The organism is Mycobacterium farcinogenes (assembly GCF_019739075.1).
GTDB classification, from domain to species: Bacteria; Actinomycetota; Actinomycetes; order Mycobacteriales; family Mycobacteriaceae; genus Mycobacterium; species Mycobacterium senegalense.
Genome location: NZ_CP081673.1, coordinates 5,658,001 through 5,883,233, shown reverse-complemented (window position 1 = coordinate 5,883,233; position 225,233 = coordinate 5,658,001). Strand labels below are relative to the sequence as shown.

General features: G+C 66.5%; 224 protein-coding genes, 2 pseudogenes and 2 riboswitches (1 of these 228 running past the window's edge). Of the genes and pseudogenes, 121 read left to right on the top strand and 105 right to left on the bottom strand.

The window, feature by feature from the left end; translation table 11 throughout:
• Positions 1-85: the final stretch of a class II fructose-bisphosphate aldolase gene (fbaA, locus tag K6L26_RS28145; protein ID WP_064895976.1), read on the top strand. Its footprint begins 953 nt before the window's first position; the window shows 85 of its 1,038 coding nt (coding positions 954-1,038); the start codon falls outside the window, past its left edge; its stop codon occupies positions 83-85.
• 3 nt (positions 86-88) lie between these two features.
• Here fbaA and K6L26_RS28140 read toward each other — a convergent pair whose 3' ends face one another.
• Entirely contained in the window at positions 89-676 is a 588-nt protein-coding gene (locus tag K6L26_RS28140; protein ID WP_109749022.1) for a CHAP domain-containing protein, read from the bottom strand.
• A 9-nt stretch (positions 677-685) separates the two neighbouring features.
• Complete coding sequence (locus tag K6L26_RS28135) at positions 686-1,441, bottom strand: Rv0361 family membrane protein (protein ID WP_064895974.1); 756 nt, start codon at positions 1,439-1,441, stop codon at positions 686-688.
• Positions 1,442-1,505: 64 nt separating this feature from the next.
• On the opposite strand from K6L26_RS28135, the gene K6L26_RS28130 reads away from it, so the two are divergent.
• Positions 1,506-1,922: a DUF3151 domain-containing protein gene (locus tag K6L26_RS28130; protein ID WP_043368170.1), complete on the top strand. Its 417-nt coding sequence runs from the start codon at positions 1,506-1,508 to the stop codon at positions 1,920-1,922.
• A 3-nt stretch (positions 1,923-1,925) separates the two neighbouring features.
• Here K6L26_RS28130 and K6L26_RS28125 read toward each other — a convergent pair whose 3' ends face one another.
• The 3 genes from K6L26_RS28125 to K6L26_RS28115 form a co-directional block, all read right to left on the bottom strand.
• Positions 1,926-2,822, bottom strand: a complete 897-nt coding sequence (locus tag K6L26_RS28125; protein WP_064895972.1) for a cation diffusion facilitator family transporter — start codon at positions 2,820-2,822, stop codon at positions 1,926-1,928.
• Positions 2,823-2,957: 135 nt separating this feature from the next.
• Positions 2,958-3,737 (bottom strand): site-2 protease family protein, encoded by a 780-nt coding sequence (locus K6L26_RS28120; protein WP_064895970.1) that lies wholly within the window; start codon positions 3,735-3,737, stop codon positions 2,958-2,960.
• A gap of 29 nt (positions 3,738-3,766) precedes the next feature.
• A complete protein-coding gene (locus K6L26_RS28115) occupies positions 3,767-4,348 on the bottom strand; it encodes a hypothetical protein (protein WP_064895968.1) in 582 nt (193 codons plus the stop codon).
• A 105-nt stretch (positions 4,349-4,453) separates the two neighbouring features.
• Here K6L26_RS28115 and K6L26_RS28110 point away from each other — a divergent pair, with 105 nt between their 5' ends.
• Together K6L26_RS28110 and K6L26_RS28105 are read left to right on the top strand one after the other, a co-directional pair.
• Positions 4,454-5,749: an adenylosuccinate synthase gene (locus K6L26_RS28110; protein ID WP_019348406.1), complete on the top strand. Its 1,296-nt coding sequence runs from the start codon at positions 4,454-4,456 to the stop codon at positions 5,747-5,749.
• A complete protein-coding gene (locus tag K6L26_RS28105) occupies positions 5,746-6,372 on the top strand; it encodes a PaaI family thioesterase (protein WP_221852194.1) in 627 nt (208 codons plus the stop codon). The genes K6L26_RS28110 and K6L26_RS28105 overlap by 4 nt, the downstream gene beginning before the upstream one ends.
• Here K6L26_RS28105 and K6L26_RS28100 read toward each other — a convergent pair.
• A complete protein-coding gene (locus K6L26_RS28100; RefSeq protein ID WP_064896036.1) occupies positions 6,369-7,115 on the bottom strand; it encodes an SDR family NAD(P)-dependent oxidoreductase in 747 nt (248 codons plus the stop codon). The genes K6L26_RS28105 and K6L26_RS28100 overlap by 4 nt on opposite strands.
• Before the next feature lie 60 nt (positions 7,116-7,175).
• Between K6L26_RS28100 and K6L26_RS28095 the strand changes: the two genes are divergently transcribed.
• Positions 7,176-7,847, top strand: a complete 672-nt coding sequence (locus K6L26_RS28095; protein ID WP_372514962.1) for a hypothetical protein — start codon at positions 7,176-7,178, stop codon at positions 7,845-7,847.
• A 28-nt stretch (positions 7,848-7,875) separates the two neighbouring features.
• On the opposite strand, the pseudogene K6L26_RS31780 reads toward K6L26_RS28095, so the two are convergent.
• A pseudogene (locus tag K6L26_RS31780) lies at positions 7,876-8,202 on the bottom strand (helix-turn-helix domain-containing protein); the annotation flags it as partial.
• A gap of 128 nt (positions 8,203-8,330) precedes the next feature.
• Here K6L26_RS31780 and K6L26_RS28090 point away from each other — a divergent pair.
• Entirely contained in the window at positions 8,331-9,815 is a 1,485-nt protein-coding gene (locus K6L26_RS28090) for an HNH endonuclease signature motif containing protein (RefSeq protein WP_064895964.1), read from the top strand.
• A gap of 10 nt (positions 9,816-9,825) precedes the next feature.
• Here K6L26_RS28090 and K6L26_RS28085 read toward each other — a convergent pair whose 3' ends face one another.
• Genes K6L26_RS28085 through K6L26_RS28070 form a run of 4 tightly spaced genes read right to left on the bottom strand, consistent with a single transcriptional unit; the run spans position 9,826 to position 14,847 of the window.
• Positions 9,826-10,020 carry a ferredoxin gene (locus K6L26_RS28085; protein ID WP_221852192.1) on the bottom strand — a complete coding sequence of 65 codons (195 nt, stop codon included), beginning with the start codon at positions 10,018-10,020 and terminating at the stop codon, positions 9,826-9,828.
• Positions 10,021-10,025: 5 nt separating this feature from the next.
• A complete protein-coding gene (locus K6L26_RS28080) occupies positions 10,026-11,231 on the bottom strand; it encodes a cytochrome P450 (RefSeq protein ID WP_064895962.1) in 1,206 nt (401 codons plus the stop codon).
• 24 nt (positions 11,232-11,255) lie between these two features.
• Positions 11,256-13,262, bottom strand: coding sequence for an MMPL family transporter (locus K6L26_RS28075; RefSeq protein ID WP_064895960.1), 2,007 nt, complete (start codon positions 13,260-13,262; stop codon positions 11,256-11,258).
• Positions 13,255-14,847, bottom strand: a complete 1,593-nt coding sequence (locus K6L26_RS28070; protein ID WP_047037400.1) for a Na+/H+ antiporter — start codon at positions 14,845-14,847, stop codon at positions 13,255-13,257. Before K6L26_RS28070 ends, K6L26_RS28075 begins: the two co-directional genes overlap by 8 nt.
• Positions 14,848-14,889: 42 nt before the next feature.
• On the opposite strand from K6L26_RS28070, the gene K6L26_RS28065 reads away from it, so the two are divergent.
• From K6L26_RS28065 to K6L26_RS28040, 6 genes are read left to right on the top strand one after another with little or no spacing between them, the layout of a single operon-like run.
• Positions 14,890-15,192, top strand: coding sequence for a UBP-type zinc finger domain-containing protein (locus K6L26_RS28065; protein ID WP_076111968.1), 303 nt, complete (start codon positions 14,890-14,892; stop codon positions 15,190-15,192).
• Between the two features lie 24 nt (positions 15,193-15,216).
• The gene (gene purT / locus K6L26_RS28060) at positions 15,217-16,521 is read left to right on the top strand and encodes a formate-dependent phosphoribosylglycinamide formyltransferase (RefSeq protein WP_047037530.1); all 1,305 of its coding nucleotides are present in this window, start codon (positions 15,217-15,219) and stop codon (positions 16,519-16,521) included.
• Between the two features lie 6 nt (positions 16,522-16,527).
• Positions 16,528-16,983: an Rv0361 family membrane protein gene (locus tag K6L26_RS28055; protein WP_019346832.1), complete on the top strand. Its 456-nt coding sequence runs from the start codon at positions 16,528-16,530 to the stop codon at positions 16,981-16,983.
• Complete coding sequence (locus K6L26_RS28050) at positions 16,980-17,393, top strand: rhodanese-like domain-containing protein (protein WP_019346833.1); 414 nt, start codon at positions 16,980-16,982, stop codon at positions 17,391-17,393. The genes K6L26_RS28055 and K6L26_RS28050 overlap by 4 nt, the downstream gene beginning before the upstream one ends.
• A gap of 7 nt (positions 17,394-17,400) precedes the next feature.
• Positions 17,401-18,609, top strand: coding sequence for an O-succinylhomoserine sulfhydrylase (locus tag K6L26_RS28045; protein WP_036389454.1), 1,209 nt, complete (start codon positions 17,401-17,403; stop codon positions 18,607-18,609).
• A gap of 3 nt (positions 18,610-18,612) precedes the next feature.
• The gene (locus tag K6L26_RS28040; protein ID WP_019343499.1) at positions 18,613-19,026 is read left to right on the top strand and encodes a hypothetical protein; all 414 of its coding nucleotides are present in this window, start codon (positions 18,613-18,615) and stop codon (positions 19,024-19,026) included.
• On the opposite strand, the gene K6L26_RS28035 is transcribed toward K6L26_RS28040, so the two are convergent.
• On the bottom strand, positions 19,023-19,886 hold the full coding sequence (locus K6L26_RS28035; RefSeq protein WP_019343500.1) for an SDR family oxidoreductase: 864 nt from the start codon (positions 19,884-19,886) through the stop codon (positions 19,023-19,025). The genes K6L26_RS28040 and K6L26_RS28035 overlap by 4 nt on opposite strands.
• A gap of 73 nt (positions 19,887-19,959) precedes the next feature.
• Here K6L26_RS28035 and K6L26_RS28030 point away from each other — a divergent pair, with 73 nt between their 5' ends.
• The 4 genes from K6L26_RS28030 to K6L26_RS28015 all read left to right on the top strand — a co-directional run bounded on the left by K6L26_RS28030 (position 19,960) and on the right by K6L26_RS28015 (position 23,080).
• Positions 19,960-21,039 carry a class I SAM-dependent methyltransferase gene (locus K6L26_RS28030; protein ID WP_064895958.1) on the top strand — a complete coding sequence of 360 codons (1,080 nt, stop codon included), beginning with the start codon at positions 19,960-19,962 and terminating at the stop codon, positions 21,037-21,039.
• A 90-nt stretch (positions 21,040-21,129) separates the two neighbouring features.
• Positions 21,130-21,633: a GNAT family N-acetyltransferase gene (locus tag K6L26_RS28025; protein WP_036390235.1), complete on the top strand. Its 504-nt coding sequence runs from the start codon at positions 21,130-21,132 to the stop codon at positions 21,631-21,633.
• Positions 21,630-22,733, top strand: a complete 1,104-nt coding sequence (locus K6L26_RS28020) for an LLM class flavin-dependent oxidoreductase (RefSeq protein ID WP_064895956.1) — start codon at positions 21,630-21,632, stop codon at positions 22,731-22,733. Before K6L26_RS28025 ends, K6L26_RS28020 begins: the two co-directional genes overlap by 4 nt.
• 65 nt (positions 22,734-22,798) lie before the next feature.
• The gene (locus tag K6L26_RS28015; protein ID WP_234709338.1) at positions 22,799-23,080 is read left to right on the top strand and encodes a hypothetical protein; all 282 of its coding nucleotides are present in this window, start codon (positions 22,799-22,801) and stop codon (positions 23,078-23,080) included.
• Here the strand turns inward: K6L26_RS28015 and K6L26_RS28010 are convergent.
• Complete coding sequence (locus K6L26_RS28010; protein ID WP_064895955.1) at positions 23,077-23,811, bottom strand: MBL fold metallo-hydrolase; 735 nt, start codon at positions 23,809-23,811, stop codon at positions 23,077-23,079. The two genes, K6L26_RS28015 and K6L26_RS28010, sit on opposite strands and share 4 nt — an antisense overlap.
• A 35-nt stretch (positions 23,812-23,846) precedes the next feature.
• Between K6L26_RS28010 and fgd the strand changes: the two genes are divergently transcribed.
• Complete coding sequence (gene fgd, locus K6L26_RS28005) at positions 23,847-24,857, top strand: glucose-6-phosphate dehydrogenase (coenzyme-F420) (RefSeq protein WP_064895953.1); 1,011 nt, start codon at positions 23,847-23,849, stop codon at positions 24,855-24,857.
• Between the two features lies 1 nt (position 24,858).
• Entirely contained in the window at positions 24,859-25,821 is a 963-nt protein-coding gene (locus K6L26_RS28000) for an endonuclease/exonuclease/phosphatase family protein (RefSeq protein WP_064895950.1), read from the top strand.
• Positions 25,822-25,823: 2 nt separating this feature from the next.
• Here K6L26_RS28000 and K6L26_RS27995 read toward each other — a convergent pair whose 3' ends face one another.
• Positions 25,824-26,585, bottom strand: coding sequence for a GntR family transcriptional regulator (locus K6L26_RS27995; RefSeq protein WP_043367770.1), 762 nt, complete (start codon positions 26,583-26,585; stop codon positions 25,824-25,826).
• Positions 26,586-26,829: 244 nt separating this feature from the next.
• On the opposite strand from K6L26_RS27995, the gene K6L26_RS27990 reads away from it, so the two are divergent.
• The 4 genes from K6L26_RS27990 to K6L26_RS27975 are packed head-to-tail and all read left to right on the top strand — an operon-like array spanning position 26,830 to position 32,981.
• Complete coding sequence (locus tag K6L26_RS27990) at positions 26,830-28,386, top strand: APC family permease (protein WP_019343509.1); 1,557 nt, start codon at positions 26,830-26,832, stop codon at positions 28,384-28,386.
• 14 nt (positions 28,387-28,400) lie between these two features.
• Positions 28,401-29,723, top strand: coding sequence for an aspartate aminotransferase family protein (locus K6L26_RS27985; RefSeq protein ID WP_064895948.1), 1,323 nt, complete (start codon positions 28,401-28,403; stop codon positions 29,721-29,723).
• Positions 29,724-29,775: 52 nt separating this feature from the next.
• Positions 29,776-31,851 (top strand): phosphate acetyltransferase, encoded by a 2,076-nt coding sequence (gene pta / locus K6L26_RS27980; protein WP_064895946.1) that lies wholly within the window; start codon positions 29,776-29,778, stop codon positions 31,849-31,851.
• A complete protein-coding gene (locus K6L26_RS27975; protein WP_174551607.1) occupies positions 31,845-32,981 on the top strand; it encodes an acetate kinase in 1,137 nt (378 codons plus the stop codon). The genes pta and K6L26_RS27975 overlap by 7 nt, the downstream gene beginning before the upstream one ends.
• A 6-nt stretch (positions 32,982-32,987) precedes the next feature.
• Here K6L26_RS27975 and K6L26_RS27970 read toward each other — a convergent pair whose 3' ends face one another.
• The 3 genes from K6L26_RS27970 to glnX are packed head-to-tail and all read right to left on the bottom strand — an operon-like array spanning position 32,988 to position 37,566.
• The gene (locus K6L26_RS27970) at positions 32,988-35,276 is read right to left on the bottom strand and encodes a serine/threonine-protein kinase PknG (RefSeq protein ID WP_019344613.1); all 2,289 of its coding nucleotides are present in this window, start codon (positions 35,274-35,276) and stop codon (positions 32,988-32,990) included.
• Positions 35,276-36,235, bottom strand: a complete 960-nt coding sequence (locus K6L26_RS27965) for a glutamate ABC transporter substrate-binding protein (RefSeq protein ID WP_019344614.1) — start codon at positions 36,233-36,235, stop codon at positions 35,276-35,278. Before K6L26_RS27965 ends, K6L26_RS27970 begins: the two co-directional genes overlap by 1 nt.
• A gap of 11 nt (positions 36,236-36,246) precedes the next feature.
• Positions 36,247-37,566 (bottom strand): protein kinase G-activating protein GlnX, encoded by a 1,320-nt coding sequence (glnX, locus tag K6L26_RS27960; RefSeq protein WP_036389441.1) that lies wholly within the window; start codon positions 37,564-37,566, stop codon positions 36,247-36,249.
• Positions 37,567-37,701: 135 nt separating this feature from the next.
• On the opposite strand from glnX, the gene K6L26_RS27955 reads away from it, so the two are divergent.
• Positions 37,702-38,205: an NUDIX hydrolase gene (locus K6L26_RS27955; protein WP_019344616.1), complete on the top strand. Its 504-nt coding sequence runs from the start codon at positions 37,702-37,704 to the stop codon at positions 38,203-38,205.
• On the opposite strand, the gene thiE is transcribed toward K6L26_RS27955, so the two are convergent.
• Positions 38,189-38,860: a thiamine phosphate synthase gene (gene thiE / locus K6L26_RS27950; protein WP_019344617.1), complete on the bottom strand. Its 672-nt coding sequence runs from the start codon at positions 38,858-38,860 to the stop codon at positions 38,189-38,191. The genes K6L26_RS27955 and thiE overlap by 17 nt on opposite strands.
• 35 nt (positions 38,861-38,895) lie before the next feature.
• A riboswitch (TPP riboswitch) is annotated at positions 38,896-39,010 on the top strand.
• On the opposite strand from thiE, the gene thiO reads away from it, so the two are divergent.
• From thiO to K6L26_RS27920, 6 genes are all read left to right on the top strand, one after another.
• Positions 39,001-40,020, top strand: a complete 1,020-nt coding sequence (thiO, locus tag K6L26_RS27945) for a glycine oxidase ThiO (protein WP_019344618.1) — start codon at positions 39,001-39,003, stop codon at positions 40,018-40,020. It overlaps the preceding riboswitch by 10 nt.
• Positions 40,017-40,217 carry a sulfur carrier protein ThiS gene (thiS, locus tag K6L26_RS27940; RefSeq protein ID WP_019344619.1) on the top strand — a complete coding sequence of 67 codons (201 nt, stop codon included), beginning with the start codon at positions 40,017-40,019 and terminating at the stop codon, positions 40,215-40,217. The genes thiO and thiS overlap by 4 nt, the downstream gene beginning before the upstream one ends.
• Entirely contained in the window at positions 40,210-40,968 is a 759-nt protein-coding gene (locus tag K6L26_RS27935) for a thiazole synthase (protein ID WP_019344620.1), read from the top strand. Before thiS ends, K6L26_RS27935 begins: the two co-directional genes overlap by 8 nt.
• Positions 40,965-41,735: an SGNH/GDSL hydrolase family protein gene (locus tag K6L26_RS27930; RefSeq protein WP_174551608.1), complete on the top strand. Its 771-nt coding sequence runs from the start codon at positions 40,965-40,967 to the stop codon at positions 41,733-41,735. The genes K6L26_RS27935 and K6L26_RS27930 overlap by 4 nt, the downstream gene beginning before the upstream one ends.
• Positions 41,736-41,780: 45 nt before the next feature.
• The gene (locus tag K6L26_RS27925) at positions 41,781-42,692 is read left to right on the top strand and encodes an ABC transporter ATP-binding protein (RefSeq protein ID WP_036390226.1); all 912 of its coding nucleotides are present in this window, start codon (positions 41,781-41,783) and stop codon (positions 42,690-42,692) included.
• A complete protein-coding gene (locus K6L26_RS27920) occupies positions 42,689-43,447 on the top strand; it encodes an ABC transporter permease (RefSeq protein ID WP_019347211.1) in 759 nt (252 codons plus the stop codon). The genes K6L26_RS27925 and K6L26_RS27920 overlap by 4 nt, the downstream gene beginning before the upstream one ends.
• 6 nt (positions 43,448-43,453) lie before the next feature.
• On the opposite strand, the gene K6L26_RS27915 is transcribed toward K6L26_RS27920, so the two are convergent.
• On the bottom strand, positions 43,454-44,143 hold the full coding sequence (locus tag K6L26_RS27915) for a slipin family protein (protein WP_064895944.1): 690 nt from the start codon (positions 44,141-44,143) through the stop codon (positions 43,454-43,456).
• A 398-nt stretch (positions 44,144-44,541) separates the two neighbouring features.
• Between K6L26_RS27915 and K6L26_RS27910 the strand changes: the two genes are divergently transcribed.
• From K6L26_RS27910 to K6L26_RS27885, 6 genes are read left to right on the top strand one after another with little or no spacing between them, the layout of a single operon-like run.
• Positions 44,542-48,804, top strand: coding sequence for an nSTAND1 domain-containing NTPase (locus tag K6L26_RS27910; RefSeq protein ID WP_064895942.1), 4,263 nt, complete (start codon positions 44,542-44,544; stop codon positions 48,802-48,804).
• Positions 48,805-48,821: 17 nt separating this feature from the next.
• On the top strand, positions 48,822-50,327 hold the full coding sequence (locus tag K6L26_RS27905; RefSeq protein WP_047037411.1) for a M28 family metallopeptidase: 1,506 nt from the start codon (positions 48,822-48,824) through the stop codon (positions 50,325-50,327).
• Entirely contained in the window at positions 50,324-51,760 is a 1,437-nt protein-coding gene (locus K6L26_RS27900; RefSeq protein WP_047037413.1) for a M28 family peptidase, read from the top strand. Before K6L26_RS27905 ends, K6L26_RS27900 begins: the two co-directional genes overlap by 4 nt.
• 52 nt (positions 51,761-51,812) lie before the next feature.
• Positions 51,813-52,880 (top strand): type III polyketide synthase, encoded by a 1,068-nt coding sequence (locus K6L26_RS27895; RefSeq protein WP_234788473.1) that lies wholly within the window; start codon positions 51,813-51,815, stop codon positions 52,878-52,880.
• Positions 52,880-53,389 (top strand): isoprenylcysteine carboxyl methyltransferase family protein, encoded by a 510-nt coding sequence (locus K6L26_RS27890; RefSeq protein WP_064895939.1) that lies wholly within the window; start codon positions 52,880-52,882, stop codon positions 53,387-53,389. Before K6L26_RS27895 ends, K6L26_RS27890 begins: the two co-directional genes overlap by 1 nt.
• A complete protein-coding gene (locus K6L26_RS27885; RefSeq protein WP_064895938.1) occupies positions 53,386-54,402 on the top strand; it encodes an NAD(P)/FAD-dependent oxidoreductase in 1,017 nt (338 codons plus the stop codon). The genes K6L26_RS27890 and K6L26_RS27885 overlap by 4 nt, the downstream gene beginning before the upstream one ends.
• Here K6L26_RS27885 and K6L26_RS27880 read toward each other — a convergent pair.
• Entirely contained in the window at positions 54,383-55,657 is a 1,275-nt protein-coding gene (locus tag K6L26_RS27880) for a uracil-xanthine permease family protein (protein ID WP_064895937.1), read from the bottom strand. The genes K6L26_RS27885 and K6L26_RS27880 overlap by 20 nt on opposite strands.
• Positions 55,658-55,675: 18 nt before the next feature.
• On the opposite strand from K6L26_RS27880, the gene K6L26_RS27875 reads away from it, so the two are divergent.
• Positions 55,676-57,358, top strand: coding sequence for a SulP family inorganic anion transporter (locus K6L26_RS27875; protein ID WP_019344901.1), 1,683 nt, complete (start codon positions 55,676-55,678; stop codon positions 57,356-57,358).
• Here the strand turns inward: K6L26_RS27875 and K6L26_RS27870 are convergent.
• The 4 genes from K6L26_RS27870 to K6L26_RS27855 are packed head-to-tail and all read right to left on the bottom strand — an operon-like array spanning position 57,355 to position 61,168.
• Entirely contained in the window at positions 57,355-57,816 is a 462-nt protein-coding gene (locus K6L26_RS27870; protein ID WP_019344900.1) for a ribose-5-phosphate isomerase, read from the bottom strand. The two genes, K6L26_RS27875 and K6L26_RS27870, sit on opposite strands and share 4 nt — an antisense overlap.
• The gene (locus K6L26_RS27865) at positions 57,813-59,534 is read right to left on the bottom strand and encodes a dihydroxyacetone kinase family protein (RefSeq protein ID WP_064895936.1); all 1,722 of its coding nucleotides are present in this window, start codon (positions 59,532-59,534) and stop codon (positions 57,813-57,815) included. Before K6L26_RS27865 ends, K6L26_RS27870 begins: the two co-directional genes overlap by 4 nt.
• A gap of 12 nt (positions 59,535-59,546) precedes the next feature.
• On the bottom strand, positions 59,547-60,317 hold the full coding sequence (locus K6L26_RS27860) for an SDR family NAD(P)-dependent oxidoreductase (protein WP_019344706.1): 771 nt from the start codon (positions 60,315-60,317) through the stop codon (positions 59,547-59,549).
• Between the two features lie 11 nt (positions 60,318-60,328).
• A complete protein-coding gene (locus K6L26_RS27855; RefSeq protein ID WP_064895935.1) occupies positions 60,329-61,168 on the bottom strand; it encodes a sugar phosphate isomerase/epimerase family protein in 840 nt (279 codons plus the stop codon).
• Positions 61,169-61,377: 209 nt separating this feature from the next.
• Between K6L26_RS27855 and K6L26_RS27850 the strand changes: the two genes are divergently transcribed.
• Both K6L26_RS27850 and K6L26_RS27845 read left to right on the top strand, forming a co-directional pair.
• A complete protein-coding gene (locus K6L26_RS27850; protein WP_064895933.1) occupies positions 61,378-62,709 on the top strand; it encodes an MFS transporter in 1,332 nt (443 codons plus the stop codon).
• Between the two features lie 93 nt (positions 62,710-62,802).
• Positions 62,803-63,471, top strand: coding sequence for a GntR family transcriptional regulator (locus K6L26_RS27845; RefSeq protein ID WP_036390224.1), 669 nt, complete (start codon positions 62,803-62,805; stop codon positions 63,469-63,471).
• Positions 63,472-63,481: 10 nt separating this feature from the next.
• On the opposite strand, the gene K6L26_RS27840 is transcribed toward K6L26_RS27845, so the two are convergent.
• Both K6L26_RS27840 and K6L26_RS27835 read right to left on the bottom strand, forming a co-directional pair.
• On the bottom strand, positions 63,482-64,696 hold the full coding sequence (locus K6L26_RS27840; RefSeq protein WP_047037424.1) for an APC family permease: 1,215 nt from the start codon (positions 64,694-64,696) through the stop codon (positions 63,482-63,484).
• A 9-nt stretch (positions 64,697-64,705) separates the two neighbouring features.
• The gene (locus K6L26_RS27835) at positions 64,706-65,323 is read right to left on the bottom strand and encodes a PaaI family thioesterase (RefSeq protein ID WP_064895931.1); all 618 of its coding nucleotides are present in this window, start codon (positions 65,321-65,323) and stop codon (positions 64,706-64,708) included.
• A gap of 126 nt (positions 65,324-65,449) precedes the next feature.
• Between K6L26_RS27835 and K6L26_RS27830 the strand changes: the two genes are divergently transcribed.
• Positions 65,450-66,124: a PadR family transcriptional regulator gene (locus K6L26_RS27830; RefSeq protein ID WP_019343036.1), complete on the top strand. Its 675-nt coding sequence runs from the start codon at positions 65,450-65,452 to the stop codon at positions 66,122-66,124.
• A gap of 17 nt (positions 66,125-66,141) precedes the next feature.
• On the opposite strand, the gene K6L26_RS27825 is transcribed toward K6L26_RS27830, so the two are convergent.
• Positions 66,142-67,845, bottom strand: coding sequence for a 3-ketosteroid-delta-1-dehydrogenase (locus K6L26_RS27825; RefSeq protein WP_064895929.1), 1,704 nt, complete (start codon positions 67,843-67,845; stop codon positions 66,142-66,144).
• A gap of 102 nt (positions 67,846-67,947) precedes the next feature.
• On the opposite strand from K6L26_RS27825, the gene K6L26_RS27820 reads away from it, so the two are divergent.
• Both K6L26_RS27820 and K6L26_RS27815 read left to right on the top strand, forming a co-directional pair.
• On the top strand, positions 67,948-69,093 hold the full coding sequence (locus tag K6L26_RS27820; protein ID WP_064896030.1) for a 3-ketosteroid-9-alpha-monooxygenase, oxygenase component: 1,146 nt from the start codon (positions 67,948-67,950) through the stop codon (positions 69,091-69,093).
• 2 nt (positions 69,094-69,095) lie between these two features.
• Positions 69,096-69,374 (top strand): hypothetical protein, encoded by a 279-nt coding sequence (locus tag K6L26_RS27815; RefSeq protein ID WP_043367595.1) that lies wholly within the window; start codon positions 69,096-69,098, stop codon positions 69,372-69,374.
• A gap of 16 nt (positions 69,375-69,390) precedes the next feature.
• On the opposite strand, the gene K6L26_RS27810 is transcribed toward K6L26_RS27815, so the two are convergent.
• On the bottom strand, positions 69,391-69,954 hold the full coding sequence (locus K6L26_RS27810; protein WP_131806283.1) for a TetR family transcriptional regulator: 564 nt from the start codon (positions 69,952-69,954) through the stop codon (positions 69,391-69,393).
• Positions 69,955-70,137: 183 nt separating this feature from the next.
• Positions 70,138-71,058 carry a hypothetical protein gene (locus K6L26_RS27805; protein WP_064895927.1) on the bottom strand — a complete coding sequence of 307 codons (921 nt, stop codon included), beginning with the start codon at positions 71,056-71,058 and terminating at the stop codon, positions 70,138-70,140.
• A gap of 209 nt (positions 71,059-71,267) precedes the next feature.
• On the opposite strand from K6L26_RS27805, the gene K6L26_RS27800 reads away from it, so the two are divergent.
• A complete protein-coding gene (locus K6L26_RS27800; protein WP_019343030.1) occupies positions 71,268-71,882 on the top strand; it encodes a TetR/AcrR family transcriptional regulator in 615 nt (204 codons plus the stop codon).
• A 27-nt stretch (positions 71,883-71,909) separates the two neighbouring features.
• On the opposite strand, the gene K6L26_RS27795 is transcribed toward K6L26_RS27800, so the two are convergent.
• From K6L26_RS27795 to K6L26_RS27780, 4 genes are all read right to left on the bottom strand, one after another.
• Entirely contained in the window at positions 71,910-72,353 is a 444-nt protein-coding gene (locus tag K6L26_RS27795) for a nuclear transport factor 2 family protein (RefSeq protein ID WP_043367596.1), read from the bottom strand.
• Positions 72,354-72,373: 20 nt separating this feature from the next.
• Positions 72,374-73,156, bottom strand: coding sequence for an SDR family NAD(P)-dependent oxidoreductase (locus tag K6L26_RS27790; protein WP_064895925.1), 783 nt, complete (start codon positions 73,154-73,156; stop codon positions 72,374-72,376).
• Positions 73,157-73,172: 16 nt separating this feature from the next.
• Positions 73,173-74,249: a hypothetical protein gene (locus K6L26_RS27785; protein ID WP_064895923.1), complete on the bottom strand. Its 1,077-nt coding sequence runs from the start codon at positions 74,247-74,249 to the stop codon at positions 73,173-73,175.
• 131 nt (positions 74,250-74,380) lie between these two features.
• Positions 74,381-74,980 (bottom strand): TetR/AcrR family transcriptional regulator, encoded by a 600-nt coding sequence (locus K6L26_RS27780; RefSeq protein WP_064895921.1) that lies wholly within the window; start codon positions 74,978-74,980, stop codon positions 74,381-74,383.
• Positions 74,981-75,122: 142 nt separating this feature from the next.
• Here K6L26_RS27780 and K6L26_RS27775 point away from each other — a divergent pair, with 142 nt between their 5' ends.
• Positions 75,123-76,025, top strand: coding sequence for an LLM class flavin-dependent oxidoreductase (locus tag K6L26_RS27775; RefSeq protein ID WP_064895919.1), 903 nt, complete (start codon positions 75,123-75,125; stop codon positions 76,023-76,025).
• A 6-nt stretch (positions 76,026-76,031) separates the two neighbouring features.
• Here the strand turns inward: K6L26_RS27775 and K6L26_RS27770 are convergent, their stop codons facing one another.
• From K6L26_RS27770 to K6L26_RS27730, 9 genes are all read right to left on the bottom strand, one after another.
• The gene (locus K6L26_RS27770; protein WP_047037442.1) at positions 76,032-76,970 is read right to left on the bottom strand and encodes an alpha/beta hydrolase; all 939 of its coding nucleotides are present in this window, start codon (positions 76,968-76,970) and stop codon (positions 76,032-76,034) included.
• Between the two features lies 1 nt (position 76,971).
• On the bottom strand, positions 76,972-77,835 hold the full coding sequence (locus K6L26_RS27765) for an SDR family NAD(P)-dependent oxidoreductase (protein WP_047037444.1): 864 nt from the start codon (positions 77,833-77,835) through the stop codon (positions 76,972-76,974).
• The gene (locus K6L26_RS27760; RefSeq protein WP_019343024.1) at positions 77,832-78,323 is read right to left on the bottom strand and encodes a nuclear transport factor 2 family protein; all 492 of its coding nucleotides are present in this window, start codon (positions 78,321-78,323) and stop codon (positions 77,832-77,834) included. The genes K6L26_RS27765 and K6L26_RS27760 overlap by 4 nt, the downstream gene beginning before the upstream one ends.
• Before the next feature lie 81 nt (positions 78,324-78,404).
• Complete coding sequence (locus K6L26_RS27755) at positions 78,405-79,466, bottom strand: acyl-CoA dehydrogenase family protein (protein WP_064895917.1); 1,062 nt, start codon at positions 79,464-79,466, stop codon at positions 78,405-78,407.
• The gene (locus K6L26_RS27750; RefSeq protein ID WP_234788474.1) at positions 79,463-80,578 is read right to left on the bottom strand and encodes an acyl-CoA dehydrogenase family protein; all 1,116 of its coding nucleotides are present in this window, start codon (positions 80,576-80,578) and stop codon (positions 79,463-79,465) included. The genes K6L26_RS27755 and K6L26_RS27750 overlap by 4 nt, the downstream gene beginning before the upstream one ends.
• Positions 80,575-81,351 carry a crotonase/enoyl-CoA hydratase family protein gene (locus tag K6L26_RS27745; protein ID WP_064895913.1) on the bottom strand — a complete coding sequence of 259 codons (777 nt, stop codon included), beginning with the start codon at positions 81,349-81,351 and terminating at the stop codon, positions 80,575-80,577. Before K6L26_RS27745 ends, K6L26_RS27750 begins: the two co-directional genes overlap by 4 nt.
• Positions 81,348-82,772 carry an aldehyde dehydrogenase family protein gene (locus K6L26_RS27740; RefSeq protein WP_019343020.1) on the bottom strand — a complete coding sequence of 475 codons (1,425 nt, stop codon included), beginning with the start codon at positions 82,770-82,772 and terminating at the stop codon, positions 81,348-81,350. Before K6L26_RS27740 ends, K6L26_RS27745 begins: the two co-directional genes overlap by 4 nt.
• A 23-nt stretch (positions 82,773-82,795) precedes the next feature.
• Positions 82,796-83,926: a zinc-binding dehydrogenase gene (locus K6L26_RS27735; RefSeq protein ID WP_019343019.1), complete on the bottom strand. Its 1,131-nt coding sequence runs from the start codon at positions 83,924-83,926 to the stop codon at positions 82,796-82,798.
• Positions 83,927-83,937: 11 nt separating this feature from the next.
• Positions 83,938-85,524, bottom strand: coding sequence for an acyl-CoA synthetase (locus tag K6L26_RS27730; RefSeq protein ID WP_064895911.1), 1,587 nt, complete (start codon positions 85,522-85,524; stop codon positions 83,938-83,940).
• 103 nt (positions 85,525-85,627) lie between these two features.
• Between K6L26_RS27730 and K6L26_RS27725 the strand changes: the two genes are divergently transcribed.
• The gene (locus tag K6L26_RS27725; protein ID WP_064895909.1) at positions 85,628-87,553 is read left to right on the top strand and encodes a flavin-containing monooxygenase; all 1,926 of its coding nucleotides are present in this window, start codon (positions 85,628-85,630) and stop codon (positions 87,551-87,553) included.
• On the top strand, positions 87,550-88,437 hold the full coding sequence (locus tag K6L26_RS27720) for an SDR family NAD(P)-dependent oxidoreductase (protein ID WP_043368921.1): 888 nt from the start codon (positions 87,550-87,552) through the stop codon (positions 88,435-88,437). The genes K6L26_RS27725 and K6L26_RS27720 overlap by 4 nt, the downstream gene beginning before the upstream one ends.
• Positions 88,438-88,619: 182 nt before the next feature.
• On the opposite strand, the gene K6L26_RS27715 is transcribed toward K6L26_RS27720, so the two are convergent.
• Positions 88,620-89,270 (bottom strand): Dabb family protein, encoded by a 651-nt coding sequence (locus K6L26_RS27715; RefSeq protein ID WP_048896143.1) that lies wholly within the window; start codon positions 89,268-89,270, stop codon positions 88,620-88,622.
• A 439-nt stretch (positions 89,271-89,709) separates the two neighbouring features.
• On the opposite strand from K6L26_RS27715, the gene K6L26_RS27705 reads away from it, so the two are divergent.
• Positions 89,710-90,915, top strand: coding sequence for an NADH:flavin oxidoreductase (locus K6L26_RS27705; RefSeq protein ID WP_064895907.1), 1,206 nt, complete (start codon positions 89,710-89,712; stop codon positions 90,913-90,915).
• Here K6L26_RS27705 and K6L26_RS27700 read toward each other — a convergent pair.
• The 6 genes from K6L26_RS27700 to K6L26_RS27675 all read right to left on the bottom strand — a co-directional run bounded on the left by K6L26_RS27700 (position 90,892) and on the right by K6L26_RS27675 (position 97,553).
• A complete protein-coding gene (locus tag K6L26_RS27700; RefSeq protein ID WP_019345982.1) occupies positions 90,892-91,815 on the bottom strand; it encodes a LipP1 family hormone-sensitive lipase in 924 nt (307 codons plus the stop codon). The genes K6L26_RS27705 and K6L26_RS27700 overlap by 24 nt on opposite strands.
• Entirely contained in the window at positions 91,812-92,651 is an 840-nt protein-coding gene (locus K6L26_RS27695; protein ID WP_043368918.1) for an IclR family transcriptional regulator, read from the bottom strand. The genes K6L26_RS27700 and K6L26_RS27695 overlap by 4 nt, the downstream gene beginning before the upstream one ends.
• A gap of 174 nt (positions 92,652-92,825) precedes the next feature.
• Positions 92,826-94,292: an FAD-dependent oxidoreductase gene (locus K6L26_RS27690; protein WP_019345980.1), complete on the bottom strand. Its 1,467-nt coding sequence runs from the start codon at positions 94,290-94,292 to the stop codon at positions 92,826-92,828.
• On the bottom strand, positions 94,289-95,197 hold the full coding sequence (gene bphC, locus K6L26_RS27685) for a biphenyl-2,3-diol 1,2-dioxygenase (protein WP_019345979.1): 909 nt from the start codon (positions 95,195-95,197) through the stop codon (positions 94,289-94,291). Before bphC ends, K6L26_RS27690 begins: the two co-directional genes overlap by 4 nt.
• Positions 95,198-95,210: 13 nt before the next feature.
• Entirely contained in the window at positions 95,211-96,392 is a 1,182-nt protein-coding gene (locus K6L26_RS27680) for an acyl-CoA dehydrogenase family protein (RefSeq protein WP_064895906.1), read from the bottom strand.
• Positions 96,393-96,491: 99 nt separating this feature from the next.
• The gene (locus K6L26_RS27675; RefSeq protein WP_019346584.1) at positions 96,492-97,553 is read right to left on the bottom strand and encodes a ferredoxin--NADP reductase; all 1,062 of its coding nucleotides are present in this window, start codon (positions 97,551-97,553) and stop codon (positions 96,492-96,494) included.
• Positions 97,554-97,700: 147 nt separating this feature from the next.
• Between K6L26_RS27675 and K6L26_RS27670 the strand changes: the two genes are divergently transcribed.
• The 7 genes from K6L26_RS27670 to K6L26_RS27640 all read left to right on the top strand — a co-directional run bounded on the left by K6L26_RS27670 (position 97,701) and on the right by K6L26_RS27640 (position 103,930).
• Complete coding sequence (locus tag K6L26_RS27670; RefSeq protein WP_048896136.1) at positions 97,701-99,299, top strand: flavin-containing monooxygenase; 1,599 nt, start codon at positions 97,701-97,703, stop codon at positions 99,297-99,299.
• Positions 99,299-100,102, top strand: a complete 804-nt coding sequence (locus tag K6L26_RS27665) for a mycofactocin-coupled SDR family oxidoreductase (protein ID WP_064895905.1) — start codon at positions 99,299-99,301, stop codon at positions 100,100-100,102. Before K6L26_RS27670 ends, K6L26_RS27665 begins: the two co-directional genes overlap by 1 nt.
• Entirely contained in the window at positions 100,099-100,932 is an 834-nt protein-coding gene (locus K6L26_RS27660; protein WP_064895904.1) for a mycofactocin-coupled SDR family oxidoreductase, read from the top strand. The genes K6L26_RS27665 and K6L26_RS27660 overlap by 4 nt, the downstream gene beginning before the upstream one ends.
• Positions 100,933-100,940: 8 nt before the next feature.
• Positions 100,941-101,735: an SDR family NAD(P)-dependent oxidoreductase gene (locus K6L26_RS27655; protein WP_064895902.1), complete on the top strand. Its 795-nt coding sequence runs from the start codon at positions 100,941-100,943 to the stop codon at positions 101,733-101,735.
• 69 nt (positions 101,736-101,804) lie between these two features.
• Entirely contained in the window at positions 101,805-102,299 is a 495-nt protein-coding gene (locus K6L26_RS27650; protein WP_064895900.1) for a nuclear transport factor 2 family protein, read from the top strand.
• A 9-nt stretch (positions 102,300-102,308) separates the two neighbouring features.
• Positions 102,309-103,085, top strand: a complete 777-nt coding sequence (locus tag K6L26_RS27645) for a hypothetical protein (RefSeq protein ID WP_064895898.1) — start codon at positions 102,309-102,311, stop codon at positions 103,083-103,085.
• 2 nt (positions 103,086-103,087) lie between these two features.
• The gene (locus tag K6L26_RS27640) at positions 103,088-103,930 is read left to right on the top strand and encodes an SDR family oxidoreductase (RefSeq protein ID WP_064895896.1); all 843 of its coding nucleotides are present in this window, start codon (positions 103,088-103,090) and stop codon (positions 103,928-103,930) included.
• 6 nt (positions 103,931-103,936) lie between these two features.
• On the opposite strand, the gene K6L26_RS27635 is transcribed toward K6L26_RS27640, so the two are convergent.
• Positions 103,937-104,791: an IclR family transcriptional regulator gene (locus K6L26_RS27635; protein WP_064895894.1), complete on the bottom strand. Its 855-nt coding sequence runs from the start codon at positions 104,789-104,791 to the stop codon at positions 103,937-103,939.
• Between the two features lie 85 nt (positions 104,792-104,876).
• Between K6L26_RS27635 and K6L26_RS27630 the strand changes: the two genes are divergently transcribed.
• Positions 104,877-105,521, top strand: a complete 645-nt coding sequence (locus K6L26_RS27630; RefSeq protein WP_043371061.1) for a TetR/AcrR family transcriptional regulator — start codon at positions 104,877-104,879, stop codon at positions 105,519-105,521.
• Here K6L26_RS27630 and K6L26_RS27625 read toward each other — a convergent pair.
• On the bottom strand, positions 105,518-106,396 hold the full coding sequence (locus K6L26_RS27625) for an alpha/beta fold hydrolase (RefSeq protein WP_064895892.1): 879 nt from the start codon (positions 106,394-106,396) through the stop codon (positions 105,518-105,520). The two genes, K6L26_RS27630 and K6L26_RS27625, sit on opposite strands and share 4 nt — an antisense overlap.
• A gap of 243 nt (positions 106,397-106,639) precedes the next feature.
• Here K6L26_RS27625 and K6L26_RS27620 point away from each other — a divergent pair, with 243 nt between their 5' ends.
• Genes K6L26_RS27620 through K6L26_RS27585 form a run of 8 tightly spaced genes read left to right on the top strand, consistent with a single transcriptional unit; the run spans position 106,640 to position 115,819 of the window.
• Positions 106,640-107,410, top strand: coding sequence for an MlaE family ABC transporter permease (locus tag K6L26_RS27620; protein ID WP_048896139.1), 771 nt, complete (start codon positions 106,640-106,642; stop codon positions 107,408-107,410).
• The gene (locus K6L26_RS27615; RefSeq protein ID WP_048896140.1) at positions 107,407-108,267 is read left to right on the top strand and encodes an MlaE family ABC transporter permease; all 861 of its coding nucleotides are present in this window, start codon (positions 107,407-107,409) and stop codon (positions 108,265-108,267) included. Before K6L26_RS27620 ends, K6L26_RS27615 begins: the two co-directional genes overlap by 4 nt.
• Positions 108,268-108,279: 12 nt before the next feature.
• The gene (locus K6L26_RS27610; protein ID WP_221852190.1) at positions 108,280-109,467 is read left to right on the top strand and encodes an MCE family protein; all 1,188 of its coding nucleotides are present in this window, start codon (positions 108,280-108,282) and stop codon (positions 109,465-109,467) included.
• Positions 109,464-110,495: an MCE family protein gene (locus K6L26_RS27605; protein ID WP_064895888.1), complete on the top strand. Its 1,032-nt coding sequence runs from the start codon at positions 109,464-109,466 to the stop codon at positions 110,493-110,495. Before K6L26_RS27610 ends, K6L26_RS27605 begins: the two co-directional genes overlap by 4 nt.
• Positions 110,495-111,577: an MCE family protein gene (locus K6L26_RS27600; RefSeq protein ID WP_221852188.1), complete on the top strand. Its 1,083-nt coding sequence runs from the start codon at positions 110,495-110,497 to the stop codon at positions 111,575-111,577. The genes K6L26_RS27605 and K6L26_RS27600 overlap by 1 nt, the downstream gene beginning before the upstream one ends.
• The gene (locus K6L26_RS27595; RefSeq protein WP_064895886.1) at positions 111,574-113,043 is read left to right on the top strand and encodes an MCE family protein; all 1,470 of its coding nucleotides are present in this window, start codon (positions 111,574-111,576) and stop codon (positions 113,041-113,043) included. Before K6L26_RS27600 ends, K6L26_RS27595 begins: the two co-directional genes overlap by 4 nt.
• Positions 113,040-114,251: an MCE family protein gene (locus K6L26_RS27590; RefSeq protein WP_064895884.1), complete on the top strand. Its 1,212-nt coding sequence runs from the start codon at positions 113,040-113,042 to the stop codon at positions 114,249-114,251. The genes K6L26_RS27595 and K6L26_RS27590 overlap by 4 nt, the downstream gene beginning before the upstream one ends.
• Complete coding sequence (locus tag K6L26_RS27585; protein ID WP_064895882.1) at positions 114,251-115,819, top strand: MCE family protein; 1,569 nt, start codon at positions 114,251-114,253, stop codon at positions 115,817-115,819. The genes K6L26_RS27590 and K6L26_RS27585 overlap by 1 nt, the downstream gene beginning before the upstream one ends.
• A gap of 42 nt (positions 115,820-115,861) precedes the next feature.
• Here the strand turns inward: K6L26_RS27585 and K6L26_RS27580 are convergent, their stop codons facing one another.
• Positions 115,862-116,374, bottom strand: a complete 513-nt coding sequence (locus K6L26_RS27580; protein ID WP_064895880.1) for an Rv2253/PknI dimerization domain-containing protein — start codon at positions 116,372-116,374, stop codon at positions 115,862-115,864.
• A gap of 142 nt (positions 116,375-116,516) precedes the next feature.
• Here K6L26_RS27580 and K6L26_RS27575 point away from each other — a divergent pair, with 142 nt between their 5' ends.
• The 4 genes from K6L26_RS27575 to K6L26_RS27560 all read left to right on the top strand — a co-directional run bounded on the left by K6L26_RS27575 (position 116,517) and on the right by K6L26_RS27560 (position 118,548).
• Complete coding sequence (locus K6L26_RS27575; protein ID WP_076111975.1) at positions 116,517-116,897, top strand: hypothetical protein; 381 nt, start codon at positions 116,517-116,519, stop codon at positions 116,895-116,897.
• On the top strand, positions 116,863-117,318 hold the full coding sequence (locus tag K6L26_RS27570) for an Rv2576c family protein (RefSeq protein WP_109749027.1): 456 nt from the start codon (positions 116,863-116,865) through the stop codon (positions 117,316-117,318). Before K6L26_RS27575 ends, K6L26_RS27570 begins: the two co-directional genes overlap by 35 nt.
• A 100-nt stretch (positions 117,319-117,418) precedes the next feature.
• Entirely contained in the window at positions 117,419-118,000 is a 582-nt protein-coding gene (locus K6L26_RS27565; RefSeq protein ID WP_081281660.1) for an Rv1363c family protein, read from the top strand.
• Positions 118,001-118,065: 65 nt separating this feature from the next.
• Entirely contained in the window at positions 118,066-118,548 is a 483-nt protein-coding gene (locus K6L26_RS27560) for a twin-arginine translocation pathway signal (RefSeq protein WP_174551609.1), read from the top strand.
• A gap of 13 nt (positions 118,549-118,561) precedes the next feature.
• On the opposite strand, the gene K6L26_RS27555 is transcribed toward K6L26_RS27560, so the two are convergent.
• Together K6L26_RS27555 and K6L26_RS27550 are read right to left on the bottom strand one after the other, a co-directional pair.
• Positions 118,562-118,888, bottom strand: coding sequence for a hypothetical protein (locus K6L26_RS27555; RefSeq protein WP_019345280.1), 327 nt, complete (start codon positions 118,886-118,888; stop codon positions 118,562-118,564).
• Between the two features lie 10 nt (positions 118,889-118,898).
• On the bottom strand, positions 118,899-119,123 hold the full coding sequence (locus K6L26_RS27550) for a hypothetical protein (RefSeq protein ID WP_043368386.1): 225 nt from the start codon (positions 119,121-119,123) through the stop codon (positions 118,899-118,901).
• A 96-nt stretch (positions 119,124-119,219) separates the two neighbouring features.
• Here K6L26_RS27550 and K6L26_RS27545 point away from each other — a divergent pair, with 96 nt between their 5' ends.
• A complete protein-coding gene (locus K6L26_RS27545; protein ID WP_064895878.1) occupies positions 119,220-120,467 on the top strand; it encodes a TetR/AcrR family transcriptional regulator in 1,248 nt (415 codons plus the stop codon).
• Here the strand turns inward: K6L26_RS27545 and K6L26_RS27540 are convergent.
• Together K6L26_RS27540 and K6L26_RS27535 are read right to left on the bottom strand one after the other, a co-directional pair.
• Positions 120,434-120,703 (bottom strand): DoxX-related protein, encoded by a 270-nt coding sequence (locus K6L26_RS27540; RefSeq protein WP_064895877.1) that lies wholly within the window; start codon positions 120,701-120,703, stop codon positions 120,434-120,436. The two genes, K6L26_RS27545 and K6L26_RS27540, sit on opposite strands and share 34 nt — an antisense overlap.
• Positions 120,704-120,719: 16 nt before the next feature.
• Positions 120,720-122,204 (bottom strand): flavin-containing monooxygenase, encoded by a 1,485-nt coding sequence (locus K6L26_RS27535; protein ID WP_019345276.1) that lies wholly within the window; start codon positions 122,202-122,204, stop codon positions 120,720-120,722.
• Between the two features lie 77 nt (positions 122,205-122,281).
• Between K6L26_RS27535 and K6L26_RS27530 the strand changes: the two genes are divergently transcribed.
• From K6L26_RS27530 to K6L26_RS27515, 4 genes are all read left to right on the top strand, one after another.
• The gene (locus tag K6L26_RS27530; RefSeq protein ID WP_221852186.1) at positions 122,282-123,205 is read left to right on the top strand and encodes a LysR family transcriptional regulator; all 924 of its coding nucleotides are present in this window, start codon (positions 122,282-122,284) and stop codon (positions 123,203-123,205) included.
• A 182-nt stretch (positions 123,206-123,387) separates the two neighbouring features.
• On the top strand, positions 123,388-124,650 hold the full coding sequence (locus tag K6L26_RS27525; RefSeq protein WP_221853483.1) for an MFS transporter: 1,263 nt from the start codon (positions 123,388-123,390) through the stop codon (positions 124,648-124,650).
• A 44-nt stretch (positions 124,651-124,694) separates the two neighbouring features.
• Positions 124,695-125,942, top strand: a complete 1,248-nt coding sequence (locus K6L26_RS27520) for a M20 family metallo-hydrolase (protein WP_221852184.1) — start codon at positions 124,695-124,697, stop codon at positions 125,940-125,942.
• The gene (locus tag K6L26_RS27515; RefSeq protein ID WP_221852182.1) at positions 125,942-127,399 is read left to right on the top strand and encodes an amidase; all 1,458 of its coding nucleotides are present in this window, start codon (positions 125,942-125,944) and stop codon (positions 127,397-127,399) included. The genes K6L26_RS27520 and K6L26_RS27515 overlap by 1 nt, the downstream gene beginning before the upstream one ends.
• A gap of 9 nt (positions 127,400-127,408) precedes the next feature.
• On the opposite strand, the gene K6L26_RS27510 is transcribed toward K6L26_RS27515, so the two are convergent.
• From K6L26_RS27510 to thiC, 6 genes are all read right to left on the bottom strand, one after another.
• Positions 127,409-128,344 carry a DUF5996 family protein gene (locus tag K6L26_RS27510; RefSeq protein WP_221852181.1) on the bottom strand — a complete coding sequence of 312 codons (936 nt, stop codon included), beginning with the start codon at positions 128,342-128,344 and terminating at the stop codon, positions 127,409-127,411.
• A gap of 164 nt (positions 128,345-128,508) precedes the next feature.
• Entirely contained in the window at positions 128,509-129,888 is a 1,380-nt protein-coding gene (locus K6L26_RS27505; protein WP_064895866.1) for a cytochrome P450, read from the bottom strand.
• Positions 129,889-129,934: 46 nt separating this feature from the next.
• Positions 129,935-130,480, bottom strand: coding sequence for a septum formation family protein (locus K6L26_RS27500; RefSeq protein ID WP_064895865.1), 546 nt, complete (start codon positions 130,478-130,480; stop codon positions 129,935-129,937).
• The gene (locus tag K6L26_RS27495) at positions 130,477-131,103 is read right to left on the bottom strand and encodes an alpha/beta hydrolase family protein (RefSeq protein WP_221852179.1); all 627 of its coding nucleotides are present in this window, start codon (positions 131,101-131,103) and stop codon (positions 130,477-130,479) included. The genes K6L26_RS27500 and K6L26_RS27495 overlap by 4 nt, the downstream gene beginning before the upstream one ends.
• On the bottom strand, positions 131,100-131,933 hold the full coding sequence (thiD, locus tag K6L26_RS27490) for a bifunctional hydroxymethylpyrimidine kinase/phosphomethylpyrimidine kinase (RefSeq protein WP_085141991.1): 834 nt from the start codon (positions 131,931-131,933) through the stop codon (positions 131,100-131,102). The genes K6L26_RS27495 and thiD overlap by 4 nt, the downstream gene beginning before the upstream one ends.
• Before the next feature lie 7 nt (positions 131,934-131,940).
• Positions 131,941-133,572, bottom strand: a complete 1,632-nt coding sequence (gene thiC, locus K6L26_RS27485) for a phosphomethylpyrimidine synthase ThiC (protein WP_036389408.1) — start codon at positions 133,570-133,572, stop codon at positions 131,941-131,943.
• Positions 133,563-133,672: riboswitch (TPP riboswitch) on the bottom strand. (Overlaps the previous gene by 10 nt.)
• A gap of 206 nt (positions 133,673-133,878) precedes the next feature.
• Between thiC and K6L26_RS27480 the strand changes: the two genes are divergently transcribed.
• The 4 genes from K6L26_RS27480 to K6L26_RS27465 are packed head-to-tail and all read left to right on the top strand — an operon-like array spanning position 133,879 to position 137,980.
• A complete protein-coding gene (locus tag K6L26_RS27480) occupies positions 133,879-135,636 on the top strand; it encodes an MFS transporter (protein WP_174551610.1) in 1,758 nt (585 codons plus the stop codon).
• Between the two features lie 55 nt (positions 135,637-135,691).
• A complete protein-coding gene (locus K6L26_RS27475) occupies positions 135,692-136,585 on the top strand; it encodes an LppU/SCO3897 family protein (protein ID WP_221852178.1) in 894 nt (297 codons plus the stop codon).
• A 19-nt stretch (positions 136,586-136,604) separates the two neighbouring features.
• The gene (locus K6L26_RS27470; RefSeq protein ID WP_036389406.1) at positions 136,605-137,246 is read left to right on the top strand and encodes a class I SAM-dependent methyltransferase; all 642 of its coding nucleotides are present in this window, start codon (positions 136,605-136,607) and stop codon (positions 137,244-137,246) included.
• Positions 137,243-137,980, top strand: a complete 738-nt coding sequence (locus K6L26_RS27465) for an LOG family protein (RefSeq protein ID WP_221852176.1) — start codon at positions 137,243-137,245, stop codon at positions 137,978-137,980. The genes K6L26_RS27470 and K6L26_RS27465 overlap by 4 nt, the downstream gene beginning before the upstream one ends.
• Here K6L26_RS27465 and K6L26_RS27460 read toward each other — a convergent pair.
• From K6L26_RS27460 to K6L26_RS27430, 7 genes are read right to left on the bottom strand one after another with little or no spacing between them, the layout of a single operon-like run.
• Positions 137,958-139,274 (bottom strand): phenylacetate--CoA ligase family protein, encoded by a 1,317-nt coding sequence (locus K6L26_RS27460; RefSeq protein ID WP_221852174.1) that lies wholly within the window; start codon positions 139,272-139,274, stop codon positions 137,958-137,960. The genes K6L26_RS27465 and K6L26_RS27460 overlap by 23 nt on opposite strands.
• On the bottom strand, positions 139,267-139,881 hold the full coding sequence (locus tag K6L26_RS27455; protein WP_221852173.1) for a hypothetical protein: 615 nt from the start codon (positions 139,879-139,881) through the stop codon (positions 139,267-139,269). Before K6L26_RS27455 ends, K6L26_RS27460 begins: the two co-directional genes overlap by 8 nt.
• The gene (locus K6L26_RS27450) at positions 139,874-141,736 is read right to left on the bottom strand and encodes a hypothetical protein (RefSeq protein ID WP_221852171.1); all 1,863 of its coding nucleotides are present in this window, start codon (positions 141,734-141,736) and stop codon (positions 139,874-139,876) included. Before K6L26_RS27450 ends, K6L26_RS27455 begins: the two co-directional genes overlap by 8 nt.
• The gene (locus tag K6L26_RS27445) at positions 141,733-142,350 is read right to left on the bottom strand and encodes a hypothetical protein (RefSeq protein WP_221852169.1); all 618 of its coding nucleotides are present in this window, start codon (positions 142,348-142,350) and stop codon (positions 141,733-141,735) included. The genes K6L26_RS27450 and K6L26_RS27445 overlap by 4 nt, the downstream gene beginning before the upstream one ends.
• Positions 142,347-143,915 (bottom strand): AAA family ATPase, encoded by a 1,569-nt coding sequence (locus K6L26_RS27440; protein WP_221852167.1) that lies wholly within the window; start codon positions 143,913-143,915, stop codon positions 142,347-142,349. The genes K6L26_RS27445 and K6L26_RS27440 overlap by 4 nt, the downstream gene beginning before the upstream one ends.
• A 51-nt stretch (positions 143,916-143,966) precedes the next feature.
• Positions 143,967-144,779, bottom strand: coding sequence for an exodeoxyribonuclease III (locus K6L26_RS27435; RefSeq protein ID WP_019345256.1), 813 nt, complete (start codon positions 144,777-144,779; stop codon positions 143,967-143,969).
• 4 nt (positions 144,780-144,783) lie between these two features.
• The gene (locus K6L26_RS27430) at positions 144,784-145,638 is read right to left on the bottom strand and encodes a LysR family transcriptional regulator (RefSeq protein ID WP_221852165.1); all 855 of its coding nucleotides are present in this window, start codon (positions 145,636-145,638) and stop codon (positions 144,784-144,786) included.
• Between the two features lie 108 nt (positions 145,639-145,746).
• On the opposite strand from K6L26_RS27430, the gene K6L26_RS27425 reads away from it, so the two are divergent.
• Positions 145,747-146,460 (top strand): SDR family oxidoreductase, encoded by a 714-nt coding sequence (locus K6L26_RS27425; protein ID WP_221852163.1) that lies wholly within the window; start codon positions 145,747-145,749, stop codon positions 146,458-146,460.
• On the opposite strand, the gene K6L26_RS27420 is transcribed toward K6L26_RS27425, so the two are convergent.
• Together K6L26_RS27420 and K6L26_RS27415 are read right to left on the bottom strand one after the other, a co-directional pair.
• Positions 146,447-147,394, bottom strand: coding sequence for an N-acetylglutamate synthase, CG3035 family (locus tag K6L26_RS27420; protein WP_221852162.1), 948 nt, complete (start codon positions 147,392-147,394; stop codon positions 146,447-146,449). The genes K6L26_RS27425 and K6L26_RS27420 overlap by 14 nt on opposite strands.
• Complete coding sequence (locus K6L26_RS27415) at positions 147,394-147,987, bottom strand: peptide deformylase (protein WP_019345781.1); 594 nt, start codon at positions 147,985-147,987, stop codon at positions 147,394-147,396. Before K6L26_RS27415 ends, K6L26_RS27420 begins: the two co-directional genes overlap by 1 nt.
• 138 nt (positions 147,988-148,125) lie before the next feature.
• On the opposite strand from K6L26_RS27415, the gene K6L26_RS27410 reads away from it, so the two are divergent.
• From K6L26_RS27410 to K6L26_RS27395, 4 genes are read left to right on the top strand one after another with little or no spacing between them, the layout of a single operon-like run.
• Complete coding sequence (locus K6L26_RS27410) at positions 148,126-148,437, top strand: nucleoid-associated protein NapA (protein WP_019345782.1); 312 nt, start codon at positions 148,126-148,128, stop codon at positions 148,435-148,437.
• Between the two features lie 48 nt (positions 148,438-148,485).
• On the top strand, positions 148,486-148,956 hold the full coding sequence (locus K6L26_RS27405; RefSeq protein WP_019345783.1) for a LytR C-terminal domain-containing protein: 471 nt from the start codon (positions 148,486-148,488) through the stop codon (positions 148,954-148,956).
• A 10-nt stretch (positions 148,957-148,966) separates the two neighbouring features.
• Positions 148,967-149,677, top strand: coding sequence for a superoxide dismutase[Cu-Zn] (sodC, locus tag K6L26_RS27400; RefSeq protein WP_019345784.1), 711 nt, complete (start codon positions 148,967-148,969; stop codon positions 149,675-149,677).
• Positions 149,658-150,788, top strand: a complete 1,131-nt coding sequence (locus K6L26_RS27395; RefSeq protein ID WP_019345785.1) for a glutamate--cysteine ligase — start codon at positions 149,658-149,660, stop codon at positions 150,786-150,788. The genes sodC and K6L26_RS27395 overlap by 20 nt, the downstream gene beginning before the upstream one ends.
• Before the next feature lie 3 nt (positions 150,789-150,791).
• On the opposite strand, the gene K6L26_RS27390 is transcribed toward K6L26_RS27395, so the two are convergent.
• Entirely contained in the window at positions 150,792-151,814 is a 1,023-nt protein-coding gene (locus K6L26_RS27390) for an Lrp/AsnC family transcriptional regulator (protein WP_221852160.1), read from the bottom strand.
• A gap of 61 nt (positions 151,815-151,875) precedes the next feature.
• On the opposite strand from K6L26_RS27390, the gene K6L26_RS27385 reads away from it, so the two are divergent.
• Positions 151,876-152,502, top strand: coding sequence for an LON peptidase substrate-binding domain-containing protein (locus K6L26_RS27385; protein ID WP_064895852.1), 627 nt, complete (start codon positions 151,876-151,878; stop codon positions 152,500-152,502).
• A gap of 17 nt (positions 152,503-152,519) precedes the next feature.
• Positions 152,520-153,323 carry an alpha/beta fold hydrolase gene (locus tag K6L26_RS27380; RefSeq protein WP_221852158.1) on the top strand — a complete coding sequence of 268 codons (804 nt, stop codon included), beginning with the start codon at positions 152,520-152,522 and terminating at the stop codon, positions 153,321-153,323.
• Between the two features lie 37 nt (positions 153,324-153,360).
• Here the strand turns inward: K6L26_RS27380 and K6L26_RS27375 are convergent, their stop codons facing one another.
• The 9 genes from K6L26_RS27375 to K6L26_RS27335 all read right to left on the bottom strand — a co-directional run bounded on the left by K6L26_RS27375 (position 153,361) and on the right by K6L26_RS27335 (position 162,266).
• Entirely contained in the window at positions 153,361-154,263 is a 903-nt protein-coding gene (locus tag K6L26_RS27375) for an SAM-dependent methyltransferase (RefSeq protein WP_064895848.1), read from the bottom strand.
• On the bottom strand, positions 154,250-154,603 hold the full coding sequence (locus K6L26_RS27370; protein WP_064895846.1) for a cation:proton antiporter: 354 nt from the start codon (positions 154,601-154,603) through the stop codon (positions 154,250-154,252). Before K6L26_RS27370 ends, K6L26_RS27375 begins: the two co-directional genes overlap by 14 nt.
• Positions 154,600-154,884 carry a monovalent cation/H+ antiporter complex subunit F gene (locus tag K6L26_RS27365; protein WP_064895844.1) on the bottom strand — a complete coding sequence of 95 codons (285 nt, stop codon included), beginning with the start codon at positions 154,882-154,884 and terminating at the stop codon, positions 154,600-154,602. The genes K6L26_RS27370 and K6L26_RS27365 overlap by 4 nt, the downstream gene beginning before the upstream one ends.
• Position 154,885: 1 nt before the next feature.
• Positions 154,886-155,419 carry a Na+/H+ antiporter subunit E gene (locus K6L26_RS27360; RefSeq protein ID WP_065064703.1) on the bottom strand — a complete coding sequence of 178 codons (534 nt, stop codon included), beginning with the start codon at positions 155,417-155,419 and terminating at the stop codon, positions 154,886-154,888.
• Positions 155,416-157,014, bottom strand: a complete 1,599-nt coding sequence (locus K6L26_RS27355; RefSeq protein WP_221852157.1) for a Na+/H+ antiporter subunit D — start codon at positions 157,012-157,014, stop codon at positions 155,416-155,418. The genes K6L26_RS27360 and K6L26_RS27355 overlap by 4 nt, the downstream gene beginning before the upstream one ends.
• Positions 157,011-157,472, bottom strand: a complete 462-nt coding sequence (locus tag K6L26_RS27350) for a Na(+)/H(+) antiporter subunit C (RefSeq protein ID WP_036389390.1) — start codon at positions 157,470-157,472, stop codon at positions 157,011-157,013. The genes K6L26_RS27355 and K6L26_RS27350 overlap by 4 nt, the downstream gene beginning before the upstream one ends.
• A complete protein-coding gene (locus tag K6L26_RS27345) occupies positions 157,469-160,321 on the bottom strand; it encodes a Na+/H+ antiporter subunit A (RefSeq protein WP_019345795.1) in 2,853 nt (950 codons plus the stop codon). The genes K6L26_RS27350 and K6L26_RS27345 overlap by 4 nt, the downstream gene beginning before the upstream one ends.
• 157 nt (positions 160,322-160,478) lie before the next feature.
• Positions 160,479-161,765, bottom strand: coding sequence for an ArsB/NhaD family transporter (locus tag K6L26_RS27340; RefSeq protein ID WP_221852155.1), 1,287 nt, complete (start codon positions 161,763-161,765; stop codon positions 160,479-160,481).
• 12 nt (positions 161,766-161,777) lie between these two features.
• Positions 161,778-162,266 carry a CBS domain-containing protein gene (locus K6L26_RS27335; RefSeq protein WP_019345797.1) on the bottom strand — a complete coding sequence of 163 codons (489 nt, stop codon included), beginning with the start codon at positions 162,264-162,266 and terminating at the stop codon, positions 161,778-161,780.
• A gap of 143 nt (positions 162,267-162,409) precedes the next feature.
• Between K6L26_RS27335 and K6L26_RS27330 the strand changes: the two genes are divergently transcribed.
• Together K6L26_RS27330 and K6L26_RS27325 are read left to right on the top strand one after the other, a co-directional pair.
• Positions 162,410-163,378, top strand: a complete 969-nt coding sequence (locus tag K6L26_RS27330; protein WP_064895839.1) for a sensor histidine kinase — start codon at positions 162,410-162,412, stop codon at positions 163,376-163,378.
• Positions 163,378-164,025, top strand: a complete 648-nt coding sequence (locus K6L26_RS27325) for a response regulator (RefSeq protein ID WP_221852154.1) — start codon at positions 163,378-163,380, stop codon at positions 164,023-164,025. Before K6L26_RS27330 ends, K6L26_RS27325 begins: the two co-directional genes overlap by 1 nt.
• Here K6L26_RS27325 and K6L26_RS27320 read toward each other — a convergent pair.
• From K6L26_RS27320 to K6L26_RS27310, 3 genes are all read right to left on the bottom strand, one after another.
• The gene (locus K6L26_RS27320; protein ID WP_221852152.1) at positions 163,992-164,441 is read right to left on the bottom strand and encodes a DUF1707 domain-containing protein; all 450 of its coding nucleotides are present in this window, start codon (positions 164,439-164,441) and stop codon (positions 163,992-163,994) included. The genes K6L26_RS27325 and K6L26_RS27320 overlap by 34 nt on opposite strands.
• Before the next feature lie 61 nt (positions 164,442-164,502).
• Positions 164,503-164,997, bottom strand: a complete 495-nt coding sequence (locus K6L26_RS27315; RefSeq protein WP_019345801.1) for a hypothetical protein — start codon at positions 164,995-164,997, stop codon at positions 164,503-164,505.
• Complete coding sequence (locus K6L26_RS27310; protein ID WP_221852150.1) at positions 164,994-165,383, bottom strand: hypothetical protein; 390 nt, start codon at positions 165,381-165,383, stop codon at positions 164,994-164,996. Before K6L26_RS27310 ends, K6L26_RS27315 begins: the two co-directional genes overlap by 4 nt.
• Positions 165,384-165,404: 21 nt before the next feature.
• Between K6L26_RS27310 and K6L26_RS27305 the strand changes: the two genes are divergently transcribed.
• Complete coding sequence (locus K6L26_RS27305; protein WP_221852148.1) at positions 165,405-165,986, top strand: TetR/AcrR family transcriptional regulator; 582 nt, start codon at positions 165,405-165,407, stop codon at positions 165,984-165,986.
• A gap of 9 nt (positions 165,987-165,995) precedes the next feature.
• Here the strand turns inward: K6L26_RS27305 and K6L26_RS31775 are convergent, their stop codons facing one another.
• From K6L26_RS31775 to K6L26_RS27295, 3 genes are all read right to left on the bottom strand, one after another.
• Complete coding sequence (locus tag K6L26_RS31775; protein ID WP_245008651.1) at positions 165,996-166,313, bottom strand: ESX-1 secretion-associated protein; 318 nt, start codon at positions 166,311-166,313, stop codon at positions 165,996-165,998.
• 33 nt (positions 166,314-166,346) lie between these two features.
• Positions 166,347-167,135 (bottom strand): EspA/EspE family type VII secretion system effector, encoded by a 789-nt coding sequence (locus tag K6L26_RS27300; protein ID WP_051752408.1) that lies wholly within the window; start codon positions 167,133-167,135, stop codon positions 166,347-166,349.
• Positions 167,136-167,211: 76 nt separating this feature from the next.
• Positions 167,212-167,952, bottom strand: a complete 741-nt coding sequence (locus tag K6L26_RS27295) for a hypothetical protein (protein WP_131805843.1) — start codon at positions 167,950-167,952, stop codon at positions 167,212-167,214.
• Between the two features lie 20 nt (positions 167,953-167,972).
• Between K6L26_RS27295 and K6L26_RS27290 the strand changes: the two genes are divergently transcribed.
• Entirely contained in the window at positions 167,973-168,425 is a 453-nt protein-coding gene (locus K6L26_RS27290) for an SRPBCC family protein (RefSeq protein WP_036389380.1), read from the top strand.
• A gap of 326 nt (positions 168,426-168,751) precedes the next feature.
• On the opposite strand, the gene K6L26_RS27285 is transcribed toward K6L26_RS27290, so the two are convergent.
• Genes K6L26_RS27285 through K6L26_RS27265 form a run of 5 tightly spaced genes read right to left on the bottom strand, consistent with a single transcriptional unit; the run spans position 168,752 to position 174,681 of the window.
• Positions 168,752-170,965, bottom strand: coding sequence for an AAA family ATPase (locus tag K6L26_RS27285; RefSeq protein ID WP_076216006.1), 2,214 nt, complete (start codon positions 170,963-170,965; stop codon positions 168,752-168,754).
• Position 170,966: 1 nt separating this feature from the next.
• Positions 170,967-171,848, bottom strand: coding sequence for a CDP-diacylglycerol--serine O-phosphatidyltransferase (gene pssA / locus K6L26_RS27280; protein WP_036389378.1), 882 nt, complete (start codon positions 171,846-171,848; stop codon positions 170,967-170,969).
• Positions 171,845-172,543: a phosphatidylserine decarboxylase gene (locus K6L26_RS27275; protein WP_043369172.1), complete on the bottom strand. Its 699-nt coding sequence runs from the start codon at positions 172,541-172,543 to the stop codon at positions 171,845-171,847. The genes pssA and K6L26_RS27275 overlap by 4 nt, the downstream gene beginning before the upstream one ends.
• 24 nt (positions 172,544-172,567) lie before the next feature.
• Positions 172,568-173,755 carry a molybdopterin molybdotransferase MoeA gene (gene moeA, locus K6L26_RS27270; RefSeq protein WP_047037568.1) on the bottom strand — a complete coding sequence of 396 codons (1,188 nt, stop codon included), beginning with the start codon at positions 173,753-173,755 and terminating at the stop codon, positions 172,568-172,570.
• A 2-nt stretch (positions 173,756-173,757) separates the two neighbouring features.
• Positions 173,758-174,681: an SDR family NAD(P)-dependent oxidoreductase gene (locus K6L26_RS27265; RefSeq protein WP_019345150.1), complete on the bottom strand. Its 924-nt coding sequence runs from the start codon at positions 174,679-174,681 to the stop codon at positions 173,758-173,760.
• A 64-nt stretch (positions 174,682-174,745) separates the two neighbouring features.
• Here K6L26_RS27265 and K6L26_RS27260 point away from each other — a divergent pair, with 64 nt between their 5' ends.
• The 4 genes from K6L26_RS27260 to K6L26_RS27245 are packed head-to-tail and all read left to right on the top strand — an operon-like array spanning position 174,746 to position 178,533.
• Entirely contained in the window at positions 174,746-175,741 is a 996-nt protein-coding gene (locus tag K6L26_RS27260) for an HAD family hydrolase (RefSeq protein ID WP_221852146.1), read from the top strand.
• Complete coding sequence (locus K6L26_RS27255) at positions 175,738-176,232, top strand: PH domain-containing protein (protein WP_019345148.1); 495 nt, start codon at positions 175,738-175,740, stop codon at positions 176,230-176,232. The genes K6L26_RS27260 and K6L26_RS27255 overlap by 4 nt, the downstream gene beginning before the upstream one ends.
• A 44-nt stretch (positions 176,233-176,276) precedes the next feature.
• Entirely contained in the window at positions 176,277-177,692 is a 1,416-nt protein-coding gene (locus K6L26_RS27250) for a PH domain-containing protein (protein ID WP_047037574.1), read from the top strand.
• 25 nt (positions 177,693-177,717) lie between these two features.
• Positions 177,718-178,533: an HAD-IIA family hydrolase gene (locus K6L26_RS27245; protein ID WP_036389374.1), complete on the top strand. Its 816-nt coding sequence runs from the start codon at positions 177,718-177,720 to the stop codon at positions 178,531-178,533.
• A 124-nt stretch (positions 178,534-178,657) separates the two neighbouring features.
• Here the strand turns inward: K6L26_RS27245 and K6L26_RS27240 are convergent, their stop codons facing one another.
• The 3 genes from K6L26_RS27240 to K6L26_RS27230 all read right to left on the bottom strand — a co-directional run bounded on the left by K6L26_RS27240 (position 178,658) and on the right by K6L26_RS27230 (position 183,855).
• Entirely contained in the window at positions 178,658-180,889 is a 2,232-nt protein-coding gene (locus tag K6L26_RS27240) for a DUF1214 domain-containing protein (RefSeq protein ID WP_221852145.1), read from the bottom strand.
• Between the two features lie 117 nt (positions 180,890-181,006).
• Positions 181,007-182,713: a DEAD/DEAH box helicase gene (locus K6L26_RS27235; RefSeq protein ID WP_036389372.1), complete on the bottom strand. Its 1,707-nt coding sequence runs from the start codon at positions 182,711-182,713 to the stop codon at positions 181,007-181,009.
• 218 nt (positions 182,714-182,931) lie between these two features.
• Positions 182,932-183,855, bottom strand: a complete 924-nt coding sequence (locus K6L26_RS27230; RefSeq protein ID WP_221852144.1) for an SDR family NAD(P)-dependent oxidoreductase — start codon at positions 183,853-183,855, stop codon at positions 182,932-182,934.
• A 116-nt stretch (positions 183,856-183,971) separates the two neighbouring features.
• Between K6L26_RS27230 and K6L26_RS27225 the strand changes: the two genes are divergently transcribed.
• The 3 genes from K6L26_RS27225 to K6L26_RS27215 all read left to right on the top strand — a co-directional run bounded on the left by K6L26_RS27225 (position 183,972) and on the right by K6L26_RS27215 (position 186,461).
• Positions 183,972-184,520, top strand: a complete 549-nt coding sequence (locus tag K6L26_RS27225; protein WP_036389371.1) for a TetR/AcrR family transcriptional regulator — start codon at positions 183,972-183,974, stop codon at positions 184,518-184,520.
• 135 nt (positions 184,521-184,655) lie between these two features.
• Entirely contained in the window at positions 184,656-185,492 is an 837-nt protein-coding gene (locus K6L26_RS27220; protein WP_221852142.1) for an LLM class F420-dependent oxidoreductase, read from the top strand.
• A 168-nt stretch (positions 185,493-185,660) separates the two neighbouring features.
• Complete coding sequence (locus tag K6L26_RS27215; RefSeq protein WP_221852141.1) at positions 185,661-186,461, top strand: polysaccharide deacetylase family protein; 801 nt, start codon at positions 185,661-185,663, stop codon at positions 186,459-186,461.
• Positions 186,462-186,477: 16 nt separating this feature from the next.
• Here the strand turns inward: K6L26_RS27215 and K6L26_RS27210 are convergent, their stop codons facing one another.
• Positions 186,478-188,247, bottom strand: a complete 1,770-nt coding sequence (locus tag K6L26_RS27210) for a PQQ-binding-like beta-propeller repeat protein (protein ID WP_221852139.1) — start codon at positions 188,245-188,247, stop codon at positions 186,478-186,480.
• Between the two features lie 413 nt (positions 188,248-188,660).
• Here K6L26_RS27210 and groL point away from each other — a divergent pair, with 413 nt between their 5' ends.
• The 8 genes from groL (at position 188,661) to K6L26_RS27170 (ending at position 197,325) form a co-directional block, all read left to right on the top strand.
• Positions 188,661-190,283 carry a chaperonin GroEL gene (gene groL, locus K6L26_RS27205; protein WP_036389365.1) on the top strand — a complete coding sequence of 541 codons (1,623 nt, stop codon included), beginning with the start codon at positions 188,661-188,663 and terminating at the stop codon, positions 190,281-190,283.
• A 236-nt stretch (positions 190,284-190,519) separates the two neighbouring features.
• Entirely contained in the window at positions 190,520-191,803 is a 1,284-nt protein-coding gene (locus K6L26_RS27200) for an Rv0361 family membrane protein (protein ID WP_221852137.1), read from the top strand.
• An 8-nt stretch (positions 191,804-191,811) separates the two neighbouring features.
• Complete coding sequence (locus K6L26_RS27195) at positions 191,812-192,813, top strand: AAA family ATPase (protein ID WP_221853482.1); 1,002 nt, start codon at positions 191,812-191,814, stop codon at positions 192,811-192,813.
• 5 nt (positions 192,814-192,818) lie between these two features.
• Entirely contained in the window at positions 192,819-193,718 is a 900-nt protein-coding gene (locus K6L26_RS27190; RefSeq protein ID WP_221852135.1) for a DUF58 domain-containing protein, read from the top strand.
• Positions 193,708-194,181: a hypothetical protein gene (locus K6L26_RS27185; protein WP_085141945.1), complete on the top strand. Its 474-nt coding sequence runs from the start codon at positions 193,708-193,710 to the stop codon at positions 194,179-194,181. Before K6L26_RS27190 ends, K6L26_RS27185 begins: the two co-directional genes overlap by 11 nt.
• Positions 194,172-195,239, top strand: coding sequence for a hypothetical protein (locus K6L26_RS27180; protein ID WP_064895800.1), 1,068 nt, complete (start codon positions 194,172-194,174; stop codon positions 195,237-195,239). Before K6L26_RS27185 ends, K6L26_RS27180 begins: the two co-directional genes overlap by 10 nt.
• Entirely contained in the window at positions 195,236-196,288 is a 1,053-nt protein-coding gene (locus K6L26_RS27175) for a vWA domain-containing protein (RefSeq protein ID WP_085141943.1), read from the top strand. Before K6L26_RS27180 ends, K6L26_RS27175 begins: the two co-directional genes overlap by 4 nt.
• On the top strand, positions 196,288-197,325 hold the full coding sequence (locus K6L26_RS27170; RefSeq protein WP_221852133.1) for a hypothetical protein: 1,038 nt from the start codon (positions 196,288-196,290) through the stop codon (positions 197,323-197,325). The genes K6L26_RS27175 and K6L26_RS27170 overlap by 1 nt, the downstream gene beginning before the upstream one ends.
• Positions 197,326-197,343: 18 nt before the next feature.
• Here the strand turns inward: K6L26_RS27170 and K6L26_RS27165 are convergent, their stop codons facing one another.
• A complete protein-coding gene (locus K6L26_RS27165) occupies positions 197,344-197,724 on the bottom strand; it encodes a hypothetical protein (protein ID WP_019343740.1) in 381 nt (126 codons plus the stop codon).
• 102 nt (positions 197,725-197,826) lie between these two features.
• Here K6L26_RS27165 and K6L26_RS27160 point away from each other — a divergent pair, with 102 nt between their 5' ends.
• A complete protein-coding gene (locus tag K6L26_RS27160) occupies positions 197,827-198,648 on the top strand; it encodes an SDR family NAD(P)-dependent oxidoreductase (protein WP_064895795.1) in 822 nt (273 codons plus the stop codon).
• Between the two features lie 15 nt (positions 198,649-198,663).
• Here K6L26_RS27160 and K6L26_RS27155 read toward each other — a convergent pair whose 3' ends face one another.
• Entirely contained in the window at positions 198,664-199,221 is a 558-nt protein-coding gene (locus K6L26_RS27155; protein WP_221852131.1) for a carboxymuconolactone decarboxylase family protein, read from the bottom strand.
• Entirely contained in the window at positions 199,218-200,954 is a 1,737-nt protein-coding gene (locus tag K6L26_RS27150; RefSeq protein ID WP_019343737.1) for an N-acyl-D-amino-acid deacylase family protein, read from the bottom strand. The genes K6L26_RS27155 and K6L26_RS27150 overlap by 4 nt, the downstream gene beginning before the upstream one ends.
• 87 nt (positions 200,955-201,041) lie before the next feature.
• On the opposite strand from K6L26_RS27150, the gene K6L26_RS27145 reads away from it, so the two are divergent.
• Positions 201,042-201,434, top strand: a complete 393-nt coding sequence (locus K6L26_RS27145) for a VOC family protein (protein ID WP_019343736.1) — start codon at positions 201,042-201,044, stop codon at positions 201,432-201,434.
• 3 nt (positions 201,435-201,437) lie between these two features.
• Here K6L26_RS27145 and K6L26_RS27140 read toward each other — a convergent pair whose 3' ends face one another.
• Positions 201,438-201,932 (bottom strand): hypothetical protein, encoded by a 495-nt coding sequence (locus tag K6L26_RS27140; RefSeq protein ID WP_085141935.1) that lies wholly within the window; start codon positions 201,930-201,932, stop codon positions 201,438-201,440.
• Positions 201,932-203,443 (bottom strand): serine/threonine-protein kinase, encoded by a 1,512-nt coding sequence (locus K6L26_RS27135; protein WP_221852129.1) that lies wholly within the window; start codon positions 203,441-203,443, stop codon positions 201,932-201,934. The genes K6L26_RS27140 and K6L26_RS27135 overlap by 1 nt, the downstream gene beginning before the upstream one ends.
• A 55-nt stretch (positions 203,444-203,498) precedes the next feature.
• Between K6L26_RS27135 and K6L26_RS27130 the strand changes: the two genes are divergently transcribed.
• From K6L26_RS27130 to K6L26_RS27115, 4 genes are all read left to right on the top strand, one after another.
• The gene (locus tag K6L26_RS27130; RefSeq protein WP_221852128.1) at positions 203,499-204,017 is read left to right on the top strand and encodes a mycothiol transferase; all 519 of its coding nucleotides are present in this window, start codon (positions 203,499-203,501) and stop codon (positions 204,015-204,017) included.
• A complete protein-coding gene (locus K6L26_RS27125; RefSeq protein WP_081281663.1) occupies positions 204,014-204,583 on the top strand; it encodes a phosphatase PAP2 family protein in 570 nt (189 codons plus the stop codon). The genes K6L26_RS27130 and K6L26_RS27125 overlap by 4 nt, the downstream gene beginning before the upstream one ends.
• A 376-nt stretch (positions 204,584-204,959) precedes the next feature.
• Positions 204,960-206,069: a hypothetical protein gene (locus K6L26_RS27120; protein WP_019343732.1), complete on the top strand. Its 1,110-nt coding sequence runs from the start codon at positions 204,960-204,962 to the stop codon at positions 206,067-206,069.
• A 206-nt stretch (positions 206,070-206,275) separates the two neighbouring features.
• The gene (locus tag K6L26_RS27115) at positions 206,276-207,805 is read left to right on the top strand and encodes an aldehyde dehydrogenase family protein (protein ID WP_036389348.1); all 1,530 of its coding nucleotides are present in this window, start codon (positions 206,276-206,278) and stop codon (positions 207,803-207,805) included.
• Between the two features lie 6 nt (positions 207,806-207,811).
• Here K6L26_RS27115 and K6L26_RS27110 read toward each other — a convergent pair whose 3' ends face one another.
• Positions 207,812-208,384: a hypothetical protein gene (locus K6L26_RS27110; protein WP_131721868.1), complete on the bottom strand. Its 573-nt coding sequence runs from the start codon at positions 208,382-208,384 to the stop codon at positions 207,812-207,814.
• A gap of 166 nt (positions 208,385-208,550) precedes the next feature.
• Here K6L26_RS27110 and ppk2 point away from each other — a divergent pair, with 166 nt between their 5' ends.
• Together ppk2 and K6L26_RS27100 are read left to right on the top strand one after the other, a co-directional pair.
• On the top strand, positions 208,551-209,408 hold the full coding sequence (gene ppk2, locus K6L26_RS27105) for a polyphosphate kinase 2 (RefSeq protein ID WP_019349153.1): 858 nt from the start codon (positions 208,551-208,553) through the stop codon (positions 209,406-209,408).
• A 35-nt stretch (positions 209,409-209,443) separates the two neighbouring features.
• Positions 209,444-210,289 carry a hypothetical protein gene (locus K6L26_RS27100; RefSeq protein ID WP_221852126.1) on the top strand — a complete coding sequence of 282 codons (846 nt, stop codon included), beginning with the start codon at positions 209,444-209,446 and terminating at the stop codon, positions 210,287-210,289.
• A 47-nt stretch (positions 210,290-210,336) separates the two neighbouring features.
• Here the strand turns inward: K6L26_RS27100 and K6L26_RS27095 are convergent, their stop codons facing one another.
• On the bottom strand, positions 210,337-212,340 hold the full coding sequence (locus tag K6L26_RS27095; protein ID WP_435405351.1) for a prolyl oligopeptidase family serine peptidase: 2,004 nt from the start codon (positions 212,338-212,340) through the stop codon (positions 210,337-210,339).
• A gap of 69 nt (positions 212,341-212,409) precedes the next feature.
• Between K6L26_RS27095 and K6L26_RS27090 the strand changes: the two genes are divergently transcribed.
• The 5 genes from K6L26_RS27090 to K6L26_RS27070 are packed head-to-tail and all read left to right on the top strand — an operon-like array spanning position 212,410 to position 215,423.
• Positions 212,410-212,931, top strand: coding sequence for a DUF779 domain-containing protein (locus K6L26_RS27090; protein WP_221852122.1), 522 nt, complete (start codon positions 212,410-212,412; stop codon positions 212,929-212,931).
• Positions 212,932-212,966: 35 nt separating this feature from the next.
• Positions 212,967-213,245 (top strand): putative holin, encoded by a 279-nt coding sequence (locus tag K6L26_RS27085; protein WP_221852120.1) that lies wholly within the window; start codon positions 212,967-212,969, stop codon positions 213,243-213,245.
• On the top strand, positions 213,238-213,732 hold the full coding sequence (locus K6L26_RS27080; RefSeq protein ID WP_230983452.1) for a hypothetical protein: 495 nt from the start codon (positions 213,238-213,240) through the stop codon (positions 213,730-213,732). The genes K6L26_RS27085 and K6L26_RS27080 overlap by 8 nt, the downstream gene beginning before the upstream one ends.
• Positions 213,733-213,762: 30 nt before the next feature.
• A complete protein-coding gene (lpdA, locus tag K6L26_RS27075; RefSeq protein WP_019348529.1) occupies positions 213,763-215,157 on the top strand; it encodes a dihydrolipoyl dehydrogenase in 1,395 nt (464 codons plus the stop codon).
• On the top strand, positions 215,154-215,423 hold the full coding sequence (locus tag K6L26_RS27070) for a flagellar basal body-associated FliL family protein (RefSeq protein ID WP_036389340.1): 270 nt from the start codon (positions 215,154-215,156) through the stop codon (positions 215,421-215,423). Before lpdA ends, K6L26_RS27070 begins: the two co-directional genes overlap by 4 nt.
• A 57-nt stretch (positions 215,424-215,480) precedes the next feature.
• On the opposite strand, the gene K6L26_RS27065 is transcribed toward K6L26_RS27070, so the two are convergent.
• Positions 215,481-216,032 (bottom strand): carboxymuconolactone decarboxylase family protein, encoded by a 552-nt coding sequence (locus K6L26_RS27065; RefSeq protein ID WP_036389339.1) that lies wholly within the window; start codon positions 216,030-216,032, stop codon positions 215,481-215,483.
• A gap of 57 nt (positions 216,033-216,089) precedes the next feature.
• Positions 216,090-217,505 (bottom strand): acetate metabolism transcriptional regulator RamB, encoded by a 1,416-nt coding sequence (gene ramB / locus K6L26_RS27060; RefSeq protein ID WP_036389338.1) that lies wholly within the window; start codon positions 217,503-217,505, stop codon positions 216,090-216,092.
• A 118-nt stretch (positions 217,506-217,623) separates the two neighbouring features.
• On the opposite strand from ramB, the gene K6L26_RS27055 reads away from it, so the two are divergent.
• The 7 genes and pseudogenes from K6L26_RS27055 to K6L26_RS27025 form a co-directional block, all read left to right on the top strand.
• Positions 217,624-218,445: an acyl-[acyl-carrier-protein] thioesterase gene (locus K6L26_RS27055; RefSeq protein WP_064895778.1), complete on the top strand. Its 822-nt coding sequence runs from the start codon at positions 217,624-217,626 to the stop codon at positions 218,443-218,445.
• Positions 218,446-218,702: 257 nt separating this feature from the next.
• Positions 218,703-219,989, top strand: coding sequence for an isocitrate lyase (aceA, locus tag K6L26_RS27050; protein ID WP_003883055.1), 1,287 nt, complete (start codon positions 218,703-218,705; stop codon positions 219,987-219,989).
• A 107-nt stretch (positions 219,990-220,096) separates the two neighbouring features.
• Positions 220,097-220,957, top strand: coding sequence for a 3-hydroxybutyryl-CoA dehydrogenase (locus K6L26_RS27045; protein WP_036389337.1), 861 nt, complete (start codon positions 220,097-220,099; stop codon positions 220,955-220,957).
• A 152-nt stretch (positions 220,958-221,109) separates the two neighbouring features.
• Entirely contained in the window at positions 221,110-221,982 is an 873-nt protein-coding gene (locus K6L26_RS27040; protein WP_019345142.1) for a cyclopropane mycolic acid synthase family methyltransferase, read from the top strand.
• A gap of 123 nt (positions 221,983-222,105) precedes the next feature.
• On the top strand, positions 222,106-222,603 hold the full coding sequence (locus K6L26_RS27035; protein WP_064895776.1) for an LppP/LprE family lipoprotein: 498 nt from the start codon (positions 222,106-222,108) through the stop codon (positions 222,601-222,603).
• Positions 222,604-222,766: 163 nt separating this feature from the next.
• On the top strand, positions 222,767-223,879 hold the full coding sequence (locus K6L26_RS27030; RefSeq protein WP_162562724.1) for a peptidoglycan-binding domain-containing protein: 1,113 nt from the start codon (positions 222,767-222,769) through the stop codon (positions 223,877-223,879).
• A 533-nt stretch (positions 223,880-224,412) separates the two neighbouring features.
• A pseudogene (locus K6L26_RS27025) lies at positions 224,413-225,213 on the top strand (peptidoglycan recognition protein family protein); the annotation flags it as partial.
• Between the last annotated feature and the right edge of the window lie 20 nt (positions 225,214-225,233).

Below are 225,233 nucleotides of genomic sequence, written 5' to 3'. Positions count from 1 at the left end.
GAAGGCCGAGGCGTCGATGTCCGAGCGGGTTGTCGAGGCCTGTAACGACCTGCACAGCGCCGGGCGCAGCGTCACCGGCGGATAGCGCTCAGGCGGTCAGCTGCCCGAACCCGAGGATGCCCGCCATCTCGGCGTCGTCGAGGGTATGCACCCGGATGCCGCCCGCCTCGTTGCCGCCGAGCGTCGTGATCCCGTTGTCATCCACGGCGACAACGAAATTGGTGTGCAAGCCGAGCGGGCTGCCGTCGGCGTACATCACGACGTCACCGGTGCGCGGCCGGTATCCGTCGGGCTCGGCGAACCGGCCTGCGGCCTGGTAATACTCCTGGAGGGTGTACACACCCGGAATCCGCCAGCTACCCGAGTTCGGGTTGGTCAGCGGTTGCCCGGCCTCGTTGAGGACCCAGCTGACGAAATCCGCGCACCACGGCTCCTCGACTCCTTCGGAGAAGTGGCTGCCGCCGGGTTGGGCGTCGTATTGGGCCTGCAGCACGTCGACGATGCGGGCCTGGGCCGGATCAAGCGCGGCGCGGTCGATCTGGGGAAAGGCGACGGCTTTGCCTGGCAGGATGTCGATCGCGCCCGGATGCCGGACCAGCAACGCCGCCAGACCGACCACCACGACCGCGCCCAGCGCGCACAGTGCCAACCAGAGCTTGGACCCCCGCAGCTTCACGCGATCAGGTTAACCGGTGGGTGCCTGGCAGATCTTCCACTGATCGTCGCGGAACTGGAGGTCGAAGCTTCGGCTTGAGCGGGTTTGCGGGGCAAACGCCATGAAGCTCGTGACGTTGGCTTCGGCGTGGTCGCCGTGGACGATCACCTGGTCGATGCTGGCGACCACCGGGTACTGCTTGGCCGCGGCCACCCGAGCGTGGGTTTCATCCCACGCCTTCTGGTCGTACTTGACGTAGTTGTCGCTGGTGGTGCCGCAGGTGATCGACCTCAGGGTGGCCAGGTCTCCGCGTTGGATCGCCGAGTCGAAGTTCTGGATCGTCTCGCGGACTGCGTCCTCCTGGGAGGCGGCCGCTGACGATTTGCGGGTCAGCAGCACAGTGCCGAGCACCGCGATCGCCACCAGTGCCGCGATCACCAGCACCACCGCGACCACCCATCCCCAGCTGCGGCGGGCGGCGGGCTGGGGTGCTTGATCCGACTCCTCGCGTGGGGGGATGACCTGTGGCGCAGCCCCTTTCGGAACCTCCGCGGCGACGGTATCGCCCTCGGCGGGCGGCGCGAAAACCTCGGTCTCCGGGTCGGGCGGGGTGTCGATCTTCTGTGTGGACTCGTCGAATCCGGAGGGGGCGGTGAAACGTCGCTCTTCGCTGCGCGCCACCGCCTCGGTGACCTCGTCGGCTGAGCCGATGATCTCAGTGGCCGGATCGGTCACATCCGGCATTCGTTCGGTGCGGCCCTCGTCGGGTCCCGTTGGGTTCGACATCCCTGTTGCGGTCCTCCCGTACGTCGGTACCGGTGGAGCTTATCGGTCGGTGCACAATAGGCCCATGACACGGATGGGTGATTTGTTGGGGCCGGATCCGGTGCTCCTTCCCGGAGACCCTGAGGCCGAGGACGAATTGGCTGCGGGCGAGAAGGCTGCCGTGGTGGCCGCCGCCCACCCGTCGGCGTCGATCGCCTGGGCGGTGCTGGCCGAGAAGGCGCTCGCCGATGACAAGGCCGTCACCGCATATGCCTACGCCCGCACCGGTTATCACCGCGGCCTGGACCAGTTGCGCCGCAATGGCTGGAAGGGTTTCGGCCCAGTGCCGTTCGCGCATGAGCCGAACCAGGGTTTCCTGCGGTGTGTGGCCGCGCTGGCGCGGGCTGCCGACGACATCGGCGAGACCGACGAGTTCCAGCGGTGCCTGGATCTGCTCGATGATTGCGATCCCTCGGCGCGCGGCGAGCTCGGCCTGGCCTGAGTCTCAGTCCTTCGCCTCGCAGGAGCAGTCCTCGGCGGAGTCGGGCGGCTCCACCTGAACCGTGGCGTGGGCCAGGCCGCGGGCATTCAGTACCGCGCGGGCGTCGTCGAGCACTCGGGCGGTGTCGGAACTGCTGGTCAGGTGGGCGGTGACCATGTCCTTGCCGGGAACCAGCGTCCACACGTGCAGATCGTGCACGCCGGTGACGCCGTCCACTGATTCGAGCGCTGTCCGCAGTTCGTCTACGTCGATGTGCTGTGGGGACGATTCGCTGAGAATCCGCAACGCGGCGCGGGCCAATGCGATGGCTCGCGGCAACACCCACAGGGCTACCAGGACCGCGACCACGACGTCGGCGTACGGCCAGCCGGTGGTGACGGTGACGATGCCGGCGATCAGGACGCCGATGCTGCCGACCGTGTCGGCCATGACCTCCATGTAGGCGCCCTTGACCGCCAGGCTGTCCTTGGACTGCGACCGCAGCAGCATGACGACGACGGCGTTGGCGGCCAAACCGGCCAGCGCCACCACGATCATGGGCACGCCGGGAACCTCGGGCGCATTGCCGAGGCGTTCGACGGCCTCGTACAGGATGAAGACCGCCACGCCGAGCAGCAGGGCGGCGTTGGCTACGGCGGTGAAGACCTCTGCCCGGTGCCAGCCATACGTGCGGGCCGGGGACGTACTGCCGCGCTTGGCCAGCAACACCGCGGTCAACCCCATGAACATGGCGACCAGATCGGTGAGCATGTGGCCGGCATCGGCGAGCAGGGCGATCGAGTTGATCAGCAGCGCGGTGACCAGTTCGAGGACGAAGAACGCGCTGAGGATCGCCGCGGCGATGACCATCCTGCTGACGCGGGTATCGCTGCTGTGGCTGTGATCGTGGCCGGCACCCATGTCCGAAATATATGCGGAAGTATGCATATGTTGCAAGATCTCCTGCTGGTGCGGCGGCGAATGTCACGCCAGAGTGATCGTCGCGGCCGAGTGTCACGCCAGAGTGGCGCTGGGCGGGCAGGGAGCCGGCGAAGGCTAAAGCCAGGCGGACCAGAAGCGGGTCAGCTGACTGCCAATCGACACCAGCCGGCCGGGCACGCCGGAGAGGTCGACGAACCAGAAGACCACAGAGAAAAACCAGCGGTTGAGTGTGGGCGTGAAGAGCAGGATCAGCAGGATGAACAGGCCCCACTGTTTGGCCGGTTCCAGTGCCCGCTGGGTGTCGGGGCTCAGGTGCGGTTCGAGTGCGCCGTAGCCGTCCAGCCCGGGGACGGGTAACAGGTTCAGCACCACCGCGGTGACTTGTAGGAATCCGAGGAACGCCAGCCCGGACCAGAACACGCTGTGGGCCGGATCGAAGAAGATCCGGGTGATGCCGAGCAGCAGGACCGCCAGCACCAGGTTGGCTGCCGGGCCGGCCAGGCTGACCAGGGTCTTCTGCCGGGCCGTCATCCAGGAGGTGCGCACATACACCGCCCCGCCGGGCAGTCCGATCCCGCCCAGGGCGATGACGAGGACCGGTAGGCCCAGTGACAGCAGCGGATGGGAGTACTTGAACGGGTTCAGCGTCAGGTACCCGCGCACCGCGACATCGTGGTCGCCGAACCGCCAGGCGGTGAACGCGTGGCCGAACTCATGCAGGCACAGTGAGACCAGCCAGCCCGCGATGACCAGGATGAAGACGCCGACATAGGACAGCGGTTTGACTTCGTCGGCGGCGAGCCATGCCACCACCCCGCCCGCGGCGGTGAGCGCGACGACGGCCAGGAAAACCGGGCTCGGGCGTACCGACTGATGCAGCGGACGGATGTTCACGGTTCGACGCTACCGGCTGTGGGCCCGGCTCAGCCGACGCGCAGCCAACCTTCTGTGTGCCGGTAGAACGTCGAGCGTCGTGCCGTTCGCGGCGCGGGCACGCCGTCCCGGATCACCTGTGCGCCCGGGGTGCCCAGTTGAGCGGCGCGTCCGGCAACCCATCGGCTCGGCCGGCCGCGTTCCGACAACACGCTGGCGCGCAGTCCGGGCATGACCAGCGTGGGTTCGACGCGAACGCCGGGCGCTTGTCCGTCGAACAGCACGACGTCGTCGACGATGGCCTCGCCCTGAAGCGGTGCACCCTCGGGTCCACGCCATTGCGCCCAGCTGACCAGCACCGTTCCGGTCTCGTCTCGGATCAGCGGGACACGCCGGGCCGAGGCGCGTAGCGCGCGGCGGGCCGACCAGCTGCCGGTGACCGCGGCGACCTCGACGTCGAGCCGATCGGCGCGCAGCAACGCGCTCAGCACCACGGCGAGCTCGGCTTCGCCGCCGGTCACGGCCAGTCTGCGATAGGTGCCGAGGTCATCGACGTCGGCCTTCGGCAGGTTGCGCAGCGGGCGCGGGACGGGACCCGTGCCGACCACCGCAACCCCATCTGAGGTGGTCAAAACTGCTCCTTGCGGTCAGAGAAATGTGTTCCTGGCGTGAGCTGGGATAAGGTGGCCTACCGGCTGCATCACATTAGTGCGGAAGATTAGGCGGGAGATTACGCCATGCCGGCAATCGTCCTGATCGGCGCCCAGTGGGGCGACGAGGGCAAAGGTAAAGCCACCGATCTGCTCGGTGGACGCGTGCAGTGGGTAGTTCGCTACCAGGGGGGTAACAACGCCGGGCATACCGTCGTGCTGCCCACCGGGGAGAACTTCGCACTGCACCTGATCCCGTCGGGCATCCTGACGCCAGGGGTCACCAACGTCATCGGCAACGGCGTGGTGGTGGACCCAGGTGTGCTGCTCACCGAACTGCAGGGCCTCGAAGAGCGCGGCGTCGACACCTCGGGCCTGCTGATCTCCGCCGACGCGCACCTGCTCATGCCGTACCACGTCGCCATCGACAAGGTGGTCGAGCGCTACGCGGGCAGCAAGAAGATCGGCACCACGGGCCGCGGTATCGGTCCCTGTTACCAGGACAAGATCGCCCGTATCGGCATCCGCGTGGCCGATGTGCTCGATGAGCAGCTGCTGGCCGAAAAGATCGAGGCCGCACTGGAATTCAAGAACCAGGTGCTGGTCAAGATCTACAACCGCAAGGCGCTCGAGCCCGCCGAGGTGCTGGAGAACCTGCTCACTCAGGCCGAGGGCTTCAAGCACCGCATCGCCGACGCCCGGCTACTGCTCAACCAAGCTCTGGAAAAGGGCGAGACCGTGCTGCTGGAAGGGTCGCAGGGCACGCTGCTGGACGTCGACCACGGCACGTACCCGTTCGTCACGTCGTCGAACCCGACGGCCGGTGGCGCTGCGGTCGGTTCCGGCATCGGACCGACGCGGATCACCACCGTGCTGGGAATCCTCAAGGCCTACACCACGCGTGTCGGCTCGGGCCCGTTCCCGACTGAGCTGTTCGACGAGCACGGCGCCTACCTGGCCAAGACCGGCGGTGAGGTCGGCGTGACCACCGGCCGGGCCCGCCGCTGCGGCTGGTTCGACGCCGTGATCGCGCGGTACGCAACCCGGGTCAACGGCATCACCGACTACTTCCTGACCAAGCTCGACGTGCTGTCCAGCCTGGAGACGGTGCCGGTGTGTGTTGGCTACAAAGTCGACGGCAAGCGCACCAACGAGATGCCGATGACACAGTCCGACATCCACCGGGCCGAGCCGATCTACGAAGAGCTCCCCGGCTGGTGGGAGGACATCTCCGGTGCGCGCGAGTTCTCCGATCTGCCGGCCAAGGCTCAGGACTACGTGCTGCGGCTGGAAGAGCTTGCCGGAGCACATGTTTCGTGCATCGGCGTGGGGCCGGGCCGCGATCAGACAATCGTGCGTCGCGACATTCTGGCCGCCAAGTGACAGAAGAGCGGCCGTCGGTCTTCGAACAGCACGGCGGGTTCCCGGTATTCGAACCGGCCGATCCCGGACCGGGTTTCGCTCGTTTTCTGACTGCCATGCGCCGGGCACAGGATCTGGCCGTGTCGGCCGACCCGGACAGCGACACCTGGGATGACGCGGCTGATCGGGCCGAGCAACTGGTAAAGCTGCTCGGCCCGTATGAGGCCGCGGAGGGTGTCGGGCCGGCCAACCGGGTGCCGTCGCTACCGGGCGCGGGAAGTCTCCTGATGCCACCCTGGACCATGTCGAAGTTCGAGCCCGAGCGCGTCGAATTGAAGGTGGAGTTCAGCCGATTCCACGTCGGCGGCAACTATGCGGTCCACGGAGGGGTGCTGCCGCTGCTGTTCGACTCGGTGTTCGGCATGGTGATCCATGCCGCGGGCCGGCCCATCAGTCGCACAGCTTTCCTGCACGTGGACTACCGCAAGGTGACACCGATCAACACCGTGCTGACCGCCCGCGGCTGGGTGCGGGAAGCCGAGGGCCGCAAGGCATTTGTGAATGCCGAACTGCGTGACCCCGACGAGAACCTGCTCGCCGAGGCCAACGGCCTGATGATCCGGTTGCTGCCCGGCCAGCCCTAGATCGCGGTACGGCCACCGTCGGCCGCCAGCACCGCACCATGGATGAAACTGGCGTCGTCACTGACCAAAAAGCCGATGGTCGTGGCGATTTCGGCGGGATCGGCAACGCGTCGCGCCGGTGCCTGGGCGGCGAGCGCGGCAAGGCGTTCGGTGCCGTACTGAGCCGTGGTGCCTTCGGTGAGTGTCGGACCCGGAGCGACGGCGTTGACGCGAACGCCCTTGGGCCCGTATTCGGCGGCCCAGGATTTGGTCAGGAGGTTCAGCGCCGCTTTCGACGAGGCGTACACCGCCGAGCCGGGCGCGCCGAACTGGGAAACCATGGTGCTGACGTTGACGATTGCGCCGTTTCCGCGTGCCGCCATTGCCGGCGCCACCGCGCCGACGAGGAAGAACGGGATCTTCACGTTGAGGGCGTAGCAGTCGTCGAAGTCCTGCTCGGCGATCGCGGCGGTAGGCCCGAAGACAGCGATGGCGGCATTGTTGATCAGGATGTCGATCTGGCCGGCGACCGCCATGGCGTCCTGTACCAGGGCATGGGCGCTGGCGGCGTCGGTCAGTGCCGCGCGGAGGAAGTCGGCGGTGCCGCCGGCGTCACGGATCTCGGTCACTACCTTGGCGCCGCGCTCTGCGTCCCTACCGCTGACGATGACATGCGCGCCCCGCTCGGCGAGCAGCGCTGCGGTGGCGTGTCCGATGCCGCTGGTCGCGCCTGTGACCAAGGCGGTTTTCCCGTTGAGTGACATCGGGTCATCGTAGGACCCAATGTCGTCGCGGGCCGACGGCTGGGATGTCAGTATTGCGCCGTGGTCCAACAACATTTGCACCGTTTGTCGACTCCGCGTGCCGCCGCACTGGCAGGGGTCCTGTTCGCCGTTCTGTTCGGCGTGGCCTTGGTGCTGATCCGTACGGCACTGCCCGAAGGGGCCGAGCCCGGTTCGCAATGGATCGACGGTGCGACCACTCGTTTGCGGGTGGCATCGGTGTTGATGCCGTTCGCCGGTATCGCGTTCCTGTGGTTTATCGGCGTGGTGCGTGATGGCTTCGGCCGCTACGAGGACCGGTTCTTCTCGTCGGTCTTCCTCGGCAGCGGAATCCTGTTCTTGGCGATGATGTTCGTTTCATCAGCTGTCGGCGCCGGGCTGATCGCCAGCCGCGCGGGTATTTCCGACGTGACTGCGTACAGCCATGTCGCCACCTTCGGGCAGATGGTGCTGATGGCGCTGAGCAAGACATACGGCGTCCGGATGGCAGCCGTCTTCATGATGTCGTTGGCCACCATCTGGTTGAAGACCGGATTGATGCCGCGCCCGCTCGTGTACACGACTTACCTTGTCGCAGTGGGCCTTCTGGTCGCGGGCAATGTCAGCATGTGGATCGTTCTGGCGTTCCCGCTCTGGGTGCTGGTGGTCAGTGTGCTCATTCTCGTCCGGGCCGGAGTGATCGACCTGCACGGTGATCGGGAGCATTCCGTCTGATCCGGTCTTCCGTGTGTCCCTGGGATGTACGCGCCACGCCGGTCTCGCGGAAGATGCGTGCCAGCGACGCCGTCGATGGGACCTGCGACAAGCCCATCGCACGCACCGCCACCGCCTGCGCCTTGAGTTCATCGCTTTGTTTCGACGGTCACGATTCGGTCGTCGTGTCCTGGGTTCGAGCACCGCGGCCGGTCCGTCGGTCTTGGCGCGTTTGCGCAACGTGTTGAACGACTTGCGGGAGATGCCGTGTTTCGGCACAGAAGGTCGAGACCGCTCCGCGAGGTGCGTCATCAGGCCACTGCGAAATGGCGAGGCGAACACGAGGATCGATGGGCTCATTAACGGCCACCGCCAGAGCTTGAGGCCAGAAGTGTCACCACCAAGACCAATCGAACCGTCACCGATGTCCTGATGCAGAACTGTCACCGATGTCTTGAGACATAACACACTCCCGTGTCCCCGGGTCGTGGCATAATCGAACACATGTTCGAAGGTGGGTCTGATGTTGCGTTGATCGACAAGATCAGCGCGGCCGCGCGGGCGGAGTCGGTGGCGATCGCTGCCCGGCTGGCCGCGATCGCAGCCTTGGACACGCTGCGCGAACAGGAACTGATCGACAGCATTCTGTGGCGCACCGATCCGTATGAAGAGGTGTGTGCCGAGGTGTCGGCGGCGATGCGGATCGCCCGGGGCCGGGCCGGCACCCAGGTTCAGCATGCCCGGGTGTTGCGGGACAAACTTCCGCAGGTGGCGGCCCGGTTCGCCGTCGGTGATATCGATTATCGGGTGGTGCGGATGATCATCGCCCGCACCGGCATCGTCGATGAGGCGGTGTGGGCTGCGCTGGATGCTGAGTTGGCCGGCCGGGCGCATCGGTGGATGCGGTTTTCTGAGCGGCAGCTACGCGATCGGATCGATCACTGGATCGCCCAACACGACCCCCACGGGGTGCGGGTGCCCCCGGATTTGGCCCAAGACCGGTTCGTGCAGGTCGACCCGGGCCGCCCCGGTGCGGCCACGATCTGGGCGAATGTGGCCGCCGAAGACGCTGTGGCATTGGATCAACGATTGGATGCGATCGCCGACACCGTGTGTGAGCATGATCCGCGCAGCCGGGAACGGCGCCGCGCCGATGCGATCGGCCCGCTGGCCCGGCTCGAAGCCCAACTGGTCTGCCGGTGTGGCCGCGACGACTGCCCGGCCGCCCAGAAACGGGCGGCGGCCAATGCGGCTGTGGTGCATGTGTTGGCCCAACGCGCCACCGTCGACGGCACCTCGCAGGCGCCGGGGTATCTGCCCGGGTACGGGATCCTGCCCGCCGAATCCGTGCGCAACCTGGCCGGTCGCGCCACGTTCAAACCGGTGCGGGTACCTGCCCCGCCCAGCGACACCGGCGACCAGCCTGCGGCGACTGAACCGCCCGAGCCCGCCGAGGGATCTGAGCCCGGGTATCGCCCGTCGGTGGCGTTGTCGGAGTTCATCCGTTGGCGGGATCTGACCTGCCGGTTCCCCGGCTGTGACGCCCCGGTGGCGCGCTGCGACATCGACCACACCGCGCCCTGGCCGACGGGTCCGACGCATCCGTCCAACACCAAGCTCTACTGCCGAGCACACCACTTGATCAAAACGTTCTGCCCCGGCTGGACCGACCGCCAATTCCCCGACGGCACCGTCGAAATCACCACACCCACCGGCCACACCTACCTCACCGAACCCCACGGCGCGGCAATGTTTCCCGACCTGGCCCACCCAACCGGGGACCTGGACCTCCCGGCGCCGCCGGCACCGAACACCGATCCCACCCGGGCCGCCAAGATGCCCAAACGCACACAAACCCGCGAACAAGACCGCCAAGACCGCATCAACGAAGAACGACGCCTACGCGCCGAACTCAACAACGACCTCGAAACAGAACGCCAATACCAAGCCTGGCTCGCCGAACAATACGAACCACCCCCACCCTTCTGAGCGGAGGGATTTACTCGCCGGTGAGCTTCAATGCCGACGCGGGGCACAGTTTGACGGCCTGGCGTGCTTGATCGGTCTGATCGTCAGGCACCTCGTCGACAAGGACTTCGACCACACCGTCGTCGTCCTGGTCGAAGATGACGTCGGAGATCATCACACAGTTGCCCGATGCGATGCAGGCGGCCTGATCTGCTTCTACTTTCATGGCATTCACCACGTTACCGCCAATGATTTGAGCCCGTAGATGAAGTGAAAAGCCCGGTACTGCACGGCCTCGAATGGTTCCGCCAAGGCCAGCGAAGGGAAGCGCTGCAGCAGGGCTGGGAAGGCGATCCGCATTTCCATGCGGGCCAGCGGGGCGCCGAGGCAGTGGTGCACGCCATGGCCGAAGGCCAGGTGGCCGGGAGCGCCACGACCGATGTCGAGTGTGTCGGGGCTGTCGATGAAGTTCGGGTCGCGGTTGCCGGCGGGTAGTGACGCAAAGACCAACTCGCCGGCGGGAATCCGCACACCGGCCACCTCGACCTCGGTGGTGGTGAACCGCGGGATCGCGTTCTGCACGATGGACAGCCAGCGCAGAAGTTCCTCGACGGCTGGGGCGACGGCATCTGGGTTGTCGCGTACCGCAGCCAGCTGGTCGGGATGGCGGAGCAGCGCCAGCACGCCGAGGCCCAGCATGTTCGAGGTTGTTTCGTGGCCGGCCAACAGCAGTAGCCCGGCGATGCCGACGAGTTCGTCGTCGCTCAATTCGGTGCCGTGGTCGCGGATCAGCATTCCGAGGATGTCCTCACCCGGATCCTGCCGCGCCCGAGCGACGAGGCCACGCATGTACTCGCGGCTCTGTCGTTGCAGCGCAAGGCGTTCGGCGATGGGCAAGGACAGGTCGAGTTGCAGCGTCGAGCGGTGCTGAAAGTCGTCACGATCCTCGTAGGGCACCCCGAGCAATTCGCAGATCACCAGTGACGGGATGGGGAGTGCAAAATCGGCCACCAGGTCCGACGGCGGGCCGGCCGCGGCCATCGCATCGAGTTGGGCATCGACGATCTCGACAATGCGTGGTTCGAGCCGTTTCATCCGGCGGATGGTGAATTCCGCGGTGAGCATGCGGCGTAACCTCTGGTGCTCGGGCGGGTCGAGGCCCAGGAGGTTTCCGGCTCGGGCGCTGGCCAGCTCTTCCTCGGACATCGCGGGTGCACCGGGCAGGGTGAAACCGGGCGGCCTGCTGTTGGAGAACCGCTCGTGGTCGCCCAGCACGGCCTTGACGTCCTCGTGGCGGGTGATCAGGTACACCGGATTGCCGAGCGCGCTGAGAACCTGGCGAACGCCGTCGGCCTCGCGGATCTCGCGCAGATCGGATGTCGGGTCGAAGGCGTTGCGTCGCATGTGCAGCGGCGGCAGGACGGGTGCCTCGGTCATTCCTCGACGGTACGCGCGTGATCGTCAGGGGTCGGCCCGCAACCCGGGCCACCAGATCCGCGGGCCGATCAACGTGAAGAGCGCCGGGATGATCACCGTGCGCACCAGGAAGGTGTCCAGCAGGATGCCCAGCCCGACGATGATGCCGAGTTGGGTCAGCACGATCAGCGGCAGCACACCGAGTACGCAGAACACGGCTGCCAGCACCACACCGGCACTGGTGATCACCGCGCCGGTGGCCGAGACCGCGCGCACGATGCCTTGTCGCGTGCCGTGTTCGGGCGTCTCCTCGCGGGCGCGGGTCACGAGGAAGATCGTGTAGTCCACTCCGAGGGCGACCAGGAACAGGAAGGCGAACAGTGGAGTGCTGTTGTCCAGGGCGGGGAAGCCGAAGATGTGCACGCTGGCCCAGCCGCCCAGTCCGAGTGCGGCCAGGGCGCTGAGCACGGTGACGCCGACGAGTACCAGCGGTGCAAGGGCCGAGCGCAGCAGCAGGTAGAGCACCGCCAGCACCACCGCAAGGATCGCCGGGATCACCACGAGCCGGTCACGCTGGGCCGCCGTAGCGGTATCGCGGGCTTGGGCGTCGGCCCCGCCGACAACCGCCGTGGCGTCCGCAGAGTGGACAGAATCGCGAAGGGCATCAATGGTTTCGAATGCTTCATCGGAGGCCGGCTCGGCCGCCAGGACCACCGACCACTGGGTCAGCCCGGTCGGTGACTGGCCCGCCGGGACAGCGGAGACGACGCCGGGGGTGTCGGTGATCGCCCGTTGTACCGCACCGGCTTTGGTGGTGGAGGCGATGACGCGGGTGGGGTCGGTCAAGCCGCTCGGGAAGTGTGCGGCCAATGTTTGATAACCGCTGACAGATTCGGCTTGCACTCGAAACTGCTCGGTCTGGGTCAGCCCGACCGGAGTGGCCAGCAGCGCGGTGCCCAGCACGGCCAGGCCGGCCAGCGAGGCCACCGCGACGCGGACGGGCTTGCCCGCCACGGAATCCGCGATGCGGTGCCAGACACCGCTTTCGGTCAGCGGGGTGGCGCCGACCTTGGGGATGAAGGGCCAGAACAGCCGCTTGCCGCACAGGGCGAGCAATGGCGGCAGCACCACCAGGACGAAGATCGCGGCGATCACCAGGCCGGACGCGGCCTGCACGCCGAGGCTGCGGTTGCTGGGTGCGGACGCGAACAACAGCGTCAGCAGGGCCAGGACCACCGTGGCGTTACTCGCCACGATCGCGGGGGCGGCGGCCCGCACGGCTACTACGAGGGCTTCGCGGTGTTGCTCGGTCCGCCCGAGTTCCTCGCGGTAGCGCGAGATCAACAGCAACGCATAGTTGGTGCCCGCGCCGAACACCAGCACGCTTGTGATACCCGATGTCGAACCGTCCGGGTTGAGGCCGAGTCCCGAGGCGACCGCGGTTCCGACGACGGAGCCGACCCGGTCGGCGAAGGCGATCACCAACAGCGGCACCAGCCACAGCACCGGCGAACGGTAGGTGACGATGAGCAGCAGGGCCACCACTGTCGCGGTCACCACGAGCAGTGTGATGTTCGCTCCGGCAAATGAATTGGCGATGTCGGCGCCGAATGCGGGCCCGCCGGTGAGTTCGCCCCGCAATTCGCCGGGCAGGCCGTTGGTGGCTGTGGCGCGCAGATCCTTGACGGCGTCGTTGAGTCCGAAGCCCGACAGGTCGGCTTTCAGCGGCACCGTGACCACGGCGGCTTTGCCGTCGTCGGAGACCATCAACGGCGGTCCGGGCACGTCGGTCATGCGGTTGCGGGCATCGGCGGTGGCGTCGACGTCGGCGATGGTGAGCTCACCGCCGTCGGCGCGGGTCACCACCAGGATCGTCGGCACCTGGTCCCCGCCGGGGAACTCGCTGCGCAAGGCGTCGGCTCGCGCCGATTCGGCATCGGCCGGCACGGCGACCGGTGATTGCGAGGCGGCATCGCTACCGCTGAGCAGGCCCAGTAGCCCGCCGGAGACCACGACGACCAGCACCGCCAGCCACGTCAAGCGCCTAATCACGATTCAGTGTCGCCTCTTCCAGATCGAGCCCATGCAGCACAGTACGCAGCACTTCGTCGTCGATGTGCCCGGCATCGCGTTCGGCGATGAACGTGTCTCGTTCGGCGGCAAGCATTTCCAGCCGCAGCCGACGGAACGCCGATGTGGGGCTCTCGCCGATGTCGTCGTCGCCGCGGCCAAGCCGCTCCCAGGCGGCGTTGCGCCGCCGGGTGTTCCATGCCCGCAACACGTCCGCGGCACGCTGCGGCACGTCGGTGGTGGCCGATTGCTCGGCCAGCAATTCATCGAGTCGCTCGGCGGCGGCGCGGGCCGCCTTGTCCTGTGCGGCCGCGGTGGCGATCGCATCGCTGTGCGCCTCGTCGCCCTGGGCGCCGAGGACCCGGATGAACCACGGCAGGGTCAGGCCGTGCAGCAACAGCGTGCCGACCACGACGACAAAGGTCAGGAACACCAGTTGCGGGCGTCCGGGAAACGGGTCGCCGGCCAGCGTGGTAGCCGGGACACCGAACGCTGCGGCCAGGGACACGACGCCACGCATACCCGCCCAGGCCACGACGAACACCTGGGCTCGTGGCGGTTCGGGTTCGTGGGTGCGGATCCGTTTGGACAGCAGGCGGGGCAGATAGGTGGTCGCATACACCCACACCATCCGCACCCCGATCACCGTGATGAGCACGGCGGCCGACGAGATCGCCAGCGTGGCCGCCGAGATTCCGGCCAGCTCGCTGATCACCTTCGGCAGCTGCAGGCCGATCAAGAGGAACGCGAACGATTCCAGGATGAGCTGCAGCGCCTTCCACACCGCCTTGTCCTGCAGCCGGGTGGCGTAGCTGGCCTGCGTCTCACGCTGACCCAGCAGCAGCGCGGCCACCACCACGGCGATCACACCCGAGCCGTGGATCTCCTCGGCCAGCAGGTAGATGAAGAAGGGCGCGACGAGGCCGACCGCGCTTTCGACCAACGGGTCGTCGAGCCGGGTGCGGATGACATGCACCACCATTCCGATCACCCAGCCGACCACCACGCCGCCGACGGCGGCCAACCCGAAGGTGGCCAGGCCGTTGCCCCAGGTGGCGGCCGTCCCGATCGCGGCTCCCAGCGCGACCTTGTAGGCCGTCAGCGCGGTGGCGTCGTTGAGCAGGCTCTCGCCGCCCAGCAGCGTCATGGTGCGTCGGGGCAGGCCGAGCCGGCGGCCGACGGCCGTGGCGGACACCGCGTCCGGCGGGGCCACGATCGCGCCCAGGGTCAGGGCGGCGGCGATGGTGAGTTCGGGCACGGTGTGGAAGGCGACGATGCCGACGACGAACGTCGTGGCCAGCGGAAGCCCGACGGCCAGGAACCCGATGGGGCGGATGTTGCGTCGCAACGCGACGTAGCTGCTCTCCAGGCCTGCCGACCACAGCAGCGGCGGCAGGATCACGAACAGCACCAGGTCGGGGTCCAGGTGTACGTCGTGAAAGCCGGGCAGTGCGCTGCCGGCCAGGCCGGCAACCACCAGCGCCAGCGGGGCTGAGACGTCGTATCGGCGGGCGACGGCGGCCAGCAGGATGGCGGCCACCAAGGCCGCCAGGAGTGAGGCACCCACGTTGTCAGCCCTCCTTCGTGTGCTTGCTTATCCTTGGTCAACATGTTGAGGAGATCACGTCGGCGCGAGCACAATCCGGCGCCTCGCACCTGTGAGCATCTGAACGCCGAGGTTGCCGAGCCGCATCCCTTGACCCCTGGGCGGTGCCAGGAATGTGAGGAAGACGGCGAGGACAACTGGGCGCATCTGCGGATGTGCATGACGTGCGGTCACGTCGGTTGCTGTGACTCAAGCCCGCATCAGCATGCCACCAAGCACTTTCAGCAGTCGGGCCATCCCGTCATGCGTTCGGCGGAACCCGGCGAGAGTTGGCGTTGGTGCTATATCGACCATCGGGTCGGGTGACGATCTGGCAGGCTGGTGCGTGCGATGAGTGAATCGATTGAGGACGCGCAGACAACTGACCTGACCGACGATCAGGTCGACGGCGCCGAAGATGCTCCGGCCGAGGCGACCGACAGCGGACCACAAGAGCCGACGGAGGCGGTCAAACCCACACCACCTGCGGCGACGGTGCTGCTGCTGGGCTCCGGCGAGCTCAGCCGTGAGCTGGCACTAGCGTTCCAGCGGCTGGGCGGCGTCGTGGTGGCCGCTGATCGGTATTACGCACCCGCGCACGGCGTCGCGGACCGTTCGGCGGTGATCAAGATGAACGACGCCGAGGAACTGACAGCGCTCATCGAGCGGGAGAAGCCGCGCTATGTGGTGGCAGAGTCCGGTGTCATCGCCGCCGACGCCTTGATCGCGGTCGCTGAGCGTGGCGACATCGAAGTTTTGCCGGCCCCGCGCAGCATCCGGCTGTCCCAGGACCGCGAGGGGCTGCGCCGGTTGGCGTCGGACGAGCTGGGCCTGCCCACGGTGCCGTTCTGGTTCGCCGGGTCGGTCGAGGAGCTGTCGGCGGTAGCCGAGCACGCCGGATTCCCGTTGGTGGTCAAGCCGGTGGTGGGCGCCCAGCGCGATGGGGAGTCGGTGTTGCTGCGTCCCGACGACGTCGAACCGGCGTGGCAGCGTGCGACGACCGCGGGCCACATCGCTCACAATCGGGTGCTGGCCGAGTCCGTCGTCGAGGTCGAATACGAGATCACGATGCTGACCGTGCGCACCGCCGGACCCACCGGTCCCGGCGTGCAGTTCTGTGAGCCGATCGGGCACCGCCAGGTCGGTACCGACGTGCTGGAGGCCTGGCAGCCGCAGCCGTTGTCGCCGGCCGCGTTGGACGCCGCGAAGTCGATCTCCGCGCGGATCGTGAACTCGTTGGGCGGTCGGGGCGTCTTCGGGGTCGAGCTGCTGGTTCAGGGCGATGACGTGTATTTCTCCGACGTGCGGATCCGTCCCCACGACAGCGGCCTGGTGACCCTGCGGTCCCAGCGGCTCTCGGAGTTCGAACTGCATGCCAGGGCGATCATGGGCCTGGCGGTGGACACGATCATGATCTCGCCGGCGGCAGCCGAGGTCACCTACGGCGCGGCCGATGCCGGCGAGCTGCCGGCCGAGATCGGGGCTGTGCTGGCCGACGCCCTGGCGACGTCGGAGAGCGACGTGCGGCTGTTCGGCCGCCCGGGCGAATCTGAAGCTCCGCGGCGGCTCGGACTCGCGTTGGCGACCGCTCCCGACGTGATCATCGCCCGTGACCGCGCCCGCCGCGTCGGCACCGCGCTGCGCAAGCTGTGGTAGGCGGCGATGACTGAGGAGACCGGCGAGGCGGCGGACCGGCCCACCATGGCGCCGTTCCTTGGCGCGTTGGCCGTCATTGTGCTCGTGGTGATCGTGGTGGTCCTGCTGAACGTCTTCGGCACCGACGGTCGTAGCGAGGAACAGAAGGTCACCCGCGCCGCCGTCGGCCAGAACGACGCGCTGCAGCGGGAAAACTTCGGTGAGTTCTCCGGTTACACCTGCGCCGCGCAACGCGGTGTCGAGCCGGATTTCCTTGCCCGCCAGCGTGATTCGGTGGCCAAGCAGGGTGCCAGATATGTCGATGACGTGACCGAGGTGAAGGTCGACGGGGACCGGGCGACGGCGACGGTGGTTTACCACTTCGCCAACACCCCCGACGCCAAGGTGAACAGCGAGACGACGTTCGTGCGTGAGGACGGCCAATGGCGCGTCTGTTCGAGTATGGGAGACTCACGCCCGTGAGCTATGCGGGAGACATCACGCCTGAGGAGGCTTGGAAACTTCTGAGTGAGAACTCCGAGGCCGTGCTGGTGGACTGTCGGACCGACGCCGAGTGGCGCTTTGTCGGTGTACCGGACCTGTCCACCCTTCAGCGTGACGTGGTGTACGTGGAGTGGAACCGGAACGACGGAACCCACAACGATGGATTCGTCGACGATCTGAAGGCGGCGGGGGTGACGCCCGGCGAGCGGCCGGTGGTGTTCCTGTGTCGCTCCGGCAACCGCTCGATCGGCGCGGCCGAGGCCGCCACTGCCGCCGGCATCGCCCCGTCCTACAACGTGCTCGACGGATTCGAGGGCAACCTGGACGAGAACCGTCATCGCGGCGGTACCGGCTGGAAGGCCGTCGGGCTGCCTTGGACACAGAGTTGAGAGCTGCATGACTGACATCCCATCTGTCCGGATCCCGGCTGCCCTGCCCGACGGCGTCAGCCAGGCCACCATCGGTGTGCGCGGCGGTCTACTGCGCTCGGAGTTCGAGGAAACCGCCGAGGCGATGTACCTCACCTCGGGCTACGTCTACGAGTCCGCGGCCGCCGCGGAGAAGGCGTTCACCGGTGAGATCGACCGCTTCGTCTACTCGCGCTACGGCAACCCGACCATCTCGATGTTCGAGGAGCGGCTGCGCCTGATCGAGGGCGCGCCCGCATGCTTCGCCACGGCCACCGGGATGGCGGCGGTGTTCACCGCGCTGGGTGCGCTGCTGGGTGCCGGCGACCGCCTGGTGGCCGCCCGCAGCTTGTTCGGGTCGTGCTTCGTGGTGTGCAACGAGATTCTGCCGCGCTGGGGCGTGGAGACGGTGTTCGTCGACGGCGACGACCTCTCGCAGTGGGAGGAGGCACTGTCGGTCCCAACGACGGCGGTGTTCTTCGAGACGCCGTCCAACCCGATGCAGTCTCTGGTCGACATCGCCGCGGTGTCCGAGCTGGCGCATGCTGCCGGGGCAAAAGTAGTGCTGGACAACGTTTTTGCCACCCCGCTGCTGCAGCAGGGTATGCCGCTCGGCGCCGACGTGGTGGTGTACTCCGGCACCAAGCACATCGACGGGCAGGGCCGGGTGCTGGGCGGGGCGATCCTCGGCGACAAGGAGTACATCGACGGCCCGGTGCAGAAGCTCATGCGGCATACCGGCCCGGCGATCAGCGCGTTCAATGCCTGGACGCTGCTGAAGGGTCTTGAAACGCTTGCGGTTCGGGTCGACTACTCGAATCGGTCGGCGCAGTCGGTGGCCGAGTTCCTGGAGGCCAAGGCCGGGGTGAACTGGGTGAAATACCCGTTCCTGCAGTCACATCCGCAGTATGATCTGGCCAAGCGTCAGATGAGCGGCGGCGGCACCGTGGTGACCTTCGAATTGGATGGCGGCAAGGACCGCGCCTTCGAGGTGCTCGACAAGTTGCGCGTCATCGACATCTCCAACAACCTCGGCGATGCCAAGACGTTGATCACCCACCCGGCCACGACGACGCACCGGGCCATGGGCCCGGAGGGGCGTGCGGCCATCGGCCTCGGCGACGGTGTGGTGCGCATTTCCGTCGGCCTGGAAGGCACCGAGGATCTGATCGCCGACCTGGACCAGGCGCTGGGCTAGCCCGTGTCCCGCGGATCCGACGCCAAGAAGGCCCGCCGCCGTAAGCGGCAGGCGGTCCGGAATGTGAACCGGGTGTCGGCGGAGTCCGTCGAGCAGCTGGCGGAGATCCCCGACGCCGTCGTCGCCGACCTGGCGGAGTTCGACGAGCGAATCACCGAGCGCGGCTGGGAGTTCGACGAGGAGCAGTCGAACGACGACTACGCGGTGTGGTTCTACGAGCCGTCCGGCGCCCCTGTGGAGGACGGCCTGCCCGTGACCTCACTGTGGCTGGATGCGGCCGAGGACGGCGAGATCGTGCGGGTGGTGTTCGTCGGCAGCGTCGAGCGCTACGAGTTCAGCCACGAGGAATTGCGCGACGGAGCCCTCGACGTGATCGAGGGCTACCGCGCCGGTCAGCCGTTGCCGGAATTCGGCTAGCTCTTCCCGTCGGATTCGATGACGCCCTGCGCGGACCGGGCCCGGTCCTCGTAGCTCTTGCGCTTGGCCTTGTCGAACTCCAAGAACACCCGGTCCAGGCCGAGGAGCTTGTTCAGCTTGCGGCGGCCCTTGGGCGGCAGCATCTGGGCGGCCTGGGCGGTGAAGCGCAACGGCGGCGGCACCGAGACGTGCGTCTTGGGTTTGTTGAGCGTCTTGACGATGGCTGCGGCGATGTCCTCGGGCTCGACCGGCTTCATCGCGCCGGTGGCCTTGGTGCCCGAGATGAGGTCGGTGTTGGTGAACGGCGGCATGATCACCGAGACGTTGACGCCGTGCGGGGCCATCTCGTCGGCCAGGGCGGTGGACAGTCCGACGACGGCGTACTTGGCGCCGACGTAGACCACCTGGCCCGGCAGGGGGATCAGGCCCGACAGCGAGGCGATGTTGATGACGTGGCCGCTGCGGCGCTTGACCATCTCCGGCAGCGCCAGCTGGCAACCGGTGAGAACGCCGTACACGTTGACCTCCAGGGAGGACCGCACCGACTGGTCGGTTTCCTCCAGGAACGGGCCGACCGGCATCACGCCGGCGTTGTTGATCAGAACGTCGATGTGCCCGCCGCCGTCGGTGCGGGCCTTGTCCAGGAACGTGGCGAACGATTCGCGGTCGGTGACGTCGAGCGGGTAGCCCGAGACCTGGCCGAGCTTGCTCAACTCGACGACGGCCGACTCCTGAAGTGCCACGTCACGGTCGCCGATGACGACGCGGGCGCCGTGGGCCAGCAGGGCCTTGGCGGTGGCGTAACCGATGCCGCGGGCGGCGCCGGTGATCGCGATGGTCTTGCCCCTGATGTTGTCCATGGCGGCGAACTTTACACGTGTCAAGTTTTGGACGGAAGAGGGTGGCGGCGGTGGCGTAGTCTGGGCGGGCGTGATGACGAACCCCGCCGATCAACAGGCATTTACCGAATCAGCAGAGGATTTCTCGGAGCGGATCACCTCGGCCATCGACAGCGCTGGGTTGACGCTTCTGTTGAGTCTCGGCCACCAGGGCGGGCTGTTCGACGCGATGGCGAAGCTCTCGTCGGCGACCAGTGGCGAGATCGCCGAGGCGGCCGGTCTCGACGAACGCTATGTCCGTGAATGGCTCGGCGGGATGGCCGCGGGGCGGGTGGTGGACTACGACCCCGAGTCCTCGACTTATCGGTTGCCCGCTCACCGTGCCGCCGCGCTGACCCGCGACTCCGGCCTGAACAATCTGGCGCGCCTGGCCCAGTACGTCCCGCTGATGTGCGAAGTCGAGCAGAAGATCCTCGGCTGCTTCCGCAACGGCGGCGGTCTGAGTTACAGCGACTATCCCCGCTTCCACACCGTGATGGCCGAGCGGAGCGCCGAGGTGTTCGATGCCGCACTGATCGATGCGGTGCTGCCGTTGGTCGACGGCCTGCCGGAGCGGCTCAAGAGCGGCCTCGACGTCGCCGACTTCGGTTGTGGCAGTGGATATGCCATCTGTCTGATGGCGCAGGCCTACCCGGACAGCCGGTTCACCGGCATCGACTTCTCCGAGGAGGCGACCGCCACCGGCGTCGCGTCCGCGGCGCAACGCGGGCTGACCAACGTCTCGTTCGTCCCTGCCGACCTGGCGGCGCTGGACCAAACGGAGGCGTACGACCTCATCACCGCATTCGACGCGATCCACGACCAGGCGCAGCCGGCCCAGGTGCTGGCGAACATCTACCGGGCACTGCGTCCGGGCGGAGTCCTGGTCATGGCCGATATCAAGGCTTCCAGCCGGCTGGAGGACAACATCGGTGTCGCGATGAGCACCTATCGCTATGCCGTGTCGCTGACGCATTGCATGTCGGTCTCGCTCGGCCTGGGTGGTGCCGGGTTGGGCACGATGTGGGGCAGTCAGCTGGCCGTGTCGATGCTGAACGACGCCGGATTCGCCGACGTGGACGTCGCCGAGATCGACCAGGACCCGGCGAACTACTACTACCTCGCCAGGAAATGACGCCCGGCCCGGCAGGGTTTCGATCAGGCTGAGCCTGTGGGCATATCCGGGCCGTGGCGGTGCGTTGAAGTCGCTGTGGGTGCCGAAACGATGGTTAAGTCAGCCCCCGTGAGTGGTGTGCGATTTGTGGCGGTCGGCCTGGACGATCCGTTGGCCGCCCCGCTGCTGGACGAGCTGTCGGTCGAGTATTCGGGGCGCTACGGAGGCACACCCGAGCTGATGATGGGCTGGCTGCGGGGAAAATCCGCCGACGAGTTCGCCCCGCCGTCCGGCGGGATGTACATCGGCGTACTCGACGGCGTGCCGGTCACCGGCGGCGCATTCACCAGATTCGACGCCGATACCGCCGAACTCAAACGCATCTGGACCGACAGCCGGTACCGGAAGCGGGGATATGCCAGGGTGCTGCTCGCCCACCTCGAGAGCGAGATCGCGGCACGCGGCTACCGCCGGGTCTATCTGACGACGGGGCACCTGCAGCCGGAGGCCGAGGCACTCTATGACGCCGCCGGCTATAGACGGCTGAATGCCCCGCTGCCGCCGGAGGGGCAGGGGACGGTGTTCCCCATCGCATTCGAGAAAGAGCTGACGTGACCCACGCGGCCGCGCTCTCGATTCTCGACCTCGCGCCGATCAGCGCGGGCAGCGACGCGGTGGCCGCACTGCACAACACCGTCGACTTGGCCCGTCACGCCGAACAGTGGGGCTTCCAACGGTATTGGGTCGCCGAACATCACTTCGTCTCGGTGGCCAGCTCTTCGCCCGCGGTACTGGTTGGGCAGATCGCGGCGGCCACCGAACAGATCAGGGTCGGTACCGCGGCCGTGCAACTCGGCCACACGACTGCCGTCGCCGTGGTGGAGGCCTTCGGCACGCTGGCCGCGTTCCACCCGGGCCGCATCGATCTCGGGGTGGGTCGATCGGGGCAGAAACGCGCCGAAGCGGTGCGGGACAAGCCCCGTGAGCCCAGGCCGCCGCGCCAGTGGCACGAGATCGACGGCGTGGTGATCCCGACGCCCTACGACGTCAGCGCGCTGATGCGTGATCCTCGGCTGCGCTCGCGTATGGCGGTGTTGCAGCAACCCCAAGCGCTCACACCGGATTTCGCCGAACAAGTGGATGACATCTTGGCCATGCTGGCCGGCCGATATGAGGTGGGCACCGCCGTTCCCGGTGCGGGGGCTGCCCTGACGCCATGGGTGTTCGGCAGCAGCAAGGGTCAGAGCGCCCGCGTCGCTGCTGCGCGCGGACTGCCGTTCGTCGCCAGCTATCACATCACCCCGGCCACCGCGCTGGAGGCAATCGAGGTGTACCGCAACGGATTCACCCCGTCGGAGCACCTGTCCGAGCCCTATGTGGCGGTTTCGGCCGACGTCGTGGTGGCCGACGACGAGGCCACCGCGCGGCATCTGGCGTCCAGCTACGGGCACTGGGTGTATTCGATCCGGGCCGGCGGGGGCGCAGCGCCCTACCCGGATCCGGCCGACTGTGCGCCGTTGACACCCGAGCAGCTCGAGGTGGTCCGGGACCGTACCGCAACACAATTCGTCGGGGACCCCGACCAGGTGGCTGCGCGGCTGGAAGCGCTGGCGCGGGTCAGCGGGGCGGACGAACTGGTCATCACCTCGGTGACACACCGGCACTCCGACCGGTTGCGCTCCCACCAGCTCATTGCCGAGCGGTGGGGCCAGTAGCGGCTAGGCTGGCCCCGTAGCTGTTGTCGCCGCTGGGGGTGTATTTGCCGAGTCTGCAGGTAATCGTGGGATCGCTGCTGCTGGCAGCGGCTGCGGTGGTGTTTGCGACCGGGGTGGCTTTGCGGCTGTTCATCGGGCGGCGGGCGGAATCGGCGAAATCGCAGCGGCGGATGCACGCCTTCCGCCGAACCAAGTTTGCCCGCGTGCTGTTCGGGTCGGTGTACGACGACGAGGTCTTCGACCCCGACGAACTCGATCAGATGGTCCTGATGCCGACGATCGTGCTGGCCTGCGGCCTGTGCCTGACCGGCTTCTTCCTACTGGGGTACCGGGTCCTGCAGCACTAGGCGTGCCGGGCGGCCGCGGCGAAGGCGGCGTCGGAGATCGAGCCGCGCCACATGGGCCCGTGCCCGGGCAGCATCACCTCGGCCTCGACGGCGGCCAGCGCCTTGAGACTGGACAGACAGCCCGCCTCGTCGTGGTTGAACAGTGCCGGCAGCAGCTGCGGTCCGCCTTTGGTAACCAGCGGATGCCCGGTGACCAGCGCGTCGCCGCTGACCAGGACGCCGTCGACGATGAAGGAGCAGTGCCCGCCGGTGTGCCCCGGGGTGGGAACCGGCACCGGCCGGCCCGGGAGATCGTCGTCGTCGGTCAGGGCCCGGGCGGTCGGGATGCCGTCGTGGTTCATCCCGCCCTTGGCGGTGATGGTGGCCGCCCACTTCAGCCAGCGGGGCTGCCAGATGTTGCGCACCACGTCGGCCGGTGCGGCTTGCTCGAGATATTCGCGCTTGGCGTGCCCGAGTTCGGCGTCATGGCAAAACACGGGTGTGCCATGGGTTTTCGCCAACCAGATCGCGGTTCCGAAATGATCGATGTGGGCGTGGGTCAACAGCACAGCGGCGATGTCCTCGATGCCGAACCCGAGTTGTCGGACCGAGCCGAGGACATCCTCGCGCTGTCCCGGGAACCCCGCGTCGATCAGCATGACCCGCGTTCCGTCGGTTACCAGCGTCCAGTTGACCAAGTCAGTTTGGGCGAAGTGAACGTGCTCGGTGATCGCGCTCAGGGCTGCTGCCATGTCGCGAGTTTAAGCAGAGGAGTAGAAACGAACCCGTGGCTGAACTGAAACTGGGATACAAGGCATCGGCGGAGCAGTTCGCGCCCCGGGAACTCGTCGAGCTGGCGGTGCTGGCCGAGGCGGCAGGAATGGACAGCGCGACGGTCAGCGACCATTTCCAGCCGTGGCGGCACGAGGGCGGGCATGCGCCGTTCTCGCTGGCCTGGATGACCGCGGTGGGCGAGCGCACTCAGCGGCTGGTGTTGGGCACGTCGGTGCTCACGCCGACGTTCCGGTACAACCCGGCGGTGATCGCGCAGGCTTTCGCAACGATGGCGTGTTTGTACCCGAACCGCATCTTTCTGGGTGTGGGTACCGGTGAGGCGCTCAACGAGATCGCCACCGGCTACGCCGGGGAGTGGCCGGAGTTCAAGGAGCGCTTCGCCCGGCTGCGGGAGTCGGTCAAGTTGATGCGTGAGCTGTGGCTCGGTGACCGCGTCGATTTCGACGGCGAGTACTACCGGCTCAAAGGGGCCTCGATCTATGACGTGCCCGAGGGCGGCGTGCCGGTCTACATCGCCGCCGGCGGGCCGGTGGTGGCCAAGTACGCCGGCCGGGCCGGTGACGGGTTCATCTGCACCTCGGGCAAGGGGGAGGAGCTGTACAAGGACAAGCTCATCCCCGCGGTCAAGGAGGGGGCCGAGGCGGCCGGTCGCAACGCCGAGGACATCGACCGGATGATCGAGATCAAGATCTCCTACGATCCGGATCCGAAGCTGGCCTTGGAGAACACCCGGTTCTGGGCGCCGCTGTCACTGACGGCCGAGCAGAAGCACTCGATCGACGACCCGATCGAGATGGAGAAGGCCGCCGACGCGCTGCCCATCGAGCAGGTCGCCAAGCGCTGGATCGTCGCCTCCGATCCCGACGAGGCGGTCGAGAAGGTCGGCCAGTACGTGAAGTGGGGCCTGAACCACCTGGTGTTCCACGCCCCCGGTCACGATCAGCGTCGTTTCCTCGACCTGTTCAAGAAGGACCTCGAGCCCCGGCTGCGCAAGCTCGGCTGAGTTGATCCGAATTCTCGCGACCCTCTTCGGGGTGGTCGCGGCGGGGGCGGCCGTGGTGGGCCTGGCGGTGCGCTACGTACCGCTGGGTCGCCACGGCACGGTGCTGCTGGCGACGGCATCGCCCTATCTGATGCTGGCGGCACCGATCGCGGTGCTGCTGCTGATGCTCGGTCGCCGATGGGTGCTGACGGCGCTGGCCGTGGTGCTGACCCTGACGGTCGCGCTGATCCAGGTGCCGCAGTACCTCGGCCCGGAGCAGGTGACGGCACGGTCCGCGCCGGTGCGGGTGTTCACGTCGAATCTCGGCATGGGACTCGGGGATCCGGCTGCCGTGGTGGCCGCTGCCGAACGGGCCGCCGACATCGTCGTCTTGCAGGAGCTCACGCCGGAAGCCGCCGACGGAGTGATCGCGGCCGGCCTGGAGAACACCTTCGGCCACCGCATTTTCGACCCGGAGCCGATGGCCGGTGGTCTGGGGATCTGGAGCAGATTCCCGTTGACCGACAGCGCCCACGTCCCCGGCTACTCGATGGTGATGCTGCGGACCAGGGTGCACGTGCCCGATGTCGCGGTGGCGCCGATTCTGGTCGGCGTCCATTTCGCCGCGCCGTGGCCGCAACCGATCGAGTCCTGGCGCAAGGACATGGAGAAGTTCCCCACGATGCTGCGCGAGTTGGCCGGCGAGGCCGGGCCGGGTGCGGTGATCGTCGCGGGGGACTTCAATGCCACCCACGACATGCTGCCGTTCCGGGAACTACTGGACACCGGTTACCGCGACGCCGCGGAGCAGGCGGGTGCGGGCATGATCCGCACCTTCCCGGTCGGCACCCGCCGCGTGCCCGCCGTCGGTATCGACCACGTCTTGTTGCGCAATGCCGATGCCACCGCGGTCCGGACCGAGCTGGTGCCGGGTGCCGATCACATGGCGCTCATCGCGGATGTCGTTGTCCCGCAAGAGTCCTGACCTCAGGCGCTGCTCACCGAACGTTGCACCGCGCCAACCGCGCCGTGGCTGGTGGCGGTGAGCCGGACCCGGTCGGCGCGGAACAGGTCGTAGGCGTACTCGAACGGGCGGCCGGTGCGCTCACGCGTGATGCGCGTGATGGCCAGCAGCGGTCTGCGGTGGGCGATGTCGAGCCACTGCGCCTCGCGGGGGCTGGCGCTGACCACCTCGATGGTCTCGGTGGTGGCTGCCGGCGTCAAGCCGTACCGCACCCGAACCAGCTCGTACAGCGAGCCGCCGAGCGGCTGCTCCAGTAAGTCCTCCATGTGCTCGGCGGGGAAGCAGGCCAGATCCACCGACAGTGGCACACCGTCGGCGAAACGCAGCCGCCGAATGGTGAATATATCTGCCCCGTCGGTGATTTCGAGCGCGTGAGCTTCCGCGGCGGTGGCCGGTCTGCGGTCGGTGGCCAGCACCCGGGTGGAACTGGTGTGGCCGCCGGTACGCAGCCGCGCCGGGAGCCCGGCCAGCTCGGCGGCATTGCGTTCGATGACGTCGGCGCGTACGAACGTGCCGCCGTTCCGCCCGGCGCGGCGTTCCAGCACGCCGGCCTGACTCAGCGGCAGCAGCGCGCTGCGCAGCGTGGAGCGAGACACCGCGAAATCCGCCGCCATCTCCCGCTCGGTACCCAGTCGCGAACCGGCCCGCAGGGTGCCCGCGGCCAACATGGACAGGATGCGTCGACGCACGTCCTCGGCGACGGGGCCGCCAGGAGTCTGGGACATGCCCCGAGTGTGAACCAAATCGAGCCTGCAGAGCAGACCAAAACCGACTGTTTAACCTGGCCGTTGCATCATTCCCAGGTTCGAAACATCGCCGCAACAAAACGCCTGGCCTGCAATAATTTTCGAGTTGACCGACGTCCTGGGTCGGATAACAATGTGCTGCGTCGCACCACAAAGTCGTCGTCGACGTCAACCAATCAGACCAAATAGTGGTCCGAAAACCGTCCTTCAGTGAGGACCCGCAATGAGCGAGATCATCGATCCGCCGGCCCAGACCGGCGCCTCTATCCAACGCCTCAAACCCAACGCCGTGGGACTGGTCGGCGTGCTGTTCATGGCGGTCGCCACCGCGGCCCCCATCACGGCCATGGTCGGCAACGTGCCGATCGCGGTCGGCTTCGGCAACGGCGCCTACGCGCCCGCCGGATACTTCGTCGCCACCATCGTGCTGACCCTGTTCGCGATCGGCTATGCCGCGATGAGCAAGCACATCACCGCCACCGGAGCGTTCTACGGGTACATCTCCCACGGACTGGGGCGCATCGTGGGCCTGGGCGCGGGATTCCTCACCGCCATGGCGTACATGGTGTTCGAGGCCTCGCTGATCGGTATCTTCTCGTTCTTCGGCAACGATCTGTTCAAGTCGTTCTTCAACATCGACGTGCCATGGGTGATCTTCGCCGTGGTGATGCTGGCCGTCAACGCCGTGCTGACCTATTTCGACATCAATCTGGCGGCCAAGGTGCTCGGCGTGTTCCTGATCACCGAGATCGTCATGCTGGCGCTGATGGCGTTGTCGGTGGTGTTCACCGGTGGTGGCCCGCAGGGCTGGTCATTGGGATCGCTCAACCCGCTCAACGGTTTTCAGAGTCTGTCGGGTGAGGTGGCCGGTGTCGACGGCAGCATGATCACCGTCGCCGGGTCGGCCGGCGTCGGCCTGTTCTTCGCGTTCTGGTCGTGGGTGGGCTTCGAATCCAGCGCCATGTACGGCGAGGAATCACGAAACCCCAAGAAAATCATCCCGATTGCGGTGATCTGCTCGGTGGTCGGCATCGGCGCGTTCTACGTCATCGTCTCGTGGCTGGCGATCGTCGGCACGGGCCCGCAGAATGCCATTGCCCTGGCGCAGGATTCGGCCACCGCGGGCGATATCTTCTTCACCCCGGTCCATCAGCATCTGGGACAGTGGGCCGTCGACCTGTTCAAGATCCTGCTGATGACCGGCTCGTTCGCCTGCGGCATGGCATTCCACAACTGCGCGGCACGCTACCTGTACGCGATCGGCCGGGAGAACGTCATCCCCGGCATGCGCAGGACCATCGGCGCCACCCATCCGGTGCACGGCTCGCCGCACATCGCCGGATTCGTACAGACCGCTTTCGCCACCGTGGTGGTGCTGTTCTTCGACATCACCGGGCGGGACCCCTACACCGGGCTCTACGGTCTGATGGCGTTGCTGGGCACCACGGCCATCATGATCGTGCAGGCCTTGGCCGCGTTTTCGGTGATCTCCTTCTTCCACGTGCAGAAGCGCCATCCGGAGACCGCGAACTGGTTCACCACGTTCGCCGCGCCGCTGCTCGGTGGCACCGGCATGCTCTACGTCATCTATCTGCTCGCCAAGAACGCGTCGTTTGCTGCGGGTTCAGCCGCTTCGGACTGGATCTTCACATCGATCCCGTATGTTGTTGGCATCGCCGGAATCGGTGGTGTGCTGTGGGCGCTGTTCCTGAAATTCCGGGATCCGCAACGCTATTCCGATCTCGGTCGCACGGTGTTGGAGGAAGCGCACGAACGTTGATTGGGGGTGCGGGCATGGGGTTCTCGAACATCATGGACTCCAACAGCTACTCGGGGGGTTTGACGACCGATCCCGACACCGAGAAGTTGATCGAGGCCCGCACCCACCTACTCGGCCCGGCGTACCGGCTGTTCTACGAGCGGCCGGTACACCTGGTCCGAGGTAGCGGCAGCCACCTGTTCGACGCCGACGGCGCACGCTACCTCGACGCGTACAACAACGTCGTCAGCGTCGGGCACTGCCACCCTCGGGTGGTGGCCGCCATCACCCGCCAAGCCGAGGCACTCAACACCCACACCCGCTATCTGCACGAGGGCATCGTGGAGTACTCACAGCGGCTGCTCGCCACGCTTCCCGCGGAAGTCGACCAGGTGATGTATGCGTGCACCGGATCGGAGGCCAATGACCTGGCGCTGCGGGTGGCGCAGATGTACACCGCCGCCCGCGGCGTCATCGTCACCGGTGACGCCTACCACGGCAATACCGAAGCGGTGACGGCGATTTCGCCGTCCATCGGCGGCGCCACCGCTATCGGCCCGCACGTGCGCACAGTGCCCGCACCGGACAGCTACCGCTCGGGTCCTGCTGTGGCAGAGCGTTTCCTGGCCGATGTGCAAGCCGCGATCGCCGATCTCGACGCCGCCGGGTTCGGGCTGAGCTGCCTGATCGTGGACACGTTCTTCTCCTCCGACGGCATCTACCCGGACCCGTCGGTACTGGCGCCGGCTGTGGCGGCGGCCCGTGTGGCCGGCGGGGTGTTCATCGCCGACGAGGTGCAACCCGGCTTCGGCCGCACCGGGGAGACGATGTGGGGCTTCACCCGCCACGGCGTCGTGCCCGATCTGGTCACGATGGGCAAACCGATGGCCAACGGCTTGCCGGTGGCGGCCATGGCAGCCCGCAGTGAGGTGCTCGAGGCGTTCGCCCGGGAGGTGCCTTACTTCAACACCTTCGGGGGCAATCCGGTATCGATGGCCGCCGCGGGCGCGGTGCTCGATGTCATCGAGGACGAGGAGTTGATGGCGAATGCGGCGAGGGTCGGCACCGCCCTGCGCGACGAGCTCACCCGGATCGCCGCAGATGATCCGCGCATCGGCGATGTCCGCGGGGCCGGGTTGTACGTCGGGGTCGAGATGGTGATGGACCGCGACAGCGCAGGTCCGGATCGGGTCGCGGCGCACGATCTGGTGAACGCGATGCGGGACCGCAAAGTGCTCATCTCGGTTTGCGGAGCGCAGGGCAGTGTGCTGAAGGTGAGACCGCCCCTGGTATTCTCTCTGTCGGATGTGGACTGGTTCTGCACCGAATTCGCCGATGCGCTGCGGGAGCTGCGCTGAGCAAAAGCAGAGCATCTGGCCGTCCAAACCCTGATTGAGGGAAGCTGTATCAGTGCCAGAGGCAGACGTCGCTACCGCGATATACATTGCATCGCCTGAAGGTGACACCGGAAAGTCGACGATTGCTCTCGGCATTCTTCATCGACTTGCCGCAACCGTGCCGAGGGTGGGGGTGTTCCGCCCGATCACCCGCCTGGGCGAGGACCGCGACTACATTCTCGAACTGCTGCTGGCCGGGACCACCGCGGGACTGAGCTACGACGACTGTGTCGGGGTCAGCTACCAGCAGGTGCACGAGGATCCCGACGTCGCCATCGCCGACATCGTCGACCGGTTCCACCGCGTGGCCGAGCAGTGCGACGCCGTGCTGATCGTCGGCAGCGACTACACCGACGTCGCCACCCCCAGCGAGCTGAGCATGAACGCCCGCATCGCGGTCAACCTCGGCGCACCCGTCGTGCTCGCGGTCAAGGCCGCCGATCGCACCCCCGCCGAGGTCGCCCATGTGGTCGAGGTCTGCCTGGCTGAACTGAACCACCAGCATGCGCATGCCGCGGCCGTCGTCGCCAACCGGTGCGACCCGGCCCAGCTGGACGCGGTGGCCGAGGCCCTCAAACCGCTCGGCCCGCCCGCCTATGTGCTTCCCGAGGAGCCGTTGCTGGTGGCCCCGTCGGTGGCCGAACTACAGGTGGCTGTCGACGGCACGATGATCGCGGGGGATCCCGAGCTGCTCTCGCGTGAGGCCATGGGCGTGATGGTGGCCGGGATGACGGCCGAGCACTGCCTGGAGCGGCTGACCGAGGGCGTCGCGGTGGTGACCCCGGGTGACCGTTCCGACGTGGTGCTGGCGGTGGTCAGCGCCCATGCCGCAGAAGGCTTTCCGTCACTGTCCTGCATCATTCTCAACGGCGGGCTCGAGTTGCATCCGGCCATCGCGGCGCTGGTCGAAGGACTCGGGCTGCGGCTGCCGATCGTGGCTACCAAATACGGCACCTTCGAGACCGCGAGCCGGGTGGCCGGGACTCGCGGCCGGGTCACGGCGACATCGCAGCGCAAGATCGACACCGCGCTGGCCCTGATGGACAAACACGTCGACGTCAACGACCTGCTCGCGCAGCTGAGCATCCCGATCCCGGCGGTCACCACCCCGCAGATGTTCACCTACCAGCTGCTCGACCAGGCCCGCTCGGACCGCAAGCGCATCGTGTTGCCCGAAGGCACCGACGATCGCATCCTCAAGGCCGCCGGCCGGCTGCTGCAACACGAGGTGGCAGAGCTGACCATCCTCGGCGAGGAGAGCCAGATCCGCTCCCGGGCAGCCGAACTCGGTGTGAACATCGACGCGGCCTCGGTGCTCGATCCGCGTACCAGCGAACTGTGTGACCAGTTCGCCGAGCAGTACGCCGAACTCCGCCGCAAGAAGGGGGTGACGGTCGAGCAGGCCCGCGAGATCATCCACGACGTCTCGTACTTCGGCACGATGCTGGTGCACAACCAAATGGTCGACGGCATGGTGTCGGGTGCCGCGCACACCACCGCACACACGGTGCGGCCGGCCTTCGAGATCATCCGCACCGCACCGGGGATCTCGACGGTGTCGAGCATCTTCCTGATGTGCCTGGCCGACCGCGTGCTGGCCTATGGTGACTGCGCGATCGTGCCCGATCCGACCTCGGAGCAACTCGCTGACATCGCCATCTCGTCGGCGCGCACCGCCGCCCAGTTCGGCATCGACCCGCGGGTGGCCATGCTGTCCTACTCGACTGGCACCTCGGGCACCGGCGCCGACGTCGACAAGGTTCGCGCGGCAACGGAATTGGTGCGTCAGCGGGAACCGGATCTGTTGGTCGAGGGGCCGATCCAGTACGACGCCGCGGTAGAGCCGTCGGTGGCGGCGACGAAGATGCCGGATTCGCCCGTGGCGGGGCGCGCCACCGTGCTGATCTTCCCCGATCTCAACACCGGCAACAACACGTACAAGGCCGTTCAGCGCAGCGCCGGCGCGATCGCCATCGGCCCGGTGCTGCAGGGGCTCAACAAACCGGTCAACGATCTGTCCCGCGGCGCGCTCGTGGAGGACATCGTCAACACCGTGGCGATCACGGCGATTCAGGCACAGGGGTGCTGATGACAGTCCTGGTGGTGAACTCGGGATCCTCGTCACTCAAATACGCGGTGGTGAAACCGGATACGGGTGAGTTCCTGGCCGACGGCATCATCGAGCAGATCGGCTCGGCCCAGGTACCGGATCATGACGCCGCGCTGCGGGCGGCGTTCGACGAGCTGGCCGGGCAGGGTCTGCACCTGGACACGCTCGGCTTGGTGGCCGTGGGGCACCGGGTGGTACACGGCGGCACGTCCTTTTACCGGCCGACCCTGATCGACGACGAGCTGATCGCCAAGGTGCGGGAGCTGGCCCCGCTGGCCCCGTTGCACAATCCGCCGGCGCTGCTGGGTATCGAGGTGGCGTGCAAGCTGCTGCCCGATCTGCCGCACGTCGCGGTGTTCGACACCGCGTTCTTCCACAACCTCCCCGAAGCGGCGGCGACCTACGCCATCGACCGTGAGGTGGCCGAGCGCTGGGGCATCCGGCGCTACGGTTTCCACGGCACCTCACACCAGTACGTCAGCCAGCAGGCGGCTGCCTTCCTCGATCAACCGTACGAGTCGCTGAATCAGATTGTGCTGCACCTGGGTAACGGGGCGTCGGCGTCGGCGATCTCCGGCGGCCGGCCGGTGGACACCTCGATGGGCTTGACGCCGATGGAGGGCCTGGTGATGGGCACGCGCAGCGGCGACGTCGATCCGGGCATCATCATGTATCTGTGCCGCGCGGCCGGTATGGGGGTCGAGGACATCGACACGATGCTCAACCGACAGTCGGGTGTGCGCGGCCTCGGCGGTGAGAACGACTTCCGCAAACTGCGGGCCCGCATCGAATCCGGAGACCAGAACGCCCAATTGGCGTACGACGTCTACATCCACCGGCTCCGCAAGTACGTCGGTGCCTATCTCGCGGTGCTGGGCCGCACCGATGTCATCAGCTTCACCGCGGGAGTGGGGGAGAACGATGCCGTGGTGCGTCGCGATGCGCTGGCCGGGTTGACCGGCCTGGGGATCGCGATCGACGACGCGCTCAACACCTCGTCGTCACGTGAGGCTCGGCGCATCTCCACACCGGACTCACCGGTGACGGTGCTGGTGGTGCCGACCAACGAGGAGCTGGCGATCGCGCAGGCCGCCGCGGCCTTGGTGTGACAGCAGTCAGAAGGTGCTCATCGGCCGCACACTGTTGGCCAGGTCGATCAGGGCATAGCGGTGTGACTGCGTGGGGGCGACGCGGGCCAACGCCCGCAGCGACGCCTCGACACCCAGCTTGAGACCGTGCTCGGTGAACGGGAATCCGAGAATGTGATTGCTGCTCGCCGTGTTGTCGGCCAACCAGTCCATCGCGGTGCCCAGCACCAGCGCCCGGATCTGCAGCACGCGCGGCTCGGAATCGGGCAGGGCCTCCACCCTTCGGGCCGCGTCGCGGATGTTCTGTTCGGTGATCTCTCCGGTGGATCGGCCCGAGAGCAGGGTCACCGCGCTGGTCAGCCGGGCAGTGGTGAAATGCCGTGAGGTGGGCGGGACCTCGTCGAGCGTCTCGACGGCCTTGTCGCGGGTCCCGGCGACCGACTCGGCGCGGGCCAGACCGAAACCGGCTGAGATCACGCCGTTGTCGGTGCTCCACACGGTGTTGTAGAACTTGAGCTCGTCGGCGGTGCCGGCCAATTCGGCCGTCGCGGCCAGCGCCAGCTTGGGGGCCAGCTCGCCGGGCAGGGTATCGAGCACCTCGGTGAAATGCTTTGTCGCCGAGTCGTAATCGGCTGAGAGCATCTCGGCTACCGCGCGGAACCAGACAATCTGCCAGCGCCACCCGGCCCAGGTGGCCAGGTCGTCGAGTTTGCGCGTGGCCTTGGCGACGTCACCCAGGTCGAGCAGGGCGCGGGCCTCCATCAGAGGTAGCTCCACCGACTCGGACAGGTCCACGCCTTCGGAGTCGATCGCCCCGTGGCGGGCGGCACGCAACTGGTCGAGGGTGTGCACCGGCTGGCTGAGCACACTCGCGACCAGCATCGGCGCCCCCACATCGGTGCGATCCACCAGCGGCACGGGCAGTGCCCGCACGATCTCCTGGGCGGTCAGCTTCTCCGAATGGACCTGCCCGTCGACGTAGACGTCGGTATGGGCGACCAGCAGATCGACCCCGAACGTCGACCGGGACGGGCTGAACACGGTCGACAGGCCGGGGCGGGGAATCCCGGTATCGGCCGCCACCACCTCGCGGAGCACCCCGAGCAGCTGCGAGGACATCTCCTCGGCGCTGGTGAACCGGCGCCGCGGATCGGGGTCGATGGCGCGGCGCAGGAACCGGCCGAACGAGTCGTAGGTGTCGAGCACCGGGTCCTCCGACGGCAGACCGTCGACGTAGCGGCCACGCCGGGTCCGCAGATTCAGGGTCAGCGCGGCCAGCGTGCGCCCGACGGTGTAGATGTCGGTGGCCACCGTCGGCCCGGTGCGCACGATCTCGGGCGCCTGGAATCCCGGTGTGCCGTAGAGGTATCCGTACGAGTTGAGCCGCGACACCGCACCGAGGTCGATCAGCTTGAGCTGTTCCTCGGTGATCATGATGTTCTCGGGCTTGAGGTCGTTGTAGGCCAGCCCGATCGAATGCAGATAGCCCAGGGCGGGCAGGATCTCGAGCATGTAGCCGATCGCCTCGGCCACCGGGAGCCGGGTTCCCCTGGCCTGCTTCAGCGACGTTCCGCCGACGTACTCCATCACGATGTAGCCGACCGGATTGCCGTGCTTGTCATCGTGCTCGACGAAGTTGTAGATCTTCACGATCCCCGGATGGGTCACCTCGGCCAGGAACTGACGCTCGGCCATGGCGATCGCCTGGGCCTCCGCGTCACCGGAATGCACCAGACCTTTGAGCACGACTGGGCGTTCGTTCACGTTGTGGTCGAAGGCCAGGTACACCCAGCCCAAGCCGCCGTGAGCGATACAGCCCTTGATCTCATACTGATCGGCGACGATCTCGCCCGGCGACAGCTGCGGCAAGAATGAGTACGCGCTGCCGCAGTGCGGGCACCAGCCCTCGGACAACGCGCGCCCGTCGGGTGACGACCGGCCGACCGGTTTGCCGCAGTTCCAGCAGAACCGTTTCTGTTCGGCCACCACCGGATTGGTCATCAACGCCGCCAACGGGTCCCGCTCGGGCACCCGCGGGATCTCCACCAGCCCGCCGCCCAACCTGCGGATCGGAGACAGCGTCCGGGTGGCGATCGTGGCAAGGTTCTGCGGCTCGGTGTCGGCACCGCCGAACGGCCCGTCGTCGGAATCGTCGAACTCCGGGCGGAACACCGCCTGGGTCGCCATGGGCCGCATGGTCGAATGCGAGTCCATGTCGAGGTCTTCCAGGCTCGCCGGCTGCGTTCCGGGACCGCCCGCGGTGTCGGGATCGGTGTCCGCGGACGGTGGGAGTCCGGATTCGTCGGGCTTTTTCATCAGTCGACATACCTCGCGACCGGGGGCGCCGGCGCCGGGCCCAGAACTGTCAACCACTTGCGGTACAACGTGTTCCAGGTGCCGTCGCGGCGAATGCGTTCCAGCGTCGCGTTGACGACGCGGACCAGCGGTGTGTTGTCCAGGTTCAAACCGATGCCGTAGGGCTCCTCGTTGAGGCTCGGGCCGACGATGTGCAGATACGGATCTTGCGCCACCAGACCGGCCAGGATCGAATCGTCGGTGCTGACCGCGTCGGCCTGCCGCTGCTGCAGTGCCACCAGGCAGTCGGCCCAGGTCACCACCGACACGATGATCGGGGACGGGCTGATCTGCTGGATCCGCTTGAGCGAGGTGGTGCCGTCCACCACGCACACCCGCTTGCCCGAGAGATCGGAGGCCTGCGAGATGTTGGAGTCCCGCGCGGCCAGGATGCGTTGATGGGCCATCAGATACACCGTGGAGAAGTTCACCTGCTTGCGGCGCTCACAGGTGATGGTCATGGTCTTGACCACGATGTCGACCTGATTGTTCTGCAGGGCGGTGATGCGGTCGGCCGAGGACAGGATGCGGTACTCGACCTGCGACGGCGTGCCGAAGATGTCGCGGGCCACCTCTCCGGCGATGTCGACGTCGAATCCGTTGATCTGGCCCGTGATCGGATCCCGGAACGAGAACAGATTGCTGCCGATGTCCAGCCCGACGATCAGACGCCCGCGCTCGCGGATCTTGGCCACCGCGGCGTCGGCGTCGGCCTTGTTGCTGAACGGCCGCAGACTGGCGGTGCGGTTGCACTCGTCGGTCTCCGGCTCCGGCACCCGCACCGGTTGGGGCGCGAGTTCCTGCATGCCGGCCGGGCTGGGCGGCGCCAGCGTCATCGTCGGCACCGTCAACGCCGGTGCGCTCTGACTGCACCCAGCCACCGCCAGGGCCGCGGCCAGGACGGCCAACATCTTTCGCATCGTTTCCCTCATCAGCGGTACTCACTGAGTCGAGGCCACAAGCCCAGCGCCACCGCCAGCGCCGCGGCCACACTGAGCAGCGCCGCACCCACTGTCGCGCCGGACAGCACCCGGCGGGCATTGGCGATGTCGTTGCGCAGCTGGCTGCGGCTCTCCTGGATGCCCTTGGACAACGCGTCGTCGAGCTTGTCGAAGGCCGGCGTGGAATCGTCCTCGCCGGTGCCCAGGGCCACCTGCGTCGCGGCCTGATAGTTGCCCACCGCGATGTAGGCGTTGATCCGGTCATCGGCCGTGCGCCACTTGACGAGGAGATCTTCGGCGCCGGTCAGATCGCTCTTGTCGATGCCGGTGTCGCGGGCCAGATACTGCGCCAGTTGTTGCTGCATAGCCTCGATGCGCTGGTAATAGGACTGCTTGCGCAGGTTCTCGTCGCCGCGCCGGATCAGGGCCAGCGTCTCGTCGGCCCGGGCCTGCTGGGCGGTGATGGCCAGGTTGGTCACCGTCTTGAGCGATTCGGCGGCGGTGTCCTTGGCACTGCGGCTGTCCGACGTCGAGATCACCAGCGCGGTGGTCACCCAGATCAGCATGATCAGCACGGCCAGGCCGCCCGCCACGAATCCGATGTTCACCCGCCGCCGGGTCCGCCGCGCCAGCCAGCGATTGGCGAACACCCCGAACATCAGCGTCGCCAACACCACCAACATGACCGGCGCCGGGATCCGGGTGGAGGCCGTCGTCTCGGCGTCCACCCGGGCGGAGGTCTCCTCGTAGAGCCGCTGGGCGTCGGGCAGGATCTGCGACTGCATCAGGGCCGAGGCCTCGGAGAGGTACGACGAACCGACGGGGTTGCCCGCTCGGTTGTTGGTGCGTGCGGTCTCGACCAGGCCGGTGTAGACGGCCAGCCGCGCGTTGATCCGGCCGAGCAGCTGCACCAGCGTCTCGTCGGTCAGCCCGCTCGATGCCCGCGTCACCGCCACCGAGGCGTCGGTGATGGCCTGTTCGTAGCGCTGCCGCACATCGCGGGGTTCAGCGCCGGCGATGAAGGCGGTGGCCGCGGCGGCGTCGGCCACCGACAGCGTGGTGTAGAGCTGGCCGGCCGCGAACGCCAGAGGCTCGGTGTGGTCGAGCACCGTGGTCAACGCCTGCTGGCGGTCGTTGATGGTGGTGGACGTCGCGAATGCGCTCGCGAGCACGAGTGCGGACAACACGAGCCCGATCGTCAGGATGCGTCCGGGAGTGGTCCACAGAAACCACCACCGCGGATGGGCAGGAGTGGTCGGCGACCGGGACGCGAGCGGTTCGGTCGAGGGATGTGCCAACTCCACAGTCACCTGCGCACGGACCTCATTTAGTTTCGGTGCAATCGGGGCGTGCCACCACTATAAAAAAATTCTAAGAGGGCCGCGCTTAGGCTCGCGGAGAAATTGGGCCGCACCGAAACCGGCGGCGTTCCTTATCCTGTACGGGTGCGCGGCGACGGTGACGGTTGGGTGTTCTCCGACAACGGCGCCCGCTACTGGGGGCGCCACGGTGCGGCGGGTCTGTTGCTGCGGGCACCGTGGCCGGGCGGAGCGGCGGTGCTGCTGCAGCACCGGGCCCCGTGGAGTCATCAGGGCGGCACCTGGGCGCTGCCGGGCGGTGCCCGAGACAGTCACGAGACGGCCGAGCAGGCCGCGGTCCGGGAAGCCCACGAGGAGGCCGGGGTGACGGCCGAGCAGCTCACCGTGCGGACCACGGTGGTGACGGCCGAGGTGGCCGGCCTCGGCGGCACGCACTGGTCCTACACCACGGTGATCGCCGACGTGCCCGAACCGCTGGAGACGATTCCCAACCGGGAGAGCTCCGAGTTGCGCTGGGTGGCCGAGGACGAGGTCGCCGAGTTGCCGCTGCATCCCGGGTTCGCCGCGAGCTGGGGTCAGCTGCGGGTGGTGACGGCGTCGCTGCCGCTGGAACTCAACCCGCCGCGTTGAGCGCGTCCTTGAGATCTTCGGCCGCTGCTCGGGGATCGTCGGCCGCGGTGATCGCCCGGACCACCACGACGCGCCGGGCCCCGGCAGCCAGAACCTCTGCCAGCCGCTGCTGATCGATCCCACCGATGGCGAACCACGGCTTGGCCGGATTCAGTGCAGCCGTCGAACGCACCAGGTCCAGTCCCGGTGCGGACCGGCCCGGCTTGGTCGGAGTCGGCCAGCACGGCCCGACGCAGAAGTAGTCCACTGATTCGTCGATCGCGGCTGCGGCCTGCGCGGCGTCGTGGGTGGAGCGGCCGATCAGCGGGCGCTCGCCGATGATGCCGCGGGCGATGCCCAGCGGCAGATCGTCCTGCCCGAGGTGCAGCACGTCGGCTCCGGCGGCCAGCGCGATGTCGGCGCGGTCGTTGACGGCCAGCAAGGCGCCGTGGCGCCGGGCGGCATCGGCCAGTACCTCGAGCGCTTCGAGCTCCTGGCGCGCCTCCAACGGGCCGAACTGCTTCTCCCCGGCCGAGCCCTTGTCGCGCAGCTGGATCAGATCGACCCCGCCGGCCAGCGCGGCATCGGCGAATTCGGCCAGGTCACCACTCTCGCGGCGGGCGTCGGTGCACAGGTAGAGGGTGGCGCGCTGCAAACGGTCGAAGGGTGATTCCACACCGCGAACCTAGCCTGTGCCGCCCGAGTACCCTGGAACGGCAATACGGGAGTCCCGGGGACGAGGGGCTGAGAGTGGGCATACGGACCGGCCCTGACCGTCACACCTGATCCGGGTCATGCCGGCGTAGGGAGCGGAGTATGGCAACAGGAGCAGCCAGGACACTCGCCGTCATCGGCGGCGGTGTCATCGGGCTGTCCGTGGCACGGCGGGCGGCGCTGGACGGCTGGACCGTGCGGCTGCACTGCGCGCCCGAGCGGGGGGCGTCGTGGGTGGCCGGCGGCATGCTGGCCCCGCACAGCGAAGGATGGCCGGGCGAGGAGCAGATCCTGCAGATCGGCCTCGAATCGCTGAAGTTGTGGCACTCGGGGTTCCTCGACGGGCTGGCCCCCGAAGTGGTGACGGCGCGCGAGTCGCTCGTCGTCGCCGTCGACCGGGCCGACGTGGCTGACCTGCACACCGTCGCCGAATGGCTGTCGGCTCAGGGTCAGCCGGTCGAGCTGACCACGACCGCCCGCGACGTGGAACCGCTACTGGCCCAGGGCATTCGGCATGGCTTCCGGGCTACCACCGAACTCGCTGTGGACAACCGCGCCGTGGTCGACGGGCTGGCCGCGCATTGCGAAAAGCTGGCGGTGCGGTGGGCCGGACCGGTCGAGGACCTCAGCGAGGTCCGAGATGTCGACGCGGTGGTGATCGCCAACGGGATCGACGCGCCGAAGCTCCTGCCGGGCCTTCCGGTACGCCCGGTCAAGGGCGAGGTGCTGCGGCTGCGCTGGCGCAAGGGCTGTATGCCGGTGCCGCAGCGCGTGGTTCGGGCCCGGGTGCACGGGCGGCCGGTGTACCTGGTGCCGCGCGCCGACGGCGTGGTGGTCGGGGCCACCCAGTACGAGCACGGCCGCGACACCGCGCCGGTGGTCAGCGGGGTGCGCGACCTCCTCGAAGACGCATGCGCGGTGATGCCCGCGCTCGGCGAGTACGAACTGGCCGAGACCGCGGCCGGGCTGCGTCCCATGACGCCCGACGGGTTGCCGCGCGTCGAGCGGGTCGACGAACGCACGCTGGTGGCCGTCGGACACGGCCGGAACGGATTTCTGTTGGCGCCGTGGACCGCTGAGCGGATCGCGGCTGAGCTCGAGATGAGTGTGGGAGCGAAATGATCACCATCACGGTCAACAACGAGACCCTTGAGGTGGACGAGCAGACCACCATCGAGGGGCTGCTGGAAACCCGGGGTTTCCCGGACAAGGGCATCGCCGTCGCGCTGGACTGGTCGGTGCTGCCGCGCTCGGAATGGGACCGGACCCTGTCCGACGGCGCCCGGGTGGAGGTCGTGACGGCGGTGCAGGGTGGCTGATTCCGCACTCGTCATCGGCGGCCGGGAGTTCGGCTCCCGGCTGATCATGGGTACCGGCGGCGCCCCGAATCTGGCTGTGCTCGAAGAGGCGCTGGTGGCCTCTGGCACAGAGTTGACGACCGTGGCGATGCGACGGGTGGACGCCGAGACGGGCACCGGGGTGCTCGACCTGCTCAACCGATTGGGGATCGCGGCGCTGCCCAACACCGCGGGCTGTCGGGGCGCGGCCGAGGCCGTGCTGACCGCGCAGCTGGCCCGGGAGGCGCTGGGCACCGACATGGTCAAGCTCGAAGTCATCGCCGACGAGCGCACGCTGTTGCCGGACGCCATCGAATTGGTGAAGGCCGCAGAGCAATTGGTCGATGACGGGTTCGTCGTGCTGCCCTACACCAACGACGACCCGGTGCTGGCCCGCCGGCTGGAGGACGCGGGTTGTGCCGCCGTCATGCCGTTGGGCTCGCCGATCGGCACCGGTCTGGGCATCTCCAACCCGCACAACATCGAGATGATCGTCGACCGAGCCGGCGTGCCGGTGGTATTGGACGCCGGTATCGGCACCGCCTCCGATGCGGCGATGGCGATGGAATTGGGTTGTGACGCCGTGCTGCTGGCTACCGCCGTCACGCGCGCTTCCGACCCGCCGACCATGGCCGCCGCGATGTCCGCAGCCGTCACCGCCGGATATCTGGCCCGGCAGGCGGGCCGGATCCCGAAGCGGTTCTGGGCTCAGGCGTCCAGCCCCGCGTTGTGAAACGTTATGTGGCCCTGGGCAGTTCGATGGCTGCCGGGCCGGGTATCAAGCCGTCGGCCCAGGGGGCGCCGTGGCAGGCGGGTCGCTCGGCGCGTAACTACCCGCATCTGGTGGCCGGCCGGCTCGGGCTCGATCTGACAGATGTCACGTACTCCGGGGCCACCACCGCGCACGTGCTGACCGATCGCCAAAACGGTGCGCCGCCGCAGATCGACGCACTTGACGGCACCGAGGGGCTGGTCACGGTCACGATCGGTGGCAACGATGTCGGCTATGTGCCCCAGTTGATGGCGGCTGCACTGCCGCGCTTCACCCGGTCCCTGCCGGTGGTGGGGCAGCGGCTTCGCGGCCTGCTGGATCCAGCCGCCCGGGCCGAGGCCTTGGCCGAAGTGGCCGATTCTCTGGTCACCGTAGGGCGCGAGATCCGGCGACGGGCGCCACGGGCCAGGGTGCTGTTCGTCGATTACCTGACGCTGTTGCCGCCCGAAGGCGTGGCGGCCTCGCCGCTGTCAGAGGCGGACGCGGCGCTCGGCCGACGCGTCGCGAGCGAGCTGGAGCGACTCACCGGAGCGGCCGCCGCTCAGACGGACTGCGGCTGGGTGCGTGCGGCGCAGGCCAGCCTGGCCCACCATGCGTGGTCGGCTCAACCATGGACGACGCGGCCGGGTTTGCCCTGGCCGGGCCGGGCCGCGCCGCTGCACCCGAATGCCGCGGGCATGCGGGCCGTCGCCGATCTGGTGGTGGCAGAGGCTCCGATGTTCAGTTGAACTGACCTGAGCAGTCAGAACACAACGCCTGCAATGATGGCGGTGATGATCGAACTCACCGGGCTGACAAAACTCTATGGGTCCCACCGAGCTGTCGACGATCTGACGTTCACCGTCGAACCGGGCGTGGTGACCGGATTTCTCGGGCCCAACGGCGCGGGCAAGACCACCACGATGCGGTTGATCCTCGGGCTCGACCATCCCAGCGCCGGGACCGCGACCATCGACGGCAAGCGGTACCGCGAGCTGCATGATCCGCTGCGCACGGTCGGCGCCCTGCTCGACGCGCGTCAGGCCCACCCGAACCGATCGGCCCGCAACCACCTGCGCTGGATCGCGGCGGCCAACCGGATCCCGTCGCCGCGGGTGGACGAGGTGCTCGAGATGGTCGGGCTGACCTCGGCGGCCGACCGCAATGCCGGGATGCTGTCGCTGGGCATGAGCCAGCGGTTGGGCATCGCGGCGGCGCTGCTGGGCGACCCGCCGGTGCTGCTGTTCGACGAACCGGTCAACGGCCTTGACCCCGAGGGCATCCACTGGGTGCGCACGCTCATGCGCAGCCTGGCCGCCGAGGGTCGGACGGTGTTCGTGTCCAGCCATCTGCTGGGCGAGATGGCCAACACCGCCGATCGGCTGGTGGTGATCGGTCAGGGCAAGCTGATCGCCTCGACCACCGTGGACGAGTTCGTCAGCGGTACTTCGGCCGACACCGTACGGGTGCGCAGCCCGCAACTGGAGACGCTGCGCGAGGTTCTCACCGACGCCGGTTTCGAGGTGGAGGCCGCGGCCGACGGCGACGCGCTGGCGGTTCACGGGGCAGCCATCGAGGTGATCGGCGACCTGGCCGCCCGCAACGCCATCACCCTGCACGAGTTGAGCCAGCGGCAGGCTTCTCTGGAGGAGGCATATCTGAAACTCACCGACGACGCGGTCGACTACCGGGCGGCTCGCGCGTGAGCGCGCTGTCCGCGCTCGACGCCGAGCGCATCAAACTGTCCACCACCCGCTCCCCGCTGTGGTCCACGATCGGCGTGGCCGTGCTGAGCCTCGGCGTGGCCGCCATGCAGGGAATGGGCGCGCATCACTATGCCGGGCTGCCTCCGGCCAAGGCCGCGCTCGGTGTCGCGGTGTTCGGGGTTCCGGTGCTGATGGTGTTGTCCTCGATGACGATGACGGGCGAGTACCGCAGCGGCCTGATCCGCACCACCTTGCTGGCCACGCCGAACCGTACCCAGGTGCTGACCGCGAAAGCGGTGGTGTGCGCGGCCTTCTCCTCGGTGTGCGCGGTGGTCATGGTGCTTGCCTCGGTACTGGTGGCCCGGCTGGTCGCCGACCCGGTGGCCGGAACCCAGCTGTCGATGGCCAACCCGGCGACCTGGCGGGTGGCAGGCGGTTTCGCGTTGTACGCCGCACTGGCCGCGGTGCTCGGGGTGGCCGTCGGGGCCCTGGTGCGGTTCGCGGCCGGCGCGGTGGCTGTTCTGCTGCTGTGGCCGCTGGTGGCCGAACCGCTGCTGGGCAACATGCCGAACTCCGGCCCGCAGACCGGCCCCTGGTTGCCGTTCGCCAACATGTTCACGTTCCTGCACGTGGACTGGCTGTTTCCGGCGTATGTCATGCCGTGGGGTGAATTGGGCTCACTGTGCTATTTCGTGGTGTGGGTGGCTGTGGCGTTCGTCGCTGCCGCGGTGGTGCTGAACAGGCGTGACGCCTGACCCGGATCACTCCGGGTCAGACGCCACATCCGTCGAACCGCCCACTGCCAGTACCACCTTCGATCCGTACGGCACCCGCTGGACCAGCTGCAGCTGCGCCAGCGCCGGGTGGGCGTCGAGCAGCTTGCCGGCGTTGGCCAGCGCGCGCAGCGCCGCCGTCTCGGCACGGGCGGCTTCGAGCTTCGCCGCCCCGGTGGCCTTGGCCGTCACCAGCTGCATCGCCGCGGCGCGGATCTCGGCCGGGACGATCACGTCCTTGACGAAGGCCTCGATCACCTCGACGCCGGTGCGGGTGCCGGCTGCCCGCGCCGCCGCGGCGATCGCGTCGGCATCAATGCGATTGCCGCGCTGCATCACCTCGTCGGCGGTCACCGCGGCGACCAGGTCGCGCAGGGCGATCTGCGCGGCCAGGTACACCGCCGCCATCGGATCGGCCGCCGCCTCGACGTAGGCCACGGCGTCGTCGACCTTGAACTGCAGCGCGACGGTGATCCGCAGCGTCACCGCGTCCGAGGTCAGCACTTCCTGCGGGGCCAGCGTCAGCACCTGCTCACGCATCTCGACACGCACCACCGAGGCCGCCACATCAACGCGGTGGCGACCCGGCGGAAGGACACGATGCAGCGTGCCGTCGCGGTACTCCAATGCGCACTGGCCCGCGGAAACAGTGATTCGGTTGAACGTGAAGATTCCCATGTCGTGTCCTCCTTCCGGTGTATGTGTCTGTGCGGCAAAGGGATACCGCCGCCGGACACGATCGCAGACGGGGCGTCACACCCCCGTACCGGCGGGTGTGGGCCACAAGGTCTGGCGATCGTGAGAGCCCGGCGACGGTATCGGGATTGCAGAGAGGATTCGAACCTCAGGCCCTTTACCTGTGCCATGGCGCCGCCGGCAACACACAGAAACGTTGCGGTACCCCGCTTCGCCTGCTTCCCGCTCGGCGCCGGGAACACCATGCCACCGCAGCAAATCCGCGGGCAACCGATTATTCGGGTAGCCGGCTACTCTAGGCCGCCGATTCAGGGCTGGTTACCGTCGAATTCGACGTCTGATCGGCGGTGAGGCGCTGTGGCCGAGATCGAGGTAGTGACATGTCGCGCATCTTTCTGAGTCACTCCAGCCGGGACAATCGGTACGCCGTCGCGCTGAAGCATTGGCTCGAGCGGGTCGACCCGGGTTTGGCCGGCGAGATCTTTCTTGATCTGGACCGGGCGAGCGGAATCCGCACGGGGACGCGGTGGACCGATGCCCTCTGGCAGGCCAATGCCCGCTGTGAGGCGGTGATCTGCCTGGTATCGGAGAGTTGGGTGGCGTCCAAGGAATGCCACGCTGAGTTTCGCCAGGCCGAAGGCATGCGCAAGCCGATCTTCTGCGCGCGGCTGGAAAGTGTTGACGGGGACGACGTGACCCGAGCCTGGCAGAGTTGTGACCTCTTCGGGTCGGGGGCCTCGACGACGATCGCAGTCGACGGCGGGCCCGAAGTGCGGTTGGCCACCGACGGGCTCAACCGACTGCTCACGGGATTGCGGTCGGTGGGCATCGGTGCCGACAGCTTCCCGTGGCCGCCACCGGGGGATCCCGGCCGTTCGCCGTACCGCGGGTGGCAGCCGCTCGAATCGGTGGACGCCGCAGTCTATTTCGGTCGAGACGCACAGATTGTTCGCGCCTTGGATGAACTGCGCGGCATGCGCGAGGCCGGGCTGGAGCGAATGTTCGTCATCCTGGGCCCATCTGGCGTCGGCAAGTCGTCGTTTCTGCGGGCCGGTCTGCTTCCCCGCCTGACCCGTGACGACCGGCGCTTCTTGACGATGCCCGTGGTGAGGCCGGAACGCCACGCACTCACCGGTGATACGGGACTGGCGCGGTCCGTTCATGGTCTGCGGACGCAGGTCGGATTGACGACACCGGGCCTCGGGGAGATCAGGAACGCGATCGGGGACCCGGATTCCGTGCGGCGGCTGCTGCTCGAAGCTGTTGCCGCAGTGCGTGCTCGGATGCCGGGCAGCGCCGATACCGACCGGCCGCCCACCCTGGTGCTACCGGTAGACCAGGCCGAGGAGTGGTTCGGGGTCGATGCGGGACAGGAGGGCCCGGCATTCCTGGAAATACTCGGCAGGCTGCTGAACGACGCCGGGGAGGGCCTGGACCTGGTGGTCGTTGCCACGATCCGCTCCGATCGGTACGAACCGTTGCAGACCGCACCGCAGCTCTCGGACGTCCAGAGCCACCTTTTCGACCGGCTCAAGCCGATGCCGGCCGCGCAATTCGCAGAGGTCATCGAAGGTCCGGCCCGACGGGCCGCTGAGTCGGGTTCCAAGTTCGCCATCTCACCGGAGCTCGTCGATCGGCTCATCGAAGACGCCAGTGGCGGCGCCGACACCTTGCCGTTGCTGGCCTTGACCCTGGCGCGACTCTATGAGGACTATGCCGGTACCGGTGACGCCGTCACCGTCGACAACTACGAGGCGATGGGCGGGATGCGCCGAGTGGTGCAGAACGAGATCGACAGCCTGTTGTCCAGTGATCCGGGCGAACGTTCCGAACAATTGTGCCGGCTGCACGATGCCTTCATCCCATGGTTGGCGACGGTGAATTCGGATACCGACCAGCCGATGCGGCGCATCGCGCGATGGTCTGACCTGCCGGAGAACAGTCACGCCCTGCTGAACGAGTTTGTCGCTCGCCGGCTTCTGGTCAAAGGCGACAGCGATGGTCAGGTGGTCGTCGAAGTGGCGCTGGAGAGCCTGCTGCGGCAATGGGACGAGTTGGCGGACTGGTTGCGGGCCGAAGCCGCCGAGTTGCGTGGTGCCGACGCCGTCGAGCGGGCCATGGTCGCGTGGGAACGCAGCGGCCGCCGTGATGACTGGTTGCTCGACGGTGCCCGGCTCGCCGAGGCGGAAAACCTGAGTACCCGACCGGGTTTCGGCGCTCGCCTCAATCCGGCCGGCGAGTTCCTGCTGGCCGCACGCCGGCACGCCAACCACAAACTCGAAACGGAGAAGCGCGAAGCGCAAGCGCATGCCCGGTCACTGCGGCGCCGCTCGCAGATCCTGGCCGCGCTGCTCGGCGTGATCGTATTGGTGGCCGTCTTTGCGGTGATTTCGCAGCGGAACGCACTGGCGGCCGAGAAGAGGGCCAATGAGCAGGCCCGGCAGGCGGTGGCCGCCAAGCTTGCCCTGGAGTCCCGCGCGATGCTGGGAGGTACCCGCGCCGGTGGTGAGCGGCGCGCGATCCTGGAGATGGTGGCGGCTGACCGGCTGGCACCCGGAAGTGATCCCGGTGCGCTGGTGGACACGCTGAACGACTCTGCCCCGCTGCTGAAAGTCATCAAGTCGCCGGCAAAGGTCAACACTTTCGCGATCAGCCCTGACGAACAGGTGATCGTGTCGGCCGACGAGGACCACATGCTGCGCCGGTGGGATTTCCACACCGGCGAACCGATCGGCGAACCGTTGCGCGGCCACACCGACAATGTCGAATCCCTCGCCATCACCAAGGACTGGATCGCCTCGGGCGCAGGAGACCGCACCGCGCGGATATGGGATGCCAAGACCGGCAAAGAGATTCGTAGCATCACCGTGCCGGAAGCGGTGTGGCATGTCGCCCTGAGCCCGGACGGGACGCTGCTGGCCACCGCGACCCGTGATGGCATCATCCAGCTGTGGACGGTCCTGGCAGGTGAAGCGGTCGGTGAGCCGATCTCGGCACACGGCGGCATGCCGATCGGGGCCCTGGAGTTCAGTCCGGACGGAAAGTTGCTGGCCACCGGAGGATTCGACGGCGCGGTACGGCTGTGGGACGTGGCCACCCAGCGGCCCGCGGCGCAGGTGGTGCCCGGTCACGAAGGCATGGTCTCGGGCGTTCAATTCATGCCCGACGGCCGACGCATCGCCTCGGCGAGCTACATGAACAACTATGCGGACACCAGCGGCCGGGCAACACAACTGCGCGTCGCCGAGCTGGCCACCGGCCGCACGGTCGTCGATCTGACCGAGCCCGGCTACGGCGCGTTGAGCCTGGCGGTGAGCCCCGACGGGAAGCGCGTGGCCATCGGAGAGGACGACAAGACGATCCGGGTGCACGATGCCGAGACCGGCGCCGCGGTGGGCGCACCCATTACCGGGCGATCCGGGAATGCCAGTGTGCTCGCCTACAGCCCGGGCGGCACCCGCATCGTCAGCAACGGCGACTTCGTGCACGTGTGGGCGGCAGATCCCGATCAATCCGTGGGTAAGAGCCTCGACATCTTCGCCCTGGCGGGGCCTACCGCGCTGAGCCCGGACGGCCGGACCATGGCCACCCGCTACGACGACAAGGTCACCGATGTCGCGCTGTGGAACGTCGACACCGGCGAGCTGATCCGGACCATCCCCACGGGCCACACCGGGCACGTGACGGCCCTGGCATGGCGGGCGGACGGCAAGGCGATCGCGTCGAGCGGCAAGGACGATCGATCGGTCCGAGTCTGGTCCGCGGATTCCGGCGAACCTCTCGGCTCGCCTTTGGCGGGGGCGACCAGCCTGATCGTGGTGCTCGCGTTCAGTCCGGACGGCGATCGCATCGTGGCGGGCACGGCCGACGGCTCGGCGTGGCTGTGGGACCTGACCGAGCAGCAACCCGGCGGCGGAACCCAGTTGAAGGGCAACGTCAGCGCGGTGACCATTGTCGGGTTCAGCGCGGACGGGCGCCGCGTGCTGGCGGCCACGCAGACACACCCCGAGTCCGGTGACTCCAGCGCGCTGGAAACCACGAGCAACGTCTTCACGCTGTCGCAGCGGGTGACGGCGTCGTCTGCGCAAGTGTGGGATGCAGACACCGGTAAGCCGGCCGGGCCGATGTTGACCGGACGCGGTGGCCGGCCCGGCGAGTTCGCCTTCGCATCCGACCACCTCCCGATCAGCGCCGCGGCGATCAGCCCCGACGGAAGGCACGTCCTGCTCGGCACGTCGGGCAATCTTCAGTTGTACGACGTGGCCTCGGGAAAGCCGGACGGCGACCCGTGGGTGACCCCGGAACGGTCCGCGCAATCGGGCACGGCCGTCGCGTTCAGTCCCGACGGGAGATATGCGGTATCCGCCGACGCCTACTCGACGAACATTCATCTGTGGGACGTCGGCGCCCGGCGGCCCATCGGCAAACCGCTGACCGGCCATGCGACCAGGATCCTGCGCGTCGGGTTCGGGGCGGACGGCAAGAGCATCCAGTCGTGGGGAGAGCTGAACCTGTGGATGGTCTGGCCGGCGCCCTCGGGCTGGGCCGACGAGCTCTGCTCGAAGGTGGCGGCCGACATGACCGAGGCCGAATGGGACGAGTGGGTGTCCGCCGACATGGACTACCAGGAACCCTGCCGATAGCCGCTACCGTGGGTGCAATGCGACGTACTTCGACGGGGGCGGTGCTCGGCGCGCTGGTGCTGACCGTGGGGCTGGCCGGATGTGATGCAAAGACCGAACTGCAGACCGATGAGCAACAGTCCCGGGAGTCCGCTCCGGCGGCGGTGCAGTTCGCCGACGAGCTGCGCGAGCGGGTCACCTCCGACGCCATGATGGGGCATCTGAGCAAGCTCCAGGACATCGCCAACGCCAACAACGGCAATCGGGCGCTGGGCAGCCCCGGCTACGACGCGAGCGTGGACTATGTCGCCGGCGCGCTGCGCGACAAGGGATTCGACGTGCAGACCCCGGAGTTCGAGGTGAAACTGCCCTTCGCCGAGGACCCGCAGGTCACCGTCGGCGGCCAAGCCGTCGCCGCCAAGCCGCTGGAGTTCACCATCGGCACCGCCCAAGAAGGGCTGACCGCGCCGCTGGTTCCGGCCAAGGTCGAGGACACCCCTGGTTGTCAGGCCGCCGACTATGACGGACTGCCGGTCGCCGGTGCGGTGGTGCTGGTGGATCGCGGCGCCTGCCCGTTCGCGGACAAGCAGGCGGTCGCCGCCGAGCGCGGCGCGGTCGCCATGATCGTCGTAAACACCAACAACGACGAGAAGATGGGCGGCACGCTGGGCCGCAACACCGACGTCAAGATCCCGGTGGTCAGCGTGACCAAGGACGAGGGCACCCGGTTGCGCAACGCGCCCGGGCCCACCACCCTCAAACTCGTCGCAGGCGTGCGCACCGAGCACACCCGCAACGTCATCGCCCAGACCAAGACGGGTTCGACCTCGGATGTGGTGATGGTCGGCGCCCACCTCGACAGCGTTCCGGAAGGCCCCGGCATCAACGACAACGGCTCCGGAGTGGCCGCGGTGCTGGAAACCGCATTGCAGCTGGGTGATTCGCCGCAGGTGGCCAACGCGGTGCGGTTCGGGTTCTGGGGTGCAGAGGAAGAAGGTCTGCTCGGCTCGACGAACTACGTCGAGTCCCTGGACCTGGATCAGCTCAAAGACATCGCCATGTACCTGAACTTCGACATGCTCGGCTCGCCGAACCCGGGTTACTTCACCTACGACGGCGACCAGTCCGCACCGCTGGACGAGCAGGGCCGGCCCCGCGTCCCCGAGGGCTCCGCGGGCATCGAGCGCACGTTGGCGTCCTATCTGGAGGACGCCGGAAAGACGCCGCGCGACACCAGTTTTGACGGCAGATCCGACTATGACGGATTCACCATGGCGGGCGTTCCCGCTGGTGGATTGTTCTCCGGCGCCGAGGACAAGATGAACGCCGAGGAAGCCAAATTGTGGGCCGGTGAGGTGGATCAGCCGTTCGACCCGAACTACCACAAGAACACCGATACCCTTGACCACGTGAACCGGGACGCGTTGCAGATACATGGTGAGGGAGTCGCATTCGCTGTGGGGGTGTATTCCCAAGATCAGCGCGGCCGCAACGGTTTACCGGTTCGTTCGGATCGCACGCGCCACCAGATCACCGCGCAGTGACGGCGCGTCGACTCGCTGCCGTATTGCTCGGCGCCGCGCTCGCGGGATGCTCGGCGCAGCCATCGCCCGAGGCGCTCGATCCGCAGGAACTGGCGGGCAAGATCACCGTCGACGCCATGTACACCCACCTGCGCAAGCTGCAGGAGATCGCCGATGCTCATGACGGCAACCGGGCCGTCGGAAGTGGCGGATACGACGCCAGTGTCGACTATGTGGTGCAAGTATTGCGGGACAAAGGTTTTGACGTCGATACCCCCGAGTTCGAGCGGATGGGCGCGATGCGCGGGGGGAATCCGGCACTGACCGTGTCCGGGGTCAACTACCAGGTGGACCAGGCGTCGATGCTGGTGACGACGCCGCCCGGCGGGCTCAACGCACCGACGTTGCGCCCGGGCAAGCCGTCCGGGTGCTCGGCAGCCGACTACGGGTCGCTGAACATCTCGGGGGCCATCGCGGTCGTCGACGACACCGGGTGTTCGGTTGTGGCGAAACAGAACACCGCGCTGGCCAAGGGTGCGGTGGGTGTGCTGGTGGTCAACAATGGGCGCCAGCCTGCTCCCGGCGGGTTGTTCAACACCGGCTACTACCGCCAGCTCACCGTCCCGGTCGGCGTCATCGACGAGACCGCGGATGCCGCGCTCCGCCGCACCAGCGCCCCGGTACGGCTGACCCTGGACGGCAAGGCCGAGATGGTGAAATCCCGCAACGTGACGGCGCAGACCAAGACCGGGTCGAGTTCGGACGTGGTGCTCGTCGGCGCGCACCTGGACAGCATCGGTGGCGGCCCGGGCATCAACGACAATGGTTCCGGGGTGGCCGCCGTGCTGGAAACCGCACTGCAGCTGGGCAGTTCGCCGAATGTCGGCAACGCGGTGCGTTTCGCGTTCTGGGGTGCCGAGGAAATGGGGTTGGACGGGTCGACGCAGTATGTGCGCAACCTGCCGCTGGACCAGCTCGACGACCTGGCGCTGTACCTGAACTTCGACATGGTGGGCTCGCCCAACGCCGGATTCTTCACCTATGACGGTGACCAGTCCGGTCAGGCGACCGGTCCCAAGCCGATGCCCGAAGGCTCGGCCGGCATCGAGCGAACCATGGCGGGTTACCTCAACCTGGCCGGTGCCCGGCCCGCGGACATGCCGATCAACGCGAACACCGACTATCACCCGTTCCTGCAGGCCGGGGTGCCGGTCGGCGGCGCCACCACCGGGTCGTCGCAACGCAAAACCGAGGTCCAGGCCCGGTTGTGGGGTGGGCGGGCCGGCGCGGCCTTCGATCCGAACTATCACACCCGGCGAGACACGATCGACAACGTCGACGCGCATGCGCTCGGGATCATGGGGTCTGCGATCGCGTTCACCGTGGGCACGTATGCCCGCTCGATCGACGGACCCAATGGCGTGCCGGCTCGGGACAAGCGCCACCGCGGTTGAACCGGGCAGGGTAGGTCCCCGTAATACGGGTATGGGAATTAACGTCGCCAGAATGCCCAGTCACAGCACGATTGCCGGCGTCCACGCTGTTCTGCCCCAACACCGGTATACCCAGGAGGAGGTCACCAGCGCGCTGCTTGACCTGCCCGGATACGCCGAGGTTGAGGAGGTGGTGCGGGCCCTGCACAAGAGCGCGAAGGTGAACAGCAGGTATCTGGTCCTGCCTCTTGAGAAATATGCGGGCCTCGACGATTTCGGTGAGAGCAACAGCCTTTTCATCGAGCATGCAACCGAACTGGGCTGCGCCGCTCTGTCCGGTGCGCTCGACGAGGCGGGCCTGCGCCCGCAGGATGTGGATCTGATCGTCACCACCACCGTCACCGGCGCTGCGGTCCCGTCATTGGACGCCCGCATCGCCGGGCGCCTGGGCCTGCGCCCCGACGTTCGTCGCATCCCGATCTTCGGCCTGGGTTGTGTGGCCGGTGCCGCCGGTATCGCCCGGCTCAACGACTATCTGCGCGGTGCATCCGACAAGGTGGCTGTTCTGGTTTCGGTCGAATTGTGTTCGCTGACCCGCAAACACAATCCCGCGATGCCGACGCTGGTGGCCGGTGCGCTGTTCGGCGACGGTGCCGCTGCGGTGGTGGCCGTCGGGGAGGAGCGGGCACGCAAACTCAACCCCACCGGCCCCGATGTGCTGGATTCGCGCAGTCACCTGTATCCGGACTCGTTGCAGGCCATGGGCTGGGACATCGGCGCCGACGGCTTCGAGATCGTGCTCAGCGCCGAAGTGCCGGGCTTCGTGGGGCGCTACCTCGGTGACGATGTCGCCGGGTTCCTCGGCGATCACGGCCTCCGCGTCGACGATGTGTCCGCCTGGGTGAGTCATCCTGGCGGGCCGAAGGTGATCGAGGCGATCATCGAAACCCTCGGATTGCCTGAAGACGCACTGGATCTCACCTGGCAGTCGCTTGCCGACGTGGGTAACCTGTCGTCGTCCTCGGTGCTGCACGTACTGCGTGACACCATCCGCAAACGGCCAGAGTCGGATACGCCCGGGCTGCTGATGGCCATGGGCCCGGGTTTCTGCTCGGAGCTCGTCCTGCTGCGTTGGCGCTGATGACGACCAAGAGATTCACCGCGCTGATTCTTCTGGTTGCCGCCGAGCGGATCCTCGAACTGGTGGTGTCTCAACGGAACCTGCGCTGGAGTACCGCTCGGGGCGGCAAGGAGTTCGGGGCCGGGCACTACCCGGTGATGGTGGCGCTGCACAGTGCACTACTGGTGGGGTCCGTGGTCGAGGCACGCCGGCGTGGACCGTCGCCGGCGCTCGGCGGGAGCATGACGGCGGTCGTGCTCGCCGCCCAAGCGCTGCGGTGGTGGTGCATCGCCACGCTGGGCAAGCAGTGGAACACCCGGGTGGTGGTGGTGCCCGGTGCGACACGCGTGGTCGACGGCCCGTATCGGGTGCTGCCGCACCCGAATTACCTGGCGGTGGTCACCGAGGGGGCGGCGTTGCCGTTGGCCGGCGGTGCCTGGATCACCGCCCTGGTGTTCACCGTGGCCAACGCCGCGCTGCTGCGAACTCGTATTCGCGTGGAAAACGAAGCGCTGCAAGGCCTCACGTGATCGATCTGCTCGTCGCAGGCGGCGGTCCGGCCGGGCTGGCCACCGCGGTGCACGCGGCGCGCGCCGGGCTGGAGACCGTGGTGGTGGAGCGCCGCCAGGCCCCGATCGACAAGGCCTGCGGTGAGGGCCTGATGCCGCACTCGGTCCGGCAGTTACAGCGGCTGGGCGCTCACCCCGAGGGCCGCGAGTTTCGGGGTATCCGCTACTTGGACGGACACCGGGCCGCCGAGGCAACGTTCCGGGACGGCACCGGCTACGGCGTGCGTCGCACGGTGCTGCACACTGCGCTGTCGGAGGCGGCGGCCTCGGCGGGGGTCCGGGTGGTCCACGGCGAGGTCGGTCCCGTGTCCCAGGACTCGGTATCGGTGTGCGCGGCCGGGTTTCGGGCCCGCTACCTGGCGGCCGCCGACGGTTTGCATTCGCCGATCCGCCGGTCGCTGGGGCTCAGCGGCGGTGAGGGCAGGCGACGCCGTTGGGGCATCCGCCGCCACATTCAGATCGCGCCGTGGTCCGATTGCGTCGAGGTGTATTGGGGGCCCGACGCCGAGGCGTACGTGACGCCGGTGGGGGCGGACTGTGTCGGGGTGGCCATCCTGACCTCGGTGCGCGGCGGATTCGACGAACATTTGGCGGCATTCCCGATGCTGGCCGACAGGATTCACGGCCATGAGCACGGTCATGACCGGGCCGCGGGCCCGCTGCGGCAGAAGGTCCGGCACCGCAGTGCCGGCCGGGTGCTGTTGGTGGGTGACGCGGCGGGCTACGTGGATGCGCTCACGGGGGAAGGGATGGGGCTTGCGTTCGGCGCGGCCGAACTTCTCGTGGGTTGCGTGCGCGCCGACCGGCCCGAAGACTACGACGGGCAGTGGCGTGCGATGACCCGTCGTTATCGGTGGCTCACCGCGGCCCTGTTGCACGGCAGCGGGTTCGGGCCCGTGCGTACGTGTATCACCCCGGCGTCGGCGGCGCTGCCCTCGGTGTTCGCCCGGGTGGTCAACGCGCTGGGGTCGTAGGCCGAACCAGGTCGCCGAGGTGCTCCAGCAACCGCATGCCGTGAAAGATCAGCAGTGCGACGATCGAGCCCAGCGCGATGCCGGTGAAGGTCAGGGACCCCAGTTGCCAGGTGAAGTCGGCGATCCCGATGATCAGCGGAATAGCCGCTGTCATCTGGTTGATCGGCTTGGAGAAGTCCACGTGATTGGTGAGCCAGATGCGCACGCCCAGGATGCCGACCAGACCGTAGAGCACGATGGTCGCGCCGCCCAGCACACCCGGCGGGATGGCCGAGATCGCCGCTCCGACCTTGGGGCACAACGAGAGTGCGATCGCCACCGCGGCGGCCACCCAGTACGCCGCGGTCGAGTAGACCCGGGTGGCCGCCATCACCCCGATGTTCTCGGCGTAGGTGGTGGTGGCCGAGCCGCCGCCGGCACCGGCCAGTACCGTGGCCACCCCGTCGGCGGCCAGCGCCCGGCCGATCATCGGATCGAGATCAGTGCCGGTCATCTGACCCACCGATTTGACGTGCCCGATGTTCTCGGCAACCAGGGCGATCACCGCGGGCAGGAACAGCGGCAGCACAGCCAGATTGAACGTGGGCGTATGGAACTCGGGCAGCCCGACCCAGGGTGCCGCCGCGATCGCGGCGGTGTCCACCTCGCCGAGGACAAGTGCCAGCACATACCCGATCACCACCGCGCCGAAGATCGCCAGCCTGCCGATCAGCCCCTTGAAGAACGCGAGCGTGGCCACCAGCAACACCAGTGTCACCAGCCCCACGAGCGGACCCTTCTCGAAATTGGCCTTGGCTGCCGGGGCCAGGTTGAAACCGATCAGCGCGACGATCGCCCCGGTCACGATCGGAGGCAGCGTGACATCGATCCAGTGGGTGCCGATCAGATGCACCACGGCGCCGATGAGGATCAGCAGGACGCCGACGGCGACCAAACCGCCCAGCGCACTTCCGGTTCCGTCCGAGGCCACCGCTGCGGTCACCGGGGCGATCACCGAGAAGCTCGACCCCAGATAGCTCGGTAGCCGATTGCCGGTGATGAGCAGGAACAGGATGGTGCCCACACCGGAGAACAGCAGGGTGGTGGCCGGCGGGAAGCCGGTGAGCACCGGGACCAGGAACGTGGCGCCGAACATGGCCACCACGTGCTGGGCCCCGATGCCGATGGTGCTGGCCCAATCGAGCCGTTCCCCTGGGTTGACGACGAAGTCGTCGTCGGTGCGGGTCTCGACATACTTCCAACTCAGCAGCGTCACGAGTGTTGACTGAACACCATGAGAGTTGGTCGCGCATCCCAAACGTGGGTCCCCGGGCTGGGGCAGTTCGCCGGCTATCAGCGGTCGTGGCTGCGGGGAGACGTCCTGGCCGGGGTGACGGTCGCGGCGTACCTGGTGCCGCAGGTGATGGCGTACGCGACCGTGGCCGGGCTGCCGCCCGTCGCAGGACTGTGGGCTGCGTTGGCGCCCATGGCCGTCTACGCGGTGCTGGGGTCGTCGCGACAACTGTCGGTCGGGCCGGAATCGACCACGGCCCTGATGACCGCCACGGCGTTGGCTCCGTTGGCCATCGGTGACCCGACCCGCTATGCCGCGATGTCGGCGGTGTTGGCGCTGCTGGTGGGGGTGATCTGTCTGGCCGCCGGGCTGGGCCGGCTGGGGTTCTTGGCCGAGCTGTTGTCGCGCCCGGTCCTGGTCGGCTACATGACCGGCGTGGCCGTCATCATGATCAGCGGCCAGCTCGGCAAGGTCACCGGCGTCGACGTTACCGGGGACGAGTTCATCGATCAGGTCCGCTCGTTCGTCACGGGCATCGGGTCGGTGCAATTGCCCACCGTGGTGTTGTCGGTCACGGTTCTGGTGCTGCTGCTGGTGCTGTACCGGATCTCGCCCCGGTTTCCCGGCCCACTGGTGGCGGTATTGATAGCGACGGCGGTGGTATGGCTCTTTTCCTTGGATGGCAAGGGAATTCGGGTGGTCGGTGGCATCCCGTCGGGGTTGCCGAAACTCACGCTTCCTCCGGTGGCACTCACGGAGTTGGTGACGTTGGTGGTTCCGGCGATCGGTATCGCGGTTGTCGCGTTCTCCGACAACGCCCTGACGGCGCGCACCTTCGCGGCGCGCAAAGGCGAGACCGTCGACGCCAACGCCGAATTGCGGGCACTTGGGGTGTGTAACCTGACCGCCGGTGTGACCCAGGGCTTTCCGGTCAGTTCCAGCGGCAGCCGCACAGCACTGGGCGACACAGTGGGCAGCCGCACACAGCTGTACTCGCTGGTGATGCTGGCGACGGTGCTGGCGGTGATGCTGGCCGGGCGCGATCTGCTGGAACATTTCCCGATGGCCGCACTGGGAGCGCTCGTGGTGTACGCCGCGCTGCGGTTGATCGACGTGGCGGAGTTCCGGCGGCTGGCCCGCTTCCGGCGAAGCGAGTTGCTCCTGGCGGTAGCGACCACGGTCGCGGTTCTGGGCCTCGGGGTGCTCTACGGGGTGCTGGTGGCGATCACGCTGTCACTAGTGGACGCGCTGCGGCGGATCGCCCGCCCGCACGACAGTGTGCTCGGCTACGTTCCCGGTATCGCGGGTATGCACGACGTCGACGACTACCCGGAAGCAGAGCTGATTCCCGGCTTGGTCGTCTACCGCTACGACGCGCCCCTGTTCTTCGCCAACGCCGAGGATTTCCGGGAGCGCGCGCTGGCCGCGGTGGCGGAGGCGGACGGACCGGTCGAGTGGTTCGTGCTGAACGCCGAAGCTCAGGTGGATCCTGACCTGACCGCGGTCGACGCGCTGGAGCAGTTGCGTCGTGAACTGACCGCGCGAGGCATCGTGTTCGCGATGGCGCGGGTCAAGTCCGACCTGCGCGACGACCTGGTGGCCGCGGGTTTCGTCGACCGCGTCGGCACCGACCGGATCTTTCCCACCCTGCCGACCGCCGTGGCGGCGTTCCGTAACCGCTAGGCGTCCTGCGGTTCGTAGCCGCAGATCGCGGCCACCTTCTCGGCGGAGGCCGAGGCCGGGTCGAAGGTGTAACCCAGCCATTCCCGGGCCAGCCGACGGGCCAGTTCGAGTCCGATCACCCGCTGGCCGAAGCAGAGCACCTGCGCGTCGTTGGACAGGATGGCCCGTTCGACCGAGAAGCTGTCGTGCGCGGTGACCGCGCGGATGCCGGGTACCTTGTTGGCGCTGATGGCCACGCCGAGTCCGGTGCCGCACACCAGCAGTGCCCGGTCGGCCTTCCCGTCGGCGACCATGCGGGCCGCGGCGACCGCGACGTGCGGGTAGGCGGTGTGTTCGTCGGCGCGGACTCCGACGTCGACGACGGACCCGACGCGGTCGTCGGCCTCGAGGTCGGCGCGCAGGGCGTCTTTGTACAGCAGTCCGGCGTCGTCGCTTCCGACGACGATGCGCAACGTCATGTGGTGTGCTCCTCGATCAGGTCGGCGACGGTGTGGATGCACATCGCCAGGGATATCGCTCCGGCATCGGGGGTTCCGACGCTGCGTTCGGCCAGCGGGCGGGCCCGGCCCACGCGAGGGCGCAGCTCTGCGGTGTCCGCGGCGGCCTTCTCGGCGATCTCGGCGGCGGCCAACCAGGCTGTGCGCCAATCGGTTCCGCACTCGACCGCCGATGTCAGCGCCGTCACGAACGGCACCAGTGCGTCGAGCATTGTTTTGTCACCCGGCCGGGCCCCGCCCAGCGAGGTCAACGCGTCGTGGCCGGCCTGGAGCGCGGCGGTCACGTCCCGGTCGCCCGGTGTGCCGTGGTTGCCGAGCCGTCGGCCGGCTGCGGCCAGCGCAGCGCCCCACAGCACTCCGGAGGTTCCGCCCGCCTTGGCGGCCCACGCCTCTCCGGCAGCGGTCAGCACCGCTTCGGGCCCGCCACCCTGGAAGACCGCCGAATCGGCTGCGGCACAGGCGGCTCCGGTGCCCTTGACCATGCCCCGGCCGTGGTCGCCGTCGCCCGCCACTGCGTCGATCCGGCCGAGTTCGGCTTCAGCCGCGACCATCTGCGCGGCGATCGCCGAAATCCCCGCGGCGACAAGTTGAGCCGCCGCAGCGCCGTTGGTGTCGGCTTGTTCGATCTGTGCGGAGGTGGCCTGCGCCGTCTCTGAACAGCGAGGCGTTGCGTCGGTGGCGGCCATCCGGCCCTTGCGGTAGGCCGGGGTGTCGGCGGGGGAGGTCCACAGCCGCTCGAGTTCGTCGTCGAGCCACATCACGGTCAGTGAGCAGCCGGCCATGTCCAGGCTGGTGACGAGCTCACCCACCTCGGGTTGCACCACCGTGTAACCGGCCTCGGCCAGCAGGGCCGCGGCGGTCTTCCACACCACGAACAGTTCTTCGTACTTGGTGCGGCCGAGCCCGTTGAGGATCACCGCGATCCGGTTACCGGTGCCGGCAGGCTTCTCGGCGAGCACCCCGGTGACGAGCAGTTCGGCCAGTTCGGCCGCGGTGGGCATGCTGTGGCTGGACACGCCGGGTTCGCCGTGGATGCCCAGGCCCAGGTCCATGGTGCCGGCGTCGACGGTGAACAGCGGCCGGTCGGCGCCGGGCATGGTGCAGCCGTCGAAGGCCACACCGAGCGTGCGGGTGCGGTCGTTGGCCCTGCGGGCCACGGCCTCGACCCCGTCGAGGTCTCGTCCCTCTTCGGCAGCCGCACTGGCGCAACGGAATACGGTGAAGTCACCGGCGATGCCACGCCGTTTCGCGATGTCGTCCGTCGGCGCACTGGCGATGTCGTCGGTCACCGCCAGGTAGCGCGCATCGATGCCCTCGGTCTGCAGCTGCGTGACGGCCAGGCCGAAGTTCATCACGTCGCCGGCGTAGTTGCCGGTGATCAGCAAGACTCCGGCGTCCCCGTGCGCGGCGCGAGCCACCGAGGCGGCTTCCCTGGTCGACGGTGAGGTGAAGATGTTGCCGACCACGGCTCCGTCGGCGAACCCGGGCCCGACCACACCGCAGAAGGCCGGGTAGTGCCCCGAGCCGCCGCCGACGACGACAGCGACCTTGCCCGAAGGGGTTTCGGTGGCGCGCACGACCCCGCCGGGCACCCCGGTGACGTAGTGCGCGTTCGCGTCGAGGAATCCGGCGAGCATGTCCTCGGTGAAGGTGGCCGGATCGTTGAACAGACGTGTCATGGCGGCATCCCGTCAGTGCATGTGGCTGCCACCGTTGATGTCAACGGTGGTTCCGGTGAGGTAGCTGGCGTCCTCGCTCGACAGGAACGTCATCACGGCGGCGATTTCGTCGGTGGTGGCGGTGCGGCCGACGGGGATGTCGGCGGCGAGTTTGGCTTCCTGCTCATCGGTGGACCCGACGCGAATGTTGGTGTCGACCGCACCCGGGGTGACGGCGTTGACAGTGACGCCCGTGCTGGCGATCTCGCGGGCCAGGGACTTGGTGAAGCCCAGGATGGCTGCTTTGGCCGAGGAGTAGGGCACCTTGCCGAAGACGCCGCCGCCGCGCTGTGCGGACACCGAGCTCATGTTGACGATGCGGCCCCAGCCCGCCTCGATCATGTCGGGCAGGAAAGCCTTTGTGACCAGGTAGGTTCCGGTGGCGTTGACGGCCATGACCTGATTCCAGAGGTCAAGGGTGGTCTCCAGGAACGGCACCGGCGAGGTGATGCCGGCGATGTTGGCCAGGGCGCCGACGACGGGCAGGTTGCCCGATGCCACCTCGGCGGCGACCGCGTCGTAGGCCGCGGTGACGGACTCCTCGGAGGTGACGTCGACCGCGTGGCCGAAGGCGGGCACCCCGAACTGGTTGCCGATCTCGGCGGCGACCTTGGCCGAACGCTCGCCGTCGAGGTCGAGGACCACGACCGCCCAGCCCTCCTTGGCGTAGCGCTGTGCGACGGCCATGCCGATGCCTTTGTCGGAGGTGGCTCCGGTGACGACGGCGGTGCGGGTGGCAGACATGGGTTTTCCTTTCAGATCAGGGAAGAGATGAGGGTCCCGGCTGCGGCGGCAGCGGCGGGCCGTTCGTCGTGGGTGACGTCGCGAGTCTCGAGTTCCAGCGCGAAGTGGCCGAGATACCCGGCGTCGGCAAGGCTTTTGAGGCCGGTCGCGAAATCGACCTGGCCGTTGCCCACCGACAGGTTGATGTTGCCGGGCACGGCATCGCGGATGTGGACGTGGCGGATGCGCGGGCCGAACCGGCGCACGAAATCGACGGGATCCCCACCGGAGGCCACGATGTGGCTGAAATCCATGACGATGCCGACGCTTTCGTCCAGGCGATCGGTCAGCCGCTGGGCACGTTCAGTGTCGAAGCAGAGCCGGAAGAAGTGCAGCGATTCGGTCCAGAGTGCGACGCCGTGGGCGGCGGCAACCTGTGCGGCGGTTTCGAGTTCGCTCGCGACGGCGGCCAGATCCTCGTCGAGGGAGGCGACTGGTTGATGGTCGAGCGCCCCGCACGGCAGCACCAGGGCGTCGGCGCCGGTGGCAGCCGTCAGTTCGACCAGCATGGCCAGGTGCCGGTTGCGGGCGGCGCGGCGCTGGGAGTCGAGGGGGACGTTGAGGTCGCCGATGTCGCCGTTGATCGAGCGGACCCGTATCCCGGACGCCGCGACGGTCGCCGACACGTCGCGTACCGCGTCCTCGTCGAGGACGAACGGCACGTGATCGCACACGCCGGGCAGTGCGCCCAGATCGATCTCGGTGAAGCCGAGGCCGGCGATGGTGTCCAGGGCCTGGGGCAGCGGTTGGTGCCGGAAGCTGATGGTCGAACAGCCCAGCCGACTGTGAAACGGGTGCGTGGGCGCTGCCATGTGTATTGCTTCCTTCCGGCTGTGATCGTGCCCACAGTACGCCCGTTGACTGTTAACAGTCAACGGGCGGCAAAGAAATTGTGTTGACTGTTGACAGTGAGATGTGTGCCGGGTCACACTGGGTTGGTCCAGCCCACTGTCGACCGTCGACAGTTCCGGGATTTCCCAGGTAGGCGCGGATTTGATCGGGATTTGAAAGGATGACGCCCATGAGCGACGACGCTCTGAAAATGCGGGGTCCCGTACTCGGCACCAAGGATGCCAAGCGGGTCGCGGTGGGCTCCGCCGTCGGCGCAGTGATCGAGACCTACGATTTCATCGGTTTCGGCACTGCCGCCGCGCTGTACTTCGGCCACGCGTTCTTCCCGAACTCCAGCCCCGTTGCCGGCACGCTGGCCGCCTTCGCGACACTCGGCGTCGGGTTCGCCGCGCGTCCGCTCGGCGGCATCCTGGGCGGCCACCTCGGCGACAAGCTCGGCCGGAAACCCGTGCTGGTGGCGTCGTTGCTCATCATGGGTCTGGCCACGTTCGCCATCGGCCTCCTGCCCACCTACGCCGCGGTCGGTGTGCTGGCGCCGGTGCTGCTGGTGACGGTCCGGATCATCCAGGGCCTGGCCTTCGGTGCGGAGTGGGGCGGCGCCATCCTCATGAGCTATGAACACGCACCGTGGAAGCAGAAGGGCCGCTACACCGGCATCGTGCAGGCCGGCTTCCCGGTCGGGTTGCTGCTGGCGAACCTGGTGTTCCTCGGCAGCGTGCACATCGGCGGTGACTGGGCCTGGCGGTTGCCGTTCCTGGCCAGCATCGTGCTCGTTGCGGTCGGGCTGATCATCCGCGCCAAGGTGCCCGAGTCCCCGGTTTTCGAAGACGTCAAGGACGAGGGCAGGATCGTCAAGGCGCCCATCGTCGAGGTGATCAAGAACGACTGGCGAAACGTCCTGCGCGGCATCGGCCTTCGGGTCGCCGAGACCGCGGGCTACGCCGTCTCGATCACCTACATGATCTCCTACCTCAAGACAGCCGAGCTGGCCACCGCAACCGAAACCCTTGTGGCGCTGTGTATCGCGGCGGCACTCGGTATCTTCGCGACCGCGGGCTGGGCCCGGTTGACCGACCGTGTGGGCCGCCGCCCGGTGTATCTGTGGGTATGTGCATTCGGCATCCCGTTCGGTGTGCTGATGTTCCTGCTCGTCAACACCGGCCTGGTCCTGCTGATCATCGCGACGTTCGTGATCGCCTACGGCGTGTGCCAGAACGCGCTGGCCGGTGCACAGGGCGCCTGGTTCCCCGAACTGTTCACCGCCAACACCCGTGCTTCGGGAGCCTCGCTGGCCTATCAGATCTCGGCGATGGTATCGGGCTTCACACCGTTCATCACCACGCTGCTGTTCGAGTCGATGGGCTGGATGGGTCCGGCGCTGCTCTTCTCCGCGTATGCCGCGATCGGTCTGTGGGCGGCTCTGGTGACCCGTGAGACCTGGGGCCCGGCCGAACGTCAGGCCGCTGAGAAAGCCGCTGCCGATCTGGCACTGGCCGCCTGATGCGCCGCCGGCTGCGTCACCGTGTACCGAACGGGTTCCTGGCGACTAGCATCAAGTGTTGACAAACAAATGTTGACAGTCGAGGAGCAGTCCATGTCGGTCGAGGCCCCGTCGCTGCTGCGGCTTGAGAAAACCAGCCTGCGTGAACAGGCGCTCTCGGCGCTGCGACGGGCCATCACGTCGGGTCAGCTGCAGCCCGGCACCCATCTTGTGGAAACTGAACTTTCCGATGCGCTGCAGATCAGCCGCGGCACTCTGCGTGAAGCGATGCGCCAACTGCAGCAGGAGGGGCTGATCTCCGCGGGAGCCCGGGGTCGGCTGTCGGTCCGTCACCTCGATGCCAAAGAGATCAAGAACATGTTCGACGTCCGAGGTGCCTTGGAATCCTTGGCCGCCAGTGAACTCGCGGCGCGGGAGGACCGCGGTGACGCCGTGGCAGCCCTGCGGGCCGCGGTGGCCGATATGGAACGGTGGGCGGCGTCGAACCTGGAGGATCGCATCGAGGCCGACCTCAAATTCCATCGCACGATGTGTCACCTGAGCGGCAACGAGACCCTGCTGCACGTGTGGTCGTCGCTGGAGGGCAGCATCCGGATGTCGATCATGTTCGCCGGGGTGGACCGCGCACTCAAGAACATGGATGCCAAGCGACATCTGGAGATCGTCGACGCCATCGAATCGGGCGACGCGGCTGCCGCGGCCGCCACCGTTCGCGACCACATGTGCTCAGCCGCAGCGGTTTTGGTGGAGGGTGCTGGCTAAGCCCGGCCGGCTAGCGGCGGCGCACGGCGTAGCTCACCGCGCCGACCGCCACGACGGCAAGCCCGGTCAGCACCGAGGTCAGCGGCAACGAGAAGGCCAGCAGCAGACACCCGGCCAGGCCGGCCGCGGGGATCACGCGGGCCCCCAGCGTCCACGCCGAAGCGTTCGCAATCGCGTAGTACAGCAGCACCGCGAACGACGAAAACCCTATTGCCCCACGCAGATCTGCCACGGCGGCCAGCATCGCCACCACGATGCCGACCACGATCTCGGCCCGGTGCGGAACATTGAACCGGGGATGCACCGCGGCCAGCCAGTGCGGCAGGTGATGGTCGCGGGCCATGGCCAGCGTCGTGCGCGACACCCCGAGGATCAGGGCCAGCAGTGAGCCCAGTGCCGCCACCGCGGCCCCCGCGCGCACCACCGGCTGCCACTGCGGTGCGCCGGCTGCGGTAACCGCATCGGCCAGCGGCGCCGGTGCGGATGCCAGCCCGGGGCCGCCGAGCACGGCGAGCACCGCGACCGCCACCACCGCGTACACCACCAGCGCGATACCCAGCGCGATCGGGATCGCACGCGGAATCGTGCGAGCCGGATCGCGAACCTCCTCACCCAACGTGGCGATACGCGCATATCCGGCGAACGCGAAGAACAGCAGCCCGGCGGCCTGAAGTACACCGCCGAAACCGGTGTCGCCACCGATCTCCAACCGGGTGAGATCGGTGGCGCCCGAACCGGCGATGACCACCACCACGGCGGCCAGGACCGCCAGCACACAGCCGACGATGATGCGGGTCAGCAAGGCGGACTTCTGAATTCCGGCATAGTTCACCGCGGTCAACGCCACCACCGCGGCCACCGCCACCGCGTGCGCCCACTGCGGCCAGACGTATGCCCCGACCGTCAACGCCATCGCGGCACACGACGCCGTCTTGCCGACGATGAAACTCCAGCCGGCCGTGTAACCCCAGAATTCACCGAGCCGTTCACGTCCGTAGACGTAGGTGCCGCCGGACTGCGGATAGCGCGCGGCCAACCGCGCCGAGGATGTCGCGTTGCAGTAGGCGACGACGGCCGCCAGGGCCAGGCCGATCAGCAGGCCGCTGCCGGCCGCGGCAGCCGCCGGGGTCAGGGCGGCGAATATGCCCGCCCCCACCATCGATCCCAGGCCGATCACGACGGCGTCGGTCGTCCCGAGCCTGCGCTGCAGCCCGCCCGAGGTCACGTGGCGATACTAGGGCGCGTTGCTGTCACCGGCAGCGTACGGGTGAAAGAAAACGCCTTCGGCGCGGACCGTTACCCCGTCTGCGGTCGCGAGGTGGCCCACGATGAAGGTCTTCACCCCTTCCACTCGATCGATGTGGGCCTCGGCGCGAACCGGGCCCAGCCGGGTCCCGGCCTCGTAGCGAAGCGTGAGTGTCCCGGTGACGGCGGGACACCCTGGTTTGTGTGCTGCCGCGCCGAGCACGTGATCCAGAAGAAGGGCGCAGATACCGCCGTGCACGTGGCCGGCGGGTCCTTCGTATGCGGCGCCCAGGGTTACCTCCGCCCAGACCCTGCCGTCTGACTCCTGGTGGACCATCAGCGGAGGGGCCAGGGCATTCCGTAATCCGATGACTGCATTGCCCCATGCACGGGACTTGCCGTCGTCCGCTGTTCGGATGCCGAAGGAACCGGGGATCAGTGAGGGGCTCAGCTCCTCTGCCGCCGCATCGATCTTGTGCTTGGCGGTGGCGATGGTGTCAGCATCGGCCTGGCTGCGGATGGTCGCATCGACCAGCCGGCGGACTGAATCGGTGAGGGATGCGTAAAGCGCTTCGGGGACTTCCAGTGCCGTGTCCTCGGGTCCCAATGCTGTGCCTCCCTCATCTCGCGTCGCCCACCAGATTCAACGAGGTGAGTAGGTCAGGGCAACGCAGTCTCCCGGCCAGCGGTTCATCGAGAACGGGCGCGTGACCTCGATTGTTACCCTTGAGCCGTGAATGACCCGGAGCAGACAGCCAAGCCGGCGCTGGCCGCCAACAGCTGGGCGCTGCTCGGGTTGCTGTCTTACGAGCAAGAACTGTCCGGCTACGACATCCGCAAATGGCTCCACTGGAGCATGCGCTTTTACTACGGCAGCCCCGCGTACAGCCAGATCTACTCCGATCTGAAGAAGCTGGAAAAGATGGGTTACCTCACCTCGCGGGTCGACGGCACCGGCACGCGCAACCGTCGCCTGTACAAGATCACTGAATCCGGCCTGGACGCAGTCACTCAGTGGGCGCGTGAGACACCACCGGATCCCCCGTCGCTGAAGCACCCGGCGCTCATGCGGGTGACCATGGGGCACCTGAGTGACCCCGCCACGCTGAAGCAGATACTCCAGGAGCACCTGGCCTACGTCGATGAGATGCAGCGCGATGCGGCCAAAGACGCCCGTTGGGCCGGCGTCAATCCGTCCTGGGCATACGCCAAGATCGCGTTGGATTGGGCGGATCGCTACTACGCGTCCGAGCGGGAACTCACGCTGCAACTCATCAAAGATCTCGACGAGGCCGAGGCCAACTTCCCGAAAGTCGGTGAAGGCGCAAAGATCCCGTGGCCAGATCCCACGTACTGGTATGAGATCGAGAAGAAAGCCGACGCCGAAGACATAGAAGGCACAGACTGACCTTCCTCCCGCCGGGCTTATCCGCCCGCTGCGTCGAGAGCGGCGATGTAGCCGTAGACCAGGCCCTGGGCGATCGTCGCGCCGGCGCCGGGATAGCTATGGCCGAACGCGTTGGCAGCGGTGTTGCCGATGGCATAGAGCCCTTCGATGGCGGTTCCGTCTTCGCGCAGCACCCGGGCGTGGTCGTCGGCCCGTAGGCCACCACACGTACCGAGGTCGCTGAGTACCATCTTGACCGCATAGAACGGCCCCTTGACCAGGGGCCGCAGGTTCGGGTTGGGCGTAATCGTGGGGTCACCGTAGTAGCGGTCGTAGGCACTGCGACCGCGCTCGAAGTCGGGATCCTCGCCAGCGTAGGCATTTTCGTTGAAACGGGTGACGGTTGCCTCGAAATCCTCCACCGGAACCTGCATCTTGGCAGCCAGCTCGTCGAAGCTGTCTGCCTTGACGGCGATTCCGGCGTCGTACCAGGCCTGAGGAATGGGCATCCGTGGGAACAGCTCAGCGGCGAAGACATAGCTGTTGCGGTATTGCTGATCGAAGACGATCCACATGTCTTCCACCGGCGTGCCCGAGGCTTCCAGTTCCAGGACGCGTTGACCGAAGCTCATGTAATCAGCCGACTCATTGGCGAACCGGTGACCGCTCTGGTCGACGATGAACGACCCGGGTAGCGAGCGTTCGGCGAGCATCACCGCCGGGGCGGCCGCCGGCAGCGGCGCGACGGCGGGGAACCACCACGATTGATCCATCAACGCGATGTCGGCGCCGACGTCCTGTCCCAGCCGGATGGCGTCACCGGTGTTGGATTCCGCACCCAGGCTGAGATTGCTTCCGAGAGACTCTGATTGGAACTTGTGACGCATGCCCATGTGGTGATCGAAGCCGCCGGCGGCAAGGATGACTCCGCGCCGGGCGGTGACGGTGACGGTCTTTTGCCCGTGCTCGACGACGGCGCCGGTGACGCGGCCTCCCTCGGTGACCAGCTCGGTCAGTGAAGTGTCGAGCCAGATCGGAATGCCGGCTCGGATTGCCCCGGCGAACAATCCGGCGGCCAAGGCCTGACCACCGGCGGCGTAACGCCTACCGAGTGCAAGCCCGCCGATGCCCTGTGCCAGTCGTTTGGCGATGGTGGGCAGCCCTTTTCGTGGCACCCGGCTCATCAGGTTCAGCCAGCGGTAGTCGGCACCTGTGGTCGGCATCGGAATCTTGACTTCCATGACGCCGGGCCGTAGGTCGGCGAGGTATTCGCCGAGCACGGACGTGTTGAGCGGGCGGCACTCGCACGTGCGTCCCGCCGCCGATCCGCCGGGTGCCTCGGGGTGGTAGTCGGAGTACTCCTTGGCCCAGAACAGCTTCATCGGCGTGGTCCGGCGCAACATCTCGACCGTCGCCGGCAGATTGTCCACGTACGCCACCGAGCGCTCCCGCGGTGCCGAATTCCCGACCACCGACTCCAGGTACGTGCGCGCCCGGGACACGGGGTCGTTGCCACCGCAGCCCTCGATGACCTGGCTCGACGGCAGCCACAGCGCCCCACCAGATCGGGCCGTCGAACCGCCGACGTAGGAGGACTTCTCGACGACGAGAACGGACAGCCCGTGCTCCTGGGCGGCCAGAGCGGCGGCCAGGCCGGTACCGGATCCGACGACGAGGAGGTCGACCTCGGTGGTGGCAACGGTGAGTCCGGCGGGAATGGTCTTGTGGCGGGTGGCGGTCACGAGCGAAGACGATAGGGCGACAACCGGAAAAGTTGATTCTGGTCTCCTGTTGAGCGGAACACTGACCTTCCCGTGTACCTGTCGTCGCAGTTCAATGGGGCCATGACGACGCACTCAGATACCGACGAAGTTCGGTTGATCGAGACCGGTGCGGTACCTACCAGGTTCGCGCGCGGCTGGCACTGCCTTGGTCTGGTCCGTGATTTCAGCGACGGAATGCCACACCAGATCAATGCTTTCGGGCAGAAGCTGGTGGTCTTCCAGGGGGAAGATGGCGCCATCAACGTGCTCGACGGGTACTGCCGGCACATGGGGGGCGACCTGTCACAGGGGACGGTGAAGGGCAACGAGATCGCCTGCCCATTCCACGACTGGCGCTGGGGTGGGGACGGTCGCTGCAAGTCGGTGCCCTACGCCAAGCGCACGCCGCGGTTGGCGCGTACCGCTGCGTGGCCCACCCTGCAGCAGGACGGCATGCTGTTCGTCTGGAACGATCCCGAGCGCAAGGCGCCGCCGGCCGACGTGACCATCCCTCGCATCGAGGGAGCCACAAGCGACGGGTGGACCGACTGGCACTGGTACACCACGGTGGTGAACACCAACTGCCGGGAGATCATCGACAACGTCGTGGACATGGCGCACTTCTTCTACATCCACGGGTCCCTGCCCACCCACTTCAAGAACATCTTCGAAGGCCATGTAGCCACCCAGTACATGAAGAGTGCCGGCCGGCCCGATGTCGGGGATCCAGAGGGATCCAAAGTGCTCGGGACGACGTCACTGGCTTCCTACCACGGTCCCTCGTTCATGATCGACGATCTGACCTACCACTACGAGGAGTTCGACCAGCGCACGGTGTTGATCAACTGCCACTATCCGATCGACGCCAATTCTTTTGTGCTGCAGTACGGCATCGTGGTGGAGAAGAACGCGGCCATGCCCGAGGAACTCGCCATGCAGACCGCGATCGCGCTCGGTGACTTCGTCAAGATGGGCTTCGAGCAGGACGTCGAGATCTGGCGTAACAAGACCAGGATCGACAATCCGCTGCTGGTCGAAGAGGACGGACCGGTGTATCAGCTCCGGCGCTGGTACGAGCAGTTCTATGTCGACGCGGCGGACGTGGCACCGGACATGGTCGACCGCTTCGAGTTCGAGCTGGATACCACCCGCCCGTACGAGGCCTGGATGAAGGAAGTAGAAGCCAATCTGACCGCCCGGGCCGCCGCCGCCGGGCCGGTGGGGTGAGGATGGCGGTCCGACCGGACAATCGCCTGGACGACGCGCCCATGGCGCCGGTGGACTGCACCCGGTGCGGCGCCGGCGTCGAGGTGCGCAAGAGCAGTTGGAACCAGACCAGCGTTCAGTGGACGGCTGCCGCCCTGAATCGATGCGAAGAACGTTGTACGGCAGCGCGGTTGGTCGGCAACGGTGGGAATGGTTTGTTTCTGGCCTGCTCGGCGCTGGGGCAGTCCATCGCCGATGCGGTGCGTTCCGGAGAGCTTCGGGTGGTCGACGAAGCGTTGTGAAGCGCGATACCGTCGGCTACCCCTTCAGGAGGCCGACGGTGCGAGTCAGCCTTTCGGTCAGCTGCCCCGCAGAGATTCGTCGTTGAGCGAATGCGGCGACGTTCGCCATCCAGACGTCGGAGAGCACTTCGGCAGCTCCGATTTCGCGTGGCGCCGATCCGGCACCTCCGACCGACTCGATGAAGATCCGGACCGTCTGCCGGCGGACCAGGTCGGCCTGCGTCGCGGCGGTGCCGTCGGCGTACAGATACGGGCGAACCATGGCCTCGGCGAACTGCGGTGACGAGCACAACCTCTCGGTGAGGGACAAGGCGACCTGCAGCAAGCCTTCGTAAGGATCATGGTCTCCGTCGGCGCGCGACGCCGGGTCGAAACCCCACAGCCAATCGTGGAAACATGCCAGCAGCAGGTCGTCCTTGGACGGGAAATATTGATACACCGTGCTGGCGGACACGCCGGCCGCCGTCGCTACTGAACGCATCTGGCAGCTGTCGTAGCCCTGAGTGGCCAGCGACATCGCGGCATTGACGATCCGTTCTCGACGAGCCATCCGGTTTGAAGTGAGTTCTGCGGTCTCCAAGAGTGATTCCTTGCCCAAGGGGCGAGATGACGTCGTTGCGGTGCTCAACTGGAGTGCCCTCACGGCGAGAACATTAGGCGCGGCTCGGTTGATCGAGCACGCGCGATCTCGCTCACCGGGCGACGTGATACCCAGTCGCCGGAACTGGCCGGCGACTGGGTCGGTTCGGTGTTCTCAGCTGGATCAGACAGGCATGATCGGAAGCTTCTTCATGGCGCTGGCACGAGGATCGGGGGCTGCGGCCGCAGCTGCGTGGTTATCTTCTCCTCGGGTGTAAGTCCACACGCAGAACGGCTCGCCTTCGGCGAACTTGAAGTCCTTGGGTGGCAGGTTGATAGCGAGCTTGCAGCCCGGGAAGAACGGCGCTGAGATCCGTTGCTCGAAAGTGCAATTCATCCATGCTCGCGCCGGTGGGTACAGGCCCTCGTCGGTGTACTTCTGGAGCACCTCACAGCGGCGCATGTTCAGCACGACGTGATCGGGGTTATATACGATGTACTCACCGCCGTAGCCCAAGGTTCCGTCGATGCTCAGCACCGCCAGCTTGAGGAAATCCACGACGTGAACCGGCTCGATTTTGAAGACCTTCGCGAGTTTCGGGTACTGGTAGTCGATGATGAGCTGGTACATGTCGGGTAGCCCGAGCCAGACTTCTTCCTCGGGGATGATTTTTGTCCACTGGTCGATGAAGTAGTTGTGGCCCTTGAGGTACTGATCCCAATAGGTCTTGATCAGGCGGATCAATGCCGGCTTCGTGAGGTCTTCTGTCTGGACGTCGAAGGGGATGGCTTGGTACTGAGCGTTCTTCCAATCCCAGCCCGGGGGAGCGATGAAGCGTCCCATCGGCATCACCTGACGCATCCCCGCCCGGGAGACCTCGGCGGCTACGTCCATGGCGGCGTTGATACCTACTTTCTCTGAATAGATCTTGACGTGGGCGTAGGGGACGAAGTTCAAGACGTCTTCGAACACCCTGGCCAGGCCGAGAAGAAAGTCGCGCGAGAAGTCCTGGATGTTGCCGACTTTGCCCATGAAGTCGTGCGTGTAGTCGTCGTAGTTGAGTTCCTCGCCTTCAGCGGTGAGTGCTTCGGTTTCCGTGGTCATTGATCCCTCCTGATGCTTTTGTGACAACGTGCGACTGGTGGTGGCAGAATCTGCACATATGGCAGAATCTGCCATCCCGATGGTAAGTACGGCCGAGACGTAGGACACACGTCGCATCCCTCTGACCGGGAGAAATGTCAACGTGCGGACTGATCCGGCGATCGCCGAACGCTAGTATCGAAAATGCTTGTCAGGTAAGGGGACAAACAATGCCGGAGGCGAACAGGCCGACCTCGCTGACGGAACGCCGCGCCGAGGAGCTTCGGCTCGAAATCGCACTGGCCGCGCGCGATCTTTTCCTTGCCGAAGGTTCGACCTCGGTCACCGTGGACCGCATCTGCACGGCGGCGGGTATCGCGCCGCGGACCTTTCACCGCCATTTCCCGGTGAAAGAGGACGTGGTATTACCGCTATTTCGACGTTTCGGCACTCTGAGCGTCGAGGTGCTCGCGGGCGCCGCGCTTGGCGGTGACGCCGCCGAGATCCTCGTCGAAGCATTCAGCACTGAAGTGCCCAGACGCGGCATGGTCGAATTCGACCGCACGTTCATGGCGTTGGTGGTAAACGATCCCCAGTACCGCTTGCGCTGGCTGGACTGGGGGCAGGACCTCATCTATCCGATTACCGAGTTCTTGGACGCCCGATTTGACCTCGGAGACAACGCGTATACACGAGACTTACCGGCCCAGTTGGTGATTCAGGTATGTCGGCACGCGTACATCCAGTGGGTGGCCGAGGGTGATTTCGCCGGCCTGCGATCCGCTTTGCGAGTGGGGATGCAGATGGTCGTGGAAGCCCTGCCGGTTCTGTCGCGGCAGGACTGATCCCACAATTGTCGGAGCCGGAACTGTCTAGCTGCCGAAGATTTCCAGCGGCCCTACATACGCACGGTTGGCTTTGATCCGTTCGGTGATACGCCATTGACCATCGCCGTCTCGCCGCCAGGTGTCGTGGTAGTCGCCCAGCGTGTAGAAGCGAGTGGACGGATCGGCAGCCGAGTTCAGATGCACGTCGCGGATGTAGGCCCGACTGGTCGCCGTGTCGCCCACGACGTCGATCACTATGTTTCCCAAGAGATGCTGGGTGGGTCCGCAGCTGTCGAGAAATCCGCGGATCATGTCGACGATAGCGGTGGTGCCCACCAATCGTCCGGTGCCGAGATCCCCCTCGACGTCGTCGGCGAGGATCTGAGCCATCGTCGCCCAGTCTCGATCGTCCATCGCACGGGCGAAAAGGTTCAGCGCCCGCTCGATGTCCCGTTCGTCGCGCAGCACCCTCAGATCGGCTGGTTCCATGCCCGGATTCTTGTCACCGCTCACGCGTGTGCGCCACCGTCGACACGGATCTCGGTACCGGTGATGAAGGCCCCGTCGTCGGAGGCGACCATCGCGATGACCGCCGCGACAGCGCTTGGATCACCAAGGATTTCGCTCTCTGTTCCGTGCAGCAGCGGTGTCTGCTTGGCCCAGAGGCCCAGGTCGTAGCCTTCGGGCATTTTGTCGAGAGTGCTGTTGGCCAGTGCTGTTGACACTCCACCGGGCTGGATGTTGACCGCGCGCAGACCCTGTTTGGAGTACTCCAGGGCCAGGGAGTGGGTGAAGCTGAGGATTCCGCCCTTGCTGGCCGCATATGCCGCCATGTAGGGATGGGCGAAAGTCGCGGCGGTAGAGGTGAAGTTGACCACGACACCACGCCGCGATTCCAGCAGCGCCGGCAGCGCCTGGCGGGTCATCAGGAACGTGCCGGTGAGGTTGACCGCCAGCGTACGGTTCCAGTCCTCCAGGCTGGTCTCATGCGTGTGCGAACACGTCTGCATGGCAGCCACGTTGACCAGAACCTCAAGCCCACCCAGCTCGGCCACCGCAACAGACACCGCGGCGACGACGTCCTCCTCGCGCGATATGTCGAGGACGGCCGTAGTAAGTCGCTTGGCGGTGCCGGCAGTCTCGGCGGCTGCGGTCGTCGCAGCCAAGCCGTCGGCGGAGATGTCGTAGCCGACCACCGTTGCGCCTTCATCGAGCAGGCGGGCGACCGTGGCCGCGCCGATCCCGGAGCCGGCACCGGTGACGATGACACGACGATCTGAAAAGCGCTCCATCAGTTTTCTCCTCCGATCAGGCGAGCTGGAAAGCGGAGATCGGCGCTTCATCCGGGTAGCTGGTGGGGCCGCCGAGGTCATAGGCGGCGTTGAGGGCACCGATGAACTGCGGGTCGTGCAACGGCTCGCCGGGAACGTCGAGCTTGATGCCCTTGCCTCTGAGGTCGTCGACCATCATTCCGATGGCCCGCTCGATCGTGATGTCGTCCGAGCCGTCCATGTTCTTCTTGAGCTCGTCATAGTCGGAGAACACCTCGGCTGACCAGTGCACGAGGAACCGGAGTTCGTCGGTGTGGTGGCGGGCGATGACGTCCTCGCCGTTCTTCAGCAGCCACTGGTCGGGGTCTGCCGGGTCGCCGGTGAACACGGTGTCGAATGCCAGCCCGGCCGGAACCTGCTGATCCAGTGGGCCGTTGGCTTCTCCACGGTGCACCATCATCTCGTTCTGCACCACGACGCCGCGGTTGTTGATCGGCGGCAGCACCCGGGCCGGTGGCTTCAGCGGGCCGTCAGGCCAGTAGGTGAAGCCCGAACCCTCGTCGAGGGAGAACCAGGTGATCACCTGAGCCATCTTGATGAGGTAGTCGGTGAACAGGCCGGACTTGCCCATCACGCTGCACAACCAGGTGGGGGCGTTCTCGTGGCGCACGCCGCGGAAGCTGGGGGAGTCCAGGTGGCCGGGATCGCGGTTGGCGCACGGGCCATTGATGTTGAACAGCATCATCTCGGGCTTGGCGTACTCGGCGTTCCAGTAGCTCTTGGCCTGTTCGATGAACTCGGCGTTGTAGAAGCAGTCGTGCAGCTCGGGGTAGAGGACGGTGCCGTAGTTGGCGAGGTAACCGCGGAACGTGGGGGTGAGAAACAGGTCCAGCGACGGGGTGAATCCCTCGGGGAAGGCGCCGCTCATGGTGGCCATCAACTCGTCGGCCGAGGCGAAGTGCTGAGCGATGATGAGGCTCCAAGGCCCTTGAGTGCGTACGACTTCGAGAAGTCGCTGCTTCTGGTCCTCGGTGTAGACGTCGGTGATCTCCTTCGGCGGTGCGGCGGGTTGCAGCACGTCGGACAGTTCCATTCGCCGATCGTCGGTCAGCATTATTGTCTCCTAAAGGCTTTCATCGGTCTCGCTCGTTCGAGTCTGGCGGCATTGCGAATCGTCGAACGTGGTGGTGACCGCTGATCGGGATATCAATTCGAGGTGCCACCGGGTAGGTAGCGGCCTTTTGCTCAGCTGCGCAGGGGCGCCGTTGCGCGGCAAACCAATACCACCAACGAGTCGATCTCTTCGGTTGCCAGCGCTCGCCCTTCGAACAGCGAGACGGACACGGCCGGCGCCAGCATCATCTGGAGCACGATGGCGGGATCTACGTCAGGGCTCGCCTCGCCACGGCCGATGGCTCGTTCGATGATCGCGAACCAATGTGGGAGGCCGTTTCGGTACCAACCCATCATCGTGTCGTTCAGTGACGGGTATCGAGCCGAGATCATTGTGGCCATGATCCCGCGCTCGACGGGATCGGCTGCAAGCGAGGCGAGCTCGGTGATCAGAGAGCGGATATCGCTCTCCCACGCTCCGGTGTCCGGAGCATCGGTGCGATGACGGGCGTGGAACGCGAGGGCATCGTTGAGCAGCTCGGTCGAGGTGGGCCACCAGCGATAGATGGTGCCGCGGTTGATGCCCGACCGATCGGCCACCTCGGCGATCGGGAGTTCGACCTTGCCCTCGGTCAACAGCTCAAGGCAAGCGCGCAGCACAGATTTGCGGACGCGCTCGCTGCGTCCGCCGGGCCGGACGCGTGGTTTGGCTGCTGGATCCTGGACGCCCATGTCACCGGTCTACTACGGCAGGTCGGTCGAGAATCATCGCCTCCCACTGAGCGGTCCAACTGGAGGGCCTTAACGCGACATTCTGTTCAAATAACGCCGTCGGTGGTCGACGGAACCCCCTCGGAAAAGGACGTACTCCCAAATGCACATCAGCATGGGTCTTCCGACCCTCTTCCCTCACGGGCGCGAGACGGAGCTTGCGTGGTACCGCAAGATCGACGAAGGGCCCTGGGACGGCCTCGTCACCTACGAAAGGGTGCTCTATCCGGACAGCTGGTCGGTCGTCCCGCAGCTTGCCGCTGCGGCAGCGATGACGGAGCGCGTGCGGCTCTGGACCGACGTCGTTGCGCTCCCGATGCGGGACCCCGTCCTGTTCGCAAAGGACCTGGCAACCGTCGATGTTCTGTCCGGGGGGCGACTGACACTCGGGGTGGGCATCGGGGCTTGGGACGAGGACTACGTCGCGGTCGGCAGCGCGCTCGACCGGAAGCGTCAACGTATGGACGCCGCTGTAGCGGCGATGCGCAAAGTGTGGGCCCAGGAGCCGCCCGTCGAAGGACACCTTCCGGTAGGGCCGCCGCCCGTGCAGGTTGGGGGCATCCCGCTCGTGGCCGGAGTGGTCGGCCCCAAGGCGCTTGCCCGCGCTGCGCAATGGGCTGACGGGGTAAGCGACCCGGCGCATTCACTTCACTTCGACGCCGAGGCGTTGGCTGCGCAGCGTGAGCGCGTCACGGAGGCTTGGCGGGCGGCGGGAAGAACGGATCGGCCGCACTTCTCCGCGCCGGTGTGGTTCGCGCTCGGCCCGGACCCGGAGAATCAGCTCGGGGAGCATGTACAGGATTTCTGGAACCAAGATGTCGACCTCACCGGAGCCGAGTCCTCCTTCCTTACTGCCCCGACCGCAGGGACGTTGAATTGCGGAGCATCCGGGCTCCTCGCCGCTGTCAACGGCGCGCGCGAAGCGGGTCTCGATGAGCTCAGGCTCGTCCCGACGACCGCCGATCCCGACGAAATCGACCGGGCGCGAGAGGTGCTCGGTATCTGATCCGCGTCAGCATGCCAAGGGGTGCGCGAACTTCGCCCGCAATAGCGCGCCGATCTCCGCCAAGGCCAACCGCCCGCGCGCGGTGGCGTCCGAGCGCATCAGAAAGCCGTGGTACATACCGGGATAGCGGGTGACGGTGGTTTGCACACCGGCATCACGCAGCCGGGCGGCATAGCGTTCGCCCCAATCCCGGATCGGGTCGCACGCCCCGGTCACCACAATTGCCGGTGGGAGGCCGCTGAGGTCTGCTGCGTAAGCCGGGACCTGATAGGGGTCTCGCGGTGCTCCGCCACGGTCGACCAGTTCGTGCATGTAGACGATGTCTTCATGCCTCAGCAGTGGGGCGTCGGGCATGGCGGTGATGGACGTCGCACCCATGTCCCGATCCAGGCCGGGATACAGCAACACCTGAACGCAGATGCGCGGACCGGCGTGGTCGCGGGCCGCCAATGTCACTGCGGCAGCCAGCGATCCGCCGGCGCTGTCGCCGACGACCGCCAGTCGCCCTGCATCGAGGTTCAGTTCGTCGGCTTGAGCGGCAACCCATTCGGTGGCCGCGTAGGAGTCGTCGAATTGGGCCGGTGGCGGCGATTCCGGTGCCAGTCGATACTCGACCGCCGCCACCGCGGCGCCGCTGGCGTGTGCCAGTTCGCGCGCCAGCGGCTCGAACGAACGATTGGAGCCCATCACGAGCCCGCCGCCGTGCAGGTACACGAGTATTGGCAGACCGGGCTCGGGGCTGGGCAGATAGAGACGCAGCGGTATCGGACCGCCCGGGCCTGTGGCAGTCAGGTCTTCGATACCCGCCATGGCCGGCATATCGGGCAGCGGTGCGGATTCGAGGCCGGCCCGCACGGACTGCAGGCCGCGGGCCCGCATGGGAGCGATCTCACCGAACGAAGCGACTCGGGCGGCGGCATCGGGATCAAGTGGGGGATAAGTCATTTCAGTTCTGCGCCGGGTCGAAGCGGCGCTCGGTCCGTAACCGGGGTGCTTCCTGGCTACTCAGTACACGGGCTCGCTCAGCCATCGCCGAACCGACGTAGTCAGGTTGGGTGAGCAGGTAGAACCGCCCCTCGGCTGCTTGGTCGAAAATCATCTCGGCAGCGGCCAGTGGGTCCATGGCCTCGGCCTTGATGTCGAGCATTGCGGTGCGTTGTCCTTCGGCCGCACCGGTGTCTCCCGAATCCACACCGCCCGCGGATTCGAAGATGTTCGACACCACGGCACCGGGCAGCACTGCCTGGACGTGCAGGTGATGGTCGTGGCCGGCGGCCTGCACTTCCAGATGCAGGCATTCGGTCAGCGCCAGGACCGCGTGCTTGCTCATGATGTAGGGCGCCTGCAACGGAACCACGGCAACACCGCCGATCGAGGAGAGATTCCAGACCCACGCCGGGGCGTCAGTGGTCATCATCTTCGGTACGAACGCCCGGATCCCGTGGAACACCCCGCTGATGTTGATGTCGACCACACGTTGCCAATTGGAAACCGGAGTGTCCCAGAGATATCCGAACTGCTCGATGCCTGCGTTGTTCACCAACAGGCGCACTGGCCCGAGTTCGCGGTACACCTGATCCGCCATCGCCTGCACCGCGTCGGCATCGCGCACATCGCAGACCATGTCCACCGCGGATCCGCCCGCGACGGTGAGCTCCTCACGAAGGACCGCGATGGCCTCGGCATTGACGTCGACCAACACCACTGTCATACCCAAGCGGCTGGCACAGCGGGCCAGACCGGCGCCGATTCCGGCGCCGGCTCCCGTGATGACGGCGACACCGTCACCGAAGATGTCGCGCGCGTTCACGCTTGCGGTGCCGCAGCGGCCACTGCCTTGGCGGTGTGCTCGGCAAGTGGTACCGAATCCTCAGCGTCGAGAACCACCTTCATCGAGGTGAACACCAGACCGTCCGCCGAACGCCGGATTCCTGCCTCCACCACGCCGCTGGACACCGCGAACGGAACATTGTTGGTGATCTGGTTGACGAACAGATAGAACCGCACATTGGTGACATCGCCGTCGGTTCCTGTGCGGTACACGTTGGTGGCGTGGTGACGGCAGGGATAGGGGTTCTCGTTGCGGTGGTCGCGCAGCCAGGCCCGCGTCTGCTCGCCGCCGTGCAGGTCGGCGGCCAGCAGTTCCTCGAAGGGACAGTTACCGGAATCCGAGCGGCTCAGGTACTCCATCTCGTCGGCGATGCGAGCGTCTACTTCCGCGAAGTGGCCCTGGTCATAGTGGTACCAGAAGCCTGCGATGAACTCCTGGACTTCGGACAGCGCGATCTCGTTGCTCATGCCTGGCAGTCAACTCCGGATGTGGCGGCGCTGACAGCACCCTGACCGTTGAGTGGAACACCGCCGCCACCGACCCGGCGGCTAACTTCTGCCGGTGATCAGTCCCCAGAGGCCTTGTTCGCCAGCGGCTACTGCTGCTGCGGCGACCTGGGCATCCCAGAAACGCACGGAGCCGAATTCCGAGCGCCACGCCACGGCGGCGCGGGTGTAGGTGTGCAGCCGATGCTCGTGGGTGGTGCCGATCGCCCCGTGCACCTGGTGGGCGTTGCGCACCACCACCCCGGCCGCGTGGCCGACGCACGACCGGGCCGTCGCGATCTGGAAATCGAGATATGTTGATTGCCAATCGGTATCGATCGCTGAGCGGAGGGCCGATTCTGTGGCCGCCCGGGCCAACGCCGCTTCCGCCGCGGCATCCGAGATCAGGTTCTGGATGGCCTGGAACTTGGCCAATGGTCGTCCGAACTGCACTCGCGACGCCACGTGCTCAATGGACAGTGCCACCGCACCGTCGAGTGCGCCGCACACCTGGATCGCCCGCACCATCGCCGACTTGCGGCCGAGTTGGTCCACCAGTTCGGCGGGGACCGGATGGCCGATGATTCCCGAGGTGTCGACGCTGATGGCGTCTCGTGGCTCGCCGATCAGGTTGGTGCCCTGGGTGATCGACAGGTCCGCGGTGTCGAACTCGGTGAGCCGGTATTCGACGCCGGCCGGCCAGAGCACGACGATCCGTTCCGCATCGGCGGCCCATGGCACCGCAGTGGCGGGACCGCCGTCCGGCGGCTGCACACACACCGTTCGCACGGCATCGTCGACCGGCAGGCCAACCGCCTCCAGCAACCAGCACGCCAGCAGATCGTGTTCGGCAAGGGGAGCGCGCACACCGTGCCGGACTGCTGCGGTGAGCAACTCGGCCGCCTCAAGCCAGCCGGCGCCGCTGCCGCCGGTGTCCTCCGTGCCGGTCAACCGGACAAGGCCCAGCGAGTCCAGGCGCTGCCACAGTGTGCGGTCGTACTCGACGCGTGCGCCGGGCGCGGCGAGAACGCCGCCCTGCCGGTATCCGAAGACGTTGTCGATCATTGCCGCCAGGTCCGGGTCCACCGTGTCCGGTGCTTTCGAGGCCAGTTCGGTCATGTTCATCGCAAGCCCAATCCCCGCGCGATGACACCGCGCAGCACTTCGTTGGTTCCGCCGCGCAACGTGAAGCCGGGGCGTTGATCCACCGCGGCGTCCACAAGTTCGGTCCATTCCGGCTTCGGAAGGGTGTCGTCTCCGGTCCGCTGATCGGCGAATTCGGCGATGTCACCCTCGAGGGTAGTGCCGAGCACCTTGACCACGGCGGCAGGCACATCGGGATTCTCGCCGCGCTGCAGCGAGTCAGCCACCGCTGTCGACATGTGATGCAGCCCGGCTACCCGCGCTACCAGCCGACCGAGGTCCGGTTCTGGCGCTTCATCTTGACCGGCAAGGAGTTCAACCGTTCCGGTGAGCAGCGGGAAGGTCGAGAGGAATCGCTCTGGGCCGCTGCGCTCGAAGCCCAGCTCCGATGTCACCTGAGTCCAGCCGTTGCCGATCTCGCCGAAGACCATTGAGTCGGGGACGAAAACCTCGTCGAGCACAACCTCGTTGAAGTGGTGGCCGCCGTTCATCGAGATGATGGGCCGGACGTCGACGCCCGGTGCTTTCAGGTCAACGATGAATTGGCTCAGGCCGGCATGCCGGTGCGCCGGGTCCGCCGGCTCGGTGCGGGCCAGCACGATGAACGCGTGCGCGCGGTGGGCGCCCGACGTCCACACCTTGGTGCCGGTGATTGACCAGCCGTCCTCGACGCGCAGCGCGCGGGTGCGAACGCTGGCGAGGTCAGAGCCCGAATCTGGCTCGCTCATGCCGATACCGAAAAAGCACTCGCCGCGAACGATGCCGGGAAGGAACGTCGACTTTTGCTCCTCGGTACCGTATTTCAACAGCGACGGCACGATCTGACGGTCGGCGATCCAGTGTGCGGCCACCGGCGCCCCTGCGGCCAGCAGTTCCTCGGTGACGACGAACCGTTCGTCAAAGGAACGTCCATGGCCGCCGTACTGCTCGGGAACAGTCATGCCCAGCCACCCGCGCCGGGCCAGTTCAGCGGTGAAGTTCTCGTCCCATCCGCACAACCAGGAGTCCACCGATGGCGTGAAAGCGCCCGCGGCCAACTGTTCGGCCAGGAACTCACGTACCTGGCAGCGCAATTCGAAATGTGAGCCGCTCACGTCGTTCTCCACTTCGCGATCCGCTGCTGATGCTCGGGGTCGTGGTGGGCCAGCGGCTGCATCGCCGCCGCCATCGAAAGCGTGGAATCAAGCGACCCGGAAATCGATTCCTGCAGTAGCCGTTTGGCCATTCGCAGGGCATGCGGCGGGTTGACGGAGATCCGGTCGGCGAGTGCGCGAGCCTCGGACAGCAGCTCGTCGTGCGCCACCACCCGGCTCACCAACCCCCATTCCAGGGCAGTGGCCGCATCGATGCGCTCCCCGGTGAAGGTCATCTCGGCGGCACGGGCGTAGCCGACGGCGCGGGGTAGGAACCACGTCCCTCCGTCGCCCGGGATCAGCCCGAGCTGCACAAAGCTCTCGGCGAATGAGGCCCGCTCGGAGGCGATCCGGATGTCGCACATCATGGCCAGGTCGCACCCGGCTCCGATGGCCGCACCGTTGACCGCGGCGATCAGCGGAACCTCTAGGCGTCCGAGCGCACGTGGGATCCGTTGGATCCCATCGATGTAGGCCCGCCGCTGATCGATGGCGTCGAGCCCGAACATGCCCTGCCGGTCGGCCATCTCCTTGACGTTGCCACCTGCTGAGAAGATCTTGCCTGCGCCGGTGAGGATGACCGCGGATATCGAGTTGTCCCGGTTCGCTGCCTCCACTCCGGCCTCAAACGCCGCGATGACGTTCTTGTCGGTGATGGCGTTACCGACCTCGGGCAGATTGATCGTCCAGATCTGCACCGGTCCATCGGTGTGGATGTTCAGCGGCGAACTCACGCGCGCTCCTTTAGCTGAAGGGATTTGGTCTGCAGGTATTCCTCGAAGCCGAACCGCCCCAGTTCGCGGCCGATACCGGACTTCTTGTAGCCACCGAACGGGGCGGTGGGGTTGTAGGCGCCGCCGTTGATGTCGAGTTGGCCGGTCTGCACCTGACGGGCGAAGGCGATGGCGTCGTCGTCGGTGGCGGCCCACACCGCACCCGACAGCCCATAGGGGGTGCCGTTGGCGATGCGCAGGGCATCGTCGGAGTCGGTGAAGGGCGTCACGGCCAGTACGGGACCGAACACTTCCTCCTGGCCGAGTTCGGAGTCGGGATCCACATCGGCGAAAACGGTTGGTGCCACGTAGTACCCGACGTCGCGGATCGGTTCCGCGCCGCCGATCAGGAGTCGGGCACCGTCACGCTGGGCGCGTTCGATAAACCCACGCACTGTGTCGAACTGCGACCGCGACGCCGACGGTCCGATACGAGTCGCCGGGTCGCGCGGATCACCCACGGTGTAGCGCGACACCGCGGATTCGATCAGGTCCAGCGCCTCGCCGTAGCGGTTCTGCGGCACCAGCATCCTGGTCCACGCCATACAGGTCTGCCCGCCGTTGAGGAAGGCATTTCCTACCCCGACCTTGACCGCAGTCGCCAGATCGGCGCTGTCGAGGATGACGTTGGCCGACTTGCCGCCGAGCTCGAGGGCGACCTTCTTGATCGACTGGCCTGCCAGTTCTCCGACGCGCGCGCCCACACCGGTCGACCCGGTGAACGAGACGAAGTCGATGTCGGGATGTGAGGCGAGACGTTCGCCGATCACCCGACCGGGGCCCGAGACGAGATTGATGGTCCCCGGTGGCAGGCCCGCCTCTTCGCAGGCCTCGATGAAGGCGAACACCGAAAGCGGGGCTTCGTTACTGGGTTTGAGCACGACGGGACAGCCCGCGGCGATCGCGGGCAGCACCTTGGCGACCACCTGGTAGAGCGGGTAGTTCCACGGCGTGATGGCCCCGACGACGCCGTAGGGCTCCCTCAGGACCAGCGAATTGCCGATGCGCTCTTCGAATTCGAAGGTGTCCAGCACATCGGCGAAGCCCTTGGCCACCGCCAGTGGTACCTGCGTTTGTACCGTCTGCGCGATGCGGATGGGGGCACCCATCTCGGCGGTGATGAGTTCGGCGATGTCGGGTAGGCGTTTCTCCATCGCAGCGATGACGCGATTCAGCCGATCGCGGCGTTCGGCCACCGAGATCAGCGGATCGAACGACCGCCGGGCCGCGGCCACCGCGGCGTCGACATCGGCGGCGTCGCCGTTGGGTACGTGGCCGATCACTTCTTCGGTCGCCGGGTCGACAACGTCGATGAACCCGTCCCCCGAGGGGGTGATCCAGCTGCCGTCGATGAAAAGTCTGTCGTGTTCGAAAGTGGGCACGGTGGTCCTTTACGTAGGAGGGCTCAGGGGATCAGGCTGGCGCGGATATCGCGTTTGCCGTCGGCTGCGGTGAACGCGGCATTGATGTCATCGAGCGAGTAGGACGCTGCGGCAAGCCGATCGAACGGCAACTCGTGCTGATAGCGGTCCAGGAAAGTCAGCGCACGGGACAGCACGGCCGGGTCGTACAGCGAGACACCCACCATGGTCTTGTTGGTGAAGACGAATCGGGACGGGTCGAACTCGAACGTTTTGCCGATGTTGATGTTGCCGATCTCCACGTAGCGGCCGAACTGCGCGAGCATCTGCAGTCCCTCATCGATGGCCGACGGGTGGCCGACGACCTCGACCACCACGTCGGCGCCCTGGCCGTCGGTCAGTGCTCGTACCGCCTTGGCCCGTTCCTTGGGGGTGGATGCCTCGTTGAGGTCGATCACCGAGTCGGCACCGAATGCTGTTGCCAGCTCCAAACGCTCCGGGACACCGTCGATCGCAATCACATTGGCAGCGCCGCGTGCCTTGGCCACCGCCACCGCATAGAGACCCAGCGCGCCAGCCCCCTGAACCACCACGTGTTCACCGAGCTGCAGGTCGACGCGTTCGAGGCCGTACATGACCTGTGACAGTGCACAGTTCGCGCCGGCAGCGATGTCGTCGCTCAGGGTCTCGGGAACGGTGTAGACCACTGCTCCCGCCGGGAGCAGGTAGTAGTCGCCGTAGCCACCGACGAAATACGGGGGCTCGTCGGCGCGGCCCAACATAGCCATTTTCAGATTCAGGCAGGCGTTGCGTCGCCCGGCCAGGCAGTTACGGCATTTGTGGCAGCAGTAGAAGTACGGGAACACCACCCGGGTGCCCTGGTTCAACGGTTTGCCGTTGGAGTCGGTGGACACGCCGTCACCCAAAACCTCGATGGCACCCACCATTTCATGTCCCAACACAGTCGGTAGCTGCCCTCCCAGGCCGCGCGTGGCGAAGGTGCCGTGCCAGGCGTGTACGTCCGATCCGCAGATGTTCGCTCGCAGGACGCGGATCAGTATCTCTCCGGGCCCCACTTCGGGCAGGGGAACCGTCTCGATCTGGAACGGTTTGCCGGGTTCGTCGAACCGCGCGATGCGGCCGGTCCGAGAGCCGGCCTGAGATCCGTTGTGCACGGTATGTCCTCTCAGTTGCTTGTGAATTCGAGGCTGAACCGCTGGCGCAGATCGCGTTTGAGCAGTTTGCCGCTGGGGTTCTTCGGCAGGGAGTCGACGAAGAACACCTGTTTGGGGGACTTGAAACCCGCGAGATGGTCACGGCAGTGACTCAGGACGTCGTCTGCGGTGAGGCTGGTTCCGGCGCGGGCGACGACCGCGGCGACCACGGCCTCGACCCAGACCGGGTGCGGCACGCCGAATACGGCGGCTTCCTCGATGCCGCTGTGCCGGTAGAGGACCTCTTCGACCTCGCGGCTGGCGACGTTCTCGCCGCCCGTCTTGATCATGTCCTTCTTGCGGTCGACGACATGCAGCAGGCCGTGCTCGTCGTAGAAGCCCAGGTCTCCGGAATGGAACCAGCCGCCGGAGAAGGCCTGAGCGGTCTTGTCCTCGTCGTCGAGGTAACCCAGCATCAGATGCGGGCTGCGGTGCGCGATTTCACCGACAGTGCCTGCCGAGACCGGTACGTCATTGTCGTCGAGAATCACTGTTTCGACATTGACGACAGGCCGTCCCGCCGCACCGGCATGAGCGTCCTGCTCGGCAGGTCCCAGGGCGGAGGCCAGCGGTGCCATCTCGGTCTGTCCGTAGAAGTTCCACAGCCGCAGGTTGGGCAGTCGCTCGCGCATCTCGTGCAGGATTTCGGTCGGCATCGGTGAGGCGCCGTAGTAGCCCTTGCGCAGGCTGGACAAGTCCACGTCGTCGAACACCGGGCTGCGCAGCAGGCTTATCCACACCGTGGGTGGCGCAAAGTAATTGGTGACGCCGTGCCGTTCGATCGCCCGTAGGACCAATTCCGGCTCGGGGCGCGGCAGGATGATGCTGGTGGCCCCCAGATAGATATCGGTCGCCAGGAAATTGTCGAGCTGCGCGCAGTGATACAGCGGCAGGGAGTGGATTTCGACGTCGTCGCCGGACATGGACCCGGCGACGATGGTGCTGATGTACTGCCACATCAAGCTGCGGCTGCTGTGCATGACGCCTTTGGGCCGCGACTCGGTTCCGCTGGTGTACATGACCCGCAGCAGCTGATCGTCGTCGATCCGGCAATCGGGTACAGCCGCTGTGGTGGTGAGCCAGTCAGCAAAATCCGTCCAGCCGGAGGGACTGGCTTGACCGGCGGGGACGAGCGCTGTCTTGGTGCGGACCGCTGTCCCGGCTGCCAAGGCCTGTTCGGCCACTGGCACCAGGTCCGCCTCGACGATGAATCCGGTGGACCGGCTGTGGCCGAGGATGTAGGAGATATCTTCCGGGGTCAGCATGAAGTTGATCGGCACCAGCACCACGCCGGCGCGGGCGGTGGCGAATGCCAGCACCGCGTACTGCCAGCAGTTGCGTGACAACAGCGCGACCCGGGCGCCGGGCAGTAGGCCGTTCTCGTGTAGCGCGGCGGCAGCCCGATCCACCAGGTGATCGAACTCGGCGAAACTCAGGACGTTGTCGCCGTCGATGATGGCCGTCTTATCCGGTTGCCTGCGGGCCGAGCGGCGGGGGATATCGGCGAGGTTGTGGCTGCGGGCCCGGGCGATGACGGCGGCCAGGTCGTCGGAATGCATGGTCGGCAGGGTAGGCACGCCACCGATGGCCGCGGTGGTTCGTCTCCCGCTCAGTAGACATGGTGGGCGCGGTCATGGCCCGACTCCTTCGATACTCGAAACCATGACCGCTACCACTGAATCCTCGTCACTCGCGGATCGTGCTCCAGACCCCGACGTCCTGCGTGCCCATCTGCTGGAAGCGGACCCCGGTGTCCTGGTCGCGGTGTTGGCGCAGATGACAGGTGATCCATCGGTCATCGATCGGTACGCAGACAAGATCGACCACGTGCCCGATCCGCCCGAGCGGGCCGGAACGACCGATCAGCAGACCGCTGAGCTGCTGGCCGACGAGATCATCGACGCGCTCGGTCGTGAACGAGCCGCCGACGCAATCCCATTCGACGACCGCGATTTCTTCGTCCGGCTGCTGCCGATCGCGTTGGGCAGCCCGGTCGACGACGAGCACGTCGACCTGTTGTTGGAACAAGGCGGGTTCCGCCCGTCACAGCCGACGCTGCCGCGCACGACGCCGATCCCCTCGTCCACGAGTGTGGCGATCATCGGTGCCGGTATCGCAGGCATTGCGGTGGCCCTGGCCGCGGCCGAGGAGGGCGTGCAGTTCCAGATCTTCGACCGCAACAACGAGGTCGGCGGAACCTGGCTGACCACAAGGTATCCGGGCATCGGTGTGGACACTCCGTCGGCGTATTACTCGTTGTCGCGTGAGGTGAACCCGGATTGGTCGAACTACTACCCCCAGGGTGCGGAGTACCAGGCCTACCTGGTCTCACTGGCCGACAAGCACGACCTGCGGAGCCACATCCGGTTCGGCACTGAGGTCGAGGCGCTGTGGTGGGACGAGGAACGACAGCAGTGGGAGATCCGCTCTCGCACCGCTGACGGTGCCCAGCACATCGACTACGCCAGTGTCGTGGTCACCGCCGCTGGTTACCTCAACCGTCCGCGCTTCCCGGAGCTGCGCGGTCGAGACAGCTTCGCGGGCACCAGTATTCACTCAGCGCAATGGGATCCGGAACTGGACCTCACGGGCAAGAAGGTCGCAGTGATCGGCGCCGGGTGTACGGCGGTGCAGATCGTCGATGCGTGTGTCGACGAGGTCGACCACCTGACGGTGTTCCAGCGTCAGCCGCACTGGGTCGCCCCTCGCAAGCGGCTTTCCGACGACGTCCCCGAACATCGACGCTATCTAGGCAAGGCCTTGCCGTACTACGCGATGTGGCACCGGCTCAAGTCCTACTGGGCTACCGCGGACAACAACTATCCGGTGATCCTGCAGGACCCCGATTGGGCCGAAACTCATCTGTCGATCTCACCGGCCAACGACGTTTTGTTGCAGATGTGCCTGGAGTACATCGACCGGATGTTCGGCGCCGGAAGCGAATTGGCTCAGAAGGTGACACCGGACTTCGCCCCGTACGGCAAGCGGATCATCCGTGACCCGGGCGGCTACTACGCCGCGCTCACTCGCGACCACGTCGACGTGGAGGCCAGCGAACCCTCCGAGGTAAACGAGAAGGGCATCGTCACCGCCGACGGCCGCCAGATCGACCTCGACGTCATCATCTACGCGACGGGTTACCACCTGGACTTCCTGTCGACGGTCGATATTCGTGGCCGTGACGGCCGGAAACTGGCAGACGTTTGGGGCGACAGCCCGCGGGCGTACCGGGGCGGCACGGTACCGGGGTTCCCGAACCTGTTCATCACCTCCGCGCCGAACTACAGCCCAGGGCATGGTGCCGGAGCGAACTTCTCGATGGAGATCTTGGCGCATTACATCGTGGAGTGCCTACAACTGATGGCGCTACGTGGTGCGTCGACGATGGAGGTCACGCAGAAGGCCTTCGAGAATTACGTCGACGGGATCGACCAGACCATGCAGGGCACGGTGTGGTGCCATACGCCCAACGCCCACACCTATTACCGCTCGGGGTCCGGTCGCGTCGTGGTGGCCACGCCGTATCGCCTGGTGGATCTGTGGCACCAACACCGGGCGCCCATCGAGCAGGATTTCATCCTCGAATGAGCCAGATATTGGCTGGAAGAACAGCATTGGTCACCGGCAGCAGCCGGGGTATCGGACGCGCCATCGCGCAGCGGCTGGCGGCCGAAGGTGCGACCGTGGCGGTGACCGCGCGGTCCTACGCTCCCATGCCGTCCACGCGGGCCGGAGTCACCGAGGCGATCCCGGGCACGATCGAGGAGACGATCACCCTTATCGAGGAGGCCGGCGGCTCGGCTTTCGGCCTCGCGGCCGACCTGGAGGACGCCACTGCGCGCGATGGCTTGGTCGAGGCCGTCATCGGGCGCACGGGCCGACTCGACATCCTGGTCAACAATGCGGGGTTCGCCGATTACGCGGTGGTCGAGGAGATGCCGGTGGCGACCTTTGACCGCACGGTGGAGCATTATCTGAAGACGCCGTTCGCGTTGACCAAAGCCGCTGTGCCACACATGCGTTCACAGGGAGCGGGCTGGATCGTCAACATCGGCTCGGTGACCGGTGTTGCGCCGGTGCGGCCCTACCGGGACTACAACAAGACCGCCGGCGACGTCATCTACGCATCGTGCAAGGCTGCGTTGCACCGGTTCACCCAGGGGGTGGCCGCCGAACTGCTGGACGCCAACATCGCGGTGAACTGCGTCGGGCCGTCGACCGCAGTGCGCACGCCGGGCGCGGCGTCGCTGATTCCGGAGAGCTTTCCGACCGAACCTGTTGAGTACCTGGCCGAAACGGTACTGGCGATGTGTCACCTTCCCGCCGCGGATCGGACGGGCCTGGTGGCGTTCAGCCTGCACTATCCGTGGTCGCAGCGACTTCCGGTGCACTCGCTCGACGGCGGCACGGTATTGCCGCCGCTGGAGCCGCCTGCTGCGGCGAATCCGAATATCCTGCCTGCGGGGGTCTAGGCCGGCTGGGCACATCAGCATCATCCGTCCAGTGCCCAAAGTTCGTGGTGCATGCGCCGTTTGAGACTGCAGTGACGTGAGTACTGGATTACTCAGCGGCCAACGGTGTGCATGGTGCTGAGGTGGCGATTGTCGCTGAAAAGTCGCCGACAGGCGGGCGTCGCAACCTGGGCGTGATCGCGTCAGAGGAGCGTTGGCAGCGCCGGATGTTTGAGTTCGCAGAAGCTGTGGCAGACGCGATCACGGACGACGATGTCGGTGGTCTCGGGGTCGAACCAGCGGTCGACCACCGCCCAGTGGATCGGATGCATGAGGTAGGGGCCCATCAAACCGTCCACGTCGGTGAATTCCTGTTCGAAGACGTGGGTCCAGGCGTTGGTTCCGGTGGCGTGCTCGACCCGGCTGAGTTGCCACGCGGCGATCGTCGGCACAAATCGCGGCATCATCAGCAGTTCACTCTCAAATGCCGCGACTGTCTCGGCCTCTACCTCGGGGGGGACTCGCAGCAGCAGTGCGCGGTACACGGTGCCGCTGCCGCGGCGGATCGGAGCGCCCCGGTAGATCGCGCCATTCACCCGCGAGATCGCCGGGTCAGCCAGTGCATGGTCGAAATCGCTCTTCTCCCAGTCGTCGCGACAGGAGAATCGCAGATGGACCAGGATGTCGCCGCCGTTGCGGGAGCCCGGCAACGTCGGCTCTACCACGGCACTCAAAGCCCCGCTGTGTTCGGCCGCATCGCGTAGCGCGCTCAGGACGCGGCCGCGCTCGGACTCGACGACGTCGACCAGGCGGGTGACTCCGACCGTGGCTGCACTGGCCGATGTCCCGGCCAATGGGGGTGCATCGGCGGTGATCTCGTCGGCGGCGGCCGCGACATTGCGTGTGCGTTCCAGAACCAGATCGGTGATGTTGTCCCACCAGCGTGCAATGCTCGGGTCGGGCCGGCCCTGCCAGGTCATCTGCCACCACGCTTCCGGGCTCGGAAGCGTCCAGGTGATCGTGACGACGTTGGATCGGTCGTCGAACCAGACGGGTGGGCTGACCAGGACATCACGCAGCGTCATGCCACGTTCGCGTGCCCCCGGGGCATATCCCGTCAGGTATGCGTCGATGAATTTCGGGGCGCAGCCCGGCGCGGTGACCACTCGGTCGATGACGAAAACCTCGGCCATGACGCGAGATTACGGTGCACGGCCACCACCGATCCCCGGCCTTCCCGACCATCGGGAAACCACCGTTGACGGGCGCGGGTATCGGGGCGATGGTGTGCCGATGACCGACCCGTTCAGTCCGGCCCAACTAGGCCCGGTGACGCTACGCAACCGTGTGATCAAAGCCGCGACGTCAGAAGGCCGCTCGCCGCACGGCTTGGTCACCGACGATCTCATCGACTTCCATCGCAGCTTTGCCGAGGGCGGCGTCGGGATGACGACGGTGGCCTACTGCTGTGTATCTCCCCAGGGGGCCAGTGCGCCCGGCCAGATCGTCATGGACAGCAAGGCCCTGCCCGGTCTGCGCCGACTCGCCGATGCGGTACATCGTGCGGGAGCGGCTATTTCAGCACAACTCGGGCATGCCGGTGTGGTAGCACAGAAAAAGCTGACGGGTGTCACCGCGGTGGCGCCGAGTCGGTTCGTCAACCCGACCTCCTTTGCCTATTGCCGCGAGATCACCCGTAGCGAGATCGACCTGGTGGTCAACCAGTTCGGTGACGCGGCGCAGGTGGCCGTCGACGCCGGATTCGACGCCGTCGAGTTGCATTTCGGGCATCTTTACCTGCCGAGTTCGTTCCTGAGTCCGCTGATCAATCGCCGCAAAGACGAGTACGGCGGTGACATCGACAACCGATCGCGGTTCGTGCGGGAGATCGCGGCAAGAGTGCGTGAGGTGGTCGGTGATCGGGTGGCGGTGATCGCCAAGCTGGACATGGACGACGGGCTTCCGGGCAGCATCTGGATCGACGAGGCGTTGCGCACCGCGCAACTCCTCGATGCCGATGCCACGTTGGATGCCATCGAACTGACACAGGGTTCGTCGGTGTACAAGCCCATGTACCTGTTCCGTGGCGACGTTCCTGTCAAGGAGTTCGCGAAGGTGATGCCGCCGGCGTTGCGCCCGGCGATCCGTCTGGCGGGCAAGCAGACCATGGGCGTCTATCCGTATCACGACCTCTACATGCTGGAGGCCGCGCGTCAGTTCGTGCCGATCATGCGCAACACCAAACTGATTCTGCTGGGCGGCATCAACGATCGGGAACATCTCGAGACCGGAATGCGGGAAGGGTTCGACTTCTTCGCCATGGGGCGTGCCTTGTTGCGGGAACCGGACCGGGTCAACACGATGATCGCCGACCCGGCTTCACGCAGCCGCTGCACGCACAACAACAAGTGCATGGTGACGGTGTTCAGCCGCACCCACTGCGTGCTCGATCCTGAGCAGCGCTACCCGGCCGTGTCAGAGACCGAGCAGGTCAGCTAGCGCACTGCTGGCCTGTCGCCTCGCCCGGTGCGCGATGTCGAGCATCGGCATCGTCATGAAACCGTGGATGCCGCCCTCGAAAGCGCACCGGGTGATCGGCACGCCTGCCGCCTCCAGTGCGTCGGCGTAGGCGATGCTCTCGTCGCGCAGCGGATCGTGGCCCGCGAGCACGACGACGGCCGGCGGCAAACCACCGAGGTCGCCGTGTAGCGGTGAAGCGTAAGGGTTTTTCCGATCACTCAGATCGGGAACGTACTGGTCCCAGTACCACTGCAAGGCAGGCCGCGGGTTATAGAACCCCTTACCGAACAGCCGATACGACTCGGTGTCGAAATCCGCTGCGATCACCGGGTACAACAGGAGTTGTCCGGCCAGGTCCGGCCCGCCACGGTCCCGGGCCATCAGCGTGGTCACCGCGGCGAGGTTGCCGCCGGCGCTGTCACCGCCCACTGCCACCCTTGCCGGGTCGGCTCCGAAATCGGCGGCATGGTCGATGGCCCAGCGGGTGGCGGCATAGAAGTCTTCGGCAGCCGTGGGCCAGCGATGTTCTGGAGCCAGTCGGTAGGCGACCGAAACCACCACGGCAGGAGTCAGATTGGCCAGATTCCGGCATAACCCGTCGTGGCTGTCGAGGTCGCAGAACACGAACCCGCCGCCATGGGCATAGATGAGCATGGGGAGCGGGCCGTCCGCAGCGGGGCGGTAGACGCGGACATCGATGCGGCCGTCGTCGACCGGTACCTGATGGTCGGCTACGGAGGCGACCGGCTCGGGTTCGGGATTGGCCACGAAGCGGCTGCGGATCGCGGCGCGGGCCTGTGCACCGGTCATCGTGTGCACGGGTGGGAAACCTGAATCGAGAGTTTCGATCAATCCCGCGATCTGTGGATCGAGGCTCATGCCGGCAGCAGGGTGGCCGTGGAGCGAGAGGCGGCGGGGCTGCCGACGCGCAACGGCCGAAGGGGCTGCAGGGTTGGGGCGACCCGTCCCGGACCGTCTTCGGCGTTGCGCCAGATGCCCATAGCCGTCATGCGTACCGGGGCTGCCAGGCGCTGGTCGAACGTCATCCGGTTCATGGGGCCGCACACAGAAACCGCGGCGACGGCGGCTCCGGCGGGCCCGATCGGGGCGGCCACACAGCCGAACCCGGCCAATGATTCTTCGCGTTCGAATGCGACGCCGTGGGCCCGGACTTTCGCCAGTTCGGCGGCGAGTTGCCGCTCATTGGAGATCGAGAAACGCGTCCGGCCCGAGGTCAGATCGATGTCGGCCGGTGGGTTGTCGGCCAGGATCGCCTTGCCGACCGCCGTACAGTGCGCGGGCTGGCGTCCTCCGATCCGCGTGGGGATGGCGGCCACCATCTGGCCGCCGATCTTCTCCAGATACACCACGTCGGAGCCATCGAGGACAGCCAGATGAACCACCAGCCCGGTGGCCCGGTGCAGGTCGCGCAGCAAAGGAATCGCGGCGCGGTGAATGCGATCCTGGTGCAGCGCCAGCGATCCCAGCTCGACCAAACGCATACCCAGTTCGTAGTCGCGCCCGTCGCGGCGTAGCCACCGCAATTGCACGAGACGCTCCAGGATGCGGTGGGCCGAGGAACGTGGCAGACCGGTCCGGCGCACGATCTCGGCCAACGTCAGCCGGCCGGGTCCGTCGAAGACGTCGAGGACCAGGGACACCCGGTCAATGACGGCACTGGGCGTGTCGCCCGCCTTTTCGACAGCCATTGTCATGAAGGACCTCCACTGAAAGAGCCACATGCCGCTGCGGCATATGACTATTAGTCATATGACTGTTTGTAGCATAGTGGTGTGTGGGTTGTCACATGAATCGATGAAAGCGATCAGGGTCATGAAAAAACCCCGCCGAAAGCGACGGGGTAGTAGAGGTGATACCAGGTCGATGGCTTATGCCTTCGCCGCGGCCCGCCCGGCCCGGCGGCCGTAGAAGCTCCCGTCGCCCAGTGACACCCCGCTGGCGTATCCCCAGGCGGCCAGGCCGGCGGTGCAGCGCCCGGCGGCGAACAAGCCCGGGATGGGCTCGCCGCTGACATGGAGCACCTCGGCATCGAGGGTCGTGTGCAGACCGCCGAGGGTGAAACCACCGGTGCTCTCGCGGAGATCGATGGCACCCACCGGGGATTTGATCGGCTTGATCCACTGCGGCTTCTTGTGCAGCAGCGGGTCCTCGCCGTGGGCCGCCCCCTCGTTGTAGGCATCGACGGTGGCTTGCAGTGAGTTCGGTGGCAGCCCGATTTCGGTCTCGAGATCGGCCACCGTATCGGCCACCCACGTCGGCGGCCGCATCATCAGCTGCGGAGACAGTGAAGCCATCGCCTCTTCCTGGGCGTCGCCGTCGAGGATCAGATAGGCGGTGTTGTTCTGGTGATACAGCGTCAACTGGCCGACCCGACCGGGGTAGGTGTCTTCGGCGACGTAGCGTTGCCCGCGTTCATTCACCAGAATCCCGCGCACCAGTTGCTGGGGATCGATGAACAGGGCGACCTCGGTGGCGTCCATGTGCGCCAGGTCGGCACCGAGCGCCTGTGCCATCCGGATGGCCTGCCCGTCGTGCTGCTCGATCGAGGCGGCCGGGCGCCCCGCGATCCGCGGGGCATACTGCGCGACCATGGCGTCGTTGTAGGCGAAGCTTCCGGTGGCCAGGACAACTCCGCGGCGCGCCCGGATGTCCATCGTCGTGCCGTAGCGACGGGTTCGGATGCCGACGACGCGGCCGTCGGATTCGACGATCAGGGCCTGTACCCGCACGTCATAGAGCGAGCGTGTACCAGCCGCTGTCGCGGTGTCGACGAGGCCCTTCATCAGCATGTAACCGGCGCTGGACTCGCCCTGCTTCTTGTTCTGCATTTGCGGGACGTGCCCGCGCGGCGCCGGGGCGGCGATGGTGTTGAACGGGTAGGCATTCTCGCCACCGCTGTACATGAGGCCCTGATCGCCCATCGGCTCCCAGCCTGGCTCGCCGAAGAACTCGGCTTTGAACGGTACTCCGCAGCCCACGAGCCAGTCGAAGTGTGCGACGCTGCCCTGGCAGTAATCGGCGATGCGTGCGGCGTCCGCGCCAGGACCCATGGCGGCGTTGAGGAACGCGGCCATGTTCTCTACAGAATCCTCGAAGCCGCAGGCCTTTTGGATCTCGGTTCCGCCGCCCAGATAGATAAAGCCACCTGCCATCGAGGCGGCTCCACCCCATGAGCCGGTGCGCTCCAGTACCAGTACGTCGGCTCCGGCGCGGGCCGCCTCCACCGCAGCGGCCGCGCCGGCAACGCCGTAGCCGGCGATCACCACGTCGGCCTCGTCGGCCCACTCGGTGACCGCGCCGGCCGGGATCGGACCGATGTCGTCGGCGACTGTCATGGTTGCATGGCCTTCGGCAGATCGGTGACCCACTGGTGTCCCCAGTAGCTGTCGGCTGTGATTTCCTCTGCGGTGTAATAGGTTTCGTCGACCCGCATGCCCTCGGTGCCGAATTCGATGTCCCAGTCACCCGGAGCGCGCACATAGAAGGACACCATCTTGTCGTTGGTGTGCCGGCCCAGCGTGGAAGACAACTGGAAGCCCTCGGCGTTGACGCGGTCCAGGGCCTGGCCGACCGCGTCGAGCGTGTCCACTTCGACCATGAGGTGAATCAAACCGGGATCGCGCAGCGTCTGCGCGGGACAGATGGCCAGGCTGTGATGGCGCTCGTTGACGCCCATGAACCGGACCCGAATCGGGCCGAACTCCGGTGGCACCGGGACGCGGAACGCGCCGCGGGACTTGAAACCCAATACCTCGGTGTAGAACTCGAACAAGCCATTGACGTCGAGCGCGGGCAACACCACATGCCCGAGCCCCTGATCGCCGGTGACGAACTTGGCTCCGTACGGCGTGACCACCGGCGAGTGGTCGAGGACCGCGCCGTGGAACACCTCCAGCGCGGTGCCGGCCGGATCCTCGAACGCGATGACTTCTTCCACCCGGCGCGCGTCGGCCTCTTGCAGTGACAGCTGTTTGAACGGCACACCGGCGGCATCCAGTGCGCTCTTGACCTGCTCAAGGTCGGCGTGGTCGCGTACCTCCCAGCCGACGGTCACGATCTTGTCGACCTCTCCGGGCACGACGATGATGCGCGCGGCACGTTCGTCCATCCGCAGGTAAAGCGCGGACTCGTCGGGTCCGGAACCGGTGGCGAAGCCGAGCACGTTGAACGCGAAGTGCCGCCAGCGTTCGATGTCGGAGGCGGCGACCGTGACGTAGCCGAGGCTCTTGATCAATCCCATGTCAGGTGTCTCCTCAGATCATCGCCCGCAGCGGACCCTCTGGGTCTACACCCAGCGAGCTGAGGGCCGAGGCGTGGTACACGGTGCCGGGCACGTGAATCGCGTGCGCCTGCCCGACGTGTACGTCGCGCCAATAGCGTTGCAGCGGTTTGTCCATCCGGGCGGCGTTGCCGCCACAGCGGGCGAAGATCTCGTCGACCGCCGACACGGCGCGCCACACCGCGCGCACCTGGGTGCGTCGACCGGCGGCCCGGTCTTCGAAGGACACGTCCTTACCTGAGTCGACGATGTCGTAAATGCGGTCGGCGTTGGCCAACAGCTCCTGGCGCGCCGCATTGATGTCCGCCGCGGCCTCGCCGATCGCGTACATCACGTATGGGTCGTCCTTGATCGCCACACCACTGGAGTTGACCCGCTCGCGCTGGTAATCGAGGGCCGCGGCCAGGGCACCCTCGGCGATGCCGATGGTGGCCGAGCTGATGCCGAGCGGGAACATCGTCGACCACGGCATCAGGTACAGGGTGTCGGTCATCCCGGCCTCGCGCTGGGCGGTGCCATCCATGACCTTCATCGCGTCCATGGTCCGGTACGTCGGTACGAACGCGTCCTTGACGATGACGTCCTGGGAGCCAGTTCCGCGCAGTCCCACCACATTCCACGAGTCATCCACGATCTCGTAGTCCTTACGGGGCAGGATCATGTGCAGCATCTGCGGTGGCATCAGTGGTTTGCCCTCGGCGTCACCGAGCATCGCGCCCAGGAAGATCCAGTCGCAGTGATCGGTGCCTGAGCTGAACTGCCAGCGGCCGTTGAAGATGTAGCCGCCGTCGACTGGCGTGGCCACCCCCTGAGGTGCGTAGGGGGAGGCGACCCAGGTGTCGACGTCCTCAGCCCAGATCTCGGCGGCGACCTTCGGGTCGGCGTACGCGAGTTGGTACGGGTGCACGCCGACAACACCGTTGATCCAGCCGGCCGAGGGGTCCAGCGCCGCGGTGGCCATGACGGTCTCGGCGAACTCACGCGGATGCACCTCCAAGCCACCATGAGACTTCGGCTGCAACAGGCGGATATTGCCTGCCGCCTTCATCATCTTGACGGTCTCGTCGGTGAGCTTGCCGATCTTCTCGGCTTCGGCGCCCTGGTGGCGCAACTGGTCGGCGAGGTCGCGCACCCGGTCGATTACGCGCTCAGTCATGGTTCGGTCCTATCGTCGAGGGCTGTTCTGATGGTGTACCGCGTTGACCCTGGCGGCGGGAGCCAATCCCGGTCAGTGGAAAGGTGCCGACCACAGGGGTCAGAATTCGATGTGAATGTGGTCGGAAACCGGCTTGGCCTGACAGCCGAGGATGACGCCGTCGGCGAGATCGTCGGGTTCGAGGATGTCGCAGATGGCCATGTCCACATCACCGCGCACCACGGTGGCCGCGCACGATCCGCACTGGCCCTCTTTGCAGGAATACGGAACATCGACACCCGCTGCGGCCAGGACGTCGACCAGCGTCGCGGATCGGGGCCACCGCAGCTGATGTCGTGTGCCGTCGAGGTCGACCTCGAGGTCTGCGGCATCGGCGTCCTCGGAATCCATTGCCACTTCGCTGGAGTCGTCGAACGGGTCGCCGGACAGCGAACGGAACACCTCGAGATGGATCCGTTCCCGTGGAACACCCGCCTCGGCGAGGGTCTCTTTGACCATCGCCATGAACGGTGCCGGCCCGCAGATGAACGACTCGAAGCCGGCTGACCCGGCGAATACAGTCCGGACGAACCCGCCTAGCTGGGCCCGGGTGGGCAGGCCCTGAATCGTTTCAAGCCAGTGCAGCACCGTCAGCCGACCCGCGTAGCGCGCTGCGAGCTCGCGGAGTTCGGCGGCGAAGATCACCGAACGTTCGTCGCGGTTGGCGTAGCACAGGATCACCCGCCCGGTCCCCGCCGACAACACCGACTTGAGGATCGACATCACCGGCGTGATGCCACTACCGGCCGCCCACAACAGGAAGTCGACATCGAGGCTGGGGGGAGTGAACTGCCCGGAGGGCGGGAGGACCTCGATAGTGTCGCCGACTTTGACGTTGTCGCACAACCAGTTCGAACCGTACCCGTCGACGGTGCGCTTGACGGTCACCTTGGGGGCTGGGTCGGTGTGCGGGGAGCTGGCCAGTGAGTAGCAGCGGGCCACCGATCCGGTCAGCTCACTAGGCACCCGCAAGGTCAGGAATTGCCCGGGACGATAGGAAAACCGCTCCCGCTGGTCCTCGGGGATGGTGAAGACAAGCGAACGTGCGTCAGGACTTTCATCGATGACATCGGCCACCGTGACAAGGACGGCCCGTCTGGTCTGGAGGCTCGCGTCGGTCATGGGCCGAGATTCTGGTGTCAGGAGGCGGTGGCGCCAACCCGCGTCTTCCGGTGGCCGGGACATCGGGCGCGCCGTTCCGGTGACCGGGAATGGCGGGGCTGGACTGCGCGCCGAGCGCCTACCGTACGCCGGGTGAGCAGTGGATCGATGAGCGTCGTAGATGTGGTAGTGGTGGGCGCCGGCTTCGGCGGCCTGTACGCGTTGCACAAGTTTCGGTCGCAGGGCCTGTCGGTACGAGTCTTCGAGGCCGCGCCGGAAGTGGGCGGCACGTGGTACTTCAATCGCTACCCGGGTGCGCGGTGCGACGTCGAGAGCGTCGACTACTGCTACTCGTTCTCCGACGAACTCCAGCAGGAGTGGACGTGGACCGAGAAGTACGCCACCCAAACTGAAATTCTGGAGTACATCAACTGGGTCGCCGACAAGCTTGATCTGCGCCGCGACATCACGTTCGAGACCAGGGTGAGTTCGGTGGTGCTCGACGAGCGGGCGCTGCGCTGGACCGTGACCACCGATGCCGGCGAGGCGATCGATGCGCGGTTCGTGGTCATGGCCACGGGCCCGCTGTCGGCTGCGATGACCCCCGACTTCCCGGGTTTGGAAACCTTTGCCGGGGACATCTACCATACCGCGCACTGGCCCCACGAGGACGTGGATTTCACCGGCAAACGCGTCGCCGTGATCGGCACCGGATCGTCGGGTATCCAGTCCATCCCGCTCATCGCTGAACAAGCCGAACAGCTCTACGTGTTTCAACGGACGCCGAATTACAGTGTGCCGGCCGGCAACCGGCCCCTGGCCGCTGACGAGATCGCGGAGATCAAAGCCAACTACGCCGAGCGGCGCCGGATGTCGTGGCGCAGCGGTGGCGGCTCGCCACACGTCGCGCACCCCAAATTGACGATGGAAGCCACTCCCGAGGAGCGCGAGGAGGCCTTCGAAAAGCGCTGGGATCTGGGCGGTGTGCTGTTCTCGAAGACGTTCAGTGATCAGATGATCTCCCTGGAAGCCAACGAAGAAGCCCGAAAGTTCTACGAGAACAAGATTCGTGCCGTGATCGACGACCCGGCAGTGGCCGAGCTGCTGATCCCTGACGATCATCCGATCGGAACCAAACGGATCTGCACCGATACCAACTATTTTCAAACCTTCAACCGCCCGAATGTGGAGCTGGTCAGCGTTCGTAGGACGCCGATCGAAACGATCGACGAAGCGGGGATCACCACGTCCGACGCGCACTATGACATCGATGCGTTGGTGCTGGCCACCGGATTCGACGCGATGACCGGCGCCCTGGCAAAGGTCGACATCCAAGGCCGAGGCGGCAAAAAACTGGTCGATGACTGGGCTGACGGGCCGCGTACTTATCTGGGTCTGGGCGTCGACGGGTTCCCCAACCTGTTCCTGGTGTCCGGACCCGGTGCCCCTGCGGTGCTGGCCAACATGGTTCTGCATGCCGAAGCCCACGTGAACTGGATCTCCGAGGCCATCGCCCATCTCGACCAGAACGGTTATGCCGCAATAGAGCCGACGGCTGACGCCGTGGACAGCTGGATGGCGGAGTGTGCCCGGCGCGCTGAAGCGACGCTGTTCACCAAGGCCAACTCTTGGTACATGGGCGCCAACGTGCCGGGCAAGCCCCGAATGTTCATGCTGTTCATCGGCGGCTTCGGCACCTACCTGGACATCTGTAACGAGGCAGCGGCGGACGGATACAAGGGGTTCGATCTACTGAAGGCGCCATAGTGCCGGAGCTGACAGATCAGGTCATCCTGGTAACCGGGGCGGCCAGCGGCACCGGGCGGGTGCACTGTGAACGTTTCGCCGACGCCGGGGCGGACGTGATCGCGCTGGACCGTCCCGATGCTGTCGACGGCCTCGGTGAGACGGCTGACGGGGTGCGACGGCGTGGCCGGCGATGTGCCACTCGGACAGCAGATATCAGCAGTCTCGCCGAGGTCGCATCCGCGGTCGATTCGGGCGTGAATGAGTTGGGCCGCCTCGACGTCATCGTCGCCAATGCGGGTATCCACACGCCGAACAGGCCGGCGTGGGAGGTCAGCACCGAGGAATGGCAACGCAATCTGGATGTCAACCTGACCGGCGTCTGGCACACGGTCAAGGCCGGCGTGCCCCAACTTGGGCCCGACGGAGGGGCGGTGGTGATCATCAGCTCCACCAATGGCTTGCGCGGTACTTCCGGCACTGCGCCTTACACCGCTACCAAACATGCGGTGGTGGGATTGGCCCGCACCCTCGCCAATGAACTTGGACCACAACGTGTCCGGGTGAACACCGTGCATCCCGGCGCGGTGGCGACCCCCATGGTGCGTAATCCCGCCACCTACAAAAGACTGCGGCCGGATCTGGACAGTGCCACCGAGGCCGATGCGATCGAAGTGCTCACCGCCCGGAACCTCATCCCGGTGCCGTGGGTCGAACCCGTTGACGTGGCCAACGCCGCCGTGTTCCTGGCCTCCGATCAGGCCCGCTACATCACCGGCGCCCAACTTGTGGTCGACGCAGGCCTGACCCAGAAGACGACATGAGCGGTCGACTGACGAACAAGATCGCGCTGATCACCGGTGCTGCGCGGGGCATCGGCCGGGCGCAGGCAGTGCGCTTCGCAGAGGAAGGTGCGGACATCGTCGCAGTCGACGTGTGTGGGCCGATCGACACCGTGCACGTGCCGCACAGCACAAGGGACGATCTTGCGGAGACCGTCCGCCTCGTCGAGCAGGCCGGCGGACGGATCGTCACCGAGATCGCCGACGTCCGTGACCGGGACGCGCTGCAGCACGCCGTCGGCCGCGGGGCCGCCGAGCTCGGTGGAATCGACATCGTCTGTGCCACAGCGGGAGTTACCTCGCGGGGCAATGCCGTCGAGCTCTCCGAGGCCGCGTGGCGGACCATGCTCGACGTCAATCTCACCGGAGTGTGGAACACCTGCACAGCCTCGGCGCCACATCTGATCAGCCGTGGCGCAGGGTCGATGGTGCTGGTCAGCTCGATCGCGGGACTTCGAGGGCTGATCGGGGTCGCCCACTACACCGCCGCCAAGCACGGTGTCGTCGGGCTGATGCGCAGCCTTGCCCACGACCTGGCGCCACACAACGTCCGGGTCAACTGCGTCCACCCGACCAATGTCGACACACCCTTGATCCAGAACGACCTGGTGCGCAGCGGGTTCCGGCCAGACCTGGACCGTCCACCGACCCGCGACGAATTCGCAGCGGCCGCAACCACAATGAATCTGCTCGCCGTCCCGTGGGTGCAGGCGGTCGATGTCGCGAACGCAAGCCTGTTTCTGGCATCCGACGAAGCCCGCTATATCACCGCGGTCAGCCTGCCGGTGGATGCCGGAAGTACCCAACGCTAGGAGGGAACATGACTGATTTGGCCAAGTACGGGCCGTGGGCCGTCATCGCCGGAGGTTCCGAAGGTGTGGGCGCCGAGTTCGCCCGCCAGCTCGCGGAAGCCGGGTTCAATCTCGTCCTGATCGCCCGCAAGCCCGGACCGCTGTCCGATACCGCTGAGCAATGCCGTGACCTTGGTGTCGAGGTGCGTGCAATCTCGGTGGATCTGCTGGACCCGCAGTCAGTTTCGCGGATCGCTCAAGACACCGCTGATCTCGAGGTAGGGCTGCTGATCTACAACGCCGGTGCGAGCACGTGCAACGAGTTGTTCCTCGATACCGACCTTGCCGAGTTTCAGAAGGTCACCGACCTCAACGTGACCCGGATGCTTGAGCTGGTGCAGCACTATGGGCGTCTGATGGCCGACCGCGGCCGTGGCGGCATCATGATCGTCGGTTCACTCTCGGGCTACATGGGTTCCTGGCGGCACTCCATCTATGCCGGGGCCAAGGCGTTCTCCCGGATGTTCGCCGAAAGCTTGTGGCTGGAACTGCGGGAACGCAACGTCGACGTGCTGGAGCTGGTGCTGGGCGTGACCCGCACCCCGGCGATGGAGCGGGTAGGGCTGAACTTCGATGCGCCCGGGATCCTGGTCAACGAGCCGGCGGAGGTAGCCGCGGAGGGGGTGGCCCACCTCGCGGATGGTCCGGTGTGGGTGGCCGGGGGTAATGCGGACAGCGCCGAGGCCAACAGTGCTCCCGACAGGGCGCGTGTGGTGCTGGAAACTCATCGGGCGATCGCGGCGCTCATCGAGGGAGCACGCTGACCGTGCGTTTGGGTCTGCCGACGCCAGTGGTGGTCGACTGGCCAGGCTGCGCGACATACAGGAGGAGCTATGAGCACCGATAAACAGATTCTCACTCGGCTGCAACGCCTCGAAGATGAACTGGCAATCGCGAAACTGCTTGCCTCGTATGGTCCGTCGGTGGATGCCGGCAACGCCGACAATGCCGCGGAAATGTGGGCGACCGACGGAACATACGACGTCGAGGATTGGCTGATGTCCGGCCGTAAAGGCGTGCACGACATGGTCAGTTCGGCGAGCCACCAGGACCTCGTCGCCTCAGGTTGTTGCCATTTCCTCGGGCCTGCGGTGGTCACGGTTGTCGGCGACACCGCTGTCGCGGTCTGTGAATCGCTGGTCCTCTTGCGCGACGGCGAATCCGGGTATCGAGTGTGGCGGGCGACGGCCAACCACTTCGCATTGGAGCGCCGTGGCGGGCAATGGCAGATCACGATGCGTACCAGCCGGTTGCTCAACGGGAACCCATACGCGCACACTCTACTCAACCTTGGATTGGCGGGAGCGCCCGTCCCCGAGCAGATCTGAGAACGCGCCATGTCCGCTACCGCATGCCCGCTGGTGTTCTTCTCGTTCGTCTCACTCGGCGACGGGGGAGCCGAAGAACATCGACGCTACAACGAATGGCATCAACTGGACCATCGCCCGGAGAATCTCGCTCTACCCGGAATCGCCTGGGGCGACAGGTGGAGCCGTCCTGCTGCGTGTCGTGAGGTCTCTACGGCCGAGCCCAGCCAGGCCGACACCGACTATGTCGCGATGTACTGGTTTCGGTCGCCGGTGGAAGAATCGGTACGCGAGTGGGAGCAACTCGGTGCCGATTCTTTCCAGTGGGGTCGCGGGCCGATGATCCCCGGAGTGCGTCGCACGGTGCTGGCGTTCTTCCGGCCGGTCAAGGGCTACGCCGCGGCGTCGGCGCTGGTGTCGCCGGGGGTGATCCCGTACCGGCCCAACCGCGGGCTGCACCTGACCATGACCCGGTTCACCGAACCCTACGGCGCGGACGCCCACGAGCACCATCAGTGGGAGGACCGAGTGGCGATTCCGGCCTTGCTGGAGTTGAGCGGTGTGGCAGGGGCGTGGACTTTCGCGCTGGACCACCACCAGAACAATGGGCTGGGGCTCCGATCGGGCGCGGCAGCCGCAGATCCGCCTGGCGGTATGCGCATCCGACTGCTGTACCTCGATGACGATCCAGTCGGCATCACCGGTCGGATCAGGGAACGGCTGGCCGACAACGGGTCTCAAAACGTACCAGGGGAGTGTGTGATCGATACGCCGCTGAACACGATCGTCCCCTGGCAGGACTGGTGAACATGGGTACCTATGCGGTGACCGGATCGGCGTCGGGAATGGGTCAGGCGGCGGCGCGGCGATTGCGGGCCGACGGCAACCGCGTGATAGGCGTCGATCTGCGTGACGCGGAGGTGATCGCTGACCTGTCGACACCACAGGGCCGTTCGGAAGCTGCCGCGAAGGTGCTCGAGTTGTGCGAGGGGCGACTCGACGGGGCGATCATGGCCGCCGGGGTGGGTCCGCTTCCGGACCGCGACGCCGTGCCGCTGATCCTATCGGTCAACTACCTCGGCGTGGTCGAGCTACTGAAGAAGTGGCGGCCCGCGCTCGCGGTTGGTGGCCAGGCAAAGGTTGTTGTCGTCGGCAGCAATTCGAGCAGCACCATGCCGATGGTGCCGCTGAGTGCGGTGCGGGCCCTGTTGGGTGACGATCTCGGCCGCGCGCTCAAGATCCTGCGTCGGTATCGTGCGGTCGCGCCGTCGCTGGCCTACGGTGCATCGAAGATCGCGGTGGCACGATGGGTGCGGCGCACTGCGGTCCAGCAGAGCTGGGCGGGCGCCGGCATCCGACTGAACGCCGTTGCTCCAGGGGCGATCCGAACGCCGCTGCTGGAGAAGCAGCTGGCCTCTCCGCGTGAAGCCAGGGCGGTGCAGTCGTTCCCGGTCCCCGTCGGCAGCTTCGGCGATCCGGAGCATATTGCCGCATGGATGGTCTTCATGCTTTCTGACACAGCTGAGTTTCTTTGCGGCAGCGTCATCTTTGTCGATGGCGGATCGGATGCTTACTTCCGGTGGGCGGACTGGCCGCGGCGGGTACCCACATACCGGCTTCCTCAGTACGCCCTCAGATATCTCCGGCGCTAGCTTGTGTCACCTACCTCCACCGGCCGCTGCCACGGTGGTCTCACCAAGCCGATGGACCATGGCCGGCGTGACCGCGCGATGAGCCGCGCGCGCCTGACGTGCCCCATTGCGCGGTACGTCTGACACGCTGTGGCAGATCGCCCAGGCGGCGCTGTGAACGGCGGCCGCCACGGGCTCGATGCGCGTCGATTTGGCCGGCCCGCACAGTGACAGCGCGAATCGGTTGCCGCCCTCGTTCAGGCTGATGGGAGCGGCGACGACGGTGACACCGGGCTCACAACCCTCCACGTCGACCGCGACTCCGCCACGGGCGCGCACCGCGGTCAGGTGTCGACCTAACTCCGCTCGGTTGCGAACTCCGTACGGCGCGGACACCGCGTAACGCAACTCCGGCCAGGCTGATTCGTCCATCTGGGCCAGGAGCGCGCGGCCGGCAGCGCTCTGTTCAACGGGCTGCTTGAAACCCACCTGCCAGCATTTTCCGGTACTCGGCCAGATCCCGAAGCGTTCGATGTGGAGCACGTGGGTATCCGCCAGGACGCTGAGATGAGCGGTCAGTCCGGTGCGCCGGTGCAGGTCGGCCATCACCGGCAGCGCCGCCTCGGGCACCCGATGTAACCGCTTTGCCTGACAACCCAGTTCGAACAGCTTTGATCCAAGCGCGTATCCGGTGCCTTGGCGTTCGATCCAGCCCAGCTGGACCAGGCTTTGCAGGATGCGATGTGCCGATGAGCGAGGCACGTTCGAGTGCCGGGTGATCTCAGCCAGCGTGGGTGCTTGCCGCGCACCGAAGACGTCCAGAAGTGCGGCCACCCGGTTCAGCATCGCTATGGGAGCTGCGTCGTCATCTGACGTTGGCACAACACCCTCCAAACCTGTCATACTCTGCATATGTGTCACAACATGACAGGTGTGAGTCTAGGCACAACCCGGCGGCGAAGTAAAGATGGCCAGGGGTAGCGGGCCGACGCTCACAGAGCGTCGCGCAGAGGCATTGCGACTGGACATCGCCCGGACGGCGCGCGATATCTTCATCGCCGACGGCGACACCACCGCGACGGTCGAGCGCATCTGCGCCGAAGTCGGCATCGCGACGCGAACCTTCTACCGTCACTTCCCCGTCAAGGAAGACGTCCTGGGTCCACTGTTCCGGCGCAGCGAGAACCACATGCGTAGCCTGTTGACCTCTGCTGCAGCGGATTCCGATCCGGTCGAGGTTCTCGTCGATATGTTCACCGCGGAAGTCCGGCAGCGCAGGACAGCCGACGTCCAGCACCGCGAGTCCGTTGAGATCGGACGGAAACTGATGGCGCTGGTCGCCGAGACTCCGCAGTATCGCCTGCGATGGCTGGACTGGAGTGCCACCCTGGCCGACTCCATCACCGAGTTCCTGGCGCGCCATTTCGAACTCGGGGACGACGAGTTCGCCCGAGCGCTACCGAGCAGGCTCATCATCCACGTCAGTGGCAATGCCTACATCTGGTGGACGGACGCCAAAGAACTGCACGAACTCGATGAGTTGGTGGCTGCGCACCGGTCGGGAATCGGCATGGTGTTGTCCGGCCTGCAGCGATCGGGCCGTAGCCGTTAGTCCCTGGTCAGGAAGCCGGTGACCACGGATTCGAAGGCGGCCTTCGCCTCGATCATGGCCCAGTGCCCGCAGTTGGGGAACACGTGAAGCTCGGCGTTGGGAATGGTGCGCATCGGAATCAGCGACATGTCCAGTGGGCTCACCCGGTCATCGCGACCCCACGTCAAAAGCGTTGGCGCAGAAACCTTGTGCATTCGTGCCCATGGCATGGGCAGATCCGATGCAGCCATTGACGCCATCATGGCGGCGAACGCCGCTTTTCCGTACATGCGGCGTGCGGCAGCCAACGTCTCCGGGTCGGTCGCCAGGGCCCAACGCTCCTCGATCAATTCCTCGGTGACCAATGCCCGGTCATAGACCATGGAATTGAGCCAGTCGATCAGGCGTTGCCGGGTAGGGTCCTCGGTGAACTCCTGAAGCAGGCGGATCCCTTCGCTGGGGCCGGGAGAGAAGATGGTGGTACCGATTCCGCCGATCGTCACGAGACGACCCACCCGTTCGGGTGCGTTGATCGCCGTGTTGATGCCGACGCCTCCGCCCATGGAGTTGCCGACGATGTCCACCCGGTCGACACCCAGCGCATCGAGGAAAGGGGTCACCGCGCCCTGAGCGGTGACCATGGGGTGCCCGCCCCAGTCATCCGAGACGCCGAAGCCGGGGAACTCCAGCACCAGACACCGGAATTGTTGAGAGAACGTCGGCAGCACGCCGCGGAAATTGCGCCAGCCCGTGACCCCCGGGCCCGATCCGTGCAGGAACAGCACGGTAGGGCCGCGGCCGACATCGTAGTAGCGCAAAGCGCCTGCGGGGGTCTGGATTTCACGGAGAGTGTCCGTGGTACCGGCTCCGTCGGTGACCGAAACAGAATTCGACACGGCGTTTTCTTTCCTGTGGCTGACTTGTCGCACACAGCCTCACACGGGGGTGTGGGGTGTGGCAACGGCATGTTCCGCTGACCGGGTCAGCGGCGGGTTTTGACGGCCTCGAAGGCAGATTCCCGGTGGGTGGGACACGTGGTGGCGCGGCTGCTGGCGAACTGTGATCGTTCCCGGTCGAAGCGTGTGGTCCGGGTCATACCAACCCACGGATGTGATTCAGGCAAAGAACGGAGAATCGGGATGTTGCAGCGACAACTCGCCGGCCCACTCGAGGGGGTGGGTGGGTTGTTCGCCATGTCGGTGGATGCCGCCAGATTCGTGGTGCGCAGCCCCTTCCAATGGCGCGAGTTCCTAGACCAATCCTGGTTCGTGGCAAGGGTTTCGATGGCGCCGACGCTGTTGGTGGCGATCCCGTTCACCGTGCTGGTGAGCTTCACCTTGAACATCCTGCTGCGTGAACTCGGTGCGGCCGACCTGTCGGGCGCGGGTGCGGCCTTCGGCGCGGTTACCCAGGTCGGGCCGATGGTGACGGTGCTGATCGTGGCCGGCGCAGGCGCCACCGCGATGTGCGCCGACCTCGGTTCGCGCACCGTCCGGGAAGAGATCGACGCCATGGAGGTGCTGGGCATCAATCCGATCCAGCGGCTGGTCACTCCCCGGATGCTGGCCTCGGGCCTGGTGGCGCTGCTGCTCAACAGCGTGGTGGTCATCATCGGAATCCTTGGCGGATACCTGTTTTCGGTGTTCGTCCAGGACGTCAACCCCGGTGCGTTCGCGGCGGGTATCACCCTGCTCACCGGTATCCCGGAGGTCGTCATCTCTTGCGTCAAGGCGGCATTGTTCGGGCTCATCGCCGGATTGGTGGCCTGCTACCGCGGGCTGACCGTCTCCGGTGGCGGTGCCAAAGCGGTGGGTAACGCTGTCAACGAAACTGTGGTGTACGCCTTCATGGCGTTGTTCGTGGTCAACGTGGTGGTCACCGCCATCGGCATTCAGATGACGACGCGATGACGGGGGCATCGGCCGTACTTCAATCGGTCTATCCGCGGCTGTCCCGGGCCGCGCGACGGCCCGGAGCCACGTTGAGCGGCATCGGTGACCATGTGCTGTTCTACGGCCGGGCACTGGCAGGCATGCCGCACGCTGCGGTGCACTACCGCAAAGAAGTGGTCCGCCTGATCGCCGAGATCTCAATGGGCGCGGGAACCTTGGCCATGATCGGCGGCACGGTGGTGATCGTGGGGTTTTTGACCCTGGCCACCGGCGGCGTGCTGGCCATCCAGGGCTACAGCTCGCTGGGCAACATCGGCATCGAAGCACTTACGGGCTTCCTGGCCGCCTTCATCAACGTCCGGATCTCGGCGCCCATCGTGGCCGGCATCGGTCTGGCAGCCACGTTCGGTGCCGGCGTCACCGCCCAGCTCGGGGCGATGCGCATCAACGAGGAGATCGACGCGCTGGAATCGATGGCGATCCGGCCCGTCGAGTATCTCGTGTCCAGCCGGATCGTGGCCGGGATGATTGCCATCACCCCGCTGTACTCGATCGCGGTGATCCTGTCGTTCGTGGCCAGTCAGTTCACTACGGTCGTGCTGCTCGGGCAGTCCGGTGGCCTGTACGGGCACTACTTCAGCACGTTCCTCAATCCGATCGACCTGCTCTGGTCGTTCCTGCAGGCGCTGCTGATGGCATTGGCGATTCTGCTCGTGCACACCTACTTCGGCTTCTTCGCCACCGGCGGCCCGGCCGGGGTCGGCGTCGCCGTCGGCAATGCGGTCCGGACGTCCCTGATCGTCGTCGTCTCGATCACGCTGCTGATCTCGCTGGCCGTCTACGGCTCCAACGGCAACTTCAACCTCTCCGGCTAGAGAAGGCATCTGATGTCACACGACGCTAAACGTCTTCTGACGGGATTGACCACGGTGGTGGTGATCGCCGCGATCATCACCGGCGCCATCGTGCTGTTCCGCGGTGGGGTGGCACCCACCGCTGCGGTGACCGTCCTCTCGCCGCGGGCCGGTCTGGTGATGAACCCGGAGGCCAAGGTCAAACTGCACGGTGCGCAAGTCGGCAAGGTCGTCGCAATCGAGACGCTGCCGGACGGGCAGGCGGCTCTGCACCTCGCGATGAATCCTGATGACCTGCAGCTGATTCCGGAGAACACCGGCCTCGAGATCGCATCCAGCACGGTGTTCGGTGCCAAATTCGTCCAACTCATCCCGCCGGCGGAACCGTCGTCGGCATCGATGTACGCGGGCCAGGTGCTCGATGCGAGGCACACCACCGTCGAGATCAACACGGTGTTCGAGCAACTGGTGTCGGTGCTGGCACAGATTCAGCCGGAAAAGCTGAACGAGACCTTGGGAGCGATGGCTCAGGCGATCGACGGCCGCGGTGACAAGATGGGACAGACCTTGGTCGATCTGGAGGCCCTGCTGGCGAAGATCGCCCCCAGTCTTCCGACGATGAGCCACGAGATGGCCGTGGCACCACAGGTGTTCAACGCATACGCCGATGCCGGACCAGAACTCATGGACACCGTGCGCAACGCGACCAAGCTCAGCGACACGCTCGTCGAGCACCGAAACGATCTGGATGCGTTGCTCGTCAGCGCGATCGGACTGGCTGATGTCGGCACTGACGTGGTGGGCAGCAACAGCGCCGCCATCACCGATTCCATGCGGCTGCTGGCGCCGACCACCAATTTGACCAATCAGTACAACGCGGCACTCAACTGCGCGCTGAAAGGCATGGAGCCACTGGCGATGGGGCCGCCGCAGCCGCTACCCGGCGTCATGCTGCTGGACTCGTTCCTGCTGGGCACCGAGCGTTATCGCTACCCGGGCAACCTGCCGAAGGTCGCCGCCACCGGCGGCCCGCAGTGCCAGGGCCTGCCCGAGGTCGGATTCGAGAAGCGGCCGCCGTTCATCGTGACCGATATCGACGCCGACCCGGCGCAGTACGGAAATCAGGGGATCCTGTTGAACTCCGACGCGCTCAAGCAAGCGCTGTACGGCCCGCTTGACGGGCCACCACGCAACACCACCCAGATAGGACAACCGGGATGACGCGCAGCCGCGGCACCGCCGTCAAGTTCGGCGTGTTCGGAGTGACGATGTTGCTCCTGACCGGAGCCCTGTTCGCCATCATGGGTCAGTACCGCACCGGGGCGACCAACGGCTACTCGGCCGTGTTCGCCGATGCGTCCAGCCTGAAAGCCGGCGACTCGGTGCGGGTGGCCGGAATCCGCGTCGGCACCGTCAATGATGTTGCGCTGCAGCCTGACAACACGGTGCTGGTCCACTTCGATTCCGACCGGGAAGTTGTGATGACCACCGGCACCAAGATCGCGGTGCGCTATCTGGATCTGGTCGGCAACCGTTACCTCGAACTGCTCGACGGCCCAGGATCTACCAAGATCCTGCCGGCCGGCTCCCAGATCCCGCTCGACCGCACTGAGCCGGCGCTGGATCTCGACCTGCTGCTCGGTGGGCTCAAGCCGGTGATCCAAGGTCTCAACGCCCAGAACGTCAACGCCTTGACCAACTCACTGATCCAGATTCTGCAGGGACAGAGCGGCACAGTGGAATCGCTGCTGTCCCACACCACTTCGTTCACCCAGGCGCTTGCCGACAACGGGCAGACGGTCCAACAGCTGATCGACAATCTGAAGGCCACCGTGGCAACGGTGGCCAAGGACGGCGACAAGTTCTCCGGCGCCGTCGCCCAACTGCAACAGCTCGTCACCGGTTTGGCGCAGGAAGGCGATCCCATAGGCGAGGCCATCACCGCCCTCGACAACGGCACGGCGTCGCTGACCGACCTGATGACGCAGGCCCGGCCGCCCCTGTCCGGCACCGTGGATCAACTAACCCGCCTGGCACCGTTGCTCTCGAACGAAGACGACATGGCGCGGATCGACCTCGCGTTGCAGAAGGCACCCGGGAACTACCGCAAGCTCGTCCGGTTGGGGGCCTACGGCAGCTTCATCAACCAGTACCTGTGCGGCATGAACGTCAGGGTCACCGACCTGCAAGGGCGCACCGCGTACTTCCCGTGGATCATGCAGAACACCGGACGCTGTGGGGAGCCCTGATGCTCAAATACCGTGGATCGCACCTCATCCGGAGCGGACTCATCGGCATCGTGCTGATCGCGATGATCATCGCGGTCGGACTGCAGCCGCAGGCATTGTGGTCGTGGGCCACATCGGTCAAATACCACGCGCTGTTCGCCGAGGCGGGTGGGCTCACCACCGGTAACGACGTCAAGATCTCCGGCGTCACGAAGGGCCTGGTCACCGATGTCAGCCTGAGCCACGGCAAGGCGCTGGTGACCTTCACGCTGGACAGCAAGGTGCGCCTGGGCTCCGACACCACCGCCCACATCCGCACCGGGACGATGCTCGGTGCGCGCATGCTCACCCTGGAACCCGCCGGAGCCGGGACGATGCGCGCCTCGGACACGATCCCCGTCACCAGGACGGCGTCGCCCTACTCGCTGACCAACGCCGTGGGTGACTTCACGAACAACACGGCAGGCACCGACACGGCGGCACTCACTCAGTCACTGGATACCTTGTCGGACACCATCGATCGCATTGCGCCGCAGCTGGGGCCGACGTTCGAGGGCCTGTCCCGGTTGTCGGAAACACTGAACAGCCGTAACGAGTCCCTGTCCGACCTGCTCAATAGCGCCGCCGAGGTGACCGGCATCCTGTCGAAGCGCAGCGATCAGGTCAATACGCTGCTACTGGACGCGAACGCGCTGACCGGGGTGCTGGACCAGCGCCGGTACGCGATCGTCAACCTGCTGGCCAACACCTCGGCGCTCTCCCAGCAGCTCACCGGGCTCGTCCATGACAACGAAGAAGAGCTGGCCCCTACCCTCAAGCAGCTCAACTCGGTCACCGCGATGTTGGAGAAGAACCGCGACAACATCGCCGAAGCGATGTCGGGTCTCGCCAAATACCAAGTAACCCAGGGCGAGTCGGTGAACAACGGCTGGTACTACAACGCCTTTGTCGGCAACCTCCTGCCGGCGCAGACACTTCAGCCCTTCCTCGACTACGCGTTCGGATTCCGGCGCGGCGTCAACGCCGGCCAACCACCGGACAATGCCGGACCGCGCGCGGAGTTCCCCTGGCCCCACAACGGCATTCCCGGAGGAAGTCGATGATCGCCCGCAACCGGAAAAGGATCAGCCGCGCCGTGCTGGTGCTGCTTGCTGCACTTGCCCTGGCCGGCGCGGTGATCATCGTGCGGCAGACGGCCTTCAAGCCCACCACCATCACCGCGTACTTCACCTCGGCCACCGCGATCTATCCCGGCGACGAGGTTCGCGTCGCGGGGGTCAAGGTCGGGTCCATCAAGAGCATCGAACCGGTCGGCGGGCAGGCTCGGATCACCCTTGCCGTCGATCACGGCGTGAAGATCCCGGCCGACGCCAAGGCAATCCTGATGGCACAGAATCTCGTCGCGGCCCGGTACGTTCAACTGGCCCCGGCCTATGAAGATGTCGGGCCGACGATGGACGACGGTGCGCAGATCGGGGTCGAACGGACCGCGGTGCCCGTCGAGTGGGACCAGGTCAAGGACCAGTTGATGCGGTTGGCAAGCGATCTGGGACCGATCAACGGGGCTTCGGGCACATCGCTGAGCCGATTCGTCGACAGTGCTGCCGCAGCCATGGACGGCAACGGTGAGAAGCTGCACGAGGCGATCAGCCAGTTGTCCGGTGTGGCACAGATTCTGGGGCGGGGCAGCGGCGACGTTGTGAGCATCATCAAGAACCTGCAGGTCTTCGTGACCGCGCTGCGCGACAGCAACGCCCAGATCGTGGAGTTCCAAGGGAAACTGGCCAGCGTCACCAGCGTGATCGATGACAGCCGGTCCGATCTGGACGGTGCCCTGACGAATCTGGCGGATGCCGTCGGCAACGTTCGCCGGTTCGTCGCGGGCAGCCGGGACCAGACCGCCGAGCAGTTGCAGCGGTTGAACAACGTCACACAGAACCTGGTGGACAACAAGATCAAGCTTGAGAACCTGCTGCATGTCGCACCGAACGCCATCGCCAACGGCTACAACATCTACAACCCGGACAGCGGCACCGCCGTTGGTGCGTTCGCACTTTCGAACTTCTCCGATCCGGTATCGGTGGTGTGTTCGGCGATCGCGGCGGTGAAGAACGCCACGGCCGCCGAATCGTCCAAACTGTGTGCGCAGTACCTAGGGCCCGCCCTGTCGTTGATCAACTTCAACTACATGCCGATGCCGTTCAACGCCTATCTGCGGAAGGCGCCGAGCCCGGAGAACCTGGTGTACACCGACCCCAACCTGGCACCGGGCGGAGCAGGTGGCCGCCCCCAGCCCTACGCGGATCAGCCGCCGGCGGTGTCGGCGTTCACCGGTGCCGGCGACGTCGCGCCTCCGGCCGGATGGGGTGCACCCCCGGGGCCTTCAGGTGCCTACGCGCCGAACGGTTTCCCGGCGAATCCCGCGCCCGCGTTGTACCCCGGAGCGCCGGTCCCCGCAGGCGTACCGGCCGCAGCGACGGACCAGTCACCGAAGACATTGCAGGACATGCTGCTTCCTGCCGAAGCCGCACCCAACCCCGCACCGCCGGCACCAGGAGGCACCCCATGATCCCTCGGCGGTCACTGACCCGCTTTGTTGCGGTAGCCGCCTGCTCGGCGGCGACCCTGACCGGCTGTGCATTCCACGGGTTGAACTCACTGCCGCTGCCCGGCACCGTCGGGCGCGGGGCCGACGCGACGACCTATCACGTCGAACTCGCCAACATCGGTACCTTGGAAGCGAATTCACCGGTGATGATCGGTGACGTCATTGTCGGCAGCGTAGCCCGCATGGTGGTGAAGGGCTGGCACGCGGATGTCGAGGTATCCGTCAAGCCCGACGTCGTGGTCCCCGCCAATGCGGTCGCCACCGTGGGACAGACGAGCCTGCTGGGTTCCATGCACGTGGCGCTCGACCCTCCGCTCGGGCAGACCCCGTCGGGACGACTGGCCCCGGGGGCCACGCTCGAGCTCAATCAGACGTCGACATACCCGTCGACCGAACAGACCTTGTCGTCGCTGTCGGTACTCGTCAACGGTGGCGGTCTGGGCCGGATCGGTGACCTGGTCACGGAATTCAACGCCGCGCTCAATGGCCGCGAAGACAAGATCCGCGACCTGCTCACCCGGCTCGACGACATCGTCGGCATGTTCGCCAACCAGCGTGACGACATCAACGCCTCCATCACGGCCCTGAACCGCCTTGCCGGCACTCTTTCCGGTCAGCAGGAGGTCATCACCACCGCGTTGCAACGGATCCCTCCCGCGCTGGACATCCTGGTCAAGGAACGTCCCCGCATCACCACGGCATTGCAGAAGTTCGGTCAGTTCAGCGACACCGCAACCCAACTCGTCCACGCCACCCGCGACGACCTGCTGACCAACCTGCGCAACCTCGAACCGACGGTGCGGGCACTCGCCGACGTCGGGCCGAACCTCGGCACGGTGCTGGCATACGCTCCGGGATATCCCTACCCGCAGAACTTCATCGACCGGGCGATCCGCGGCGACTACCTCAACCAGTTCATCACCTTCGACTTCACCGTCCCGCGCCTGAAGCGAGGATTGTTCCTGGGCACCCGATGGGGGCAGGAGGGGTTGCCTCTGACGCCGGCGCCGGGTGACCCGTGGTTCGCCAACTACACCAAAGACCCGCTGGGCATGCCGTTGACTCCGCCGCCTCCGGCAGCGGTGGCCACGATGCCGCCACTGGTCGACTCCGCCCCACAGGAGGGGACACCGACAGACCCCGCAGCACCCAACGAAGGTGGCAACTGATGCTCACCCGTTTTGTCCGAATCCAGCTGGCCATCTTCGCGGTGGCGTCGGTGATCGGCATGGCCCTGATGGGCGTCGTCTACCTGCAGGCCCCGACACTGTTGGGCATCGGCCGGATGACGGTGACCCTGCAACTGTCCGGAACCGGTGGGCTGTACCAGTTCTCGAACGTCACCTATCGCGGCGTGCAGATGGGCAAGGTCACCGAGGTGCGGCCCACTCGTGAGGGGGCCCAAGCCACACTGTCGCTGAACACTTCACCGAAGGTGCCCGCGGACCTGCACGCCGCGGTGCTCAGTGTTTCGGCAGTGGGCGAGCAGTACGTCGACTTACAGCCTCGCACCGATTCTGGGCCGTACCTGCATGACGGATCGGTGATCCCGGTGTCCGACACGTCGATCCCGCAGGCCGTGGGGCCGATGCTGGATCAGGTCAGCGCTTTGATGGGCAGCATCCCGAAAGACAAGATCAGCCCGCTGCTCGACGAAACCTTCAAGGCATTCAACGGCACCGGAACCGACATGGGGGCAATGCTGGATTCGTCGTCGAGACTGATCGCGGAAGCGAACGCCGCATCTGACCAGACCCGTGCGCTGATCGAAGACGGAGCACCGCTGCTCGACGGGCAGGCCGAATCGGTCGATGCGATTCGCACCTGGGCCCGCAGTATGGCCGGAATAACGAAACAGGTCACCGAGGACGATCAGCATGTCCGTACCCTGCTCAAAGACGGGCCCGGCACCGCCGACGAGGCCTCGCGCTTGTTCAATCAGGTCAAGCCGACCCTGCCGCTGTTGCTGGCCAACCTCACCAGCCTGGGACAGGTCGGGGTGACCTACCACCCCTCGCTGGAGCAGCTGCTGGTATTGCTGCCGCCGTCCATCGCGGCAACGCAGTCATACGGTGCGCCGAAGAACAACCCGACCGGAATGTCCTTGGGCGACTTCACCCTTACGATGGGCGACCCGCCGGCGTGCACCGTCGGATTTCTGCCGCCGTCCGCTTGGAGGTCGCCGGAGGACACCAGCGATATCGACACGCCCGACGGGTTGTATTGCAAGCTGCCGCAGGATTCCCCGATCGGTGTCCGCGGGGCGCGCAACTACCCGTGCATGGGCAAGCCGGGCAAGAGGGCGCCCACGGTAGAAATCTGCAACAGTGACCAACCTTACGAGCCGCTGGCGATGCGCCAGCACGCCCTCGGTCCGTACCCGATCGACCCCAGTCTGCTCGCGCAGGGAATCGCGCCGGATTCCCGAGCGGAACGGGATGCATTCATCCACGGCCCGGTAGAAGGAACGCCGCCGCCGCCGCCGGCGCAGGCGCCGGCTCCCGCGGAGGCTCCGGCTGAGGCTCCGCCGGAAGAGGTGCCGCCGAGCGATGGCGGAGCGCCCACTGTAGCCCCGAGTGCATTCGCTCCCAACGTATCTGGTGGGCCCTCGGTGGCGGTGGCGACTTACGACCCGCGGACGGGTCGGTACGCCACTCCGGACGGAAAGGTGTACCGGCAGACCGACCTGGTGCCGCCGTCGGGCGACCGGACGTGGAAGAACCTGTTCACTACCTGATCTGGCTGCCCCACCTGGCCGGGCCGCTGAAAAGCGGTCCGGTCAAGAGGCTTTCACGAGTTTGAACGGCATCGTGATGAAGACGACTCTGCTGCTGCCACACGATCCACTGACACCGGTCGTCGAATCCTCACCCAACAGCGTCGTCGACGACGGATCGGTTGCGGTGGCGTCCTTGTTGGATGGGAAGAACCGGTACACCTGCAGTCCCGGGCCGGCGGTCCCGTCGCCGCAGGGCTGCCAGTTGTCCACGGTCTTCTTGACGTACCAGACGCCGCTCTTCTTGTAGATGGGTGCGCTCCAGCCCCAGTCGGTGTCGACCGTGCCGGTGCACTCACTCGGGTAGCTGCACGTCGTCGAGATCGTCCAGGTGCCACGGATACTGGCCTCGTCGTGGAAGATGTCGTTCGTCTTGGCCCACTCGCCGTTCGACGTGGCGATGTAGGTGCCGTTGAGGCCCCAACTCGGAGATGCGGTGGCGACGGGACTGCTCGTGGCGCCTACCGCGGCGGTGATGAGTACCCCTGCGCCGATGAATGCCGTTGACATCCGCATGACCTGCTCCTCTGGACACGGGCCACGGATGGTCGCCGTGGCAAGTGCTCACTGTGCAACTTCTGCCGCGCATTGACGGAGAATGTCCCACCTAGTGGGCCATATCCCGGAATCCGGATTCAGCCGTGCCACAGTGTCGTCCGTGCGGATACCGGTAGCAGCGATGGCAGGGCTGTTCGTCGTGGCGGCAATGATCGCGCCCGCGCCGGCGAACTCAGAACCTGTCGGCTGTAGTGAACCCTCGTGCGTACCCGGGATCACCGGCGGCGTCGTTCTCGGCGCCCCGTGCTCCGATACGACGTACTACGTCTTCGGCACCACATCGTGGGGCCGCCTGGTCTTCTGCGGGTCACCGCGCCGCTACGAGCCGCGCTACTTCCGGTCACCGCCTTTGAAGGGCATCCGCGAGGAGAACACACCATGTACCGGCTTCGAGAATTCTGTCGCGCAGGCGCCCGACGGGCTGTTTCTCAGTTGCGTGACAAGCGATGGCACGAGCAGGTGGCTTCGTGGTGACCTCTGAGTCGGGCCGCGCGGTCGGCGCGCTGCTTGCCGCAGTCCTCGGCACCGGCCTGGCGTGCGCGCCATCGGCCCATGCGGACGACGGGCCGATGCTGCATCGCGTGACCTACACGGTGACCGCCGAGCAGCCGACGGCCGTCGGGATCTATTACCGCGACGTCGATCCGCCGACGTGGGCCGATTACAGCCACAACCCGTACGAGTTCAGCCCGAAAGACGATCTCACCCTGGAGCCGGGCAAGCCCTGGATCCGCGAAACCACGCTCGCCGACCCCATGCGGTGGGCGATGGTCACCGTCACCACAGCTGGGCTGGCTCCGCAGGAGGCCTCCACCCTGCGCTGTGAACTGGCCGTCGACGGCACCGTCGTCCACCGTGCCGCCGGCTCCAAGGGCGCGTTGTGTTCGCTGCGGAACTGGTGAAGTACTGCCTCAGCCGGGATCTGTCCGCTGGGTGGGACAACGGCGTCGACGCGTAATGCTGTCGCATTAGCGTCCCGCCGAGACCAATCGGAGGTGCACCATGCGGTTACTCAGCCGCCCCGACCAAGCGACCGGGACAGCCGTCCTCGACGATGCCGAGGATCAAGCGCCGGGCGCGGGCGAAAAGCACCGTCGACGCCCGAAACTCACGGCGGTGCTCGCAGGTATCGCCATCCTGCTCAGCGCCGGTTTGCTGGCCGTCAGCGGCTACATGATGTGGTTCGTGCATCGGGCCGACGGCGAGCAGCAGCGACGCGCGGAGTTCTCCGCGGCGGCATCGCAAGCTGCCGTCACGTTGATGTCGATCGACAGCGCCAAGGCCCAGGACAACGTCAAGCAGATCGTCGACAACTCGACCGGGCAGTTCAAAGAGGACATCGAATCGTCGGCCGCGGATCTGGTGAAGGCCGCACAGGATTCGAAGGCCACCACCAAGGCGACGGTGCGGTCCGCTGCGGTGCAGTCGATGGGCACAGATTCCGCCGTCGTGCTCGTCAGTACGGCGACCACCGTCAGCAACTCGACCGGAGCGAATCAACAGCCGAGAAACTGGCGGCTGAGCGTCACCATGGTGCAGGACGGAGGACAGATCAAGATGTCGAAGGTGGAGTTCGTCCCGTGAGTACCAGCGCAGCCGAGCCTGAGGTCGAAATCCCTTCGAGCACCGAGCACCGGTGGACTCATCGTGTGGCACAGCGCTGGCGCCCGATCGCGGTTGTTTGCGTACTGCTCGCTTCTGCGGGCTCGGCCGCAGCTCTCTACTTCGGTGCGTATCGTGCCGAGCATGCCGCTGCGGCGGCTTCGACGACTGTAGTGGAGGCGGCTTCGGAAGGTTCTGTGGCGTTGTTGTCCTATGCGCCGGCGAGCTTGGACCAGGACTTCGCCACCGCGAAAGCAAAACTGACCGGTGACTTTCTCACCTACTACAGCGAGTTCGCGGACAAGTTCGTCGCGCCGGCGGCCAAGCAGAAAGATATCCAGGCGACCGCGTCGGTGGTTCGCGCGGCCGCGGTCGACGTGCGGCCCGACACCGCGGAGGTGTTGGTCTACCTCAATCAGGCGACAACCAGCCGCGACAATCCCGAACCGGCACAGGCGGCCAGCGCCGTGAAGGTCGGACTTACCAAAATCAATGGCAGCTGGCTGATTTCGTCCTTCGACCCGATCTAGCCACGTATCTGGACTAGTGCGTCTCGCGATTCGGCAGCAGTGTTTCGTGTGCCGAGGATGTCGCTGCCCGGAACAGCACCGCGATCAAAGCCAGGGCTCCCAGTGCCGCGATCGGGATGGTCCACAACCGACGTGTGGTCAGGGCCGATCCACACTTGTCCACGTACTCCTGGCCGGCGGCGTTGGCCTGCACCAGGTGGGCGCTGTACCCGGAACCGCACGGAATCTGCATGCCGAACTGGTCGAAGTCGTCCAGGTAGACCGGCAGGCTCAACAGGTAGAGCCCGAGGCCCAACACCACGGCTCCGGCGATGCCGATATAGACGGCGCGAAAACTCACCGTTCCCCCTTCAGGTCATGCAGACGTCGGTGAACAACAGCACCGGCCACGAGACGATCGCCCCCAAAAAGGACACCACGGCGTCGAGGCCGCCCATCGATTGCAGGTGGTCGGTGTGCGTGCCGGACCAGAAAGTGCCGATCACCAGATACGGCACCCCGAGCACCACAGCTACGACGATCAGTTCGCCGACGGCGACGCGGTAGGCCAGCAACCTCCGCAACTTGGCAAGCAATGGACCCCCATCTGAACATATTGCCGTCTATGTTAATGACCATTCTCTCCCTAACTACCATTTTGACCATGCTGTTCGGTCCGTTAGTGTGACGGAATGGCGCGCATCTCGCCCCGGTCGGTCGACAGTGGTGCCAACGGTGTGCGACGCCGACCGAAAGACCGAAAGGCCCAGATAGCGCGGGCGTCGGCGGAGTCGTTCAGTGCGCTGGGATACCACGGTGTGAGCATGGAGGCCATCGCCTCGCGGGTAGGGATCTCCGCGGCGGCGTTGTACCGGCACTATTCGAGCAAGTACGAATTGTTTCGCGACGCCGTGCTCAACCTCAGCCAGCAACTTGTCGACGGGACGGCGTTCGCCGATGAGGCCGACGGGGACCCGCGCGACCAGTTGCGCAGGCTGGTCGCCGCGCTCAGCGACACCGCCTTGGTGAACCGGGAATCCGGAGGCCTGTACCGCTGGGAGGCGCGATATCTGCGCGGCGACGACCAGAGCACCCTCGACGCCCAGGTGCGTACCGTGCACCGCCGGATCCACCGGCCGCTGATGGAACTGCGGCCCGAACTCAGTTCGCGGGCCCGGTGGACTCTGTCGACTGCGGTCCTCGGCGTGATCGGCAGCGTCGTCGATCACCGGTCCAAGTTGCCGGCCGGTCAGATCCGGGCGCTGCTGGCCGAGATTTGCGACAGCGTGCTGGACGCCGAACTGCCCGAGTTTCCGAACGAGACCGACCCCGTCATCCCGACTCCGCCGGCCGTCAACGCGACGAAATATGAAGCGCTGCTGACGGAGTCGATGCGGCTGTTCAATCAGAACGGCTATCGCGACACCACCATGGAAGATATCGCCGCCGCGGTCGGCATGCCGGCCTCGGGGATCTATCGGTACTTCTCCGGCAAGTCCGACATCTTGGCCGCCGGATTTCGCCGCGCCGCCGACCGGCTCTCGGCAGACATGTCGGAAGTCCTCGGAGCGTCCCAGGACCCGGAGCAGGCGCTCGGTGCGCTCATCGACGGCTATGTGGCTCGCTCGTTCGACCGCCCCGAACTGGACTACGTCTACTACACCGAGCGCCTGAACATGACGCCCGCCGACCAGAAAATTCTGCGCGACCTGCAGCGAGCGGCCGTGGAATCGTGGGTCGAGGTGGTGATGCCCGTGCGCCCCGGTTGGAGTGCGGCGCAGGCGCGGTTCGCGGTTCATGCCGCGATGGCCTTGGTGATCGACTTGGGCCGGCTCATGAACTATCAGAATTCGGAGCAGGCCCGAGCCGTCGTCGCCGTCATGATCGATCTGACCCTGTTGGGCCGTTACCGGTTGCGGACGGCGTTGCCGGCCAGGTAGGCCACGTAGCCGAGGGTGCCGATCTTGGCCAGCTTGCGGGTTTTGGGCAGCAGCAGGCCCAGGCCGATCGCCGTCTCGATGCCGCCGTTGGCGTAGATGTGCGCCCTTGTGTCCTTGGGGAACGCCGGCTTGGTGATCGATTCGAACAGCTGCGGCTTCACGAAATGTGAGATACCGGCGCCGGCCACGCTGAGACCGACGAGCTTGGCCAGCGTGGAGTTCTTGCCCTCTGACATGTGTGATCCTCTCTGATCAGGCAAATGTGTAGTCGCTCAACGGGAATCGTGAAGCTTCGGCGACGGCCCGGCGGGTCGTCATCGGCCGGAGCAGCGTTGCCTCGCCGCTCGGATTGAAATAGTACGACCGTGCCGATGAGCAGTTTCCGAGGGTGAACAACGAGTCGCCCAGCAACTCTGTCATCCGGTCCAGGTACCGGCTGTTGGCTTGCTCGGTGACCTCGAACCTCGACGCGTTTCGGCGCTTGAGTTCGCCGAACAACCGGTCCATCAACCGCATCTGATACTCCATCGTGTTGAAGAAGTTCAGACCCAGGAACGCATATGGGCTCGCCAAGCTCAGGTAATTCGGGAAATGCGGCATCGATACGCCCTGATAGGCCTGGAACCGCGTTTCCCGCCACCACTTCCCGAGGTTGCGGCCCTCGCGTCCGATCACCTCGATGGCCGGGAAATTGGCGTCCCACAGATCGAACCCGGTAGCCAGCACCAGTGTGTCGATTGTGGTCCGGGTGCCGTCGGCGTTGACGATGCCGTCGGCTTCGACTCGATCGATGCCGTCGGCTTGCAGGTGAACATGAGGCTTGGTGAAGGCGCGGTAGTAGCCGTTGGAGAACGTCGGACGTTTGCAGCCGAAGTCGTAGTCGGGTGTCAGCTTGCGGCGCAGCTCCGGATCGCGGATCGAGAGGAACCGGTGCAGCTTGGCCACGTCGGCCGCGGCGATGTTGAACCGGCGAAAGTACCGGTGTTTTAGCACCGCGGTGTCGACCATGAAGGCGTAGACGGCGTCGGTGACGGCCCGGATCGCGCGTTGCGTGGCCGGCACGCGGGCGAACATCCGACGCACCTGCGACGGGAACTTCAGGTCGATCTTGGGCACGACCCAGATCGGGGTGCGCTGGTAGACCGTGAGGTCGGCGGCTTTTGCGGCCAACTCGGGAATGAGCTGGACGGCGGTGGCACCCGTGCCGATGATTGCGACGCGACGGCCGGTGGCGTCGTAATCGTCGTCCCAGTCAGCGGTGTGGATGACCTTGCCGGCGAAGTCGCCGATGCCAGGGATGTCGGGCGTGTGCGGCTGGGACAAAAAGCCGGTGGCAGTGATCAGGAAGCGCGTATTCAGCGCATCGCCACCGGAGAGGTCGACGCGCCAGCGCAAGGACTCCTCGTCCCAGCAGGCGCCGTCGACGGTCGTGTTGAACCGGATGTGGCGACGCACGTCGTATTTGTCGGCGACCTCGTCGGCATACTGCTTGATCTCGGTGCCGGTCGAGAACAGCCGTGACCAGTTCGGATTCGGCTCGAAGAAGTACGAGTACGTGGTGGTGGGCACATCGACGGCCAGGCCGGGGTAGTGGTTGACGTACCAAGTGCCGCCCAGATCGTCCTCGCGGTCGAGGATCACGAAGTTCTCGATGCCCAGCCGTTTGAGCTGGATGGCGGCGCCGATCCCGGCGAATCCCGCGCCGACGATGACCGCCTCGTATTCCCCCGGGCTCATGCTGCAGACAGTACCGCAGGTACCGGGTACTTTGTCGAGAGGTTTGCCGTGCCCTGCGGAGTAGGCATGATGCCGTCATGGCGAAGTCGTTCACCCTGGTGCAGCTGCGGTACTTCATGGCGGTCGCCCGGCACGAGAACATGCGGGCGGCAGCGCACGAACTCAACGTGACCCAGTCGACGTTGTCGGCGGCGATCCACCAATTGGAGCGTGAAGTCGGCGTCGAGCTCTTTGCTCGGCTGTCGAGCCGCGGCCTCCGTCTGACCGCCGAGGGGCGCCGGTTGCTCGTCGGTGCCAGATCGTTCCTCGAGGATGCCGACCAGCTGTATCACTCGGTCCGCGCCGAACGGGAAGAACTGGTCGGCGACCTTGTGGTGGGTGTCTACTCACCGATCGCGCCCTTCCACGCGCCGAACATCCTGACCGCGATGGAACAACGCCACCCGGGGATCAGCCTGACCTTCCTGGAAGGCGATCAGGAGATGCTGATGCGCGCGCTCACCGACGGGAGATGCGAGATCGCCGTGATGTACGACCTCGGCGTCGGGACCGAGTTCGGCTACCGGGTGCTGGAACGCATCCCACCGCACATCGTGGTGTCGGCCGATCATCCACGAGCGGCCCATCCTGACGAACCGGTGCACCTGCGGGACTTCGAGGACGAGCCCTTTATCCTCCTGGATCTCAAACACACTCGCGAGTACTACCTCGACATGTTCAAGCGCCTCGGTCTTCGGCCGCGGATCAGGCACTTTGTCGCCGGCTATGAAACGGTCCGGTCCTACGTGGGATTGGGGCACGGCTACTCGATCCTGAACCGGCGACTCGTGCACGACATGACCTACGCCGGGGCGCGGGTGGTACCGCTCGAAATGGCCGATGATCTGCCGGCGATCGAGGTCGTCTTGGTCAGGTTGCAGGGCGCCCGGCCGACCCGTAAATCTCTGGCGTTCGAGGAGGTGTGCCTGGATTTGCACGCACCTACCAACGATCGAGCCTGATCGATTTTCTCGATTGGTCTGTGCAATCTTTTTCGTTGGACTTGTGTGAGGCCGATCACCATGCTGAACGAAAGCAGCGATCCCTCGACGATCTGAGAGCCCTCATGACGATGACAGACCCCGAACGAGTCGTAGGCACCGTCCCGGTGCTCCAGCCGTCCGACAAGCAACCCAGCTCGGGCATGCAGAAAAGGGTCCTGGCGGGCGGCGGAATCGGGCAGTTCATCGAGTTCTACGACTTCACGCTCTACGGGCTGTCCGCGGTCACGCTGGCAAAACTGTTCTTTCCCGGCGGCAGCACGCTGGCCGGTCTGCTCGCCACGTTCGCCACATTCGGGGTGGCCTTCTTCGTTCGGCCCCTGGGCGGATTGTTCTTCGGGGCGCTCGGTGACCGGATCGGTCGTCGCAAGGTTCTGTTCGTCACGCTGCTCGCGATCGGCCTCGCCACCGCCATGATCGGACTTCTACCTACCTATGCGAGCATCGGCATCGCCGCACCGGTCCTTCTGGTGGTGTGTCGCCTGATTCAGGGATTCTCCGCGGGAGGCGAGTCGGTGGGCGCCCCCGCCTTCGTGTTCGAGCATGCACCCCTGGACCGGCGCGGCTTCTGGCTCAACATCACGATCGCCGCGACCGCGCTGCCGTCCGTCGTCGGCGGGACGTTGATTCTCGTGCTCTCCTCGGCCATGCCGTCCGAGGCCTTCCTGGCCTACGGCTGGCGGATTCCGTTCCTGCTGGCGTTGCCGCTGGCCATCTTCGGCGTGTGGATCCGCACCAAGACCGAAGAATCCGAGGCGTTCAAACAGGTGCTGGCCAAGCTCGAACACGACGAATACAGCCCGATCCGTGAGACATTCCGGGAGAACAAGGTTCGCATGGCGCAGGTCATCTTCGTGATGGGTCTGACCGCCATGGGTTTCTACTTCCTCTCGGGCTACTTCGTGTCCTATGTCCAGACCTCGGGGAACCTGAGTCGCGATCAATCCCTGCTCGTGAACGCGGTCGCCATGGCGTTCTACGCCCTGTTGCTCCCGATCGGCGGAATCATCGGTGACCGGGTGGGTCGCAAGCCGATGCTGATCGCCGGATCCGCGGCGCTGGCCATCCTTTCTGTCCCGTGCTTCATGCTGGTGACCAGTGGTTCGCTGCCGCTGGCGATGGTCGGGCAGCTGCTGTTCGTCATCCCGCTGTGCATCTACGGTGGCGGTTGCTACACCTTCTTCGTCGAAGTGTTCACCACGGCAACGCGTTTCACGTCCGCCGCGATCAGCTACAACGTGGCCTACGCGCTGTTCGGCGGCACCGCGCCGTTCATCGGAACGATGCTGGTCTCGATGACCGAGAAGAGCTCGGCGCCCGGCTACTACATGGCCGCAGCGGCGGTGATCGTGCTGCTCCTGCTCGTGTTCACGCGGGTTCCCGAGACCCGCCGGCGCGTCGGCTGACCGCAGGCCTGTTCGAAATTTCGCTGACAAAAAGGAGATTCACCATGGGAACCACCGAGTTCCTCACCGACTTCCATCACGTGGCCACCTTCGGTGCCACCGACAACAACGGGGTCGACCGGCAGGCCGCGACGCCGGAGGACAAGCTGAGCCGGGACTGGTTCGCCGCGTTCGCTGCCGAACGCGGCTGGGAGCTTCGGGTCGACGGCATCGGCAACATGTTCGCGCTCGTCGAATTCGTACCGGGTGCGCCCTACATCCTCATCGGGTCCCACCTGGATTCCCAACCCCTCGGCGGCCGGTTCGACGGGGCCTACGGCGTGGTCGCGGCGCTGCACGCGGCCGAGCTCGTCTCCCAACGGGTGGCCGAGCACGGTGCCGGTGTCCAGTACAACCTCGGTGTCGTCAACTGGTTCAACGAGGAGGGCGGCCGGTTCGCGCCGTCGATCATGGGCTCATCGGTGTTCGCCGGACTCATGTCCGAAGACGAGATGCTCGACGTGCGCGACCTTTCCGGCGTCTCGGTGGCCGAAGCCCTGACGGCCATCGGCTACCGCGGTAGTGACCCGCGACCCGAGGTCGCCGGATACGCGGAGATCCACATCGAGCAGGGCCGCATCCTCGAACGCGAAGGCATCACGCTCGGGGCGGTGGACTACTCGTGGTACACCCAGAAGTTGGACATCGAGGTACTCGGCGAACAGTCGCACACCGGCGCCACGGCCATGGCCGACCGCCACGACGCACTGGTCGCCGCGAGCAAGGTCGTCCTGCTCGTACACGACGTCACACAGCAGTTCGACGACGAGGCCATCGTCTCCTCGGTCGGGCGATTCACCGTCGAGCCCAACTCGCCGATCGTGGTGGCCCGCCGCGTCCACCTCGTCGCGGACCTGCGCTCGGCCTCGCCGGAGATCGTCGCCGCGGCCCGCGCCAGCCTGCTCGCCGACATCGCCGAGATCGCCCGCGAACACGACATCCGGATCAACGTACGCGACTTCGACATCCGCGACATTCAGCGCTACCCGCAGTCGGGTATCGAGCTCATCGAGAAGGTCGCTGCCGATCTCGGGCTGAGCGTGCGGCCGATCCGCACCATGGCCGGCCATGATTCGGTGGCGATGAACCGCATCGTGCCCACTGTCATGATGTTCATCCCCTCGGTAGACGGCGTGAGCCACTGCGAGCGGGAGTTCAGCACCGACGACGACATGGCCGCCGGTGTGGAAGCCATGACGGGCGTGGCCTGGGAGATGATCCGGGGTGCGCTCCCCGCCGAGTCGGACGACTGATGGACGCCGGCGTAACGACTCGGCTGGCCTACCTGAGCGCCACCGAGGCAGTGAAAGCCTTTCGGCGGCGCGAACTCTCACCGCTCGATGTGCTCGAAGCGCAGATCGCGCAGATCGAGACCCACAACGGCGACGCCGCCGGCGGCATCAACGCCCTGACCGAGACCCTGTTAGACGAGGCCAGGGCATCGGCTCGCCGGGCCGCCGATACCTACGCCCGCTGCGCTGCCACCGGTCAACAGCCGCCTCCGCTCCTGGGCGTCACCGTGGCGACCAAGGAAAAACACGGGATCGCCGGTCTGCGCCTCGAACAGGGACTGGCCGCCCACCGCGGCCGCGTCGCCGACCGTGACCACCCGGTCGTGGAACGGATCAAGGCGGCAGGCGGCATCATCCATGCCCGCACCACGAGTCCGGAGTTCAGCTGCGCCACCGTCACCCACTCGCCGATGTGGGGCGTGACCCGCAACCCGTGGAACCGGGAGACCTCGCCCGGCGGCTCGTCCGGCGGTGCGGGGGCAGCGCTGGCCGCCGGATTCACCACGCTGGCAACGGCATCCGACATCGCCGGCTCCACCCGCATTCCCGCGGGATTCACCGGCACGGTCGGCTACAAGGCCCCGTACGGCCGGATTCCCGGGCTGCCGCCGCTGGCCGCGGACTGGTACCGCGGGGACGGGCCCATGGGCCGGACCGTCGCGGACGTGGCGCTGCTGACATCGGTGATGTCGGGGCAGCACCCCCTCGACCATGCGTCATGGGGAGCGCATGGCGAGCTCCCGTCGCTGGACGGCGGCGTGCAGGGCTTACGGATCGGCCTGAGTGTCCAGCTCGGAGACTTCCCGGTCGCCGACGTGGTCGCCGCGAACACCCACGCCGTGGCGGTGGCCCTGCGGCAGGCCGGGGCCGAGATCGTCGACGTCGAGTTGCCCTGGACCACGGCCATGATCCGCGAGACGATCTTCGCGCACTTCGGTCACATCCTCGGACCGGCCATGGCGCGCGAGACCGCCGGAACCGAAGCTGAGTTGGCCGGCTACACCCGGCAGTTCATCCACGATGCGGCCGTTGCGGCACAGCGCTATTCGCTGGTGGACTCGCTGGCCATGGATGCCCGGCTGCGCGACGACCTGGCGGTGGCCATGCGGGACGTCGACGTGTTGCTGTGCCCGACCTCGGCCGTGACCTCGCTCCAGGCCGCCGGCGAATACCTCGACGGGTTGGACACGCCGTCCGGGCATCTCAGCCACTACTGGGAGGGCCACCTGACCAGTCCGTTCAACGTGGCCAACCACTGCGCGGCGCTGTCGGTGCCCAGTGGTCTGTCCGACGAGAACGTGCCGACCGGCGTCCAGGTGGTCAGCCACCCGCACGACGAAGCGATGGCGTTCCGGGTCGCACATGTCGTCGAGGCCCTGGTCGGATTCGACGGCAGACCCGTGTTGGAATCCGCCTGACCTGACCCGTCAGCGGGAGTCCAGCCAGCGCCGCGGATCGTCCTCCAGGCTCGCGCGGTCCCAATCGGCCAGGTCGGCAGCGGCGGCATAGGTGGATTGCAGGAACTCCGTCAGCGCGCCGTCAGGATCGGCAGCCGTGCGCACCGCTTCGTAGGGCAGCAGGAACTGCTTGAAGTCCTGGCTGTAGAAGGCCGCGTCCGGGCCGACCGGGTAGTCGGCGAAGCCCGCAGGTTCGGGATAGGCGTAGGCATAGAACGCGCCCTCGTCACCGCCGCCCGGCCAGAAGCCGCAACTGCTCAACTCGTGCGAATATCCCTCCACCATCACCCCATTGGGGCAGTTGGGTGCACCGCCCGGGTGCTCGGGTGCGGGCCGGCCGGAGAACCGCGTGCAGGCCATGTCGAATGAGCCCCAGAAGAAGTGCACCGGGCTTACCTTGCCGATGAAATGCGCCCGGAAATCGCTGATCCCCCGGTGCGCCTGAATCAGTTGACGCCAGAACAGAGTGGCGGCCTGCGGGTCGTAGGAGGCGTGCTGGTGATCTTCGGCGAACGGTATGGCAGGGTCAACCTCGTTGGGGCTCGCATGGATTCGCGCTTCGATACCCAATTGGCCCAGTGTGGAGATGGTTTCGGCGTAGAACTCGGCTACTGACTTCGGCGCGAGTGCGACGCTGCCCGAACCCCCGTCGCTGGTCCGGATCGCCAGCACGTGGTCGATGAAATCGAACTCCATGTCGAACAACCGGTCTCGATACGGAATCGACGACGTGGTCAACCCGCGCGGGCTCACATACAGGGTGACCTGCCACCAGTGATTGAGCAGTGGTGAGTAGGTCAGGCGGATCTTGCCGACGATCTGTGTCCACATGTGAAGCGTGCTGCGGGTGGGTTCCCAGTCCGACACCCGCAGTGCCGGCCAGCTGTTGTCGGTCCGCGCGCTCATGGATAGGAATCCTGCCTTCCCGCCGCGGCACCGCACGGCACGCGGCAACGCAAGCGTAGCCGCGTTCCGGCAAGATCACTGGCGGAACGGCAGGACCGGCCGGGCCGTCAGAACAGCTTGGCGATCACCTCGCCGGTGGCTGCCCACCAGTGCACGAGGGAACTTCATGGTGTTCTCCTCCTGGTGATGCGGGCCGGAATCGGCCCGGCGGCGATGACTGTGAAGGGCGTCTCCACCGGGAAGTCGTCATGCAGGGAGGTGACAGACACCTCGCGGACGATGGTCGCCAACGCAAGGGTGGCCTCCAGCATCGCGAAGTGATCGCCGACGCAGGACCGCGGACCGCCACCGAAAGGCAGGTATTGCCAACGGTTTCGGCCTGCCGACCGTTCGGGGCTGAACCGGTCCGGGTCGAAGGTCAGCGGATCGTCCCACAGGGTCGGGTCACGGTGCATCGCATAGATGTCGACGCTCGCCATCGAGCCGGTCTCGGCGCGGTAGCCGTCTACCGTCATCTCCTCGTTGAGTTGGCGAATCATCCCCGCGGCCGGCGGGCACAGCCGCAATGCCTCGTGCAGTACCCGCACGGTGTACTCGAGGCGCGGCACGTCGTCGGGGGTGAGCACGCGTTCGCCGAGCGCGGCGACCTCATCGAACACCCGGGCCTGAATGGCAGGGTGCCGGCCCAGCCTCCACAGGGAATAGCACAGGGTGGTTGACGTGGTGTCGTGGCCGGCGAGCATGAAAAGGACCAGTTCATGGCCGATTTCGTCGTCGGTGAGCGATTGCCCGGAGCTCGGGTCCCGAGCCTCCATGAGCGCACGCACCAGCGGCGCGTCGCGATCCGGATCGTTGCGCACTTCGGTGAGGATTTCGGAGGCCAGCCGATGAAGCTTGGTGTTGGCGGCGCGGGCTCGGCGTTGGCCTGGGGTGGGGAACCATTGCGGAAGATTGACCGGTCGTACCGCGCGGTCTGCCACCCACGAGAGCGCAGTACGCAACGCAGGCCCCACTTCCTCGGCGCGTGCGTCCAGATCCAGGCCGAAGACCGAACGGCCCAATGCGCGCAATGTCAAGACCCGGCAAGCGTTGTCGAGGTCGACGGTTTGGTCCTGTACCCATCCGTCGGTCAAAGACTGCGCCGCGGCCGACATGTGACCGGCATACCGGGGGACATGTTGTTTGGTGAACATAGGCTGCAATGTGCGACGCCGTGGCAGCCAGCGATCGTGCGGCAGATCGAGCAGGTTGCCACCCATGAGACGGTGCATCTGAACCATGGTGGTGACACCACCGCGGTCGACGATCCCGTCGCGCCGGCTGAGCACGTCGCGTGCGCCCTGCGGCGACGCCACCAGCACGAGCGGCGGGATCAGCCACCGGGGACCCAGCACGACCCGGGTAACCGGGCCGCCTGCGTCGTGCAGCCTCTGCTGGCCTGCGGCGAAGTCCCGCAGCGAGGTGAGCTGCTGTCGGTACGGTAGGCGATTGCGCGGTGCCAGCGGTAGGGCGGTTGCCGCCGGAGCGGGCTGGATCTCGACCATGCGCCGAGTGTCGGCCCGGGCGGCCGGGCCGGAATAGAGTAGCGCGTTACCCTATTTTCCCCGTGCGGGGATTCTTGCTGGTAGCGATGCATGTCACGGTGCGGTCTCCACGTTGCCAGGAGTCCGCGGTGGGATATAGCACGAACAGCTGAACACCGGATTCCGAGTTGGCGTCGGGCGCATACCGGCTGAGTTCGGGACCGCACTTGTCGGCGTACTTGACCACCGCGGCATCGCCGGGGAAATCCCCGTCTGGCATTTGCAGCACCGCGAACACCTCACCCTTGTGCGGTTGATCGCAACTCACCGTCTTCACGTACAGCACGCGACTGCTGTCAGGAATCTCGGTCAGGCAGTCACCGGAGCGGACCTGGCTCGCCTCGGTGGCCCCGCGGTCGCGCGCAAGGTAGAACACCACGCCCGCCGCGACCACGATGGCCACCAGCACCACGACACCCAGCAGCGCCCACTTGAGTGCCGGGGATCTCTTCGGCTGTGTCGAGAACTGGTCGGGACCGGTGGAATACGGCAGCGGAGGCGGTGGCGGGTAGTTGTGGCCCTGCGGGCCGGGGGGACCGGGCGGGTAGGTCATGGTTTGACGATATCGACTGCCCTCAGCGCCGCGTCCACCGCAAGGGCCGGCACGTCCAGGCGCTTGGATGCCAGGTCATGACGGGCACCTTCGATGGCGACGACCTCGGTCGGTCCGCTCACCAATGCCGCGGCCGCCGTGAGCTCGTCGATGGTGCCGAAGGGATCGGACGTGCCGTGGGTGAACACCGTCGGGACGGTGATGCGGTGCAGATGTTCGGTGCGGGCACGTTCGGGCTTGCCCGGCGGATGCAGCGGATATGAGAACAGGGTCAGCACGTCCGGCCCGGCCCCGTCCGCGGTCACCATCGACGTCATCCGGCCGCCGTAGGAATGCCCGCCCGCGATCAGCGGGCCATCGGACACGGTCCGAGCCATTGCGATGGCCTCGGCGATCCCGTGCTGGTCAGCGGCTGCTGAGCCCGACGGCGGCCCCTTGGGCCTGCGGCGGCGGTACGGCAGGTTGTAGCGGATGGCCAGCCAGCCCCGCGAGGCCCACTCGTCGCAGAGCTTGACCAGCATTGCCGAGTCACGGTTTCCGCCGGCGCCGTGAGTGAGGACGACAACGCCCCGCGCCGATCCTTCGGGTTCATGTGCGACGCCGGCGATCGCCTCCAGGTTCATGACTGCAACCGGAACAATGCGTTCACCGGGCCGTGGCCGTGGCCCAGAGGATAGTTGGCCCGAATGCATTCGGTCACCCAGGACTTGCCGAACTCGACCGCCTGCGGAACCGAATATCCGTGTGCCAGTGCGCAAGCCGTTGCCGCGGCCAGGGTGTCGCCGGCCCCGTGATCGTTGCCCGTGTCGACCCGAGGAGCGGCGAACTCGTGGAAATCGGTGCCGTCGAACAGCAGATCCGGGCTGGCCGCCGACGAGCGGAGGTGCCCACCCTTGACCAGCGCCCACTGCGGGCCCAAGGCGTGCAGGGCACGCGCCGCGTCCCGCTGCGAGGACTCGTCGACGACCTCGATGCCCACCAGCAACCGGACCTCGTCGAGATTCGGTGTGACCAGCGTTGCCAGCGGGAACAACTCGGTGCGCAACGCCTCGAGCGCACTGTGGTGCAGCAGCGGATCGCCGTGCATCGACGCACACACCGGATCGACGACCAGCGGCACGCTTTCGAGTTCTTCGGCGCGCCAGGTCTCGGCGATCGTGGTGATGATCTCCGAGGAGGCCAGCATCCCGGTCTTGGCGGCCTGGATGCCGATGTCGGAAGTCACCGCCGAGATCTGGCCCGACACCACGTCGAGGGGGATCTCGTGAAAACCCTTGACGCCGACCGAGTTCTGCACGGTCACCGCGGTGACCGCGACGCAACCGTGCAGCCCCAGCATCGCGAAGGTCCGCATGTCGGCCTGGATCCCGGCACCACCGCCGGAATCGGACCCGGCGATGGTCATCACCCGCAGCGGGGTGTCCCCCTTGCGGGGCAGGGGCAGGAAGTTCACGTCAGCCTCACGTGGTCAAGGGCAGGTAGACGCGGTTGCCGTGGTCGGCGAACTCCTGGGATTTCTCGGCCATGCCGCGCGCAATCTCATCCGCGAACTCGGGCGCCGTGCCGTCCGGATAGGCATCCCGGATGTCCTGCGTGATGCGCATCGAGCAGAACTTGGGACCACACATCGAGCAGAAATGCGCGGTCTTGGCCGGTTCGGCCGGCAACGTCTCGTCGTGGAACTCGCGCGCGGTGTCGGGGTCCAGTGACAACGCGAACTGATCGTGCCAGCGGAACTCGAACCGCGCCTTGGACAGTGCGTCGTCGCGCTGCTGTGCGCGGGGGTGGCCCTTGGCGAGGTCGGCGGCGTGCGCGGCGATCTTGTAGGCGATCACCCCGTCCTTGACGTCCTTGCGGTCGGGCAGGCCCAGGTGTTCCTTGGGCGTGACGTAACACAGCATCGCGGTGCCGGCCTGGGCGATGATGGCCGCGCCGATCGCGCTGGTGATGTGGTCGTACGCCGGGGCGATATCGGTGGCCAGCGGACCCAGTGTGTAAAACGGCGCCTCTTCGCAGAGTTCTTCCTCGAGCTTGACGTTCTCCACGATCTTGTGCATCGGGACATGGCCCGGCCCCTCGATCATCACCTGCACGCCATGGGATTTCGCGATCTTGGTGAGTTCCCCGAGGGTGGCCAGCTCGGCGAACTGGGCCTCGTCGTTGGCATCGGCGATCGACCCCGGCCGCAGCCCGTCACCGAGCGAGAACGTCACGTCGTAGCGGGCCAGGATCTCGCAGAGTTCCTCGAAGCGCGTGTACAGGAACGATTCGGTGTGGTGCGCCAGGCACCAGGCCGCCATGATCGAACCGCCGCGGCTCACGATGCCGGTGACGCGCTTGACCGTGAGCGGGATGTACCGCAGCAGTACCCCGGCATGCACGGTCATGTAGTCGACACCCTGCTCACACTGCTCGATCACGGTGTCGCGGTACATCTCCCACGTCAACTTGGTCGGATCGCCGTTGACCTTCTCCAGCGCCTGGTAGATCGGCACCGTTCCGACCGGGACCGGCGAGTTGCGCAGGATCCACTCCCGGGTCTGGTGAATGTCCTTGCCGGTCGACAGGTCCATGATGGTGTCCGCGCCCCAGCGGGTGGCCCACACCATCTTGTCGACCTCCTCGCCGATCGACGAGGTGACGGCCGAATTCCCGATGTTGGCATTGACTTTCACGCCGAACGCCTTGCCGATGATCATCGGCTCAGCTTCGGGGTGGTTGTGGTTGGCCGGGATCACCGCCCGGCCCGCCGCGACTTCGTCACGCACCAGCACGGGCGAAACACCTTCGCGCTCAGCGATATACGCCATTTCGGCGGTGATCTCGCCGGCGCGGGCCCGCTGCAGCTGGGTGCCACGGTCCCTGCGTACTCCGGGCCGCGGCGGCAGGCCGGCGTTCAGGTCGATCGCCGCGTCGTCGTCGGTGTACGGGCCCGAGGTGTCGTACAGGTCCAGGTGCTCACCGTTGGTGAGGTTCACCCGGCGAAACGGCACCCGCATCGTGGTGCCGTCATGATCGATCTCGCGATAGACCTTCGTGCTTCCGGTGATCGGGCCGGTCGTCACAGATGGGTCGACAACAGAACTACTCATTTTTCATCTCCCTACGCCGGCATGACCCGGTCAGGTTCGTACGGTCGACGGGCGTACCCGTCCTCTCAGCGCGCTCGTGCGCACTCCCGCGTGTGGTTTGCAGGCCCCAACCTAGCGCAGAGGCCGGGGCGGAGGGAACCGGATGGCGTGGTTTTCGACGTCACGGCGGCGGTTCGCGCGGGTCGGTGACCCCAGCGTCGATATCGGCGTTCAGGAGTTGCCCCGGCTTGATTTGCATAGCTAATATATGCGTTTTGAACATGTTGGGCCTCAGCGCCCCTCGATGGCAACCAGAGCGAAGACGGTATGACGACTGAGATCACGAAGGCAGCCGGCGACGTCGACGCTGCCCAGGCCGCGACCGCCGACCGGCGCAAGCGGATGGACCACGACCACCCCTTCTACAAGTGGGTCGTACTGTCCAACACCACGTTGGGCATCCTGCTGGCCTCGATCAACGCCTCGATCGTGCTGATCTCACTGCCGGCGATCTTCCGGGGCATCGGGCTCAACCCGCTCGCCCCCGGCAACGTCAGCTACCTGCTGTGGATGCTGATGGGTTACCTGGTGGTGACCGCGGTGCTCGTCGTCCCGTTCGGGCGTCTCGGTGACATGTACGGCCGCGTCCGCATCTACAACCTCGGTTTCGTGGTCTTCACCGTGGCTGCGATCGCCCTGTCGTTCGACCCGTTCCAGCTCGGCGGCGGCGCGGTCTGGCTGATCGGCTGGCGCGTCATCCAGGGTGTCGGCGGCGCCATGCTGATGGCGTCGTCGTCGGCGATCCTCACCGACGCCTTCCCCGCCAACCAGCGCGGCATGGCGCTGGGCACGAACATGGTGGCTGCCGTCGCCGGATCGTTCCTCGGCCTGCTGATCGGCGGCTTTCTGTCCGAATGGCACTGGAAGGCCGTCTTCTGGGTGGGTGTGCCGATCGGCGTCATCGGCACCATCTGGAGCTACCGCTCGCTCAAAGAACTCGGCGTCCGCACCGCCGGACGGCTCGACTGGGCCGGCACGCTCACCTTCGGCTTGGGCCTGACCGTGCTGCTGATCGGCATCACCTACGGCATCCAGCCCTACGGCGACTCGACCACCGGCTGGACCAGCCCGTGGGTGCTGGGCTCCATCGCGGTCGGCCTGTTGTTGCTGGTGGCCTTCTGCATCGTCGAGTTGAAGGTGCCCTCGCCGATGGTCGACATCCGGTTGTTCAAGTCGGCCGCGTTCGGCATGGGAAACCTGGCCGGACTGATGTCCTCGGTGGGCCGCGGCGGGCTGCAGTTCATGCTGATCATCTGGTTGCAGGGCATCTGGTTGCCCCTGCACGGCTACAGCTTCGAATCCACCCCGCTGTGGGCCGGCATCTACCTGTTGCCGGTCACCGTGGGGTTCCTGGTCGCCGCACCGATCGCCGGAGCTCTCTCCGACCGCATCGGCGCGCGACCGTTGACCGTCGGCGGCATGCTGCTGATGGCGGCCACCTTCGTGGCGTTGCTGCTCATCCCGGTCAACTTCGACTACTGGGTGTTCGCCGTCCTGGTGTTCCTCAACGGTTTGGGCGGCGGCATCTTCACCGCCCCCAACACCGCGGCCATCATGTCGAGCGTGCCGGCCGATCAGCGCGGCGCGGCCTCGGGTGTGCGGTCCACGTTCTTCAACGCGGGCAATTCACTGTCGATCGGCATCTTCTTCTCACTGATGATCGTCGGGCTGGCCAACACCCTGCCGTCGGCATTGACCACCGGCCTGACCCAGCAAGGTGTTTCGGCCTCGGTGGCCCACGATGTGGCCAACCTGCCGCCGGTTGGCAGCCTGTTCGCGGCCTTCCTCGGCTACAACCCCATGGCCGAACTCCTCGCACCCTACGACGCATTGCACCAGCCCGGCGTCAACGCCGACGTGATCACCGGGCAGACGTTCTTCCCGCAGCTGATCACCGAGCCGTTCCATTCCGGGCTGACGGTGGTGTTCACCGCGGCGGCGGTGATGATGGTGATCGGTGCGGTGGCCTCGATGTTCAGTGCGGGCCGCTACGGCACCGAGGCGGGAGCCGACAACGAGGCCTGACCGCCCGTTGAGCAAACCGATATCTGGTTGCCTCGTGGGTGGGATACTCGCCGCCATGGTCGTCCAGACACTGGCCGCCGCCGGAAGCGCCGCAGAATCCGCGGGCCGCGTCATCGGCATGCTACTCATCCCCGGGCTGGGACTGCTGCTGCTCATCCTCGGCCTGATCCGGCGTTCCCAGTCGAAGCCAACCGGCCCGCCCGGGTATCCACCGAGCTACCCCGGGTACGGGCAGGGCTATCCGCCGCCCGGCTATCCACCACAGGGCTATCCACAACAGGGCTATCCACAGCCCGGCTACGCGCAGCCGGGGTATTCGCAGCAGCCCGGCTACCCGCCGGCCCCGCCACAGGCTTACGGCGCGCCACCCAAGAAATCGGGTACCGCGATGATCGTGATCGGTGCGGTTCTGCTGGTGCTCGGCCTGATTGGAATTGCCGGCCGGGCCGCGTCCGGCACGTCGGAGTCGAGTTCCAGCTCGGCGTCGAGCACGAGCTCAGTGCCGAGCACGAGCTCAAGTTCCGGGTCCTCGAAGTCCGGGGACGCCGGTGACTTGGCGGTGGGGGAGTGCCTCACCGGCGCTCAGTACGCCGCGGCGGGCAGCGATCTCACCCCGACCGACTGCAGCGACCCCGACGCCATCTACGAGTTGGTGTCCAAAGGTGGCGGAGCCGCGACATGCCCGGACGGCAAACGGGCCGACTCTGACTACAACGTGCTGATGGACGACTCCCGCACCTTTTGCTTCATCCCGGTCCTCGAGGAAGGCAAGTGCTTCGACATCGAGGACAAGCTCATCACCGCGGTGGAATGCTCCGACCCGGACGCTGTCATCAAGATCGTCAAGCGGGTTGACGGTTCAACCGACACCGCCGTCTGCGATTCCGGCTCACACGCGGTGGCCTTCCCCGAGCCGGCGCGGGTCTACTGCGCCGAGGCGCCGTCGTAGCCGACCTACACTCGTCCCCGTGACCACCACTCAACGCCGCGGGTTCAACGACGCCGTCACGAGCTTCTGGAGTTTCGCCGCGCCGGCCTACGACCAGGGCTGCCTCCAGCGGTGGGTGTACCGGCCCGCACAGGACGAGGTGATCGCCCAACTGCAGGAGCGCGGTGCCCGTTCGATCGCCGACATCGCCTGCGGCACCGGCATCCTGGCCGACCGTATCCAGCGCGAACTGCGACCCGATGAGGTGTACGGCCTGGACATGTCCGACGGCATGCTCGCCCAGGCTCGCAAGCGCTCGGGCGATGTGCGGTGGAAGTCGGCACCCGCCGAGCAACTGCCGTTCCAAGACGGTTTCCTGGACGCGGTGGTCACCACATCGGCGTTCCACTTCTTCGACCAGCCCGCCGCGCTCGCGGAGTTCCATCGAGTGTTGGCGCCCGGGGGGATGGTGGCGGTGACGACGATGAGTCCCCGCCGTACCTTCCTGCCGCTGCACGCGCTGTCGGCCGATCTGGGTGCGCCCGCGCACAGCCCCACGGAGAAGGAGATGCGTGCGCTGTTCGAGGCGGCCGGATTGACCGTCGTCGAGCAGCACCGGGTACGCCGACCGATCTGGACGCCGATCTCCGACGTCATCACCGTCGGCGTCAAGCCCGCATGACGGACGACGACGACAGCCAGCCTCAGATCCGAGGTGCGGTGCAACTGCGGCGCGACCGCTGCGCCACCACGACCGCCGACCAGCGGCTGCTGGACCGGCGCGGACCCTCTGACTGGGTGCACACCGACCCGTGGCGGGTGATGCGCATCCAGGGCGAGTTCGTCGACGGCTTCGATGCCCTATCTGAAATGCCCAGGGCGGTGACAGTTTTCGGATCGGCCCGCACGGTTCCGCATTCGCCGGAGTACCGGCTGGGCGAGGAACTCGGCATCGCGCTGGTGCGGGCCGGTTATGCGGTGATCACCGGCGGCGGTCCCGGCGCGATGGAGGCCGCCAACCGCGGGGCCAGTGAGTCCGGCGGCTATTCCGTCGGACTCGGCATCGAACTGCCCTTCGAGCAGCGCCTCAATCACTGGGTGGACCTCGGCATCAACTTCCGCTACTTCTTCGTCCGCAAGACCATGTTCGTCAAATATGCGCAGGCATTCGTATGCCTGCCGGGCGGATTCGGCACCCTCGACGAACTGTTCGAGGCGCTGACGCTGGTGCAGACCCACAAGGTCACCCAGTTTCCGATCATCCTGCTCGGTGTCGACTACTGGTCGGGCCTGGTCGGCTGGCTCCGCCACACCGTGCTGTCCGACGGCAAGATCTCCGAGTCGGACCTCGACCTGCTGCATTGCACCGACAGCGTCGCAGAAGCTGTGGAGATCATCGTCGCGTCAGCGCGGTAGCGCACGAGTAGCGACGCGGCTTGCCGGGCCCCAGATCGGCCAGCGTCGGCACCCGGGTGACTTCGACGGCGCGTCCCAGCAGCAGGGTCAGCGCCTCGATCACCCGCTGCCGGTCGCCGGAGGCGATCACCGCCGCGACACGGCCCTGCAGGTCCTGGTTGACGCTCCACCCGCGCGCACCCGCGGCCTGCAGCTGCTGAGTGAGGTCGACGCACGGCACCGCGTCGCCCGTCGCGGACACGAAAACCGTTGCCTGCCTGCCTTCCAGATCAGCCAGGGCCGGTCGGCCCCGATAGCTCACCAGCCGTGCATAGTCGCCAGTGCGGTAGCGCACCAGCGGCAGAAACTGGTTCTCCCCGCACGTCACCACGATCTCGTCCGCCAGCACTTCGACATGCACACGGCGGCTCGCCACCACAAACGGACCGCCGTCGTCGCTGACCGCGATCGGCCGGGTTTCGTGCAGGCCGTAGATGTCCAGAACCGGGCAGTCGTAGGCCGCCTCGAGAGCCTGGCGCAGCGGTGCGGTCAGCGTCATCGCCCCGGAGATGAGCGCGAGCGGCCGCAATGCGGCGGCCAACCCGGGTTCGAGCAGCACCTCCAATGAGGTGGGCGTGCCGCTGATCACCTGCGGATCGGTGTCCCGCAGATATGCGTCGCGCTGCCTACCGCCGCCCGCCCAGGCGGCCGGGTGCAGGTTCAGCCGTGCCATCAGGGCTTCGCCGAAGCCGGGGACCACCGAGGTATAGGTGAATGCCTGACGCTGAAACACCGTCTGCACCAACGCCACTCGATGCCCCACCGGTTCCCAGTGGGAGCCCACCAGTCCGCGCAACCAGTGAAATCCGCGGGCCAACTCGTCAGGATCGTCCGGCATCACCAACGCGGCCCCGGTGCTGCCAGAACTCGTACCGTGCAGCATCCGGCTCAGGTCCGCGCCTGGCGGGACGAACGCCGCGATGTCGTCGACCAGATCTTCTCGGCCGATCAGCGGGAAGTCAGTGAGGGTTTCCAGCGGGCCCGGGTGCCGTCGGTAGGCCGGCAGGGTGCGGGCCAGTGCGAGATGCCGTGGCAGCCAGTCATCAAGCGGCAGTTGCCGGGTGGCTTGCCGCTGTTGGTCCGGGGTGAGCCGGTGGCCGGCGCGGTGGCACCACGCCGGTGCATGACGATGCTGTTCCAGGGCGGCCAGTCGCGCACGACCAGAGGCCGACAGCCCGGGCCAGCGCTGCTCGTCGGTCAGCGCCACCTGGCCGAACGGTACGTAGTCGTCGAGCCGCAGCGGATCGTCACTCACTGTTGTACCGTGCCGCCGCTTCTTTGGCCCTGGCGTCGGCCAGGCGCCGTTGCACCGCCATGCGATGTTCGTGATCGGCCAGCGCCTGGGCCAGCGCGCCTTCGCGCCGCACTGAATCGCGCATCTCGAACAACGACCGGGCCTGGGTGACGTCCTCACCATGCGGCAGCAGACCGTCCCAGAGCAGGAACGTGCGCACCGCCTCGTCCCGGCGCTCCGAATCGCTGAGCCAGCGGCCGGGGTCGACCAGGGGAGCCACTCGAAAAGCCAACGCCAACAGTGCCGGCGCTGCTTTGCGTTCGTCGAGCGGTGCGGTGAACGGACCGATGAGCTCGGCGCTGGCGAACAACCACAACCCGATCGCCGCGCCGCGCCGGGACTCGGGTGATCCCCGCTCGGCGATCCGCTGGGCGGCGGCCGCACAACCGGTGTGGTTGAACACGTCGCAGGCCAGTGCCACCACGTCGACGGTGTCGGCGAGAAACGGCTGCGGCGTGCTGGCCAGGCGTGCTGCGACTTCATCCACCGCGGGGCCGGGCCCCAGGCCCGACCACACCGCCTGCTCGTCCAACTCCTCGGTGAACCAGTTCGCCAGTTCGTCAGCCACGCACCACCTCCCGCCGATATGCCGCGATGCGGGCGGCCAACCTCGCGCACACCGCCGGGGCGTCCGACATGTGATCCAGATAGTCGACGTCGTAGCCGGCCTCGGCGGCGGGCGCGGCCACCGACCGACGCCGGTCCTGCACGAGCAAGGTGGCGGTATCGAGTTGCCGCCGCACCGTGGCGGCCACTGTCGCGTACTCCGGCTGGCCCGCGCCGAACAGCGACTGCAAACCGTCATCGGAGAGCACCACGAGGTGACGGAGTTCGTCGGAGCGATGGTTGCCGGGCGGGTACCGGTGTGCCAGTAGATCGAGAGGAAACACCGTGCCACCGCTGAAGAACGTCGTCAGTTGGCGCATGATCTCCGACCGGTCGCGGGTGTATACGCTGTCACCGGCCACCTGGCCCGGGCCCGACCATGACGTGACCCGCACGCGCCCACCACCTTTGAGGACCGACAGAGCGAGAATCATGCCGGCCAGGACCGCCGGGGAGCCGTGGGCGGGACGCGGCATCGAGCCGGACGAGTCGATGTAGAGATCCAATGTCACCGCTTCGGTGGTGACGACCGGGTCGTCTGGCAGCTGGGTACGACGACGTGTCGTCACCCCGGGCACCACCACCGGGTTGGCGGCCAGAGTGGCCGGCCAGTCCAACTCGGTGGCATCGTCACCAAGTTCCCAGGTCTGAAGCGGGCCGGGAATCCCCTGAGCGGCCACACCGCGGCCGGACTGCAGCAGCGGGCGGATCCACGGCCGGGCCTGCGCCTCGTACCAGGCCAGCATCACCGCATCGGGATCGGATCCGGCGAATAGATCCAAAGTCTCTGCGATGCCGTAACTTTGGTTCGGCGCCTGACCCGGTTCGGTGGTTTCGACGGCGGCCGCCGCCGGGTGCACGGGCGGCTCGTCGAGCCGCGGATCGGACAGCACCTCGGAGAGTTCGGCTGCGGTGGCCGGCGATCCGTCCTGTTCGGCGCACCCTCCGTGCGGCAGGCGAGCGTCTGCCGACAACATGGATTCCAGCACCAGATAGGGCACCATGACCATGCCGAAAGTCAGTGCCCCGCCCACCGGATCGGCGGCGAAGGTCCGGACCGCTTGTGCCACGTATTCGGCATCGGCGATCGGTTGCACCGGCTGGCTGAGCAGCAGCTCATCCTGTAGGGCGCGCACCCGCAGGGCCGCCGCCCGGTGGATGCGTTCCTTCTCCCGCAGGTCCTCGCGAACCGTCGACACGTCGAGCGTGGCCGGGTCGATCTGCTGGCGGGCCCGGGCCGCCTGCCGCGCCGATTCCGGTACCGCAGGAGGGTCATCGGCACACAACGTGTTCGACGGCAGCGACCACAACAGCTCGTAGGCCCGCATCAAAACCCACCAGGCTGCGTGGGTCGTCGACTCCCGGTCGGTCAACGTGCGCCACAACGCGATCATGTCCGGTTCGGTGCCCGGGTGCAGGCGGCGCTGCATCCGCACCACCCGGTCGTTGATCAGCAGGTCCGACCACAGATTGGACAGGTGGCGAGCCGTGCCGGTGACGGGGATGGCTCGGCGCGGATCGCTCGCCACGATCGCCCGGGCCATCTGCTGTGTCAGTTTGAACGACACGATGCGGGTGCTGGGGGACAGGACGTGATGCCCGATCTCGTGAGCGAAGACGCTGACCAGATGGCGCTGCGCCCCGACCCGGGCCAGTTCGGCGGTGTCGATCGAGATCGCCGGTGGGAACGTGAACCAGGCGAACGTGCCGGTTGCGCTGTCGGACACCATGTTCGGCGGGTGCAGCTGCACGCCCCACAGATCCAGCGCGGCGTGCCAGGCCACCAGCTCGGCCTCGGTCGGCGCCCGCCCGGTCATGCCGGCCAGATCTCGGCCAGATAAGAGGTGGGCCGCACGACCAACTGTGCGGTTCGGGTGCCGTCGCCCGGGACGTGGTCGGCGGGCGTGGAGGTCACCACATGGCCGAACACGTCGGCGTCGATCTGCCAGCGCCGTGGGCCGACATCCACCGTCCACCGGCCCGGCCCGCACGGTGCGGGAGCGGTAGGCGGGTGGTCCCACCTGCCGCCCAAGCCGGTGAAGCCGCCGACCCGGGCGATCAGCTGGCCCGGTGGACGCAACGGCCAGTAGAAGCGATCCACCGCCTGCCCATTGGTGAAGGGGACAACCGCGTCGACCGGCAGCCCGAGCACCGAGGCCGCGACATCGATCGGCAGCAGCTGTAAGCGGGACAAGGCGTCGGCACGGATCCCGAGCACCCCGGCCCGCCACGCGGCGACCGCCGCGACGCTGACCATCGTCTCGGGTGGCAACGAGATACCGTGCAGCGCATGGCAGTACCGGCGTGGATCCCCGCCGAAGCGTGCGACGTTGTCCGCCGACAGGGCCAGGTCGAGCCCGTCCATCGCGGGAAGCTCAACAGCCGGCACGGGTTGATCGAGGTTGACCTGGTGATACGCCCGGGCAATCACCGGCCGCTCTCCAGCCAATGCAGATAGTTCGAATAGCGTTGGTGGAGATACTTCAACGCCACCAGATCATCGAAATCCCGGCCGTAGACCTTGCCCACGCCGGAGACCGCCGCGATCCGGGACTCGATCGTGGTCAGGCGGCGCGACACCTCCAGTGCATCCAAGCCGTCGAGGCCGTGGCCGAACTCGGCAAGCAGCTCGGCCACCGGGTCCTCATGCTCGCGGGCCAGCGCGACGAACTCGCGGCACGAAGTGTCGAACAGATCGGTCAGCCAGCTCGCCGGATCCGATGCCAGCTCCCGGTCGGCCCCGGTATCGAAGCGGGGATGAGCGGTGTTCGGTAACAGCTTGCCGCGCAACGCGAACGGAACCATCGCCCGCACATCCTCGAGCGTGACGGTGCCGTTGCCACGGAACCAGGCCAGCGCCTTGGCGTAGAGCACCAAGTTCTGCAGCGAGCGCACCGAAACCCCGTTGACGGTCTGAGCACCGAGATCGACCTGCAGATCAGCGCCCGAGTTGGCGTCGATGATCTGCTCCACCTCAAGTCCGGCCGTGGCCACCACGTCTTTGGTCCGGTACTCGAACCGACGGCCGCCGTGTTGGACGAATTCGAAGTGACTGACGAAGAACTCCAGGCGCCGGCGCACCTCGGCCGGTACGGGGACCGCGCGAATCGCCGTGACCATGGCGGACTGCTCGGCAGCGCTGAACACCAGCTCGCCGGGCACGTTGTCCTCCGGCCGGTCACCGGCCTCCACGCGACTCACCAGTTCATCGAGGAACCGGCTGTTGAACCCGAACGCCTGCACCGTCACGTCGATGCGGTCGCGCAGCGCCTGGATCACCGGAAAGGTGCCCCCGCCACCGTCGTCGTTGGCGGTGAAAAACCAGCTCTGCACACCATGTTCGGGCGTGGTGACGTGCATCTGGTCGTGGCTTTCGACATATCCCTCGGCCACCATGGTCAGCAGCGCGGATTGGGTCTTGGTCGGGATCCGGTTGTACTCGTCGACGATCTTGACCGGTGCGGTCAGCCAGCTCTTCCAGGCGATCGTGATCTCGGCCAGGCTGCCGGCCTGCACCAGGTCGCGGGGCAACGGAATCCCGACCAGGTCACCCACCGTCAGCTGTGGCTGGCCCTGCTGGACGTGGCGGCGCACATCGGCGGGTGCCGACCCCGCGAGCACCCCCATCAACACCGCCAGGGTGGTCTTGCCGCGACCCGGGCCGCCGATCAGCAGGCACCTCCCACCGACGGCGAAAGTCAGCAGCGGGACAAGAACATTGGACGAGTAAGCCGGCTGTTTGGGCAGACTCAGGGACGCACCCGCATCACCCAGCGGGTAGCTGACCGTGGTCTCCGAGCCGAACTCGACGTCGTAGAACGGGGAGATGACGGCCTTGTTGATCAGCCAGAAGTAGGCGCGGCGCAGCTTCTCGTCGAGAGTGACGGTCGGCGCGCTGGGCGGGGTGAACAGGTCCGCGGCCGTGAGACCGGCGGCCGGCGCGTGGTTCACGGGCAAGGTCGGCGATTTGGATACCGCGTTCCACCTGGTGGTCATCCGGTCCCTCCCGTCGGGCCAATGTTAGCTGTCCCGCCCTAACTGAATGGCTCAGCCGAGCTCGACCACGACCGGCGCGTGGTCACTCGGTGCGGTGGTGCCCTTCTTGGGGCGACGCTCGTCCTTCACGATCTCGGCGCCGGTCACCCGCGAGGCCAGGCCGGGGGACCCGAGGATGAAGTCGATACGCATGCCGCGGCGCTTCTGGAAGGCCAGCTGGGTGTAATCCCAGTAGGTGTAGATCCCGGGGCCTTCTGTGAAAGGCCGCACCACATCGGTGAATTGGGCGTCGTGCATGGCCTGGAAAGCCGCCCGCTCCGGGGCGGAAACGTGGGTGCTGCCGTTGAAGGCGGCCATGTCCCAGACGTCTTCATCCTTGGGGGCGATGTTCCAGTCGCCGACCAGCGCGATGGGTTGCTCCGGATCGTCCTTCAACCACCCCGCGGCGGTATCCCGCAGGGCGGCAAGCCAATCCAGCTTGTAGGCGTAATGCGGGTCGGCCAGCGTGCGGCCGTTGGGCACGTACAGGCTCCACACCCGGACCCCACCGCACGTGGCCCCCAGGGCGCGGGCCTCGGCGGTGGCCTCCTCTTCAGGCTTGCTGCTCCAGGTCGGTTGACCGGTGAACCCCACCTCGACGTCGTCCAGGCCGACCCGAGACGCGATGGCCACGCCATTCCACTGGTTGAGCCCGACGTGGGCGACCTCGTAGCCCAGCGCGGCGAACGGCATCATCGGGAACTGGGCGTCGGTGCACTTGGTTTCCTGCATGGCCAGCACGTCGACATCGGCCCGCTCCAGCCAGTCGACCACGCGGTCCACGCGGGTTCGGATCGAGTTGACGTTCCAAGTGGCCAGGCGCATGGGCTTAGAGGTTACGGGCGGCGGCCTGACCCAGGAACGCCCGGGCGGCAGGTCCGGCGCTCCTGCCGATCGCCAGCGCCAAAGTCCTGGTGGTACGCGGGATCAGCGGGCGAGCGACGATTCCGGGATGCGGGCCGGACGGGGACGGCAGGATGCTCACGCCCAGTCCCGCCCGCACCAGGTTGATGACTGCGGTCATCTCGTGGGCCTCGAAGTCGGCGCCGAGTTCAACACCCACCTGGGCGGCGACCGGCGTGAACACCGCCGCGCAGCCGCCCGTCGACCGGATGAACGGTTCGGCGGCCAGCTCGGCATAACTCACCGCGTCGAGTCCGGCGAGCCGGTGCCCGGCCGGCAGTACCGCCACCATTTCGTCGACCCCGAGCTCGGCCGCCTCCAGTCCGGGGGCGGGCAGGCTCACCACCCCGACATCGGCCGCGCCGCGCTCCAACCAGTCCCGGATCTCGGGTTCACTGCCCTCGATCAAATGCACGGTCACACCGGGATACTCGTCGCTGAACGCGCGCAGCCGAGGCGCCAACATGGTGCCGGTGGCGAACGGCAGACTGGCCACCCGCAACGTCCCCGTGAGTTGCCCGGCCAGTGCCGCCACTTCGGTGCGCATCAACTCCAGGTGGCTCACCGCGTGCCGGGCATGCTCGGCTGCGCGCTCACCTGCGGCGGTCAGCGTGACCCCGTCGCGATGCCGACGCAGCAGTGGCAGGCCGAGCTCTTTCTCCAGGCCTGCCACGGCGCGGCTGACCGCCGGCTGGGTCAGGTTGAGCTGCTGGGCCGCCGTGGTGAAACCGCCCTGGTCCACCACGGCCAGAAATGACCTCAATTGCAACAGGGTGGGCATCGTGCACCTCGCTATGCATGTTTGACATGCCTCTATACCCAAAATGGCATGGAAGATGCGGATAAGTAAAGCGTTTACGTAATAGACGGAGGACGGAAAGGAAACACGATGACGTCACGACGAGTACTGATCACAGGAGCCTCGAAGGGCATCGGACGCGCGGTCGCCGAGCGGCTGGCCGCAGCCGGTCACGAGCCGATCGGCTTCGCCAGGACTGCGACCCCGGATTTTCCCGGAAAGCTCGTCGAAGTCGACCTCAGCGATCGCGTGGCCACCGATGCGGCGCTGGCCGCGGTGCTGGCCGACGGGCCGATCGACGCGGTGGTGAACAACGTGGGCCTGGCCCGCTTCGCCCGCATCGGCAGCATCGAGCTGGACGATCTGTTCGAGACCTATGACCTCAACGTGCGAACGGCCGTGCAGGTGGTGCAGGCGGCGTTGCCGGGCATGCTGGCCGCCGGCTGGGGCCGCATCGTCAACGTCACCAGCCTGACCACGCTGGGCAGCCCCGAACGCACGCCCTATGCCGCCGCGAAAGCCGCGCTGGAGACGGCCACCCGGATCTGGGCCGGTGAGCTCGCCTCGACCGGCATCACCGTCAACGCCGTCGCCCCCGGCCCGACCGAGACCGAGATGTACCGCGAACGCAGCCCGCAGGGTTCAGAACGTGAGCAACGCATGCTGGGCACCATTCCGATGGGGCGGGTGGGCAAGCCCCGCGAGATCGCCCACGCCATCTGTGTGTTGCTGGACGAGGACGCCGGCTACCTCACCGGACAGATCATCCGGGTCGACGGCGGTGGCAGCATCAGCGCGGCGTGACCACGTCGTCGGCTGCGACATAACGGGTTTGGTGGTGCAACCGGAAACCCAGCGACGTGTACAGCGCGATGGCCGCGTGGTTGTCGACCTCCACCTGCACGTACGCCCGCCCGGCGCCGGCGGCGGCACCCCAGGCCAGCAGCGCCCCACACACCGCCCGGGCGTGGCCCTGCCCGCGATCATCCGTGGAAACCCGGACCGACGAGATGCCCAGCCAGAAGGTGCCATCCGGCGCCGTCGTCACCGCACCGCGGCCGACCGCGCATCCGGGCACCGTCGCGAACGTGAGCCGGCCGTCGACCACGGCGGTCAGGATCTCGACGGGGACCTCGCGTTCGTAGATCTGCAGCCACTCCGCGTCCGGTTGCTGCGCCAGCGTGACGCTCGACGGCGACGGTTGCCCTGGCGTGACATTCGGGGCCGGGGCCGGGGCCGGGGCCGGGGCAGAGGGTAGGGCGCGCACCATCACCCGGGCCGGTTTGATGCCCGGGGTGCGAATCGGCAGCAGCCGCTCGGGCAGGGCCAGCCAGGCCGGCAGATCACGATCGCGGTACCACTCCTGCACCGCGGACAGGTCGGCGATCTGTGCCGACACACCCAACGGGACAGCCGAATTGGCGCGGCTCGTGACGCCGTGCGCGGCGCGCAGCAGCCAACCTCCCAACCATTGCTGTTCGACACCCGGCCAGGCCAGTGCCGCGGCGTGTTCGAGCGCGCGGATCTCCGAGGCGCGCACCGGGGTATGGGACAGCTCACGCACACTCACGACATCGGCAGGCGCGACGTCGACGAGCTCGCCGTCCTTGGTGCGGATGAGCACCGTCGGCTCCACGCGTTCCAGGTGACCGATGACGTCGGTCAGCGGCTTGGCCGACCCGGCCGGCAGCCGGTAACGCAGGCTGACCCGGGACCCGGGCGCGGGCAATTGCGGCATCAGTGCCCGAAGGGGTCGGGAACCTCGCCGGGCATCCAGGACAGGCCGGGCACGCCCCAGCCGTTGCGCTTGACGGTCTTCTTGGCCGCACGCGCATACCGGCCCACGAGCCGGTCGATGTAGAGGAACCCGTCGAGGTGCCCGGTCTCGTGCTGCAGCATCCGGGCAAACAAGTCGTTGCCCTCCAGAGTGACCGGTGAACCGTCGGCGTCCAGCCCGGTGACCCGCGCCCAGTCGGCCCGTCCGGTCGGGAAATTCTCGCCCGGCACGGACAGGCAGCCCTCCTCGTCGTCATCGGGGTCGGGCATCGTCTCGGGGACCTCGGAGGTCTCCAACACCGGGTTGATGACCACGCCGCGACGGCGGGTGGTGTGGCCGCGGGTCGGCGCACAGTCATAGACGAACAACCGCTTGGCCACGCCGATCTGGTTGGCGGCCAAGCCAACCCCGTTCGCGGCGTCCATGGTGTCGAACATGTCCTGGATGAGTGCGGGCAGATCTGCGGGGAGTGAACCGTCCGGGCCGACAGGCACCGGCTCGGTCGGCGTGTGCAGAACGGGATCCCCGACGATGCAAATCGGTACGACGGCCATGGGGGAAGCTTAAAGTGGCGATCCTTCTCACCCGACTCGCGGGTTTATGTGTCAGCCGGACCCAGCAAGCCGTGGTTGAATAATCGCCGAACCACAGCGATGTCATTTCTCAAGTGTCGGAAGGGTCCAAGGAGCGATATGGACGGCGCCATGGCGCGGACTGAGCAATCCGGGGACGACTCTGAACTGAGCGATGGGCTCACCCGGCGCGAGCACGATATTTTGGCCTTCGAACGCCAATGGTGGAAGTACGCCGGAAGCAAGGAAGACGCGATCAAAGAGCTCTTCTCGATGTCGGCCACCCGCTACTACCAGGTGCTGAACGCGCTGGTAGACCGCCCCGAGGCGCTGGCGGCAGATCCGATGCTGGTCAAGAGGCTGCGGCGGATGCGGGCCAGCCGGCAAAAGGCGCGGGCCGCGCGGCGGCTCGGCTTCGATATCAGCACCTAAAGGTCACACAATGAAGGATCGGGCGGTTCGCTCGATACAGTGGTGGCGATGAATCAGCGAGACTCCTCCGGGTTGCCCCTGCGTGCCATGGTGATGGTGCTGTTGTTCCTCGGGGTGGTGTTCCTGCTGGTCGGTTTCCAGGCGCTCGGCTCCGACGACGACTCGTCGGATCAGTCGTCGTCCGTGGCCACGACCACCACGACGACCACCGCGAAGACCTCGGCGAAAGCCGAACCCGCACCAGAGGCCAAGGCCGACGTGCGCGTCTACAACGTCTCCGACGTCGCCGGTGCGGCCGAGACCACGGCCAACCGGCTGCGCGAGGCGCACTGGAATGTCACCGACACCGGCAACCTGACGATGGAAGGTGTTGCCGGCACCACGGTGTTCTTCGGTGAGACCGCGGGCGAGAAGGAAGCTGCCGAAGCCGTGGGCAAGGCGATCCAGGCGCCCGTCGAACCCCGACGTGCCGAACTTCTCGAGCAACCACCGGGCGTGATCGTAGTAGTCACCGGCTAGGCTTTGGGCCATGCTGAAGCCCGTCAGTGTTGCCATTCTGTTCGCTGCCCCCGTTGTCGCGCTGAGCGCCTGCAGTCCACCCGGACAGGTGCCGTCCGACGCGCCCGGCACCACCCCGGCGATCTGGACCGGATCGCCGTCGCCCTCGGCTGCTCCCGGTGAGCACGGCGAGGGACACGGTGCGCAGGGCACCACCGGTGGTGAGGCCCTGACCGCAGAGCTCAAGACCGCCGACGGCACGTCCGTGGCAACCGCCGACTTCCAGTTCGCCGACGGCTTCGCCACCGTCACCGTCGAAACCACCGCTCCGGGCAAGCTGGCCCCGGGCTTCCACGGCCTGCACATCCACTCGGTCGGCAAGTGCGAGGCCAACTCGGTGGCCCCGACCGGCGGCGCGCCCGGCGACTTCAACTCGGCCGGCGGCCACTTCCAGGTGTCCGGGCACTCGGGCCACCCCTCCAGCGGAGACCTGAGCTCGCTGCAGGTCCGTGCTGACGGCTCGGGCAAGCTGGTGACCACCACAGACGCCTTCACCGCCGAGGACCTGCTGGGCGGCGCCAAGACCGCCATCATCATCCACGAGAAGGCCGACAACTTCGCCAACATTCCGCCGGAGAAGTACCAGCAGGTCGTTGGTGGCGCCCCCGGACCCGATCAGGCGACGTTGGCCACCGGCGACGCCGGCAGTCGGGTGGCGTGCGGTGTTATCGGCGCCGGCTGACAGCCGGATCGATTTCGCCGGGTCGCCCCGGCCAACTGTCGGCGTCGAATGGGAGTTCGCTCTCGTCGACGCCGACACTCGTGATCTGAGCAACGGCGCCGCCGAGGTGATCGCCGAAGTAGGCGAGAGCCCACACGTGCACAAGGAGCTGCTGCGCAACACCATCGAGATCGTCACCGGCATCTGTGACAACACCGGTGAGGCGATGGACGACTTGCGCAGCACGCTCGGCCCCGTGCGCAAGATCGTGCACGACCGCGGTATGGAACTCTTCTGCGCGGGCACCCATCCGTTCGCGAAATGGTCGGCCCAACAGCTGACCGATGCCCCGCGGTACGCCGAACTGATCAAGCGCACCCAGTGGTGGGGCCGCCAGATGTTGATCTGGGGTGTGCACGTGCATGTCGGGGTGTCCTCGGCGCACAAAGTGATGCCGATCATCTCCTCGCTGCTCAACCAGTACCCGCACCTGCTGGCGCTGTCGGCGTCCTCACCGTTCTGGGACGGTGAGGACACCGGGTATGCGAGCAACCGGGCGATGATGTTTCAGCAGTTGCCCACCGCCGGGCTGCCGTTCCAATTCCAGACCTGGCCGGAGTTCGAAGGCTTCGTCCACGATCAGAAGAAGACCGGCATCATCGACCACCTCAACGAGATTCGTTGGGACATCAGGCCGTCGCCGCACCTGGGCACCGTCGAGGTGCGGATCTTCGACGGGGTGTCCAACGTGCGGGAGCTCGGTGCCCTGGTAGCGCTGACCCACTGCCTGATCGTCGATCTGGACCACCGGCTCGATGCGGGCGAACAATTGCCGACGATGCCGCCCTGGCATGTGCAGGAGAACAAATGGCGGGCGGCCCGCTACGGCCTGGACGCCGTGATCATCCTGGACGCCGACAGCAACGAGCGGTTGGTCACCGAAGATCTCGATGACTTGCTGAATCACCTTGAGCCGGTGGCGAAGTCGCTGGGTTGCTCGGACGAGCTCGCCGCGGTGACCGACATCTACCGAGGCGGCGGTTCCTACCAGCGGCAGCGCCGGGTGGCCGAGGAGAACGACGGGGACCTGCGCGAGGTTGTCGACGCCCTCGTCAGCGAACTCGTGCTGTAGCCCTCAGGCCAACCGGATGTCGGGGCCATGGCCAGACGCCCGTTCGATGTCGCGGGGGTGAATTGCCTTGTAGTGCACCGCGACGTACGGCCAGGCCTGCATGGCGGTGACACCGTCCAGACCACGGATACTCTCGTCGAGCACATCCAGCAGATCGGCGTCCCGGGCAGTGATCACCTCGGCCAGCACATCCCAGCGGCCGGCGGTCAGCGCCACGTACGACACCGGCTCCACCCGCGTCAGCGCCTCGGCCACCTTCTGGGCACCGGCCCGGCCCTCGGTACGGAGCGCCACCCAGCTGCTGTGGCGGTAACCGAGCCGCAGCGGGTTGGCTATGCACATCACGCGGGCCGCGCCCGTCTCCACCATGCGGTTGTACCGGACCCGGATCGTGGTCTCGGACAGGCCCAGCGCAGAGGCAAAGTCACGGAAGGCGGCGCGGCCGTCGACTGCGAGGCGGGTCAGGATTGCGCGGTCGATGTCATCGAGTGCGCGCGGACGCACCGCACCGTCGGCGAGCGCACCGGAGAGCCGGGCCTGCTGATAGTGCAGCCGTAGGTAGGGAAGCAGTTCGACCGAACGCACCCCCGGCAGAGTCGCGATCGTTCCGAACGCGACATCGTGCAGTTCGCGGGCGTCGGTGCAGACCAACTCCAACACCACTCCGTACGGTCCCGTCGTCGCCGTCACATAGTCGGCTTCGGGCAGTCGAGCCAATTGATCGGCGACCTCGACCGGCGTACGAGAACCGTCGACGGTCAGCAATGCCAGACCCAGCGAGCCGAATCCCAGCACTGCCGGGTCGGTGACGGCGGCGATGGACATATAGCCCTCGTCCAGTAGACGCGAAACCCGGCGGCGCGCAGTCTTTTCCGTGATGTCGGCGCGACGGGCCAGCTCAGCGTAGGGAATACGGCCATCGGCCTGCAGCAATTCGATCAATTGGCGGTCGACCGCGTCGAGGTCGGTGTAGCCCGGGTCGGACAGCAGCGTGCGGGCTGCCTCAAGCTCCGCTGACGGTGGCATCATCCGAGGCTACCGGCTGCCGTGCTTGCCAACCCCACAGGCGAGGACGATCCTGGCACTCATGATGGTCTCACCGATGTTTCCTCTCGAAGTGGCCATGCTGCCCGGCCAGGAACTGCCGCTGCGGATATTCGAACCGCGTTACGTGGCGATGGTGGGCGACTGCATGGCCATGTCAGAGCCTTCCTTCGGGGTGGTGCTGATCTCGGCCGGCCGGGAGGTGGGCGGCGGCGACCGCCGATGCGATGTCGGGGCCCTGGCCAAGATCGTGGACTGTCAGGAGTTCGGGGTCGGCAAGTACCGACTGCTGTGTGTGATGGGTGAGCGAATCCGGGTGCAGCGCTGGCTCGATGACGACCCGTATCCACGCGCCGAGATCGAACTCTGGCCCGACGAAGCCGACGGGCTCCTCGACGCTGCCCGCATCAGTGATGTCGAAGACCGGATGGTGGCACTGCTCGATCGCATCGGGGAAGCGCGAGGTACCCCGATCCGCAGTCGTGACATCGTCGAATCGGCCGGAGTGGACCCGGATAATCGCTTGTACGCGTTGGCTACTCGGCTACCCATCGGGCAGGCCGATCGTTATTCGCTGCTCGCCGCACCGTCGGAAGCGGCCCGCCTCGACGTGCTCAGCGAGGCGGTGGACACCGTCGCCGCGATGGTGGAGTTCCAGCTTTCGGAATAGCACTGAATACTCGGAAGATGGCTTCTGTGCTGACAACTTCGGACGGTACCGACCTGGCATTTCAGACGACGGGAACCGGACCACCGGTGGTCTTTGTGCACGGGTCCAACGGAGGCCTGGATTCTTGGGCCGACGTCGCCCGACACGTCAGCGGCTTCCAGATCGTGCGGTATGCGCGCAGGAACCACCCACCGAGTGCAGTTGGCGTATCTTCCAACAGTTTTGCCGTGGAGGCCGCAGATCTGGAGTGTGTGCTGAAGGTGGTGACGGACTCGTCGGGAACGGGTGCGCACGTCGTCGGCGGTTCCTACGGGGCGACAGTGGCACTTTATGCGGCGCTCGCCGACATGGATCGCATCGCTTCGCTGGCGCTGTTCGAACCGCCCTTGTTGTTGTCCGGCGCGCATCTGGTGCCGGTCCTGGACCGCTACCGGCGCTTGTGCGCCGACGCCCGCTATGCGGACGCGGTGGAGCTCTTCGCCCGCGAGGTCGCCCGCGTTCCTTCTGAACTGGTGGAGGCGGCTTCGTTCGAGGTGGAAAGCGAAGAAATCGGCAGGATCAGCACGCTGTCTGCTGGTGCGGACCTGGAAGCCATGGCCCATGACGGACGTGACTTCGATCGGTGGGCGGCGATCACCGTACCGGTGTTGCTCATGCAAGGTGCCCTGAGCTGGCCTCCCTTGCCTGAGGGGATGGACCGCCTGGCCGAGGTGCTCCCACACGCTCGGCGAGTCGTCTGGCCCGACCAGTCCCACTTCGCCACCGCCACCGTGCCCGAACGCGTTGCGCAGACGCTCCAGAGCTTCTTCGCGACCGCGTGATGCGGACCGCCGACCCCGAATCGCGGTCAGTCCGAAGTTATTCGGTCAGAATGCCTTCGACGAACTCAGTGGCCATCGATCCTTCGGTGGTGTCGGCCGGCATGCTGCGGTGGTAGCGGGCCATCAGGTCGTCGGCGGGCAGGGCCGCCACTTCCCAGCAGTGCTCACTGAGCCAGTCAGGGACATGGGGACGGTCCTCGATGAACCACAACTGCTCCGGATCGGGCATGTCATCGCCGGCTTCGGCGGCCTCGGCCCGCATCTTCTCGATCTGCGCGCGACGGCGGGCCAGGTGATCTTCGGAGAAGAACCCGGCGCTGAAAGCCTCGACCGCGATCCGGCTGTCCCGCGCAGACAGCTCTGTGATGCGCTCGAACAGCAGGTCCTGCGCATCGGCGGGCAGATACGGCAGCAAGCCTTCGACCGACCACGCCGTCGGTTGGGTGGCGTCGAAACCCGCGTCTTGCAACGCCTTCGGCCAATCCTGGCGCAAGTCGACCGCGACGGCGACGTGCCGGGCCTTCGGCGTGACCCCGTGCGCCGCGAGGACCTCCTCCTTGAACCGCAGCACCTGCGGCTGGTCGATCTCGAACACGACGCTGTCCTGGATCCACGGCAACCGCCAGGCACGCGCGTCCAGGCCGGCCGCCAGGATCACCGACTGCCGGATGCCCGCCGCGCCGGCGGCGACGAAGAACTCGTCGAACCACTTGGTGCGGGACGCGGCGTACCCTCCGATGGCACGAATGCGCTGAGCCATCGCGCCGGTGGGCGGACTCCAGCCCCGCGCGCCGGCGGCGTCGAGAAACATCTGGGCATACGGGTCGGTGAACAGCGGTGTCACGGCGGCGGTTTCCGCAGCCCGCGCCATCGCCACGCCGAGTGCGGTGGCGCCCACGCTCTCGGTGATCTCCCAGTTGTCGTCGTTAGTTCTGGCCATCGTTACCAGTCTCCTCGAACTCGGCCATCTCGTCTCGGGTCAGCAGGTTCTCCCGGTTGCGTTGCTCCCGGTAAGCGAGCTGCCCGACGCGGTTTGCGATCACCGGCGCGGTGATCAGGGTGAACAAGCCGGTGAGGATCAGCATGCCGACATCGGCGTGGCCTCGCAGCCGGATCGCAGCGCCGGCCAGCACCAGCAGTAGCCCGAGTACCTGCGGCTTGGTCGCCGAATGCATCCGCGACATGGTGTCGCCGAACCGCACAATGCCGATCGCGGCGGTCAAGGCCAGCGTCGACCCGGCCAGAATCAAGACCGCCGTGACGATGTCGAGGATGCTCACGTTGCCCGCTTCCGCCGCGGTTCATCGGTATCGGGCACGCGGAAACGCGCCACGCTGACCGAACCGACGAAGCTGATCAACGCCAGCGCGGTCAGGCTGTAGGTCACCGTGGTGTCCAGGCTGTATGCCGCCCAGGTTCCGATACCGCACAACGTGACCGCCACCAGGGTGTCCAGCGCGACCAGCCGATCCAAGGTGCTCGGCCCCGCCAACAGACGAAACATGGTGATGGCCGCGGCGGCCGTCAGCATGACCGCCGCGATCGTCCACACGGTACTCATGTCAGGCGCCCTCCTTGTTGACCACGGGCTGCCAGTCGGACTCGCGCTCGAAAGCCGCCACCAAAAGCCGCTGCAGAGTGGTGATCTGGTTGTGGAATCGATGGATCGCCCGCTCGGACCCGACGTCGACGACGTGTACGTAGATCAGGCGCCGGGTCTGATCGATCTCCAGCACGATGGTTCCTGGCGTCAGGTTGATGATGTTGACCCCGAGGGCCAGAACCAGATCCGACTTGACCGCAAGATGCGCCCGCAACACCGCGTTGACGGGCAGTGGCCCGGGCTTGACGGCCAGCCACGCCATCTGGAACGAGGACATCACCAGCCAGACGGCCACTTGAACGACCAACCGTGCCAACGACAGCAGGTGGACCCGGCCCTCCACCGGGACGGCAGGCAGCGGCAGCAGTACCGTGATCACCACCGCGACGGCCAGGCCCGACACGATGTTGGCCACCGAAAAGCTGCCCCACAACAGCACCCACACCAGCATCAGCCAGCAGAGGATCCAGGCTCGAAGCAGTAGCCACCTCATCGCCGATCACCCCCGAGCACTGCCGAGATGTACTGTCCACGATCCAACACCTCGGCCGCGGCGCGCTCGCTGTAGGAGAAGATCGGCCCGGCGGCCACCGTCAACGCCAGCCCGACAGCGATCAAAGCGCCTGTCGGGGCCAACATGCCCACCGGCATGCGTCCGACGCTGTCGCGATCGGCGAATTCGATGTCCTCGCTGTCGTCGAGCAGCACAGCCGGTGCCGCCGCGGCCAGGTGTCCTTCGGGCGCATCAGCGCGGGCCCGCCAGAAGGCCTTCGTCCACACCCGGGCCACCACATAGAGGGTCAGCAGGCTCGTGACTACACCGCCGGCGACCAGGATCCAGGCCAGGACCGAGCCGTTCGCGGCGCCGGCTTCCAGCAGCGCCACCTTGCCGATGAAACCCGAGAAGGGCGGAATGCCACCGAGGTTCAGCGCGGGCACCACGAAGACGAACGCGAGCACGGGGCTGGCCGCGGCCAGCCCGCCGAGGCGCTGCAACGTCGACGCCCCGGCCTGCCGCTCGATCAGGCCGACCACCAAGAACAGCGTGGTCTGCACCACGATGTGGTGGGCCACGTAGTAGATCGCCCCGGACATGCCGAGCTGGTTGGCCAGTGCGACACCGAACACCATGTAGCCGATGTGGCTGACCAGGGTGAAGGACAGCAGCCGTTTGATGTCGCTCTGGGCGATCGCGCCGAGGATGCCCATGATCATGGTGAGCAGGCCCGCCACCAGCAGCACGTTGTCCAGCTCGCCACCGGGGAACAGCAGCGAGTGAGCCCGGATGATCGCGTACACACCGACTTTCGTCAGCAAGCCGGCGAACACCGCGGTGACCGGCGCGGGCGCGGTGGGGTAGGAGTCGGGCAGCCATGTCGACAGCGGGAACACCGCGGCCTTGATGCCGAACGCCACGAGCAACACCGCGAACAGTGCGGTGCGGGTGCCCGTCGAGATGTCGTCGAGGCGCAGCGCCAACTCCGCCATGTTGAGCGTGCCCGTCGCCGCGTACACCAGGGCGATGCCGATCAGGAAGATCAGTGACGACACCATCGAGACCAGCACGTACGAGATGCCGGCCCGGACTCGGTCCTCACTGGCGCCGATGGTCAGCAGGACGAAGCTCGCGGCCAGCAGCACCTCGAAGCCGACGAACAGATTGAACAGGTCACCGGCCAGGAAGGCGGTGCACACACCGGCCGACAGCACCAGATAGGTGGGCAGGAAGATCGACGTCGGCTGGCGTTCGTCGCCGTCGCGGATACCCTGCCCGATGGCGTAGGCGACCACCGCCAACAACACGATGGCCGACACCACGAGCATGAGCGCCGAAAGCCGATCCACCACCAGCGTGATGCCCAACGGCCCCATCCCCGGCACACTCTGTCCCCACCCACCGACGTGCAACACCAGCGTGCCGTCCCGGTCGGCCAGGTACACCAGCGCCGCGCACACCACGACCACGGCCGTCAACGCGAACTGGGTGATGACCCGCTGCAACCGGGGACGGCGCCCGGCCACCAGCGTCGCCGCCGCAGCCAGCGCCGGGATCAGTACCGGCAGCGGGATCAGAGCCTGGGCGGTCACTTCGATCCCTCGAATCCCGGCAGCGCATCGAGTTCGTCGGGCGCGTCGGTATCGCGATGGGGATCGGCGACCGGAATGACTTCTTCTTCCTGAGCACTCGACCGCTGGGAGACGCGGGTGTCCTCAGGATCGTTACCGACCTCTTCGACCGTGGTGAGTCGATAGGACCGGTAGGCCAGCGCCAGGACGAACGCCGCGAGCCCCATGCTGATCACGATGGCGGTGAGGATCATGCCCTGGGCCAGCGGATCGGCATCGGTGGTGGCGCCGTTGCTGGTGCGCCCACGGATGGGCGGGTTACCCCCGCGGCCGCCGACCGTGAGGATCAACAGGTTGACCGCGTTGCCGATCAGCAACAGCCCCAACAGCATCCGGGTCAGATTGCGTTCGAGCAGCAGATAGACACCGGTGCTGGTGAGGCCGCCGATGATGATCAGCGTGATCAGGAACGTCGTCATCGGGCGATCTCCGTATCCACCCGGGCGCCGAGGCTGCGCAAGATGTCGAGCACCAAACCGACGACGATGAGATACACCCCCAGATCGAAGAACAGCGCGGTCACCATCTTGACCGAGCCCAGCACCGGCACGTCGAACTGAAGCACCGCCGAGGACAACGCGGGCGCGCCCAACAGGATCGAGGCAACCGCCGTGCCCGCCGAGAGGCCGAGCCCGGTGCCGAGGATTTTGCCCGCGTCGAGCGGCAGGGTCTCGCCGAGCTCGTAACGGCCGCCGGCCAGATACCGCAGTACGAGCGCCAGGCCTGCGGTCAGCCCGCCGGCGAAACCGCCGCCGGGGGTGTTATGGCCGGCGAAGAAGAAGTACGCCGAGAGCACCATGATGAGCGGGAAGATGACGCGCGTGGCCACCTCCAGCACCAGGGAGCGGTGTCGCGGGTCGCGCAGCTCGCTCCCGCGTAGCCAGGTGACGTCGCCGACAGCCGGGCTGTACGCGCCGACAGGCCCGATGTCGGGCTGGCCGACAGCGGTGCTGACGCGCGGCGCGGTACCGAATCGCTGGTGCCGGAACACCAGCGACGCCACGCCCGTGGCGGCCACCAGCAACACCATCACCTCGCCCATGGTGTCCCAGGCGCGGATGTCGACCAGCAACACGTTGACCGTGTTGGCGCCGTGCCCGCGGTAGTAGGCCGCGTCGGGAAGCAACTCGGCGACGCCGACGCCGCTGCGCGCGGCCATCGCGAACACCGCGAGTGTGGTGACCGTGGCCCCCACCGCCAGCGCCAGCGCCGCACGCGGTAGCCGGTGGCGGTTGATGTTGGTGGCGTCAGCCTCGGCGGGCAGGACCCGGAGGACCAGCACGAAGATCACCAAAACCAGTGTCTCGACCAGGAATTGGGTCAACGCCAGATCGGGTGCACCGTGGAAGGCGAAGATCGCACCGCAGCCGTAGCCGGTGACGCCGACCAGCAGCACCGCGGCCAGACGGTTACGCATCACCGTCGCGCCGATCGCGGCGGCCAGCATTAGCAACCCGACCACCACCTGCAGCGGGGAGTCCCACAGTGCGATATCCGGACGGTCCCGCGCTCCCAGCGCCAGCATCACGATGGGCAGCACCACCAGTGTCGACAGGATCACCGACTGCGTGGCCGGAAGCGAGCCGCGCTGAGTCTCGCCCGTCAACCGCACCGAGGCGATGTCCAGCCCTCGGATCACCGCGTCGTACATGCGGTCGGCGTTGCCCAGCGGGCGGTAGGCGAACCGGGTGCGGGGCAAACGGTTGCGTCCGAAGAACACCGCGGTGCCGACGGCGAGCACCACCACCGAGAGCAGCAGCGGCAGACCCAGCCCGTGCCACAGGGCCAAGTGATAACCCGACCCGCCCGGCATGGTGTCGGCGTATTCGTCGAGCACCGAGTCCATCCCGGCCGGCCACAACCCAAATCCCAATCCGGCGGCGGCCAGTACGGCCGGGGCGGCGAGGAAAGTTGTTGATGGAAAGGACATTTCAGCTACGCGAGTGCTCGGCCGCGGCAGCCCCTTGTCGGAGAACGCGCCCCACATGAAACGCAAGCTGTACATGGTGGTGAACACCGAGCCGACCACGATGCCGGTCAGCACCCACGGAGCCGCTGAGCCGAGGGCCGGGCTGTGCAGAACCGTCTCGAGGTCGGCTTCCTTGGCGACGAACCCGAAAAACGGCGGCAGCGCGGCCATGCTCGCGGTCGCACACGCGGCGATGATCAGCAGCGGCTTGCACTGGCGGCCCAAGCCGGCGAGGCGGCGGATGTCGCGGGTGCCGGTGGTGTGGTCGATGATGCCCACCACCATGAACAGCCCGGCCTTGAACATCGCGTGGGCACAGAGCATGGCCAGCCCGGCCAGCATCATGTCGCTGCCGCCGGTGCCCACCATCACGGTGATCAGTCCGAGCTGGCTGACCGTGCCGAACGCCAGAATCAACTTCAGGTCGTATTCACGCACCGCACGCCAGCCGGCCAGCAGCATCGTCAGCAACCCCAGGCCGATCACCATCGGCCGCCACAGCGGCGTCTCGGCGAAACCCGGCGCCATCCGCGCCACCAGATACACACCGGCCTTGACCATGGCTGCGGCATGCAGGTAGGCGCTGACGGGTGTGGGCGCGGCCATCGCGCCGGGCAGCCAGAAGTGCATCGGGACGATCGCCGACTTGGACAACGCGCCGACGAGGATCAGCGCTATGCCGATCGCGGCCGCGGTACCACCCGGGGGAGAGGCGATCAACTCCGAGAGCAGATAGGTTCCCGACAGGTGGCCCAGCACGATGATGCCGACCAGCATCGCCAGCCCGCCCAACGTCGTGACCAACAGTGCCTGGGTGGCCGCGCGTCGGCTCGTCGCGCGCTCGGCATAGTGCCCGACCAGCAGGAACGACAACACCGTGGTGGTTTCCCAGAAGATGTAGAGCACCAGCATGTTGTCGCTGACCACCAGGCCGAACATCGACCCGGAGAAGGCCACGAGCTCGGCCGCGAAGCTGGGCAACCGCTTTTCGACCTTGCCGCCGTGGTGGTGGAAATACTCGCCGCAATAGAACAGCACCAACGCGCCGATCGCGAGCACCAGCACGCTCATGATCGCGGCCAGCGAATCGAACCGCAGCGTGATGTCCATCGACAGCTCGTGCACCCACGGGATGCTGACGGTCGGGACACGATCCTGGCTCGGCCAGTTCAAGCCGACCCAGGCCAGGGAGCCCAGCGGCACCAGAGCCAGGGGATAGAAGGCTCGCCGTCCCCATTTGGCCACCAGAAGTGGCGCCAGCGCGGTGGCGACCGCGTGGGCGAGCAGGACGGCGAGCAATGGCACTCCGATCGGGTTGGGGTCGGGGTGTCGGCTACCGATGAGCGCTTGCGCGACGAGCACCGGCATGAGTGGTTATGGCATTGGGTTGACACTCAGTCTACGGGGCGGCTCATCGCCGGCATCCGCTGGCGGCCCGGGCTGGTCGGCGCCGAGCTCAGAAGTAACGCAGCCAGACATACCCCCAGGCCAGCACGGTACTGAGCGCGGTGACCACCAGGCCGTAACGGGTGAACCGCCAGAAGCTGATCGGATGCCCGGCCCGCTTCGCGATACCGATCGCCACCACGTTCGCACTGGCCGCGATGGCGGTGCCGTTGCCGCTGAAACAGGCACCGAGCGCGAACGCCCACCACAGCGCCCGACCCGTCTCGGTTTCCGGAGCCTGAGCCACCATGTCCTCCACCACCGGCGTCATCGTCGCGGTGTAGGGAATGTTGTCGACGAACGCGCCCACGATCGCCGAACCGAACAGCAGCGCCGTCGCCGCGGCGAACCAGTTGTCGCCGAACGCCGACTCGGCCACCGACCCGAGCGCACCGATGACACCGGTGTGGACCAACCCGGCGACCATCACGAACAGGCCCATGAAGAACACCAGCGTGGGCCACTCGACCTCGGGCAGCACGTCGGCCACATCGATGTCGGTGACCAGCAGCATGGCCCCGGCGCCCAACAGCGCGACGATGGACGGCGCCACGTGCAGTACCGAATGCAGCGCGAAGCCGACGATCACCACATTGAGCACCAGAAGCGATCGCAACAGCAGGCGCCTGTCCTTGATCGCACGCCGTTCCTGCAGCGCCATCACCTCGTCGATGTGCACCTGTCGCGCGCGCAGGTCAGAGCGGAACAGTACCCGGGTGAACACCACGAACAACGCGAAAATGATGACGACGATCGGCGCCATGTGGATCAGGAAGTCGTTGAAGGTCAGGCCGGCACGGCTGCCGATGATGATGTTGGGCGGGTCACCGATCAGGGTGGCGGCGCCGCCGATATTGGAAGCCAGCACCTCGGCGATCAGATAGGGCTGAGGCGGGATGCGCAGCCGGTCGCAGATCACCAGGGTCACCGGAGCAATCAGCAGGATGATGGTCACGTTGTCGAGCACCGGCGAGGCGAAGGCGGTGATCGCCATCAGCATGACCATCAGCCGGAACGGATTGCCGCGGGAGCGCTTGGCGGCCCAGATCGCGAGGAAATCGAAAAGCCCGGTCTGTTTGATGACGCCGACGATCACCATCATCCCGAGCAACAGGAAGATGACGTTCCAGTCGATGCCCTGATGCTCTGAATGAAAGACCTCGGCTCCGGGGATCAACCCGAGCAGGGCCATCAGGCCGGCGGCGACCAAGACGGTCTTGACCTTGTCGGCTCGCTCGGTGGCGATGAACCAGAAGGCGACGACGAAGATCGTCAGCGCCGAGACTCCAGCCAGCACAAGCCGCGGGGATCAGTCGCCGGGCCCGGCGACCGCGAGGCTGGTCAGCAGCCGTTCGAGCGTGACGGCCCCGGTAAGCCGTCCGCTGCGGTCGACGACGGCGATCAACGGGCTGCGCTTGTTGGCCATCACCGTGGCGATCTCCAGCAACGTCGCCTCGGGCGTCACGGTCGCCGGCTTGGACGCGGGCCCCGGAAGACAATCACCGACGGTGAGTTTGCCCGGCCCGTGCCAGAACAGATCGGCGTGAATCTCGTCGACGGTGCGGACCAACGCCGGATCGTCTTGGTAGGACTCGGGAATCGTCAACCGCAGCACCTGCGTACCCGGCAGCACCGCGACCGGGCGGTCGTCGTCATCGACCACCACCAGTCCGGGAAGCCGGTTGACCACCATCAGCTGGACGGCCTTCGACACAGGGTCGTCGATCCGCACGGTCGGCAGGTGGGCCGCGATTTCGTGTGCCTGCATGAGCTCGTTCCAATGCGTCGCCAGTGTCATCGTCCTCGTTCTCCGATCATTCGGGACGGCCCTGTGTCGATCGTGTGCAGCCGGGACCTCGGGGACCATCGGGGCTGACACCCATTCCGCCAGGGGCGTTACCTGTATGGACAAGAGCGCTGGTCTCGGGTCACGCTGGTGGGGTGAAACCGGCGCGCACCCCGGCTGCCGCGTTGTTCCGTCGGGTGTTCCTGATCAACGGGCTGATCTTCACGCTGGGCACCCTGATTCTCGCGTTGTCGCCGGCGTCGGTGTCTTCACGGATAAAGCTCACCGAAATCCCAGTTTTGGTCATAGGTTTGGCGATTATTCTGGCTGCCAACGCGCTACTGCTGAGATCCAGTCTTGCCCCATTGGATCGGCTCGCCGCGTCAATGCGGCGGGTCGATCCGCCCAAGCGCAGCGACCGTGTCGACGATCGTGACAGCGGCGATCTGCAGCACTTGATCGAGTCGTTCAACGCCATGCTGGATCGGCTGGAAACCGAACGGACCACTGCAAGCGCTTCGGCGTTGGCGGCCCAGGAGAACGAACGTCAGCGCATCGCACGGGAACTGCACGACGAGATCGGCCAGACGCTCACCGTCGCATTGCTGACTTTGAAGCGTGCCGTCGACCGGTCCCCGGAGTCGATCCACGCCGAGCTCGCCGATGCGCAGGAGATCGTGCGGTCCAGCCTCGACGAGGTGCGCGAGATCGCTCGACGGTTGAGGCCGGACGCGCTCGAGGACCTCGGGCTGCACAGCGCACTCAACGCGCTGTGCAACGACTTCGCCCAGGCATCCGGTATTACTGTGGTCAAACACATTGCGCCGCAATCGGATCGGTTGAAGCCGGACGTCGAGCTGGTGTGCTACCGGATCGCTCAAGAAAGCCTGACAAACGTGGCGAGACATTCCGGCGCGAGCAAGGTGTGGCTCGATCTGCACACCGGCGCGACGGAATTGACGTTGCGAATCGCCGATGACGGTCGTGGCGGAGTGGATGCCGAGGGCGCGGGGATCAACGGGATGCGTGAGCGGGCATTGCTGGTGAACGCCATCCTGACGATCACCTCACCGCAGGACGGCGGGACCGAAGTGCGGCTGGTCATTCCGACCCGGGGCACGTGATGCCCGCTCGGATACTGCTGGCCGATGATCACGCGCTGGTCCGCAGCGGGCTGCGGATGATCATCGATGCCGAACCCGACTTGCAGGTGGTGGCCGAGGCCGCGGACGGATACGAGGCGCTGAACGCGCTGGACATGACGCCGGCAGACCTGGCGATCCTTGACATCGCGATGCCACGGATGACCGGGCTGCAGGCCGCGCGTGAGATCAACCGATCTCATCCGCACGTGCGGATCCTGATCCTGTCGATGTACGACAACGAGCAGTACTTCTTCGAGGCCCTCAAGGCAGGGGCGTCGGGGTATGTGCTGAAGTCCGTCGCCGACCGTGACCTCTTGGAGGCCTGCCGGGCCACCATGCGTGGCGAGCCGTTCCTGTACGCCGGCGCAGTGACGGCGCTGATCCGTGATTATCTGCACCGGTCACGCCAGGGCAGCGAACTGCCGGACACCATCCTCACGCCGCGAGAGGAAGAAGTGCTCAAGTTGATCGCCGAGGGCTACTCGACGCGGGAGATCGCCGCGACGTTGACCATCAGTGCCAAGACCGTGGATCGGCACCGGACCAACATCTTGGCCAAACTCGGGCTGAGGGATCGACTGGCCCTCACGCGCTACGCGATTCGCGCCGGGCTCATCGAACCGTGAGCCAAAACCGGAATGGCATGTGAGGTAACGCCGATGCCCCAGCCCATGATCGGCCACACCGGCCAGAAGTACCAGCCGCCACCACCGAACCCGACGGCCAGCCAGATGCCGAGCATCAGGGCTGAGCCGGCAAGGTAGGCGGCCAGGTGAATCCGGACGCTCAACCGGACGGCCCGTTGTTGGGCGGCGCGACGCCGCGGGTCATGCCGCCGGAGACGGTTGACGGGTAGGTCGGCGACGAGCGCGCGCAGTTCGGCGGTGGTCTGCGCTTGGAATGCCGACTGCAGCCGACCCTCATATTCGGGCATCGTCAGGTAGCCCTGGGTGAGGGCCTGGCCGAGGTCGTCGGCAGTGCGTTCGCGCTCCCGATCGCCGGCGCGAGTGGTTTCAACGGTGGTTGATGCGGTGTCGGCCATTTCCAACTCCCGTGAATCTAGTCAGTGACAAGTTGGACTATTCCACTGTAACTTGTCAACGTCAAGATGTAGTTTGGGCCGCTTCCTGCTCCGCGAGGTCTCGCAGGTTGATCAGCTGCTTTCGCATCATCACCACGTCACCGGCGGCCAGCGCCCACCCGACGAGCCGGGTCCCGCCGAAGCGCACTCGCACGTGCAGGCGGGTGCCCCCGGCTTCGTCACGCACGCCGTAGGTGACCGCGACTCTCCCGGACTGCAGCGTCAGGTGTTCCTCGTCGGCGAACGAGTGCAGCGTGAAGATCTGCATGAAGCGTTGGCCGGTGTGGAGCTGGGTCAGTTCCGGGTCGCGGGTCCGCGGGCTGCGTCGGCCGAAGTTGTCGATCAGGTCGTAGCTGTAGGGCGCGACGCGCAGTTGGCAGAGCCAGGCGAATACGGTCGACCGGGGCGCGCCGATGCTGATCGCCCGGTCGGCGCGTAGTGACGCGACTGATGGCAGGGCGTCGCACGGCAGGACCGCGTTGCGCTCTTGGGTGCTGGCGCCCCAGTTCAGGATCACGCCAACACGTCCGGGCGCGGGCGTAAATGTCCCGCAATGCGTTTGAGCATATGGCGCACGGCGACGGCATGACCGCCGGAGCCGATGACCAGGGCACGGTAGACCTTGCCGTGCAGGCCCGGGAAGTCGGCCCAGGTCTGCGAGCGTACGCGGGTGCGGTGTGGCTCGAGTTCGTCCAGTTCGAAAATCCATTTGTAGACCGAGAAGGGGTGGCGGCCCCTGAGTGTGAGGCGTTGCCGCGGCGTGCACTCGCCGATCGCGAATCCGAACGGAGCGCGCGGCCGGGAAGGCTCGCCGCACATCGTGCGCAGGACGGCGGCCCATGTCGTGGCCGTGTCGGCGTCGACGGTTATGGCATGCTCATCGATATAGGGTAAACGTTCCATATAGAAGGACTGTACTAGATCATGGCGCCTCCGCGGAAGCATGACACCGACGCGATCTTGGATGCGACACGGGCACTGGTGCTCGCCGAAGGGCCAAGGGCGGCAAGCGTTGCGGCGATCGCCAAGGCCAGCGGGGCGCCGGCGGGCACGCTGTATCACCGGTTCGGCAATCGCAATGGGGTGCTGACGGCGGCGTGGTTGCGGGCGCTGGAACGGTTTCAGACCCGGGCGATGGCGGCGACGGGCGATTCTCCGCTGGATGCTGCGGTGGCGATGGGTGTTGCCGCGGTGGGCTTCGCGCGTTCGGTTCCCGAAGATGCGCGGCTGCTGCTGACCATCCGGCCGAGCGACCTGCTCGACGGTGCCCCCGACGCGGAGTTCGCCGCGACGCTGGCGGTGATGAACGCCCCGCTCATCGAGCGGCTACGCGAACTGGCCCGCGAGATTTTCGGCGACGATGACGCGCGCACCATGGACGCCATGTCGCGCGCTGTCGTCGACCTGCCCTATGCCATGGTGCGCCGGCATGCCCACGACGCCGAGCTGCCGGCCTGGATGGAAGAGGACCTGGCCGACGCGATCCGGAAGTTGTTGGCGGTGTAGCTGTTTGGCTCAGCGCGGATGCATCTGGCCGTCGATGTTGCCGCCCTCTTGATGATCGGAGGTTGTGTAGTCGGTCGCTGCCGATCGCAGCTTGACGGAGAGGTCAGTCGAGATCTCATGCATCTTGCCGGCCGCTTCGCGGCGGGACAGTTCCGCGGACTTGAGCGCCATCGCCGTGGGAGAACACACCAAGCCGTGGGTCTGGAACACGTGGCCTGCGGTTCCATCCGTCGCCGACTTGGCCATCTCGATGAACGACGCGGCTTCTCCCTGCACGGTCGCAGTCGCCCGTATCTGGTCGGAAACGGTGAGTGGCGGCTGTGTCATGGAACCTCCTTGGTCGGATTCGGGTGGGTGGCCCTAGCTAGGGCCGAAACCGCCGCCGGGAATCTTGGCGTTTGCGTTCGTCGATCCATATTTTGAGGCAAGGTCTCTGATCTTCCCCGCATTTTCGCCGGAACGACTGGCCATCTGATGACATTGGACTGTTGCGGCGGGCACGGTGCCTGCGACCGCCGCCACCTCTATTGCAGTCGAAACTGCCTGGCCAACGTAGGGAATAGCTTTGGCGAGTAGGGCGGGAACAATACTTAAGCTAAGTATCGTCTGCATTTGCGAAACAAAATCGCGGGTGTCGCCGACTTGGCGCGCTTCCTCGGCAATGACTTTCTGAATATCGGCGTCGGTGGACGACATATCGGCGGCGCGCGCTTGTTGTTCCTTGTTTCTCTCTCCGTAAGCCTTCGACGCGTCGCCCGTCCAATCGCCGGGTGGCGCCGATCTCAAAAGGGTCGAGTGAGCGTCGACGAAGTGGTTGGCCCCGTCGGTGAATCGTGCACCATCCTCGGGTCGGCCAAACCCGAGCATGTTGCTTTCCATTGTCAGGACGATCAGACCGGCATTGATAATCGGTGTGCCGGCACCCTTCGCGATATTCCCCAGGGTCTTGGCCGACGATGTCGCGCCGCTCGCGGCGGCCGATTTGGCGAGTGCGCCCGCGCCTTCGGTAGCGACCAGCTGACCCATCGACAGAAAGTCGGATCCAATGCCTGCCATGGCCCACGGCACGCTCGACTTCGCCCCGTTGGCGTGATCGGCGATGCCATAGACGTAGTTGCCCTGCAAGTAGTAGAAGCTTCCTACGCCCATACCGACGAGCCTAACACCGCACCGGAGAGGCTGAATGCGCCAAGATTCGACTGAAACCGCAGGTGGGATGGGCCTTCTAGGCCGCGCGCAGTCTGGCTACGGCGCGGCCGTCGGTGAGCTCGTCGCGCAGTTCGGGATGCTGCCAGTAGAGCCGAACCCACTGCACGAGCGCCGTGCCCTTGGGCGTGTATGTCCCGGGAGCCTCCATCAGCAGTGTTTCGCCGCCGGCCAATGTCACGACCATCGGGTTCCAGAAGCGCTCTTCATCGGGCAGTCTGTCTGCGATGTTCTCGATCTCGTCCCACTTTCCGGTTTTCGGTTCGCGCAGCGTCGAGAATTCAAAACCGTCCGGGGTCAAGGAGAGATAGCTGAGGCTGCCCTGTCGGCGCAATTTGACCCAACACCAGGTCAGAACTGCCGCGGCAGCACCGGCGCATAGTGGGAACACATGTCGGCCGACGTCAAAAGGTAGATACAACACACCAACGACCCAGGCTAGGAACATCAACCACGTTGATAGGCCGGCAGTGACGATGAATCTCCGCAGATTGTTCTCTATCCGCTTGTCGGGCCGCAGTTGTGTTCCAGTGGCGTCGAAGGATGCCTGGAATGCTACCGTCTTTGATTGTGTCATCATGAAAATCAGGTAAACACAAGCCCATACCAAGCCGAGAATTACGATTAATGTCACAAATGATAATTGCTTTGCGGCATTCACCGCCCAGGGCGCCAGCATTGCGATAAAAATCAGCGTCACTGCGATCCCGGATCGTCTCGCAAATTTTTCCATTTCGCCCTTTGCGTGCGTGGTGGACATGGTGGGTAGGCTCCTGGCCTATGGATGATAAGGCCGGAGCTTCAAAGGTTGTCGCAGCCAGTCGGGAGATCGCCGCACCGGCAGAGGTCATCTTCGAGATGATCGCCGACCCGTCTCAACAGCCCCGCTGGGACGGGAACGAGAATCTCGCCGAAGCGCCGACCGATCAGCGGGTTCGGGCGGTCGGAGACGTGTTCGTCATGACGATCAGCCAGGGCGGCGACCGCGAGAACCACGTCGTGGAGTTCGAGGAGGGTCGGAGGATAGCGTGGCGGCCGTCCGAGGTGGGGAAGGAACCACCTGGTCACCTGTGGCGCTGGGAGCTGGAACCATTGGGCGACAACCGAACTCTGGTCACCCACACCTACGACTGGTCGCGGCTGACCGACGAGAAGCGGCTGGTGCGGGCACGGGCGACCACTGCGGACAAGCTGCGAGGATCGATCGACCGGTTGGCGGCGATCGCTGAGTAGACGTCAGTCACAGCCGTCTCAACAATCACGCTGCGGCGAGTGGGTGCCAGTGTGCCCGCCTATCAGCGACAGTGTCGCTCAGAGTCGGGCGTTGGACCGGAGGGACAGTTGAGGTTCCAGGTGTCCCAGGGGCGGATGAGGATGCGCGTTCTGCGGCCAGTGGTACGGAAGCGATTCAGGAGGCGATTGTCGCTCGGTTGTCGCTCGTAGGCGGGCACATCGAGGGGTGATTCGATCCCGTGAGGCTTGGGCAATGGGGACGTTTGCCCCTTGTGGTGAAACTACGGGTGGCGAAGGGCCCGCCGGACGCACCCAGCCCGCCAACCTCACCGCCCAGCCGCGAACTCCCGCAACGATTCCACCTGCGCCGCGTCCAACGACGGCCGCACTGTCTCGCGCGCTTTGGCGACGTCGGCGGCGGTGACGTCGGCCGCGTCGATGGACCGGCGCATGGCCGTCAGCGCTGCTTCCCGCAGCAGCGCAACACAATCGGCCGCGCTGTAGCCGTCCAACTCGGAGGCCAGGCCGTCGAGATCGACGTCGGCGGCCAGCGGAATGGATTTACCTGCGGTACGCAGGATTTCACGTCGCGCATCAGCGTCGGGCGGCTCGACGAACACCAGCTTCTCCAACCGGCCCGGCCGCAGCAGCGCCGGGTCGATGAGGTCTGGGCGGTTGGTCGCACCCAGCACGACGACGTCGTTCATCGGTTCGATGCCGTCGAGCTCGGTCAGCAGCGAGGCCACCACGCGATCGGTCACCCCCGAGTCGAAACTCTGCCCGCGGCGTGGGGCCAGCGCATCGATCTCGTCGAGGAACACCAGCGACGGTGCCGAGTCACGCGCGCGGGCGAACAGCTCACGCACCGCTTTCTCCGAAGAGCCGACCCACTTATCCATCAGCTCAGCACCTTTGACGGCATGCACGGAGAGCCGCCCCGAACTGGCCAGGGCCCGCACCAGGAACGTCTTGCCGCAGCCGGGCGGGCCGTAGAGCAGCACACCACGCGGTGGCTGGACGCCGAGCCGCTGGAACGTATCGGGGTGCTGCAACGGCCACAGCACGGCTTCGGTGAGGGCCTGCTTGGTCTCGACCATGTCGCCGACATCCTCGAGCGTCACCGACCCGACCGACACCTCCTCGGCGGCCGACCTGGAGAGCGGCCGGATCACGGTCAGCGCCCCGGTCAGATCCTCCTGCCACAGCACCGGCTCGTTGCCGTCGGCGCTGGCCCGTGATGCGGCGCGCAGCGCGCCCTCGCGGACCAACGCGGCCAGGTCGGCCACCACAAAACCCGGTGTACGGTCGGCGATCTCGGCGAGATTCAGCTCGGCGGAGGGCACGCCGCGCAGTAGCACCTCCAGCAGGGCCTTACGGGTGGTGGCATCTGGCAGGGACAGCGCGAGCTCACGGTCACACAGGTCCGGCGCCCGAAGCCGTGGATCGACCCCGATGGGCACGGCCGAGGTGGCGATGAACGCGACCCCGCGGGTGGCCACGGCCTCCCGCAGCTCGCCGATGATCAGGGCCGCAACAGGTTCGGGTGTCCGGTCAGCGGCAGTGGCCGGCAACAGGGCGTCGACATCGGAGATCAGCAGCACCCCACCGCCGTCGCGCACCGACGCGACCGCGTCGGACACCCGGCTCAACCGGTCGTCGGCGGCCAGCGCCCCCACTTCCGGGCCGTCGAGTTCCACCAGTCGTCGCTCGGCGCACACCGTCCGGACCATGGTGGCCTTGCCGACGCCGGCCGGGCCCGACACCAGGACACCGAGATTAGGTGTGGCGCCGAGAGTTTCGAGGAGCTGGGGCTCATCGAGGGACAGCTTGAGCCATTCGGTCAGCTTGCCGGCCTGGACATGGGAGCCCTTGAGGTCGTCGAAGCTCACCGCAGGCGCGGTCCGCGCGGGGCTGATCGTGTGCGCGCCGGTGGAATCCGAGGAGCTCGGCTCCAGGCCCGACCCCCAGGACACCACCGAATTCGGTTGAATGCTCACGGGTCCGGCGGGGTCGACCCCGGTTACCGTCAGCAGCTCCGAGGTCCAGGTGATACCCACCGACGACGCCAGCGCTGCGGTGGCCGCCGATGTCGAGGTGCCGGGCCCCAGATCGCGGGGCAACAGTGACACGGTGTCGCCGACCGTCATCACCTTGCCCAGCAGTGCCTGCCGCAGCGTCGCCGACGAAATCGAGTCGGTCGCCAGCTTGGAGCCACTCACCGTGACCGCCCGGGCCCCGTACACCGTCACCGGCGCCACGATCACCGTCGCGGTCTCCCGCACCCCGGCGTTCGACAACGTGACGTCATCGAGCAGGGCGGTTCCGGTCGGCGTCCCGCCGGGCGCCACGCCCACGACAGCGGCGGTAGTGCGGGAGCCGGTCAACGAAACCGCATCCCACTCGCGCAGCCCGAGGGCAGCGATGGCCTCCGGATGCAACCGGACCACCCCGCGGCGCGAGTCGAGTGCGGACGTGTTCAAGCGTGCCGTCAGGCGCAGATGCCCGAGTGCGTGATCCTCGTCAACCTCGAGCTGCGACATGTCAGCGACCCGGCTTTCTCAACCCCAGCCGCGCCATGGACCGCCGGTGCGGCTGTGCCCGGCGAATCGCGCGCCGGGCGGCGCGGCGCTGTTGCGGTTTGTCGTCCCATGATTCGGGGTGGCTGGCCACCCACTTCTTGGTGCGGATGGCGAACGGGATGTGGATCACGTAGGCCACGATGATCACCATGATCACGATGTAGCCGTAGAACACCGACGCCGCGACGCCGATGGCCACCAGTGCGAGCAAGGGCGCCACCATGTTGGGCGGCACCGAGAAGGTGTGGATCTTGCGCATCGGGATCCGGCTCACCACGAGCAGCGAGACACCGATCATCCAGATCGACACAGCCCACTCGCTGGTCCACCAACCTTCACCGAACTGCATCTTGGCGGCCAGCAGACCGATCGCGCCGATGGCACCGGCCGGCGCGGGCATCCCGACGAAGTATTCCTTCTCGTATGCGGGCTGGTCCACGTCGAGCAGGGCGTTGAACCGCGCCAGCCGCAACACGATGCACACCGCGTACAGCAGCACCACGATCCAGCCGACCCGCGAGTGCGACAGCAGCGTGCCGTACACGATGAATGCCGGTGCGACACCGAAATTCACCGCGTCGGCCAGTGAGTCGATCTCCTCACCCATCTTGGAGGTGGCGTTGAGCATCCGCGCCACGCGGCCGTCGAGCGCGTCGAGGATCGCCGCCACCGCCAGAAAAGCCATCGACTCGGTGGGCCGGTCGTCAAGCGCCATCTTGACCGCCGACAGACCCAGGCAGATCGCGGCCACCGTCATCGCGCTCGGCAACATCCGCACGCTGAACGGCGGCGGTTTCATGCGGCCCTTGATCAACGACGGCGGCCTCATGCGCGGCTTGATCATGGCAACTCCGCCAGGACGGTTTCTCCGGCCAGCGTCCGCTGGCCCTTGGTGACGAGCAGTTTCGAACCAGCAGGCAGGTAGGTGTCCAGCCGGGAGCCGTATCGGATCAGCCCGTACGTCTCGCCGATGTCGAGCTTGTCGCCGACGTGCGCGTTACACACGATGCGCCGGGCAATCAGACCGGCGATCTGCACGGCGATCACTTCGACGCCTTCGGGGGTGCGGATGACGACACTGTTGCGCTCGTTGTCCTCGCTGGCGGCCTCGAGCTCGGCCGAGTGGAACCGTCCGGGCCGGTGCTGCACGGCCACCACGTCACCGCCGATCGGGGCCCGCTGCACATGGGCGTCGAGCACCGACAGGAAGATGCTGATCCGCGGCCGAGGTGTGGCGGGCAGGCCCAGCTCGACGGGCGGAACAGCGTCCTCGATCAGACAGACCAGTCCGTCGGCCGGAGCGACCACGACGCCGGGGCGCGTCGGCGCCACGCGCGGCGGGTGCCGGAAAAACGCCGCGTTCGCGCCGGCGGCCAGCAGGCCGGCCCGGCGCACCCAGCGGTTCTTGCGGCCCAGGGCCGCGACGGCGAGGCTGGCGCCGACGAACGGAAGGCCCGCCGAGTGCATCGGCGGAACACTGGATCGCACCAGGGCCACAAGGCGTTCTGGTCCGGACTGGAGGTCTGGGCGTCTGGCCATCGGGAGGATTCTACGTGCGCCCGGTTAGCTGAGGTCCCACACGGGAACCGTCGCCCCGGCGGCCAGTTCGGTGACGTCCTCGGCGATCTCCAACAGGCAGTTGGCCGAGGCGAGCCAGCGCAGATGATGCGAGGCCGGGGGACCGTAGCTGCTCACGGAATCCCCGGTCAGCACACCCCGCCGGAACTGCCGTTTTCCGCGCGGCGACGTCAGATCCTCGGTCAGCTGTGCGGTGCGCCGCGGCCGGTCCGGTGCGGTGTGGCCCATCGCCGCACGCAGTGGCGAACGGACGAACACCTCGAACGACACCAGCGCGCTGACCGGGTTGCCCGGCAGCGTGATGATCGGGACCCCGTTGACCGTGCCCGCGCCCTGCGGCATGCCCGGCTGCATCGCCACCTTCACGAACTCCACCTGATCTGACAGGGAGTCCTTGACCACCTCGTACGCGCCTGCACTGACACCGCCGGTGGTGATGATCAGATCTGCATCGCGGGCGTGCTCGGCCAGCGCGGCGCGGAAGGCGTCGACGTCGTCGGCGGACATCGGGGCGATGGTCGCCTGCGCGCCGGCGTCGCGGACCGCCGCGGCCAGCATCACCGCATTCGACTCATAGATCTGCCCCGGCTGCAGCTCGGCGCCCGGAGCCACCAACTCGGTGCCGGTCGACATCACCATCACCCGCTGCCGCGGCAGCACGGGCAGGGTGGCCAGTCCCAGCGCGGCGGCCAGACCGAGTGCGGCCGGGGTGATCACCTGACCGGCGCGCAGCACGGTGGTGCCGGCGGTGACATCCTCACCGGCCCGCCGGATGTGCTGGCCGTCGCGGGCGGCCGCGCGAATCGTCACGGTGTCCGTCGCGCCGTCGGTGGCCTCGACCGGGACCACCGCAGTGGCGCCGGACGGCAGCGGCGCCCCGGTCATGATGCGGTGCGCGGTTCCCGGCTGCAGCGTCAGCAGATCGGTGCGGCCCGCCGGGATGTCCTCGGCCACCGGCAGCCGCACCGGGGTTTCCTCGGAGGCGGACGCGACGTCGTCGGCGACGACGGCATAGCCATCCATCGCCGAGTTGTCGAACCCCGGCAGCGACAGCGGTGCCACCACATCGGCGGCCAGCACCAGGCCGAGTGTGTCGTTCAACGGAACATCCTGCGGTGCACGGGCTTTGATCAGCCCGGCCACCACCACCTGGTGTTCTTCGACAGTCCGCATCATCACACCGGGAAGCTGACGCCGGTGAGCTCCTCGGACACCGCCCACAGCCGGCGCTGCAGCTCCTCGTCATGCGACTGCTTGCTGGAGGACACCAGCTTCGGGTAACCGCGCACCTCCCGGAAACCGTCCGGCCCGTAGTACTGGCCGCCGCGAACCTCGGGGTCCGTGGCCGCGCGCAGTGTCGCCAGTGCGCCCTTGTGCGCGCTGTTGACGAGCAGAGCGGTGACCTGGTCCACGCCCGGCAGCCTGGCACCGGGGATGTGACGGGTGAGCTCGGTGGCCGACACCCCGGGATGGGCAGCCACCGCGATCGTCGGCTCGTTCTTGGCGGCCAGGCGGCGCTGCAGTTCGTAGGTGAACAGCAGATTCGACAGCTTGGACTGCCCGTAGGCGGCGACGCGGTTGTAGCTGCGTTCCCACTGCAGGTCGTCGAAGTGGATCCCGGCCTGAATGCGGTGCGCGACGCTGGCGACCGCGACGACACGTGACCCGTCGACCGGCAGCAGGTGATCGAGCAGCAGCCCGGTCAACGCGAACGCGCCCAGGTGGTTGGTGCCGAACTGCAGCTCGAAGCCGTCGACGGTGGTCTGCTTGGGCGGGTACATCACCCCGGCGTTGTTGATCAGCAGGTCGATCCGCGGGTAGGCCGCCTTCAGCTCGTCGGCGGCAGTGCGGACCGAATCCAGCGAGCCCACATCCAGCTGCTGCAGCTTGAGGTCCGCCTTGGGTACCGCGGCGGTGATTCGGGCGACGGCCTGGCGGCCCTTGTCCATATTGCGTACGGCGACGACGACGTGCGCGCCCTTGGCGGCGAGCACACGCGCGGTCTCATAACCCAGACCGGTGTTGGAGCCGGTGACGATCGCGATCCGGCCGGACTGATCGGGGACGTTGGCCTCGGTCCACTTGGAATTGGCGCTCATAGGTGTTGAACATACGGAACGCCGGTGCTGGACGGCACCCCGGAGCCATAGCAGGCTGGGAGCCATGCGCAAACTGCTGGCGGTCATGCTCACCGCGCTGCTGTGCGTCACCGGCTGTTCATCGAAGGACTCGGCCGCAGACCCGTTGTCCGCGTGGAACGACGCACCGGCGAAGAAGTCGATCACCGAGTTCGTCGAGCGCGTCACCACCGCAGACACATCCGATTTCGTCGCGCCGCAGGACCGCATCGCGGTGTTCGACAACGATGGCACGTTGTGGGCCGAAGCGCCGCTACCGTTCCAGGCGGCATTCGTCATCGACGAACTCAAACGCCGGGCACCGCAGGAACCGGCCCTGGCCGCTGACCCCATGGTGCAGGCAGCGCTGAAGGGGGACGTCGCAGCTCTGCTCGCGGGTGACCGCCATGAGGGGCTGCTGCGAGTGCTGGCGCTCACCCACGCCGGGATGACCACCGAGGAGTTCAACCAACGGGTGACCGACTGGATGGCGACCGCGCGCCATCCGCGGTTCGGCGAACCCTACGACCAGCTGACCTACGAGCCACAGCAGCAGCTTCTGAACTACCTGCGGGACAACGGCTTCCGGACCTTCATCGTTTCCGGCGGCGGGGCCGACTTCATGCGGGTGTTCTCGCAGCGGGTGTACGGTATCCCGCCCGAGCAGGTCGTCGGCTCCACCGGCACCACGAAATACGAACTGCGCGACGGCAAACCGGTGCTCGTCAAGAGCATGGACTACGTGTTCGTCGACGACAAGGCCGGCAAACCGTCGGGAATTCACGAGTTCGTCGGCCATCGGCCGATTTTGGCGGTAGGCAACAGCGACGGTGACCAGGCGATGCTGGAATACACCACGATCGACAACCCACGGCCCAGCCTCGGCGTGCTGATCCACCACACCGACGCCGACCGCGAATACGCCTACGACGCCAACCCGCCGTCGTCCGGAAAGCTGGTCACCGCGCTGCAGGCGGCCGAACCGAACAGCTGGACCGTCGTCGACATGAAGAACGACTGGAAGACGGTGTTCGCCCAGTGAGATTGATCGATCCGGCCCAGCGGCCCAGCAGCAAGGCTCCACTGGTCTGGGCGCTGAGCGCCGCCATCCCCTGGGCAGCGCTGACCCTGGCCCAGTTGATCTGGTTCGCAATCGATTCCCGGGTGCCATGGCTGCACGGTGTTGCCGCTGCCGCCACGGTTCTGGGCGCGCTGTTCTTCGTCGTGGTGGTCCCGATGTGGCGCTACCGTGTGCACCGCTGGGATATCAATGTCGGGTCCGGAACGCCCGCGGTGTACACCCGCACCGGCTGGCTGGTGCAGGAGCGGCGGATCGCGCCGATCTCCCGGGTGCAGACCGTGGACACCTACCGGGGGCCGCTGGATCGGCTCTTCGGGCTGGCCAACGTGACGGTGACGACAGCGTCGTCGGCCGGGGCGGTGCGCATCGTGGCACTCGACGACGACGTCGCCGAGCACGTGGTGGCGCAACTGACCGATATCGCGGCGATCGGCGAGCAGGACGCCACGTGACCACGCCTGCGAGCGAGCGGCACTGGCAGCGGCTGAGCCCCCGTATGCTACTGGTCCACCCCGTCCACGAAGTCCTGCAACAGATTCCGCTGCTGATCGGCGCGGTGGTGCTGGGCTCGGCGACCGGCAACCAAGGGTGGACCATCGCGGCCATCGGCCTGACCGTCGCCGTGGGCCTGGCACGCTGGTTCACCACCAGCTACCGCATCGAACCCGACGAGGTGCAACTGCGCACCGGGTTGCTGCAACGCAAGGTGCTCTCGGTGCCGCGCAACCGCATCCGGTCGGTTTCCACCGACGCCCGGCTGTTGCACCGGATGCTCGGGCTGACCGTTTTGAGGATCAGCACCGGCCAGGAAGCCAAGGGCGACACCGAGTTCGCTCTCGACGCGGTCGAAGCACAGCAGGTGCCCAGGCTGCGGGCGATCCTGCTCGCCGACGCCGTACCGGTCGCCGATGCACCGGCCGGTCGCGAACTCGCCCGCTGGCAGCCGTCCTGGCTGCGTTACAGCCCGCTGAGTTTCACGGGCCTGGCCATGATCGCCGCCGCGGCCGGTGTGGTCTACCAAGCCGGTGCCGGTGCCGCCCTGCAGAACTCGGATATCGCACAGTCGGGTGTCGCGATCGCCGAGCGCCTGGGCGTGCTGGTCAGCGTGCTGGTGGGCGCGCTCGTGATTGTGGTGGTCTCGGTGGTGCTCTCAGTACTGCGGTCCTTGCTGACGTACGGGAATCTGGTATTGCGCCGAGACGCCGAGGTGCTGCACCTGCAGCATGGCCTGCTGCGCCTGCGCGAGCACACCTACGACATGCGGCGGCTGCGCGGCGGCACCCTACGGGAGCCACTGCTGGTGCGTGCGTTCGGCGGCGCCCGCCTGGACGCCGTGATGACCGGAGTCGGCGGGGAGGGTGAGGCCTCGCTGCTGCTGCCACCGTGCCCGTCCAGAACCGCCACCGCGGTACTGGCCGAGCTGATCGGCGACCCCGGCGCGGTGGACGCGCCGCTCGTGGCCCACGGACCGGCGGCGGTGCGGCGACGCTGGACCCGTGCCCTGACCCTGCCGGTGGTGGCCGCCGCGGTGCTGGCCCTGGTCGGCGTGCCGGCCTGGGTCTGGATGCTGTGGGCGGTTGCTGTGGTGGCTGCCGGTCTGCTGGCTGCTGACCGGGCGCGGTCCCTGGGACATCGGGTGCGTGACGGTTGGCTGGTGGCCCGTGCCGGAAGCCTGGAGCGCCGCCGGGATCACCTCGACACCGCGGGCATCATCGGATGGACGGTGCGCCAGACGTTCTTTCAACGTCGCGCCGGGGTGGCCACCCTGATCGCGGCGACGGCGGCAGGGGAGAAGCGCTACCAGGTGCTCGACGTGCCGGCCGAGCAGGCCTGGTCGGTGGCGGCGGCCGCCACGCCGTGGGTGACCGACAATGCGTGGGCAACCGGGCAGGCAGGCCCCGAGTTGCGCTGAATTCGCGGGCGTTTACTGTCGCTGCATGGCTATCGGTGGAGTGCTCTTCGACATCGATGGTGTGCTGGTGACCTCCTGGCAGCCCATCGACGGCGCGGCCCAGACGCTGCGGGTACTGGCCGACAACGACATCGCGCGGTCCTACCTGACCAACACCACCACCCGCACCCGCGCCCAGATCGCCGACCTGCTGACCGCGGCCGGCATGGACGTCGCCGCCGACGAAGTCATCACCGCGGCCGCGCTGACCGCCGAGTACGTGCGGGACCGTTATCCCGGAGCCCGATGTTTCCTGGTCAACAGCGGGCAGATCGGCGAGGACATGCCCGGCGTCGATGTCGTGTATTCCAGTGACTTCACCGGACCGGCCGCCCCTGACACCCCGGATGTGGTGCTGCTCGGTGGCGCGGGGCCGGAGTACAACCACCTCACGCTGAGTTGGGTCTACGACTGGATGGCGCAAGGGGTGCCGGTGGTCGCGATGCACCGCAGCACCGCGTGGAACACCACCGACGGGCTGCGGGTGGATACCGGCATGTATTTGGCCGGCATGGAGGCGACCTCGGGCCGCAAGGCCACCGCCGTCGGCAAGCCCGCGCCGGAAGGGTTCCTGGCCGCCGCCAACCGGCTCGGCGTCGACCCCGAAGAGATGTACATGATCGGCGACGACCTGAACAACGACGTGCTGGCCGCCCAGGTGGTGGGGATGGCCGGGGTGCTGGTGCGGACCGGGAAGTTCCGCCAGGCCACGCTGGACCGTTGGGCCACAGACGAATTCGCGATGCAGCCCAACTACGTCATCGACTCGGTGGCAGACCTTCCCGAATTGTTGGGGCTGTAGGGCCGGCGGCGCCCTGCCCGCCTTCGGCGTCGCGCCGTTTTCCACACCCGGGCTGTGATTCTCGACGAGCACGACCCAGGTGCAGAAATCGGTGGGGTTGCGAGCGGTGTGATGGCCGGCGCAGCTACACCGTGTAGCGGCGGTCGTATCCGGCCTTACGCTCGGCGAGCTGTTGCGCGCGGTCGTAGTTCAACTGCTCGTCGGTGGTGTTCGGGTCGCCTTCCAAGATTCCCTTGACCTCTGAAACGTTCACCACCTGCGTCGACACCGTCGGCATGTTCGTGGCGTCCGGGTCAACGCCCTGGAACCGCATCGAGATGGTGCCCTGATTCAGGCCACCGGTCGACACCCAATTGGCCACGCCCGGATCGTTTTTCGACACCACGATCGTGTACGTGCCGTCGGCGTTCTTGACGGCCTGGCTGTTGTTGAGGCTGGTCTGCTGATTGCGGGTGTCGTTGGTGATGGTCCAGTCGTTGGTCACCGGCACCACGAAGTACTCGGCGTCACCGGGATCGACGGTGATGATCATCGCCTCGTCGTCTTTGAGCTGGAAGTAGCCCGCGCTCTGCAACTGAGTGGAGAGGAACTGCGCGTTGTGCTGCGGCTGGGACAGCGTGTTGGGCGTGCCCGTGGCGCCGGTGGCCACCGTCATGTACGTGTTCTCACCGCTGATCCCGGTCACCAGCATCAGCAGGGCGGTCTCGGTCGACGACAGCAGCAGCGGCGCCTGGTCGAACGCCGGGATGATCGACACCAAGTTCATCAACGCCGGGTTCTTGACCACGGTCTCGCCGATGCCCGGGATTGCGAACCCGCCGATCTGGCTGAACAAGCTGCTGGGCGGCCCGGCGGTCTTCTCGATCGTCAGCGTCATCGGCGTCTCGGTGTTCCAGTCGCCCAACGTGTTTCGGGTGGCCAGAATCGTCGAGTTCGCCGGGGCCTGAATGTAGTTCATACCCTGCTCGGGATTCCCAGGTGCCGCGTTCGGGCTGACCACGATGGTGAACGTCCCGTCGTCGCGGATGCTCAGCTGCTCACCGTCGAGATTCTGCGCGGTGACACCGTTGATGCCCGTCAGCACACTGAAATTGGTGTTGGCAGAGGTTGGATGGGTGCTCGGATCGGCCGGGTCATAGCCTTCGATCTTTCCCTGGATCTCGTACGTCGAGGCACCGTTGATACCGGTGAACCGATAGACGGTATCCGGGTTGTCGTACCAGATCCTGGTGCCGCCGGCGTCCTGCCCATTCCAGCTGTGCGGCGGGTTGACCTGCAGCAGCAGCTTCGGATCGTTCGAATTGAGCAATATGAACTCGGTCGCCGATTGGTTGGCGTACTCGGTTGCCGCCTCGTTGAGCTGCGACAGGTTGGTCCAGTCGGGGCCCCCGACCGCCGAGAAGTTCTTGGCCGCCTCCACGTACCACGCCGCCATCAGGACCACTTTGGCCAGCTGGACGATCGGCGTGTTGACGATCTGGCTGACCTGCTGTTCGGCGGCCAGCTGGTCCTCGGTGGCCAGGATGCTCGTCGCCTCCGCGGTCACCTCGGAGGTCACCTGCGATGTCGCTTCCGGAGTGGCGACCCGTCCAAAGGGCACGAGCCCCTGCCGGCCGTCGCGGCGAGACCAGCCGAGCAGTGCCGCCAGGCCGATCTCCTGGATCGGGCTCACCGGCGTTTCCGGCAGGTGCGGCTTGAGCCGTTCCGTCACCGCCGCCACCATCTCGGGGATGGGCTGCACCGCCGGTGCCTGGATACGAGGGCCGGACGCCGGGATTATGTGCTCCACAACGTCTTTCACGACCGTCTTGGTGACGACGGTCAGGGTTTCGAGGGGCTCGGTTTTGTCGGTCTCGACGGATTCCTGGGGCCTGGTGTCCAGGGTCGCCTGCCGATTCCGAGACCCGTCAGTGGCATCGGTGATGGCACGCGAGACCGCCTGCTGCACATTGTCGACGGTATCGGCCGCCTCGGGTTTGGTGTAGTCCTTACCGCCTTTGTCGCCCTTGGGTTTCCGTTCGGTCGATGTGATCGACGCCGAGGAAGGGCGACGCTCGCTGAGCTTCGAGCCGCCGAGCGCGGACTCCACCTTGGTGGTCACCTCGCTGACCCGTTTGGCCAGTTTGTCGTGGCCGGAGAACGACGGTTTGCGAGGACCCCGCTTCGGGGTCGTGCTGTCTGATTTCGAACTGCTGCCGACTCCGGACGAGGTGCCCGACGAGTCCGAGCCGCCGGCCTGTGCGGATGCGATCGCGGTGCCGTTGGCGACCGCCACCCCGATCCCCAGGGCGACGGCCAGAGCGCCCACCCGTCCGATGAATCGTGCCCCGCCAGCGGTAGCGGACGTCGTCGTCATGTCGCCTCCCCCAACTGTTCTGACTGTCACAGAACGCAATTGGCCGACTGTAACAAGTTACAGTTCGGTCTCGGGCGAGTTTGACGGACTCTGAGTTTATTTACCTGCGGAGTGCTCTCAGGCCTTCAGATCCCGCACGGCTTCGATGCGGGCCTTGAGCTGATCGGTGGTGGCAGCGGCCACCGGCGGCCCGCCGCAGATGCGCCGGAGCTCGTTGTGGATCCAGCCGTGCGGCTTGCCGGTGCGGTGATGAGCGATGGTCACCAACGCGTTGAGTTCGCGACGCAACTCGCGGATCTGGCCGTGGGTGGTGCGAGGCGGTGGCGGACCACCCGACACCGCGGCCTCTGCCGTGCGCTTGGTGAGCTGCTCGTCCTGCCTGCGCCGCAACAGGTCTCGCATCTGCTCGGCGTCGAGCAGGCCGGGGATGCCCAGGTAGTCGGCTTCCTCGTCGCTGCCGGCCGGCGTCGCGGTGCCGAACGAGGCGCCGTCGAAGATGACCTGGTCCAGCTCGGCGTCGGCACCCAGGTACTCGACGCCGTTCTCCAGCTCGCTCTTCTCGTCCTTGCGTTTCTCGGCGGCTTCCAGGGCCTCGTCGTCCAGCCCGTCCGACTCGCGGTGCGGCTTGCCCAGCACGTGGTTGCGCTGGGCTTCCATCTCACTGGCCAGCAGCAGCAGGTTCGGCACCGACGGCAAGAAGATGCTGGCGGTCTCACCCGGGCGGCGCGACCGCACGAACCGGCCGATGGCCTGGGCGAAGAACAACGGTGTCGACGCACTCGTGGCGTACACGCCGACCGACAGCCGGGGCACGTCGACGCCTTCGGACACCATGCGCACCGCAACCAGCCACCGGCTGGTGCCCGCCGAATACTGACTGATCCGGTCGGACGCGCTCGGATCGTCGGAGAGCACCACCGTCGGTGCCTCGCCGGTGATCTTGGTGAGCAGATCGGCGTAGGCGCGTGCGGTGGTCTGGTTGGTGGCGATGATCATGCCGCCGGCATCGGGCACGTGCTGCCGCTTCTGCTGCAGCCGTTTGTCGGCGGCCGCGATGACCGCCGGCATCCACTCACCCGTCGGGTTCAGCGCGGTGCGCCAGGCCCGCGCCGTCTGCTCGGCGGTCAGCGGTTCGCCGAGGCGTGCCGCATGTTCCTCCCCGGCACTGTCGCGCCAGCGGGCCTCACCCGAGTAGGCCAGGAAGACCACGGGCCGGACCACGCCGTCGGCCAGTGCGTCGGCGTAGCCGTACACATGGTCGGCCTGCGAGCGCTGGAAACCGGCCTCGTCCGGTTCGTAGTTGACGAACGGGATCGGGCTGTCGTCGCTGCGGAACGGGGTCCCGGTCAGTGCCAAGCGTCGGGTCGCGTCGTCGAAGGCTTCGCGCATCGCGTCGCCCCAGCTCTTCGAATCACCACCGTGGTGGATCTCGTCGAAGATGACCAAGGTCTTGCGATTCTCGGTACGCACCCGGTGCCGGGTGGGATGGCTGGCCACCTGGGCATAGGTGACAACAACCCCGTGGTACTCGGCAGAGGTCCGGGAGTCGGAGTTGCTGAACTTCGGATCCAACGCGATGCCGTTACGCGCGGCCGACTCCGCCCACTGGATCTTGAGATGCTCGGTCGGCACCACGACGGTGATCGCCTCGACCGTGCGGTCGCTGAGAAGTTCAGCCGCGATCCGCAGCGCAAACGTCGTCTTCCCTGCGCCAGGGGTTGCCACTGCCAGGTAATCCCGTGGCTTGGCGGTCAAATACTTCACCAGCGCTTTGCGCTGCCAGCCCCGAAGTGCCTGGGTGCTGGGCGCTGCATCAGCCCGCACCCGAGGACTCCTCTCAGTCGGAAAGCAGTCTAGGCCAGTGGGTTCCGCCGGCGCATCTCTGCAGGAAAGCGCCGGGCGTGTCGCTCGGTGAGCTGGAGCAAACACCCATCGGCGTCTTCGCGGGCCGACTTGGTGTCGACTAGTTCGCGTCGAAATCGACGCCAGGGTTGTTCCGCGCGCGTCGGCACTGCCCTGGCGTCGAAATCGGCGAAGAGAACTCAGGCGCGCGCAGACTCCAACGCCGGGAAGGTGACGCCGGTCAGTTCCTCGGACACCGCCCAGAGCCGACGCTGCAGCTCGATGTCGTAGGACCGCTCGTTGGAGGTCACCACCTTCGGGTGGCCCTTCTGCTGGCCGAGACCGTCGGGTCCGTAGTACTGGCCGCCCAGGGCGCCCGGATCAGTTGCCGCCCGCAGAGTCGGCAGCGCCCCCATGGCGGCCTCTTGGAAGAAAGGGCGCGCCAGCGGGACGGCCCGCTGCACGACGCCGGGCAGGTGGCGCGCCAGTTCGGTGTCGGATCCGCCGGGGTGAGCGGCCAGCGCCGTGGTGTGTTGCCCGATCAGTCGCCGCTGCAGTTCGTAGGTGAACAACAGATTGGCGAGCTTGGACTGCCCGTAGGCCTGGAGACGGTTGTACCTGCGTTCCCACTGCAGATCCTCGAACCGGATGCCGGGCGCGAAGCGGTGGCCGATGCTGCTGACGGTCACGATCCGTGAGCCGACCACAGGCAGGAGGCGGTCGAGCAGCAGGCCGGTCAGGGCGAAGTGGCCGAGGTGGTTCGTACCGAACTGCAGCTCGAAGCCGTCGCTGGTGGTCTCCCTGGGAGGCGTCATCACGCCGGCGTTGTTGATCAGCAGGTCGATGCGCGCGTGCTTGTCCCTCAGTTCGGCGGCGGCTTCCCGTACCGAGCGCAGTGATCCCAGGTCGAGGCGCTGCAGCTCCAGGTCGGCATCGCGCACGGACCGGGAGATCCACTCGACTGCTGCCTCGCCCTTGTCCAGGTTGCGCACGGCAAGGACGACGTGGGCGCCCTTGGCGGCCAGAGCTTTGGCGGTCTCGAGCCCGAGACCGGTGTTCGCGCCGGTCACTATGGCAGTGCGGCCCGATTGGTCCGGAATCTTGGCGGTGGTCCACTTGGTCATGGGAGACTCCTAGTGAGGCTAAGCGGAGTGGATACTCCGGTTGCGTTCGAATATACGGAACTTGCGCCCCGCTTTGTCAATGGTGTGTTTGTCGATGAATGGTGAGGTGATCGCGAATGCGTGCGGATGCGGCCCGGAATCGCGCCCGGGTGCTGGAGGTCGCCTACGAAACGTTCGCGGCCGATGGCCTGTCGGTGCCCATCGACGAGATCGCGCGGCGGGCCGGCGTCGGAGCCGGGACCGTCTACCGGCATTTCCCCACCAAGGAGGCGTTGTTCCAGGCGGTGATCGCCGAGCGGATCCGCGGCGTCGTGGAAGAAGCGCGGACACTGCTCGAAGCCAATCCCGACGAAGGACTCTTCGACTTCCTTCGGTCGATGGTGCTGCAGTGGGGTGCGGCCGACCGCGGGCTGGTCGACGCACTTGCCGGCTCAGGGATCGACGTGAACGCTGTGATGCCCGAAGCCGAGGGCGACTACTTGGCAGTGCTCGGTGAACTCCTGGCCTCGGCGCAACGAGCGGGGACGGTGCGCCCCGACGTCACCGTGCCCGAAGTGAAAGCGCTCCTGGTCGGGTGCCAGGCCATGCAGAGTTACAACGACGACGTAGCCGAGCGGGTCACGTCGGTGGTGTTCGACGGGCTACGGGCGAGAGGGCGACAGTGACGACGCTGCATTTCATCTCGGGCTGATCCGGTGCCGATCCCGCCGCTGCCCTCGTTGCCCGTGGCGCCGCTGAGGTGAGTGGCGTCGCCGTTAGCACCGGCCTCGAGCCGGCCCAGCCGGAGTAGCGTCAGCGGCATGAAGTTCGGCATCGCCACCTTCGTCGACGACGACAGCATTGATCCGGTGTCGCTGGCTCTCGCGATCGAGGAGCGGGGGTTCGCCTCGCTCATCGTGGCAGAGCACAGCCACATCCCCGTCAGTCGCGAGTCGCCGTATCCGAGTGGCGGTGACCTGCCCGCGTGGTACTACAACACGCTCGACCCGTTCGTCACCCTTGCCGCCGCGGCGGCAGTGACGTCGACGATCGACCTCGTCACCGGCGTCGCGTTACTGATCCAACGCGACCCGATCCACACCGCCAAAGAATCCGCGAGCATCGATCTCATCTCTGACGGTCGGTTCGTGCTCGGCGTCGGCGCGGGCTGGAATCTGGAGGAGATGCGCGACCACGGCACCGCCCCGAAAACCCGTGGCGCACTGCTGGACGAGAGCATCGAGGCAGTCAAGGCGCTGTGGACCGACGAGCCCGCCGAATACCACGGCAAGTACGTCAACTTCGATTCGTCCTACTGCCGTCCCAAACCGGTCCGGCAACCACATCCGCCGATCTATGTCGGCGGAAACTCCGATGCCACCGTCAAACGCGTGATTCGCCATGGCGCAGGCTGGATTTCGAACCCGCTGCCCAGAGACGAGCTGGCCAAGCGGATCGGCCAGATGCGCGACGGCGGGGCCGAGGACGTACCGTTGATGATGTTCGGCACACCCGTCAAAGTCGACTATTGGCGCGCCGCAGAGGATCTCGGCTTTGACCAACTGGGGCTCTTCCTGCCGTCGGTGGGCAAGGATGAGTCCCTACGCTTGCTTGATGACTATGCGGCGGCCGTGAAGAAGTATCAGTTGGGGAATTGAGGCCTGGCCTCTGCTCGTTGCGGCGTCGCTTCCTGCGTGGAGGTCGCCTAAACGCTCCGACGGCAGCCACGCGGTAGGAACCGGCGACAAGGCGAGGCGCGGCTTCCGCAGTCAACCCACAGCTGATCCACCGGTTGGCCCTCAAGAACCGCGCTTACCGTCCGGCATGTGATCAACCGGCGTTCATTCCTGGCGGCGACGGCCGTCGGTTCGATCGCCGCCGGATACGCGCTGCGGGCCGGTGTGCCGACCGCGCACGCCGACCCCAATGCCGTCGATGCGCCGTCGGTCGCGGTGCTCACCAAGAGGCGGACGGCCACGCAGTGGGGGATGGCACTGCCCGGAATCACCACATCCTTCGCTGCCGCCGGCCGCCAGATCGCCCTGACGTTCGACGCCTGCGACGGTGCCTGCGATGACGCGCTGCTCGACACCTTGCAGCACAACGGTGTGCCGGCGGTGCTCATGCTCAACTCGAGATGGATCGACCGCAACCCCGACCGGGCCCGGCAATTGGCGGCCAATCCGTTGTTCGAGATCGGCAACCACGGCACCCGTCACGTGCCGCTGTCAGTGACGGGCCGCTCGGCGTACGGCATCGCGGGGACGCGCTCGGCCGATGAGGTGGTCAACGAGGTGTGGGGCAACCATCAGCGGCTGACTGCGCTGACCGGCCGGCCCCCGACCTGGTTTCGACCCGGTACCGCACACTACGACGACGTGGCCGTCGAGATCGTGCATGAGCTCGGCGAGCAACCGTTGGGGTTCAGTGTCAACGCCGACAACGGTGCGACGGCGTCGGCGGCCGCCGTGCGCGCCAACGTGATGAACGCTGCGCCCGGTTCGATCGTGATCGCACACATGAACCATCCGCAGTCGGGCACGCATGCGGGATTCGCCGAGGCGATCCCCGCGATGCAGGCGGCGGGCTGGCAGTTCGTGTCACCGACGGGGCGGACTGCAGGCTGACGAGATCCGGTAAAGGTCAACGCATGCCGAGCACGTGGATCTCGTCGACGCTGCCGGAGGTCCGGCTATTACGTTGGCACAGCAGCAAAATGGCGCCAGGGACTGGAACGAGCCCACCGATGTCGACGCCGCACGGCGACGGCCTCGATGTCGATGTGCCGTCAGGATTTACCACGACAAGCGTCCAATGGTCTTCCTCGTCTTGAGCAGCGGCGGTCACCATCTGATCGCCGATCTGTGCCCAGTGCTGCGCGGTGTACGTGTCGCGATCGGAGGTATTAACACCTGGCGCATGAATGGTTGCGCCCTCAGCCACGCGGTACAGGTTGACGGACTCATCAGTTCGCACGCGGGCATCGAGTTGCAAGACAGGCCCTGGGTATTGGCCGTCCCGCGCCGAGAAGACGTCGTATGCGCGCACGCCGCCGTCGGACAGAATGGTTTCGACCCGGCCTGTGTCGGTGTGGACTGCGAGCAATGGGTCGGCGCCGTCGTCAAACCCGTCGACTCTGACCACGATCACGTTGCCGTCTGCGGCCACCGCATCGAAGGCAAGATCGGTGGGCTGGTTGGCCACGAAAGTGAGGTCGATGGTGCGAGCAGCGCCTGTGTTCGCATCGAGGACATGCATCGTGTCGGCATTCCCGCACTTCGCCGCGTAGGCGATTGCACGGGGCAGTGCGTAGATTGTCTCTCGCGGATCGCATCGCGCATCGTCGTCGATCGGCTGCTGCCAGCGCAGCTCGCCCGTACGAGGATCAAGGACCCCGATGTCGTCACCGCGCCGCACCGGTGCCACGCCAGCCGGTAAGAGGGTCGGACCTTTCAGGGCCCAACCGCGGTCGAGACTCCACAGAACAGCGCCGGTCATGGCGTCGAGACCGACAAGGAAAGGGTCTGTGCCGTACTCGTTGTTACCAGAGTCGAGGAAGGCGGTGTTGCGGCGGCATTCGGCAAGCACCACCGCGTTTTCGGCAATGCCCGTCGATTTCAGATATGTGAGCTTGCAGTCCGTCGGAAACAGCGCTACCGGGAAACGCCAGCGCTCTGAGCCTGTTGGCCCATCGTGGCCCACAATGGCGCCACCGGCGGGCAGAACGAATCCGGGACCAGCGGGCAGAACGAACTCGGCGCTGTTGTCCACAACTGTGTACGCGACGTGGGTGCCGATCGTCGTCGGCGTCTCAGGGGTCGCGACGGCTGCGGCGGTCGTCGCATTGGCGCTACGGCCGCTCAGCGTCATCACAGTGACGCCGGCGACGAGGGCGACAACCAGACCGACCGCCGTCGCGCCTCCTAAAACCGCCCAAGGAACGGGCGTTTCGCGTCGACGAGCCGCGACCGCAGCCGCCGACAGGAGCGTTGCAGCCATGGCCAGCAGCAGCCACGACGTCTGTCCCGCCGCGATCGCGGGGTGGGAGCCCGGACCGGAGATGAGCTTCGCCCGGTCGGTGACGACTGTGCTCAGGTGCGACCACGCTGTCACAGCGGCAATCCCCGTGGCGATCCACGCGATCTGCACGGCTATGCGCATCCCGGCAAGGACACGGGCAGCTTGGAGAATTAGCAGCGACGCAACGGCAATGACGGCAACCAAGGAGCCGAGGAGCAAACCGGTGACCGGCCCGAGGCGGTCGGAGCTCAGGCCGTCAGGGACTCGCATCAAAAACGCATACGCACTCAGAGCTGCTGAGCCGACGCCCAGCCCGACGCTCATGGCGACCAAGACCAAAACCAGGCTGAGCCGCGAAGGCGCGTCGTCGGCGCTGCTCGTCTCGTCGCTCACTCGGCTACCCCCTCGGGCCAGAACTCTGCCACAGCTCGAGGCCGCGTCAGCTCGGGAAATTCACGGCAGCCTCGTCGGCCATCGCCGATTTCCACGTGGGGGTCGCCAGCACGCGGCGGGCACGACCCTGAGGTAGAAACCGGCGGCGCAAAGCCCAGAGGAAGCCCGGAGGAACCCTAGAGTCAGCGGGCTTTCGCCAGGCGCGTAAGCCGAGGGCGGGAGCAAGCGTCAGACAACCTTGCACTCGGCATGGTCGAGTGCTAAGAATGCAGTTGGCACTCTCGATCAGTGAGTGCTAGGTCGGGACGGTGAGACCGGGGCCGCACCTGCGGGAGCACACCCCAGTCGTCCGTCGCGGGCACTGAACCTGACCACACAACGTGCGATCCCCTATCCGGAGGAATCACTTCGCAATGGCTAAGACAATTGCGTATGACGAAGAGGCCCGTCGCGGCCTTGAGCGGGGCCTGAACAGCCTCGCCGACGCGGTAAAGGTGACGCTGGGCCCCAAGGGTCGCAACGTCGTCCTGGAGAAGAAGTGGGGCGCCCCCACGATCACCAACGATGGTGTGTCCATCGCCAAGGAGATCGAGCTGGAGGACCCGTACGAGAAGATCGGCGCTGAGCTGGTCAAGGAAGTCGCCAAGAAGACTGACGACGTCGCGGGTGACGGCACCACCACCGCCACCGTTCTGGCCCAGGCCCTGGTTCGTGAAGGTCTGCGCAACGTCGCTGCCGGCGCCAACCCGCTCGGCCTGAAGCGCGGCATCGAGAAGGCCGTCGAGAAGGTCACCGAGACGCTGCTCAAGAGCGCCAAGGAGGTGGAGACCAAGGAGCAGATCGCTGCCACCGCCGGTATCTCCGCCGGTGACCAGTCCATCGGTGACCTGATCGCCGAGGCCATGGACAAGGTCGGCAACGAGGGTGTCATCACCGTCGAGGAGAGCAACACCTTCGGCCTGCAGCTGGAGCTCACCGAGGGTATGCGCTTCGACAAGGGCTACATCTCGGGTTACTTCGTGACCGACGCCGAGCGTCAGGAAGCCGTCCTGGAGGATCCCTACATCCTGCTGGTCAGCTCCAAGGTCTCGACCGTCAAGGACCTGCTGCCGCTGCTGGAGAAGGTCATCCAGTCGGGCAAGCCGCTGCTGATCATCGCCGAGGACGTCGAGGGCGAAGCCCTGTCGACCCTGGTGGTCAACAAGATCCGTGGCACCTTCAAGTCTGTGGCCGTCAAGGCTCCGGGCTTCGGTGACCGCCGCAAGGCCATGCTGCAGGACATCGCCATCCTCACCGGTGGCCAGGTCATCAGCGAAGAGGTCGGCCTCTCGCTGGAGACCGCCGATGTCGCGCTGCTGGGTCAGGCCCGCAAGGTCGTCGTCACCAAGGATGAGACCACCATCGTCGAGGGCGCCGGCGACAGCGACGCCATCGCCGGTCGCGTGGCCCAGATCCGTGCCGAGATCGAGAACAGCGACTCCGACTACGACCGCGAGAAGCTGCAGGAGCGCCTGGCCAAGCTGGCCGGCGGTGTTGCGGTGATCAAGGCCGGCGCTGCCACCGAGGTGGAGCTCAAGGAGCGCAAGCACCGCATCGAGGACGCCGTCCGCAACGCGAAGGCTGCCGTCGAAGAGGGCATCGTCGCCGGTGGCGGCGTGGCCCTGCTGCAGTCGGCTCCGTCGCTGGAGGAGCTGCAGCTCACCGGTGACGAGGCGACCGGCGCCAACATCGTGCGCGTCGCGCTGTCGGCCCCGCTGAAGCAGATCGCCTTCAACGGTGGCCTGGAGCCCGGCGTCGTCGCCGAGAAGGTCACCAACTCGCCCGCCGGCACCGGCCTGAACGCCGCCACCGGTGAGTACGAGGACCTGCTCAAGGCCGGCGTCGCCGACCCGGTGAAGGTCACCCGCTCGGCGCTGCAGAACGCGGCGTCCATCGCGGCGCTGTTCCTCACCACCGAGGCCGTCGTCGCCGACAAGCCGGAGAAGGCGGCCCCCGCGGCCGACCCGACCGGTGGCATGGGCGGCATGGACTTCTAGAAGTCCTGCTGCTTCGGCGAGAACTACACGGGAAATCCCCGGCGTGCTCACGCACGCCGGGGATTTTTCGTCGGGCCGGGCGGTGGGTTTGCTCGTCCGCACTCCGCGGGTGCGCGGGCAAACCCGTGACCGGTCGGGTGAGATTCCCGTGATACGGTGCGGGCGCTGATCGCGTTCGTGGGTTGTTTTCGGGGGGAGATCGAATTGTTGACGTTCCGCGCGTGCAGGTTTGCTGCGTGACTCATCCGCCGCATTCGCCGTTCGGCGGGCCCAACCCCGTCGACGACCATACGCCCCAGAATTCCGGCTACCGGCAAGCGCCGCTGCCCCCGCCGCCGCAGTGGGGCGCGCCTGCGCCCGGCGCTGCACCCCAGCCCGGACCGCTCGGGTTCGACGCGCCCCCGCCCCCTGCGCCGCAGGTGCCCCAGGGCCCGCCGCAGGGTGACTGGCGCGGCCCATTGCAGCGCGACTTCCACAATCCCCAGATCGGGTTTCCCACACCGGTACCCGCGCCGCGTCGCAACAAGAAGGCGTTGCTCATCACGGCCGGCGCCACCGGTGCGGTGCTGCTGATCGTGGCCGTCGTGGTGGGCATCGTCTCGTTCTCGGGTGGCGGCGCCGGTGGTATCGGTGGTGGCGGCGCCAGCACGGCCACCGACGCGGTCAAGGGCTACCTGGATGCTTTGTCGAAGGGAGATGCCAACGCCGCGTTGGCATTCGGTTCCGATCAGCCTGCGTCGAAGGATTTCCTCACCGACGACGTCTTGAAGCAGCAGATCGCGAAGTGGCCCATCACGAACATCCGCATCCTCAACGCCAACGAGACCGGTGACATGGCGCAGGTACACGTAGTGGCCAACTTCGGCGACCAGACCTCCGACCAGACGCTGATGGTGAAGAAGCAGGACGGCGGCTGGAAGCTGTCCGGGGCGGCCGCCAAGATCAACCTCACCGCGAGCGCCCTGACCACCAACCCGGTGACCGGCCAGCCCCTGCCCGCACCGCCGGTATCGCTTTTCGGCAAACCCATCTCGGGTTCATCGGTGGTCTACGTATTTCCCGGTTGGCTGGAGCTGGGTTCGGCGAACAAGTACCTCTCGGTGACGGCGCAGCGGCCGGTGCTACTGGAGGGCCTGGTGGCTCAGGGGGTCGCCATACCTGCCGGGCTGCAGGTGCAGTTGAGCGACGCCGGGTCGGAGGCGGCCAAGAAGGCGGTCGCCGACGCGATCGCCGAATGTGCGAAGTCCACGCAGCTCTCACCCCCTGGATGCCCGCAGAGCGTCCCCAACCCGATGTTGGTGGACGGTACCGCGCACTGGGAGGCGCCCGCTGACCTCAGCGGCCTGCAATACACCTTCATGTCGCTCGACATGGGCCTGCGGGTGATGGGGACGGCGGAGTGGAAGCTCACCGCCAACAGTACCGACGGCACCCCCATGCAGGGCACGCCACTCGTCCCGATGGTGGGGCAGATCGACATGACCCAGGAACCGTTGACAGTGAAATGGGCCGGCAAATGAGCGTCACCATGCCGCCTCAGCGGGCGCCCCAGCCCACCCGAGAGGAGATCGACCGGGCGCGCGGGGTGGTCGGTGCTTTGTCCAACGCCTTCGCCGCCAAGGTGGTGGGCCAGAGCGGATTGCAGCAGAGCCTGCTGATCGGTCTGCTCACCGGAGGGCACGTCCTGCTGGAAAGCGTTCCGGGACTTGCCAAGACCACAGCCGCGCGGGCGGTCGCCGATGCGGTGCAGGCCAACTTCCGGCGCATTCAGTGCACCCCCGACCTGCTTCCCAGTGACATCATCGGGACCCAGATCTTCGACGCTTCCCGGGGTGCCTTCCACACCCAGTTGGGGCCGGTACACGCCAATATCGTGCTGCTCGACGAGATCAACCGGTCCAGCGCGAAAACCCAGAGCGCCATGCTGGAGGCGATGGAGGAACGCCAGACCAGTATCGCCGGTGAGGTCTACAAGATCCCCGAACCGTTCCTGGTGCTCGCCACCCAGAACCCGGTGGACCAGGAGGGCACCTACCCGCTGCCGGAAGCCCAGATGGACCGGTTCATGTTCAAGGAGATCCTGACCTACCCGACGCCCCAGGAGGAGTCGGAGATGGTCTTCCGGATCGACGCGGGGGTCTACACCAACCGCCGCACCGCGGCGGTGGCCTCGCTGGACGACATTCTCTATATCCGCGACGTGGTCCGACGGGTTTACCTCGACCCCGCGATCGTCAACTACATAACCCAGATCGTTGCGGTGACACGTACTCCGCAGCAGTTCCTTCCGCCGAACCTGGCTCGGCTCATCGAATACGGCGCCAGCCCGCGAGCGACCATCGCCTTCTGCAAGGCCGCGCGTGCTCTCGCGCTGCTGTCGGGACGCAATCATGTGCTGCCTGATGACATCAAGGCTCTCGCACATCGGATCCTGCGGCATCGGCTGATTCTCGGATTCGAGGCGGTGGCCCAAAATGTCACCCCGGAAGTCTTGATAGACAACATCATTCAGGTAGTGCGAACTCCGTAGCCGCTATGGGAGTGCTACTGCAGGAGGTGAAGGCACAGACCCTCGCCGGTAACCGGCTGTCCGGTCCGAGCGGGGTGTCCCGTGGCCTTCTCGAAGGCGAGCATCGCTCGATGTTCCACGGGCGCAGCCTAGAGTTCGACGACCTGCGCCCTTACATCCCGGGCGACGACGTCCGCGACATCGACTGGAAGGCCTCGGCGCGCTCGACCGACGTGCTGGTCAAGCGTTTCGTCTCCTACCGGCAGCAACGGGTGCTGATGGTCGTCGACCTCGGCCGGAACATGCTCGCACTGGCCGCCGGCGGTGAGGTCAAACAGCGGGTGATCCTCAACGCGCTCGGTCTGGTGGGGCTGATCGCGATCAGCAAGGGCGACGAGATGGGGCTGGTGTACGGCGACGCCACCGGTTCGGCGCACATGCCGAACCGGCGCGGTGAGGCACACCTCGAGCACATCCTGGAGCGGGTCAACCGACATCAGGTGGCCGACAGCGCTCGCAGCGAGCTTGCCACCCAATTGGATTACGTGCAGCAGCATTTCCGACGTCGCCACATCGTCTTCGTGATCTCCGACGAACCTGACGTCTCACCGCGGCTGGCCGAGCAGTTCCGCAAGGTCGGAGCTCGCCACGACGTCTACTGGATCACCGTGCGGGATGCGCCGCTGATCGGCGTACCGGCGTTCGGCGGCGAAGGGTATGACGTCGAAAGCGGTAGAACATTGCTGCGCGAGGAGATTCTCGGCCCTCGGGTGCTGGAGGCATACCGTCGGGCCGAGGCGAAACGGGAGGCCGCGTTCGCCGAATACGTCGACAGTTCGGCAATCCCGTGCGCCCGGGTCTCCGCGAGCGGAGAGCTGTTCGGCGCCGTCACCCTGATGCTGAAGAAGGCCAGCCGTGGCAAATGACTATCTGAAGTGGATCGTTGCGCCGCTGCCGTATTCGGTGGGATGGCTGGTGCTGGGCGTGCTGCTGATCCTGGTGGTCATCGGGTGGTTCGTCGGGGTGGTGGTGTGGACGCTTCCGGTGGAACGGTTGCGCGGCATCCCGGTGATCCGGGACATCAGTGCACGGGTGCTGCGACGAAAATTCGGCACCGCGATCGGCAGGATCAGCGACCGCTACCACGCCGGAGAGCTCACCTCCCGTCAGGCATACACCGCGATGAGCCGGATACTGCGGAACTTCATCTACCTCCAGACCGGCGTCGCTGCGCCGTACATGGCGCTGGGTGAGGTGGCCGGTAGTGCCGCGGCGGCGGCGGCACCGGCCGTGTCGGCGCTGTACTCGAAACAGTTCGAGCTCGAAGACAATCCGGACGTCGCTGCTACGGCAGCCCAGGTGCGGAGCACGATCCAGTCATGGAGCTGAGGTGGGGATGGGTGGTGATCGTCGGCCTGGTGGCGCTCGGCGCCATCGTGCTGGCCGCGTTCCTGTGGCCGATGCGCCGGCAACCACGACGGTTGCGTCCGTTGGCGTGGGTCGGTCGGCTGACCGAGATGCCCGAGTATGCGCGGGCCTACCGCCGTTACCGAATCCTGTTGACGGCCATCGCAGTCACCACGGTCGCCGTGCTGATGTGCGCCATCGTCGCGACGGCCCGCCCGGTCAGCTCCCAGGCCACCGCCGCTGAGGTCAATCGCGCACATCCAGAGGATGTGATGCTGTGTCTGCAGGACGATCCGGCGTCCCACGACGCGTCCGTGTTGCTGTCCTACTTCGCCGGCCAGGCCGCAGGTTTCGACTCGCAACGGCTCGGCCTCACCTCCCGTGCCAGCCGGGTGATCCCGCTGACCCGGGACTACCCCTTTCTTGAGGAGGTACTCGGCCGGTACGCCAGCCTGGAGCGGCTGCGGTCCGAGCAGAACCCCACGCCGGAGGACGCCGCCGTCCTGCAACGCGCCCAATACGAACTCGGCAGGACCGTCAGCTATACGGACTACCAACTCACCGTCAACGACGCACTTGCCATGTGTATGAAGGGTTTTCCCGGAGTCGGCAAGCCGTCGGACGCCCGGCGGTCGGTGATCTACATGGGCCCGGCCGCTCCGGCGGCAACGCCGATCTTCTCCGACGATGAGCTGACGAACCTGGCCCGCTCATCGGGAATCCAGGTCAACGTGTTGACGAGTTCGACCCTCGACGCCAGCGGTGGCCTCAGCGATATCGCCGAGGCCACCGGTGGACGCTTCATCAGCTATGTCACCGCCGCAGAAGCCGACGGCGGAACCCCGCACGGTGACCAGGATTCGCTGGACAAGGCGCTACGCAGCCACCTCGACGACATCCGATCACATCCGCCGGTCCTGACAGCTTCGGACGGGACGATCATGGTCCAGCAGTTGCGCGACCGCCCGAACCTGGTGCTCACAATCGGGCTGGCAATCGTGATCGTCTTCGCCGTCAGCCTCGCGGGGGTGCGGCGATGACATTCGAGCCCGTCCTGGCCTGGTGGATTTTCCTCTTGCTGGCGGCGCTGACGCTGGTACTGCGGATGTACACGCTGTACCGGGTGCTGGTGGTCGTGGGGAAAGAGAGCCAGCGCAAGGTCGTCGTGCGGTGGAGTCTGTTGACGCTGGTGATCGTGTGCTTGTTCGCCGCCGCGGTGAGGCCCGGGGTCGAGGCCGACACCCACCCGGTGAACCAGGCCGCCGCCGACGCCGCTGCCAACAGCAACGTGAACGTGTTCTTCGTGGTCGACCGATCGCTCAACTCCCGGGCAGAAGACTTCGGCAACAACCAGTTTCGGATGGCCGGGATCCGCACTGACATGCAGGCGATCGTCGACCAATACCCGTCCGGACGTTTCTCGATAACCTCGTTCGCGACCAAAGCCAGGGTCGATTGGCCGCTGTCCGACGACGTCTGGAGCCTGCGCGCGCTGCTCAAGAACTACTCGGCATACGAATCGGAATTCGACTCGGTCTACCAGGTGGACGTGGGGGCTGCGGCCGATCAACTGAAGCGTCAGCTGGAGCTGGCCGCCCAGCAGTATCCGGGCTCGAACAACCTGGTCTTCTATCTCGGCGAGGGCGCAGGGATCTCGAAGCGCGACGCGACCGCCTTCGACGTCCCGTCGGAGCTGGTGGCCGGCGGCGCGGTGCTGGGATACGGCACACCGGCCGGCGGGCCGGTGGCCAGCAAGATCGCGGCCAACGGGGAGGTCACCTACTTCCCGGACCCGGCAAGTGGTGGCGGACAGTTCCTTTCGCCGCTGGACGAAGCCTCGCTGCGGACCGTGGCCGAGCAACTGCACGTACCGTACTTCCACCGTGGGCTCGGCGACTCGACGTCCACGATCATCCCCGCGGTGGACGGGGGGTCCTCGACAGCGGTGCAGCAGGAAGTTTCGATGCCGGGCGACCGCACCGAGTTCTACTGGATTTTCACGGCGATCGCGATGCTGTTGATGTTTTATGAGCTGTTCGCGATGGCGCGAGAATACCGGGTCTCCCGCCGGACCGGGCGGGACACATGATGTCGAGCGGACGTGGCATTCCGGCGTTCCGGTTGGTGCTCAACAGGATCGGCGCGTACTTCTCGCAGGGACCGAGCCGCAAGGTGCTGCGACGACGGCTCATCGTGTTCTCGATTCTGCCGGCCGTGCTGCTCGTGGCGATCGCCGTCAAACTGATCACGATGGTCGGCTATGGCAATTCCGCCAGATCCGACTATCTGGCGTACGACTCCTACGGCTTGGCCGACGATGTGCGGACGCTCAAGTCGCTCAACGTAATCGACTCCTACAAACCCTATTTCGCCGAGGGCGACCGTTATGTGCTGGAAGGGAAACTGGCCGAGGCCGAATCGGAATTCAAGAAATCGCTGTCTCTGGTCAGCCAGGCCCGATCATGCCCGGTGCGAATCAATCTCGAAGTGGTTCTGGAGACCCTCGGCGATCTCAAGAACGCCGACAAGCACCGCGACGAGGCGAAGTCGCTCTGGACCGAGGCGCTGAAGGTGACGCAAGAGGCGCCCGGCGGTTGCTTCGACACCACGACCGAACCCGACGAAGAGCGCCGCACGCACCTCAACGAGACCGAACAGCGGCTCGAGGACAAATTGAAGGACCCCGAATCGCCCGATGGTGGCCAAGGCGGCGGTGGCGGCGGCGGCGGTGACCAGGGCCAGGGCCAAGGCGACCAGGGCCAAGGACAAGGCGGCGAGGGGCAAAACGGCCAGGGGCAGAACAGCCAAGGGCAGGGCCAAGGCGACCAGGGACAAAACGGCCAAGGCGACCAAGGGCAAAACGGCCAAGGCCCAGGTCAGCAAGGCCCAGGTCAGCAAGGTCAGGGCGAGCAGGGCCCAGGCCAGCAGGGTCAGAACGGTGAGAACGGTCAGGGCACCGGTGAGGCCAAAGCCGACCCGACGCCGGACACCGTCGGCGCGGACCGTATCGCGATTGAATCGGACGGGCTGGCCACGCACCAGCTGAATCCGGGACAGGGTGACCCGGGCGAGGTGATCAAGCGAGTGCTCGAAGACACCAACGCCAGTGGTTCCGATCGGGAGTGACAGCGGGCGTTCGCGGCGTCAGTTCTCCGACAACACGATGCAGTCGCTGTCGCACTGGCCGGGCGGGCCCGGCTTGGTTGCCTTGCGATGCAGCACCGCGCGGCTGGGCACGATCTCATGTGTCTCGTCCCCGGTAGTGCCGGCCTGGCCCCGCCCGTCGACGATCAGTGAATACCCGCCGGGCTGACGCGGCGGACAGACCAGCGTGGCGTGTTCGTGGGAGGCGAGGTTTCTGCGGGTGTGCCCGCCGACCGGCCCGACATGGATGATGCCGTTGACCAGGTGTGGCTCCACCGCGACGGTGTGTGCGTGGTAGTTGTCGTCGACCGTGACGAGGTAGGCGAACGTGTAGTCCGCCAGCTTGTCGGCCAGCTGGTTGAGATCCACTTTCACGCTCATGACGTGAGAATAGGCCGGTCCGGGCCGCGGCGGGCCCGACCTCGACGGACTGGTGGCGATTGCCGCCCCGCGAGGTGAACCGCGGCGGGTACGTTCAACCTCATGTCACTGCCACCGCCCTCATCCACCAGCACCGCCGTCGTCACCGGCGCCTCGTCGGGGATCGGCGCGGAGCTGGCCCGGGAGTTGGCCTCCCGGGGATACGGAGTCACCTTGGTGGCCCGCCGTGCCGACAAGCTGGCCGAGCTCGCGGCCGAACTGTCCGGGGTGCGGGTCGAGGTGATTCCGTGCGACGTCGCCGACTCGCAGGCCCGGGCAACGCTTTTCGACGAGGTCGAGCGCCGCGGGCTGACGGTGGACATCCTGGTCAACAACGCCGGTATCGGCACCATGGGCGCGGTGACCCGCTCCACCCCGGACGCTGAGATCGCCCAGGTGCGGGTGAACGTCGAAGCGGTGATCGACCTGTGCACCCGGGCCGTGGCGTTGATGGTGCCGCGTGGAAGCGGCGCCATCCTCAATGTGGGCTCCACGGCCGGCTTTCACCCTTTCCCGGGGCAGGCCGGGTACGCGGCTACAAAAGCGTTCGTTCGCAACTACACCGAGGGTCTGCGCGCCGAACTGGCCGGAACCGGTGTCACGGCGACGACGCTGCACCCGGGCCCGGTGCGCACCGAGTTCCTCAAATCCGCGGGGATGGACGAACGTGCCTTCGCCGCCGCGTTCCCCAAATTCCTCTGGATGCCGGCCCGCGACGTGGCGCGGGTAGGGCTCGACGCGCTGGCACACGACAAGGCTGACGTGATCGCCGGTGCGCCCAGCCGGGTCAGCACCCGGCTGGCGCAGTTGATGCCCAACCGGTTGTTGTTACCGATGCTGGCCAAACAACACCCGGCGCTGCGCCGGGACCGATCAGCCCGCTGATCGCGGTGCGATCGATCAAACTGCTGAACCAGGCCAGGGCCGCATCCACGCCTCGACCGGCAGGTCCAGGCCGTTGCACAGGGTGCAGATGGTCCGGTACCAGCCGACGGCGATCAGCAGCTCCATCCGTTGTTCCTCATCGAGGTCGTCACCCAAGGCTTCCCACGTCGTCGCCGACCATGAGCCGGTCCGTTCGAGCTCGTCGACTGCATCGATGAGCACTCGTTCGGCGGCCGACCAGCCCGCGTCGGCGCCGGTGACCAGGGCATCGCACTCGGCGTCGGAAACCCCGGCGATCGGACCCCAGAACGCGGCCTGTCCTCCCCATTCGTAGGCGCAGCCGACAAGGGCGCAGATCCGCAGGATCGCGATGGTGCGCACCCGCGGCGGCAGCAGCGTGTCGACGTAGAGTGCCTCGCCGAGCTTGCGCAGCTTGGCCGCCAGCTTCGGATGCCGCTGAAGGCAGCGCACCAGCAGCAGCGGCTCATAGGTCCGGTCGGGGTGGCCCCAACTTTGGATGCCCGCGGCATCCTCTTCGCTCCACGGCGGGGCGAGTGGTGCGACGCGGCTCATGCGGGCGGCGCCGGCTGCCGGCCACGGACCAGCCGGCCTGGGCGCGCAGCGGTGGGTACGCCGTTCTCGGCGATCACCTCACCGGAGACGACGGTCGCGACGTATCCGTCTGCCGTCTGGTCGAGCCGGCGTCCGCCGCCGGGCAGGTCGTAGGCGACGACCGGCCGGTGCAGCCGCAGCGCCGCATGGTCGATGACGTTCAGATCAGCCTTGTAGCCCAAGGCGATTCGACCGCGATCGGCCAGCCCGGCGACGCGAGCGGGTACCGAGGTCAGTTCCCGCACCGCCTGGGCCACGCTCAACGTGCCTGCGCCGCGGTCGCGGACCCAGTGCGTCAGCAGGTAGGTGGGGAAGCTGGCATCGCAGATCATGCCGTAATGCGCCCCGCCGTCACCGAGGCCGAGGATGACGTCGTCGCGCCGGATCAACTCGGCGACGGTGTCCAGCGAGTTGTCACGGAAATTGGCCAGCGTGACCAGCAGCATGGCATGCCCGTCGTCGTCGAGCAGGCGGTCATAGGCCTCCTCGAGCGGGTCGACGCCGCGGGCTCGGGCCCGGGCACCGATCGAGTTCGACGGGTCGGGCTCGTAGTCGGGCTGCTCACCCAGCGGATACATGTAGTCCCAGGCCTGCACGGCGAACATCAGGGGATGCCCGTCGCTGGCCGACGAATCACTCAGAATGCGTTGGCGCACTTCGGGTTTACGCATCTCGGCGACCCGCTCGGCCAAGGGCAGGTGGGCGATCTCGCGATAGCTCGGATACAGCACGAACGGGTTGCCGGACAGTTCGAGGCCGAGCACCAGCCCGATCGGGCGCGGGAAGATCTGGGCAGTCACGACGGGATCAGCTGTTGCCGCGTTTTCATTCGCTTTCTCCACCATGCGCAGCGCGTCCTCGAAGAAGGCCGGGCCGGCATTGCCGATCGCCAGGGTGAACGTCACCGGCAGTCCGACATCGGCGGCGACGTCGAACACCGTCTGCAGCGCCGGCTCATAGTCGCCGGCGACCAGATCGGGCACGAACTGGATCAGGCCGCCGCCGGCGTCGTCGACGCCTCGGGCAATCGCCTCGATCTCGGCATAGCCGGCGTCGTAACTGGGAATCGGCTTGCCGCTCTCGGTCTTGTGGATGGTCAGCCGCGATGAGGCGAATCCCAGCGCGCCGCAGTGCACGGCCTCGGCGGCGAGCTTGCGCATCAGCGCCAGATCCTCGGTGGTGGCCGGTTCCCGGTCGACACCGCGCCGGCCCATCACGTACACCCGCAGCGGGGAGTGCGGCAGGAACGCCGCCACATCGATATCCAGCTGCCGCGACGACAGCGCGTCGAGGAACTCGGGGAAGGTCTCCCAGGTCCACGGCAGGCCGTCGACCATGACCACGCCCGGGATGTCCTCCACACCGGCCATCACGTCGACGAGCACATCGTGATCGTCGGGGCGGCACGGCGCGAATCCGACGCCGCAGTTGCCCATCACCGCCGTGGTGACCCCGTGCGCCGAGGACGGGTTGAGCCGGTCCGACCAGATGGCCTGGCCGTCGTAATGCGTGTGCAGATCGACGAAGCCCGGGGTGACCAACAGGCCGGTGGCGTCGATCTCACGTTCGGCCGGCTCGGGCGCGGACCCCACTGCCACGATGACGCCGTCGCGCACGGCGACGTCGCCCACGTACGGGGCGCCGCCCAGGCCGTCGACGATGGTGCCGCCCCGGATACATAGGTCATAGCTCATCTAACTAACCTACGACGGCGATCCGTGTATGCCTATGGGGTGCGCCGAAATTCATCGCATGTCGGCGGCGCGTGCCAGGATCGGAACGTGATCGATCACTTCGGTATCAACTGCACCGATTTCCCCAAGGCCACCGAGTTCTACGACACCGTGCTGGGCGTATTGGGCTATAGCCGGCAGCTCGATTACGGCGTGGCCATCGGCTACGGCACCGCAGGGCATCCGGATTTCTGGATCGCCGACGCCAGCGCGGGCGACGCCAAAGGCCCCAACCGCGAGATCCACGTGGCGTTCCACGCCGCGGACGTCGACGCTGTCACCGCTTTCTACGAGGCCGCGCTCAAGCTGGGCGCCGAGTCGCTGCACGCGCCGCGGCTGTGGCCCGAATACCACCCCGGTTACTTCGGGGCTTTCGTCCGCGATCCGGACGGCAACAATGTGGAGGCGGTGTTCCACGGGGCGGCACCCGCCGGGCAGTAAGCGCTAGAGCGGTTCCAATTCCGAGATCAGCCAGTCGCCGTCGACACGGGTCAGGCTGACCCGGTAGGCCAGCGCATCCTTGGTCGACTGGGCGTCGGCACCTGCGGTCTCGGTTTTCTGGTCGACGAATGCCACCACACTGGCCTCGTCGACGGTCAGCGACTCCACACCTGTGTTGCGGACCGTTGCGATCTGGGTGACGTTGTCCGCCTTCGTGCGGATCGTCTTGAGGTACTCGTCGACGGCCGACCCGGTCAGCAGCGCGGTGACGGTGTCGATGTCGGACCGGCTGGTCGTGGGGCTGTAGCTCAGCACCTTGACCACGTTGTCGGCCACGAACTCGGTGATCTGCTCGCGCGCATGGTCGTCGTCGGCGATGGGCGCCGGCGCCGGCCGGCTCTTGACCGCCAGCTGCCAGGCACCCAGACCGATGGCCACCACGATGCCGGCGATCAGGGCACCGAGCAGGACCGTCCAGCCTCGCGTACGTGTGCCCATCAGTTCACGAACTCCAGCTTCGAGGCCTTGTAGGCGCCATCGGCGTTTTCGACGGTGACCCGCACCCGTTGCAGCGAGACCACGCCGACCCGATTGCTGGTGACGGTGACCTTCGTGTCGACCGTGACGAGCACGACCGCCTCGTCGGAGAACAACGATTCCACACCGGCCCCGGTGACCGTTCCCTCGGTTTTGACACCCATTTCCTGGGCTTTGCGTTTGATCTCGGGCGCCTGGCTCTTCAGATCGGCACGGAACTTGTCGGTGGCCCCGTCCATCATCGCCGCGAGATCGCTGTCGGCGGTGTCGGCGCTGACGGTGACGCTGTGCAGGGCGAAGGTCCGGGCCGCGTCGACGTACGGCTGCCACGACGGCGTGGTGCGCGGCGCCGGGGCGGCGCGGACGAACTGGCTTATCGCGAAGCCGAGCGCGCACACCAGCAACACCGCGAGCACGGCCGGCACCGCGACCCTGGCCGGGCTGCGCTTCTGGACACTGCGCGGTTGTGGAATCGGGCTGGGCCCCGACCAGTGGGGTGACCGATGTTGTGCACTGACCACCGGGGGAGCGGGCGGGTTGAAGGCCGGGGCCGCGATCACCCGAGGAGGCTCTGACGAGACCAGTCGGGGAGCAACCGGCGGCACTGCCGGAGGGCGCTGCGTGACCGGGCTGCCGGCCCGGGCGTCGGCGAGCGCCTTCGCGAAATCGACGCAGCGCGCATAACGGCCCTCGCGGTCCTTGGCCATGCCCTTGAGCATCACCTCGTCCAGATGGGCCAACTCAGGACGCACATTGCGCAGGCTGGGCGGGAGCTCATTGAGCTGCTTGCTGATGACCACGGCCGGATTGGAATGGTGGAACGGCGAATGCCCGGCCAGAAGCTGAAAGGCGCTGGCAGCCAAGGCATATTGGTCGGCCCGCCCGTCCATCGACTGTCCCAGGAGCTGTTCGGGGGCCGAGTACGCCATCGAGCCCACGGCCATGTTGGTGGCGGTGATCCCGCTGATGTCGTCGACGCGGCGGGCAACACCGAAGTCGGCCAACAGAATTCGACGATGGTCAGCTTCGGGGCTGGTCAGCAGGATGTTGGCGGGTTTGACGTCGCGATGCAGCAGGTTGCGCTGGTGCGCGTAGTCGAGGGCTTCGGCGATGGCGGTGACGATTTCGACCGCCTCGGCCAGGGGCATTCCGGCGGGGTGCCGCTCGCGCACGTGTCGAGCGGCGTCGGTGCCGTCGACGTAGTCCATCGCGATCCACAGCTGCCCCTCGAACTCACCGCGATCGTGCAGGCCGACGATGTGCGGGTGCCACAGCGATGCGGCGATGTCGGCCTCACGGTTGAACCGGTCGCGGTACTGGGCGTCACCGGTCAGCGTGGCGGGCATGATCTTGAGCGCATCCTGGCGGGGAAGGCGCGGATGCTGGGCCAGGTAGACCTCGCCCATGCCGCCGGAACCGAGTAGACGTTGAATCGTGTACCCGGCGAACACGTCACCGGCATTCAACGGCATGCCCGTGATCGTAGTCGGGACCGAGACTCGCCGGTTCGCGAGTAGCGTCGAGGCCATGGCTGCCGCTGATTCCGATGCCGTCCGAGAATTGCTGCGCGACGCATTCACCAGGCTCATCGAGCACGTCGATGACCTCACCGACGGGTTGACCGAAGAGGTGTCGAGCTATCGCCCCACCCCGCGCGCCAACAGCATCGCGTGGCTGATCTGGCACAGCGCCCGCTGCCAGGACCTGCAGTTGTGTGACATCGCCGGGATCGAGCAGGTGTGGACGCGCGACGGCTGGAAAGACCGCTTCGGACTCGACCTGCCGGCCAACGACATCGGCTACGGGCACAGCCCGGAGGACGTCGCGAAGGTGCACGCCCCGGCCGACCTGCTGGCGGGGTACTACCTCGCGGTGCACAAGGCCATGCTGGCCTACATCGCCGGGGTGACCGCCGAAGAGCTCGGCCGCATCGTCGACACCCACTGGGATCCGCCGGTTACGGCGAGCGCCCGGTTGGTCAGCATCATCGACGATTGCGCACAGCACCTCGGCCAGGCGGCCTATCTGCGCGGCATCATCCCTTGATCGCCCGGTGGTGGCCGCTGATCGGCCTCGCCGTCATGGTGCTGCTCGGATGGGCGGTGCATGGCGCGCCGGTCCCCGTCGACGACTGGTTCCAAGACCTCGGCGCCCACCTGGGGCCGCGACGGGACGTCTTGCTTCTGTTCACCAAGCCGCCCCTGGTGGCGGCCGCGTTGCTGGCCGGCGTCATCGTGGCGGTCCGCCAACACCGCAAGCGGCTGGCGATCGCCATGGTGGTGAGCCCGATCTTGGCGATCACGGTCGTGCGGCTGGTCAAACCGCTGTTCGGCCGGGAGAAAGAGGGATCGCTGGCCTATCCCAGCGGGCACACCACGTTCCTGGTGGCGGTGACGACGCTGCTGGTGGTGGTGGCAGGCCTGCGGTTGTGGGCGCTGGCGGTCGCGGTGTGCGTGGTCGTGCTCGGCACATTCGGGCTGTCGATGACCTTTCACTACTTCACCGACACCGTCGGTGGTGTCCTGCTGGGCACCTCGGTGGCGGGTCTGGCTGCATTGTGGAGTGGCGAGCCGTCGACATCGATAAGTAACGCGCCTTCTGATATTCGCTGAGCGATCACATGCCCGTTCCCTGCATCTGCACGTAGCGGCAACGCATGCGATGTCGTCGGGCGTGATCGTGAGCCGAGGTTGCCTCTAACTATCAAGAATCGCTTGATCATTCAGGTTGTCCTACCGTTGCGCTCCGCAAGGCTTTTCGCTGCACCGGAATGATCCGGCAAACTTCAAGATCCGTGCCCAGCTGGGCGGACGGCTACTTTCACCCCTTTGCGGCAATGGCGCAGGAGGGCCGGATATTTGCCTATGCAAATACTGCGTCGAGAGCACCTGAGAAAAAGCTGAGATCTTGATGAGCGCAGGGTAATTTTCTGCGCGGGCTGAGCCGTCGGCCAGCCCAAACAGCAAGTCATCGAGGGGATCTCAGTTAATGAACAGTCGTGTCTCCAGCGGCCTCACCGCATGCGTAGCCGCCGCCACCGCAGGCGTCATCGCCATCACTCCGGTCGTCACGCAAGCGCCGGCGCCGGCGCGTCTCGTCCAGGCTCAGACGAGCCTGGCCGGGGTGTCGTACTCGGTTCTCCAGAACATGGACACGGCTGAACTGGCGGTCGAGTTCGGGGTGCGAGTGTCAGAGCAGTTCGCGCAGGCGCCACTGCTCCCGCTGGTGCTCGCCGCGCAGGTGGCCGGCGGTGACCCGGACCGCGTGTACATGCAAATCCGGCAGATCGTCGACGCGCCGCTGTATGTGGCCGATCCGCTGATCGAGATCGCCCGTGACACCTTGCCGGAGGAGTTCGGCGGCGGCGAAGCGGCCAAGATCTGGCGCGATACGCAGTTCTGGGCTGCCACGAATGCCACGCGGACGCAAATCGCGGAGGCTCTGGGAGTCGATCCCGACCAGGATGCGAACTATGCCTGGGTCCTGGCGCAGGGATTGCTGGAGTCGGCCACCAGGACCGTCGAAGGCACCGCGCTCGGCGCGGTGGGTCTGCTCGGCGTCGCACAGGCCGTGGCGAGTGGGGACAACCTTGCGGTCTACCAGGCGGTCAAGGAGTACATCGATGCTCCGATGTGGGCTGCGGACCCGGCCATCGAGGGGCTGGCCCAAGCGCTGCCCGAATCGCTCGGCGGCGGGACCAACGGTGATGCGACGACGCCGGACGGCGACGGTGCGATCATGCAGTTCCGCAACAAGCAACTGATCGGTGCGCGGGATCAGGTGCGGTTGGCTGCGGCGAACGTCCTCGGCGTCCGCGACAAGGTGGACAACACGGGCAACGTGATCGACTCCAGCGCCGACACGTTCAGCCGCACGCAGTTGTTGGCAGCGAATGACGACAACGACGGCGGGAAGGTCAACACCCTCAAGCCGCACGTCACCAGCCTCAACACCGCGCTCAACGATGCCAAGGACAGGGCCAAGGAACGCCGGGCCAAGGCCAAGGCGAACGTGGGCAACGTCGTGAAGAAGGTCAGGGAAGCGGCAGGCAACACGGCCAAGAAGCTCGGCTCCAAGAAGTCGAGCTCCGAAGACTGAGTTTGGGGGAGAGGCGGCGTGTGGCGACGTGAGGGGTCGTCACACGCCGTCGTATTTGATCTGGTTGTCGAGCGTGCATGTAGATCGCGATTTCGGGTGATTTCGCGATCTGAGTGCACGGTCGGCGCCACCTGGCCCGCGCCCGCACTTGACAGGTGTCAACCCCGGTGCGACGTGGGTCACAAACGGTGATTAACATAGGCCTCATGACAGCGACCCCAGATGTAGCTCGGACCGCGGAGTTCACGGGTACGGGCACTATTCACAACCCCGCGACCGGCGCCGTCGCCGGCCAGGTGACCTGGACCGATGCCGCCGACGTGCCGCGCATCGCGGCCGGGCTGCGGGAAGCCCAGAAGGAATGGGAGGCACGCGGCGCGAAAGGCCGCGCCAAGGTGCTCTCCCGCTACGCGGTGTGGTTGGGGGACCACCGCGAGGAGATCGAGAAGCTCCTGATCGCCGAGACCGGCAAGTCGGCCATGGATGCCGCACAAGAGGTCCCGCTGCTGATCATGATCCTCTCGTACTACATCAAGGTCGTCGAGGAGGCGATGGCGCCGGACTCCCGGCCGGCCGCGCTGCCCGTCATGTCGATCAAGAAGATCGCGGTCCATTACCGTCCGCGTCCCGTCGTCGGCATCATCGCGCCGTGGAACTACCCGGTGGCCAACGCCATGATGGACGCCATCGGTGCCCTGGCCGCCGGGTGCGCGGTGCTGCTCAAGCCGTCCGAGCGCACCCCGCTGACCGCCGAGGTGCTGCTGCGCGGCTGGCTGGATTCCGGTGCCCCCGAGGTATTCGCGTTGGCGCAGGGCGCCCGCGCGGTGTCCGAGGCCGTCATCGACAACTCCGACTACATCCAGTTCACCGGCTCCAGCGCGACCGGCGCCAAGGTCATGGAGCGCGCCGCCCGCCGCCTCACCCCGGTGAGCCTGGAGCTCGGCGGCAAGGACCCGATGATCGTGCTGGAAGACGCCGACGTCGAACTGGCCGCCAACGCCGCGGTGTGGGGCGCGATGTTCAACGCCGGCCAGACCTGCGTGTCCGTCGAGCGGGTCTACGTGCTCGAGCCGGTGTACGACCAGTTCGTCGCGGCCGCCGTGAAAGCCGTCGAGAACCTCAAGATGGGCACCGGCGAGGGCTACCACTTCGGCTCCCAGATCGACGACAGCCAGGTGGCGATCACCGAGCGGCACGTCAACGAGGCCGTCGCAGCCGGCGCCAAGGCGCTGACCGGTGGCAAGCGCCCCGAGGGCGGGGGCAGCTTCTTCGAGCCGACCGTGCTCGTCGACGTGGACCACTCGATGGCCTGTATGACGGAGGAGACCTTCGGGCCGACCCTGCCGATCATGAAGGTGTCCTCGGTCTCCGAAGCCGTCCGGCTGGCCAATGACAGCCCCTACGGCCTGAGCGCATCGGTGTTCTCCAAGGATGTCGAGCGCGCCAAAGCCGTTGCGCTCCAGTTGGATTGCGGCGCCGTCAACGTCAACGACGTCATCTCCAACCTGATGTGCACCACGGCTCCGATGGGCGGCTGGAAGACCTCGGGCATCGGTGCGCGCTTCGGCGGCATCGACGGCGTACGCAAGTTCTGCAAGCAGGAGACCGTCGTGGTGCCGCGCACCAGTGTGGGCGCCGGCGGCAGCTACTACAACAACTCCGAGAAGGCGATCGCCCGGATGAACAAGCTGCTGACCAAGATGGCGCTGGCGCGTCCCCGGCGTAAGGCCAAATAGCCGGGGTCACTCACGGCAGGCGATGCCCCCGGTGGTCTCGAAGACGTCGTCGCTTCCGGTGATCCGCTGACCGCAGATCACCACCACGGAGCTGGGGACGATGACGGGGAACGTGGCTGCGGGCCCGCTGTAGGCGAACGCGTGCGAGCCATCCGGGTAGGTGACGATCGGCCTGTTCGACACCTTGCTGCCGACGGCGAGCACGTTGGTCCACTCACCGTGCACCGTCGCGGTGCCGTTGATCGCCACGACGGTGTTGTCGTGGTCGCCGGTATACGGGTCGATGTAGTCCTTTTGGAACCCGGCCGTGCCGTCGAGCGCGAACACCTTGTTCCCGGTGCGGTTCTGCCCCACCGCCGTGGCCGTGGCGGGGCGGAACACGCTGATGGCCAACGCTCGATTGCCGGCGGATGCCTCGGCCCGCGCACCGGTGGCCGAGTTGTCCCCGATGCCGATGGGGTCGCCGGGGCCGGGGTCGTAGGAGATGCCCGGCGCGGCTGTGGCCGCGCCGGCTCCCAGTCCGGCCGCGCCGACGGCTATTGCCGCGCTGACCACGAACCTGCGAACAACGAGCGTCATGAACATGGGCTGCCCTTCCCGAAGATGCCGAACGTGACCGTTGACGCCAACGATCATTACGCCGAGTTGGTCCGGCGGACTGAGTAGTGCACTACTGCAATATGTGGCTACCGGGCGTTCACCGGAGCATCACCGTTTCGTCCGCACAGTCGGCTACGTTGCGCCGGTGACTCTCGACATCACCGGGTACACGGTCCGCGACGACGACGATGACGATCCTGTGCTGCTGCTGGAACCCAGCGGCGAAGTCGTCGACACCTGGCGGGAGAACTACCCGTACTCCGACCGGATGTCGCGCCAGGAGTACGAAGAGCAGAAGCGACTGCTGCAGATCGAACTGCTGAAGCTGCAGAAGTGGAGCCAGGGCAACGGGTTGCGGCACGTCATCGTCTTCGAGGGACGCGATGCCGCAGGCAAGGGCGGCACCATCAAACGGTTCATGGAGCACCTGAACCCGCGCGGGGCCCGCGTCGTTGCGCTGGAGAAGCCCACCGAAAAAGAACGCACCCAGTGGTATTTCCAGCGTTATGTGCAGCACCTGCCCGCCGCCGGTGAGATCGTGCTGTTCGACCGCTCCTGGTACAACCGCGCCGGGGTGGAACGTGTGATGGGCTACTGCAGCCCCAAGCAGCACGCCGAATTCATCCGCCAGGCCCCGCTGTTCGAGCAGATGCTGGTCAACGACGGCATCAGCCTGACCAAGCTGTGGTTCTCCGTCACCCAGTCCGAGCAACGGACCCGGTTCACCATCCGTCAGGTCGACCCCGTGCGGCAGTGGAAACTCTCACCCACCGACCTGGCGTCGCTGGACAAATGGGACGACTACACCGCGGCCAAGGAAGACATGTTCGCCTGGACCGATACCGAGATCGCCCCCTGGACCGTGGTCAAGAGCAACGACAAGAAACGCGCCCGCATCAACGCCATGCGCTACGTGCTCGGTAAGTTCGACTACGACAACAAGGATTTTGACGTGGTCGGCCACGCCGATCCGCTGATCGTGGGGCGTGCCCTGTCGGACTGAGCAGTCTGGCCGCCGCCCGGGACTAGGAGGACGGCGTGCGCTTCGTCATGACGCTGTTCCTGTGGGTTTTGACGACGATCCTGCTGGCGGCCGCGGTGCCCTCGGCATGGGTGCAGAAGAACATCATCGACCAGCAGGGCTACTCGGCCTTCGCCACGGCAGCTGCCGCCGACCCACAGCTGCAGCAGGCCGTGGCCGGCGAGCTGACCACCCAGGTGCAGTCCCTGGCATCGAAGAACGGAGCGGACGTCGACTCGCGGCAGGTGCGTGCCGTCGCCGGGGCCTACACCTCGGGCCCGGACTTTCCCGGGCAGTTCGCGTTGGCCAACCAGGTTGCCCACACCTGGATGTTCACCGACCGGCTGGCCCGAAACGAGGACGGCAGCTGGGTGATCGACCTGGCGCCGATGCTCTCTGATGCGTCGTTCCGCAAGACCCTGTCCGAGTTCGGTGTCGAAGTGCCGCAAACGCTTACGGTGCCCATCGCGTCGTCGGCGCCGGACAGTTTGCGGCCGGGTATCTTGCGTCCGCTGGCGGTCTGGGGCCCCTGGGTGAGCGTCGGGGTGACGGTGCTCGCCGGTGTTTTCGCCCTGCTGACCTTGGCGGTTGCCCGGGATCGCGGTAAAACGCTTGCCGCACTCGGGGTTTCGGCACTACTGGTAGGTGCGGCCGGTTGGGCCGGGCTGGAAGCGGGACGGCGTTACCTCAACGAGGCGCTCAACCACACCACCGGCGACATCCGGCAGATCGCCGACGCCATGGCCGGCCATGCGATCGACAGTCTGCACCAGTGGCTCAACCTCACGCTGGCCGCAGGTGGCGCGCTGGTGGTGTTCGGGGTGCTCGTCGCGATGCTCGGCGGGTTGCGCCGTCGGGACTGATCGGTGCGGCAACTTCACGCCCACCGGTGTACGCCCTGGCTGCGGGGTCAATCGTGGCTGGAGCCCAATGTCTGCCACAAGAACTCGTAGGTCAGCGCCGCTTTGAACGCCGCCTGCTTGTTGTCGGCCGCACCGCCATGGCCGCCTTCGATGTTCTCGTAGTACAGCACCCGGTGCCCGGCCGCCTCCAATGCCGCGGTCATCTTACGGGCGTGGCCGGGGTGCACCCGATCATCGCGCGTCGAGGTGGTGATCAGGATCGGTGGGTACTTCGCGGTAGCCGAAATATTTTGGTACGGAGAATATTTCGACATGAACTCCCAGTCGGCCGGATCGTCGGGATTGCCGTACTCGGCCACCCAGGACGCGCCCGCGAGCAGCAGGTGGAAACGCTTCATGTCCAGTAGCGGCACACTGCACACCAGCGCCCCGAACAGCTCCGGGTAGTGCGTCAGCATGACACCCATCAGCAGCCCGCCGTTACTGCCGCCCGACGCGCCGAGCTGCTCGACCGTGGTGATGCCGCGGTGCACCAGATCGGCCGCGACCGCGGCGAAATCCTCGTACACCAGATGGCGGTTCTCGCGCATCGCCTGCTTGTGCCAGACCGGGCCGTACTCGCCGCCACCGCGGATGTTGGCCTGCACGTAGGTGCCGCCGCGGGCCAGCCAGGCCCGCCCGGCGCCGCCGAGGTAGCCGGGAGTCAACGAGTTCTGGAATCCGCCATAGCCGTAGAGGTGGGTGGGGCTCGGTTCGTCACGGCGACCGACCACGAAATACGGAACCTTGGTGCCGTCCTTGGACGTGGCGAAGAACTGCTCGACGCGGATGCCCTCGGCGTCGTAGAACGCCGGTGCCGATTTGATCTCCACCAGCGGGCCGCCGGCTGTGCCGTACAGCAGCCGCGACGGGGTGGTGAATCCGCTTGAGTTGTAGAAGACCTCGTCACCTTCGTGATCGACGTCGACGACGATGGTGTCCGTCGCCGGCGGGATGTCCGGTGCGTCGGTGTGTTCCCAGGTCCCTGGAGTGACGATCTCGACGTGGCTGGCGACGTCGCGCAGGGTGACGAGGATCAGCTTCTCCTTCGTCCACTGCACACTCGACAGGCTGCTGTGCTCGTCGGGCTCGTAGATCATCGCGAGATCGGCGGTGCCGGAAAGGAAATCGTCGAACCTGGTGCCCAGCAGCGCGCCGGCCGGGTAGGTGACATCCCCCACCTGCCAGTCGGTGCGCAGTGAGATCAGCAGCCACTCGCGGTGCAGCGACAACGACGAGTCGGTCGGCACCTTGAGTTCGATCAGCTCGCCGTCGCGTACCTCGTAGCGGATGCGGTTGTAGAAGTCGGTGTAGCGGCCCAACCGGGTGTGCCCGAAGCCCGGGGTCCGGTCGATCGACGCGATCACCCGGACATCGGTCGGCTCCGCCTCGAACACGGTTTCGGCCTCGGCCAGCGGCCGGCCACGGTGCCATCGCTTGGCGATCCGCGGATAGCCGGACTCGGTCATCGAACCTTCACCGAAGTCCGTGCACACCAGCAGGGTGTCCTCGTCCTCCCAGGACACCGACGACTTGGCTTCGGGCAACTCGAACCCGCCGGGCACGAATTCCCGTGTCCGCATGTCGAACTCGCGCACCACGGTGGCGTCGGCGCCCCCGCGGGACAGACTGATCATGGCGAGTGTGTGATCGGGCTCGATCACCTCGGGCCCGGACCACACCCAGTTCTCGCCCTCGACGCGGGCCAGCTCGTCGAGATCCAGGATCACGTCCCAGTCCGGATCGTCGGTGCGGTAGCTCTCCAGCGTGGTGCGCCGCCACAGGCCGCGCGGGTTCGCCTCGTCGCGCCAGAAGTTGTACAGATATTCACCGCGCCGCCCCGGATACGGGATCCGCGCATCGGTGTCGAGAATCTCCAACACCTCCGAGCGGATCGCCTCGAAACGATCACCACCCAACTCGGCGACCGTCGGCTCGTTGTGTGCCCGCACCCACGCCAACGCGTCGTCGCCGGTGATGTCCTCGAGCCACAGGTAAGGGTCCTTCGCCACACCCACATTGTTACCGCGCGCGTAGTGTGAGCCGGACAACACCACTGTCGAGGAGAAGTGAGGGACGGCATGGGCCAGGCACCGGCGCGGGCCCTGATCACCGCGGCCGCCGCCGACTTGCTGGGGCGGCTCCAGGAACGCCACGGGGCGCTGATGTTCCACCAGTCCGGCGGCTGCTGCGACGGGTCGTCGCCGATGTGTTACCCCGACGGGGACTTCATCGTCGGCGACCGCGACATCCTGCTCGCGATCCTCGACGTGGGCGGTGCGGACGCGAGGAGCAAAGGGGTCTTCGGCGTCCCCGTGTGGATCTCCGGCCCGCAGTTCGAGGCGTGGAAGCACACCCAGTTGGTGATCGACGTCGTGCCCGGCCGCGGCGGTGGGTTCAGCCTGGAAGCACCCGAGGGCATGCGGTTTCTGTCGAGGGGCCGGGCCTTCACCGACGACGAGAACGCGCTGCTCGCCGAGCAATCACCGGTGACCGGAGCCCAGTACAGCGCCGGAGCCCGCCCTGTCGACACCGGCAGCCACATCGTCGACGAAGCCGCCGACGCCTGCCCGATCCCCGGAGGACGCGCCGCGCGGATGTAGCGGGCGCTGACTCACTGCGGCGTTATCGTCGAAGAGTGATTCCGCTGCCACGGGCGTGGCTGCTGACCAGCGCGATGTTGGTCGGCGTAGCGGTGGGGCTGCTGGCAGGCATCGCCACCACCCTGCTGGTCACGTTCGCCGTCCGGCCCGATGTGGTGATCGCCCTCGTCCTCGGTGTGCCCGGTGTGCTCGGCATTCTGATGGTCCTGGTGTCAGGCCGGCGATGGGTCACCACGTTCGGCGCATGTGTCCTGGCCGTCGCGCCCGGTTGGTTCGGCGCGCTGGCGATCATCCAGGTGGCATCCCATGGCTGAGGATCTCGACACGTCCACCGCCGACTTCACCCCGCTGTTCGACACCGGCGAGAACGAGGTCATCGAAGACAAATCGTCGTCGCCCGTGCCTTCCGCCGAAGACATGACACCGGACGAGACGGTCGCCGACGACGCCCCCTCGGCTCCGCTGCCCGCCCCGGCACCGTCGATCGTGGTGGAAGGGTCCTATCTATCGGTCAAGTGGTGGACTTTCGTGGGCGTGCTGGCGGGGGTGTGGTTCGTCTCCGCGGCGGCGGGAGCCGGCCTCTACTACTACTGGTACCAGTCGGCCGACAAAACCTGGCCGGTGTTCGCCGTGCTCGCCTACACCGTCGTCACCACCGTCGGCGCCCTGGTGGCGTCGACCGCCCAGCGCAAACCCCTGGTATCGGGCCTGGCCATCGCCCTGATGTCGGCGCCGCTGGCCGCACTGGCCGCGGCGGCGGTGTTCTACGGCGCCTACGTGTTCGGCTGGATCGCCCGGTAGCACCATTGCGCCGCCCATTAGGGTGGGGTCGTGACCCACTTTGACGTCGTCGTTCTCGGAGCTGGTCCCGGTGGATACGTCGCGGCCATTCGTGCCGCCCAACTGGGGCTGAACACCGCAATTGTCGAACCCAAATACTGGGGCGGCGTGTGCCTCAATGTCGGGTGCATCCCGTCCAAGGCGCTGCTGCGCAACGCGGAGATCGCGCACATCTTCAACAAGGAAGCCAAGACCTTCGGGATCAGCGGCGAGGCCACGTTCGACTACGGGGCCGCCTTCGACCGCAGCCGCAAGGTCGCTGACGGTCGCGTGGCCGGCGTGCACTTCCTGATGAAGAAGAACAAGATCACCGAGGTTCACGGCTACGGCACCTTCACCGGGCCCAAGTCGATGTCGGTGAAATTGAATGAGGGCGGGACCGAAGAGCTCACCTTCGACAACGTCATCATCGCCACGGGCTCGTCGACGCGACTGGTGCCGGGCACCTCGCTGTCCGACAACGTCGTCACCTACGAGACCCAGATTCTCTCGCGCGAACTGCCGGGTTCGATCATCATCGCCGGCGCCGGGGCGATCGGCATGGAGTTCGCCTACGTCCTGAAGAACTACGGAGTCGACGTCACCATCGTCGAGTTCCTGCCGCGCGCCCTGCCCAACGAAGACGCCGAGGTCTCCAAGGAGATCGAGAAGCAGTACAAGAAGCTGGGTGTGAAGATCCTCACCGGCACCAAGGTCGAGGCAATTGCCGACGACGGTTCCAGCGTGAAGGTCACCGTGAGCAAGGACGGCAAGACCGAGGAGCTCAAGGCCGACAAGGTGCTGCAGGCCATCGGCTTCGCCCCCAACGTCGAAGGCTTCGGTCTGGAGGCGGCCGGCGTGGCGCTGACCGATCGCGGAGCCATCGCCATCGACGACTACATGCGGACCAACGTGCCGGGCATCTACGCGATCGGCGATGTCACCAGCAAGTTGCAGCTGGCGCACGTCGCCGAGGCGCAAGGTGTGGTCGCGGCCGAAACCATCGGCGGTGCAGAGACTCTCGCGCTCGGCGACTACCGGATGATGCCGCGCGCCACATTCTGCCAGCCGCAGGTGGCCAGCTTCGGGCTCACCGAGGAGCAGGCCAAGGCCGAGGGTTACGACGTTGTCGTCGCCAAGTTCCCGTTCACCGCCAACGGCAAGGCCCACGGCCTGGCCGATCCGACCGGTTTCGTGAAGCTCATCGCCGACAAGAAGCACCTCGAACTGATCGGCGGGCACCTGATCGGGCCCGACGTCTCCGAGTTGCTGCCGGAGCTGACGCTGGCCCAGAAGTGGGACCTGACCGCCAACGAGCTGGCCCGCAACGTGCACACCCACCCGACCCTGTCGGAGGCGCTGCAGGAGTGCTTCCACGGGCTGACCGGCCACATGATCAACTTTTGAGAAACGAAATCGTCGCCGGTATCGGCGGATTGGTGGCCGGCCACATCCTGTGGCTGGCTGCCATCACTTTGGCGACCGAGGGCTCCCGGGTGAACATCTGGGTGCTCTTGGTGGCCGCACTGTCGCTCATCGGCGGAGCGGCCGGCGGTTACTTCGGCTGGCGGAAGTACCAGCAGAAATCCCGGACCTGGGCGGCATTCCTGTGGATGCTGCCGCTGTCGCCGGTGGTGTTCTCACTGGTGCTGCTGGGTGTCACCTACCTGTAGACGTGTGATTTGGGCGCATCTGGCGGCGGTGGGCGCCGCCAGATGCACCCAAATCGCTCAGTCGGGGAAGTCCAGCGGGACCCGCAGCGTGGTCATGGTGGCCGCCAGGCCGTCGTATTGACTTGCCAGCAGACAGAATTCGATGAGCTGCTGCTTGGTGAGCAGCTTCGACAGGGCCGCCCAGGTCTCGGATGAGACGGACCGGGTGACGACGAACTCGTCGGTCGCGGTGATCAGTACCCGCTGCCGGTCGGTCAGCCCCTCGGCGTCGGGCCCCTCGAAGATGCGCGCCTGGGTTTCGGCATCCACGCCGCGGCTGCGGGCCAGCCGGCGGTGCTGCTGCAATTCGTATTCGCAGTCCCGCAGATGGCCCACCCGCAGGATCACCAGCTCGGCATCCTGACGTGTCAGCTTGCCCAGCGGGCCGAGCAGTAGGCCCGAATACGGCAGCCAGGCCAGGAACAGCAGCTTGTGCTGGCCCAACACGTTCATCAGGGTGAACCGCGGCGCCCGGATGGCCCTGGCGCCCAGCTTGGCGATGGCCCAGTTGACCGGGCCCAGCTCACGGAATCCGCCCGGCGCGATGCGGGCCGGCTCGAGTGCACTCACCCCGCCGAGTGTGGCACAGGTGCCGCCGCGGGGTGGAAAGCGGCGCAGGAGGAGAAGCTAGGGCTCCCGCACCAGATACGGCGACACCGTGGAGCGGTGCTCATCGAGATCGAGGGCCTTGCCGAGCGCGGGGAATGCGCGCTGGGGGCAGTTGTCGCGTTCGCACACGCGACAGCCCGAGCCGATGGGCGTGGCGACCTCGCCGGAGAGGTCCAGGCCTTCGGAGTACACCAACCTATGGGCGTGGCGCAGTTCGCATCCCAGCCCGATCGCGAACGTCTTGCCGGGCTGCCCGTAGCGCGAGGCCCGTCGTTCCACGGTGCGCGCCACCCACATGTAATTGCGGCCGTCGGGCATCTGGGCGATCTGCACGCCGATCTTGCCCGGGTTGCTGAAGGTCTCGTAGACATTCCACAGCGGGCAGGTGCCGCCCGAAGAGGAGAAGTGAAACCCGGTGGCGGACTGACGCTTTGACATGTTTCCGGCGCGGTCGACGCGGACGAACGAGAACGGTACACCGCGCATCGACGGCCGCTGCAGGGTGGACAGCCGGTGGGCAATGGTCTCGTAGCTCACCGAGTAGAACGCCGACAGCCGTTCCACGTCGTAGCGGAAATTCTCGGTAACACCGTGGAATTGGCGATAGGGCAGGACGGTCGCCGCCGCGAAGTAGTTGGCCAGCCCGAGCCGGGCCAGCGTGCGGGACTCGTCACTGGTGAACATGCCTTCGTCGACCATCTTGTCGATGAGGTCGCCGAACTCGAGGAACGCCAATTCGGCCGCCATCTTGAAGACCTGCTGGCCGCTGGACAGGTGGTTGCCCATCTCCAGGGTCTTGGTGGCCGGGTCGTAGCGGTGCAGCACGGTGTCGCCCAAGTCGATGCGTCGCACGATCCGGACGCCGTGCACTGTGGTGAGCCGGTTGGCCAGCTCGCCGGCCAGGTCGCCGCGGTGCATCCGGATCTTGGCGGTCAGATCCTCGGCGGCGGTGTCGAGCTCGTGCAGGTAGTTCTGCCGTTGGTAGAAGTAATCGCGCACTTCCTCGTGGGGCATGGTGATCGAACCGCTGCCGCTGCCGTCGGAGTAGCGGTCCTCGGTGGCGGCCGCCAACTGTGTCGTGGTCAGCCGGTAACGACGGTGCAGGTTGACCATCGCGCGGGCGAAGTTCGGGTACGCCGCGACCATGTCGGCGACCTCGGCGGCGTCCATATCGGCGCCGAGGTCGCGGTCCAGCGCCACCTCGCGCATCTCGGCGACCAGCCGGGTGTCGTCCTGAGAGGCGAAGAACGTCGCGTCGACCCCGAATACCTCGGTGATACGCAGCAGTACGGCCACCGTCAGCGGCCGTACGTCATGCTCGATCTGGTTGAGGTAACTGGGGGAGATCTCCAGCATCTGGGCCAGCGCCGCCTGGCTCAGTCCACGCTCGCTCCGGAGTTGTCGCACGCGCGACCCCACGAACGTTTTTGCCACGTCAAATAGCCTACAAGGCTGCGAAGACCGCCTTTGCATTCTTGGCAGTTCAGTCTCTACTGGCAGGATCGGGCCGCCTGGCATGATCGGCTCAGGCGACAGCGACTGGAGATGAATCATGACGGGAACCGCGCAGAATTCGACCACGGGGCTGAACAAGGTGATGATGCCGGTGCCCGATCCCCATCCCGATGTCTTCGACCGGGAATGGCCGCTGCGGGTGGGCGACATCGACCGGGCCGGCCGGCTGCGGTTCGACGCCGCCGCCCGCCACATCCAGGACATCGGCTCCGACCACCTTCGCGAACTCGGCTTCGAGGAGACCCATCCGTTGTGGATCGTGCGGCGCACGATGATCGACCTGATCAAGCCGATCGAGTTCCAGGACATGCTGCGGATGCGGCGCTGGTGCTCGGGGACCTCCAACCGGTGGTGTGAGATGCGCGTGCGGATCGACGGTCGCAAGGGCGGGCTGATGGAATCCGAGGCGTTCTGGATCAACATCAACCGCGAGACGCAGGGTCCGGCCCGCATCTCCGACGACTTCCTGGCCGGCCTGCGCCGCACCACCGACGAGGCCCGGCTGCGCTGGAAGTCCTACCTGAAGGCCGGCAGCCGTGAGGATGCCGCCGAGATCCGCGAGTACCCGGTCCGGGTGTCCGACATCGACCTGTTCGACCACATGAACAACTCGGTCTACTGGACCGTGATCGAGGACTACCTGTACTCGCATCCCGAGCTGCTGGAGAAGCCGCTGCGGGTGACCATCGAGCACGACGCCGCGGTGGCTCTCGGCGAGAAACTCGAGATCCTGTCGCACGTTCACCCCGCCGGATCGACCGACAAGTTCGGCGAAGAGCTCTCCGATCGCACTGTTAGAACGCTCACATATGCCGTCGGCGACGAGACAAAAGCGATCGCCTCACTGTTCTCGCTCTGACCCCTGCCGGTTTAACAGTACGAGCGTACTGACCTGCGCCTTTGGGCTACTCATCGGTAGCTTCTGAACCGGTACAGCCATCATATTTCTTCGCAACCTTTGCAAGTTAACTAAGCGCTTTGGCGAAACTTGGCAACTGAAACGGGTGGACCTGCGGATATAGGTTGTGCCATCTTCGGATTAGCACACCAGTGAAGCCGCTGCGGCGTTAGCAAGTAACCGCGGCGGCCGAACCAAAAAACCGAAGGAGCAGTCCTATGTCGACCGTGGGCACCCCCAAGTCACCGGAGCAGATCCAGCACGACTGGGATCACAACCCCCGCTGGAAGGGCATCACCCGCACCTACACCCCGGCCGACGTGGTTGCCCTGCAGGGCTCCGTCGTCGAGGAGGCCACCCTGGCCCGCCGCGGCGCCGAGGTGCTGTGGGAGCAGCTGCACGACATGGACTTCGTCAACGCGCTGGGCGCGCTGACCGGCAACATGGCCGTCCAGCAGGTCCGCGCCGGCCTGAAGGCCATCTACCTGTCGGGTTGGCAGGTCGCCGGCGACGCCAACCTGTCCGGCCACACCTACCCCGACCAGAGCCTCTACCCGGCCAACTCGGTGCCGCAGGTCGTCCGCCGCATCAACAACGCGCTGCTGCGCGCCGACGAGATCGCCAAGGTCGAGGGCGACACCTCGGTCGAGAACTGGCTCGCCCCGATCGTCGCCGACGGTGAGGCCGGCTTCGGTGGTGCGCTCAACGTCTACGAGCTGCAGAAGGCCATGATCGCCGCCGGTGTCGCCGGTTCGCACTGGGAAGACCAGCTCGCCTCGGAGAAGAAGTGCGGCCACCTCGGTGGCAAGGTGCTGATCCCGACCCAGCAGCACATCCGCACCCTGACCTCGGCCCGCCTGGCTGCCGACGTCGCCGACGTGCCGACCGTCGTCATCGCCCGTACCGACGCCGAGGCCGCCACCCTGATCACCTCCGACGTCGACGAGCGGGACCGTCCGTTCATCACCGGTGAGCGCACCTCCGAGGGCTTCTACCGGATCAAGAACGGCCTCGAGCCCTGCATCGCCCGCGCCAAGGCCTACGCGCCGTACTCCGACCTCATCTGGATGGAGACCGGCACCCCGGACCTGGAGCTGGCCAAGAAGTTCGCCGAGGGCGTCAAGGCGGAGTTCCCGGACCAGATGCTGGCCTACAACTGCTCGCCGTCCTTCAACTGGAAGCAGCACCTGGACGACGACACCATCGCCAAGTTCCAGCGCGAGCTGGGCGCGATGGGCTTCAAGTTCCAGTTCATCACCCTGGCCGGCTTCCACGCCCTCAACTACTCGATGTTCGACCTGGCCTACGGCTACGCCCGCGAGCAGATGAAGGCCTACGTCGACCTGCAGGAGCGCGAGTTCGCCGCCGAAGAGCGTGGCTACACCGCCACCAAGCACCAGCGTGAGGTCGGCGCCGGCTACTTCGACCGGATCGCCACCACGGTTGACCCGAACAGCTCGACCACCGCGCTGGCCGGTTCCACCGAAGAGGGTCAGTTCCACTGATCTTCGGCTAGACCCTCGACCCCCGAAGGTTTGACAGCAGCAGGCCCCGCTCAGAATTCTTGGGCGGGGCCTGTCGCATGTCCGGATCTTGAGACGAAAGTGAATTAGTGAGCAATCGAATTGAACGTGTAGGTGTGATCGGCGCCGGCCAGATGGGCGCGGGTATCGCCGAGGTGTCCGCCCGGGCGGGCGTCGACGTGCTGGTGTTCGAGACCACCGACGCACTCGTCACCGCGGGCCGCAACCGCATCACCAAGTCCCTCGAGCGCGCCGTGAGCGCCGGCAAAGTCACCGAGCCGGAAAAGGACGCCGCGCTGGGCAAGCTGGCGTTCACCACCTCGATCGAGGACCTGGCCGATCGTCAGCTGGTCATCGAGGCGGTGATCGAGGACGAGAACGTCAAGGCAAAGATCTTCGCCGACCTGGATCGCGTGATCGCCGACCCCGACGCGGTGCTGGCCTCCAACACCTCCAGCATCCCGATCATGAAACTCGCAGCAGCTACCCAGAATCCTGCCAGGGTGCTGGGCCTGCACTTCTTCAACCCGGTTCCGGTGTTGCCGTTGGTCGAATTGGTCAGCACCCTGGTGACCTCAGATGCCGCCGCGGCCCGCGTCGAGGAATTCGCCGGCACGGTTCTCGGAAAACAGGTTGTCCGTTGTTCTGACCGGTCCGGTTTCGTGGTCAACGCGTTGCTGGTGCCGTACCTCCTGGCGGCGATCCGGATGGTCGAAGGCGGCTTTGCCACAATTGACGATGTCGACAAGGCGGTGGTGGCCGGGTTGTCCCACCCGATGGGGCCGCTGCGGTTGTCCGACCTGGTGGGGCTGGACACCCTCAAGCTCATCGCCGACAAGATGTTTGACGAGTTCAAAGAGCCTTTGTACGCCGCGCCGCCGCTCTTGTTGCGCATGGTGGAGGCCGGGCAACTGGGCAAAAAAACAGGCCAGGGCTTCTACAAGTACTGAACCGACCCGCGCTGGCACTCTGGCCGAGGCTTAGCTAGTCTACCCACAGTAGGGCCTGCTGGCTCGCTCTAAAGAGTCTGCGTGAAAACTCACGCGTCGGCCCCAAACCGTCGGTCGTCAGCAGCAGAAAACGCAAAGAGGTAATTTTTCGCATGTCCAACGTCGAGTCCGATCTTGCTCCGTACTACGAGGAGTCGCAGTCGATCTACGACATCTCGAACGAGTTCTACGCACTGTTCCTCGGGCCGACCATGGGTTACACCTGCGGTTACTACGAGCGCGAGGACATGAACCTCGAGGAGTCGCAGAACGCCAAGTTCGACCTGGCGCTGGGCAAGCTGAACCTCGAGCCGGGCATGACCCTGCTGGACATCGGCTGCGGCTGGGGCGGCTGCCTGGAGCGGGCGCTGATCAACCACGACGTCAACGTCATCGGCATCACGCTCAGCAAGGAACAGTCCGACTACGCCCGCAAGCGGCTCGCCAAGATCGACACCAACCGCAACGTCGACATCCGGCTGCAGGGTTGGGAAGAGTTCAACGAGCCTGTCGACCGCATCGTTTCGATCGGTGCGTTCGAGGCGTTCAAGCAGGAGCGTTACCCGATCTTCTTCGAGCGGGCCTACAGCATCCTGCCGGACGACGGCATCATGCTGCTGCACACCATCCTGGCGCACACCCAGCAGTTCTTCCGCGAGAACAACATCAAGCTGACCATCAGCGACCTGAAGTTCATGAAGTTCATCGGCGAGGAGATCTTCCCCGGCGGGCAGCTGCCCGCGGTCGAGGACATCGAGAAGCTGGCTGACGGCTCGGGCTTCAAGTTGGAGCGCATCCACCTGCTGCGTCCGCACTACGCGCGCACGCTGGACATGTGGGCGGCCAACCTGGAGGCCAAGAAGGACGAGGCCATCGCCCTGCAGGGGCAGGAAGTCTACGACCGGTTCATGAAGTACCTGACCGGTTGCGCCGACTTCTTCCGCCGCGGCATCACCAACATCGGCCAGTTCACCCTGGTCAAGTAGTTCTTGGCGATGGGCGTCGGCCCATCGTGAGCTCGCAGAACAGCAGCTGAGTCGGCCCGCCGGCTCAGCTGCTGTTTTAGTCTGGACGGACTCGGCTTGACTGACTGAGGCGGGAGGGCCGCCGTGAGCATCGCACCGCGTCAGGTCATGGTGTCCGTCGTTGCGGTTGGCGTCATGGCGGCCGGCCTCATGGGGGTGTCCGCGCGGATGGCGCCGGCGCGGGCGGTGTGCGGCCCGGACGAGATGACCGCCTTGTGGTCGGCACTGGCACGGATGCCCGTCGACCGCGTCACCGGCCGCCGATGGGCGGGTGCGCCGCTTCAGAGCAACTACAACCCGTGTGCCGACCTGTCGGCCATCCTGGTCGGGATCGAAGGCGGGACGGCGAGTTCACCGATCCAGGCCCTGATGTTTCACCGCGGGACGTTCCTCGGGACCGGGACGTGGAAGGCCTACGGGTTCACCTCGCTCGACGCGGGCGCATCGACCGGCGACACCGTCGTGCTGAATTACCGTTCGGGTCAGAGCTGCAACGCGTGCGCTGACGGCACGGTGACCATGGTGCGCTATCACTGGAACGGCAGCAAGGTCGAGATGCTCGACCCGCCACCCCCGGACTGATCGGCCGACCCGAATTCGAGTACCTCACTACTCGTGCTCGTAATCGAACTGACTGCGAGCATCGGATTGTCACGCTCGCGAGGGCAGACACAGATGATCCGCTTGGGTTCCGTGGGAGGTCTGCGCTATGGCCTGGCGAGGTTTCGAGCTCACGGATCCGCCGATGAGCGGACCCGATGTCGCATTGATCCGCGGCAAACTGGTCGCAAAGTTCGCCTGGGCCCGCACCATGGGCCTGACCGAGGGCGACGTCTACGATCAGACCACCGCCGACGCGGTCGCAGAGTTTCAGCGGCGAGTCGGCATGCCTGAGAACGGTATCGCTGATTTCAAAACCCGTGTGCGCCTTGGGGCCTGGCCTCCGCCGCCACCGCCTCGCCACGCTGCCCTGACCTTCCGGGGCACCGGCGGCATCGTCGGTATGGACTACACGTCCCGGGTCGCGTGGGCCGCGGATCTCGAGGAAGTACCGATCCTCTACCCGGGGTCGATGGGCGGCATTCCGGTGGGCGCCGAGAACAACCCGAATGCACCGAGCGGCAACGATTCCGTCGAGATCGCCGTCGAGCTTGCCATCGACTGGATCGAGCAGCATCCGAGCCGGACCTTCTGCTTGCTCGGGTATTCGCAGGGGGCGATCGCCGCGAGCAGGGTACGTGCCGAACTACTGCCCGGAGGCCGCCTGGAGAGATTCGCCGGCAACTACTTCTGCGGCATGATGGTGGCGAATCCGTCACGGGCATTCGGGCACACGTTCTTCCTCGGCCCGGTGCCGGACGGGGAGGGCATCAGCAACTTCCATGTCCCGCGCGAGGCGTGCACGTGGGACTGGTGCGAGTTGGTCCAGCCAGACGATTTCTACGCCAACGTGCCGTTGGGCGACGTCGGCGACGTCTGCCGTCAGGGCCAGAACATCGTCATGGATACCACCGTGAGCGATCCGATCGGCATGATGCAGAAGGTCATTCCGCATCTGATCAAGATGCTCGACGAGGCGGGCGTGGACTTGCCGCCCAACCCGCTCGGCATTCTCAACGGTGTGTGGGCGGGTTTGGTCTCGTCGTTGCTGCCGGGAGTGGTGCCGGCCCAATTCGGATCCGAGACCGCCGCCGCCGTGCATGCCGCGCGACTGGCGCTCACCTTCTTCGCGGCCCAGCCGCCGACCAAGCCACACATCACCTATGAGTTCGTCGAAGTGTTGCCCGGCCGCACCTACCTTCAACTCGGCATCGACCATGTCCGCGACTGGTCCAGTCGCACTCCCGTCCGCACGTAACCATCAAGATCGAACTTGAGGTGATCCCAATGAGTTTCACGTCTTTCAACGCCGCACCGCTGAGGACCCGTGAGCAGGTCGCGCGGGAGGTGCATGCCGTGGCGCGGCGTCGCGGGTTGACCGAGACCGCGACGATCATCGCCTTGATGACGATTTCCACCGAGGTGGGCTCGGCTGACGGGAGCGGGAACCGGCAGTGGTGGTGCCCGTCCAATCCGACCAATGACCCTGATTCGGACGGGTTTCCACACGATTCGACGTCGGATGACAACCGGTCGTCCGGCTATTTCCAACAGCAGCCGGGACCGAACGGCGAGGCGTGGTGGGGCACCGCGAGCCAGCGGATGACGCTGGACGCTGCCGCCGATATGTTCCTGGACCGGTTGTCCGACGATTACGTCAACGCGCGTGACGCGCACACCGCGGGTGTCTTCGCGCAACTTGTGCAGGGCAGCGCCTTCCCTGACCGGTACCGCGAGAAATGGGACGAGGCGCATGAAGTGCTGGCCCGTGCCTTGGACGGCCAGGCGCCGGTGCCGGCCCAGCAGCAGGCCGGGTGGGCCGGCGACCCGGTCTGGCTGGAAGACGTGCTGCGCCCGGTTCTCGGCGACAAGTTGAAGACCCTTGCGGGGTGGGAGAATTCGGGAGTCGGCGATTTCGGTGACATCTGGGGCGTGATGTGGCATCACACCGGCAACAGCCGGGAACGGCCGGAGAGCATCAGGGCCGGACGCCCCGACCTACAGGGCCCGCTGGCCAATCTGCACATCGCGCCCGACGGGACGGTCACGATCGTCGCGGTCGGGGTCTGCAACCATTCGGGCCGCGGCAGCGGCTTCGGCCTGCCCGCCAACGCCGCCAACAACCGGCTCATCGGCGTCGAATGCGCCTGGCCGACAATCCACCCGGACGGCAGCTATCGCGCGGACGAGCGGTGGCCGGATGCACAGATCATCTCGATGCGGGATGTGGCCGCCGCGCTGACGACCAGGCTCGGGTACGGCGCGGAGCGCAACATCGGCCACAAGGAATGGGCCGGGTCCGCGCAGGGGAAGTGGGACCCGGGCAACCTCGACATGGACTGGTTCCGCGGCGAGATCGCCAAGGCGATGCGCGGCGAGTTCAGTCATCCGGCCCCCGTTGAGGTTTCGCCTGCGGTGGCACCGCATCTACCCAAGCCGAGCAACACCCGCACGGACCGGGAACTGCTCGAAGATATCTGGGAGCAGCTGCGCGGACCTCTCGGCAACGGATGGACACAGCTGGGCGACAAGTCGTTGGTCGACTATGTGGCGAGCCTGGGACAGTACGTCTCGATTCTCGAATGCCGGCTGGCAGAGCTGTCCGCTGCGCG

Bases quoted from the DNA above. Each gene is read 5' to 3' on its own strand.
- K6L26_RS28135 (WP_064895974.1), bottom strand. From the start codon at position 1,441: ATGTCGAACCCAACGGGACCCGACGAGGGCCGCACCGAACGAATGCCG.
- K6L26_RS28130 (WP_043368170.1), top strand. From the start codon at position 1,506: ATGACACGGATGGGTGATTTGTTGGGGCCGGATCCGGTGCTCCTTCCC.
- K6L26_RS28125 (WP_064895972.1), bottom strand. From the start codon at position 2,822: ATGGGTGCCGGCCACGATCACAGCCACAGCAGCGATACCCGCGTCAGC.
- K6L26_RS28110 (WP_019348406.1), top strand. From the start codon at position 4,454: ATGCCGGCAATCGTCCTGATCGGCGCCCAGTGGGGCGACGAGGGCAAA.
- K6L26_RS28100 (WP_064896036.1), bottom strand. From the start codon at position 7,115: ATGTCACTCAACGGGAAAACCGCCTTGGTCACAGGCGCGACCAGCGGC.
- K6L26_RS28090 (WP_064895964.1), top strand. From the start codon at position 8,331: ATGTTCGAAGGTGGGTCTGATGTTGCGTTGATCGACAAGATCAGCGCG.
- K6L26_RS28085 (WP_221852192.1), bottom strand. From the start codon at position 10,020: ATGAAAGTAGAAGCAGATCAGGCCGCCTGCATCGCATCGGGCAACTGT.
- K6L26_RS28080 (WP_064895962.1), bottom strand. From the start codon at position 11,231: ATGACCGAGGCACCCGTCCTGCCGCCGCTGCACATGCGACGCAACGCC.
- K6L26_RS28065 (WP_076111968.1), top strand. From the start codon at position 14,890: ATGTTGAGGAGATCACGTCGGCGCGAGCACAATCCGGCGCCTCGCACC.
- purT (WP_047037530.1), top strand. From the start codon at position 15,217: ATGAGTGAATCGATTGAGGACGCGCAGACAACTGACCTGACCGACGAT.
- K6L26_RS28055 (WP_019346832.1), top strand. From the start codon at position 16,528: ATGACTGAGGAGACCGGCGAGGCGGCGGACCGGCCCACCATGGCGCCG.
- K6L26_RS28045 (WP_036389454.1), top strand. From the start codon at position 17,401: ATGACTGACATCCCATCTGTCCGGATCCCGGCTGCCCTGCCCGACGGC.
- K6L26_RS28035 (WP_019343500.1), bottom strand. From the start codon at position 19,886: ATGGACAACATCAGGGGCAAGACCATCGCGATCACCGGCGCCGCCCGC.
- K6L26_RS28030 (WP_064895958.1), top strand. From the start codon at position 19,960: ATGACGAACCCCGCCGATCAACAGGCATTTACCGAATCAGCAGAGGAT.
- K6L26_RS28025 (WP_036390235.1), top strand. From the start codon at position 21,130: ATGGTTAAGTCAGCCCCCGTGAGTGGTGTGCGATTTGTGGCGGTCGGC.
- K6L26_RS28010 (WP_064895955.1), bottom strand. From the start codon at position 23,811: ATGGCAGCAGCCCTGAGCGCGATCACCGAGCACGTTCACTTCGCCCAA.
- K6L26_RS27995 (WP_043367770.1), bottom strand. From the start codon at position 26,585: ATGTCCCAGACTCCTGGCGGCCCCGTCGCCGAGGACGTGCGTCGACGC.
- K6L26_RS27990 (WP_019343509.1), top strand. From the start codon at position 26,830: ATGAGCGAGATCATCGATCCGCCGGCCCAGACCGGCGCCTCTATCCAA.
- K6L26_RS27985 (WP_064895948.1), top strand. From the start codon at position 28,401: ATGGGGTTCTCGAACATCATGGACTCCAACAGCTACTCGGGGGGTTTG.
- K6L26_RS27970 (WP_019344613.1), bottom strand. From the start codon at position 35,276: ATGAAAAAGCCCGACGAATCCGGACTCCCACCGTCCGCGGACACCGAT.
- K6L26_RS27965 (WP_019344614.1), bottom strand. From the start codon at position 36,235: ATGCGAAAGATGTTGGCCGTCCTGGCCGCGGCCCTGGCGGTGGCTGGG.
- thiO (WP_019344618.1), top strand. From the start codon at position 39,001: ATGGCAACAGGAGCAGCCAGGACACTCGCCGTCATCGGCGGCGGTGTC.
- thiS (WP_019344619.1), top strand. From the start codon at position 40,017: ATGATCACCATCACGGTCAACAACGAGACCCTTGAGGTGGACGAGCAG.
- K6L26_RS27925 (WP_036390226.1), top strand. From the start codon at position 41,781: ATGATCGAACTCACCGGGCTGACAAAACTCTATGGGTCCCACCGAGCT.
- K6L26_RS27915 (WP_064895944.1), bottom strand. From the start codon at position 44,143: ATGGGAATCTTCACGTTCAACCGAATCACTGTTTCCGCGGGCCAGTGC.
- K6L26_RS27910 (WP_064895942.1), top strand. From the start codon at position 44,542: ATGTCGCGCATCTTTCTGAGTCACTCCAGCCGGGACAATCGGTACGCC.
- K6L26_RS27905 (WP_047037411.1), top strand. From the start codon at position 48,822: ATGCGACGTACTTCGACGGGGGCGGTGCTCGGCGCGCTGGTGCTGACC.
- K6L26_RS27895 (WP_234788473.1), top strand. From the start codon at position 51,813: ATGCCCAGTCACAGCACGATTGCCGGCGTCCACGCTGTTCTGCCCCAA.
- K6L26_RS27890 (WP_064895939.1), top strand. From the start codon at position 52,880: ATGACGACCAAGAGATTCACCGCGCTGATTCTTCTGGTTGCCGCCGAG.
- K6L26_RS27875 (WP_019344901.1), top strand. From the start codon at position 55,676: ATGAGAGTTGGTCGCGCATCCCAAACGTGGGTCCCCGGGCTGGGGCAG.
- K6L26_RS27870 (WP_019344900.1), bottom strand. From the start codon at position 57,816: ATGACGTTGCGCATCGTCGTCGGAAGCGACGACGCCGGACTGCTGTAC.
- K6L26_RS27865 (WP_064895936.1), bottom strand. From the start codon at position 59,534: ATGACACGTCTGTTCAACGATCCGGCCACCTTCACCGAGGACATGCTC.
- K6L26_RS27860 (WP_019344706.1), bottom strand. From the start codon at position 60,317: ATGTCTGCCACCCGCACCGCCGTCGTCACCGGAGCCACCTCCGACAAA.
- K6L26_RS27855 (WP_064895935.1), bottom strand. From the start codon at position 61,168: ATGGCAGCGCCCACGCACCCGTTTCACAGTCGGCTGGGCTGTTCGACC.
- K6L26_RS27850 (WP_064895933.1), top strand. From the start codon at position 61,378: ATGAGCGACGACGCTCTGAAAATGCGGGGTCCCGTACTCGGCACCAAG.
- K6L26_RS27845 (WP_036390224.1), top strand. From the start codon at position 62,803: ATGTCGGTCGAGGCCCCGTCGCTGCTGCGGCTTGAGAAAACCAGCCTG.
- K6L26_RS27820 (WP_064896030.1), top strand. From the start codon at position 67,948: ATGACGACGCACTCAGATACCGACGAAGTTCGGTTGATCGAGACCGGT.
- K6L26_RS27815 (WP_043367595.1), top strand. From the start codon at position 69,096: ATGGCGGTCCGACCGGACAATCGCCTGGACGACGCGCCCATGGCGCCG.
- K6L26_RS27805 (WP_064895927.1), bottom strand. From the start codon at position 71,058: ATGACCACGGAAACCGAAGCACTCACCGCTGAAGGCGAGGAACTCAAC.
- K6L26_RS27800 (WP_019343030.1), top strand. From the start codon at position 71,268: ATGCCGGAGGCGAACAGGCCGACCTCGCTGACGGAACGCCGCGCCGAG.
- K6L26_RS27795 (WP_043367596.1), bottom strand. From the start codon at position 72,353: ATGGAACCAGCCGATCTGAGGGTGCTGCGCGACGAACGGGACATCGAG.
- K6L26_RS27790 (WP_064895925.1), bottom strand. From the start codon at position 73,156: ATGGAGCGCTTTTCAGATCGTCGTGTCATCGTCACCGGTGCCGGCTCC.
- K6L26_RS27785 (WP_064895923.1), bottom strand. From the start codon at position 74,249: ATGCTGACCGACGATCGGCGAATGGAACTGTCCGACGTGCTGCAACCC.
- K6L26_RS27780 (WP_064895921.1), bottom strand. From the start codon at position 74,980: ATGGGCGTCCAGGATCCAGCAGCCAAACCACGCGTCCGGCCCGGCGGA.
- K6L26_RS27775 (WP_064895919.1), top strand. From the start codon at position 75,123: ATGCACATCAGCATGGGTCTTCCGACCCTCTTCCCTCACGGGCGCGAG.
- K6L26_RS27770 (WP_047037442.1), bottom strand. From the start codon at position 76,970: ATGACTTATCCCCCACTTGATCCCGATGCCGCCGCCCGAGTCGCTTCG.
- K6L26_RS27760 (WP_019343024.1), bottom strand. From the start codon at position 78,323: ATGAGCAACGAGATCGCGCTGTCCGAAGTCCAGGAGTTCATCGCAGGC.
- K6L26_RS27755 (WP_064895917.1), bottom strand. From the start codon at position 79,466: ATGAACATGACCGAACTGGCCTCGAAAGCACCGGACACGGTGGACCCG.
- K6L26_RS27730 (WP_064895911.1), bottom strand. From the start codon at position 85,524: ATGCATTCCGACGACCTGGCCGCCGTCATCGCCCGGGCCCGCAGCCAC.
- K6L26_RS27725 (WP_064895909.1), top strand. From the start codon at position 85,628: ATGACCGCTACCACTGAATCCTCGTCACTCGCGGATCGTGCTCCAGAC.
- K6L26_RS27720 (WP_043368921.1), top strand. From the start codon at position 87,550: ATGAGCCAGATATTGGCTGGAAGAACAGCATTGGTCACCGGCAGCAGC.
- K6L26_RS27705 (WP_064895907.1), top strand. From the start codon at position 89,710: ATGACCGACCCGTTCAGTCCGGCCCAACTAGGCCCGGTGACGCTACGC.
- K6L26_RS27700 (WP_019345982.1), bottom strand. From the start codon at position 91,815: ATGAGCCTCGATCCACAGATCGCGGGATTGATCGAAACTCTCGATTCA.
- K6L26_RS27695 (WP_043368918.1), bottom strand. From the start codon at position 92,651: ATGACAATGGCTGTCGAAAAGGCGGGCGACACGCCCAGTGCCGTCATT.
- K6L26_RS27690 (WP_019345980.1), bottom strand. From the start codon at position 94,292: ATGACAGTCGCCGACGACATCGGTCCGATCCCGGCCGGCGCGGTCACC.
- bphC (WP_019345979.1), bottom strand. From the start codon at position 95,197: ATGGGATTGATCAAGAGCCTCGGCTACGTCACGGTCGCCGCCTCCGAC.
- K6L26_RS27680 (WP_064895906.1), bottom strand. From the start codon at position 96,392: ATGACTGAGCGCGTAATCGACCGGGTGCGCGACCTCGCCGACCAGTTG.
- K6L26_RS27675 (WP_019346584.1), bottom strand. From the start codon at position 97,553: ATGACCGACGCGAGCCTCCAGACCAGACGGGCCGTCCTTGTCACGGTG.
- K6L26_RS27670 (WP_048896136.1), top strand. From the start codon at position 97,701: ATGAGCGTCGTAGATGTGGTAGTGGTGGGCGCCGGCTTCGGCGGCCTG.
- K6L26_RS27660 (WP_064895904.1), top strand. From the start codon at position 100,099: ATGAGCGGTCGACTGACGAACAAGATCGCGCTGATCACCGGTGCTGCG.
- K6L26_RS27655 (WP_064895902.1), top strand. From the start codon at position 100,941: ATGACTGATTTGGCCAAGTACGGGCCGTGGGCCGTCATCGCCGGAGGT.
- K6L26_RS27650 (WP_064895900.1), top strand. From the start codon at position 101,805: ATGAGCACCGATAAACAGATTCTCACTCGGCTGCAACGCCTCGAAGAT.
- K6L26_RS27645 (WP_064895898.1), top strand. From the start codon at position 102,309: ATGTCCGCTACCGCATGCCCGCTGGTGTTCTTCTCGTTCGTCTCACTC.
- K6L26_RS27640 (WP_064895896.1), top strand. From the start codon at position 103,088: ATGGGTACCTATGCGGTGACCGGATCGGCGTCGGGAATGGGTCAGGCG.
- K6L26_RS27630 (WP_043371061.1), top strand. From the start codon at position 104,877: ATGGCCAGGGGTAGCGGGCCGACGCTCACAGAGCGTCGCGCAGAGGCA.
- K6L26_RS27620 (WP_048896139.1), top strand. From the start codon at position 106,640: ATGTTGCAGCGACAACTCGCCGGCCCACTCGAGGGGGTGGGTGGGTTG.
- K6L26_RS27615 (WP_048896140.1), top strand. From the start codon at position 107,407: ATGACGGGGGCATCGGCCGTACTTCAATCGGTCTATCCGCGGCTGTCC.
- K6L26_RS27610 (WP_221852190.1), top strand. From the start codon at position 108,280: ATGTCACACGACGCTAAACGTCTTCTGACGGGATTGACCACGGTGGTG.
- K6L26_RS27605 (WP_064895888.1), top strand. From the start codon at position 109,464: ATGACGCGCAGCCGCGGCACCGCCGTCAAGTTCGGCGTGTTCGGAGTG.
- K6L26_RS27600 (WP_221852188.1), top strand. From the start codon at position 110,495: ATGCTCAAATACCGTGGATCGCACCTCATCCGGAGCGGACTCATCGGC.
- K6L26_RS27595 (WP_064895886.1), top strand. From the start codon at position 111,574: ATGATCGCCCGCAACCGGAAAAGGATCAGCCGCGCCGTGCTGGTGCTG.
- K6L26_RS27590 (WP_064895884.1), top strand. From the start codon at position 113,040: ATGATCCCTCGGCGGTCACTGACCCGCTTTGTTGCGGTAGCCGCCTGC.
- K6L26_RS27585 (WP_064895882.1), top strand. From the start codon at position 114,251: ATGCTCACCCGTTTTGTCCGAATCCAGCTGGCCATCTTCGCGGTGGCG.
- K6L26_RS27580 (WP_064895880.1), bottom strand. From the start codon at position 116,374: ATGCGGATGTCAACGGCATTCATCGGCGCAGGGGTACTCATCACCGCC.
- K6L26_RS27570 (WP_109749027.1), top strand. From the start codon at position 116,863: ATGGCACGAGCAGGTGGCTTCGTGGTGACCTCTGAGTCGGGCCGCGCG.
- K6L26_RS27565 (WP_081281660.1), top strand. From the start codon at position 117,419: ATGCGGTTACTCAGCCGCCCCGACCAAGCGACCGGGACAGCCGTCCTC.
- K6L26_RS27545 (WP_064895878.1), top strand. From the start codon at position 119,220: ATGGCGCGCATCTCGCCCCGGTCGGTCGACAGTGGTGCCAACGGTGTG.
- K6L26_RS27540 (WP_064895877.1), bottom strand. From the start codon at position 120,703: ATGTCAGAGGGCAAGAACTCCACGCTGGCCAAGCTCGTCGGTCTCAGC.
- K6L26_RS27535 (WP_019345276.1), bottom strand. From the start codon at position 122,204: ATGAGCCCGGGGGAATACGAGGCGGTCATCGTCGGCGCGGGATTCGCC.
- K6L26_RS27530 (WP_221852186.1), top strand. From the start codon at position 122,282: ATGGCGAAGTCGTTCACCCTGGTGCAGCTGCGGTACTTCATGGCGGTC.
- K6L26_RS27525 (WP_221853483.1), top strand. From the start codon at position 123,388: ATGCAGAAAAGGGTCCTGGCGGGCGGCGGAATCGGGCAGTTCATCGAG.
- K6L26_RS27520 (WP_221852184.1), top strand. From the start codon at position 124,695: ATGGGAACCACCGAGTTCCTCACCGACTTCCATCACGTGGCCACCTTC.
- K6L26_RS27515 (WP_221852182.1), top strand. From the start codon at position 125,942: ATGGACGCCGGCGTAACGACTCGGCTGGCCTACCTGAGCGCCACCGAG.
- K6L26_RS27510 (WP_221852181.1), bottom strand. From the start codon at position 128,344: ATGAGCGCGCGGACCGACAACAGCTGGCCGGCACTGCGGGTGTCGGAC.
- K6L26_RS27505 (WP_064895866.1), bottom strand. From the start codon at position 129,888: ATGGTCGAGATCCAGCCCGCTCCGGCGGCAACCGCCCTACCGCTGGCA.
- K6L26_RS27500 (WP_064895865.1), bottom strand. From the start codon at position 130,480: ATGACCTACCCGCCCGGTCCCCCCGGCCCGCAGGGCCACAACTACCCG.
- K6L26_RS27495 (WP_221852179.1), bottom strand. From the start codon at position 131,103: ATGAACCTGGAGGCGATCGCCGGCGTCGCACATGAACCCGAAGGATCG.
- thiC (WP_036389408.1), bottom strand. From the start codon at position 133,572: ATGAGTAGTTCTGTTGTCGACCCATCTGTGACGACCGGCCCGATCACC.
- K6L26_RS27480 (WP_174551610.1), top strand. From the start codon at position 133,879: ATGACGACTGAGATCACGAAGGCAGCCGGCGACGTCGACGCTGCCCAG.
- K6L26_RS27475 (WP_221852178.1), top strand. From the start codon at position 135,692: ATGGTCGTCCAGACACTGGCCGCCGCCGGAAGCGCCGCAGAATCCGCG.
- K6L26_RS27465 (WP_221852176.1), top strand. From the start codon at position 137,243: ATGACGGACGACGACGACAGCCAGCCTCAGATCCGAGGTGCGGTGCAA.
- K6L26_RS27450 (WP_221852171.1), bottom strand. From the start codon at position 141,736: ATGACCGGGCGGGCGCCGACCGAGGCCGAGCTGGTGGCCTGGCACGCC.
- K6L26_RS27440 (WP_221852167.1), bottom strand. From the start codon at position 143,915: ATGACCACCAGGTGGAACGCGGTATCCAAATCGCCGACCTTGCCCGTG.
- K6L26_RS27435 (WP_019345256.1), bottom strand. From the start codon at position 144,779: ATGCGCCTGGCCACTTGGAACGTCAACTCGATCCGAACCCGCGTGGAC.
- K6L26_RS27430 (WP_221852165.1), bottom strand. From the start codon at position 145,638: ATGCCCACCCTGTTGCAATTGAGGTCATTTCTGGCCGTGGTGGACCAG.
- K6L26_RS27425 (WP_221852163.1), top strand. From the start codon at position 145,747: ATGACGTCACGACGAGTACTGATCACAGGAGCCTCGAAGGGCATCGGA.
- K6L26_RS27420 (WP_221852162.1), bottom strand. From the start codon at position 147,394: ATGCCGCAATTGCCCGCGCCCGGGTCCCGGGTCAGCCTGCGTTACCGG.
- K6L26_RS27415 (WP_019345781.1), bottom strand. From the start codon at position 147,987: ATGGCCGTCGTACCGATTTGCATCGTCGGGGATCCCGTTCTGCACACG.
- K6L26_RS27410 (WP_019345782.1), top strand. From the start codon at position 148,126: ATGGACGGCGCCATGGCGCGGACTGAGCAATCCGGGGACGACTCTGAA.
- K6L26_RS27405 (WP_019345783.1), top strand. From the start codon at position 148,486: ATGAATCAGCGAGACTCCTCCGGGTTGCCCCTGCGTGCCATGGTGATG.
- sodC (WP_019345784.1), top strand. From the start codon at position 148,967: ATGCTGAAGCCCGTCAGTGTTGCCATTCTGTTCGCTGCCCCCGTTGTC.
- K6L26_RS27390 (WP_221852160.1), bottom strand. From the start codon at position 151,814: ATGCCACCGTCAGCGGAGCTTGAGGCAGCCCGCACGCTGCTGTCCGAC.
- K6L26_RS27385 (WP_064895852.1), top strand. From the start codon at position 151,876: ATGATGGTCTCACCGATGTTTCCTCTCGAAGTGGCCATGCTGCCCGGC.
- K6L26_RS27380 (WP_221852158.1), top strand. From the start codon at position 152,520: ATGGCTTCTGTGCTGACAACTTCGGACGGTACCGACCTGGCATTTCAG.
- K6L26_RS27375 (WP_064895848.1), bottom strand. From the start codon at position 154,263: ATGGCCAGAACTAACGACGACAACTGGGAGATCACCGAGAGCGTGGGC.
- K6L26_RS27365 (WP_064895844.1), bottom strand. From the start codon at position 154,884: ATGAGTACCGTGTGGACGATCGCGGCGGTCATGCTGACGGCCGCCGCG.
- K6L26_RS27360 (WP_065064703.1), bottom strand. From the start codon at position 155,419: ATGAGGTGGCTACTGCTTCGAGCCTGGATCCTCTGCTGGCTGATGCTG.
- K6L26_RS27350 (WP_036389390.1), bottom strand. From the start codon at position 157,472: ATGACGACGTTCCTGATCACGCTGATCATCATCGGCGGCCTCACCAGC.
- K6L26_RS27335 (WP_019345797.1), bottom strand. From the start codon at position 162,266: ATGACACTGGCGACGCATTGGAACGAGCTCATGCAGGCACACGAAATC.
- K6L26_RS27325 (WP_221852154.1), top strand. From the start codon at position 163,378: ATGCCCGCTCGGATACTGCTGGCCGATGATCACGCGCTGGTCCGCAGC.
- K6L26_RS27320 (WP_221852152.1), bottom strand. From the start codon at position 164,441: ATGGCCGACACCGCATCAACCACCGTTGAAACCACTCGCGCCGGCGAT.
- K6L26_RS27310 (WP_221852150.1), bottom strand. From the start codon at position 165,383: ATGGAACGTTTACCCTATATCGATGAGCATGCCATAACCGTCGACGCC.
- K6L26_RS27305 (WP_221852148.1), top strand. From the start codon at position 165,405: ATGGCGCCTCCGCGGAAGCATGACACCGACGCGATCTTGGATGCGACA.
- K6L26_RS31775 (WP_245008651.1), bottom strand. From the start codon at position 166,313: ATGACACAGCCGCCACTCACCGTTTCCGACCAGATACGGGCGACTGCG.
- K6L26_RS27300 (WP_051752408.1), bottom strand. From the start codon at position 167,135: ATGGGCGTAGGAAGCTTCTACTACTTGCAGGGCAACTACGTCTATGGC.
- K6L26_RS27295 (WP_131805843.1), bottom strand. From the start codon at position 167,952: ATGTCCACCACGCACGCAAAGGGCGAAATGGAAAAATTTGCGAGACGA.
- K6L26_RS27290 (WP_036389380.1), top strand. From the start codon at position 167,973: ATGGATGATAAGGCCGGAGCTTCAAAGGTTGTCGCAGCCAGTCGGGAG.
- K6L26_RS27285 (WP_076216006.1), bottom strand. From the start codon at position 170,965: ATGTCGCAGCTCGAGGTTGACGAGGATCACGCACTCGGGCATCTGCGC.
- pssA (WP_036389378.1), bottom strand. From the start codon at position 171,848: ATGATCAAGCCGCGCATGAGGCCGCCGTCGTTGATCAAGGGCCGCATG.
- K6L26_RS27275 (WP_043369172.1), bottom strand. From the start codon at position 172,543: ATGGCCAGACGCCCAGACCTCCAGTCCGGACCAGAACGCCTTGTGGCC.
- moeA (WP_047037568.1), bottom strand. From the start codon at position 173,755: ATGCGGACTGTCGAAGAACACCAGGTGGTGGTGGCCGGGCTGATCAAA.
- K6L26_RS27265 (WP_019345150.1), bottom strand. From the start codon at position 174,681: ATGAGCGCCAATTCCAAGTGGACCGAGGCCAACGTCCCCGATCAGTCC.
- K6L26_RS27260 (WP_221852146.1), top strand. From the start codon at position 174,746: ATGCGCAAACTGCTGGCGGTCATGCTCACCGCGCTGCTGTGCGTCACC.
- K6L26_RS27250 (WP_047037574.1), top strand. From the start codon at position 176,277: ATGCTACTGGTCCACCCCGTCCACGAAGTCCTGCAACAGATTCCGCTG.
- K6L26_RS27245 (WP_036389374.1), top strand. From the start codon at position 177,718: ATGGCTATCGGTGGAGTGCTCTTCGACATCGATGGTGTGCTGGTGACC.
- K6L26_RS27240 (WP_221852145.1), bottom strand. From the start codon at position 180,889: ATGACGACGACGTCCGCTACCGCTGGCGGGGCACGATTCATCGGACGG.
- K6L26_RS27230 (WP_221852144.1), bottom strand. From the start codon at position 183,855: ATGACCAAGTGGACCACCGCCAAGATTCCGGACCAATCGGGCCGCACT.
- K6L26_RS27225 (WP_036389371.1), top strand. From the start codon at position 183,972: ATGCGTGCGGATGCGGCCCGGAATCGCGCCCGGGTGCTGGAGGTCGCC.
- K6L26_RS27220 (WP_221852142.1), top strand. From the start codon at position 184,656: ATGAAGTTCGGCATCGCCACCTTCGTCGACGACGACAGCATTGATCCG.
- groL (WP_036389365.1), top strand. From the start codon at position 188,661: ATGGCTAAGACAATTGCGTATGACGAAGAGGCCCGTCGCGGCCTTGAG.
- K6L26_RS27195 (WP_221853482.1), top strand. From the start codon at position 191,812: ATGCCGCCTCAGCGGGCGCCCCAGCCCACCCGAGAGGAGATCGACCGG.
- K6L26_RS27190 (WP_221852135.1), top strand. From the start codon at position 192,819: ATGGGAGTGCTACTGCAGGAGGTGAAGGCACAGACCCTCGCCGGTAAC.
- K6L26_RS27180 (WP_064895800.1), top strand. From the start codon at position 194,172: ATGGAGCTGAGGTGGGGATGGGTGGTGATCGTCGGCCTGGTGGCGCTC.
- K6L26_RS27175 (WP_085141943.1), top strand. From the start codon at position 195,236: ATGACATTCGAGCCCGTCCTGGCCTGGTGGATTTTCCTCTTGCTGGCG.
- K6L26_RS27170 (WP_221852133.1), top strand. From the start codon at position 196,288: ATGTCGAGCGGACGTGGCATTCCGGCGTTCCGGTTGGTGCTCAACAGG.
- K6L26_RS27165 (WP_019343740.1), bottom strand. From the start codon at position 197,724: ATGAGCGTGAAAGTGGATCTCAACCAGCTGGCCGACAAGCTGGCGGAC.
- K6L26_RS27160 (WP_064895795.1), top strand. From the start codon at position 197,827: ATGTCACTGCCACCGCCCTCATCCACCAGCACCGCCGTCGTCACCGGC.
- K6L26_RS27155 (WP_221852131.1), bottom strand. From the start codon at position 199,221: ATGAGCCGCGTCGCACCACTCGCCCCGCCGTGGAGCGAAGAGGATGCC.
- K6L26_RS27150 (WP_019343737.1), bottom strand. From the start codon at position 200,954: ATGAGCTATGACCTATGTATCCGGGGCGGCACCATCGTCGACGGCCTG.
- K6L26_RS27140 (WP_085141935.1), bottom strand. From the start codon at position 201,932: ATGGGCACACGTACGCGAGGCTGGACGGTCCTGCTCGGTGCCCTGATC.
- K6L26_RS27135 (WP_221852129.1), bottom strand. From the start codon at position 203,443: ATGCCGTTGAATGCCGGTGACGTGTTCGCCGGGTACACGATTCAACGT.
- K6L26_RS27130 (WP_221852128.1), top strand. From the start codon at position 203,499: ATGGCTGCCGCTGATTCCGATGCCGTCCGAGAATTGCTGCGCGACGCA.
- K6L26_RS27120 (WP_019343732.1), top strand. From the start codon at position 204,960: ATGAACAGTCGTGTCTCCAGCGGCCTCACCGCATGCGTAGCCGCCGCC.
- K6L26_RS27115 (WP_036389348.1), top strand. From the start codon at position 206,276: ATGACAGCGACCCCAGATGTAGCTCGGACCGCGGAGTTCACGGGTACG.
- K6L26_RS27110 (WP_131721868.1), bottom strand. From the start codon at position 208,384: ATGACGCTCGTTGTTCGCAGGTTCGTGGTCAGCGCGGCAATAGCCGTC.
- K6L26_RS27090 (WP_221852122.1), top strand. From the start codon at position 212,410: ATGGGCCAGGCACCGGCGCGGGCCCTGATCACCGCGGCCGCCGCCGAC.
- K6L26_RS27080 (WP_230983452.1), top strand. From the start codon at position 213,238: ATGGCTGAGGATCTCGACACGTCCACCGCCGACTTCACCCCGCTGTTC.
- K6L26_RS27055 (WP_064895778.1), top strand. From the start codon at position 217,624: ATGACGGGAACCGCGCAGAATTCGACCACGGGGCTGAACAAGGTGATG.
- aceA (WP_003883055.1), top strand. From the start codon at position 218,703: ATGTCGACCGTGGGCACCCCCAAGTCACCGGAGCAGATCCAGCACGAC.
- K6L26_RS27040 (WP_019345142.1), top strand. From the start codon at position 221,110: ATGTCCAACGTCGAGTCCGATCTTGCTCCGTACTACGAGGAGTCGCAG.
- K6L26_RS27030 (WP_162562724.1), top strand. From the start codon at position 222,767: ATGAGCGGACCCGATGTCGCATTGATCCGCGGCAAACTGGTCGCAAAG.